Source organism: Rhodanobacter sp. OK091 (genome assembly GCF_900142825.1).
GTDB lineage: Bacteria > Pseudomonadota > Gammaproteobacteria > Xanthomonadales > Rhodanobacteraceae > Rhodanobacter.
Genome location: NZ_FRCH01000001.1, coordinates 1310660 through 1541345 on the forward strand (window position 1 = coordinate 1310660; position 230686 = coordinate 1541345).

A 230686-nucleotide genomic window follows, 5' to 3' on the forward strand; every position below is an offset into this window, starting at 1 on the left:
AAGACAGCGGTGGTCGATGCCCTTCGCGCGTTGCTTGCCAATCACGATGAACCGTATCCACGCTTGAGCAAGGAAGACGTGCATCATCCCAAGGGCGGCGCCGCGACCGGAGATATCACCTTTGAATACATCTTCCGGGATCTGGATGTCGACGACGAAGCCGACTTCCTCACGGCTCTCAAGCCCGGGACCGATGGCAAGCTGCAGGCCCAGATCACCGTCCGCTACGCCGAACCGGACAAAGTCGGACGACTGCGGGTCAAGCGCTGGTGCGGCGACAATGAGGACGTGGGCCTGACCTCAGACATCATGGAAAACCTTCGGGGGGTCTACCTGCCGCCGCTGCGGGACGCCTCGCAAGGCCTCAAGCCTGGCCGCACCAGTCAACTTTCTCGGCTGCTGCGATTGCTGTCGGACACGGCAGGCGAGGACAAGATCAACGAGGCGCTCAAAGCGCTCGACGTTGAGCTACGCAAGCACGATCCCATCCTCAAGACTCATGAGGCGATCGCGATGCGCCATACCGAGATGCTGGGAGCGCAGCTGGCCCAGGGGCTCGACATCGGACTGAGCGCGAGCGACTTTCAGCGGTTGGCAGCTCGGCTGTCCTTGCTGGTAGATACCTTTGAGATCGAGCAGAACGGACTGGGATTCAACAACCTAATCTTCATGGCCGTCGTGCTCAGTGAGTTGGCCAAGAATCCCGACGCGAGTTACCGAAGCCTGATCGTCGAAGAGCCCGAGGCACACCTGCACCCGCAACTCCAGACCGTACTGCTTCGCTACCTAGAAACCGTTCATGCGGTCAAGGGCGAGAAGCCGGTCCAGCTATTCGTAACTAGCCATTCCCCGAATTTCGCAAGCATTGCCGACCTTGACAGCCTCGCCTGCCTAGTGGAAACCGAGGGTACAGTCGAGTCATTTTTTCCGCGAACCATTGCGTTCGGGAAGGGTAAACGCGAAAAGCTCGAGCGCTACCTTGATGTGACCCGCGCCGAGCTGTTTTTCGCTCGGCGAGTGATCTTTGTCGAGGGAGCCGCGGAGCTGATGATGGTCAACGTGCTCGCCGAGCGAGCGGGCTTCAAGCTGCGCGAGCACGCCGTCAGCCTGATCAGCGTCGAAGGCCTGAATTTCGATTCCTTCCTGCCGCTGTTCGGTGAACAGGCACTGAAAATTCCCGTCGCCCTCATCACGGACGCAGACCCGATGGAAATTCCCGCCGGAGGCGGCAAAGCCCAGCCGGTCTATCCGGCTCTCGGTGACGCGATCACGCTGTCTGACAACGCGAACAAGATGAAGAAAAGCGAGGACACGCACGTCAAGGTGTTCCATGGCATCAAGACCTTTGAGTACGACATGGCACTGCACGCGGACAATCGAACCGCCATGTTGTTGACCCTCAAGGAGCTCCATCCGATCATTGGCGCCAGCGTGGAGGCCGAGGTTGATGCGGCGGCAGGCGATGCAGCCAAGGCGAAAGCACTCTTCCGCGGCATGTTCGAGCGCGAGCATGGCAACGTGCAGAAGGGGCGATTCGGCCAGGCCCTTGCCCAGGCGTTATCGGACCCCGCGACGGCTTGCGTGGTGCCGGAATACATCAAGAGGGCCATCGCCCACGCCTGCCAGATCGCGCCTGTAGCAATATGATCGCCCTATCCGACGAACAGCAGGCCATCGTTGACGCGCCCCTAGCGCCGCTGGCGGTAGTCGCGTGCGCAGGCAGCGGCAAGACCCACACGGCCGTGCACCGCCTGCTGGAGATTCGCCGGCGACTGGGCGATGGCCGTGGTCGCGTTGCCCTCCTCTCGTTCTCCAACGTGGCCGTCAAGACCTTTCGGGACACCTACCATCCGCTGGCACAGACCCTGCCACAGGGCGCTGCGCGCCATCGGGTGGAGATCGATACGCTCGACGGGTTCATCACGACCAACCTCCTGCGCCCACACGCCCCACGCACCATGGGTTGCAATCGGACGCCCTTCCTGATCTTGGGAACCGAGCCTTTCCTTCAGAACAAGGATTTTCAGTTCTGGGCGCAGCCGGCAACGGGCGCGGCATTTCCGGTTCCACGCTCAGACATTGGGGACGTAATAGCGAACTTTCGGGCCGGCGCAGCACAGTTTGAGTATCGAAAACACAAAGCGCTCGTTCCGATCAACAACGGTCCAACGGTGGTGGCGCGGCTCGGCAAGATCGGCGGCTACACTCACAGTTTGGGGCAGTACTGGGCCCTTCGCACATTGCAGTGCCAGCCGCTCATTCTGGCCGCGCTCGCCAGGCGCTACCCACACATCTTGATCGACGAATCGCAAGACATTGGCACCTTGCACCAGGCCATCCTGACGCAACTCGCCGCGGCCGGTTCGCAAATCTCCCTAATTGGCGACCCACATCAGGGCATCTACGATTTTGCTGGTGCCGATGGTCACTATCTCGCCAGGTATCACCACCAGGCAGGCGTCCTCGCTTACCCGTTGACGCGCAATTTTCGCTCTGTTCCATCCATTGTGACGCTGGCCAATGCATTGTCGGAGCGCAATGACACGGCGGACAGAGCGGCTCCCGGGCTGCCGAATGGCGGTTATTTCATCGGCTACAAGAAAACGGAGCGAGACAAGGTCATCGTGGCGTTTCAGGCTGCAGTGATATCCGCCGGATTGAGTCTGGCGAGATCCGCAATTCTGTGCCGCGGCCGAGCTATGGCCGACAGCGTTGCCGGCACCGATGCTCCGATGGGGCAAGGCTTGGTGAAGCTGTTTGCTCTAGCGGCGGTGCTGCGAGACCGGCGACAGGACTACTTGGCTGCATTCATAGCGGTCGCTGGCTGCGTAGTCGGTCTGCTCAAGAATCCGCCCGACGGTTTGCTTGCCTCGATTTCGCAGCCGGCGCGATTCCCAGAGGCCCGACCCCTTCGCCGCGAAATTTGGAAGTTCGCTCGGGACCCAGACACCGGTCTGCCCGGTACGTCCCTGCTAGCGGACACCCAGTGGCACCCGCTGCTGACGACACGGGTCAAGGCACTGCTCCAGCGCCTTCAGAAGGAGTTCGGTCTGGTGCCGGCGGACCACCTAGGCAACAAGTTGGCGAAAACCGAACTGCCGCATGCCCCACTGATGTCTGTCCCAGACCTAGCCACAGAGCCACAAGAAGTTCTGCGCGTGGACACAGTGCACAAGGTCAAAGGCGAAGGCTTGGATGCCCTGCTGTACTTAGTGGAGAAGGGGCATGCTGAGGCGTTGCTGTCCGGCGTGGACACTGAACTGGGGCGCATTGGCTATGTCGCCATGACGCGTGCACGAAATCTGGCATGGGTCGGTGTCCCGGCAAACGCGCTATCGGTATTGCGCCCTGCCTTGATAGTGCGTGGTTTCGTGGAAGTGGGTGCAACCTAAGCGAGGAAGCAACACGGTGTCCCAGGTAGATCAGTTGGAGTTGTACCTATCGAGTGTGCCGCTCGTCCAAATCGGCGCTAACTCCCTCCCTAGCGGCCATGCGTCGGGTTGCTTGGTCGACTATGGTGGAAAGCGCTTGCTTCTCACAGTGGCTCACGCAACCGGGGACAATCAGCGCTGGGCGCTGCAGGTCCGATTCGACCAAACGCTTAAGCGGACCCAATTGGTTGGCCTGGGCATCATGAATTTCCTTGCCAGCGGCACGCTAGATGCCTCCCATCTCAAACGCATAGATTTTTCCTATGTCCAAGTGCCTTCGAGCACAGTGGCATTCAGGCAAGAGATTGAAATTCCGTCCAACGTGATTAAGACCGAGCGTACGATCAAGGTCCATACGCCGACCTTCGAGGAATCACCGGATTCGGCGGATCTTTATGGTTTTTGTGGCATGGTGCTTCCGGCGCAGGAAGAGCATTTCGGAGCGAGCTACGTATCCGGTGAGTTTCGGATCTACGAGAACTTGACCTTTCTTCATCGCATAGATGACAAGCTCGTTTTCAAGTTGCCCTCCGATCATCCTGGTCACGACCAGTTTGAAGGGTGTAGCGGTGCTCCTATTCTCAATGGTGCCGGAATTCCCATCGCGCTTGTCGTTGGTGGATGCCAAGAGACTGATGAAATCTACGGGCTGTCTCTCGCAACGTACAAGGTTGCGATAGATATCGATGTTGGGCTCGTATAGGCAACGATCTGGCGCTCACCAACTTCCATTTCTGGCAGGTGCCCGAAAATACAAGTTCGCAGCGGGCTCAGATTGCCAGCCTGCTGAGCAAGCACCGTCAACTGTGTTGCCCATAATTGGTCAACAGGCTGGCAATCTGTCCAGAGGGGGTTCGTGGTGATGAGCCTTCAAACGTTGCGAGTATTCAAAGAAGACCACGCTCCGCCATGCTGACGCACTCACTTCCCACCACGATGTGGTCCAGAACACGTATACCGATGAGCCTCAGCGCCTCACAAAGCTCGTTAGTGAGCGCTCGATCCGCTGCGCTGGGCTCCGCCAAACCGCTTGGATGGTTATGCGCAAGGATCGCCGCGCAGGCGTTGATAGCCAAGGCTGCGCGTACCACCTCCCTGGGATGGACGCTCGCACCATCGACGGTGCCGGCGAAAAGTTTTTGGCAGTCGAGGATGCGGTGCCGGTTGTCCAGCCAAAGGACGTGGAACTCTTCGTGCATAAGCGCACCCAAGCGCATACGAAGGAAGTCGCTGGCATCGGTCGGGGTAGCGATGCTGCCTTGACGTTCAAGCTTGTTTCTCAGGATGCCCTCGGCCGCGGCGAGCACGTCTCGCTCCGTCGTTTCGCCGGTGAGTTTGTAGCGGGTGTAGGTCAAAGATTGCGCGATATGCATGACGAACTCCTAGTGATGGCATAAACGCACAAGGCCCGGACATGCCGGGCCTTGTGCGCTCTGCTTGTGGCGGAATGGATCAGGGGGCTTTGAAGCTGTCGCAGTTGGTGCATTTGACGATGCCAACCAGAACTGCTGCAGCAACAACCAGGACGCAGTAGACCGTATCGAGTTTGCCGCTCATGTCGTCGAGTACCAATAGCGAACGCTGCCATGCGAAGCGTCCAAACGCGAAGCCGATGACCACCGACTTCACATGGGTAATATGGATCTGAGATTTCGTTGAATCGAAGCTGTTACGCATTCCAACCGCAGAACGCCAGCCACCTGCCCGCCGTCGCCACAGCGACTGACCAGCATCGACAGCGAAACTGACCACGGCCGGCGGCAACGCTGTCCATCGTCACCAATGCATTGCCTATTCCCGGCATTGAGCACGACCACCACGCCAGCGGAACTAGCCAGGCTTACCAAGAGCGCTTACTAGCGGAGTCGACCGGCCGACTTTGGCCAGAAGCGAACGTTCGGGAAGAGGCAGTCTTTTGTGGCGCAGTGCAAGTAACGGCTATATGGGTCCAGCCGAAAATACGAGTAAAACTTGCGCGAAACTGCCCAACACACTTACTTGCGTGGCGGTGACGTGGGGGATGCCTTGGAGCTGTCCTTAGTTGGTGCTGGCACGACCGTTGCGGTGGTGGGCTTGGCCGGCGTGGCGGAAACCGTGTCAGTTGCAGGACTGGGTGGCGGCACGAACGGAATAGCGGACTGAGCCGGGACATCCGTCGACGTGGGCGTGGCGGACGTGGGCGCTAACACCGCCCAACCACAGGCTAGAGTGAGCACAGCGACAGCCACTCCGCCCAGCCACGCGGTCCAGACGAAGGAACGCTCGGCCTTACCCGTGGGCTTCACCACCATGCGCGTGTATTCGGCTTCGGGTAGGAAACGGTACAACCGGTGCTGCCAGTCCGTGCGCAACTGCCTCTGCAGGCGCATGAACTGCACGCCGGAGGAAATCACCATAGTGATGTACAGAGCGACCACCAGCATGACAATGGCGATAAGCTCCGCTGGCGCATTGGCTGCAACGCGGGCAGCGATCAATCCAATACCTGTGGCCAAAGCCGCGGCCACCGAACCAGTCAACTGGCGACTGATGTCCGAGAGCTTGGCTGTTTCCTCAGTAACAGCCTTGCGCAGATCGCTGAGTACTTTCAGCGTGTCAAGGCCTGTTTCGGACAAGGCCATCTGGTAAGCGATCTGAGCGCTTTCCCAAGCGTGAGCCAAATGCTGGCGTAGAAACGTTGGAGTGCTTTCCGCAGTCGCACCTGAGCGGGCCAATTCGGCGGCCAGCAGGATGTGTCGCATCTCGGCTTCGCGCTCATGCTCAAACAACCAGTAGGAGACTTCCATCAGGGTGTTGAAGCTCGCGTGATCCAGCACATCGGAAACCACGTCAAATCTTGGTAACGTCAAGCGCGGAGGACCGCGAAACTTCAACGCCCCATTGTCCGCGTCAATCTCATCAGGTAGACAGCTGATCAAAGCGGCCGAGGCAGCCCGTATCCATACTTGAGCCGCCGGCTCAATAAAGAGTTCGCTATCTAATGCCGGCGCCAGCCAGTAGCGCACGTCCTCCGGCACACGGCGGACATTACCGAACTCCTTGACCAAGGCCCGGGGTGACTTGGTGGAAGGCAACGCGGCGGGCTCCTGCGCGCCCTCCCAAGACTGGATTACCCGCACGCCAGTAACCAACGAACCTGTGAAGCGAGCTATATGCCAACGCGGCGCTACATGGCCGATCTCTAGCCACTCTGCAAAGGCGTGGTTGCTCAGCAATCGCAGCGTGTTGGCTGGTGAGGCTGGCTTTTGAATGACTAAGCGGTAAGGAGCGAAGCCGGGATCGGGGGCTTCCGCACTGACCCAAGGCTCACCCACGCGATCAAACAGCTCCACTGGCCAACCCAGAGGCTCGCACAACGCCTTCAATTCGGAGGCGTGCGCTGCCGAAAGCGCCGACACGGTGACGGCGTTTTCGGATTCAGCGACGAAGGCTTGCTTGGTCTCAACCAAGCCATCAATCGCTTCAGCGAGCGCGATCAGGGACAACGGTGTCCTCCACAATGCGGTCAGTGGTGATCGTGATGACCTCACCCTCCCCCGCCGGATTGGGCATGCGCTGCACCCTCACTGCATTGATTTCATCCGGGTACGTCACGGTAACGCCTTCGGTCGTACGAAGTTTGCGCAAGGGGGGCTTACGGAGGACCTGCCGATCGGGTGGGAACGCCAGTCCCGTTAGCCGTTGCGTCCTCAGCTTCTGGGTGGTTCGGCGTCGCAGCAATGTCTTCGTTTCCTCGTCGGCCGGGTGCCCAGCTGCGGCGATCACAGCATCGACGATAGCTTCCTCGTCGATTTGCTGGCGATCGCGCAGCATACCCTTGGCCTGTTGCAAGGCACTCGCTACGTCATTATTGGGAAGCAGATCCTTGCATTCCAAAAAAGTCTTACGCAGCGCTTCGACCAGCTCGCGATTGAGTTCATCGTCGCTTCGCGTCCGTTCAACATCCAGAAACGTCGCGAAGTAGTCGGCAATCTCCGGTGCCGACTTGGTGCGATCACGTGCGGCCACCATCGCTTCGGCCCGGCCATTTACGACACGAATCAGGGCAGCTTTCTGAATCGCCTTCTTGTCGTCAATGAATGCATGAATGATCCGACGCAGCCGCTGCTGACCGTCTTCGCCTTCGGATTGCTCGATGGCTTCGCGATAATCGTATTTGATCAAGCTGTAGATACGAACATTGGCTTCATCGGCCCGCAGATCAAAGATAAAGAAGGCGCCATCGCGTGTAGTAGTTCCGTGTTGACGTGAGAACTCCCGTGATAAGTCCTGAGCACCGGCCTCGAAGGTAATCGCTCCGATGGCCATGTTTTGGAGTCGATCCCTTGAGCCGGATACTTCTTTGAACTGATAGACAGCCGCTGTATCAGTGTCCAGGATGCGGCCAATAAAGAAGTTGGCATGCTCGACCACACGGGCCGGTTGTGGGTCAAACTCCTCCTCGCCCACCACGTGCAGGATCATCGACTCAATGCGCAGCTGCCCGCGCTCGTCCTCGGTCAGAAAACCCATCGCTACCTTGCTCCCCAAATCCTTGTATGCATGCTCCACCCATTGTGGCTACGAGCACGATAGAACTGCGGTGTCTCAAAATCTGCGAACACTGGCCCTTGCCTCCCCCCTGAAGCTCGCCTGGTGCATGGCTTGCCCAGTTCCGATGAGACTGCTGCGTTTGTAGCCCGTCGCTGCGGAAAGGACAAGCGTAAATGTGGAACGCCAAGGAACCGTCCTCCCCACTCCGATCGCCATGACCGAGCATCGTTCGGTGAGCAGTGTGATTGGGTACCTCAGAAAAAATTGGCTGCGCCCGCCTAAATTAGCGATTCCGCCAAACTTGCTTGAACTGGAATAGCGTGGCCATTCGTCACAATGCCGCTGCCTTCAAAAATCCGCTTGGGGGCGATAAGCGACCTTCATTCGGACGGTCATTTAGCCGCGCCGGTCAAGTTACGCTGGGGCCCTAGATGCCAACTGTGCTGGCAACGTTTGGCCAACAAACCGGCAACCCGTGCCTCGTCAGGAGCGCCCGATTCCTGTGGCATGTGCTTTTCGAATCGAGTCTTTGACCTTGCGAGAAGCAGCGCCTTTCCTCGTGCTGCGCACCGGGTCATTCAAGAGATCCGCCCACTCCTGCATCATCGCCTTGCGCTCATCCATGTACTCAGCATGGTTGTAGCTCGCACGCACCTTGTCGCGTTCGGCGTGCGCCAGCTGACGCTCGATCACGTCTGAGCGATAGCCCATCTCATTGAGGATGGTCGACGCCGTGGCGCGGAAGCCGTGAGCCGAGAAACCGATGCTGTCCTTGCCATTGAATCCCATGCGTTCCAGTGCGCGATTCAAGGTAGTGGCAGTCATGCACTCCTTTGGCCTGCGGTAGTTCGGGAACAACGCATCACGCCCTCCCGTATAGGTCTTCAACTCACGCAACAGACTGACCGCCTGCTTCGACAATGGAACGATGTGCGGTTCCCGCATCTTCATGCGCTCTGCGGGAATCCGCCACTCGGCGTTGTCCAAGTTGAACTCCGACCACTCTGCCTTGCGAAGTTCGACAGTTCGAACAAAGGTAAGCAGCATCAGTCGTAGTGCGATTACGGTTGTGCGATACCCGCCGTACTTTCCCAGCGCTTTGGTGAAGTCGACGATCTGACTGCGTGAAAGCGGCTTGTGATGTTCGACCTTCGGGCGATGAATGGCCCCTTTCAATGCGGCGGCGGGATCGCCATCGGCGCGCAGCGTGGCAACGGCGTACCTGAAGATGGCCGAAGACCACTGGCGAACCAGCAAGGCAACCGTTTCGGCTCCCCGCCCTTCGATGCGACGGATGATTTCAAGCAGATGCGCCGCAGTCACGCTGCGAATCGGCAACCTGCCCACATGGGGAAATACATCTGACTCCAGGAACCGCTCCACCTGACGCAGGTAGTAGGGCGTCCACCCGGGAGACTTCTTGGAAATCCACTCCTTCGCAACGCCTTCGAACGTATTCGCGTTCGCAGCATGGTTCGATAGCCGTTCGGCCTGCCGGTTGTGTGAAGGATGAATACCTTGCTTGACGAGTGCGCGCGCCTTGCCGTGCTCGGTTCGTGCCTCGGCAAGTCCGATGCTCGGATACTCACCAATAGCAAAGACGTTCTCCTTGCCAGCGATGCGGTAGCGGAAACGCCAGAGCTTCACGCCCGTCGGACGCACTTCGAGATGGAGGCCGCCGCCATCCGCTAGCTTGATGGGTTTGGGACCAGGTTTGGTGTTGCGGATCTTGGCGTCAGTCAGCGACATGGTGCGGGTATCGAGCTTCGATACCCGCAACGGTACCCGCAATTTCTCTGGCTTACAACGGATGCTCGCGGACATCTATGGCATAGAAACCCTTGTTTTTAAGGCGTTCTATGCGAATACGTGGACTGCCGTGGATATGCATGGATGCCGATGCTAGTTGTCGATCATCAGGAGCATGACGGGCCTTGCCGGAATCATGGCGTATCGGCGCCAGGGGTTTCGGCATTATAGCCATCCCTTTCCAACGGCCTTGCAGGCACGACGCTGGGGCCGTCCTATATCTCGCTGCGCCGGCGCGGCGCCAGCATCGCCGCCGACAGTCCAGCGTCGGCCAGCGGCGAAGGCAATGGCCGGCCCAGCGCCAGGTTGGCGCAGGCTTCGCCCATCGCGGCGCTGGTCTGGATGCCGTAGCCGCCTTGCGCGGCGACCCAGAAGAAACCGGGCGCGTCCGGTGCGAAGCCACCGACCAGATCGCCGTCGGCGACGAAGGAGCGCAGGCCGGCCCAGCTTCGGTGCGGCCGACGGATGGTCATGGTGGTCGCTTCCTCGATCCGATGGATGCCCAGCGCGATGTCGTAGTCCTCCGGCTGCACATCGTGCGGCTCGACCGGATCGGCATTCGCGCAGGAACCGAGCAACAGGCCGGCATCGGGTTTGAAGTAGTAGCTCTCGTCGAAGCTGGTGATGAACGGCCAGTCTGCCGTGGCAAGGTTTTCCGGTGGCTCGAACACGAACGCCGAGCGCCGCTTGGGCGTGATGCCGATCGGCGCCACCCCGGCCAGCGTCGCCACCTGGTCGACCCAGGCGCCGGCGGCATTGAGAAGCAGCGGCGCGCGAAACGCCTGCACGCCGTCGTCCGCCTGCCAGCCGCCCGTGCCATGGCTGATCGCGCGGATGTCGACGTTCAGGCGTAGCTGGCCGCCACGCGCGCGCAGCCCGCGCAGGAAGCCTTGATGCAGTTCGTTGACATCGATATCGGAGGCGCCAGGCTCGTGCAGGCCGATCTGCGCCGCCTCCGGTCGAAGCACAGGCACCGCCGCCAGCAGCCGGGCTGTGTCATGCAATTCGATGTCGCGGGTGAACGGCGCGATCGCCTCGTACAGCGCCAGCACGTCGTCGACCTGCGCAGCACGGCCCAGGATGGTGGCGCCGCGCCGCGTGAGGATGGGATGGGCCGCGAAACCCGCTGGCGGCTGCGTCAGGAACGGCCGCGCGGCACGGGTCAGTGCGCGCACCTGCGGCGAGCCGTAAGTCTCGCTGAACAACGCGGCGGAGCGACCGGTCGAGTGCATGCCGGCATACGCCTCGCGCTCCAGCACCAGCACGCGCGCATGCGGTGCCATGAAATACGCGACCGAGGCGCCGGCAATGCCGGCACCGATCACGATCGCATCGAAATCGGATACATCCATATTCATGCGGTATCGCCTTGCGACTGCCGCGCCACCACGCTGGCAGCGGTGAGGTCGGCAGTGACGTTGCCCAGCGTGGCCAGCGCGTCGGGAAGAGTATCGACCGCCAGCATCAGGCCCAGCGGACTCAACGGCAGGCCCATCGACTGCGCCACCGGCAGGTTGGTCGCGATGAAAGTGACCTGACCCGGCAGGCCGACCGAACCCAGGCTAACCACCACCGCCAGCAACGCGCCGGCGACCAGCTGCGCGGTGGACAGGTCGACGCCGTACGCCCAGGCGATGAAGGCCGCCGAGGTCATGTACTGCACCGGGCTGGTCAGGCGAAACAGCGACACCGCCATCGGCAGCACCAGCGCAGTGACCTGCTGCGGATAGCCGAGCCGGCGATCCGCGCTTTCCAGCATCGCCGGCAGCGAGGCCAGCGACGATTGCGTGCTGAGCGCCACCACCTGCGCAGGCACCAGCGCGGCGGCGAACCGGCGGATCCGCTCGCCGCCGAACACCATGGCTACCGGCAACATCATCACGGTAACGGCCAGATACAAAAGGCACTCGACCAGCACATACACGCCCAGCGCACTGAGCATGCCCAACCCCGAGCGCGCGCAAACCGACAGGATCAGCGCGAACACGCCCAACGGCGCGGCCCACAGCACCCAGCGCACGATCACGATCATCGCGTCGGCGATCGCCTGGAAGAATTCCATCAGCAGCGCACGCTGCGCCGGTGCGATCCGGGTCAACGCGAAACCGAGGAACAGGGCGAACACCACCAGCGGCAGCATCGCACTCTGCGCGGCGGCCATGATCGCGTTGTTCGGCACGATGGCGGTAAGCGCGTCGGCCCAGCTGACCGGGGCCGCCAGCGCGGCCGACGGTACCGCCGCATGGCCGAGTGCCGCGATCAACGCCGGATTGTGCGGAAACAGCGCGAATACCAGCGGCGCCGCCAGCGCGGCGAACAGGGCGCCGCCGGTCAGCACCACGATGAACACCACGATCGCGCGCCGCGCGATGCGGCCCGAAGCCGCCGCGTCGGTGGCGGTATTCACGCCAACCACCACCAGCGCCAGCACCAGCGGCACCACGGTCATCTGCAATGCGTTCAACCACAGCTTGCCGATCGGCTGCGCCACATTGGCCACCTGCAGCGCCAGCGCCGGATTCCAGCCGACCAGCAGCAGGCCGATCAACGCGCCGGCGGCCAGTCCGGTAAGCACGCGCGAGGTGGCGCTCACGGTGCGGTGTCCGTCGCGGCGATCGCCGGCAACTGCCAGTCCGTGCGCAAACGCTCGTATTCGCGCTGCGGCAGCAGTACGAAGATCGGCTCGTCTTCCGGCCGCAGCCAGGCCAGCAACGACTGCATCACCGACGGCGTCATCGCCGTGCAGCCGGCGGTCGAATCCGTCGGCGACTTCCACAGGTGCGCGAAGATGCAGCTGCCCGCCTGCGGTTTCGCCTGTGGATTCTGTTCGATCACGAACCCCATGCGGTAGCGCTGGTCACCGTCGAGGTGCAGGTCGCGCCGCATCGGTTCGGTGGAACCCTTCACCGCGTCGGCGCCGACCACGTTCGCATCGACGATGCGGTTGTAGTGCGCCGCGCCGCTGACGTCGACGCAGTACTCGGTGGCGTTGAGTGCGAGATACGGCATCGCCGTGTCGACGCTGGCGGCGTAGCCGAAGGTATCGCCGATGCGGAACACACCGGCCGGGCTGCGGTTGTCGCCTTCATGCTTGACCGGTCCGCCACGCTGCGGCGCGTTCAATCCCAACCCCCAGCCGGCGCCGGTCTTGCCGATCGTGACCGGCGCGGCCACGCCGGCCGCGACCCAGCCATGCGCGCCGCGCGTAAACGTCCGCAGCACGCCATGGTCGGTGTCCCAGTCGGCGACCGTGACCAGCACCAGCTGGCGCGATGACTGCCACTGGCTGGTCTCGCTGGCCTTCAGGTCGCGCCCGGCACATCCGGCCAGGGTTGCCAGCGCCAGCGCGAGACCCACGGCGCGTGAACGGGAGTAGCGTCGAAAAACCATGCATGCATGCCTGCAAAGTGGGGTTACGGCTCCAGCATCAGCTGGATGCGGTCGAGATTGGCCAGCAGCTGTGCGTGGCGGTCCTCGTGTCCTTCGCACAGCAGCACGAACACGCCGTCCAGCAGATGCTGCAGCGCCGACTGGTACAGCAGCGGCTGGATGTACGGCTGCTCGTCGTGCGCCGACACCACCAGCGCGATATCGGCCAGCGTGCGCAGCGGGTTGGCGGTATGCCGCGTTACCGTGATCACCTGGCCGCGGCGCTCGCGGAAGTAGCGGCTGATCTTGCACAGCGCCGGATGGTTGCCATGTTCGGAGAACACCAGCAGCACATCGCCCGGACTTGCCGCCGAAACGTTCGCCGTCATCCGTGCGGTGTCGAAGTTGTGCACGGCGAGAATGCCCAGCAACGACAGCTTCAGCGCGAAGCCGCGCGCATAGATGTCGTCCTCCCCCAGACCGAAGATGAAGACCTTGCCGTTCTTGCCGGCCCGGCCGATCGCATCGGCCACGGCCTGGATCGTCTCCGGCGGATTGATCAGCCGGGTCGCCTCCTCGGCCTCGGACTTGCGCCGCCAGAGGTTGCCGGCGAGTGAAGTGTCGGACTCGCTGGCCCGCGCCGTGGCCAGCTGCGGCGTGTCGCCATTGTCGGCGCGCGCATTCGCCTCGCCGACGGAATACTTGAGGTCCGGATAGCCCTTGAAACCCAGCTTCTGGGTGAACTTCACCACGCTGGACTGGCTGATCCCCAGCGCGTTGGCCAGTTGCTGCGAAGAGTAATCGCGCAGCAGCTGCGCGTTCTCCAGGATGAAGTCGGCAATGCGCCGCTCCACCGCCGACATCTGGTCGCGCTCCGAACGGATTTTGACCAGCGCCGACATCAGGATTCGATCCTCTCCAGCCCGCGGATCTCGCGTATGCCCAGGCCGGGCGCATCCGTCACCGAGATTTCCGATTCGTTGAAGATTACCCCACCGTCGACCGGATTGAACTGGCACAGCGACGGACCGTCGAGGTCGATCTTGGTGATCACGTTCGACTTGGCCACGGCCACGTGCACCGCCGCCGCCACGCTGATGCTGGTCTCCAGCATGCAGCCGATCATGCACTCGACGCCGTGCATGGCCGCGATGTCGGCGATGCGGATCGCGTTGGAGATGCCGCCGGTCTTCATCAGCTTGATGTTGATGATGTCGGCCGCGCGCAGGCGGATCAGCTCGATCACTTCCATCGGGCCGAACACGCTCTCGTCGGCCATCACCGGCGTGTGCACGCGTTCGGTGACGTAGCGCATGCCCGCCAGGTCGCGCGCCTTCACCGGCTGCTCGATCAGCTCCAGCTTGATGCCGGCGTCCTCCAGCGTCTGCAGCGCGTACACCGCCTGCTTGGCGGTCCAGCCCTGGTTCGCGTCCAGCCGCAGCAGCGCGCGCCCTTCCACCGCCGCGTAGATCGCCTTGACCCGTTCGATGTCGACGCCGATGTCCTTGCCGACCTTGATCTTCAGCGACTCGAAGCCGCGCTCCACCGCGGAGACGGAGTCCGCCACCATCTTGTCGATGTAGTCGACGCTGATGGTGATGTCGGTGGTGATCACCGGATCGCCGCCGCCGAGCAGTTTATACAGCGGTGCGTTGTAGAGCTGGCCCCACAAGTCGTAGATCGCGATTTCCACCGCCGCCTTCGCGCTGGTGTTCTTCTCCATCGTGCCCTGGATCAGCTGGGTGAGGTGATTGAGCTCGGCGATATCCTGGCCGATCAGGCGCGGCGAGATGTAATGGCGGATCGCGTCGATGATCGAGCCGTGGGTATCGCCGGTAATCACTGCCGTGGCCGGCGCTTCGCCGTAACCGACGTGGCCGCTGTCGGTATGCACCATCACCACGATGTCCTCGACCGTGTTGACCGTGCGCAGCGCGGTCTTGAACGGCGTCTTCAGCGGCACCCGCAGCATGCCGAACTGGATGTCGGTGATTTTCATTGGCAAGCCTTCATGGAATCCGTGTCCTTGTTTCTTCTTGATGCAAGCAGCGGCGGGCTCAGCGGCGAATGCGCACGATGCTGGTCATGCGGTCGACGAACGTCTGGCGGTCGTTGAACAGCATCGGCAGCAGCGGAGTCACCGACACGGCGTTGAGCTTGATGTGCGCGATGCCGCCGTCGCTCTTGCGGTAGCTCATGCCGCCCACGTCGTGGATCACGTAGGGCTGGGAGCCGATCTGGCCGATCACCATCATCACGTGGCCGGGAATGTAGACCAGGTCGCCCACCTGCAGCTCATGCGCTGCCTGGATGCGCGCCTCGCGGCTGTCCTTGTCGGTGAACAGCCGATGCTCCAGCGCCGGGCTGATCGCCTGCTTGCTGGTGTTGCGCGGCATCTGCACGCCCATGCTGCGGTATACATCGGAAACGAAGCCGCTGCAGTCGCGGCCGTCGTAGGCATGGCCCCAGCCGTAACGCTCACCGAGGAACTTGAACGCCTGGCGGATGATGTTGGCCGGCGTCAGCGGAAGGTAGTCGCTCGCCGTATCGGTGTTCTTCTGCAGCAGCGCCGGAGTGAACTGCAGCTTGCCGGCGGCATCGCGCAGCGGCAGCTGCAACGTGTACGCCGCATACGGCGTCTGTCCGTTGACCGGCTGATCCGCGGGCAGATCGGTCTGCAGCGGCACGCGGGTGCTCATGTCCAACTGCAGCTGCGAAACGCCAGGCACCTCGCGCGTGAACACGGTGCGTTCGGTGGCGCCGGTGATCACCCGATACGGCGTCTTGTCGGCATAGCCGAAGACCTGCGCGGCACTGCCTTCGGCCACGTTCTCCTTCTCGGTCCATGCGGCATAGCGCGGACTCACCACGAACAGCCAATGGCCATCGCGGCTGGCGTGCACGATCGCCACCGGCACGCCGGGAAACTCGGCGGTTTCCTGGAAGCGGTCGATGTCGGTGTCGCCCTTCGAACTGAATACGCGCAGTCGGGTCGGAAGCGTACGCAACGACGCGCGCTGCACCACCAGGCCGTAACGCGTGCTCTGCTGCGCGGGAATGTCGGACAGCGCGAGATTGTCGATCAGCGCATCCAGCGTGGCGGCGGGCACCGGCTTGCCGTCGACGTCGTACAGCTGCCGCGTCGGCCGCTCGGACAGCTGGTCGATCCAGCCGGCCACCTGCTCGCGCATCAAGATCTTCGGCAGTGCGTGCAGGTCGTGCATCGAGCTGTCGATCTGCAGCAGCTTCGCGTTCTCCGCGTCGATCTGCGCACGATCGAGGATCACGCGATCGGGCTGCTTCTGCAGGCCGATCCAGTACGCCGGGGTGAGCTGCGCATCGCTCACGCCCATCACGCCCGAAGGCGGGATCGTCAGTGCCGGCGCGACATCACGCGCCTGCAGCGGCATGGCGGCGAGACCGAGCGTCAGCATACTTGCGGCGAACAGGGGAAAGCGCATCTTCATGGTCCTTGGTCGAGACTGCATCACGGGCTGGCCAGCGCCGACAACACCGACGCCACCAACAAGCCGAAACCGGTGCCGAGGATATAGCCCAGCAAGGCCAGCAGGACGCCGACCGGCACCAGCGCTCGCGAATAGCTCGCGGCCAGCACCGGCGTGGCGGCGACGCCACCGATCTGCGCCAGTGACGAGATGCCACAAAGGTAGAGGTCGAAACGGAACAGCTTGGCGAAACCCACCAGCAGCACCGCATGGATCGTGATGATCGTGGCGCCGCACAACAGGTACAGCGGCGCCGCGGCGATGCCCTGGAAATTGCTCTGCGAAGCAAGCACGGCGACCACGCTGATCAGCAGCGCGCTGGAAATCTTGCCCGCACCGGGAAACCGCGCCAGCGGCGTGTGCGCCACCAGCAGCCCCGCGGCGGTGGCCAGCATAATCGTCCAGGTAGTTCCGCTGATCATGCTGGAAACCGGCAGCCAGTCCGACACCCAGCCCGACAATGCAGCCACCGCCAGCGCCATGCCCAGCCATAGCAGCACGCTGTCGTAGGTGGTCGGTCCGCTGGCCGGCGTTTCCGCCACCGCCATGTCGCCGCTGGATTCGGCCCCGGTCCAGCGGTTGAATGCCGGCGCCAGTCGCGCCACCGAGAACAGCACCACCACCCACATCGAGTAGCACAGCGCATCGGTGAGCAGCGACATCGCCAGGTGCTGATCGGACATGCCGATTGCCTGCTTCACCGCGATCATGTTCGCGGTGCCGCCCATCCAGCTGCCCGACAGCGCGGCCAGCGGCTGCCATGCGTCGCCCGGTAGCCAATGCCGGTACAGCAGGTAAGTGCCGATGAAGGCAATGAACAAGGCGATCCCGGCGCAAGTGAATACGCCCAGCACGCGCGGTCCGAGTCGCCAGATCGCGCGCAGGTCGCAATTGATCATCAGCAGGAACAGCAGTGCCGGCACCATGTGCGCGGTGAGCATCGATTGTGCGTCGTGGATCTCGCCATTGACCTGCCATAGCCCCGACACCGCCAGCGTCGTCACCAGCAGGTAGGTGAGCACGATCGGCGGCAACACGGAAAAGATGCGCCAGTTGAAGCGCCGCTCGACCGCGGGAAACAGGCCGGCGGCCAACAACATCACCGCCAGATAAGGCCAGACCGTGTGGATCACGTGCATCCCCTTGTGGGTGGTTCGCGGACCTGCGCAAACCGTGGTTTCCGCCGTCAAGGAATATCTGATTCTTTTCTAATTGAATTGAAGCATAAATTATTGACCGCCAATTGCAAGCGTGTTACACAGCGCTTTCAGGGGATTCGAATTGGGGACGCCGATCGATGGATACGCTGTTGCCTGTCGCGCCGAGATTACGCCGCCGTGGTCATGGGCTGCGCGTCATCGCATCCCCGCTCGCCCTACTGCTTGCCCTGCTGCTCGGCATCCAGTCGGCATCGGCCAACGATAGCGGAAGCAGCAAGACCGCCCCCATCATCGCCCAGATCGACGCCGGCCACTTCAAGGCCGCCGACGCGGCGATCACTGCCGCGTTGGCGCAACCGGGCCTGTCCGCCGAGACAAAAACCGCGCTCGCGTTCCAGCGCGAACGCATGCGCCGCATCCTGCTCGACTTCACGCTCAGCGCCGACCAGGTCAAGGCGCGCGTGCGCAAGGAAATTCCCGACCTGACCGATGCCGAGTTCGCGAAGTGGGATGCAGCCGGCCTGTTCGAACATCAAGTCATCGACGGCAGGACGCTCTACTTCAAGCGTTCGCCGGGCAACCTGTTCCGGCTCAGCCCGGAGGCGGTGGCGCGGCGCGCCGTGCAGACACCGATCACCGACGGCCCGATGGAGTCGTTGAACGAGCATCAGCGGGCGATCTACCACGCGGCACTCACCGAACATCGCAGCAGCGTGCTGCCGCAGCGCGTGCGCATGACCCAGACGCTCACCGTCAACGCCGACACGGTGCCCGCCGGCGAAACCGTGCGCGCCTGGATTCCTTATCCGCAGGCGGTACCGGGGCAGCAGGAGGACATCCGCTATGTCGGCAGCGTGCCGGCGCAGCATCAGATCGCAGCGACGACGGCACTGCAGCGCACCGTGTATCTGGAAAAACCCGCGGTGGCCGGGCAGAAGACGGTGTTCTCGGTGACCTACGAGCTGACCCTGCTCGCGCAATACCACGCGATCGATCCGGCCAAGGTGCAAGCGGAAAGCATCACGCCGGAACTGGCGCCGTTCGTGGCCGAACGCGCACCGCACATCGTGTTCACCGATGCCATGCGCGCGTTCTCGCGCAAGGTCGTCGGCGATGAGAAGAACCCGTACCGCATCGCGCAGAAACTGTTCATAGCGGTCGACCGCATTCCGTGGGCCGGCGCGCGCGAATACTCCACGATCTCCAATATCAGCGACTACACGCTGCATGCCGGCCACGGCGACTGCGGCCAGCAGACCCTGCTGCTGATGACCTTGCTGCGGCTCAACGGCATTCCCGCGCGCTGGCAGTCGGGCATGGTGTTCTCCGACGACGGCAGCGGCTACAACAACATCCACGACTGGGGCTACCTCTATCTGCCGCCCTACGGCTGGGTGCCGATGGATGTCACCACCGGCCGGCTGCATCCGGGCCCCGGCGACGACAAGGCGCTGGAGTGGTTCTACCTCGGCGGCCTGGACAATTACCGCCTCGCCTTCAACAACGACTTCGGGCGCGCCTTTCAGCCGCCCAAGCAGCATTTCCGTTCCGACGACGTGGACTCACAGCGCGGCGAAGCCGAGTGGAAGGGCGGCAACCTCTACTTCGACCAGACGGACTACGACTTCAAGTGGCAGATCCTGCCGGCGACGCAAGGACGCAACAACAAGTAATCAGCAGCTTTCATAAACATGGCATCGACGGCGTCGATGGGGGAGATCGCGAGATGAGCAGTACTCGGACATTGCGCAGGACCGTACTTTGCATGGCGCTGTGCCTCGGCCTTTCGTCGCTGGCGGTGCCGGCGGCATTTGCAGGCAACAACGATGGCTCGGTGGTAGGCCATACCGCCGCCAGCGCGGTGGTCACGGTGTCCAACGCCGATACCGGATTCACCCGCACCGTCACCGCCGACGCAAAAGGCAACTACCGCTTCCCGTTCCTGCCGGTGGGCACTTATACCCTGCAGGCCAACAGCGGCGGCGCGCCGGTCGGCGAACCGGTCCATGTCACGGTCAGTCTGGGCAATGCCACCACCGTCAACGTCGGCTCCACACCCACTTCCGGCACAACGCTCGAGGCGATCAATGTCAGCGGCACGATCCTGCCCGGCGTCGATGTCACCTCGACCGAATCGGCCACCAACGTCACCCGCGAACAACTGGCCCGGTTGCCGGTCGACCAGAACATCACCTCGGTGGCGGTACTGGCGCCGGGCGTCAACAAGGGTGTGGCCGGCTTTGGCGGCATCTCGTTCGGCGGTTCGTCGGTGGCGGAGAACTCGTTTTACGTCAACGGCCTCAACGTCACCGACTTCTACAACCGTAACGGCTTCTCCTCGGCACCGTTCGCGTTTTACCAGGAGTTCCAGGTGAAGACAGGCGGCTACTCGGTCGAGTTCGGCCGCACCACCGGCGGCGTGATCAACGCGGTCACCCGCTCGGGCACCAATGAGTTCAAGTTCGGCACCGAGATCACGCTGGAGCCAGGCAACTGGCATTCGCGCGCCGACGATCACTATCGCGCCGACGGCACACGCTATCTCACCCAGAGTCGTGACCAGGACTCGCTGGTTAAGCTCAACGCCTATGCGTCCGGTCCGATCATCAAGGACAAGCTGTTCTTCTTCGCGATGTACGAGGCGCGTGGCGCCACGCCGCACAATACTGACGATGCCGGCGCCGTATTCACCGCCAACAACGCCAACACCGGTTTCTGGGGCACCAAGCTCGACTGGCATATCAACGACAGCAACCTGCTCGAGTTCATGGCGTTCTCGGACAAGGACAAGAACGTCGGCGACGTCTACGACTACGACTACGACACCAACACGATCGGCAAGAAGACCAACGAGATCTATACCGATACGGGCGGCAAAAACTGGAACCTCACCTGGACCAGCTACCTCACTAGCGACCTGTCGATGAAGTTGATGTATGGCCGCAACGATCGCGAGTCGTTCAACCGGGGCCTCAGCGATCTGGAATGCAATCGAGTCGCCACCGACGGCAAGATTGCGCTGCCGCCAGGCAATGTCGCCCTCGGCTGCACCACCAACTCTTCGGTCAGCAAGCGCAACGACATCCGCAAGCAAGGCCGCGCCGACTTCGAGTGGACACTGGGCGAGCACCTGCTGCGCTTCGGCTTCGATCACGAGCAGAACACTTCCGACTACAACCGCTACTACACCGGCCCCGGCGCGATCTACTACAACGTCTACAAGGCGGCACCCGGCTCCTCGATCTCCAATCCGAATGGCGGCGGGGTGATTCCGCCGGGCTATACCGGCTATGTGCGCGCGCGCCGTTACCAGATTGCCGGCAACTTCGAGACCACCAACTCGGCCTACTACATCGAGGACAACTGGCAGGTCACTCCCAATCTGCTGCTGAACGCGGGCCTGCGCGACGATGGCTTCGACAACAAGGCCGGCGATGGCAAGAGCTACATCAAGATGAACAACATGATCGCGCCGCGCCTGGGCTTTTCGTGGGACGTGACCGGCGACGGCAAGACCAAGCTGTTCGGCAACCTTGGCCGCTACTTCCTGCCGGTGGCCAACGTGATCAACATCAAGCAGGCGGGCGGCCTGCTTGATGAGCGTACTTACTACGCGTTCGGCGGTTGGCAGATCAAGGACCGCAACGGCTCGCAATACGCAGTACCCATCCTCGGTCCGCAACTGGGCGGCGTGGACACCTCGCAGGGCAATGGCACGGTCGGCGACCTGCGTTCCGAGGTCGATCACAAGATGGACCAGGTCTATCAGGACGAAGCGATCCTCGGCTTCCAGCAGATGATCGACGACAAGTGGTCGTGGGGCGTCAGCGGTACCTACCGCCGGCTGCATAACGCGATCGACGACATGGAGATCAGCGCCACCGCCCAGTGCGGCCCAAACGGCTATGTCGGTTGGGTGATGGCCAATCCCGGGTCGAAGGTGCAAGTGTGGGGCGATACCAATTGCGACGGCAAACCGGACGGCTATCTCACGGTCGATACGTCGAAGGAAGGCTGGGCGATGTATCGCCAGGACGGCGTCGACGCCAATGGCGACCCGATCATGACCTACATCGGCCAGCGCGGCTGGGTGAAACCGAAGCGCACCTATTCGGCAGTGGAGTTCCAGATCGACCGCGCGTGGGACGAGAAGTGGGCGCTCAACGCGTCCTACACCCTGTCGTGGAGCCGCGGCAATGCGGAAGGCCCGGTGAATTCGGACACCAACTTCGACGACACCGGCCGCACCGAGAACTTCGATGATCCGTTCGTGAACTTCGGCGGCGATGGTTACCTGCCGAACGACCGCCGCCACCAATTCAAGCTGCGCGGCACCTACGCCATTACTCCGCACTGGCAGATCGGTGCCGATGTGCAGGCGCTTTCCGGCACGCCGATTACCGGCTTCGGCGTGGGCAACCCGTTCGACGCCACCAACTACCACAGCTACTACACCTGCGTGCAGAACTGCACGTCGGACTTCTCCGCGCAGCGCGTCTATGTGAGCTCACCGCGCGGCAAGTACGGCCGCACGCCGTGGACCTACAACCTGGGTGCGAGCATCAGCTACCTGTTGCCGATCGGCGACAAGGGCCGCTTCAAGGCCAAGCTGGCGGTATATAACTTGCTCAATTCCCAGCGCAAGCTCAACGTCGACCAGGATCTGCAGACCACCATCGGCAATGGCACCAGCGATACTTTCGGCGATGGCATCAGTTTCCAGGCGCCGCGCTTCACCCAGCTCACGGTAAGCATGGATTTCTGACCTACTTCCCCCGTCGGCGACCCGCTGGATGGCGGGCCGCCCCTTTTTCACCCGGATAGATGCATCCCGCCGGGCAGTGGACATGACGCGGGAAGATGACTGTGCAGCCGATGATAAAGACGAACGACGCCACTTCAGAGCAAGCCGATCACCTGTTTTTCGATGGCGTCGACCTGCAGTTGCTGGCACAACGAATCCCCACACCGTTTCATGCTTATTCGACGACCGCGATCCGCCAGCGCATCGGCGGCCTGCAAGCCGCGATGAGCGGTCTCGACGCCACCATTTGCTACGCGGTCAAGGCCAACCCGAACCTTGCCATTCTGCAGTTGATGGCGAACGCCGGCGTCGGCGCCGACATCGTCTCGGTCGGGGAACTGCGCCGCAGCCTGCACGCGGGCATGCCACCCGAACGCATCGTGTTTTCCGGCGTCGGCAAGAGCGCGGACGAAATCGCCGGTGCACTGACCGTCGGCATCCATCGCTTCAATGTCGAATCGCACGATGAACTGCTTACGTTGCAGCAGCTTGCCAGGACACAAGGGGTGACGGCCCGCGCCGCGGTCCGCATCAACCCCGATGTCGACGCGCATACCCACGCCAAGATCTCCACCGGCAAATCGGAAAACAAGTTCGGCGTGAGCATCGACGAGGCGCGCCAATGGTTCGCCGAACGCAGTCTGTTGTCGCACGTGCAGCTCGATGGCCTGCACGTGCACATCGGCTCGCAGATCCTCACGCTGGAACCGTTCCGCCTGGCGCTGCAGCGGGTGGCCGCGTTCCGGCACGAGCTCGAGCAGGCCGGCCATCCGGTCAACAGCATCGATGTCGGCGGCGGCCTCGGCGTGTGTTATCGGGCCGGCGAGGACCATCCCGTCGCCGCCGCCGATTATGTCGCCGTGATCCGCGAGGCGCTGGCCGGCTATCACGGGCGCCTGCTGCTGGAGCCCGGCCGCTACCTGGTCGCCGAGGCCGGCGTGCTGTTGACTCGCGTGATCCGCGTCAAGCCGGGCATCGAACGCCAGTTCCTGGTGCTGGACGCAGCGATGAACGACCTGCAGCGGCCCAGCCTGTACGACGCCTGGCACGACATCGTGCCCGTATCGGACGAACCGCGGCCGCTGACCACTTACGACATCGTCGGCCCGGTGTGCGAGACCGGCGACACGTTCGCGCGCAACCGTGCGATGCCCGAATGCATGGCCGGCGACCTCTTGCTGATCAAGGCCACCGGCGCGTACGGTGCGTCGATGGCTTCCACCTACAACTCGCGGCCGCTGGCGCCCGAGGTGCTGCTGAACCAGGGCCGCTACGCCGTGGTGCGCCGCCGTCAGCACTTCGAGGAAATGATTGCCGGCGAACAACCGGCCCGTCACTGGGAAACGACATGAATCCGATCGTACGCCTCGCCACCTGCGCTGCCTTGACCTTGTGTACTGCGCTTCCCGCGCATGCTGTACAACGTCAGGCCGAACAAGGTCAGGCCGAGCGGGATCCACCGATCACCATCGACACCCATGTCGACATCCCGTTCTCGTACATGCGCGAGCCGCGATTCGACGTGGGCAAGCCCACGCCGCTGCTGGTCGACCTGGGCAAGATGGAGCGCGGCGGGCTCGATGCCGCGTTTTTCGTGATCTGGGTGCCGCAGGGGCCGTTGACCGCGGCAGGCTACGCCAAGGCAGTGGACCAGGCCGGGCAGAAGTACGACGGCATCGGCCGCATGCTGATGCAATATCCCGACCGCATCCGCCTGGCCACCACGCCTGAGCAATTGCTGGCCAACCACCAGGCCGGCCTGCTGTCGGCCACCATCGAGATCGAGAACAGCTACTCGCTCGGCCATGACATCCATCGCCTTGATGCGGCTTTCGATCGTGGTGCGCGCTCGGTCGGGCTGGTGCATGTAGGCAACAACGACCTGTGCAGCAGTTCGCTGCCTGACACGAAACACGGCGAGCCGGCGATGAACAGCACCGGCGACACCGGCATGAGCGATTTCGGCCGCGCCGTAGTGAAGCGGGCCAATCAGCTCGGCATGCTGGTCGACATCTCGCACGCTTCGGATGCCTGCGTGCGCGACGCGCTCAACGTGTCCTCGGCACCGATCTATGCCTCGCATTCCGGTGCCCGCGCCGTGCTCGATCATCCGCGCAACCTGCCCGACGACCTGCTGCGCGCGATCGCCGCCAAGGGTGGCGTGGTGCAGGCGGTGGCGTACAAGGAATTCCTGAAAAAAGATCCGGGTCGCGAAGCGGCCGAAAAGAAGTTGCAGGCCGCCGTGGCGAAGCAGGCAGGCGACAAGGAATACGACAGCGATAAACACGACTACCTGCCTGCAATGGACAAGGGCATGGCGGAGATCCAGAAGAAATTTCCGCTGCCCACGCTGGACGACTACATGAACCAGATCCAGCACATGGTGAAGGTCGCCGGCATCGACCACGTCGGCATCGCCTCGGATTTCGACGGCGGCGGCGGCATCACCGGCTGGGCCAACGCCAGCCAGACGCGCAACGTCACCGCCGCCTTGCGCAAGCGCGGCTTCAGCGACGCCGACATCGCCAAGCTGTGGGGCGGCAACCTGCTGCGCATGTGGCGCGAGGTGGAGCGCGATGCCGAACATCATTGAGTCGCGTGCCATGTGTCTCATATCGAAGCGCCCCCTCACCCCTACCCTCTCTCCCCCGGCACAGCCGAGGCAGCGGGTTGTGACCGGAGGGAATCCCTTGTGGAGGGTGAGAGGGCGCTCCTTGCTTCTCATCGCCGCGCTGATCCTGACCGCCACCACAGCCCATGCCAGCAAGTCTCCCGTTGCAAATCCCGAAACCAAGACCTTCGACAAGATCGTCGACGACACCATCGCGCGCTATCACCTGCCCGGCATCGCCGTCGGCGTGATCGAGAACGGCCAGGTCGTGTACGTGCGTACCGCCGGCGAAACGGTGGCGGGCTCGGGGCAGAAGATCACGCCGCAGACGCTTTTCAAGATCGCCTCCAACAGCAAGGCGATGACCACCGCCCTGCTCGGCCGCCTGGTCGACCAGGGCAAGCTGCACTGGGACGACCCGGTGACGAAATACCTGCCGCAGTTCCGCATGCACGATCCGTGGGTGACCGCGAACATGCGCGTCGCCGATCTGCTCACCCATTCCAGCGGGCTGCCCCAGGGTGGCGGCGACCTGATGCTGTGGCCGGAGCCGAATGCGTTCACCCGTGCCGACATCATCCACGGACTGGCCTATATCAAGCCGGGCTACGGCTTCCGCTCGCAATACCAGTACGACAACCTCCTCTACGTAGTGGCCGGCGAAGTGGCCGCTGCCGCAGGCGGTGCGTCCTACGAGACGCTGATGCATCGCGAGGTGTTCGAACCGTTGGGGCTTTCGCGCTGCCAGGTCGGCGAATGGAACCGCGACGCCGTCGGCAACGTGGCGCAGCCGCATCGCCGGGATGGCAACGGCAACGTGGCGATCCGCGAAGACGCGGAGGTGATCCCGGCGATCACCTCTGCGCCCGCCGGCGGCATCCGCTGCGACCTCACCGACATGCTCAGCTGGGCGCGCAACTGGCTGGTGCCCACGCCGGCGCAGCTGGCCTGGCTGTCGCCGGCGCAGCGGCAGATCCTGCAGGCGCCGCACATGCTGATCCCGGTGCCAGCGCTGCGTCGCACGTGGGACCACTCACACGTGATGGCCTACGGCTACGGCTGGCGCATGACCGATGTCGATGGCGAGTGGAACGTGTGGCATACCGGCACGCTGACCGGCATGTACTCGATGCTGGCGCTGCTGCCGGATCGCCGCAGCGGTTTCGTGTTCATGATCAACGGCGACGCTGACGAGGCGCGCGCGGTGCTCGGCGAAGTGCTGACCAAGCACTTCACCGCTCCCGGCGAACGGCGCGACGTGAACTGGTATGCCGATGCGCTGGACAGCATGGCCAGGCAGCATGCGGCAACATCCGCCATGCCCGATACCGCGGCGCAGCGACCGGCGGATCCCGCCGAACTGGCGACATGGACGGGCATCTATCGCGATCCGTGGTTCGGCGATATCTCGCTGTGCCCGCGCGAGGGGACAGTGCGTTTTGCCGCTATCAAGTCGCCGAAACTGGCCGGCACGGTGATGCGCCTGGGCGCGCGCTACCTGGCGCACTGGGACGACTCGGGCGAGCTGGATGCGTGGCTGGATTTCCATGCCGCCCGGGACGGTCAACCGATCACGCTGCGCATGGCCAAGCTCGATCCGAAAGGTGACTTCAGCTCCGATTACGAAGATCTCGATCTCCAGCGCATCGGGGACTGCCACCAATGAACTCCTCAAAGAACACCCGCAGGAGCGCACCCCGTGCGCGATGCCCTGATGTCGATGGCCCGGAAAAGCTTCGCGCACAGGGTGCGCTCCTACAGAGCCGCCTGCTGGCCATGTTTGCGCTGCTCGTCGCCATCGGCGGAACCGGCCGCACCCATGCGGCGGAGCAGCCGCCCGCGCTGTCGCCGGCAAAGACCGCCGCGGCGGCCGGCCTGGTAGATATCCGCACACTGGTTCCGGACATCGCCGAGGACATCAAGTACGCCGGCCGCGACAATTTCGTGGGCGCACCGGTCGATGGCTATCGCGCGCCGAAGTGCTTCCTGCTGCGTCCGGTCGCCGAGGCACTGGCCCGCGTCGAGCACGATCTGCGTGCGCAGCACCTGCGCCTGAAGATCTGGGATTGCTACCGCCCCGCTCGCGCCGTAGCCGATTTCGTGCGCTGGGCGCACGACCTCGGCGATCAGCGCACGAAGGCGCAGCACTATCCGGCGCTGGACAAGTCGAAGCTGCTCGGCGACTACATCGCACCCGTCTCCGGCCACAGCCGCGGCGGCACGGTCGACCTCACGCTGGAACGTTGCGCGGCCGACGATAAGCACTGCGAACCGCTGCAAATGGGCACCGACTTCGACTACTTCGGCGTGCGCGCGAATACCGACACACCCGGCCTCACGCCACAGCAACGGGAGAATCGGTCGCTGCTGCGCCGTGCGATGGAGCGCGGCGGTTTCCAGAACTATCCGCTCGAATGGTGGCACTACACCTTCGCGCAGGAACCCACGCCGCACACGATCTACGACGTGCCGGTGCAATGAAGCAGACCGTACCTGCGCATACCTACCCGGAGGTTCTGCCATGCACAGGCTGACCGCTTTGCTCGCTTCGATGATCTTCCTCGCCGGCACCGCCGGCTGCACGAACCGCACGGCCGCGGTCGATCGCCTGATGCAGAAATACGACGGCGACGTTCCCGGCGCCTCGCTGCTGATACTCAAGGATGGCAAGCCGCTGGTCCGCCGCGGCTACGGCCTGGCGAATCTCGAACAGCACGAGAAGGCTTCGCCGGCCACCAATTACCGACTGGCTTCGGTGACCAAGCAGTTCACCGCCGCGGCGATCCTGCTGCTGGCCCAGGATGGCAGGCTGAAGCTGGACGATTCGATACGTCACTGGCTGCCGTCGCTGCCGGCGAACACCGACAAGGTGACCTTGCGCGAGTTGCTGAGCCACACCGGCGGCCTGATCGACTACGAGGACTTGATACCTGCCGGCACCACCGAACAACTCAACGACAACGACGTGCTGCGCATGCTGTCGGCCACGCCGAAAAGCTACTTCACACCGGGCTCGGCGTATCGCTACAGCAACTCCGGCTATGTGCTGCTGGGCCTGGTGGTGGAGCAGGCTTCGGGCGAAAGCCTGCCGGCCTTTCTGCAACAGCGCATCTTCCGGCCGCTGCACATGGATCACACGTTGCTGTATGTGCGCGGCAGCCCCGAGGTCAGCCATCGCGCCTATGGATACAGCGAGGAGAACGGCGCGTGGAAGCGCACCGACCAGGACGTAACCAGTGCTACCCGGGGCGACGGCGGCATCTATTCCTCGATCGACGACATGGCCAAGTGGGACGCCGCGCTATACGACGACCGCCTGCTCAGCGACGCCTCGCGCAAGGTCGCCTTCAGCCCGCATGCGAAAGTCACCGGCGAACCGTACGAGGCCAGCTACGGTTCCGGCTGGCGCATCACCGGCGATACGCTATGGCATTCGGGCGAAAGCATCGGCTTCCGCAACGTGATCGTGCGCTGGCCGCGGCAGCACCTCACCGTGATCCTGCTCAGCAACCGCAACGATCCGGAGCCCTACCGCACCGCGCTGTCCATCGCCGAACCGTTCCTGCACTGAGGGCTCGGCTGTACTACTGAAAAGCCCTGGTTGGGAGTCGTCGCTGATGCGTCATCCGTTTGATCTGCTGCCCACGAACCCCCGCGTTGCTTGGCGTAGCGCGTTGCTGGCGCTGATTCTCTTGCTCGCCGCCTGCGCCCACGCTCCGCCGCGCAATCCGCTGGCGACATGGGTGCCTTCGCCCAACCACGACGTCCGCCGGCCGGTGCTGATCGTGCTGCATTTCACCAACCAGAACTCCGCACAGGCAAGCCTGGATACCTTGCGCACGAAGAACAGCGGCGGTCCAGTGAGCTCGCATTACCTGATCGGCAGCGACGGGCAGATCTACCAGCTGGTATCCGACCAACTGCGCGCTTGGCACGCCGGCTCGGGGCATTGGGGCACGATCACCGACGTCAACTCCGCCTCGATCGGCATCGAGCTGGACAACGATGGCGCCACGCCGTTTGCGCAGCCGCAGATCGCGAGCCTGCTGCGCCTGCTTGGTGACCTCACTGGGCGACTGCATATTCCGCGCACGCAGATCGTCGGCCATGAGGACTTCGCACCTACCCGCAAGGACGATCCGGGTCCGCTGTTCCCATGGCAGCAACTGGCCGATGCCGGCTTCGGCCTGTGGCCGCTGACGCCGCTGGTCGATCCGCCGGCCGGCTTCGATCCCTGGATGGCGCTGGGCCTGGTCGGCTATCCGCTGGAAGACCGCACCGCCGCCGTGCGCGCATTCCGTCATCACTTCCGCGGCATGCAGGGCGACGCGCTCGATGTCGAGGACTTGCGCATCCTGTACAGCCTCACGCAACAGATCGAGTCCGGCAGCCATACGCGAGCGGTCGACTAGAACGCCAGCACCTGGTCGGTATACGTCTCGACCAGCGCACTGAACGGCCGCCCATCGCCGGCAAGCAGCAGCGCGCGATGCTGCAACAGAAAATGCGGTATCGCCAACGTACCCGAGGCCGGCCGCACCTGCGCGCGCTGCAACTCCCAGCCCGCCGGCAACGGCGACCAGAGCAGATCGGCGCTCAAGGTCTTGCGGCGAAAATGCAGCGGCTGCACCACCTTGCCGAACGGGACGTCGCTGCTGTCGAGCTGGCGATTCATCTCCGCCGTCAATCGGTTCGGCAGATACCAGTTGTCCGCCTCGGACAGCACATGATCGCCGCACTTCAGCTGGACTCGCCGATACTTCACCGGCTCGTTCGCATCGATCGCCAGCTGCGCGCGCCATTCGGGCGGCAGCGGCTTGTCGTCGCCGCGCACACGCTGCGCCACGACGCGTACAGGCGCCGCCATATGATGCGCGCCGCACCAGCGTTCCAGCGTCAGCGTCGCGCTGTCATGGCTGAGCAGATCGGCGTTGAGGGTTTGCAGCAAGGCCAATGCCTGGGTGCGGGCAAGCGGCGTGTCCGGCCAGATCGGCGCTGCCGCGTCGCGCGCGACGGCGGCGCTGCAGCCGATCAGCGACAACGCCGCGAGGAGTCGTACCTGGCGGGAATGTCTCACAGCCCCTTCGCCGCTTGCGCCACCGCACGGAACAAGGCACGGCCCTTGTTCATCGTCTCTTCCCATTCGGTCGCGGGATCGGAGTCGTAGACGATGCCGGCACCGGCCTGCACGTGCAGGCGGCCGTTCTGGATCACCGCGGTGCGGATCGCGATGGCGGTGTCGGCGTCACCCCACCAGCCGATCCAGCCGATCGCGCCAGCGTAGATATTGCGCTTGTACGGCTCCAGCTCCTGGATGATTTCCAGTGCGCGGATTTTCGGTGCGCCGCTGAGCGTGCCCGCGGGGAAGGTGGCCTTGAGCACGTCCATATAGCTGAGGCCCGGCTTCGCGGTGCCCTGCACCTGCGAGACGATGTGCATCACGTGCGAGTAGCGCTCGACCATGAACGACTCGCTGACTTCGACCGTGCCGGTTTCGCTGATGCGGCCGATGTCGTTGCGGCCAAGGTCTATCAGCATCACGTGCTCGGCGCGCTCCTTCGGATCGGCCAGCAACTCGGCTTCCAGCGCCTGGTCTTCCGCTTCCGTGGCGCCGCGCCTGCGCGTGCCGGCGAGCGGGCGCACCACCACCTTGCCGTCCTTCAGCCGCGCCAGGATTTCCGGCGAGGAGCCAACGATCTGGGTATCGCCGAGATCGACGAAGTACATGTACGGCGACGGATTCAATGCCCGCAGTGCGCGGTATACATCGACCGGCCTCGCGTTGAAGCCGACGCTGAGCCGCTGCGACGGCACCACCTGGAAGATGTCGCCGGCGCGGATATATTCCTTCGCGCGCTCGACCATCGCCTCGAACTCCTCTTTCGTGAACGAGGACTTGAAATCGCTTTCGTCCAGCGCGACCGACTGGGTGAGCTGCGGATACGACGCGCCGCCCTGCCGCAACCGATAGACCAGCGCATCGAGCCTGCGCTGTGCCTCGGCGTACGCCTGCGGCTGCGCCGGGTCGGCATGTACGATCAGATAAAGGCGCCCCTTGAGGTTGTCGAAGACGGCGACCTCCTCGGCCAGCATCAGCAGCACATCGGGCGTACCCAGTTCGTCGGCGCGATCCCACTGCGCCAGCCGCGGCTCGATGTAGCCGATCGTCTCGAAGCCGAAGTAGCCGACTAGGCCGCCGCTGAACGCGGGCAGTTGCGGCAACCGCGGTACGTCGTACTCCAGGCGCAGCTTTTCGATTTCCGCGAGCGGATCGTCCAGATGCCGCCGCTCGGTGATTTCGCCCGAGTCCTCCACTTCCAGCTGGTGTCCACGCAGGCGGTACACCCGTTTCGCCGGCAGGCCGATGATCGAATAGCGTCCCCAGGTGGCACCGCCTTCGACCGATTCCAGCAAAAAGGTGTACGGGCCGTCAGCCAGCTTCAGGTACACCGACAGCGGCGTGTCGAGGTCGGAAAACACCTCGCGTACCAGCGGGATGCGGGTATGCCCGTGGGCAGCCAGCGCGTCGAATTCGTCTCGGGAGATCACGTGGGAAGATCCGGATGGCCAAACGAGGAAGCGGTCATTGTAGGCGAAGCGTGGCCTCAGCCACTCAGGCGCTGGCGCGGCATCCCGTGCAGGCGCAGCGAGAACGCCACGCCGCTGCCATCGTCCAGATTGCGCGCACTGGCCACGCCGCCGTGGCGTTCGGCGACCAGCCGCACCACATAAAGGCCCAGGCCCAGGTGTGGTGCATCGCCGGGTGTGGTTTTTTCGCGCAGGCTGACCAGCGAATCGAACAGGCGGCCCTGCATCGCCTCAGGCAGCAGCGGACCCTGGTTGGCCAGCTCGATCTCGGCGCCGTCCGTCGCGGAATGCAGGCTCAGGCGCAGCCAGCCATGTTCGGGCGTGAACGACAGCGCGTTGTCGAGCAGCTTGTCCAGTGCCTGCGCGATCAGCTCGGGTGCGCAATGCAGGCGCAGCGGCGCATCGGGCAGCACGCAGTCGAGCCGGCGCGTGCCGATCAATGCCCGATAGGCATCGGCGCAGCCGCGAACCACGTCGCGCAAGTCAACGTCTTCGGGTTCCGCCGTAGTGATCGAGCGCTCCATCCGACTCGACTCGCTCATCGCCCGCACCAGCGCGCCCAGCCGCGCCACGCCATCGCGGGCGCGTGCCAGATACGGCTGCGCCTCGGCGGGTAGCGCGGCCCGCTCCTGCAAAGTGTGTTCGAGGTTGTCCAGCGACGACTTGACGATCGCCAGCGGCGTGTTGAGTTCGTGCGAAAGTTTCGAGGCCAGCGTACGCAGGTAATCGGTATAGCCACCGACTACCTCGAACAGCCGCTCGAAGCTGCGGGCGAGATCGCCGATCTCGTCCGGCGCATCGGTCATCGGGAAACGGCCTTGCTCGAACAGGCCATCCAGACGTCCGTCGTTGAGTTGTGCGCGCTCGGCCGCGTTGCGCAGGCGGCCCAGGCGCAGGCTGAGCCGGGTCGCAAACGCCAGCAGGATGCCGCCAGCGACCAGCAGCACTCCGAAACTGGTCAGCAACAGGCCAAGCAAGGCTTTGTTGGCCAGCAGCGGCACGCTGCGGCTGGCCTGCTCCAGCAACAGCACACCGTCGACCTTGCCCGCATGCTCGATCGGCACGGCGGCAGCCAGCACCACACTGCCGCGCTCTTCGCCGCTGCGCCACACGCCAACCGGTTTGCCGGTGCCCGCCGCACGGACTTCCGCGGTATCCAGCCGCGGCACATCCTGCGACCACGGGCTCGCATCTTCCAGTTGATTCGCCAGCAGCGAGCGATAGATCAGCGAGGCGAACCAGCCCGGCTGGCCATCGGCCCCTGGCGCCGTGTTCAGGCGGCCGGTGCGGGCCAGCAGCCAGCCCTGCGAGGTCAGCACACGCGCCTGCACGCGGTCGGGCACGAGTTGCGCCAACTCGCCGGAAAGCTTGTCCGAATAACTGAGCAGTGCCCGCGTATCGGATGCCATCCGGTCGCCACCTGCCGCCGCGTCGTACACGCCGACACCGAGTACGCGCAGGCGCAGGGCGGACGGCAAACGCAGCTCGACCTGATAGCCGCTGCCGTCTTCCTGCCATTGCGCGGCCAGCAGATCCGGCAAACCGTCGACCGCGGGATCGAGCGGCTGCGCCGTGAGCGGCCCGGGCGCCGCGCTGGCCAGCAGATAGCGCCGCTGTCCATTGGCATTGCCGAGGGTCAGAACCAGATGGTCCGCGGCCAGCGCGTTGGCATCGTTGGCATCGGCACGGACGCGCCGCGTATTGCGCACAACGGCATACAGGTACAGCCCGTCATCGTCCGCGGCCAGCAGCAGCTGGCCATGTCGACCCAGCGATTGGCTCCACGGCGTCAGCGGCGCCCAGTCGTCGCCATAGCCATCCACGGTGATCGGGCCTGGCGCCTGCTGTACATACCAGGCCTTGCCCGATTCCGGCTGCACCGCACCGGTCACCACCAGGCTGCGCGCCACCGCGCCGGCCGACGCCAGCAACGCCTGTGCCTGACCGTCGCGCAGCAGCGACTCCATCTGGCGCACGTACAACCAGCCCGCGATAGGCAGCGCCAGCGTGCACAGGGCGACCAGCAGGAGTTTTCGGCGCAGGTTCATCGGGAAGGACGATCAGCTGCCATGCGGCGGAGATGTTCCCGTGTCCGGCGCCAAGCGTGTAGCCACCACCACCCGCATGAAGTCGTCGAGCAGCGTGCGCCGTGATGGGTCGGCATCATCGAACGCCATCGACCAGCTCAGCCGGATACCGCTGGCCTGGCCCGGATCGCAGAACACCACCACGTCGTCGACGTGATCGCTGCCCTGGTAGACACTCGCCTCGCACGGCATGGTCTGGTGCCGCACGGCAATGACGGAAACTTTGCCGGCTGGATCGTGCTGCAGATAACGCTTGCGATCGGCCTGCACTTCAGCGGTCAACGTGGGCAGCTTGCGTGGGGTCACATTGAGCACCATCACCCGCTGCGGCTTGCCGCTCCACTCGCCTTGATAGAGCACGGCGTCGACGCCGATCGCGCGAGCATACGTGCAGCAGTCGCGCGTCCAACCACCCGGTGTTGCGACAGTGACCGCCCATGCGGGTGCGGTTCCATCACGCGCGCCGTGGGCCAATACGCCGTCGGCTGGCGTAGCTGCATGTGCCTGCGCGGCGAACAGGCAGAATGCCGGCACCCACAGCACGCGTCGCATCACTGCATTCCGCATCACGGCTTCCACCGATAGCCCACGCCGTGCACTGTCTCGATCGCATCGAACTCCGGCGCCACCGCGATGAACTTCTTGCGGATGCGCTTGATGTGCGAGGTGATGGTGGCGTCATCCACGACCAGCTCGGCCTCGCGCATCAGCTGGTCGCGGTTCTTCACGTGGCCGGGGAAACGGATCAGCGTGTGCACCATCCAGAATTCGGTGACGGTGAGCGGCACTTCCTCGCCGTTCCAGCTGATCCGCATGCGCTCGGATTCCATTTTCAGCGGGCCGTGCTCGATCACCGTCTCGCTGCTGGCTGGTGCCTTCAGCGACTCGATGCGGCGGAACAGCGCCGCGATGCGTGCGGCCAGCTGGTGCAGGCTGGTGTCCTTGCTCAGGTAGTCGTCGGCGCCCAGGCGCAGGCCGGAGATCACATCGAAATCTGAATCGCGCGCGGTAAGGAAGATCAGCGGCAAGGTGGCCGACTTAGCGCGCAACTCGCGACACAGGTCGAAGCCGCCCTCCGGCTCGTCGCCGAGACCGATGTCGATAATCACCAGTTCCGGCAGCCGCATCGCGAACGCGTTGGAGGCTTCCCGCCGCGAGCCGTATCCCCGCGCGTCGTAGCCGAAACGGTTCAGCGCCTCGACGTAGTTGGCACGGATCAACGGTTCGTCTTCGACGATGGCAATGCTGCGGCCCATGGCGCGCTCCCTGGTTTAGTGAGCGCAGCGTGCTATGCGAACCGTCGCGACGCAAGCCGCGCAACGCGAGTGCCCGCATTTCGCCACAAGCCAGCGGCAAGCCCGCCCGATTGCGTCGGCGCCAGCGCCCGGGCCGGATGTTTGATGTGCACCATGCACTACGCATGGGAGCCGCACAATGTCGAAAATCGAATCCAGAGAAAACGACCCGAACGCCGAGTTGCGCAGCTTCGAGCCGCTGCGCGTGACGCTGGCGCTGGGCGCCCTGCTGCTCGGCCTGTTGTTCAGCATCCATTGAGGTGAACGCCATGCACGGATTCTGTCCCAACCTCGTTTCGTTCAATCCATTCGCCGTGGAAGGCATCGGCGCGGCTGGCGCGAAGGGAATCGCGCCAGCCGCGGGGGACGACACCGACCCCGACTGGCAACCGATGTAATCCGCGCCCTGGTTCCGTCCAACATGGTGGTTCCTTTCCCCTCCTTGCGAGGGGATTTTTTTAATCTGAACCGCCTCGAACCGCAGATCCCGCGTGTTCATAATTCTGCGGGGAACCAAACCGGATCGACTCGGTCAGAATGTTTGATTGGTAGCGTTCCATTGCCGTGGAACATGCCGGTACGGCGGCTACCCCTCCCTGTCCAGCGGTCGTACCGGCACCACCAATCAATGGTGTTTCCTCTCACGTCTCCGACGACGTTTATCCCGACGCAGCCATCACTGCGTCGGGATTTTTATGCGCGGAGGTTTTGTGAAATCGCGGGCGCTCTGCCGATCGCCTTGCGCATGGCGGCGGAAATGTTCAAGGGGCCCTCGAAAAACCCGTGATCTGGATCGTCGTCCCAGCGAAAGCTGGGATCCAGTGACTTCAAATTCGTTGAAGCCCGGGGCGTTGGGTCCCAGCTTTCGCTGGGATGACGAGCAATGGCCAGTTTTCCGAGACCTCTTAAGCGATCGCCTTGCGCATGGCGGCGATCTCGGCGCGGTAGTCGCTGGCATGGAAGATCGCCGAGCCGGCGACGAAGGTGTCCGCGCCGGCGGCGGCAATCGCACCGATATTGTCAGCGGTGACGCCGCCATCCACTTCCAGTCGGATCGCGCGGCCGCTGGCCTCGATGCGCTGGCGCGCCTGGCGCAGTTTTTCCAGCGCACCGGGAATGAATTTCTGTCCACCGAAACCCGGGTTGACCGACATGATCAGGATCAGGTCGAGCTTGTCCATCACGTAGTCGAGGTAATCCAGCGGCGTGGCCGGATTGAACACCAGCCCGGCCTGGCAGCCCGACTCCTTGATCAGCCCCAGCGTGCGGTCGATGTGCTCGCTCGCTTCCGGATGAAAACTGATCAGGCTGGCGCCGGCCTTGGCGAAGTCGGGCACGATGCGGTCGACCGGCTTGATCATCAAGTGCACATCGATCGGCGCGGTGATGCCGTACTTGCGCAGCGACTGCAGCACCATCGGACCGATCGTGAGATTCGGCACGTAATGGTTGTCCATCACGTCGAAATGCACCCAGTCGGCACCGGCGGCCAACGCCGCGGCGGTGTCTTCGCCGAGCCGCGCGAAATCGGCGGCGAGGATGGACGGGGCGATGATCGGGGTTTGCTTGGTCATGGGGAGGCCGGGAATCGGGAATCGGGAATCGGGAAGATTATGGAGTGTCGAAGACCAAAAGAGACAGCGAGGAATCGGGACCGTCGGACTCCGGACCCGTCGCGCACCTTGAACGATGCGGCTTCTCCGATTCCCGATTCCCCGCTCCCGATTCCCGTGCGTTACTTGAACCCACGCTGTTCCTTGATCCTGTCGTAGGCCGCATTGATCTCGCTGGCGCGCGACTCGGCGCGCTTGCGCATGTCTTCGGGCAGGTCGCCGAGGCGATCGGGGTGATGTTCCGAGATCAGCTTGCGGTAGGCGCGCTTCACCGCACGATCGTCGGCGTTGCGCTCGATGCCGAGCACGGCGTACGGATCCGGCCCTTGCGGCGTGCGCTGCGGCGGCACGTAACCGCCGCCGGTAGCGCTGCCGTGCCCGTAACCGTGTCGGCCGCCGGCACTGGCGTTCCACGCGTAGCCCTTCATCGCCATCAGCGCCATCAGCTCCATATCGCTGATCCGCAGCGCGAACGCGAGCTGGCGCAGGATAGCCATCTTCTCCGGCGCCGGGTTGCCCTCGGCCAGCACGGTTTCGATCACCACGTCGAGCACCGGGAACGCATGGTCGCGGCGCATGCCTACCCAGTTGCGCAACGCGGCGATGGTCTGGGTGACGTCGAATTCGGGCTGCTTACCGACGTTGAAGCTGGTCACCGCCTGCTTGCGCAGCTCGGCGCTCAGATTCATCCGGGTCATCAGGCGTTCGGCAATCGCAATCTCCTGCTCCGACACGCGACCATCGGATTTCGCCACCGCGCCCAGCAGGGTGAACAGCGGGCCGACGAAGCCGCCGGCTTCGGGCGTGGCGTTCTTGCGTTGGGTGTAGCGCAGGTTGTCGAAGATGAAACCGACCACCGCGCCGGTGATGGCACCGGGCAGATGGCCGATGATCAGACCGAAAAATGCGAACCACAGCGTGTAGGTAAAACTCATGGATGGGCCTGCGGCTGCGGCTGCGGCGACTGTGCGCTGTACCAGCGCGCCAGCATGTCGAGTTCGGTGTCGCTGACCGGACCGATCGCGGCACGCATGACCGGCACATTGCGGCGGCCGTCGCGATATTGCTTCAACGCGTCGCGCAGGTAGTCCAGCTGCTGGCCGGCCAGATTCGGCACGCCGGGCATGCTGGCGTGGCCCGTGCTGCCGTGACAGGCCGCGCACAGGCCCAACCGGGTCGGCTGCACCGGGGTCTGCGCGCAGAGGGTGGGGGCGGCAACCAGGCACAGCGCCGCGAGCAGTAGGATTCGCATCGGCAACACATGGGGATGAAGGCGGGCAATTCTAGCAGTGCCCGGCCCAAGGCCTGCCGGGTGCGACTTTCCGGCGGGTCGGCTGCAGCGGCTAGAATAGGCAGCTTCCCCGCCTGCGGAACCCCTCGCCGTGCCCACCACCTTGCTGCAATCGAACCTGCCCGGCCTGCAACTGATCCATCGTGGCAAGGTGCGCGACGTCTACGCGCTGGACGATGACCGGTTGCTGATGGTCGCCACGGACCGGCTGTCGGCATTCGATGTGGTGCTGCCGAACCCGATCCCGGGCAAGGGTGAGATGCTGACCCAGATCTCCAATTTCTGGTTCGGCAAGACCGCGCACCTGCTGCCGAATCATCTGCTCGACGTGCCGCTGGCAGACGTGCTGCCGCCCGGCACCGACCTGGCTCTGTACGCGAAGCGCGCGGTGGTGACACGCCGGCTGAAGCCGGTGCCGGTCGAGGCGATCGCCCGCGGCTACCTGATCGGTTCGGGCTGGAAGGATTACCTCGCCACCGGCTCTCTGTGCGGTATCGCATTGCCCGCCGGGCTGCAGCAGGCGCAACAATTGCCCGCGCCGATCTTTACCCCGTCGACCAAGGCGGCCGTTGGGGACCACGACGAGAACGTCAGCTATGACGTAGTGGTCGATGCGGTAGGCAGCGAACTGGCCGGCCAGGTACGCGACGCCACCTTGGCGATCTATCAATGGGCCGCCGCCTACGCGGCCGAGCGGGGCATCATCATCGCCGACACCAAGTTCGAGTTCGGTACCGACGCCAGCGGCAAGCTGTACGTGATGGACGAGATGCTGACGCCGGATTCCTCGCGCTTCTGGCCCGCCGAGGAGTACCGCGTGGGGATCAGCCCGCCCAGCTACGACAAACAGTTCGTGCGCGACTATCTCGAGACGCAAGACTGGAACAAGACCGCGCCCGGCCCGGTCATTCCGGACGAGGTGATCGCACGCACCGCCGCCAAGTACGCCGAGGCATTGCAGCGCCTGGCCGGTATTCAACTCAGCTGAATCCAACGCTGAATCCATCGGGGGAAAGCCCATGCGCACCATGCAGGATTGGCTAGACAGTTACAGCAACGATCACCAGAACCCGACCAACCGGCTGTTCCACTGGTTTTGCGTGCCGCCGATCGTGTGGTCGGTGATCGCACTGCTGTGGACGATCCCGGTGCCCGCAACGTTGTTCCGTCCCGGCACGGTGGCCGTGACGGTCATGGTGCTGGCGTTCTACTGGTACTGGAAGCATTCGCACCGGCTGGCGATCGCGCTGCTGATCGCGTTCGCACTACTGGGGCTGATCACCAATCTGCTGTACTACAGGCTCGGCGCCGCCTCACTGTGCTGGTTGGCGATCGGCGTGTTCGTGGTGGCGTGGATAGGTCAGTTCATCGGCCACCTGTTCGAAGGACGCCGCCCCAGTTTCCTGACCGACCTGTCGTATCTGCTGATCGGCCCGGCCTGGCTGATGGCCAAGCTGCTGCGCGGACTGGGATTCAAGCAAGTCACATGACCACCTTGCTCACCGTGATCAGCAGCCTGCTCTGGTGGGTGCTGTACAGCAGCATGGCTGCGCTGGTGTTCGCCTTGATCGGCTGGTCGGTGCTGCGCTGGACCGAACGCTGCGCGGTGGTGTTCAACCGCGTCTACCTCGCCTGCCTGCTGTGGACCATGATCGGCTTGCTGCTGGTCGTCGGCGTGGCCGCGTACGAAGGCCATCTGCATCCGCCGTACGCGGCACTGCTGAACTCGGGCCTGCTGCGCGGTGCGCTGGTGCTGGACATGCTGATCGGCACCGTCCTGCTATGGCGCTTCACCCCGCGTATCGATGCGCATCGCATCCGTCCCGGCAGCGCCTGCATGGCGGTGGCCGTGATCATGGCGATCAGCTTCGGGATCGCCACCAGCCTGGCGTGATCCGGCACTGCCGCACACAGAAAAGGGCGGAATTCATCCACCCTTTTCCGCATCCGAGCGATCGCGAACGTCAGTGCATGCCGAACATCGCGGCACCGAACACCATCGCCACGATCAGGCCGATGATCAGCGCCAGTACGAAGCCGATCACCATATAGACCAGTTCCACCAGGCATGCCTTGCCGTAGCCGATCTGGCTGCCGTTCTGCGCCAGCAACAGATAATTGATCACCGCGGCACCGACCAGGAACTGCACGACTCCCGACAGCAGGCCGCTCGCACCGTTGTGCATCACCAGGCCCAGCACCACTGAGGCCACCACCACGGCAACGGCCGTGAGCAGCACCGCACCCAGCGAACGCAGGTAGGACGGCATGTGGCCGACCACCAGCCGGAACGCCAGCGACAGCACCAGCGCGGCAACCAGGATGCCGCCCACGAACATGACCAACAGGGCAAGCATGCCCATGCCGGCCAGCGCAGCGAACGAAGAAGTACCCATAAAGCCCCCTTGAGTTGAAGGAATACCGCGAGGTGGCATCCCGTGCCACCCTCTCCCCGGCGGTCGCGCCAGCCTAGCTGATTCCGCCGTGGCAGGCTCAATGCCTCCCCGTGAATTGACCATGGTGCGTAACAAGAGCCGGCATCCTTCCGGCAGCGCGGCCATCATCATTCGGTCTGCAGTGCTCAGAGCAATCGAGCGCCATCGGGCAGTTATCGATCGTTGGCAAATGGACGGAAAAACGCCTGAGCCCGAGACCTGCAAGGCCGAGCCCACCGTCTATTGGAAATAACTGCCTCAATGAGCTTGGGTATGACGGCTCAACCAGTTTCCGAGGATAAAGAAGTAAGCCGGCGATTCCGGGTGCTCGCTGAGCAGGCTGGCCTTGTCGAACGACATGGTTTCGTGCGGATTGATGGCCATGGCGTGACTGATGCCGGCAATAACATGAACTTCGATGTCGTGGCGTTTCTGCATCAGTGACTGCAAGCTCCGCGCAGACTCCTCTACCGGAACCCAAGGATCCGCACCGCCATAAATGAATAGAAGCGGCACATGCGCACCCTTCACCGCCTGCATCGGGTCGAGATCCATCTCCTTGCGCCAGCTTGAGGTTCTCGGGTCAGGATCGAGATCCTCAGCCGTCGACATGAATGTGTTGTCAAACCACGGCTGGTGTTCTGCAGCAGCCAACGCCTTGATTGCGTCATCACGGGAATTGGTACCCCGCAGATAGGCCTGCCAGCGATTACGTGTATCTGTCGCCTGGTCAATGGCGGCCGCGCCGTAACCGCGAAGTGCGAGCAAGTTGTCCACAGCAAATTCCATCTGACGTGCCGCCGTTACCATCGGCGCGGACACGGACACGGCGAATGCCGCATCATGGGTCCGTGACGCGGCGAGAATGGACAGCCAGCCACCTTGGCTCAAGCCCCAAAAGCCGATGCGGTGCGGGTCGATTCGAGAGTTGTTGGCAATCGCGTGCAGGCCTGCAATACCGTCGTCTGCCAGTTGTTCGTAGTCCGTGCCGTTGAGTGTGCCCGTTGAAGCGCCGCTACCGCGCCGATCGAACACGAGCACCGCGAAGCCGAGCGCTGGCAAATCATGGGATAGGTGCCGATATAAAGCGTAGTCGCGAGTCGATGCTCCCGCGCTGTGCAGCACGACGATCGCCGGTAAACGGTCGCCATGCGCAGGGGCATAGAGCGTACCTTCAAGGTTCGCACCGGCATTCTCGAAACGCACGGTCTGTTCAACCACCACGGGCTCGCCCTTAACTTGCCACCGTGGCGGTGCCGCCATCGTCACTCCCATGACGAAGAATGCGGCCAGGCCCCACGTCCAGATTGTGACGCCATTCATTACGCGGTTTGCTTTCATGTATCGGCTCCTCATCGCATTCGCACTGCGCGAGCGCGTCCGAATTCCGTGCTGTAGGAAGATGGCGTTGCCGCCGTGGAGTATTGCGGTGACGGACACAGCAAGAGTCTTGCCAGCCGCGACTCCATCGCAAAGCTCGTGTCCGTGTGACGGCGTGAGCGGTGTTGCAGGCGAGGCGAGTGTCCGCGGACAAGTTTCTCGGACGCCGTGGACAGTGATCTCGCGCTGCACCGGCCAGCACTAGGCGAGTGCCTATCGCTGAATCGGTTCAAGATGATTGCCGTGGGCAAGCATCGCAAACGCGATCGCAACAACAAACGCGGTCAGTGACTCACCGCGTTGTTCGCTACCCGCACCGCTTCGACAAATCCGCCAAACGGAATATCGGTGATGCCCACCAGCCCGATGTGGCTGTTCTCCCCATCGAGCAGGCGTCCAGTCACCGGTTGATCGGTGTACTGGAACCAGTGCGCACCGACGATATCCGGATTGCTGGCCGCGGTAGCGATGAAACGCGCATAGGCTTCGCCGCGTTGCTGCTCGTTCCACACCGACACCACGCCCTTGCCGAACGGGCCGCGATCGTCGGAGCCGAAGTGGAATTCACCGATCAGTACGGGCTTGTCCAGCTGATGCATGGCAGCGGCGTCGAAGCCGTGCTGCGGCAGATCGGCGTAGACGTTGAAGCTGACCACGTCGCAGTATTGCGCGCAGGCGGCCACCGCTTCGGGCGTGTTCACCGCGAAGCGGCCGCCGAGGAACAGGTGGTGCGGGTCGTGGCGGTGGATCGCTTCGGCCACGGTGCGGAAATAGGCATCGGCGTAGCGTCGCAGCCACGCGCCGTAATCGGCGGCGATGGCTGGGTGTGCCTCGTTCGGCGCGGGCGCGGCGAAACCGGCGACGTTCACTGCATCCCATGAGCCCAGCGCGATGCCCCACGCGGCGGACAGCGTTTCCGGCGCCACGTATTTCTTGCGCAGCATCGCGATGAACGCCTGCTTGGCGGGACTCTTCGTATCGCCGGCGAGCGTACCCACGGCCAGCCCCCAGCGGCCTTGCGGTCCGTTGCCGGCCCAGGCCAGCTCGTTGTCGGCGAAATAACCGAGCAGGTACGGATCGTCGCGCACATCGGCGCTCGCCTTGGTCACCGCTGCCTCCGTCGCCTGCACGAAGCGCGGATCGAACGGATCGGGCATGCGGCCCCAGTAGTCGTAGCCGCTGGCGACGTTGGCGTAGTCGCCGGCGATATTGATCGAGCGCGTATACGGCAGCCGGTGCGCGCGGCCCAGCGCGTCGTCGCTCCAGTTGCCGATGGTGTTGAAGCCCCATGCCTGCAGCCGGTCCAGCGTGCGTGCGCGCCACGCGTCCTGCCAGTTCCCGCCATCGACGCGATACAGGTTCGCCGCGTAGAAGTCGAACCATCGGCCATGGTTGTAATCGATGCCCGCGCTGGCGCGCTGGTCCTTGTTGCGATTGTCGCCGCTGCCGTAGAACACCGCCCATTCGCCACGGGCCGGCGGCAGATCGCGGAACATGGACTCGCGGCCTTCGACATAGCTGCGGCCGCCGTCGGCGACCATTGCGTTGACGCCCAGCGAGAAGAACGCGTGGCCGTCGGGCGTCACCAGTCGCCAGCGGCCATCGGTTTTCTGCACATGGAACCAGCCGGTACGGTTCAGGCCATGGACGTCCAGACGTCCGCCGTAAGCATCCAGCCCGGTCGGCATCGCCCTGGCCAGGATCGCTTTTTCCGCTGCATGGGCCGCACGCAATGCGGCATCGGAATCGACTTTCTCCGGCCATTGACTGCGTGTGAACTGCCCGTAGCGGTCCACGATGCCGGCATACGCATCGTGCAGCGCGGCCGCTCCCGGCGCGACATCGAGGCGACCGAACAGCAGCGTCTGCGCCGCCTGCGGCGCGGGCACTCCGAGCCGGATCGCGCTGACCTTGTGCAGATCCAGCGTGCCTTGCACGGTGGTTGCCAGAAGGGTCGGCTGACCGCGATCGTCGAACGGCATCGGCGGTCCCGCCTGCATGCCCTCGCCGCGCGGCGAGGTTGCGTGCAGTGGAACCACCAGCGTCTGCGCCGGCCCGGCCGGTACACCTACGGTGGCGTGCAGTTGCTGGCCGCCCGCGTCATCGACTTCCACGACCAGCGTCACCGCCCACGCCATGGCGTTCTGAACGCGCAGGCGCAACTCGCCCTGCGTTGACCAGTCCCATGCGCCGTGGGCCGGCATGATGACGATCTGCGGATGAGGCGCCGGCTGGAACGCGTAACGCTGCTGCGCCACGCTGTCGCTGGCGCGCTCGACCGCGCCGGTCCGCTGCACATGATCAAGCGTGAGACGGGTGCCGGCTGCGGGGTCGGCCAGATCGAACACACCAGGTGCGGCAGCCGCGTGGCAAGCACCCAGCCCCAACAGACACAACGCCCAGATCACTGCAGCATGTTTCATGGTCGATCTCCACGAAAATATCCATCGACCCGTGGGTTGTGTGGGAGCGGCTTCAGCCGCGATGCTCTTTTCATGTTTCATGCTGGCAATCAAGAGCATCGCGGCTGAAGCCGCTCCCACAACCCTGAAGGCCTATGCCACGCGGCTACGCGACCACCACTGCCAGCCGTAATACACCGGCACGCCCAACGCGATGATCAGCAGGCTCATGCCGGCATCGCCCGGCGCGTGGATCGCGCTGGCCACGATCACGCCGAACACGGTGATCACGAAGATCAGCGGCAGCAGCGGATAGAACGGCACGCGGTACGGCGCCGGCTGGTCGATGAAGTGCTTGCGGTACCAGAACAGCGTGCCGATGCCGAATACGTGGCCCAGCCACTCGCCCACGGTAGTGTAGTTGAGCAGCTGGTTGAAGCTGCCCGACACGGTCAACACGATCGCCCACAAACCGAGCACCACCAGCGCGATCTGCGGTGCGCGCGTCCGTGGATCGACGCGTGCGGTGGCGCGAAAGAACACGCCGTCCGCACCCATCGTCTGCAGCACGCGTGCACCGCCGGCGATCGCGATGCTGCAATAGCCGAAGGTGGAGCAGGCAATGCCGATCTCGATCACGGTGGCGCCGTGCGCGCCGAACAGCTTCTGCATCAGGTCCGCCGCCGGCGCCGGGCTGGCCGCGAGACCGGCATGGCCGAGCCCGGCCAGATAGGCGAAGTTGACCAGCAGATAGCAGACCACTACGCCCATCATGCCCATGCCCAGCGCACGTGGCAGGGTACGTTGCGGGTTGCGTACTTCGCCGGCGAGATCGTTGAGGTAATGAAAACCGCCATACGCGAACAGCACCGGCAGCAAGGCGCCCGCAAAGGCCCACGACGACACCGGCTGCGCGGTATCCGGCACCAGCACCAGCCCGAGCTGACCATGCGCCAGCACCATGCCGGCAACCACCAGCAACGCGATCGCCATCACCTTCAGCACGGTGAAGATGTTCTGCATCCAGGCGCCGGCGCGGATGCCGAACAGGTTGATGCTGACGATGAACACGATCGCGCCGACCGCGACCGGCATTTCATAGAGCCGGCTCAGGCCCAGCGCCCTGCAGAAATAGACGGCGAATTTCGTCACCACCGCGGCCACGCTGCCGGGATAGTTGATCAGCGCCATGGTCCAGCCGAACAGGAATGCCGGCAGCAGACCGAACGCCTCGCGCAGGTACACGTAGATGCCGCCCGCCTGTGGTCGCCGTGCGCCAAGTTCGGCGTAACACAGCACGCCAGCCAGGGTCAGCAGGCCGCCGATCGCCCACAGGATCAGCACCTGCGTACCGGACGAGGTGTTCTGCGCCACCGTGGCCGGCGTGATGAAGATGCCCGCCCCGATCACGCCGCCGATGACGATCATCGCGGCGTCCCAGGTGTTCAGGCGACGGGCATAAGCATTGGCGGGTTCGGTCAGCATGCCGGCTACCTTGCCATTGTCCGTACCGGTTCGGCCAGTCCCGTGTGGCACATCTTCTCGCCGCACGCCGTTTCGGCAAATTGACAAGCGGCGGTCGCACCGGAAGACTGTCGCCGGCAGTGCGACATGCGCTGCCGGTTTATGGCGCCGCGGCCAACCTCGCTGCGTCATCGCTGCCGAGGGGTGCTGCAGCGGACATCAGTCCGCCACGCTTGGTACGCGATTCCGTTGCAAGGGCGCCCTTTCCACTTACTGGAGACGTCGCCATGTTCAACTCCGCTGCCATTCGCCCGCTCGCCATCGCCACTTCCGCCGACTACCCCTCGATCCAGCCGGACGATGCCCACCTGGCGATCTCGCTGGAACGCCTCGGCGTCCAGCCCAGCGTCTGCGTGTGGAATGACCCGGAGGTCGACTGGTCGAGGTTCGATGCGGTGCTGATCCGCACCATCTGGGATTACTTCAAGCACCACGCAGCGTTCCTGGACTGGCTGGACCGGCTCGACCGGCTTGGCGTACCCACCATCAACGACAGCGCCCTGCTGCGCTGGAACAGCGACAAGCGCTACCTGCTCGAACTGGCCCAGCGTGGTGTTGCGATCATTCCAACCCGGCTGACCAACGCAACCGACCTGCCCGACGTGCTTGCGGCGACGCCGGGGCAGCAGATGGTGATCAAGCCGACCATCAGCGGCAGCGCGTGGCATACGCTGCGCGGCACGGTCGGCGACCCGGCGTTTGCCGCCGCAGTGACGCAGCTGCCGCGCGAGTACGACTATCTGGTGCAGCCGTTCGTACCGGAGATCGTCAGCGACGGCGAATGGTCGCTGCTGTATTTCGCCGGCGAGTTCAGCCATGCCGTGATCAAGCGCCCGGCCACCGGCGATTATCGCGTACAGGACGAATTCGGCGGCAGCGTGGAACCTGTCCAGCCGAATGCCGCCACACTGGCGGCGGCCGATCGCGCACTTGCCGCCGTCGCCGCGCTCGGTCATGGCGGGCACGCCTATGTGCGCGTCGATGGTGTGATCAGTGCCGGCCGCTTCCTGATCATGGAGCTGGAGCTGATCGAGCCGTTCCTGTATCTCGCCGTGCGTCCGGCGGCGGCCGAGCGTCTCGCGCGGGATCTGGCTGGTCGTCTCGCCCGCATCGGGCCGTCCGCGCTGGCAAGCAGACCCTGACATGCCGCACAGGCCAGACCCGCAGCTATCCAGCACACCCGCCAGATCCTCGTCGCGCTGGCTGCGCATCCTGTCGTGGTGCGGGTCCCTCGCGGTGCTCGGCGCTGCAGCGTGGATCCTGCATCGCTACCTGAGCCACATCGCCTGGCGCGATGTGGCTGCCGCCTGGTCGCAGTTGCCGGCTCACCGCATCGCTTACTCGGTCGCGGCGACGGCGGTCAGTTTCGCGATGCTGGCGATGTTCGACGTGCTGGCGGCACGCACGGTGGTGCGCGATCGCGTGTCCGCCGGGCTGGCCGCGTTCGCCGGCGCCGTCACCCAAGGCATTTCGAACACGCTCGGCTTCCATGCGATCACCGGCACGGCGTTGCGCTATCGCATCTATGCGACGGCCGGCGTGGGCGCCGGCGACATCGCGCGCATCGTCGGGCTGGCCGGGCTCGGTGTGGGGCTGGGCTTCGCCGTGGTGATCACCGGCGCGCTGTGCTGGCAGCCGGCGATCACACACGGCTGGGGCCGCCTGCCCGGCACCGTGCTGGCAGCGCTGCTGGCCGCGCTGCTGATCTGGCTTGCGCGGCGTCCGCGCACGCTGCGCGTATGGCGCTGGACGCTGGCGTTTCCCGGCGCGGATATCGCGGCGGCGCAAATGCTGATCGGTGGCGTGGAAATGCTGGCCGCGATCACGGCGCTCTACGTGCTGCTTCCTGCCAGCGTGGCGCCGCCATTCATCGACTTCCTGCCGGTCTATGTCGGCGCCGTGCTGGCCGGCATCGTCAGCCATTCGCCGGGCGGACTGGGCGTGTTCGAGACAATCATGCTGGCGGCGTTTCCGGCCGAGGCACGCGCGGATCTGCTGGTGGCGATCGTTTGCTACCGGCTGACCTACAGCTTGCTGCCGTTCGTGCTGGCCTCCGCTGCGCTGGCCATGTTCGAGGCCGCGCTCAGAATCCGCCAGCGGCGGCGCCTGCGTTGAACAGATCAGAGCATCCTTAATTGGACGGCGGATACCGCCGTATCAATCGCTGCTGACGCAGATGATGCCGTGCCAGCGCCAACATGCCGATCGGCCGATGCCCGCGCGCGCGATTGGCCGCCCCCAGCGCAAACAGCAGGCGCTGCTTGGCGAACACCATGCGATAGACCTGCCACACCGAATACTTCGGATCCCACGCATGCACCGCTTCGGAACCTGCGCCGTTCACCTCCATGATGGTGAAGCGTCCGCTGCGCAGATCCTGCAGCGTGCTGTAGCGCACGTCGAAACGACCGACGTGGAATTGCGGCATGTCGTGTGCGATCGCTTCGATCGCCGCCGTCAGCTCCGCGGTGGCGGAGTCGGAACCATCTTCGTAACGGCCGCCGATCCGGGTCGAGCCGATCAGCGACAGCCGCACCGTATCGCCGGCCGCCGGCACCTCGTCGGGATCATGGCGGCACTCGTGCTCGCGCCGGTTGCGCACCACGCGATGCAGACGCTCATCGGCCTCGATCAACTGTGCCACCGTACTGGTGCCATCGCCGGTTACCTGCGGGTAATGGCGCAGCAGTATCCCGAGCAGCCCGCCCGTTGGCTGGCCCGGATGCCGCACGTAGAAAATGCCTGCCTCACCCTGCTCGCCGAGATAGCGCTGCAGCATCAACGACTCGCCGGCCGGATAGCTCGCCAGGTAATCGGCCAGGTCCAGCGTATCGTCGAGCCGACGCACGCCGAAACCACACCAGCCAAGATCCGGTTTGGCCACCACCGGAAACATCAGACCGGCCTCGCCCATCGCCGACAACGCAGCCGCCAACATGTCGCCGCCCTCGGCCCGCAGCATCACGTACGGCGCTACCTTCGAATGTGCATGCGCACCCATGCCCGCAAAATATTCGGACTTGGTGTCTCCCACCAGGCCGCCGGCGGTGATCTGCGGATTGGCGGCGGAGGGCAGCGTCAGGCTGCGATAGCGCAGACCCAGCCAGCACCATTGCAGCACCATCGGCACCAGATTGAGCCATTTGGGGATGCGCTCTATCGTGCCCACCCGCGGCGCCGTCACCGGCGACCGCACACCCATCACCGTGGCGAACGGCTCATCCATGCGCGATCGCCTCGCTGTGGATCAGCCCATGGTGAATCAGTTCGTAGTGGATCGGCTTGTACGCGAAGTTGTTCGACTGTCCCGCGGAACACGCGGTAAGGCCGATCAGCAGATCCATCTGCGCCTCGAACACGATGTAGTCGCCGGCGCGGCTGAGCGGCGGCTCCACCCGGATGACACCGGTGGCCGCATCCACCGGTACGTTCATGAAGACGTTGAACGCGGTGGGGATCGCGTCCGCCGCGATGCCGTACGGCGCCAGCGCCGCGGCGAGATTGCCGAGACAGCCGCGGTGCGGCTCGGTGTCGCCGTAGATGATGCGAAACATCTCGGCGGAGCACGGCGACAGCAGGAAATCGTGGCGGCCGACGGTGTCCTCGACGATGCGCAGCAGTGCTTGGCTGCGGTTCGAATAAATCGTGTCGCCGGTACTGAGATAGATCTTGCTGGCGTAGTCGATGCTGCGGCCGGACGAGATCGCCTCGCCGGTGTCATGCCGGTTGAACGCGACCAGGTCGGCCACCTGCTCGCCCTGCGGATCGATCACCTTCAGGCTTTCGCCGCGTTTCAGCTCGAACGCCGTGCCGCTGCGCGGAGGGATGACCTGGATCATCGCTGCTCACTCCCGTTCACGTGGAACGGGCAGACCCAGTCCGCGCCCACCTGACGCCCGCTGTACTGGCGCGCCTCGGAACTCCTGCCGTGCACGGCGAGCATCGGGTTTGGCGAGCCGGCGAAGGCGATGTCGCGCTGGATGATCGCCTGGCGCAATTTCTCGTAGCGCCCATCCGCACGCAGCCGCTCGAACTGATGGTGCAGATTGAACACCAGCACCGGACAGCGGAACCGACGTGCAGGCCGGCTGGCGTCCGCATGCAGTCCCACCACGTAGAACGCCCTGCCGCCCACGCTCATGCTGAAGTCCGCCGAGGCCGGGTCGGCGCTGACGCTGCTATCCCAGTCATGGCTCGCGCGGTCGATCGCATGGATCGCGCGCAGGCGCCGCCATAGCACCGCCTCGAACGCCGGCTCGGATAGCCGGGCCGAGCACGGAAACACTATCGCGAGGCTGGCGAACAGGCTGTCGCCATCCACCTGCGCGGCAAAAGCCTGCAAGTGGCGGGTGATGCGGCGGTCGTCTCGCGCGCTGGCGATGTCGTGAACGACCAAGGTCTGCAGCTGCCGCCGCGCCTGCGATGCCTTGGCGCCAAGGCAGGGAAACGCCGGCTGCCCGATGAACGCCTCGAACGCGAGCCGGGTCGCCTCGATCATGGCTGACCCTGCCGGCGTCTGCTCTGGACCAAGGTCGCGTATCGGCGTGTTCATCACCATCCCGTCGTGTCGTCGATGCAAGCCGATCAGGGCCTGATCCGCATGGGTGGACGTTACGTGCAGTGACGATCAGCCGACGTGAAGGCCCGGTACGTTCGCAACCTCCGTCAATCGCTAGAATGAGGGGATTCCCACTTATCCGACAGCACGCTTGCCCTCCCCGCCACGCAAGATTCTCCACGTCGACATGGACGCGTTCTACGCGTCGGTGGAACAGCGCGACGACCCGGGTCTGCGCGGCAAGCCGGTGGCGGTGGCATGGCGCGGTGCGCGCTCGGTGGTGTGCGCGGCCAGCTATGAGGCGCGCGTGTTCGGTGTGCGCTCGGCGATGCCGGCAATCCGTGCCGAAAGACTATGTCCGCAGCTGATCTTCGTACCGCCGGATTTCGTGCGTTACAAAACGGTGTCGCGCCAAATCCGCGAGATCTTCGCTAGACATACCGAACTGATCGAGCCGCTGTCGCTGGACGAGGCTTACCTCGATGTCACCAACACGCTGACCGGGCTGCCCTCGGCCACTGCCACCGCCGAGGCGATCCGCACCGCGATCCGCGAAGAGACGCAACTGACTGCGTCGGCAGGCGTGGCGCCGAACAAGTTCCTGGCCAAGATCGCCTCCGACTGGAACAAGCCCGACGGCCAGTACGTGATCCGCCCACATCAGGTCGAAGCCTTCCTCACCCCGCTTCCGGTCGGCCGCCTGCCCGGCGTCGGCAAGGTGATGGAGGCGAAACTCGCCGTGCTCGGCATCGCCACCGTCGGCGAACTGCGCACGTTTGCGCTGGCGGAACTGGAACAGCGCTTCGGCCGCTGGGGCCGACGTCTGCACGAACTGGCACGCGGCATCGACGACCATGCGGTGCAACCCGAACGGCCGACCCTGCAGATCTCTGCCGAAGACACCTTCGAGCACGACCTGTTGCTGGGCGAACTCGAACCGCACATCCGTCGGCTGGCCGAAAAGGCCTGGGCCGGGTACCAGCGCGAACTGGCCGCAAAAGAGCGCAGCCGCGTGGCGCGCACCATCGTGCTGAAACTGAAGACTGCGGACTTCCACACGCTGACGCGCAGCCTCACCCCGGCACAGCGGCCGCTATCGGCCGGCGAACTGGCCGACATCGCCTGCGCGCTGCGCGATCGCGTCGAGCGTCCCGCCGATAGCCGCTACCGGCTCGTCGGCGTGGGCCTGGCCGGCTTCGTCGACGCCGATAGCTGCGAAGCACAACGGGATCTGTTCACCACCTAGCGAAACGGCGCTCAAATCCCGTCGCGAATCGGATACGCTCCGCATCCGTACGCTTGCAACCCCCGCGTGGAGCAGTGACATGCTTTTCGAATTTCCAAAAGTCCGCATCGATTCCCTCAAGGATTTCGCCAAGCACTATCTGATGATCGTGCTCAGCATCCTCACCGCGCTGGGGCTGGAAGCGTGGATCGAGCATGCGCACCACCAGCGTGCCGCGGCCACGGCCAGTGCTCAGATCGAGACGGAAATCCGCGCCAACCTGACCGAAGCCCAGGCGGACCTGCAACAGGATGTCGCGCAGCTGAAGCGGCTCAACACGATCCGTGACGCGGTGAGCCGCGATCTCAAGGCGCACGTCTCGGATGACGTGATCAAGCAGCACATCCTGGCGCAGACCGGCGACTTCGACCTCAACCTGAACTTTCCCACCCTGCGCCACGAGGCCTGGGATGTGGTGGTGGCGAACCAGTCGGCCAGCTGGATCGATCACGATCGCATGCAACGCTACTCCGCCGTCTACGCCAGCCAGCGCGACGTCATCACCTCGATGAGCGAAAACACCGCGCTGCTGATGAACGGCACGGGCATGGTTGACACCATCGCCGACCTGCACACCGATGAGGCGCAGCCACGCGAGTTTCTGCACGTCGTCAGCCAGATGGCGGCCATGCTCGGCCAGACGGTGAACAGCCTGCGCATGCTCGAAAAGCAGCTTGGCGCCGCGTTGCCTGACGGAACCTCGAACAGCGCGAAGCCGGCGCCTGCTGCCTGACCTCGAAACCAGCCTCACGCAACGCAACTTGAGAGAGCCTGCTTCCACAGGCTCTCCTTGGGTAAAACCTGGCGTCCAGCATCCACACTGCACTCGCAAGGAGCGGCAGGTACTCAGGTTGCCTCAGGGCAATGTGTACTCGAAGTCGTAGAAATGCTGGCCATCGGTGATCGTGATCGCCAGCGTACCGGCCAGCCCAAGCAGTTCGCCGGTGCCAGAATCAGGTATCACAGTGATGCTCAGTTGCGGCGTGCCGCGCGTCATCGTGCCGCTGTGCTGCAACGCGAACGTGCCGCTGCGGCCATGCAAGGTGCCGCTGACCCGATCCAGCGCGACATAGCCGGCCGAGCCCGACACGTCGGTACCAGCAGCCAACATCTGGCCTTTACTGGTCGCCTCGAGATCGCCCTGAAACTGCTTGTCCAGCGCCATCCGGCCGATGCCGGGATCGCCGACGCCCTCCTGCGCCGGCTGCGGCGTCATCTTCACTTCGAACGTACCGCGGGCATGCGTGGTCATGATCTTCCTTTCGGCTGGTCGGGGCACGTCAGCCTAATGGATCACAGCGCCCGTGCGGCGAACGTGCAGCAGCGGGCCGCGTGTACGCGGGTGAACCTGACGCGCCGGTCAGGATCAACCGATTCGGCGCGAGATCGCGAAGAACGCCAGGTTGCCCAGGCCGGTCGCGCCCGCCAGCACGGCGATCAGGCCGGGCGTGACTTCCCGCCAGTCGAACCACTGGATCAGCCCGAAGCCTAGCCCTACCGACAAGAGCACGATGCCCCAGCGCAGCGAGGAATGGCGCCGGCGCTGTTGCTCGTCGCGCAGGACCGAGTTGACCAGTTCTTCCGAGCCGCCGGCGTTGACCATATGCCGGCGCACCATGGCGTCGACACAGACCTTGATCGAGTAGGCAATGCAGATAAACAGGCTGATCGGAATGAAGTCGCCGAAATTCATGGGGTTCTCCTTGGGAATGATGGCGGAATGACTGATTGTCGGGGCAAGAGATACAGCCAACCCTACGGCGGTTGCAGCGAAACGCTTGCAACCGTTGCCGGCATGCGCGTATCCCTTGCGCCATGGATGACATCCGCAGCAGCCCTGACCGCGATCTGGTCGACGCCGTGCTGGCCAATCGGCCGGGGGGGTTCGAGCGCCTGATCCGCGAGTATCAGGGGCTGTGCTGGCACATCATCCAGCGCATGGTGCGCAACCCGGAGGACGCGCGCGAGCTGTGCCAGGACACCTTTCTGCGCGTGCATCAGTGCCTGCATCAATACCGCTACGAGAGCGCGTTGAAATCGTGGATCGGGCGCGTGGCCTATACCATCGCGTTGCGTCATCTGCAGCACAAACGCATCCCGCTGGTCGAGCACGGTGACGCGGATGACTACGCATTGGTGGAGAACATCGGCGACGGCTTCGATCTGGAAGCGGCCTGCGCGGACGAGGAGGCGGTGCAGCACCTGCACGCGGCGATCGAATCGCTGCCGCCGTTGCAACGCACCCTGCTGACACTGTATTACCTCGAGGAAACCTCGATTCCGGAGATTGCCAGGATCACCGGACTGGCCAGCGGTACCATCAAAAGTCACTTGTTCCGCTCGCGGCTGCGCCTGCGCGGCGCGCTCGAAACGCGGACAGGAGTTGCGGCATGAATCAGCACATCGACGACATTCCTCCCTTCGGCGACGCGAGCCACGAACGCGAATGGCTGGCGCAGGAAAGCGCGATGCGGCGCGAGCGCCTGCATCTCGATCCCGCCGGCGACGATGCACGTGGCCGACGCTATCGCCTGCTTGCGCGCGCCTTGCGCGAGCCACTGCAGGACAGCTTGCCGGCCGACTTCGCAGCGCGCGTGGCCGCCCGCGCCGCTGCCGCACCCGCGTCCGCCTTGCGTTTCGAATTCGTGCTGATGACGGCGCTCGCCACCGTGCTGGCGATCGCCGCGGGTGTCGTCACTACCATTTACGGGAGCGAGTGGCTGCCGTCATTCCGCGCGATCCTGCCCACACCGCAAGCGCCGGCAGGTCGCTGGCTGCTGGCGTTTGCCGGCTGCCTGGGCATGTCCTGGCTGCTGGGGCAATGGCAAAGGCGCGGACACGGTTGACCGCCGATTGCTACCTACAGCTCCAGCACCGCATCCAGTCCGCGATGCAGGCCGACCAGGCCGGACACTTTGCGGATCGCCAGCAGCGCGCCGTCCACGTAGGGTTTCGCGCTGCTGCCCGCGTTGTGGCGCAGGGTAAGCGTCTGGTCCGGCATGCCGAAAATCGTTTCTACGCCGATGACGAAGCCGGGTAGACGCACCGCGTGCACCTGGGTTCCGGCCAGCGTGCCGCCGCGCGTCTCGCGCATGCCGACGGTCTGCTCCAGCGGCACCTGCAACTGCGGCTGGCGCACCTTGCCCAGTCGCCCGGCCAGTTCGCGTACCGTACCGCTGGGCGCATCCGGCTTGCCCGCGGAGGCGTAGTCGATGATCTCCCACTGCGGAATCAGCTTCGCCGCCATCTCGGCAAACTTGATCAGCAGCACCGCGGTCAGCGCGAAGTTGCCGCAAGCCAGCACACCGCGCCCGCGTTCGCGCGCGACGGCGTCGATCTGCGCATAGTCCTCGTCGGTGAGGCCCGAGGTGCCCACCACCACGTGCGCACCGTGTTCCAGCGCGGCGAGGATGTTGGCCTTCGCACTTTCCGGCCGGGTGTATTCGACGAAGACGTCGCAAGGGTGAGCCAGCGCCTGGGCGGCGTTGGCCGAAAGGCTGACGTCGAGCTTCGGTTCGTCCAGCACGGTGCCAAGCAGTTGCCCTGCATGCCGTCGCGCCACCGCAGCAGTCAGTTGCAGATCATCGGCGACAGCGATGCCGCGGGCCAGTTCAGAACCGGCCCAGCCGGTGGCGCCGGCAAGGCATATCTTCAAAGTCATCGGGCGGGCCTGGATTCATCGACGGAGGAATGACGCAGCGTACGGCGAACGGGCTGCGTCATCCATAGATCCAGAGCATACGATCCGCCCGGCATCAGGCTTGGTCGATCGGGCCCAGTCGATCAATCGTAGACGTCGTGACAGCGGCGTTCGGTGGTGTAGTAGGCCTTGCTGTCCTGGGCGTTTTTCTGCACGCGGTTGCCGACATAGCCGCCAGCCACCGCGCCGCCTACCGTCGCCAGGGTCTTGCCCTTGCCGCCACCCACCTGGTGGCCCAGCAGACCGCCCGCGACCGCGCCAATGCCGGTGCCGATGAGGCGGTGAGTATCCTTTGAGCCGTTGTGCTTGACCTGCACGTTCTCGCAGACCACGCGATGACGTTGCTGCGCCTGCGCCGGCGCTGCGATCAGCGCAGGCGCGGCCAAGGCAAGCGATGCGATCAGAATCAATGACTTGTTCATGGGCTTGCTCCGTCGCGGATGATGCACAGGAATAGCCCGATGGACGTGACGGCCCGGTCAACCGACCCGTACCGGTGCCGCGTGGGATATCGCGGCGGTTCATGCGCCGAATGGCTCCATTGAACCGCGGCCTCGCGCGAATCGGGATCGGGTAAGCTCCGCGTTCGCGAATCCACTGCCCGGAGCGATTCCATGCATTTCGAAATACCGAAACAGCCCATGCGCGGCTTCAAGGATTTCGCCAAGCACTATCTGATGATCGTGCTCAGCATCCTCACCGCGCTGGGGCTGGAGGCGTGGATCGAACATGCCCACCACACGCACGCCGCCGCCTTGGCCAGCCGCCAGATCACGGCGGAGCTGCGGGCGAATCTGGACGGCGTGCAAAGCTCGTATCGAAGCAATCAGCAGCGGCTCGTCTTGCTGCAACAGCTCGACGACACCATCGCGAAAGATGTGCGCGACGGCAAGACCGATGCGGCGATCAACCAGCATATCCAGGCGCTCAAGAACCAGTTCAAGCTCAGTCTCGACTGGCCGATCTTCGCCAATCAGGCGTGGGACGTCGCCGTGGCCAATCAGTCCGCCACCTGGATGGATCGCGCGGCCTTGAGCGAATATTCGGCTGCGTACAGCAAGCAGCGCGATGCGGCGAGCTGGATGGCCCAGGACAGCGCACTGTTTCTCAACGCGCCGCTGCTGGCGACGCTGAGCACCCGGATCGACCTGGGGCGCGAGATCGACCCCATCGAATTTCTGTCGGTACTGCGCCAGATGATCATCACGTCGGGCGAAACCCAGTCGCATCTGCAGCAGGTCGAGTCGCAATTGAAACAGGTGCTGCCGGAGGAAGCGGGCCGCAGCAAGAGCTGATCGCTGCCCTGCCCTTCATCGCACCGCATCCTGCCATCGCTGAACCAGGGATGGCAGGATAAAAAAGCCCGGACAGTGTCCGGGCTTTTTGCTTGGTCCGCCTGCCTCCGCCTACTTCTTCTTCGGCATGTACAAGTCGGTGATCGTGCCCTCGTACACCTCCGCCGCCATCCCCACCGACTCGCTCAGGGTCGGATGCGGATGGATGGTGAGGCCGATATCGGCCGCCTCGCTGCCCATCTCGATCGCCAGCGCGATTTCGGAAATCAGGTCGCCGGCATGCACGCCCACGATGCCGCCGCCGACCACCCGATGGGTGGCTTCGTCGAACAGCAGCTTGGTGAAGCCCTCGGTGCGGTCGATGCCGATCGCGCGGCCGCTTGCAGCCCACGGGAATTTGCCCACGCCGATCTTCAAGCCCTTTTCCTTCGCCTCGCGCTCGGTCACGCCGACCCAGGCGATTTCCGGATCGGTATAGGCGACCGACGGAATCACCCGCGCGTCGAAATGGCTCTTGTGGCCGGCGACGACTTCCGCGGCGACCTTCGCCTCATGGGTAGCCTTGTGCGCCAGCATCGGCTGGCCGACCAGGTCGCCGATCGCGAAGATATGCGGCACGTTGGTGCGCATCTGCGAGTCGACGTTGATGAAGCCACGCTCCGTGACGGCGACGCCGGCCTTGTCGGCGCCGATCTTGCCGCCGTTCGGCGAGCGGCCCACCGAGACCAGCACGCGGTCGAACAACGTGGTGGCGGGAATGCTGTCGCCCTCGTAGCTGACTTCGATGCCTTTCTTGGTGGCCTTGGCCTCGACCACTTTGGTCTTGAGATGAATGCCCTTGAGCCGCTTGCCGATGCGCTGCGCCAACGGCTTGATGAGGTCGGCATCGGCACCGGGGATCAGCTGGTCCATGAATTCGACCACGGTTACTTCGCTGCCCAGCGCGGCATATACCGTGGCCATTTCCAGGCCGATGATGCCACCGCCCACGACCAGCAACTTCTTCGGTATGTCCTTCAGCTCCAGCGCGCCGGTGGAGTCGACGATGCGCTCGTCTTCCCACGGGAACGAAGGCAGCTTCACCGACTGCGAGCCGGCGGCGATGATGGCGTGCTCGAAGCGGATCAGCTTTACGCCGTCCTTCGTATGGACTTCCATTTCATTCGGCGACACGAAGGCGCCGCTGCCTTCGACCGTGCGCACCTTGCGCTGTTTCGCCATGCCGGCGAGACCGCCGGTGAGCTGACCGACCACCTTGTTCTTGAAGCCACGCAGCTTGTCGATGTCGATGGCAGGCTTGCCGAACGTAACGCCGTGCGCCGTCATCGCGGCGGCCTCGTCGATCACCGCAGCGGCATGCAGCAGCGCCTTGGACGGGATGCAACCCACGTTGAGGCAGACACCGCCGAGCGTGGCGTAGCGCTCGACCAATACGGTATCCACGCCCAGGTCAGCCGCGCGGAACGCGGCGGTGTAGCCACCGGGGCCGGACCCGAGCACGACCAGTTTGCATTCGATGTCTGCTTTCTTTCCGGACGACACGGCCGCTTGCGGCGCCTTCGCCTCCTCTCCCTTCTGGGGAGAGGATTGAGGTGAGGGGCTGGTGCTCGCGGGAGACTGTTTGGTTTTGTCCGTTTCGTTGAAACTACCCGGCGAGCTCGTCCCCTCACTCCTGCCCTCTCCCCGGAGGGGAGAGGGGGACGCGGTGTCGGCTTCGCCGACGGTTTCCAAGATGGCGATCACCACGCCCTCGGAAACCTCATCGCCGACCTTGAGCTTGAGCTCCTTGATCACGCCGGCGGCGCTGGAGGGAATCTCCATCGTCGCCTTGTCCGACTCCAGCGTGATCAGGCTTTGTTCCTTCGCTACCGTGTCGCCGACTTTCACCAGCACTTCGATGACCGGCACGTTGTCGTGCCCGCCGATATCCGGGACCTTGATGTCGATGGTGTTGGCCATGTCGTATTTCCTTTGCTGTTGCGGGCGTCAGCGAGCCGCGCCCGGTTCTTTGTCGGATGAGGAGCCGCGCCGGTTGACCGACTCCTCGGCAATATCGCGCGCGACGTCCCGCGCCGCGTCGTTGTCTCTCGTGCCGTCGCCTGTCGCCCCGCCGGCACCGAAGGATTCCACGGGCGTCCGCGGCCCGCGCCCGACCCAGCTCTTCACGTGCAGGTCGCGCTGCGGAAACGGAATCTCGATGGCGTATTTTTCCAGTGCCGTATGCAACGCCCAGTAATAGGCCGCGGTGACGGCACCGGGGCGGCGCGTGGCTTCGGCGTTGAGCCACACCACCAGCTGGAAGTTGAGCGACGAATCGCCAAAACCGGTCAGCCACACCTGCGGCCCTCGCGGACCGTCCAGGCTGAGCGTGAACGGCACTTCCGCGGCCGCCTCCAGCGCGGCCTTCTTCACCAGTTCCTTGTCGGTGCCATAGGCCACGCCAAAGGGAATTTTCTGCCGCCGCGCCACTTCGCGCAGCGTCCAGTTCACCACCCGTCCATTCACGAATTCCGAATTCGGCACCAGGATGTCGATGTTGTCGTTGGTCGAAATGCGGGTGGCGCGGATGTAGATGTCGCGCACATGGCCGTGCACGCCGGAGGCCAGCTCGACGAAATCGCCGACCTTGAGGCTGCGTTCGAACAGAAGGATGAGGCCGGAGACGAAGTTGTTGAAGATCGCCTGCAGGCCAAAACCCAGACCCACACCCAGCGCGCCGGCGAACACCGTCATCTTCGCCATCGGTATGCCGGCGATGCTCAACGCCCATAGCGCACCGACAGTCAGCAGCAGGTAGTGAACCAGCCGCTCGACGGTGTAGGCAGACGATTGGTTGATGTTGTCGTGGCTCTGCGCGTAACGATGCAGCAGCCGTTTGAGCACCGCAGAGACGACCAGGAACAACGCCAGCAGTAGCAAAGCGCCCAGCAGCGAGCCGATCGTGACATTGACGCCGCCGAACCTGACGCCCCAGTTCAACCACTCTCCCAGTTCATGGACGCCGCGCTCGACCGCCTGCGGCGCCGGGTCAACCAGGACGCGGGAGCAGCCGAGGCAGGAAGCGGCGTATGCCATCGACCGGCCCGTCAGAGCAGCAGGCGGCGGATATCGCCCAGCTGGGCCGCCAGGAACGCGGCGAAGCGCGCGGCCAGCGCGCCGTCGATCACGCGATGGTCGTACGACAGCGACAACGGCAGGATCAGCCGGGGCGCGAACTCCTTGCCGTTCCACACCGGCTTCATCGAGGCCTTGGAGACGCCGAGGATCGCCACTTCCGGCGCATTGACGATAGGCGTGAAGCCGGTGCCGCCGATACCGCCCAGCGAGGAGATCGAGAAGCAGCCTCCGGACATCTCGGCCGGGCCCAGTTTCTTGTCCCGCGCCTTTTTCGAGATCTCGCCCAGTTCGCGGGCCAGATTGAGCAGGCCTTTCTTGTCGCAGTCGCGCAGCACCGGCACCACCAGGCCGTCGGGCGTATCCACCGCGATGCCGATGTGGAAATACTTTTTCAGGATCAGCTTCTCGCCCGACTCGTCCAGCGAGGCGTTGAACTGCGGGAACTGTTTCAGCGCGGCGACCACCGCTTTGATCTGGAACACCAGCGGAGTGACCTTCAGGTCCTTGTTCTCTTCGCCGAGCTTCTTGCGGAAGGCTTCCAGTTCGGTGATGTCGGCGTCGTCGTGCTGGGTGACGTGCGGGATCATCGCCCAGTTGCGCGCGAGGTTGGCGCCGGAGATCTTCTGGATGCGTGACAGCGGCTTCTCCTCGACCTCGCCGAATTTGGCGAAATCGACCTTCGGCCACGGCAGCAGGTTCAAGCCACCGACCGAGGCGGAGGCGCCAGCCACCGGACGCGCACCGGAGGCGAGCGCGTGCTTCACGTAGGCACCGACGTCTTCGCGCTGGATGCGGCCACCACGGCCGCTGCCCTTCACCTGCTGGATGTCCACGCCCAGCTCACGCGCAAAGGCGCGAATCGCCGGGCTGGCATACGGTGCGTCGCCGGGCATCACGATACTGGCGTCGAGCGGCGGTCGTGCCGACGGCGGCACGTCGCCCTCCGGCGCGTTGCCCGGCTGTACGCCCTGGCCGGCGATCGGCGCGGGCCTCTCCTCAACCTTCGGTGTGGCCGGCGCTGTGGGTGCAGGTGCGGCCGCCGGCTTCGGCGCTTCTTCGGCCTTAGGGGCTGGCGCTGCAGCGGCATCGTCGGCCTCGATCAAGGCAATGATGGCGCCCTCGGAGACTTCATCGCCGACCTTCAGCTTCAATTCCTTCACCGTGCCGGCGAACGGTGCGGGCACTTCCATGGTGGCCTTGTCCGATTCCAACGTGATCAAGCTCTGTTCTTTCTCGACCCGGTCGCCGACCTTGACCAGCACTTCGATGACGGGGACGTCAGCGTGGCCGATATCGGGAACGCGGGCTTCTTTGAGATCGGCCATGAATGACTCCTGCAAATGGCGATGGCGTACCGCTCGGGGATGGCGGTCGCGGACAAGGCTTCAATCATAGCGAAGGCAGGCCCGATCCGTATGCCCAAGCGGGGCAGTTTTCCCGATTCGACGCCAACCATGCGCATGCGTATGCATGACCTTGAGCGCACGCACGGCCCCGATCCATGCCGTAACCTGATTCTCGAGACCATGCCGCGTGCGGCACAGGAAGCAAGCATGCTGACGATTCGCGATCTGTCGAAAACCTACGCCAACGGCGTAAGAGCATTGCGCGGCGTATCGCTGGATATTCCCAACGGCATGTTCGGCCTGCTCGGCCCGAACGGTGCGGGCAAGTCGTCGTTGATGCGCACGATCGCCACGCTGCAGGATCCGGACACGGGCACGATCAAGCTCGACGAGATGAACCTGCTCACCGACAAGCAGGCCACCCGTCGCCTGCTCGGCTATCTGCCGCAGGAGTTCGGCGTGTATCCGAAGGTCTCGGCCGAGGCGATGCTGGAACACTTCGCCGTGCTCAAGGGCGTCACCGTGAAGAGCGAACGGCGCGAACTGGTCGAGTCGCTGCTGCGCCAGGTGAACCTGTGGGACGTGCGCAAGCGCAAGCTCGGCACCTACTCCGGCGGCATGCGCCAGCGCTTCGGCATTGCCCAGGCGCTGATCGGCGATCCGCGCCTGGTGATCGTCGACGAGCCCACCGCGGGACTCGATCCGGAGGAACGCAACCGCTTCCTCAACCTGCTCGCCGAGATCGGCGAACGCGTGGTGGTGATCCTCTCCACACATATCGTCGAGGACGTCACCGACCTGTGCTCGCGCATGGCCATCATCGGCCAGGGCCAGGTGCTGCTCACCGGCGAGCCGGTCGAGGCGATCCGTTCGCTGGATGGCCGCGTGTGGCGCCGCACGATCGACAAGGTCGAACTGGACGGCTACCGCGCCCGCATGAACATCCTTTCCACCCGCCTCGCCGGCGGCCGCACTTTGCTGCACGTGCTGGCCGATTCCCTGCCGGAACAAGGTTTCGAACCCGTCACACCCGATCTGGAAGACGTCTACTTCGGCCGCCTGCGCGCGCAGGCGACAGCCAGGGCCGTCTGACGCTCGCCAGCTTCTTCCGATACCGCGGACGGGAATAACGATGTTCTTCGAGCCCACATTTTTCGAGATCTGCCGATTCGAGTTGCGCCAGCAGCTGAAGGCACCGCTGTTCTGGATCGTCGCTGCCATATTCGGTGCGCTCGCGTTTGCTCTGGTCAGCACCGACGCGGTGATCGTCGGCGGTGCCAGCGGCAATGTATTGCGCAATGCCCCGATGGTGATCGTCCGGCTGCTCAGTGTGCTCACCGTCCTCAGCGTCTTCCTGGTGACGATCTTCGTCGCCGGTGCGGCGCTGCGCGATTTCGACCAGCGCACTTCGGAGTTGTTTTTCACCACACCGATGAGCCGTGGCGCTTATCTCGGCGGCCGCTTCGTGGCCGGCTATCTGGCGGCGCTGGCGATCATGCTGACCTGCGCACTGGGTGTGGCGGTCGGCGGCATGATGCCGTGGATCGATGCGGAGCGGCTGGGCCCGGCCAGCTGGCACGGTTATGCCTGGGCATTCGGCGTAATGGTGATGCCGGACATGTTGTTCATGGCCGCGCTGCTGTTCCTGATCGCGTCCACCACGCGTTCGTTGCTGGCCACTTACATCGGCCTGATCGTCTACATCGTGCTGAACTTCATCGTTGGCCTGCTGACCCGGGACGTCAACAATCATTTCATCGCTGCCATGCTCGATCCGTTCGGCGGCCGTACCCTGGCCCTGGTCACGCGGTACTGGTCGGCGGATCAGGCCAATCACGAGCTGCCGGCGCTATCCGGCGTGCTGCTGTTCAACCGGCTGCTGTGGGGCGCTATCAGCGTGGTCATGCTTGGGGCCGCCGTGGCGCTGTTCCGGCCCGATCGCGAGGGTCTGCAGCTACCGCGACGCAAGCAGCGGGCGGAGCCACCGATGCTGCTTCCGCAAGCCCAGGCCGCCACGCTGATCATGCCCAGGGTGCGACTGGCCGCCGACCTGCGTGCGCACCTGTCGCAACTGCACACGCAGTTTGCGTTCGACACACTCGGCGTGCTGCGCGGCGTGCCATTCCTGATCATGCTGGCGCTGGGCTTGCTCAATCTATTTTTCGCGCTGGCGCTGTCCAGCCAGATCTATGGCACCGCCACCTGGCCGGTGACGCATCAGGTGCTGGAAGGCGTGCATGGCAGCTTCCAGTGGCTGCTGTACATCATCATCACGTTCTATGCCGGCGAACTGGTATGGCGCGAACGCAGCCAGCACTCGGCCGAGGTCAGCGACGCGTTTCCGGTACCGGACTGGGTGCCGCTGATCGCCAAGCTGGGGGCGCTGCTGGCGGTGATCGCAACGTTTCTGCTGATTGGCGCCGTGGTGGGCATCGGCTGGCAATTGAGCCACGGCTATACCCATCTGGAGCTGGGCCTGTATCTGGCGACACTGGCCCTGGATGCGGTCCCGTTCGTGCTGCTGGCAGTGCTGGCGCTGTTCCTGCAGGTGATGTCGAACGACAAGTTCCTCGGTTATCTGCTGACCATCGTGTGGCTGGTGCTCAGCACGATCGGCTTCGGCCTGCTGCACTGGGACCATAACCTGTACAACTATGGCAGTGCGCCGGACGTGCCGTATTCGGACATGAACGGTTTCGGCCATTTCCTCGAGGCTGCGCTGTGGTTCGACTTCTACTGGGCCAGCTGCGCCGTGGCGTTGCTGGTGCTGGCCGCACTGTTCTGGGTGCGCGGCACCGATCAAGCCTGGCCTGACCGGCTGCGCGAAGCGCGGGCGCGCCTGCACGCACCGGCAAAGATCGCACTGGCCGCTGCATGGCTGGCATTCATCGGCAGCGGCATCTGGATCTACTACAACACCAACGTGCTCAACCACTACCAGAGCAGCGCGGCACAGACGAAACAGCACGCCGACTACGAGAAGAAGTACGCGAAGTACAAGGACCTGCCGCAGCCACGCATCACCGCGGTGAAAGCGGACGTGGATATCCACCCATATCAGCGCAGGCTGGATATCCGCGGCCACTACACCTTGGTCAACAAGACCGCCGCACCGATCAGCGAACTGCACGTGAACTACACCGACGGCTTCAGACTGGAGTCGCTGACGTTCGCACCGCACGACACAGTGAGCGTGGACAAGCAGCTCGGCTACACCATCTACCGGCTGAAGACCCCGCTGGCGCCGGGCGCGTCGATGAATTTCGACTTCACGCTGGAATATGCACCGAAGGGTTTCACCAACAGTCCGGAAGGTAGTTTCCTCGCCCACAACGGCACCTTCTTCAACAACACCGTGATGCCGCAGTTCGGCTACCAGACCCAGGAGCAGCTCACCGACCGCAACGACCGCCGCAAATATGGACTCTCCGCCGAAGTGCCGCGGATGCCGAAGTTGGGCGACGAGAAGGCCCGCGCGAACACCTACATCAGCAACGACGCGGACTGGATCAGCTTCGACACCACCGTCTCCACCGCCGCCGACCAGATAGCCGTGGCGCCGGGCTATCTGCAGAAAGAATGGACGGCGAACGGCCGGCATTACTTCCACTACACCATGACTCAGACAGGAATGGATCAGCCGATGCTGCCGTTCTTCTCCTATCTGTCGGCGCGCTACGCGGTGAAGCGCGAGACGTGGAAGGGCGTGGACATCGCGGTGTACTACAACCCGGCGCATGCGTGGAACGTGGAGCGGATGATCCAGGGTGCCAAGGATGCGCTGGACTATGACGACGCGAACTTCACGCCGTACCAGTTCCATCAATTGCGCATCCTGGAGTTCCCGAACTACATAAGCATCGCGCAGTCGTTTGCCAATACGATTCCGTTCTCCGAATCGGTCGGCTTCATCGCCGACCTGCGTGATCCGTCCAAGATCGACTACCCCTACTACATCACTGCCCACGAAGTGGCGCACCAGTGGTGGGCACACCGGGTGATCGGCGCGAACATGCAGGGCTCGACCATGCTCAGCGAATCGCTGGCGCAGTACTCCGCGCTGATGGTGATGAAGCACAAGTACGGCGGCGATCAGATGCGCAAGTTCCTGAAGTACGAACTGGACGGCTACCTGACGGGACGCGCCACCGAGAAACTGGCCGAGGAGCCACTGGCCAAAGTGGAGAACCAGCAATACATCCACTACAAGAAAGGTTCACTGGTGTTCTATGCGCTGCAGGATTACGTCGGCGAGGCCACGCTCGACGCGATGCTGAAGCAGTTCCTGATCGACAAGGGTTTCCAGCAGCCGCCATACACCACATCACAAGAGTTCATGGACGCGCTGACCAAGGCCGTCGGGTCGAAGTGGCAGCCGCTGCTGGATGACTTCTTCTGGAAGATCACCTTGTTCGACAACCGCATCACCGACGCCACCGCGAAGAAGCTGCCGAACGGCAAGTACGAAGTCACCCTGAGCGTGCACGCCAGCAAGGTCTACGTCGACGGCACCGGCAAGGAGACTGCGGCAAAGCCAGGCATCCCGATCGAGATCGGCGTGTTCGCCGCCTCGCCCGGTGCCGGCAAGGACGGCAAGCCGCTGTATCTGCAAAAGCGCCTGCTGCCGGACGGCGACAGCACGATCACCGTAACCGTCGACAGCCTGCCCGCGCTGGCCGGCATCGATCCGTACAACGAACTGATCGACAAGGTTTCCAGCGACAACCGCCGTGCCGTGACGCTGCAGTAGATTCAGCCGGCTTTCGGTGCGATCGATGGCGTGCCCCGCACCAGCGCGATCTCCTGCGGCCCCGCCGTCACGCTGATCTGCCGCGCGTCGATCTGCTGCTTGATCGCACGCCACAGGTCGGTCTGAACGTTCCAGCTGTCGCCACTGCCGGTCCAGCCGCGCAACACCAGGTTTACGGTCTGTACGGCCAGGCTTTCGATCCACACGCCCGGCGCCGGATCTTTCAGCACGCGCTTGTCCGCCTCGATCAGTCGAGTAATCGTCGCGATCACTTTGTCGGTATCGTCGCGGTAAGCGATGCCGAACTTCAGCTCGAAGCGCCGCGTGCCACGCCGGTTGAAGTTGACGATGGCGTCGCTGCCGATCTTTCCATTCGGCACGATCGCCTCGCGGTTGTCCGGCAGAATCAGCAAGGTGTGCATGAGGTTGAGGCTTCCCACCGTGCCTTCGACGCCACCTGCGGTGACGTAATCGCCGACGCGAAATGGCCGGAACACGGCCAGCAGCACGCCCCAGGCCAGGTTGCTGAGCGAGCCCTGCAGCGCCAGTCCGATCGCCAGCCCGGCGGTACCGAGCGCGGCGACCATCGGTGCCGACGGTACGCCCAGCACGCCCAACGCGGTGACCACCAGCAGAGCGATCAGCACGCCGTAGATCAGATTGCGCAAAAAGCCGCTGAGCGTGGAGTCGAAGCTGGCCCGACCCAGTGCGCCCTGCGCGAAATTCGCCAGCCGACGCGCGATCCACATCCCGACCAGCAGCACCAGCAAGGCGCCAATCAGATGCAGCCCCATCTGTACCGCCTGATCGGTGTAGGCGGAAACATCGTGAGTCGTGGGAACTGCCGCCATCGACCTGGCGGAAACATCGAGCATGGCTTTGTCTCCCGCAGAAAACCGGGGCTCAGCCTAACAGGAGAAATAGGAAAGCTCCGCCATCGCGCCCGATGCCGTAACGTTCCAATGCACCATCAGTCACAAGACCGATGATTCCTGCAGCTTCCGACGCAGGTGGCGCAACGAAATCGTCTCCCACAGCGCCACCAGCGCCAGCACCAAGGTTGTTGCCAATCCCAGCGCGAGCACGCTCAGCGGTTTCCAGGCGACGGCGACGGCCAGTGCCGCCAGCAAACCCATGCCGACCAGATGCGACAGTGGCAGGTTGGTGCTGTTCACCGTTTTCTTGAACCAGGCATTGCCCAGCAGATAGAGCGCCGGACCACCGATCAGCACCGCGCTGCCGATCGCATCGGCATGCTGCGAGGCATCGTGAAGCGTCAGTTCATCGGCCACCGCGCTGACGATGATGCCGGCCACGATAAGCAGATGCAGATACGTGTAGGCGATCCGTGCCGTACGGCCCGGATCCGACGCATGTCTGATTGCCACACTGCCGCGCTCGGCGCCGAGATCGAAATAGATCCACCACATCGCCACGCTGCCCACGAAAGCACTGACGAACGCCAGCAGCGCCTGCGGCTGCGACAAGGTGTCGGCGAAGCTCGACCCGGTCACCAGCACCGACTCGCCCAGCGCAATGATCACGAACTGACTGCAGCGCTCGGCCAGATGGCCACCGTCGATGTCCCAGTCGGCGGTGCTCGACCGACCCAGGCCGGGCACCGGGAACGCCAGCGCCGGCCCGATGTATTCCAAGGTCAGGGCAACGATCCAGCACCACGCACGCCATTGGCCATCCAGCCATCCGCCCGCCAGCCACAGCACACCCGAGGTCGCCAGCCATACCGTGATGCGTTGGAAGTTGCGCGTGTTTGCCGGTGCGGCATCGCCCAGCGCCCACAGCATGAACAAGGTGCGCCCCACCTGCATGAACACATAAGCGCCGGCAAACAACAGGCCGCGGCCGGCGAAGGCATCCGGCAGCGCGATCGACAGCAGCAGCCCGGCCAGCGTCAGCATCAGCAGCAACAGCCGCACCAGCGGGCGTTCCGGATCGAGCCAGTTGGTGACCCAGCTGGTGAACACCCACACCCACCACACCGCCAGGAACAGCAGCAGCACCTGCGAGGCGCTGACCAGGTTCAGGCCATGCAGCAGCGTGTGCGACAACTGGGTCACCGCATAGACGAACACCAGATCGAAGAACAATTCGATATTGGTGACGTGTGCGCCTGCCGCACGGCTGCGCAGGAGGCTGCGCCGTGCAGGCAGGCTGACGGGATTGGCGGATGCGTGAATGCTCAAGGCGATCTCCGGCATGGATGCGCCTTTATCGCATGACCACCCCGATGCAGTCACACGGCTCTGCTCAGAGCCGATCATCCTCGATGTCGCTGACCCGGCCGTCGACGATCGTCACCACGGTGACATGGCCGTCGCGGCGATAGCGCCATTGTTCGCCGCCCTGATCTTTGCTCGCCACGCGAACGCCGCCGCGACCGCTGCTGCGGCTGCGCGAAACGCGCTTGTGCGATTTTGACGAGGGCTTGCCCAGCAGCTCGGTGACACGCTCGCGGCTGTCGCCGGCCGTGAGTACCTGGTTGCCCACGCGCAGCGTGCTGGACGCATGGACCGTGGCGCTGAATGCGAACAGGATGACGATGAGACGAAGACGCATGACCCTCTCCCTGGCTGGTTGAAATCCGAAAATCCGTTTCGCTGCGCCAGCCCGTCTTCCCGTTAATTCAGAAGCCGGAACCAGGCTGGGCCAGATAGATCACCTCTTCCGGCGTACTGGCCCGGCCAAGCACAGCATTGCGGTGTGGAAAGCGGCCGAAGCGTGCTATCACGTCGCGATGCCGCCGAGCATAATCGAGAAAATCCTCGAAACGTTTACGCTGCGGCGGTGGCACTTCCGCGCAAAGCGCCTCGAACAATGCCACCGATCGCTGCTGCAAAGCCTTGTCCTCGGCATGCTCCAGCGGCAGGTAGGCGAACATGCGCTGCAACGGCGGAAGTTGACGGTCATCTCCGCGAGCGATACCTGACAAGGCGACGCGCTGTGCGCTGGCGTCCTGCGCCCATGCGCGCGAGTCGCCGCGATAAAGGTTGCGCGGGAACTGGTCCAACAGGATCAACAGCGCCAGCCAGCCCAGCGGGTCGAGCGCCCAGCCATCCAGCTGTCCATTCGCTGCGGCGTCTGCCACGCTGCCGAAACGCTCGTGCATCTGGGCATCGAACGCCGCATCGGCGGCAAACCAGTGTGCGGCGCTCGTATCGGCAAACCAGAAATCCAGGACGTCATGCGCGGTAACGGGCATCAGCGCTCCCTTTAAGTGGTGCGCGTTAGAGGAGCGTCAGTGGTGCGCGGTACCGGCCAGGCTATGCATATCCAGATGGATACCGCGCAGGCGCGGCAGCTGCCGGCGCAAGGCCAATGCCGACTCAGCCGGCGCATCGGCAATGGCCTGCTCGAACGCATGCAGCAATGCACTTTCCTGATGCGCCAGCGCGCGGATCCATGCGCTGTCACGACTACTGGCCGCATGTACCAGCCAGCTGGCCAGATGGCGGCGGACGGCGCCACGCCAGGTGCCATGCTCACTCGGCTTGCCGTCGTGGGCGCGCAGTTGAGCCTGCAGGTCGGCGATCAGCAGATCCAGCGTCTGCATGTTTTCATGCAGCACCATGCGCAAGCCCGGTTCGCACCCCATCGCGGCACGCCGATAAAGCCGACGCAGGTCGATGCTGCGCCGTATCAAGGCATTGCAAGTGGATGGCACGATGTACGTCGACATGGCCGCTTTTTTGCCGAATCATGAGTGGAACACGGCCCCATCGTCGCTCGTGCCCACTTAGCCGCAGATAAACCTGGGTGTATCTGCCTGACAACAGTCAGCTCACGGTGGGGGCCCCGCATGCCGGGGCGAGGGTGCTCATTGCCCCAATTGCAGCAGGTTCAACGGCTGACCGTTGCTGCCGCGCACGCCTTGCTGCAACTCGGCAAGCCGCCGGATCGACGGGCACAACGCCTCGATCTGCGGGCGCAAAGCCTGCATTCGCCGCTGCATGCGCGGTTGCAGCTCGGTAGCGAGATCCGCCGCCCGATCACGCAGGCGGGCCGCGGTATCCATATCGCCACCCAGTGCCGCATTGATCGCCTGCTGGCCCAGATCGGCTGCCAGCAAGGGCAGCAGATCGGCGCCAATCTGATTCATGGCCTGATCGCTGGCATCGCCCTGCCAGTCATGCGTGCTCTGGCTGACCGAGATGCGCCGCTTGAGCTCGCTGGCGTGCGCACTCAATCGACGGTTGAACTCGGCGCGGGTATCAGCACCCAGACCCATGCCATCGGCCTCGGCGCGCATCCCCTGCACCGCCATGTCCACTCCGTTCTGCGCCACCGTGCGCACCCGCGGCGCCAGTGCGCGCAGTTCACGCTCGAACAGCGCCAGCCGATCCTGGTTCTCCGCATTCAGCTGCACCGTTGCGCCATCGGTACGCAGCGCCCCTTGCTGCAGTTCGGCGTGAAACGGCGCCGGCGCCGCCCGGTCGAACAGCAGACTGTCGGTTTTCAAGGTCAGGTCATAGCTGCTGCTGGCATGACAGGTTGCGGCCAGATCCTGCGCGCGCACGGGCAGCGCGGCCGACAGCGACAACAGGACGACAGACAAACGAAGCACGCGCATCGACTGGATTTCCGTAAACGATGCGTCAAGCGATACCTTCTCACGCACCAACCCATGCTGAATGCGGCAGCCGGGCCGAAACGAAAACGCCCCGCAGAGCGGGGCGTTTGTGGCGGCACTGGGCAGCTCAGGCGCCGCCGGGCGGTGTGATCAGGTGCAGGCCGTCCTTTTCTAGCGGATGGAGGCCTTCGTCCGGAAGCGCATCCGCGCTGCCGGACAGCAGCCGCGGGTCATCAATCCAGAGCACCGGCTGCCTGGGGCCGGGCACATAGGGCTGCCACTTGCCGTAGTCGTCGGCTTGAAGTTCGCCGTACGCCATACTATACGTGACAGGCACTTGAGCTACCCAGTACTCGTCATTCATATGCTCGCCAGATGTCGGCAGATTGAAGGTCCACCTGCGCGCCGCCGCCACGGCGGAGTTGGCGAGCATCTTGCGCCACCGCTCCATTTCCTCATCACTGTCCGCCACTACCAGGTTGACCTGTTCGGCCACGGCTTCCTGCACCTGCCCCTTTCGACCCACGCGCAGCAACAGATATACCGTGCCCGATATGCGGGAATTGGCAGCCAGGGGTGGATAGGTCGGCGCCACCCGATCCTTATAGGCGATGGATTCACCCGGCACGTTCTGCCCGAACTGGGTGCCACTGATGCCGACCGAGTATTTGTCGTCCCCTACTGGCTTGGCGACGAAACGCACACTCATTTTCGCCTTCGCCGCCACCGGCTTACCGTCAAGCAGCGTGGGCTCGAACTTCCATTTCGGAATGCTCTCGGCAATCAGCCCGGTCACCATAGGCGGCAGCTTTTCCGGCTTGTCGATGGCGTAGCTGCTGACACTGCCATCCGGTGCCACCACGATCGTTCCGGTAAGTAGCATGCTCGCCTGCATTCGCTTGCGCACGGCGGCTGGTCCGGCAGCCAGCGCGGCGCCCGACAGCAATACGCAGAACAAACCGATCAGCCAACGTTTCATACCTACCCCCCAGTGAGCCCGTTGCGCAGTCTAGCGCCAGCTACGACCGCTCGTGGCGCCACGGACGAAACTGCGCGCGCACCGCGGGCCGGCCCAATTGCCAGGCCAGCCACAGCAGCAGGGGGATCGCGACCGCCTTGAGCGCCAGCCCCACCTGCCAGGTCCGCTGCGCTCGCGCGATCATCCACAACGCGACCTCGCCCAGCTGCGGCAGTGCCTGCGCATGCTGCCGGGCGGTTTCGAAATCGCCCCATTGCTGCAGCATCAACACGCCGCTGAGCAATGCCCACAACGCCAGCAGCACAGTCAGCGCCTGCGTGATCGGCCGCGCCCATGCCTGGCGCAGGATGCAGCCGGCGCACACCATGATGATCAACAACGCAGCCACCAAATAAGCGTATTCCGCATGTTGCAGATACTGCACGGCACCGGTCGCGGTGAGCAGCAGCAAGATCCACACGCCGATCGGCCATACCGAAAAACGCCGCGCCGGCGCCGTATGAGTGGCCGTATCGGTGCGCACCGCCAAGGGCTTCAAGGTGCCGCCTTCAGCGTGGACAGGTCGCTCATCACCTGGGCGGAATTCTTCTCGGGATCGACGTCCACATAGACCTTGGCGATCTTGCCCTGCGGATCGATCAGAAAGGTGGTGCGCTTGGCGTAATGCATGCCCATGTGTTCGGTGAGCACGCCGTAGCTGATGGCCACCTTGCGGTCGGCATCGGCCAGCAGCGGGAACGGCACGTGATACTTCGCGGCGAATTCGGCGTGCGACTTCACGTCGTCGAGGCTCACGCCAACGACCTCGGCGCCGGCCTTGCGCAGCTTCGCGATGTCATCGCGGAAAGCGCACACCTCGGTGGTGCAGCCTGGCGTGAAATCCTTCGGATAGAAGTACATCACCAGCCAATGGCCACGAAAATCGGCCGGCGCACGCCAGTGGCCGTTCTGGTCTTGCAGACGGAACGTCGGAGCGATTTCGCCTACTTGTGGGGTAGCGCCAAACGCCGGGGCGACAAGGGCGCATAACAAGGTCAACACAAGCAAACGGGAAAAATGGCGCATGACGAAATCTCCGGTCGGGGAAGCGGGGCGAAGCACAGCCACCGCAGTTTACGCGCCCCGATGAAGAGAAGAAGGGCACCATGGGCGCCCTTCCTCGTCATGCACTGAGTCATGCCTCAGCAGATGTCACGGCCTGCTGATGGTGAACTTGCCTACCGAGACGCCCAGGTTGACGCCTTGGCCCGTGCCGGCCAGGGCCAGCGAGGTGGTGCCCTTGGTCAGCACCTGCGCGGTGCCACTCTTCACCACGCCGGCTTCGGCACCGGCCTGTGCATAGTTGCCGTATACCTCATCGATACCGTGCACATGGCTGATTTCGCCCTTGCCGTTGTCGATGTGGTACTTGCCGGCGGTAATGCCGCCGCCGACCACGGTGATCTTCACGTTTGCGCGCTGGCCGTTGTCGCAGGTGACCGTGCCATGGCCTTCGGCATGCTTGTAGATCAATGACCAGCCGGACAGGTTGAACGCAAGATCACATTTCACCGAGGCTTCGGCGGCCTGTGCACTGCTTGTCGGCAGCACGGTCATTGCACCCGCGCAGGCCAGTACCAGGGCGGCCATTCCAAAAGTACGCTTGATCATTGTCATCTCCTTGGGTTTGTGCGGGATCGGATTCGTTCGCCTGCGCAGATCCGGGGTGCCATCGAAAGATCGGCAAACCGCTGCGTGGTGGTGGAATCGTGTGCATGACGCCGTGACAATGGTGTGCAGACGCATGACTGTCCGTTCAGACTTCCCGGCTTGATGCTTCAGTAACAAGCTGCCGCGCAGACTGTACTTGGCAGGCAGGGCGGTACCGTGCGAGCCATGCCGAGGCGAGCCTCGCCGAGGGGTTGTGACGTGGACGAAGCCGTGCCTAGACTTCGCATAGCCTTGATGCGGACCGCAGCAAAGGAGAACCATGGTCAAGTATTCACTGGTCGGTTACGACGGCTCCGATGCCGCCCGCCGCGCATTCCAGTTCGCCATCGACCTGGCCCGCTGCAGCCATGGCCGGGTGCGCGTGGTGTCGGTGCTGCAGGTCACCGAGGGCGGAGCCGATGCCTGTGCCCTGATGATGGCCGATTCCGGCAGTCGGCGCGCGCAGGAACTGCTGGACGAACTGGCCGCGATCGTGCCGGATGCCGCCACCCTGGTCGATGTCGAGTTGATTCACGGCAGTCCCGGCGATGTGCTCCTGAGCCAGGTCGATCAGCACGCGGTCGATCACATCGTGATCGGACACACCGAGCGCGGCGCGCTGGCACGCTGGTTGCTCGGTTCGGTATCCGAAAACGTGCTGGCGCGCGCCCACGTGCCGGTGACGGTGGTGCGCTGAAAACCCGGCCGTATTCGATGTCGCTGAACTGCAAGTAGGGCAACGTTAATCCGAAGCCTTGCGCAGGCCGTATCCTGTGTCACCCTTTTGTCACGTGAGCGCTGGCACCCGGCTCTCGCCAACACGCTGCCGCACAGGAAATCCGCTTGAACTATGCGACCGCCCTGCCCTGGACTCTGGAGAGTCTCGATCTCGAGCGCATCGAGGTTGCGCGCGTGCGCCACAACGAAGATCTGTTCTTTCTGCTGTGCAGTTCGTCGTTCGTCGAGAGCGGCTCGGAACTGTACACGCAGAATCTGATCGATCATTTCGCCGGCGACCAGGATCTGCAGACCTGGCTCAGCCAGCACTGGGAACACGAAGAACTGCAGCATGGCCGCGCGCTGGCCGCCTATGTCAGGAAGGTCTGGCCGGAGTTCGACTGGGACAAGGGTTTCCAGGCGTTCTGGAACGAGTATGGCGCCGTGTGTACGGCCGAACAGCTCGAACCCTGCCGCGGCCTGGAACTGGCCGCCCGCTGTGTGGTGGAAACCGGCACGGCCAGCTTGTATCGCGCGCTCCACGAGATCACCGACGAGCCGGTGCTGAAGCTGCTGACCAACCATATCAAGAGCGACGAAGTGCGCCATTTCAAGCACTTCTACCAGCACTACCGGCTATATCGGGAACGCGAAGGTTTCGGCCGCTACAAGGTGTTCCGCGCCATCCTGCGCCGCGTCAACGAAATCAAGAGCGAGGACAGCGACATCGCGCTTCGCCATGTGTTCAACCAATGCTACCCGCAGCATCTGGGCAACGAGACAGAGTTCCGCCGCATCAGCGATCGCGCGCAAGGACTGTTGCGCCGGCACATCCCGGCCGGCATGACGGTGAAGATGCTGCTCAAGCCGCTGGACCTGCCGGCCCGGCTGCAGAGCGCGTTGGAAAAGCCGCTGGCGCGGATCACCGAGAAACTGTTCCTCCACTGAGCGTTGGCTTGCGGCATCTCCGGGAGAGCGCAATCGTCACTGCGCCGTGGCTTCCTTGTCGGTGCCGCGCGGCGCGCTCTTGATCAGACGCTGTTGCTGCTGCACGGCCTTCAGGCTTTTCACATCGATCGGACGGATCTGCGAAATGGTGCAGGGAAAACTGCGCCGGCCGGTGAGCACCTTGTCAAACCCCACCATGACCTGGTTGACGCTCGAGGTAAGCCCGATGCTGTTGACGAAGGTCAAGTCAGGGCAACCACCGCCGAGATCCAGCAGCCACGCTTCGTTGGGCCGGGTATAGACGGCCAACTGGCTGTCGCTCAGCGGCTCCCACGAATACAAAGTGAAGAAGCGGAACTGGCGCACCGGTGCGCCGGCGGCCGCTGCGTACGCGGCCTGGCGCTCGCTGATGCGTTGCGCATAAGGCGCGCTGGCGCAGGCGGCAAGCAGCGCTGCCAACGTCGTCGCCCACAGAACACGGATCATCGACATGGCATCAACCTCCATCGGTGGGGTACTTATCCAACGCGCGAACCGCTTTCCGGTGTACCGGAACTACTTCTTTTTCTGCTTGCCCACGCTAGCCCACTTGGCTGGATCGAAACCGCCCACCTCGTAGATGAGGGTCTGCTTTTTGTCGCCATCGGCCAGGGTCACGTCCAGCGTGATCTTCTTGGCCTTCTGCAACATCGCGATGAACGCCTTGTCGTCGCGGATCATCAGCGCCGGTTCGCCGGTGGATGGCGCGAACGCCATGGTGTGCGCCGGCTTGCCATCGACCGTGCCGGCGATGGTGCAGTTGCCGCGGCAGACGAAGCCGGGCTTGCTGCCGTACAGGAACACACTCTGGCCCCAGCTGGTATGCCGGCGCAGCACCAGCTGCACGCCACCGTTGCCGATGGTGGCGGTGGACTGCGTGCCGCCCGCCATCGGCGAGACCTGGTACAGCCACAAACCCGCCAGGCGGTTTTTCTCGCTGGCCTCGGTGTAGCGCTTCTCAATCTCCGGCAGCGTCTGCTGCACTTCCTTCGCTGCGTCGCTGTTGGGGAACCGCCTGACGATGTCCTGACCCATCGTCACCGCCATCTCGTCGTTATGGATGCGCAGCAGCTGGCGGTAAGTTTCGAGGTTGCGGGTTGCATCGGTGGCCTGGGACTGCGCTTGCTGCTGCTCGGCATCCGGCGCTGGCGTGCCGCTCTGCTGGGAGCATCCGGCAAGCAGTGCGACTGCACAGAAAGCCATCACGGCGTAACGGGAAAAGGCGGGCTTCATGGGCGACATACCGATGGGGACAGGCGGCTAGCTTGGAACGATCCGCTGCCGCCACGCAACCGGCCGCGCTCAGTCCGACTGGCCGAAGCGCTCGCGCAAGGCGGCGCGGTAACGCCGGCTGCAGGGAATTTTCACGCTGTCGCGCATCTGCAGGCGGGCATCGCCGGTTTCCAGCGGCTCGATCTCGGCCAGATAGTCGAGGTTGATGAAGTAGCCGCGATGCACCCGCACGAAACGCGCCGGGTCCAGCCGGCTCTCGATGCCGGCCATGGTCGCGCGCAACGGATAGTCGCGACCACGCACATGCAGGTTCACGTAATTGCCGGACGCCTGCAGCCATTCGATCTCGCTGGCGTTGACCAGGAACTCCTTGCCCAGCTTGCGCACCAGGAATCGCTCGGGCCGCTCCACCGGCTCCACCGGGGGGCCGTCGTCCGGCTCGGCCAGCAGTTTCGCTTCGCCCTGCTGGCGCAGCAACCACAGCCGCGACAGGCAGATCAGCGCGACGATGAGAAAATAGCTGCGGATGTCCTTAAGGTACTCGTAGCCGAAGTTCGGCCACCACGCGCCGAAACGGTAGTGGCGGCCAACCGTTCCATAAGCCAGCTTGCGCAGCTCGACCATGCCGGCCACGTGCATCAGGCTGAACGCCACACTGGCCAGCAGATGCCACGGCAAGCTGTGGCGCCATGTGTCGAAGCGAAACGGCCAGCGCCGCTCCACCATCCTCACGAAGGGGATCAACAGCAGGATCAGCAGCGCGCTGCTCGATTCCCACACCCACGGTTCCCAGCTCGCCGTGCGGGCATGGTCGATCTGTGCAACGAGACCGTTGAACATTGTGTTGAGGATGGACAGAGCCACCCAGAAGGCAACCTCGACCGAGGGACGCCAACGCTGAAAATCCCTGTATCCGACATCCGCCTGCTCGTTCATGCCGGCGATTCTACGTGGCCGCGGCGAAATCCCGATGCGTCCCGTCCCGCGCCGAAGTCGATTCGTCCCTGACTGCCCGCAATCCGTCACCCCGCACTGGGAATGACGGCGACGGGGACCCATGCTGGCCGCTGTCCATCCAGTCCGGAGCGATACGATGAAAAGGCGCGACTTGCTGAAGGCTGCCATCACACTGCCCCTGCTGCCCTTGCTGATGCGCAGCGGCACGGCCCTGGCGCACGGCGTCGGCACTCTCGCGACGAGCCTGCGCTCGCGGCTGCGCCCGGGCCAACCGGGCTGGCCCGCGGCCACGGAATGGGAGCAGCTGAAACGGCAAGTCGGCGGCCGGCTGCTGAAGCTGGAATCGCCGTTCGCCCATTGCGACGCGGCGCAGCCGGACAGCACCTGCGCACAGGCGCTCAAGCATCTGGACAACCCGTTCGCGGTGGGCGACAACCCGGCGCTGACCCAGACCAGCGGCTGGGCCGACGCCTGGACCTCGCAACCCAGCGCTTACGCCGTGGCAGCCGAGAGCACGGCCGATGTGGTCGCCGCCATCAATTTCGCGCGCCAGCACCACCTGCGGCTGGTGGTGAAAGGCGGCGGCCACAGCTACCAGGGCACCTCGGATGCGCCGGATTCGCTGCTGGTATGGACCCGGCGCATGAATCAGGTGAGCCTGCACGACGCCTTCGTGCCGCAAGGCTGCGCCGCCCAGATGGCTCCGCAGGCGGCGGTGAGCGTGCAGGCGGGCGCCATGTGGATCGACGCCTACGATGCCGTGACTACCCGCGGCGGCCGCTACGTGCAGGGCGGCGGCTGCACCACGGTGGGCGTGGCCGGGCTGGTGCAGAGCGGTGGCTTCGGCAGCCTGTCCAAGAACTTCGGCACCGCCGCATCGAACCTGCTGGAAGCAGAAGTGGTGACCGCCGACGGCCAGGTACGCATCGCCAATGCCCGCACGAATCCAGAGCTGTTCTGGGGTCTCAAGGGCGGTGGTGGCGGCAGCCTGGGCGTGGTCACGCGGCTGACCCTGCGCACCTTCGAGCTGCCCGAGTTCGTCGGTGGTGTCGGCGTCACCATCAAGGTCGACTCGGACGCGGCCTATCGCGCTCTGATCGCCGAGGCGGTGAGCTTCTACCAGCGCGCGCTGTTCAATCCGCACTGGGGCGAGCAGATGAAATTCTATGGTGGCGACACCTTCGAGATCTCCATGATGTTCCAGGGCCTCACCCTGCAACAGGCCGAACAGACCTGGGCGCCCTTCCTCGATTGGGTGCATGCCCGCAAGGATTGCCGCATCACCAAACCGTTCCAGGCGCTGGCGGCGCCGGCCCAACATCTGTGGGACGCCGAATTCCTCCACAAGAACCTGCCAAACCTCATCGTGTCGGACGACCGGCCGGGCGCGCCCCGCGATCACATCCTCTGGGCCGGCGACCATGACCAGGTCGGCTGGTTCATCCACGGCTATCAGTCGGCCTGGCTACCGGCTTCGCTGCTGCAACCCGGGCGGCAAGCACAGCTGGTGCAGGCCTTGTTCAACGCGTCGCAGCACTGGGGTTTCGCCCTGCACTTCAACAAGGGACTGGCCGGCGCGCCGGCCGACGCGATCGACCGCGCCCGCGACACCGCCACCCATCCGCAGGTGCTCGACGCGTTCGCCCTGCTGATCTGCGCCAACGGCGGCGCTCCCGCTTTCCCCGGCATGCCGGGCGCGAAGCCCGACCTGGCCAAGGCGCGGCGCGAAGCGACAGCCATCGACCAGGCGATGGACGCCATCCGCACTGTGGCGCCCGATGCCGGCAGCTATGTCTCGGAAAGCGACTACTTCCTGCGCGACTGGCAGCAGGGATTCTGGGGCAGCAACTATCCGCGCCTCGCCGCGGCGAAGCGCAAGTACGATCCGGACGGCCTGTTCTTCGTGCACCACGGCGTCGGCAGTGAGGACTGGAGCGCGGATGGCTTCACACGATTGCGCGGCGGGTGACGCACGGCACTCGACGGCGGAAATTCAGCTCTCGCTCGCCATGCTCGAGTCCAGATGCTCGACCCGCACGACCTGATCCAGCCAGACGCGCCGGCTCCATTCCGGCACATCGGGCCGTTGCAGTTGCACCAGCGCGTTGACGCCTTCGTGTTCGTCGGCGTCCCGAAACAGCTGCACGTTCGGTCGCGCGCTGACCACGCCGTCGCAGCTGCTGCCGTCTTTCATCAGCAACACGACATGGCCGTTGGCGGGTAATTCGTCGATGATCGACTCCAGCTTCCGGATGCTGGCCGGATCGGTGTAGACCTGGTGCGCCTGCCTGCCCATGGGACTCGCCTCGTACGACGGATGGAGGCGCCACGCTAATCGGCAAAATGGTAAAAGCCTGTCAATTTGCCAGTCTGCCAGCTGAACGATGGGCATGCCGTCGGCGCTAGGCCGAACAAGGCGGTGGCCCGATAATGGCCGTCCACGCAAGGACAACCAATGCCATCCGTCACCACGCCGTCGGCAGATTCACTGCTGCAGCACCGCGCGTTTGTCGCCTTCTGGTTCGCCCGGATCGCTTCGGGTTTCGGTTTCCAAATGCTGTCCGTGGCGGTGGGCTGGCAGATCTACGCGATCACCGGCCGCGCGTTCGACCTGGGCTTGATCGGCCTGGTGCAATTCGTGCCGTCGTTGCTGCTGGCGCTGCCGGCCGGGCATGTCGCCGATCAGTTCGAACGGCGTCGCGTCGTGTTGCTCGGCCAGGTGGTGGAATGGATCGCGATCGTGCTGCTGGCCGGCATGAGCCTGGCGCACGGCATTCATGAGATCGGCATCCTGTTGCTGCTGTTCGTGATCGGCATCGCCAAGGCGTTCGAGTTTCCGGCGCTGCAGTCGATGCTGCCGGCCCTGGTGCCGGCAGCGATTCTTCCGCGCGCGATGGCGGTGAGCGCGTCGGCCGGACAGGCGGCGATGATCATGGGCCCGGCGCTGGGCGGTTTTTTGTACGTGGCCGGACCGGGCGTGGTGTATTCGGTGTGCGGCGCGCTGTATCTGATCTCGGTGGCGTTGATGGGCCGTCTGCGCTACGAACAGGCCCCGCCGAAGCGCGAGCCGGCCACGCTGAAGACGCTGTTCGCCGGCGTGCATTTCATCCGCGCGCGCAAGGACGTGCTCGGCGTGATCTCGCTGGACCTGTTCGCCGTACTGCTTGGCGGCGCGACCGCGCTGCTGCCGATCTTCGCCAAGGACATCCTACACACAGGCCCGTGGGGACTGGGCTTGTTGCGCGCGGCACCGGCGATGGGTGCGTTGCTGATGTCGGTGTGGCTGGCCCGGCACAATCTGCAGCAGCGGGTCGGCGCGATCATGTTTGCATCGGTCGCCGGATTCGGCTTGGCGACGCTGGTTTTCGCCGTGTCGACCACGTTGTGGCTGTCGCTGGCGGCGCTGTTCGCGCTGGGCGCATTCGACATGGTCAGCATGGTGATCCGCGGCGCACTGGTGCAACTGGACACGCCGGACGATATGCGCGGCCGGGTCAGTGCGGTGAATGCGATCTTCATCAACACTTCCAACCAGCTCGGCGAATTCGAGTCGGGCATGCTCGCCGCGTGGGTGGGTGCGGTAGGCGCCACGGTGATCGGCGGCATCGGTACGCTGGTGGTGGTCGGCCTGTGGATGGGAATGTTTCCGACCTTGCGCCTGCGCCAGCGGCTGCATGTGGAAGCCGCTGCACCGGATCGACCGGCAGCGGATACTCTCTAGCTTCGCCGGAGCCATTACGTGATCACCACGTCGCCCACCGAATTCCTCGAAGCCTATGCCGCGTTGACTCCGCTGCGAGACGCCATGGCGTCTGCACGGGCGGCATACCTGGTCGCCCCGGCCGAGTTCAGCCTGGCGGCGGAATCGGCACGCGACAACCGCTATATGGACATGAGTCTTGCGGTCGATCCGCTCAAGGCACTGGCCCAGCACAGCGCGCTGGCGCAGGCGTTGCGCGCGGACTGCCCAGTCATCACGTTCCCCGGCAATCCGGCCACGCCCGATGCGGTATTTCCCAACAACGTGTTCGGCACCGCGCCGGGCCGGCTGATCATCGGTCGCATGCGCCACGCCGTGCGCCAGCGCGAGGCCGAACGCGCCGACATCCGCGGTTTCTTCGGCGACGTGCTGGGTTACGACGAGATCGACCTGTCCGGCTGCGACGACCTGGTCGCCGAGCTGACCGGCTCGCTGATCATCGACCGCGTGCGCGGCGTCGGCTACTGCGGCCTCAGCGAACGCTGCGATCTGGCCGGCGCGCACGCGATGCACAAGGCATTCGATCTGCGTCTGACCTTCTGCTTCGACCTCGCCGAATCCGAATACCACACCAACGTGGTACTGACCCTGCTGGCCAGCCGCGCCGCGATCATCGCCGCCGACGGCTTCCGCGATCCAGCCGTACCAAGGGCGATCGCCACGGCCTACGGCGATCGCGTGGTCTGGCTGACCCCGGCCCAGAAGCAGGCGTTTGCCGGCAACGCGATCACCTTGTCCGATGAGCGTGTGTGGATGAGCGCCTGCGCCGGTGCCTCGTTGACCAACGAACAGACCAAGACGCTGAGCGATTACGGTTTTACGGTGGGCGCGGTGGACCTGAGCGAGATCGAGAAAGCCGGCGGCAGCCTGCGCTGCTGCGTGGGCGAAATCTTCTGATCGCACACCGGCGTTGCGTGCACTGGACCGACCGTGCATGCTCGAACGATGCCATCGTCCCTCCGCACCCAGCTGCCCAGGCTGATCGCGCTCGCGGCAAGCATCGCCGTCCCCTGCGCGATGTCCGCGCCTGTCACCGCAAGCGGCCGCACCTGGGCCAACCCGGTCGACATCGACTACCGCTACAACTACGAACAAATGAACGAGGGCATCTCCTACCGCACCGGCGCGGATCCCGCGATCGTGCGCTACGGCGATGGTTATTACCTGTTCCTTACGCTGGCCGACGGCTACTGGCATTCGAGTGACCTCGTGCATTGGCAGTTCGTGCAGCCGGATCGCTGGCCGTTCGACGGTCCGGTGGCGCCGGCCACCCTGGTCGCCGACGGCAAGCTGTTCCTGATGCAGGCCGCGATGGAGCCGAGGCCGCTGCTGTTCTCCACCGATCCGGCACACGGTCGCTGGCAGTTCTGGACACGCTTGCTGCCGGCGGTGCCGGGCGCGGTGTGGTCCGGCCACGAGAGCGAGATGAAGCCGGGCGACCTGCCGCCGGGACCGTGGGATCCGGGCCTGTTCCGGGATCGAGACAGCAAGACCTACCTGTACTGGGGTTCGTCCAACATCTTTCCGTTGTACGGCGCCGAGCTGGATCTCGCGCTCGGCCATGCCCATGAAGGCGAAGGCAAACGGATGGCGTTCGTCGGCAAACCGGTGGCGCTGCTCCGCGCCGATCCGGCCGCGCACGGTTGGGAACGCTTCGGCCAGGACCACAACGACACCAGCATCCAGCCTTTCGTCGAGGGCGCCTGGATGAATCGCCACGGCGACCACTACTACTTGCAGTACGGTGCACCCGGCACCGAATACAACGTCTACGCCACCGGCGTGTATGTCGGCAGCAACCCGCTCGGCCCGTTCAACTATGCGCCGTACAACCCGGTCGGCTACAAGCCCGGCGGCTTCGCCGTCGGCGCCGGCCACGGCTCCACTTTCCAGGACGCGTACGGCAACTGGTGGAACAGCGGCACCATGTGGGTAGGCCTGAACTGGAAGTTCGAGCGGCGCATCGACTTGTTCCCCGCCGGCTTCCACGCGGACGGCCAGATGTGGGTCGACACCCGCTTCGGCGATTTCCCGCAGCGCATGCCCGATCGTCCGCTGCATGAGGGCGAGAGCACATTCACCGGCTGGATGTTGCTGTCGTATCGCAAGGCCGCGCGGGCCTCGTCACAACTGCCGGAGCATCCGCCATCCGAAGTCACCGACGAGAATCCGCGCACGTTCTGGGCTGCCGCGAACAACACTGCCGGACAGACGCTCACCCTCGATCTCGGCGGCCTGCGCACGGTGCGCGCGATACAGGTGAACTATGCCGACTACCAGTCCGGCCGCTACGGCGACGCGCCCGACATCGTCACCCGGTTCTGCCTCGATGGCTCGGTCGACGGCCGACAATGGAGCACGCTGGCCGACCTCTCGCACGAAACGCGCGACCGACCGAACGCCTATCTCGAACTCGACCATCCGGCGCGTATCCGCTACGTGCGCTACGTGCACGGCCACGTCGGCGCGCACACGCTGGCGATCTCCGACCTGCGCGTGTTCGGCAACGCCGATGGTGCGCCGCCGCCAGCGCCGGTGCTGGTCTCCGCGCACCGTCTGGCCGATACCCGCGATGCCGAGATCGTGTGGAAGCCGGTGCCCGGCGCGGTGGGCTACAACGTGCGCTGGGGGCTTGCCGCCGACCGCTTGCACGAGGCCTACCAGCGCTTCGCCGACCAGCCGACGCGGCTGACTCTGCGCTCGTTGAACAAGGGAGTGAAGTATGTCGTGGCGGTCGAGGCATTCGACGAACGCGGAGTGTCGGCACTGTCCCGGGCGGCTACGCTGAACCCCTGAGCACCCCGCATTACGAGAAAGATGCCCGGTTCCCGTTTGGCCAGCCATGCAGCTATTGAAGGCTTCGGGAATGATGAAAACAGAGATCGATCAAGCCGTCCTCGGGTAGCGAATACCCATCAGGCTGAACGAATCGGCGTGGCGAGGTCCGCTGTTTACGCACCGCTCACGACACCACTGGCAGCCTGTGACATCTGAGCCAAGGAGAACGCCATGCGCCATCGTGATATCGAACGCCAGATCCGTGATACCGCCGACCGTGCGGGAGAGCGTGCGCGCCACTACGCCGATGGCGCCGCCAGCAGCGCGCAGAATCTGCTCGAACGTGGCCGCCGTCGCATCAACGAGCGTTTCGGCAAGGGCGGCAAGCATTACGGCCAGCAGTTGACCCAGGCCGCCGAGGATCTTGCCGACGAGGCGAACTACCACTATCGCCGGCTGCGTCGTCAAGTCAACCGTCATCCCGCGGCCACGGTGGCGATCATCGCCGGCACCATCGGTGCGTTCCTGCTGCTGCGCCGCGCGTTCCGCAGCGACGACGAATAGGCGCCATGCCTCACGCGAAAGGGCCGGACGATCGCTCGTCCGGCCCTTCTGTTTTCCAACGGCGCTGTTGATCGCCGCAACGTTCACTGACCGACGTGCGGCTGCTCGCTCACCACGTGGTCGAGTACCCAGACCACGAATGGGCCGCTGTTGTTCGAAGACACGTAGCGGGAGGCCGTATCCTTGGACTGCTCTCCCAGTTTTACATCCGAGCGGTACGCCTTGACGACCAGTTCGTAGTCGTTGCCCTCGACATAGTTGAAGCCCTGAATGCGACCGGCCCACAGTTTCCACGGGCCGTTCTCGCTCTCGCGCACGCGGTAGCAGCGACCCGAGTTGTCGGCGTCGCAAGGCACTGTATGCGGGCCGATCCACACCGTCTGGGTCACGTGGCGTTCGCCGGGCATGACGGCGGCGGGCGCCGTGCTGGCCACAGGCGCTGCGCTGGCAGCGTCGCTCACCGTGGTCTCGATGGCGACCCGGCGGTTCGGCGCCAGGCAGGCAATCAGCTTCCCGCCTTTCAGGTTCGGACATTGGACCACCGGGTCGGCGTCCCCGCGGCCTTCGGTCTGGATCACCCCGGCCGGTACGCCATGCGCTGCCAGATAGTCGCGTACCGCCTCGGCGCGTTTCGCGGAAAGGTCCAGGTTGGCCTGCTCACTGCCGATCCGGTCGGTGTAGCCCAGCACATGCACCGAGTCGATCTGTGATGCGGCCTTCAGCTTGTCGACCAGCGCATCCAGATCGGCATTGTCGGCGGATTTCAGTTGCGCCTTGCCGAATGCGAACAGTGCATCGGCCGACAGGTTCTGTTGCACCGGCATGGCGGGTGTCGCCTGCGGCTCCGGTGCGGGTAGCGGAGCCGGCTGTACGGCCTCCTGTTTGCAACCGGTCAGCGTCAGCGCGACGGCAACACCGAGAAGGTAAACGTACGGACGTAGAGTTTGCATGGTCCATTCCTTATGTATCGAGTGACCGCCCGGCATCAGCCACGCCATCGCGCGGTATCGCCGAAGCAGTCGCCGCCCATCACCGGCTTCCCCGTACCCCGCAGGATATAGCGGCCGAGCGCTGCACCGGGTGCAGCGGAGGTGAAGAAAACTGTTCGGGCGCTGAAATACCACCGAAACGGGGCTCTCGCGATCACTTCGTACGAGATCGTGCCGCAGCACGCGAGGCATCGCCGATGCCTTGCTGCAGCAGCTAGCCCTTCTGGTCCCCGCGCCAATGCAGCAGCTAAGCTGGCCGCTTCGTGCCGCGGCGGTCAACCATGCGTCCAAGAGACATCACCTTCCATCACCCTGCGGCGTTCTGGCTGGGCTGCGCGGCGGTGGTCGCGGGCGTGCTGGCGCACCTGCCGATGCTGGCGATGGCCGCGCCGATGCATTACCACCTCGCCGGCATGCCGATGGACAACGCGATGCTGGTCGGCATGGCGCTGGTGCCGCTCGGCGTGCTGCTGGCCGGCTACGGCCTGATGCCGCGCATGGAGCAGATGCGGCGCGCACTGCACGCTCGGCACAGCCCGTTGCCGTTCCACGTCACCGACCACATACCGCTCAACCGCGAGCATTGGAAACTGGTGGCCGTGCTGACCATTGCACTGGCGGTCGACGTGATGAAACCGGCGACGATCGGCTTCGTCATGCCGGGGATGTCGGCTGAATACGGCATCAGCCGTTCGGCCGCGGGATGGCTGGCGCTGTCGGCGCTGATCGGCACCACGGTCGGCTCGATCGTGTGGGGCCGCCTCGGCGACCTGTTCGGCCGCCGCGCGACGATCCTGCTGTCCGCGCTGATGTTCATGGGCACGGCGATCTGCGGCGCGATGCCGGCATTTGGCTGGAACCTGGTGATGTGTTTCATGATGGGCGCCGCCGCCGGCGGCATGCTGCCGATCACCTTCACCCTGATGGCCGAGACGATTCCCACCGCGCATCGCGGCTGGCTGCTGGTCGCCCTGGGCGGGATCGGCACCTCGGCCGGTTACCTGCTGGCCTCGGGCGCGGCGACGCTGTTCGAGCCCGCCTTCAGCTGGCGCGCTTTGTGGCTGCTCAACCTGCCGACTGGCGTGCTGATCGTGTTCCTCAACCGCTACATTCCCGAGTCGCCACGCTTCCTCGCGCTGGCCGGGCTGGAGGACCAGGCGCGCGCCGTGCTGCAGCGTTTCTCCGGCGGCGCGCTGGCCGCGGACCTGCCCGTCGTACGTGACCACCAGCCCGAAGCCGCGCCGGCGGCGAAGGAGCCGGCGCGGATCGGCTTGCGCCGCCTGTTGCGCGGCCGGCACGCGCATATCACCTGGGGCCTGGCGATATGCGCTATCGGCTGGGGCCTGGTGAACTTCGGCTTCCTGCTGTGGCTGCCGGCGAACCTGGTCAAGCTGGGCATCGACGCCCACGCCAGCAGCGCGCTGCTGGCGCGCTCGGCGATCCTCGCATTGCCTGGCATCGGCATCGTCGTGTGGTTCTACCAGCGCTGGAGCAGCATCCGCACACTGGTGCTGTTCGCCGCCATGGCGACCTGCGCCCTGCTGTTCTTCTTCGTGATCGATCTGGCCGATCTGCGTTCATCCATGCTCACCATGCTCGGTACGGTATTGCTGCTGCTGAGCATCAGCGGCGTGATCGCTACGCTGATCCCGTACGCGGCCGAAATCTATCCGGTGCACCTGCGCAGTAGCGGCGCCGGGCTGATCGCCGCTTGTTCGAAGTTCGGCGGCATTCTCGGCGCGGGACTCGGCGTGGCCGGCCTGTTCGACCACTTCATGCTGTCGGCTGTGCTGATCGCGCTGCCACTGGCGGCGGCGGGCTGGATGCTTGCGCGCAGCGGCATCGAAACCCGCGGCCACGATCTGGAGGCGATCCAGGAAGTGCTGTCGCGCTGAGCGCGCCCCGCCGGCATGACGCCGGCGAGGCGGGCGGAATCACATGGTCAGCGGATTCGGCTTGTCCTGGTCGAGCTTGTATTCCTTGATCGCACGGCTGACATCCTTGGCGTTGACCTTGCCGTCTTTCGCCAGCGCGGCCAGCGCGGCATGCGCGATCCAGTAACGGTCGACCTCGAAGAACTCGCGCAGGTGCGCACGCGTGTCCGAACGGCCGAAGCCGTCGGTGCCCAGCACGGTATAGCGCATGCCGTCGGGCATGAACGCGCGGATCTGGTCGGCGAATTCGCGCACGTAGTCGGTAGCCGCGATCGCCGGACCCTGGCGGCCGTCGAGCAGCCCGGTGACGTAGGGCACGCGCTGCTCGGCCTCCGGATGCAGGCGGTTCCAGCGTTCGGCGTCGAAGCCATCGCGACGCAGCTCGATGAAGCTGGGGCACGACCAGATGTCGGATTTCACGCCGAAGTCCTTCTCCAGCAGCTCGGCGGCCGCGATCACTTCGCGCAGGATCGTGCCGCAGCCCAGCAATTGCACGCGCGGCTCGCCCTTCTTCGGCTTGCCGCCATCCTTGAACAGGTACATGCCCTTGATGATGCCTTCCTCGCTGCCTACGGGCAGGTCGGGATGGCTGTAGTTCTCGTTCATCACGGTGATGTAGTAGTAGATGTCTTCCTGCTCCTGCATCATCCGGCGCACGCCATCCTGCAGGATCACCGCGACTTCGTACGAGAAAGTCGGGTCGTACGACTTCACGTTCGGGATCGCACCGGCCATCAGGTGCGAATGGCCGTCCTCGTGCTGCAGGCCTTCGCCGTTGAGCGTGGTGCGACCGGCGGTACCGCCGACCAGGAAGCCGCGCGAGCGCATGTCGCCGGCCGCCCAGCACAGGTCACCGATGCGCTGGAAACCGAACATCGAGTAGTAGATGAAGAACGGCAGCATCGCCTGGTTGCTGATCGAATAGCTGGTCGCCGCGGCCATCCACGACGCCATGCCGCCGGCCTCGCTGATGCCTTGCTGCAGCACCTGGCCCTTCTGGTCCTCGCGGTAATACAGCAGCTGGTCGGAATCCTGCGGCTTGTACTTCTGGCCGAACGGCGCATAGATACCGATCTGGCGGAACATGCCTTCCATGCCGAACGTGCGCGCCTCATCGGCGACGATCGGCACCACGCGCTCGCCCAGCTGCTTGTCGCGCAGCAGCAGGTTGATGCCGCGCACCAGCGCCATCGTGGTGGAAATCTCGCGCTCGCCAGTGCCCTTGGTGATCTGCTCGAATGCAGCCAAGTCCGGCGTCTTCAGCTTCGCGTCGGCCTTGCGCCGGCGTTGCGGCAGGAAGCCGCCCAGCGCCTTGCGCCGCTCCAGCATGTACTGCACTTCCGGCGAGTCCTTGCCCGGGTGGTAGTACGGCACGTCCTTCAGCTTGTCGTCGCTGATCGGGATCTGGAAACGGTCGCGGAAATGCCGCACCGACTCGTCGTCCAGCTTCTTCTGCTGATGGGTGGGGTTCTGCGATTCGCCAGCCGCGCCCATGCCGTAGCCCTTGACCGTCTTGGCCAGGATCACGGTCGGCATGCCCTTGGTGTTCGACGCCGCGTGATACGCCGCGTAGACCTTGTGCGGATCGTGGCCGCCACGGTTCAGCCGCCAGATGTCGTCGTCGCTGAGGTTGGCGACCATCTCGCGCGTTTCCGGATATTTCCCGAAGAAATGCTCGCGCGTATACGCGCCGCCGAAGGCCTTGCACGCCTGGTACTCGCCGTCGACGGTTTCCATCATCAGCTTGCGCAACACGCCCTTGCTGTCGCGGGCGAGCAGCGGATCCCAGTAGCTGCCCCAGACCAGCTTGATCGCGTTCCAGCCCGAACCGCGGAAGCTGCCTTCCAGCTCCTGGATGATCTTGCCGTTGCCGCGCACCGGGCCGTCCAGCCGCTGCAGGTTGCAGTTGATCACGAAGATCAGGTTGTCCAGCCCTTCGCGGCCGGCCAGCGAGATCGCGCCCAGCGACTCCGGCTCGTCGCACTCGCCGTCGCCCATGAAGCACCAGATCTTGCGGTCGCTCTTCGGAATCAGCCCGCGATGCTCGAGATACTTGAAGAACTGTGCCTGATAGATCGCCTGGATCGGACCCAGACCCATCGATACCGTCGGCACCTGCCAGTAGTCCGGCATCAGCCACGGATGCGGATACGACGACAGCGCGCGGCCCTTGCCGACCACTTCCATGCGGAACAGGTCGAGCTGATCCTCGGCCAGCCGGCCTTCGAGGAACGATCGCGCGTAGATGCCGGGGCTGGAGTGGCCCTGATGGAACACCAGGTCGCCCGGATGATCGGCACTGGGAGCGCGCCAGAAATGGTTGAAGCCCACGTCGTACAAGGTGGCGCTGGAGGCGAAGCTGGCAATGTGGCCACCCAGCTCGCCCGGCTTACGGTTCGCACGCACCACCATCGCCATCGCGTTCCAGCGGATCAACGTGCGGATGCGCCATTCCATCGCGGCGTCGCCCGTCATCTTCGCCTCGTTCGCCGGCGCGATGGTATTGACGTACTCAGTGGTCGGATCGAACGGCAGGTAGCCACCGGCGCGACGTGTGCTGTCGACCATCCGTTCCAGCAGGAAATGCGCGCGTTCGGTGCCGTCGTGATGGATCACCGCGTCGAGCGAGTCCATCCACTCCCGGGTTTCGGTGGGGTCGATGTCCTGATTGAGGATATCGTCGAGCTGATCCATGAAAATTCTCCGCGGCGCCGTTGCAGCGCCAAGCTTGAGGGGAATACCCGCCGCCGGGGATTGCGGCGGGATCAACGTACAAGTCTAGCCGCTGGGCCGGACGCCCGCCAATTCAGCCATCCATGCGGCTACGCATGGCAAGCGGCCAAGCGGCCGCCGCCATGCCCGCTCAGCCTTGCTGGCGGTTGGCCGCGCGGATCTGCGCCTCGACGCACGCGACCGCGGTCATGTTGACCACGCGGCGCACGGTCGATTGCGGCATCAGGATGTGCGCCGGCTTGGCCACACCCATCAGGATCGGTCCGATCACCACGCCGTCGCTGAGCATGCGGGTCATGTTGTAGGCGATATTGGCCGCGTCGAGATTCGGGAACACGAACACGTTCGCCTTGCCCTCCAGCCGCGAGTTCGGGAACAGCTTCTCGCGCAACGCCGGCGTCAGCGCCACATCAGCCTGCATCTCGCCTTCCACTTCCAGCCGCGGGGCGCGGGCGCGTATCAACTCCAGCGCCTTGCGCATCTTCTTCGAGCCGCAGGTGTCGCGGCTGCCGAAATTGCCGCCGGAGAGCAGTGCGATCTTCGGCGTGATGCCGAACAGTTTCAGCCGAATCGAGGCCTGCAAGGTCGCCTCGGCGATCTGCTCGGGGCACGGGTCGTCCTGCACGTGGGTGTCGAGGTAGAAGAACGTGCCCTTGTCGGTGGATACCGCGGCCATTGCCGACGGCTCCACCACGCCTTCATCGAGGCCGATGATGTCGCGGATATAGCGCAGCTTGCCCTGATACTGGCCGACCAGACCGCAGATCATCGCATCGGCTTCGCCGCGCTCGACCATCAGCGAGGCGATCGCGGTGGGGCGCGAACGTATCACCGCCTTGGCCATCGACGGCGTCACGCCGCGGCGCTGCATCAGGCGGTGATAGTGCTGCCAGTAGTCGTCGAAGCGCGGGTCGGAGTTGATGTTGCAGATTTCGACGTCCACGCCCGGCTGGATGCGCAGGCCGGCGCGCTTGATGCGCTTCTCGATCACTTCCGGGCGGCCGATCAGGATGGGTTTGGCCAGACCTTCGTCGACCACCACCTGCACCGCGCGCAGCACGGTTTCTTCCTCGCCTTCGGCGTAGACCAGCCGGCACGGCGCGGATTTGGCGCGCTCGAACACCGGCTTCATCAACAATCCGGTGCGGAACACGAAGCTGGTCAGGCGATCGTTGTACTCGGCGAAGTCGGCCATCGGCCGCGTGGCCACGCCCGAGTCCATCGCCGCCCGCGCCACCGCCGGCGGCAGCTGCAACAACAGGCGCGGATCGAACGGTTGCGGAATCAGATAGTTCGGGCCGAAGCTCGGCGGCTTGCCACCGTAGGCGCGCGCGCTGACATCGGACGACTCGCGCCGCGCCAGCGCCGCGATCGCGTGCACGCAGGCGATCTTCATCGGTTCGTTGATGACCGTGGCGCCCACGTCCAGCGCGCCGCGAAACAGGTACGGAAAGCACAGTGCGTTGTTGACCTGATTCGGATAGTCGGAACGGCCGGTGGCCATGATGCAGTCCGGCCGCACCGCCTTGGCCTCCTCGGGAGTGATCTCCGGATTCGGATTGGCCAGCGCGAAGATGATCGGCCGCGGCGCCATCGTCGCCACCATTTCCGGCGTGAGGATGCCGCCGGCAGACAGGCCCAGGAACACATCCGCATCCTGGACGATCTCGGCCAGCCCGCGCGCCTTGGTGTCGCGCGCGTAACGCAGCTTGTCCGGGTCCAGGTCGGTGCGTTCGGTATGGATGACGCCGTGGCGGTCGAATGCCAGGATGTGTTCGGGCTTCACGCCCAGCGCCACCAGCATGTCGAGGCAGGCGATGCCGGCCGCACCGGCGCCGGTGGTGGCGATGCGGATGTCCTCGATGCGCTTGCCGACCACCACCAGCGCGTTGACCAGCGCCGCGCCGACGATGATCGAGGTGCCATGCTGGTCGTCGTGGAACACCGGGATCTTCATCCGCTCGCGCAGCTTGCGCTCGACGATGAAGCACTCCGGCGCCTTGATGTCTTCCAGGTTGATGCCGCCGAAGGTCGGTTCGAGGCTGGCGATGATGTCGACCAGCTTGTCCGGGTCGTTCTCGTCGATCTCGATGTCGAACACATCGATGCCCGCGAATTTCTGGAACAACACGCCCTTGCCTTCCATCACCGGCTTGCTGGCCAGCGGCCCGATATTGCCCAGGCCCAGCACCGCAGTGCCGTTGGTGATCACCGCCACTAGGTTGGAGCGCGCGGTGTACTCCGCCGCCGTGGTCGGATCTTCGACGATCGCGTCGCAGGCCGCAGCGACGCCGGGCGAATAGGCCAGCGACAGGTCGCGCTGGGTCAGCAGCGACGTGGTGGGGGTGACCTTGATCTTGCCGGGGCGCGGCAGGCGGTGATATTCGAGGGCGGCGAGGCGCAGTTCTTCGGGAAGGGACATCGGCGGCGATTATCGAGGGAGGGAGTGGCAGTCGACACGTCGACCGATTGCCAGCGATGTTAGCACCGGGGCGGCTCTGACCGGCACCGTAACGGCGCCAGCGGCGCTCTGATCTATTCAACCTGGGCGGCATGATGTGCGGAAAAATCGCAGGCAGTAGCGCGCGGCTGCGGGCCTTGGGGACATCACCCCATCATGGGTTTTCCCATCGGCTGGGGCCGGTGCCGGAATAAACCAGGGCGTCCCTAGACGCTGGACAGCAACTCGTCGCCCTGTACCCGGTTCATGTGGATGCCGTTGATGAAGACCGAGAACGCCAGCTTGCCGGCCAGCCCGTGCACATGCTGCATCCACGGCGGCAGCCAGCGCGGCGGCAGGATCGCACCGGACGCGAAATGCGGCTGCAGCGCGATCACGTCGTGCAAGGTCAGCTTGCCCGCAAACAGGTGCCGCAGCAGATCCATCCGCTGCTGTTTGAACGCCCAGCGAAAGAACGTGTGCACGGTGAGCAGGCCGGACAGGTACACATTGTCCTTGGCGAACGCGGCGCCGCCGCTCAACGGCACGCCGCGGAACACCCGCTGCGCCGAATGGAAGCTGTCCGCGGCGCTCTGTCCGCAGTTGCTGAAGTAGCGATAGACCTCGACGAAATCGGCACCGTTCAGCGCCATGTCGATCGCCAGGATGCGCAGGCTGATGCGCTTGAGCCGGGCGATGTCGATCGCGCCGGACATCAGTTCGGCGAATACGGCCAGTCCCTCTTGGGTCGCGGTGACTCGCGGCGACGTGCGCGCCAGCGAGGCCAGCAAGGGTTGCTGGCGACCGTTCAGCGCGGTCAGCGAGTGCACGAACGCCTCGTGCGCCAGCAGCTGATGACGATCGTATTCGCTGAAACAGGTGTCGCCGCGCAGGCGGATGCGGGTGGCACCGGCCGCCGCCTTCGCGGTCAGCTCGGCATCCACTTCCACCCTGATCACGCCGGCGCCGAAAAAATCGTCCAGCGTCTTTGCCAGCTCGTCGCGCAGCTCGATGGCCGGCATGTCCACACTGCAGTCATCGGCGAGCAGATCCGCACCCAGCTCGTCGGACAGTTCGACAAAATAATGTGCCGCATCGAGATTGCTGCGCTGGCTGCCGGGGATCAGATCGCCCGGCTTGCCGTACAGCGCAATCGACGGTGCGGTGACGCCGGCGCTGCCGGCCGACTCCAGCATCTCGGCGGCGATCCGCCATGATTCGGCGGTGCGGCGCAGGTACTCGCCGAGCGGGTCGATATCGTGCGGATCGCTGCCGCCGGCGGCCGCCTCGATCGCTGCCAGCTCGGCGCGTGCCGCGGTCAGATCCGGCCGCGTGTAGGTCACCTCGGGCAAGGCGAACCGGCCCTGGCTGTAGGCCTCGATCATGCGGCCTTCCAGCGACGCCGGCCACGCCACTGTCGACAGGATGTGGATGCCGCGCACCGCCGCCAGCAGGCGCTGGTCCAGCGCCGCGTAGCGCTGCAATTCGGGCGCGATGGCGCTGGCCGGCACGTTCATCGCGACACTCCGCGCAAGGCATCGACGCGCCGGATCAGCTCGGTCGCGATCGGGTCGGGCTGGAACGCGCTCATGAAACCGCGCGGGCTGGCCGGTATAAAGGTGAGATTGCGCCCGAAGCGGGAATCCGTCCGCAGCATCAGCGTGACGCGACGCGGATTGGTCATGGTGGTGGCATTGACGTTCATCACGTCGCTCAGCGCCACGCGAATCTTCTCGTTGCGGTTCTTCACGACCACCCAGTCGCCGTCCAGCCAGACCTCGTCCAATAGATCATGCAGCAGCTTGCGGTAGAGCAGGAACATCACGCCGGTCAGGAGCAACGGCATCAGCACCAGCGGAAAAATCGGCTGCGATGGCGCGTCCGCACGGGCATGTGGCACCGCCCAGATCTGCAGGCCGAAGACAGTCAGCATGAAGCCGATCCACAACACCGGAAAGATCTTCTTGTAGAAGAATGTGAGGGACGACGACAACCGACGCATGCCTGCGCTCCGCAGCAACGATGCCGCGATACTAGATGCTTTGAGGGGCGCCGTGCGCAACAGCGGCGCGCCGGGGATACCCTGTTCTCAGTCCCGCTCGCGCTGCCCGCGATGCCCGTGCGGCCGCTCCGTCGGCCGGCCGCCACGCTGCCGACGCAGGCGCGCCTCCAGCGTCGCCGCCTGCTCCTCGCGCTCGTCGTGCAGCTTGAGGTAGTTGCGCCAGCGTCCCGGCGTCAGTTCGCCATTGTCGAGCGCTACCTGGATCGCGCACCCCGGTTCGCTGCCGTGGCCGCAATCGGCGAAGCGGCATTGCTCGGCCAGCGCCTCGATGTCGGCGAACAAGTCGAGGTTTTCCTCGCCGGTGAGCTTCAGCTCGCGCATGCCGGGCGTGTCGATCAGACAGCCGCCGCTGGGCAACTGCAGCAGGGCACGGTGGGTGGTGGTGTGGCGGCCGCGGCTGTCGTGGCTGCGGACTTCGGCCGTGGCCATCGTCGCCGTACCGAGCAAGGTGTTGGTCAAGGTGGATTTGCCCGCTCCGGACGAACCGACCAGCACCGCGCTGTCGCCCGGCTGCAGATACTGCGCCAGCAGCGCCACACTGGATGGGTCCTTGCCGTTCAGCGGATGGATAGGAATGTCCGCCGGCAGCCGCGCGCGCAGTGCCGCTATCTGCTCGGCCGCGTCATCGCGCGTGTCCAGTTTGCTCAGCAGCACCACCGGCTGGGCACCGGAGTCCTCGGTCAATGACAGGTAGCGCTCGATCCGCGCCGGATTGAAGTCGCCATCCAGCCCGGTCAGCACCAGCACATAGTCGATATTGGTGGCGATCAGCTGCCGTTCGTAACGCTCGCCGGCGGCGGCCCGCGACAGCACGGTGCGCCGCGGCGTCACGGTGACGATGTGCGGCGGCGTGCCGCTTTCCACCTCGACGAAATCACCGACCACCGGCCGTTCGGCCGGGTCGATCCCGCGCTTCAGAAAGCGTCCGTCCGGTTGCGCGCCGAACAGGGTCTCGCCGTCATGCAGCTCATAGCCGGCGCGATGCTGGGCGACTACCCGCGCCAGCCGCAGGCCGGCGGCGGGCAAGGCATCGCCACGCCAACCGATGTGCCGCAGCCGCCCGATCGTTTCGGCATCACTCATGGCGAAGGTCTGTCTGCATGGTCTGGGGATTATGCCTTGCCCGGGCATTGCCCGCCGATGAACCGGAATTCGCCCCCAATGGTGCTCGCGCTGCACTGCATCACGCTGCTAGCATCCATCTGCCGGTGATAACGCCGGCTGTTGACCTCAAAGGATACCGGTGGTGGCTTCGATCAGACCCAGTGCGCACCTGGCGGACGTGCGCTACGAAATCCGCGGTGCACTGACCCGGCGAGCGCGCGAGCTGGAAGCCGCCGGTCTCGACATTATCAAGCTCAATATCGGCAACCCGGGCCGCTACGGCTTCGAGGCGCCGGCGCATCTGCGCGAGGCGATCGCCTGCCACCTGCACGACAGCGAAGCCTATGGCCACGAACAAGGCCTGGAAATCGCCCGCGAAACGATCGCTGAGCAGCAGCGCGCTCGTGGCGCCCGGGGCGTCGAGCCTGAACGCATATTCATCGGCAACGGGGTCAGCGAACTGATCGACCTGTCCTTGCGCGCGCTGTTGCAACCCGGCGACGAGGTGCTGCTGCCCAGCCCGGATTACCCGCTGTGGAGCGCCGCCACCATCCTCAACGGCGGCCAGCCGCGCTATTACCACTGCCTTGCCAGCCATGGTCATCTGCCCGATCCGGACGAGATCGAGGCGCTGGTTACCCCGCGCACCCGCGCCCTGGTGTTGATCAACCCGAACAACCCGACCGGCGCGGTGTATCCGCGCGCGTTGCTGCAACGGCTGGTGGCGATCGCGGCACGACACCGGCTGCTGCTGCTCACCGACGAGATCTACGACGAGATCCTGTACGACGGCGCCACCTTCCAGCCCCTGGCCGAAGTGGCCGGCGAAGTGCCCTGCCTCAGCTTCGGCGGCCTGTCCAAGGTGCATCGCGCCTGCGGTTACCGGGTCGGCTGGATGAGCCTGTCCGGCGATCCCACACGTACGGCGGCGTATCGTGATGCGCTGCAACTGCTTGCCGCATTGCGCCTGTGTGCCAACGTGACCGCACAGTGGGCCGTTGTGCCGGCGCTGCTCAGCGCGCCCACGATCGGCGCACTGACCGCACCCCGCGGCCGCCTGCATGAGGCGCGCCGCGCCGTGCTGGAAGGTGTGGCCGCCAGCGAATACCTGGAACTGGTCGTGCCGGACGGCGCGCTATATGCCTTCCCGCAGGTGCGCGCCGACCGCTTCGCCGACTTCGACGACGAGGCGTTTGCCCTGCGCCTGCTGGAAGAGGAATCGGTCCTGGTGGTACCTGGCAGCAGTTTCAACGTACCGCGCAGCCGCCATTTCCGGCTGACTCTGCTGCCGCCGCCGAAACAGTTGCATGAGGTCTTCGTGCGGATCGAGCGGGTGCTGGCACGGATGGCCCGGGAACAGACGAAGGCCCCTGCGGCCGCAGTGGCCTGAGCTTCAATCGTCCAATGATGTCCACCACACCCCCGCTGCACTACCTGGCTCTCGGCGACTCCTACACCATCGGCGAAGCGGTGGCCGCGCACAGCCGCTGGCCGGCCGAACTGGTGCAGCGCCTACGCCGGGCGGGCGTGGCGATCGACGATCCACGCATCGTTGCCGTCACCGGCTGGACTACCGACGAGCTGGCGCAAGGCATGGATGCGGCGTCGCTGACACCGGCGTACGACCTGATCACCTTGCAGATCGGCGTCAACAATCAGTACCGCGGCCGCGCGGCCGACGAGTACCGCGGCCAGTTCGCCAGCCTGCTGGCTCGTGCGATCACGCTGGCCGGTGGCCATGCAGCACGCGTGGTGGTGGTGTCGATCCCCGACTGGGGCGTCACCCGCTTCGCCCATGAGCAAGGCCGCGACCGCTCACGCATCGCCGCAGAACTGGACGCCTACAACGCCATTGCCCGCGACGAGAGCCACCATGCAGGCACGCACTTCGTCGACGTCACCGGCATTTCGCGCGCGCACCCCGATCTGGTCGCCGACGACGGCCTGCATCCCTCGGCGGCGCAGTACGCGTTGTGGGTGGAAGCGATCGAGCCGATCGTTCGCGCAGCGCTCCGCTAGGCGGCAACGAGGCTGCAACCTGTTCGCCATGCCGCGGTGACGTAACGATCGCAGACTGGCGCCCCGGACCACTACCGGGGATTGCGCCATGAATACCTTTCTTTGCCGCAGCGCCTTCATCTCCGACGTGCATCTGGGCACGCCCGATTGCAAGGCCGCTTACCTGCTCGATTTCCTGCGCCAGCTGCGTTGCGAAAAGCTCTATCTGGTCGGCGACATCATCGACATGGAGGCGCTGGCGAAACGGCATTGGTGGCATGCCGCGCACAGTGCGGTGATCGCCGAGATATTCGCGCTGGCGCGGCGCGGGGTCGAGGTCATCTACATCCCGGGCAACCACGATGCGCCGATGCGCCGTCTGCACGGGCAGAACTTCGGCGGTGTGCGGATCGCGCTGGACGCCGTGCACGTCGGTGCCGACGGCCGCCGCTATCGGGTCAGCCATGGCGACGAATTCGACTCCGAGCAGGTCGGTCGCCGCTGGATGCTGTTCGGTGAAGCGATGCATCGCATGATCTGCTGGAGCAATCGCCGCCTGCACGCCATGCGGCAACGGCTGGAACTGCCCTACCTGCCGCTGTCGATCATCATCAAATCGCATGTCGGCAAGGCGCTGGCGTACATCCGTGCCTATGAGGAGCGTGTCGCCGCCGATGCGCGCGGGCGCGGGTTCGATGGCCACATCTGCGGACACATCCACTTCGGCCACGTGCGCGAACTTGACGGCGTGCTCTACCTCAACGACGGCGACTGGGTGGAGCACTGCACCGTGCTGGTCGAGGACCACACCGGTGCGATGGAGCTGATCCACTGGAGCGAACAGTCCACCGCGCTGGGCCGCGCCAGCCGCGAGCTGGTATGGCCGTCGCCCGCCGCGGCGCTTGCGCTGGCGCCGCTGGGCGTCAGCCGGCGCCATCTGGGCGAGCTGCGCCGGGCCGCCTGAACAACGACCTTGAAGGCCGGCAGGATCGCCGCATATCGGGCAGCGTATCATTGTCTTCTTTGCCGGAGCTCCCCATGTCCCTCGACAACGCCACCCGCGAACGTATCGAAACCCTGCTCAAGGACCACCGCGTGGTGCTGTTCATGAAGGGCAACCGCCAGCAGCCGATGTGCGGCTTCTCCGCCGCGGCCACCAACACGCTCAATGAGTTGTTGCCCGATTACCACACGGTCAACGTGCTGGATGACCCGGAGATCCGCGAAGGCATCAAGGCCTACGGCGAGTGGCCGACGATTCCGCAGCTTTATGTGGAAGGCGAGCTGGTCGGCGGCGCCGACATCATTCGTCAGATGTATGGCAGTGGCGAGCTGCATGCGCTGTTCGGCGTGAGCGCACCGGATCGCACGCCGCCGCAGATCACCATCACCGATGCGGCTGCCGAGGCGATCCGCCAGGGCACCGCGAACGCGCAGGGCGTGGCACTGCACCTTGAGATCGGCCCCGACCACAGCGCCGGCTTTCAGCTGGCCCCCGCCGGCGAACACGACATCGTGGCGCACGCGAACGGGCTGGAAGTGCACTTCGATCCGGCCAGCGCCCAGCGCGCCAAAGGCATCGTGATCGACTGGGTCTCCACCGTGCAGGGCGAAGGCCTCAGCCTGAAATTCCCCGGCGCGCAGGAGATCAAGCCGCTCAGCGTGCATGAGCTGAAAGCCTTGCTGGAAGCCGACCAGATCACCTTGATCGACGTACGCCCGGCCCACGGCCGCGCCCAAGCCGCGCCGCTGGCGCAGGCGCGGGTGCTGGAAGACGAAGGCTACGAAAGCCTCGCCAACTTGCCGAAAGACACCGCGCTGGCCTTCATCTGCCATCACGGCATTTCCAGCCGCGCCATGGCCGAACGATTTGCGGCACATGGTTTCAGCAACGTGCACAACGTCGAAGGCGGCATGGATGCATGGGCCGCGGAGATCGACCCCAGCACGCCGCGTTACTGATCTGGCGCACATGCATCGCGGACCAAAGGCTGCTGATCAAGGGAAGCTCTGATCAAACCTGCGGGAGGAGGCGGCCATAGCGCGGCTCGATGCCACACGATGGCCGCTGAAAAGCTTCCGCGCTTTGCGTGCGGGCTCCGTTAGGTTTCCGCCCACATGCGCACCAGGTTCGCGCGGGACTTGCTGATCAGGTCGAAAGCCGGGCTCTTGCCTTCGCGACTGAAAGTCAGACGCTTGGCGTTTTCCATATCCCACAATAACTCCCGTTTCGCAGGATCGCGTATCTGGCTTTGCACCCAGATGATCGCCGCATCGCGCACACCGCGGGTGACCGGTGTTACGTGATGCAACGTGTTGGCGGGATAGGCAATCGCGGCACCCGCCTCAAGCTTGAATTGGCTGCTGATGCCGTTCATGAATACGGTCAATTCGCCGCCATCGTAGCTTCGCGGGTCGGAGAGAAAAATGGTGATGGCAATATCGCTACGTACCGCATTGCTCATGCTTCCCATGACCGGCGTATCCACATGGGGACCGTATTCCATGCCTTGCCCATAGCGGTTGAACAATACCGACGTTGCCGCTGCCGGCAGCAACGCCGTCTGCAATTCCCCGCTACGCATGAAGGCTTCACGCACAATGCGTGCAATCTGCTCATATTCAGGCGCACCCGGCGTCACTTGCAGATTCCGCTTCACCTCACGCGCGGACCAGCCAGCCGTGCCGGCTCCATCGATGAAAGAAGCACTCTCCAGTCTGGATTGGATGGCTGCCAGCTCATCGGGACCCAGAACGGCGGGGACACAGTAAATCAAGGCAGTAACCCTCATGAAGTTGCATGACGCCGTCCATGGTAATCGCGCACCCCATGAAGCGGAACGTTTGGCGCCATACAGCCATTCTTTACCGTCGAGAACATGCAAGACTGGGCGCCGGTTTCGAGCCATCTGCATCAGGTAATCCATGTCGCCTCCCTCCCTCTCTCCCGCAGCGCGCCAGTGGCTGAGCGATGCCGGCAAGGCGTTATCCCAAGGGCGCGCGGACTTGGCGGAGCAACCCTTGAAACGCGTGCTGGCCGAGGCGCCCGGCTTTGCCAGCGCTCAGCTCATGTACGGCATAGCCTGTCAGATGCGTGGCGACAGCATCACCGCTGCCGAGTACATGCGCAAAGCAGCGCAGCAACGCCCTGATGACCCAAGCATCCTGACGACTCTAGGGGGTGCTCTTTATGATTCTGGCGCAACGGAAGAAGCGTTTGTCTGCTTGCGCCGAGCCACTGAACTGGCCCCGATGCAGGCATCAAACTGGTACAACCTTGGCAAAGCACTGAAATTGCACTGGCAACTGGACGAGGCTGCGGACGCTTTCCGACGCACACTCGATCTGGACGAAAAGCACATCAATGCGCGCAATACGCTCGCCGACATTTTCACGATACGCGGCAACATCCCGGACGCGGTTGCCGAATACCGCAGAGTACTGGCCTTGCAACCGGATCAAGCGCATGCCTGGCATGGACTGGCCAATCTGAAAACCGAGTCACTCACCCTGACGGATGCCAAGCAGATCCGTCACATCCTGCAAAACCAGCGGCCTGCGCCTGACGCACGCGTATTACTCGGCTTCAGCCTGTACAAAGCCTTGGAAGACCAACATGACTACGCCGGCGCTTTTCAGGCATTGCGCGAGGCCAATGCACTCAAACGCAAGTTGGTGCCATGGGATGCGGCGGCCGAGCATGCGCATGACGAGGACATCATCGAAGCCTTTCGTCACCCATTGCCGGCTCCGCTCGACCCGACCCTCGGATCCGAGGCGATTTTCATCGCCAGTCTTCCCCGCTCCGGATCGACATTGGTTGAGCACATCCTTGCCTCGCATGCGTTGGTGGAAGGCGCCAATGAGATCAGGGACTTGTCGCAGGTTCTCGACGATGAATCGAAACAGCGCGGCAAAAACTTTCCGCACTGGGTGGCCGACGCTACAGCGGAGGATTGGGCACGTTTAGGCAAGAACTATCTCGCCCGCACCGCCCGCTGGCGCATCAAGCGCCCTTATTTTACCGACAAGGGGCTGCAGAACTGGCAATGGGTCGGCGTCGTTCGCGCCATGCTGCCGGGCGCCAAAATCGTCAACTGCCATCGTGATCCGGTCGAGACCTGTTTTGCCTGCTACCGCCAGTTGTTCAGCGAAGGCATCCACTTCAGCTACGACCTGGACGACCTGGCCAGCTATTACAACGACTACCGGCGCCTAAGCCATTACTGGCAGGAACGTTACCCGAGCCACGTGTTCGACCTTTCCTACGAGACGCTGGTACGGGAGCCCGAAACACAGATCCGGCAACTGCTTTCATTCTGCCAACTGCCCTTCGACACCGCGTGCCTCTCGCCGCACCAGACGCAACGCGATGTACACAGCACGGCCAGTGCGGCACAAGTACGCCAACCCATTCGAGGCGATACGGCACGCAGTCCGCGCTATCGGGATTTCCTGCAACCGCTGATCCAACGTCTCGATCACTGAAACGAAAAAGGCCGCCGGATAACCGGCGGCCTTTTTCGTTGCTCCCGTTACCGGCACCATGGCTGGCACCGGTGAACTGCCAACGGGGATTATTACCACTCGTACTTCGCGGTGAAGTCAAAGTAGCGCGGCGGTTCCGTCGCAACCGCGGTCTTGTAGATCGGATTGTAGTAAGACGTTGAACCCTGATACTCGACGTAACCGTTGGCGATGCCCGCGTAATTCAACGCATTCTGCTCGTTGAGCACGTTGTGCACTTCCGCCTGGAGGGTGAGGTGCTTGTTCGCCCATTCCGGCACGTACGTCACGCTCAGGTTGAGCATGTGGGTCCACGGCGTGTGACCACTGGCCCCCGGAGGAGAGCCTTTGCCGCCATGAGCCACAGGCGAGGTCACGGGCAGGCCCGTCGTGGGATCTATGACAGTGACAGTGACCGTCGAGTTACCGCTCGGCACACCACCGCAGAAGTGCTGATAAGCACCGCCATACAGATCCGGATCAATCGTGTCGCCATAGCCGCTCAAGCAGATATTCGGCGCACCCGACTGCATGATGAAGGTGCCACTGACCATCCACTCCGGCGTAATGGCATACGAGCCGAAGGCCTTGATGGTGTGGCGATGGCTATTGGCCTGCTCACCGTTGGCGAATGCCATGATGTCGGGGAAGTCCCACGCCGCCGTGGTCGAACCGGACTCACCGCCACTCTTCTGGTTCGTGATCTGCCCCGTACCGGTGTTGGTCGGACCTTCGCTGCTGCCGTACGACCTGGAGAACAGGTAGTCGACTTTGCCGTACCACTTGCCGTCCCAGCTGTGTTCCAGATAGCTATCCAGGGCGTAGTACTTGCGCGATGCCTTCGGGAACGTACTGAGGAAATTTGTAAAAACCCCCGTGCCGGTGTTCGGATTCCACGTGGCCAAACCGCAGGGTTGCGGGATGTAGTTGGTCTTGCCCGGATTGACCAAGGCCCCAACGATGGTGCCACACGCTACGAGGTCGGTGTCATCGATGAGGTTGCCTGCCTTCTCATAGGTCGCCTGCATGCCGAATACCAAACCGGTAGAGCCGAGCATCTTCTGGAAGCCCAGCACGTATTCGTCCTGATACGAAGCCTTGAGGTTGGTCGAGGCATAATCCTTGGGATTGCCGATAACGCCATTCTCGCCATCCGGCGAGTAGTAGCCTGGCTTCGTCACACCCGGAGCCAGGACCACGGGAAGCGGGGTCAGCCCCGTCGGAACACCATTCGCACTGATGCCTGTGTAGGTGTAGGTGACTTCACCGTTCACCGTACCAAACGCCGAGTTACGTGCGGCCAAGCCCGCCGGCAACGCCAGGTAATAACGCCCTGCGTTACCGAAGACCTTCAACGTGCTGTCGCCCGACACGTCCCAACTGAAGCCCAGGCGCGGCGCCCATTGCGGTTTGGTTTCCCGCACGTAGGCAATGCCGTCGGGGCCGAGGTTGGTGAACTGGTCGTTGCGCAGACCAAGGTCAAGCAGCAGGTTAGGCGTGACCTGCCAGCGGTCTTCCACATACTGTGCCTTTTGGCGGACAGCCAGCGAGATGTCCGAACCAAACAGACTCTCCGTGACGTAATTGCCGCTAACAGGAGGATTGACGTAAGGCGCGGTGGAGGCGTAAGGCGGCAAGCCGTTAAAATAATTATATGAACCGCCACCAAGGGTCGTTATACCGTCGTGATCGTCGCGGTACTGCAGGTTGTCGATACCGAACTTGATGTCGTGGTCGGCCGTGATCTTCCAATCAAGGTCGACGCGCAGGTTGGCGGTCTTGGTTTTGTGATCCGGGTTGCCAATGGTTGTATCAACCAGGTTCGGAATGACAACGCCCGGCGGCTGAGTCGCCCCCGTGCCAAAGGACACAGGTGCCGCATTCCCACCGCCAGCCAGGCTGGCGTAATACTGCCCCGTCATCAGGCCGTACGACATTTCGAGCGTAAGGGAGTCGGTGATGTACGAGGTGTACTTGAGGATGCCAACGTCAAAGGTGTTCTTGGTCGTCACGCCAGGACCGTAATAGGAGGCTACTTTCTGGTTCGTGTAGTCGTAGTTGTAGAAGTTGCTGGTGGTGTCCTGGTCCTTGGTTTGGACGCCCGTGAACTCCAACACGTTGCTGTCGTTGATGTTCCAGTCCAGCTTGCCATACACCTTGGGCTTGTTTTGAGCCGTCGACTTCCAGTAACCCGACGGCGACGTCACGCCATTGTTCCCTATGCCGTACTGGTTGCTATCTTTCTGCCATTCGGCAGTCAAGAAGAAGAACAGCTTGTCCTTGATCAGCGGACCGCTTAGGTAGGCGCCGTACACCGTTTCCCAGTCGCTATTCTGCTTCTTGCCTGTCTGGATATGGCCGTAGCCGGGAGCATAGGCTGTGGTGCCCTGGCTAGGGGCCAGATAAGGCTGAGGAATGCCATTTTCTCCTGGCCCAAGACCATTGTCCAAAGCACCGACCGGCGTCCGCGGATTGCTGTAATAAACGTTGTCGTAGTTGCTTTCGGCAAAGGCCGGTCGGTAGGACACGTACGCACCGGCATGGAACTCGTTGCTGCCGCGCTGGCCGATCTGACTGATCACGCCGCCGGTCGAACGACCGTATTCAGGACCATAACCGGAGGTGATGGTCTGCTGCTCGGCAATGGCGAAGTACGGCAGCGCAATGCCGCCCGAGCCACCGATCGGATCGGTGGTGTTGAAACCGTTGAGGTAATAGGCGTTTTCGACGACGCTGTTGCCGCCCATGGAAACCAGCGGCGTACCGGTCGGTCCCTGACCGAGGTTGGAGGCACCCGAGTTCACGCCAGGAGCCAGCAGCGCAATCGCTTCAGCGCTGTGAGCCAGCGGCAGAGTCTTCAATTGCTGCGCGGTGATCACCGAAGTCTGGCGGGTGGAGGACACGTCGATCGCAGGCAGCGCGTTGGCCGTGACCGTGACGCCGGAGAGGCTCTGCACGTTCTTGCTGGCCTCGGCAGCGGCAAACGCCACCGCCGTGCCGCCGGCCACGGTCACCTGCACATGCTCGTGCGTAGCCACCACGCTGCCGTTCTGCACCAGTGACACGGTGTAGTCGCCCACCGGCAACTTGTTGGCGCTATAGCGGCCATCGCTGCCGACCGCTACTTCGCGGGTCAGGCCAGTCTGGCTGCTAACGACGCGAACCGTCTCGCCAGACGACACCGGCGCAGTACCAAACACGGAACCGGTGGTGGCCTGAGCCAATACCTGTCCAGACACACCGAATCCCATCGCGACTGCAACGGCCAGCGCGCTATGACGTAAGTACGCTTTTTTAACATGCGTCAACTTTTTGCTGTTCATTAGATTAGGTTCCCCAACGGTCCGAACTTCGGAAAGAATTGAATAAATAACCGCACCCCGATACGGCTTGTAACTGATGCAGCCAATCCAAATTGGCTGTCCGCTAGAAAACGCGCTTTCATAAACGTGTTAGCAATTTGTTCAGCAGGGACACTAAGAGTTTCGATAACAAAAAGTCAACAGCACCATACTGCGAAATAAACGCACGTTATTACGTATGACAAGGTGTTTAGAATTAATCGAAATATGTTGCGTCAGCTATGCCTTGAAACCTGTTTTTTCATCGTATGCAAGGCAATGAGTATTCAATTACCAGCGCATTTTCTTGCAGAGACAAGCGTGCCGACATGGCCTGCCTCGCTGCTTTCGCGGCAGACGCGCAGACGCTTACGCTGAAGGCTAAGGTTATACCGTCGTGTCGCGAGAAGATTCGAGTCGAATGGCATCGCTCCGACATCCCGCTGTTCAAGGTCCGTTTATCTGTATGACTTGCTCGGACAGGGTTTTGCCGACGGTATTCCACGCGCGCAATCGGTAGCGGCCTGGGCGCAGGTAGAGCTTGCTGCTGGAATACGGCTCAGTGAATGCATAGCAGTCCGCCGCTATGGCGTCATCTGACTCCCCGATGTAGCGGGCGCTTATCACGCAGGGAACCTGTGTCCTGCAAAGATTGGTATCAATGGGAAATGGCTGGCGTTGCCCACCCAAGGGCAGCCACTTTGGGCGTTGCAGATTATTGAGCGCGATCAGCGAATTCACGACGAGACGCGTCGGGGCGTGGACGTAGTCTGAAAACGTGCCTCTTACGCTATCGCCGAAAGTTTTCACATCGAGCGCGATCGGCAGGAGCACATCGAGGTCATAGAGCTTCGGCAACGCACTCCATGGCTTGCCGGTGATGCGGTTGACCAACACCTCGGCTGACTGCGCAGGAAACCGGTGCATCAGCACATGATAGTCATCGGGCGTATCCGGGCCGGATTCAAGGAACTCGGTCTGGTCGATCGACAGCGGGTCGAAGCCCGTCAACTTTGCCAGCTTCATCGCCATTGGCTCGATGTCGTTGAGACGCCCGCTGGCCTTGTCGATGTGCGCATAGCCGGTATGCACGAACAGACGCGCGTGGGGGTCGCTGGCAAACACTTTCCGGAACAGGGTCTCGGCCTGCGCGGCATCGCGTGCTTGCGGGTCGAGGATGGCATTGTCGTAGGGCACGAGAATGAAGCCCAACCGTATCGCTTCGCGTACGATCTCGCCGTAAACGGGCTCTTGCAGGTATTCGGAACCGCTGGTCTGGACCGGGTAGCCCCGACGCATCAGCCCGGGATCGTTCCCGCCCAATGCCTCGGCCGCAAAGTAGGTGAATCCAAGCGCCCGCAAGCGCGGCAGCAGAGCCAGAGTGAGCTCGCGCGTATGTGCGTTGTGGTGAGCCTCGTTGATCATCACGATACGACGATCGGCGGCGAGTTCCGTGATGACATCGACCGCGGAGGCAGCTTTCCATTCATCGTGATCGGGCAGAACCAGACCAGGCGGCGGCTCGCTCCTGAGCGGAAAACCCAACACGGCCTGGTTGTACAGCCCCAGTTCGTTCAACGAGAACGACCGGAACTGTCCGGCCACCACCTGATCCGACGCGGGAAGATGCGGCACGGCCCGCACGAGATACTGGTAACGGGCGAGCTGGTTGGGCTGTCGCCGCATCGCCTGGAACAAGTCGAGCTCGGGCTGATCGTACGATTGCGCAATCGCTCCTGTCGAAATCAGTAATGCCAATAGACATACAGGCAAGCTGAAAAATCTTTTCGCCATGGCTATCGACCGATAAAGACCAATGGCCAAAGCGTGCACGCGAAATACCCTCTCGACAAGTAACCACGTGGCGGGCGCCTAACCATTGTGGAAATTCGAATTGCCCACGTGTATGGCCGACCGGACATTTCCCGTATCGGCCAATGGCAAAGCGGGTCATCCATTGACCTTCTTGTGGCCATCAACGCAGATTTCCGCTTCGCGGGAATCGCCCGAATCAGATTTTTTCGGCATGCCTTTTATGTATGCAGCATCTTTTATTACGGCCACATCAAATGACTTCACGTGCAGGTCTTGACGAACGACCCGCACAGCCCAGGCACCGCTCATCGCTGCATCAAGCCGCGCGCCTGGCGCACCATGGCTATCCGTTCGGCAACAGCTGCCTTTAACAGCAAGGTTCGATCATTCCTCTGGTGCCATAGCGGCTGCATCGGGATGCACACAGCCGCCTTCCTACCCGCGAAAGATCGGCCTCACGTCATTCCGGTTCGATGTCCTCTTCGAAGCGCAGGTGCTTCACGCTGCGTCCGTTGCGACGTACCAGCTTGAGCGCCTCGATACCGATCTTGATATGCGCTTCGACAAACTGCGAGGTGATGTGGCGGTCGCTGATTTCGGTCTTCACCCCTTCCGGAATCATCGGCTGATCGGAAACCAGCAGCAGCGCGCCGCATGGGATCCGGTTGGCGAAACCGGCGGCGAAGATGGTGGCGGTTTCCATGTCCACCGCCATGCAGCGGGTACGCCTCAGATAATCCTTGAAGGTGTCGTCGTGTTCCCACACGCGGCGATTGGTGGTGTACACCGTGCCGGTCCAGTAGTCGTGGCCTAGATCGCGGATCATGGTGGACACCGCACGCTGCAGTTGGAACGCGGGCAATGCCGGTACTTCCGGCGGCAGGTAGTCGTTGCTGGTGCCTTCGCCGCGGATCGCCGCGATCGGCAACACCAGGTCGCCAAGACGGTTCTTCTTCTTGACGCCGCCGCACTTGCCCAGGAACAGCGCGGCGTGCGGTTCGATCGCACTGAGCAGATCCATCACGGTGGCCGCGTTGGGACTGCCCATGCCGAAATTGATCAAGGTGATGCCGTCGGCGGTGGCGTTAGGCATCGGCCGGTCGCGGCCCTGCACCTCCACCCCATGCCATTGCGCGAACAGCTCCACGTAATGACCGAAGTTGGTCAGAAGGATGTGTTGGCCAAACTGTTCGAGCGGCGTGCCGGTGTAGCGCGGCAGCCAATTGGAAACGATGTCCTGCTTGCTTTTCATAAGGGAACCGATACTCGTCATGCGTTACCGGCGACGCCACGCCGGCGGGATGCCAGAGGCAGACGGCTCATCTTAGAGGCTGTCCACGGCTTGCGGCGAGGCCGTCAAATCAAGCAGTCGAATCGGCAAAGACGGCCCGGCCGGGGGCGGCTTCGGTTGACGCCGCAGTCGCATGTTGCGTGCTATGTTGGGATCGCCATTCATGACGGGGGTACGTGATGCGGATGGGCCTGGCCATTGATGCCTCCTGCGATCTGTCGCAGGCGTTTCTGCAGCAACACAACGTTGCGATCATGCCGATCACCGTCAAGCTGGATCGCGAAACCTTCATGGACGACCGCCGGCCGGAGGAACTGCAGCGCTTCATCGACCGCCGGCTAGGCAGCCGCAGCCACTCGGCGGAAACCGAGCCGTGCCCGGTGGAAGAGGTGCAGAAACTGTTCCTCGACAAGCTGGTGCTGGGCTACGACTGTGTGTTCTGCCTGACCATCACCGCTACCCGCAGCCCGATCAACGAACACGTGAATCGCGCCAGCTTCGCGATCCTCAAGAATTATCGCCAGGTGCGCGAGCAGGCGGGCATACCCGGCCCGTTCATGATGCGCGTGGTCGATACCCGCAATGTCTTTGCCGGAACCGCACCGGCGATCTACGAGGCGGCACGGCTGATCGCCGCCGACGAGCCGCCCGCAGTCATCCGCGAACGCCTCACCCATATCGCCAACAACAGTTACGGCTACATGCTGCCGCGCGACCTGATCCATCTGCGCAACCGCATCAAGAAGCGAGGCGACCGCAGTGTGAGTCTGTTCAGTGCGATGGTCGGCACGGCGCTGGATATCAAGCCGCTGTTGCGCTGCTTCCGTGGCGAAACCGCGCCGGTCGGCAAGGTACGCGGCTTCGATCATGGCGCGGAGATGCTGTTCGGCTATGCCACGCGGCGGGTGCGCGCCGGCCTGCTGGTGCCGCTGGTATGCGTAAGCTACGGCGGCGACCTGGCCGTGCTGCCGCAGCTACCCGGTTATCTCGAGTTGCGTGCGGCCTGCGAGGAATGTGGCGTCGAATTGATGGAAGCACCGATGAGCATCACCGGCATGGTCAACGTAGGCGAAGGCGCGGTGACGCTGGGCTTCGCCGCAGAGGAACACGTCGCCGAGTTCTGAGGAAGGTCCGCAGCATGTCCCGCCTGATCACGCTGCTGTTGTTGCTTGTCGTCACCGGCGGTCCGGCCACCGCCGGTACGGTCTACAAGTGCAGCGGAACCAGTGGGCAGGTGACCTATCAGGATGCGCCCTGCGCGAGGACGCAACGGCAGCAAACGCTGCAGCTGTCGAACGACCCGAGCGCACTGGCGCCGTCGGCTTCCGCTATATCCACACCATCCAGCACGCCGACTACGGACGAACACACCGAAGCAGCACCCGCTGTGCCGAGCGTGCCGCTGATCCCCTTGTACCAGTGCGCGCACGCCGTCGATGGCAAGCTCTACATCAGCAGCAATGGCCACCCGCAACCGTTTCTGGCGCCGCTCGGCATGCTGGGTGCACTTCCGACGTCACTCTCACAGGCATACGGACAACCTGGCGGAGCCGGCATTTCGGCTCCCGAGGCAAATCGTGGCCGCGTCACCTCGGGACTGGTCGCCAGCAACTACGTCTGGGTGCAGGATCAATGCCGGCCGCTGAGCGTGCCGGAGATCTGCCACGAGCTGCGCGACGAATACGAACAGAACGCCCGCCAGCTGCAGCGCGCGTTCCAGAGTGATCAACCGCCGCTGCAGCGCCGCGACAGCGAATTGCAAGCCCAACTGACGAATTGCTGAGCCGCGTAGTCCCCTGCTCAGAAACCGTAGTTCAGGAATCCGCCGTCCACTGCCAGCACCTGGCCGGTAATGTAGCTGGCCGCCGGCAGGCACAAGAACGCGATCGCGGCGGCCACCTCCTCGGGCTCGCCGATTCGCCTGAGCGGCGTGTGATCGAGTACTTCGTCGAGATAGTCGACATCCGTCAGCGCCGGCTCCGAACGCTGCGTGCGGATGTACCACGGCGCCACTGCATTGACGCGGATGCCGTCCACCGCCCACTCGGCCGCCAGATTGCGGGTGAGCTGGTGCAGCGCCGCCTTGCTCATGCCGTACGGCGAACCGGTGCGCACATGCGTGACTCCCGACACCGAACCCACGTTGACGATCGCCGCATTGGCATGCTGCACGAGCTGCGGATGCGCCAGCCGGCACATCTCGAACGCCGAAAACAGGTTCTGCTCGAACACCATGCGGTATTCGTCTTCGCGATAATCGAGCGTGGCCATGGGCTGGTTGCCGCCGGCATTGTTGATCAGCAGCGAGACCGGTGCGCCCAGATCGGCGATCCAGTCGAACACCGCCAGACGCTCCTCGGCCTCGGTCAGGTCCGCGCCGAACGCCAGCACCTCGACATCGGCGAATTCGTCGGCCAGTTCCACCCGCACCTGTTCGAGGTAATCCTCGTCACGCGCCACCAGCAGCAGGTCGGCTCCCAGGCCGGCCAGTTCGCGCGCGGTGGCATAGCCGATGCCCTTGCTGGCACCGGTGATCAGGGCGGTATGGCCTTGCAATTGCCAGGCATCGATGCGGCTGTTCATGCGCGCAGCTTAAAACGTCGATCCCGGCGCGCATAGCTCGAACGACGATTCTGCCAATCCACGCTTGCCTGCACCCGGGCGTGGCGGGACACTGACTCGTCACTCCGCGCGAGAACCGCCATGAAGACGCTGCCGATCCTGCTCTGCGTACTTGCCCTCGGCGCCTGCTCCGGCAAGCCGCCGGAACCCAAGGCCAAACCTGCCGACGTCGCCACCCCGTTCGACGCGCTGAAGGCGAGCGAACAACGCGCCAAGGACGTGCAGAAAGTCGTCGACAAACAGGCCGACGAACAGCGCAAGCAGATCGACGCGCAGGACCACTAGCGCTTCAACACTCTTGTGGGTAGGAGCCCGCGGCGACGGCGCTCAACGCGGACTGCACAGACAATCGGCGTAGATGTTGGGAGTACCGGCCCTGGCGTTGCGCAGCAGCTGCAGTTCCGGTGCCAGCGCCGGCAGTTGGGCAAACCAGCTTGGCAGGCGAACGCCCCACGACTGCATCAAGTGCACGCTGGCGCTCTGGTTGAGGCCGATCAGGAATCGCTCGAAGCCACCTAGCGGTGCCTCCTGGTAGCGCACCGGATAGACCTTGCCGAGCTTCGCCAGAGTCGCGGCATCCGCGACTGCCTGGTCCAGGCCGCCAAGCTGGTCGATCAGGCCGCGTTCGAGCGCTTGTTGACCGGTCCACACGCGACCCTGCGCAATCGCGTCGATCGCCTCGTAGCTCTTCCCGCGCGCCTTGGCGACGTTGCCGACGAAGTCGTGATAACCCTTGTCGATGATCGCCTGGATCACCGCGCCGACCTTCGGATCGAGCGGGCGGGTAATGTCGAATGCGCCGGCCATCGGCCCGGTACCGACGCCGTCGCTCTGGATGCCGAGCTTGGCCAGCGTGTTGGGCACCGTGTAATACATGCCGAAGATGCCGATCGAACCGGTGATGGTGTTCGGCTCGGCGTAGATCCGGTTCGCGTTCATCGAGATCCAGTAGCCGCCGCTGGCCGCCACGTCGCCCATCGACACTACGACCGGGATGCCGGCCGCGCGCGTCAGCTCGATCTCGCGGCGGATCTGCTCGGCCGCATACACTTCGCCACCGGGCGAGTTGACCCGCAGCACCAGCGCCCTGGTCTTGCGATCCTCGCGCGCGTCGCGGATCAAGGCCGCCGTGGACTCGCCACCGATCGAACCGGGTGGCTGCTTGCCGCCACTGATCTCGCCCTCGCCCACCACGATCGCCACGCCCGGCGCGAACAGGTCGCTGTTGCGCGACACGCTCGCCGCGTAACGGCCCAGGTCGACCTGACGGAAACTGTGCCCCTTGCGGTCGGCCGGCACCCCTTCCTTGCGCATCATCGTGACGAGCTCGGCGCGGGTGGCGAGGCCATCGACCAGGTGCTGGTTCAGCGCCAGCTGGGCCAGATTGCCTTGCGTGCTGGCAATATGCTTCGGCAGGTTGTCGATGTCGTCGCGCAGCGCCGCCGGATCGAGTTTCCGCAATGCCGCCACTTCGGCGATATAGCCGTCCCACAACCCGCCCATCCAGTAGCTGTCGGCCTGCTTGGCCTCCGCCGAGGCATGATCGAGGATATACGGCTCAGCCGCGCTCTTGAATTCGCCTACGCGGAACAAGTGCACGTCGACGCCGAGCTTGTCGAGCAAGTCCTTGTAGAACAGCCGATAGTTGGCCAGGCCGGTGATCATCACGCCGCCTTGCGGGTCGACCAGCAGACGGTCGGCGTGTGCGGCGATGTAGTACTGGCCCTGATCCAGATTCACCGCCCACACGATGACCGGCTTGCCTGCGGCGCGGAACCGGTCCAGCGCCGCACCGACCTCGTGCAACGAGGCAAAGCCGCCCTGCATGTCGTCCGGCAGCAGCAGGATGCGGGTGATGCGCGAATCCTTGGCCGCCGCGTCGATCGCGCCGACCAGGTCGCGCAATTGCACCTGCTTCGGCTTGTCGCCGGACAACCCGGCCAGCGCACGCTGCAGCGGCTCGATGCTGTACTGCTCGACCAGCTGGCCCTGCGGTTTGATCACCAGCACGCTGTCGTTCTGCACCGTGCTTTCCATCCGGCTGCCTGCCACCCCTGCGGTCAGCGCCAGCAGCAACACGAACAGCACGGTGAAGAACACCAGATTGATGATCACCAGCCGGACCAGGTTGATGCCGCGCCCAAGCGTGCGCAGGAAAACCCAGAAACCGTTGCGGCGGGGCGGCGGGAGCGGTGGTGTCATGCGTGCGTATCCAGAGTCATGGGGTCAAGCCTAGCCGGTCAGGCCGGCGCGGTCATGCGAACGGGGCGCCAGCGCTGCTTCCAGGCGCTGCGCCAGAAACGGATGAACAACATCACGGCCGCCACCGACAGCCCGGCGATCAGCCCGATCCACATGCCGCGCGCGCCCATGCCGCGATGGAACGCCAGCCACCAGCCCACCGGCATGCCGATGACCCAGTATGCGAACAAGGTGATCGCCATCGGTACGCGGGTGTCCTTCAGGCCGCGCAACGCACCGTTGGCAGCGACCTGGATGCCGTCGGAAAACTGGAACAGGCCGGCCAGCATGATCAGCTGCGCCGCCAGTACGATCACTTTCGGATCATGTGTGTACAGCGCCGCGATGTAGTGCGGCAGTCCCAGCATCAGGCCGGCCGACAGCAGCTGCGTGGCCAGGGTCAGGCCGATGCCGCACAAGCCGGCATAGCGCACGCCACGCTCGTCGCCGCGGCCCACCGCATTGCCGACGCGCACGGTGATCGCCATGGCCAGGCCCAGCGGGATCATGAAGAACAGCGAGGCGATATTGATGGCCACCTGGTGGCTGGCGATCACGTCCTCGCCCAGCGTGGCAATGATCAACGCTGTCGCCACGAACAGGCCGGCCTCGGCCAGCAATGTCACCGCCATCGGCAGACCGATGTGCACCAGCGCGCCGATCCGGCGCAAGCTCGGCCATTCGAAATGATCGAACAGGCCCAGTCCGCGATAGTTGCGCCGGCAGATCACATAGATGCCGAACGCCAGCATCTCCAGCCACAGCACGATCGCGGTGGCCACGCCGCAGCCATGCGCACCTTGCGGCGGAATGCCCAGCTTGCCGAACATCAGCACATAGCCGAGCGGCACCAGCAGGACCAGTCCGCCCAGGCTGAAGTACATCGACGGCCGGGTCAGCGACAAGCCTTCGGACAGGCCGCGCAGTGCGAAATAGCAGGTCAGCGCAGGCGCGCCCCAGCTGATCGCCAGCAGGAAACGCTGCACGTCGTCGCGCAGGCTCGGCGTCACTCCAATGAGATCGATCAGCGGTGCGGCGTGACGCACCGCGAACCAGAGCACGACGCCCATGCCCAGCGCCAGCCACAACGCCTGCCGGAACACCGCGCCAACCTCGGGCCGGCGCCCGGCGCCGTCGAGCTGCGCCACCGACGGGGGCACCGCCATCATCATGCCGATGCCGCTGACGATCGCCAGTGACCAGATGCTGGCGCCCACCGCTACCGCACCGAGCACATGCGCACTGACATGCCCCGCCAGCACCGCGTCGATCACATTGCTGCCGATCGCCGCCAGCTGCGCGCAGATCAACGGCAGCGCGAGGCGTACGGTAGCGCGCATCTCATGCAGCAGACGGGCGCGCTCGGGGCGTAATGACTTCATCGACACAGCAGACTCCAGGGCCGCACATTCTACCTGAGCCATTCGTCACGCTCCGTGGCAGGTGGCTCTGTGCGAAGATCGCCCGCTGCACCGGAGGGGGATCGCGATGAAGCGGCTGACCAGCTACGAGGGACTGCACTGCGCCAACTGCGGCGCGTCGATGCAGGGCGAGTTCTGCCATGAATGCGGCCAGTCGATCCACAGCGTGCTCAAGCCCGTGCACGGGATGTTCGAGGAGACGCTGGAGACCGTGCTGCACATCGACGGCCGCATCGTGCACACCTTGCCGCCGCTGCTGCTCAAGCCCGGCTTTCTCACCCTGGAATACTTCAGCGGCCGGCGGGTGCGCTACATCGCACCGTTCCGGTTGATGTTCGTGCTGTGCCTGCTGTCGTTCTTCGTGTTTCACCTGGCGGTCGATCAGTTTGCCGGCAAGATCCAGACGAACGGGCACCCGTTGGTGTACGTGAACAGCGGGGCGATCGATTCTGCCGCCAGCCCGGCTGAAGTGCGCAAGGCGCTGCAGCACGAATTGGAAGGCCTGCAGCGGGCCGAGCAAAGCGGTGTGCTGCCGCAGAACGTAGTGGACAAGATCCATGCCGGCACCCAGGAGCTGCGCCAGAAAGCCAGTCAGCGTCTTGTCGCGTTGGGAGAAGCTCCGATGTCGGCCGCCTCCCTGGCCGCGCCCCTCCCCGTCGCGCCGATACAGTCCCCCGAGGCGACGGACACGGAAGATGCCGTGCCGCGCAAGAGCCGCCACCGGACCTTCGAACAGGAGTCACAACCGATCCAGATCAGCTGGCTGCCGGACCTGGTCAATGCCCGCCTGACCGCTCTGAACCGCCAGATCTACACGAACTGGCAAACCTTCCGACATGGTGATGCCGCGGCCAGCGCCGAAGCGAAGCAGCGGATGATCAGCGGGGTCTTCAGCACCTTGCCGCCCACGATGTTTGTGTTGATGCCGGTGTTCGCTGGCCTGCTCAAGCTGTTCTACGTCTTCCGTCGGCGGCTGTACATGGAGCACCTGATCGTTGCCCTGCACAGCCATGCGTTCCTGTTTCTCTGGCTGCTGCTGTGTACGTTGCTGGCCTGGCTGGCCAACTGGTTGGAACCGCGCGCGCTCTGGACCACCTATCCGTTGAACTGGCTGGAACGGATCCTGGTGCTATGGGCTCCGATCTACCTGCTGCTGATGCAGAAGCGGGTTTATCGCCAGGGCTGGCCGATGACCTTGCTGAAATTCTGGTTCATCGGCTGGTGTTACTTCTGGTTGCTGATGATCGCGCTGATGATCGCAGCGGCCCTGGGTGTGGCCCATTGAAGCTGCTTTGCATAGGGGACATGGGGGGTTTTGCACAGCGTCATGAACCTGTCAAGGCAGTCGTGGGCTATTTGTCAATTGTGTGAACAGTGCCTCAGCGCCATTTGTATCTCTTTGAAATAAAACATGTTTTATGCGTGACGAAAACTTCGTCAGAGCGTCCCGAAAGGCGCCACGACGCGCTTTGAAGGCCCCCCTCCCCGCTGCATCCACAGACTTATCCACAGGTCTTGTGGATAAGCATAAAACCTCCGGAGGGATAGCCACTTACCCCTGATTCCTCGATAGCCGGGCAGCAAGTTTGCGCAAGTCCAGCCGATGGCTTTTCCAGGCCTGTCAACGGCTGGCTGCAAAGGTGCTGCAGTTACACTGAGCCGCCACGAGGTAACCATGCCTGCCGTCCTTCGCGTCGCTCTTCCGCTCCCCTTGCCGACCTTGTTCGACTACCTGCCGCCCGCGGCGGGCCAGGCGTCTGTGGGCAGCCGGGTGCTGGTGCCGTTCGGCCGCGGCAGGCAGGTCGGCGTGGTGGTGGCGATCGACGTCGAGGCGGCGGTCGGCAGCGCCCGGCTGAAACAGGTGCTGCGACTGCTCGACGATACCGCCCTGCTCGACACCGAGCTCATGCAGACGCTGGCCTGGGCCGCTGATTACTGGCTCGGTGCGCCGGGCGAGGCGTATGCGAATGCGTTGCCACTGGCGTTGCGCGAAGCGAAGCCGCTGCCGGCGCTCGGCGATGAATACTGGTCGCTCAGCGTGGCCGGCCGCAGCGCTAACGATACCGGCAGCCGGCGCGGCGGCAGCAAGACCTTGCTGGCGTTGCTGGCCGATGGCGCACTGAGTGCGCAGGAATTGAATGAACGCCTGCCGGGCTGGCGCGACGCGGCACGGCGACTGGCCGGTGCAGGCCTGCTCGAACGCAGCGAACGGCCGCCGCTGGACCGTCCACTGCCCGCCTCATCGGCTCCGCAACTCAGCGACGAGCAGCAACAAGCCGTCGCCGCGGTCGGCGCCAGTCTCGGTCAGTACCAGCCGTTCCTGCTCGACGGCGTTACCGGCAGCGGCAAGACCGAGGTGTATCTGGCGCTGATCGAGCAAGTGCTGGCGCAAGGCAAACAAGCCTTGCTGCTGGTGCCGGAGATCGGCCTGGCGCCGCAAACCGTGCGGCGCCTGCGCGAACGGCTCGGGGTGATCGTCGAAGTGCTGCACTCCAACCTTTCCGAAGGCGATCGGGCGCGCGCCTGGCTGCGTGCCCGTGCCGGCAGCGCGCGGGTGATCCTGGGTACCCGCTCGGCGGTATTCACGCCGCTGCCGCAGGCCGGACTGATCATCGTCGACGAAGAGCACGACAGCGCATACAAGCAGCAGGAAGGCTTCCGCTATCACGCTCGCGATCTGGCTCTGGTCCGCGCCCGCGCCCTGGGTGTGCCGGTACTGCTGGGTTCGGGCACGCCATCGCTGGAATCGCTGGCGAACGCCGAGGCCGGCCGTTACCGCATGCTGCACCTGCGCGCGCGACCCGGCGCGATCCAGCCGCCGCAGGTGCAGATCATCGACATGCGCGCGCAGCGCCTGGACCACGGCCTGTCGCCAGCACTGCTGGCGGCGGTCGCAGAGACGGTGGCCCGCGGCGAGCAGGCGCTGGTGTTCCGCAATCGCCGCGGTTATGCGCCGGTGCTGCTATGCCACAGCTGCGGCTGGCACGCCGGGTGTCCGCGCTGCGACCGTCCGCTGACCTTGCATGCCGGTCGGCGCCAGCTGATCTGCCATCACTGCGACTACCGCCAGCGCATACCCGCCGCCTGCCCGACCTGCGGCGCCAGCGAACTGAAGCCGCAAGGCCAGGGCACCGAACGGCTGGAGGAAGCGCTGGTCGCGCAGTTTCCGCAGGTACCGGTGCTCCGTGTCGACCGTGAAACCACCCGTCGCCGCGATGCGTTCGAACAATTGCTGGCCACGCTGCAGGACGATCAGCCGGCGATCCTGGTCGGCACCCAGATGCTGGCCAAGGGCCACGACCTGCCCAACCTCACCCTGGTCGCGATCGTGGGAGTGGACGAAGGCCTGCACAGCGTGGATTTCCGCGCCGGCGAACGGCTGGCCCAACTGGTGGTGCAGGTCGCCGGCCGCGCCGGCCGCGCGCGCAAACCCGGCCGCGTGCTGCTGCAGACCCATCAGCCGGAACACCCGCTGCTGCGCCACCTGCTGGCGCAGGGCTACGCTGCCGCCGCGCGCGAGCTGCTGGCCGAGCGCCGCCTGATCCAGCTGCCGCCCTACAGCCACCAGGTGCTGCTGCGTGTCGACGCAGCGCAACGCGAGCAGGTCGATGCGTTTCTCGCTGCCGCATACGCTGCGTTGCCGCGCAATGAACAGTTGCAGATCGCCGGTCCGATGCCTGCGCCGATGCCGCTGCGCGCGGGCCGCCATCGCGGCCAGTTGCTGCTGGAGGCCGCCAGCCGCAATACGCTGCATGGCATGTTGCGCTCATGGCAGCTGGCATTGATCGCGCTGCCGTCGGCACGGCGGGTGCGCTGGTCGCTGGATGTCGATCCGATCGATCTGTACTGACTGACGCCGGCTGTATTGAAGGATGCTTAGCCTGCGTCGGGCCGCAACGATCCTGGCTTCACCAGCCAGCGCACCGCCAGCACGCCCAGCTCGTACAGCAGGCACATCGGAATGCCGAGCATCATCATCGAGGTAATGTCCGGCGGCGTGATCACGGCGGCGATCGCAAACGCGCCGACGATGGCGTAACGCCGGCCGCTGCGCAGTTTGTCCAGATCGACCACACCGACCGCGGCCAGCACCACCACCGCCACCGGCACCTCGAAGCACAGGCCGAACGCGAAGAACATCAGCATCACGAAATCGAGGTAGCGGGTGATGTCGGTCATCATCTCCACGCCCTGCGGCGTCACCGCGGTGAGAAAGCGGAACGCAGCCGGCAGCACCAGGAAATACGCGAACGCGCAGCCCAGATAGAACAACCCCATGGCCGCGATCAGCAGCGGCCGCGCCAGCCGTTTCTCATGCTTGTACAGGCCCGGGCTGACGAACGCCCACAGCTGGTAAAGAATCACCGGCATGCTGATGAAGAGAGCCGTATAGAAGGCCAGTTTCAGCGGCGTGATGAACGGGCTGGTGACTTCGGTGGCAATCAGGTGCGCACCCTGCGGCAACCGCGCGACCAGCGGCGCCGCCAGTTCGGCATACAGCCGGTTCGCAAACGGCACCAGCGCCAGCAGCACCAGCACCACCGCCGCCAGCGACTTGAGCAGGCGCGTGCGCAATTCCAGCAGGTGCGAGAACAGCCCTTGCTGCAGGCTGTCGGCTACATCTCCGGATTCCGGCGCGTCCGACTCAGGCGTCATGCGAGGAATTCCTTGCCGGTTTGGACAACGACTGCGGCTCGCCCAACGGCAGTTCCGACTGCCTGCCTTCCGACGGTTCGGCAGTCGCCGGCTCCTCGTCAGACGTCTTGGTTTCGACGACGTCCGACTCCGGCTTCACCATTTCCGCAATCTCGGCGGCGGCCTTGCTGAGCGGCTCATGCACTTGCAGCACCCCGTCCTTGAGTTCTTTCTGAGCCGCTTCCGCACGGGCGGCCGCCTCGCGGGCAGTGCGCCTGATCTGTTCGATCTCCAGCTCGCGCTCGACCTCGGCACGCACGTTGTCCCAGCCGCTGCGCACGCGCCGCAGCAGTGCGCCGGCGGTGCGTGCTGCACCGGGCAGCTTCTCGGGACCGAGCACGATCAACGCGATCAGGGCGAGCAGTACCAGTTTGCCGAGACTGAACTCGATCATCGCAGCGCTCCGCCCGCCGCGCGCTTACTTGGTTTCGCTGGAGTCGCGCTGACTCTGCGTGCTGCCGGCGGCCGGCGGGTCGGCGCGCAGCTGCTCGGCGGCCTTGCGCGCGGCTTCCTCTTCTTTCTGCTTCGCCTCGTCGTCGCCGCTGAGGCCTTTCTTGAAGTCGCGAATCGCCGCACCGAGATCCGGCCCGAGGTTGCGGATCTTCTTGGTGCCGAATACCACCAGCACGATCGCCAGCAGAATCAGCCAATGCCAGATACTGTCAAAACCCATAGTCAACCTCGAGGCGGATTCCAGCCAAATCGTCGTGGCGCCAGTCGCGCCGACACTTTGCAATAACTATCGCGAAGTGTACTCCTCAAGCCGGTCGCGGAAATCGACCACCGGCCCCGGCACGTTGCTGACGCCGCCTTCGAAGATACGTCGCGGCGTGACGCCGGCGCCATACACGGCCTCGTTCGCGTCGTAGTCGATGCGCAGTGCCGCGCCATCGATGGCCACGCCGGCAAACAGCCCGCGGGCGCGCGAATAGGAGTAGATCTCGGCCTTCATCTGTTCATCGGTGGACGCGCTGGTGGTGCGCCCGACCGGACCGGCCGCGGCGGATGCGTCGGCACCGAGCGTGAACTTGCCGCGGACGATGGAGTCCACCCCGCGCTGGGTGCGGAATACCAGGACCACGTCGGTCGACGACACGCCGACCTGAAAGCCCACGCTGCCGCCGGTCATGCTGATGAAGCTCGGATTGGACCAGGTGCCGTCCGCTCCCTTCACCGAGATCAGGCCCTCACCGCGGCGGCCGCCAAAGATGAAGCCGACTTTGAGCATGTCGGGAATCACCGCGATCGCCTTGGCGTCGCGCAGCAGGTCCTGCGGGATCGCCTTGTCCGGTGCCTGCATGATCTCGTTGAGAACGCGCACGGCATTCTTCGCGCGCACCAGCGGCGGGTCCTCGGCATGCACGGCCATCGCCGGCAGCAACAGGGCGAGGCCAATCAACAGCAGACGATGTAGCGGTGTCTTGATCATGGACGGCTCCACTTGTGTTCGGGGATTCGGTTCGAAAATGGGATTCGGAGACTGGTGAAGTGCGCCGCGGCGCACCATGGCTGTGGCAGACTCCACGACTGATTCGGTCATGACTGCCACGATGCCACGCATCAATCACTATACCGGCGTTGCCGGCCATTCCGACGCGTCGTCCATTCAGCCCGTTCAGGCAGGCGTACTGCTGGTCAACCTGGGCACGCCGACCGCGCCGACCGCCAAAGCAGTGCGACCGTACCTGGCCGAATTTCTCGGCGACACGCGGGTGATCGACTACCCACGCTGGCTATGGTGGTTGATCCTGCACGGCGTGATTCTGCGACTGCGGCCGGCCCGGTCCGCCCATGCATATGCGCGGATCTGGACCGCGCAGGGCTCGCCGCTGCGTTTCGCCAGCGAGTCGCTGGCCGCCCGCCTGCAACTCGAGCTGGACCGGCAGCAGCCCGGCAAGCTGCGCGTAGCGCTGGCGATGCGCTACGGCGAGCCCTCGGTGGCGCATTCGATCGAGCAGCTGCAACTCGCGGGCGTGCGCCGGCTGTTGGTGCTTCCGCTATACCCGCAGTATTCGGCGACCTCGACCGGCTCGGTGATCGACGCCGTCGCCGATACGTTCAAGACCTTGCGCTGGCCGCCGGAGCTGCGCATCGTCAACGACTATCACGACGATCCCGGCCACATCGACGCGCTGGCCACCAGCATCGAGCACTGGTGGGCAGCCAATGGCCGGGGCGACAAGTTGCTGCTGTCGTTCCACGGCATTCCCGAACGTTATGTGCGGCTGGGGGACCCGTATTCCGACCAGTGCCAGCGCACCGCGCGATTGCTGCGCGAACGCCTGCAGCTGGGCGAGGACGAACTGGTCGTCAGCTTCCAGTCGCGCGTGGGCCGCGAGAACTGGCTGCATCCGTATACCGACGCCACCGTGCGCCAGCTCGCCGCCGACGGCGTGAAGAAACTCGACGTCGCCTGCCCCGGTTTCGCGGTGGATTGCCTGGAGACGCTGGAGGAGATCGCGATGCAGAACCGCGATTTCTTCGTCGCCGCCGGCGGCGAAACGTTGCGCTACATCCCCGCCCTCAACGACAGCGCCGAACAGGTGGACAGCCTGGCGGCTGTAGTCCGGCGGCACGTCCGGGGCTGGCCGGAATCCGCCGAGTGAATGCACCACGCGAGCAACGTATCGTCCTGCCGCACCTCGCGCTGAGTGCGCAGGTATGGGGTGACGATGCGCTATCGCCGCTGCTGGCGCTGCATGGCTGGCTCGACAACGCCGGCAGCTTTGCGTTGCTGGCGCCGCTGCTGGCCAGGCGCTTCCGGGTGATCGCGCTGGACCTGCCCGGCCATGGCCACGCCGATCATCTGGCGCCCGGCGCCAGCTATCACTATCTCGATTACGTGGGCGTGGTGCTCGCCGCCGCCGATGCCCTGCAGCTGGATCGCTACACCTTGCTCGGTCATTCGCTGGGCGCGGGCATCGCTGCGCTGGCTGCTGCCGCCATGCCGGAGCGGATCGAACGACTGCTGCTGATCGAAGGCCTCGGTCCGCTTGGCGACGACGGTTCCCATACGCTGCAGCGCTTCCGCGATGCGCTGACCCCGCGTGACGACAAGCGCAAGCCGCTGCGGGTGTTTCGCGATATCGAACAGGCGGTCGACGCGCGCAGCATGGTCAGCGGCCTGCCGGCCGAACTGGCTCGCCCGATCGTCGAACGCGGCCTGATCGAAACCGAAGGCGGTTGGCGCTGGCGCAGCGATCCGCAACTGACCCGGCCAAGCGCCGTGCGGCTCGCCGAGCCGCAGATCCACGCCCTGCTGCGCGGCATCGAGGCGCCCACGGCCCTGCTGCTGGCGCAACCGGCTACTTCGTACCTCCCCAGCGCACTGATGCAGGCGCGCGCCGCCTGCGTGGCAGACATCGTGACTACCAGCATGGCCGGTGGCCATCATCTTCAGCTAGAACACCCGCAGGCGGTCGCCGCGTGGGCACTGGCCACGCGGCCCGACTGATCGAAAAACGCCGACGCGTCGGCGTCAGACGCTGCATGGCCCGCGCAGACAGCGGACCGTGGATGCTGAAATATAGCAGCGCCCGACTCTGGCCAAGCGCTGCCGCCGCGGCTATTTGCTACCCACCACCAGCACCTCGAAGCCTTCGACCGGCACGCCCTTGCCAGCCTTCTGCGCACCGGCAACAAAGACCTCGTGAGTGTCCGGATCGAGCGCCAGGGTGCGTGCGCTCTTCAGCGTCGGCACGGTTGCCGCCACCCTGTAGCGCTCCTTGCCGTGCTGCACATACTGCTGCACCACGCTCAGCGTGCCTTCGCCGTTCGAGCTCAGCACGAGCTTGCGTTCGGCATCCCACGCCACCGCGTCGGGCCGCTTGCCGATCGCGATTTCGGCAACATGATGTCCGTTGGTGGCATCGGTCACGATCAGCATGCCGTTGGCGCAGACCGAGAACAGCCGCTGCATGCTGGCGTCGAATGCCAGCCCGGTCGGGCCTTCGCACGGCGCCAGCGACCATGTCTGCAGCAGTTTGTCGGTCTTCAGGTCGATGTGTGCGAGCTGGGCGCTGTCTTCCAGATTCACCCACAGATTGCCCTTGCCGTCGCTCACAGCGAACTCGGGATTGCTCGGCAGCGCGATGGTGGTCAGTTCCTTGCCGGCCACCGGATCGATCACGCTGATATTGTTGCTGTGGCCGTTCATCGCCAGCACCTGACCGCTGGCCGGCTCGACGATGATCGCGTCCGGGTCTTTGCCGCTCACCGCGATGTGGCCGACTACCTTAAAGCTGTCGGTGTCGATCACGCTGATGTTGTCACCTTTGCCATTGCTGACGTAGCCGCGATGCTGCGCCGGCACCAGCGCCACGCCGTGGGCGTGCTGCATACCCGGAATCTCGGCCAGCAGCTTGCCGCTGGTCGTGTCCACCACCATCACCCGGTCGTCGCGGGCAATGAAAAGGTGGTGCGCGGCCGGATCCAGCGAGAGGTAATCCCAGCCGCCCAGGCCGCCCAGCGCATGCTGCGCGGTGACCGCATAGGCCGGTATGGCCGGCGGCGCCAGCGGCATCGGAGGAAGCCCACGGTGAGATACGGCTGCCTGGGCAGCGGCCATCGCCGGCGCGGCGGCGAGAAGCAAAGCAAATGCCAGAGTTTTCATCGGTGAGTCCTGCAACGGAGGTGGGTCAGAGCTTGACGCGGAAACCTAATGAATAGCTTTGGTCGTAGAACTCGCGCTGGATCGGCCGGGCATTCGACGGTCCCTCGGTGAACTTCAGCCGCGTGCTGGTGAGATTCTTGGCGCTGAAGAACAGCGACATGCGGCTGTTGAGCGCGTAGCTGGCACCCAGATCCAGCGAGAAACGCGGCTGCGACCAGATATCCGTCGACGGATCGGCACCCACACCGAAGATGTTCTTGCTGACATAGTAGGCGCCCAGGTTCACGTTGAGCCCACCCAGATCGTAGAACAGCGTGAGGTTGGCGGTGTGCTGCGAGGTAGACGGTAGCAGCTCCTTGTCGCCAGGACGCAGCTCGGCGCTGGAGTCGACGTAGGTGTAGTTCGCACCCGCGCCGAAGCCGGCTAGCCAGCCCGGCAACAGGCTGAACTTCTGCTGGTAGTTCAGCTCCACGCCGCGCGCGTAGGCGCTGTTGATATTGCCGTAGGTAAACACCTTGGCCGCCCCGGTGAAACCCGCGAACAAGCCATTGTTCGGGAAGCTGACGCCTACTTCTTCCTTGTTGACGATGTAGTTGCTGAGCTCCTTGTCGAACACGCCGATCGAGGCGATGCCGCTGTCGTTGAGGTAATACTCCAGCGAGGCGTCAAAATTGTTGCTGGTGGTCGGCTTCAGATCCGGATTGCCCTGGCTCACGCTGTCGGCCGACGGATCGATCAGGATGGACGCGGTGATCTGATTGAAGCCCGGCCGGGCGATCGTCTTCGAGTAGCTGGCACGGGCAATCAGGTTGTCGCGGATCTCATAGCGCGCCTGCACAGTAGGGAAGAAATCACCGTAGCTGTGCCCGCGCGAGGTCGGCACAGCGGCCACGAAGTCGCCGTTCGCATCGAGCACGATCTGATTCGCGCCATAGGTGGCCGCGGTGCGCTCCCAGCGCACGCCGGCGAGGATGCCAAGCTTGTCCAGCGGCTGGAACTGGTACTGGCCGTAGAGGGCATACACGTTCTCGCTGGCGGTCGAGGCGCCCTGGGCGGCGTTCTGCTGGTCGGCCAGCGGGTTCTTTTCCGGGAACAGCGCCGGGCTGCCCACGAACAGGTTGCGCAACGTGTCCGCGTTGATGTTCGGGCCGTTCTGATAGTGACCGTCGTAGAACGTGATCGGGCCGCCCGTGACGAACTGATCGAGCGGCAACGATGGCGTACGAGCCTTGAAGCTGGCGATGCCGATATGCCGATCGCGCAGGCGGGCGCTGACGCCGAACTTCAGCGCCTCATCATCGCCGCGGAAGAAGCTGGTCGGCACGGTCAGGTTGAACGCACCGGAATACTCCTGGTCGTGCGCGTGTTCGGTGCTGTTCTGGAAGCCGCCCAAGGTGTAGTTCGCCGGGTCCAGCGGATTGGGACCGGCCAGCGTGGAGAAACGGGGGAAGCGCGGATCGCTGACGTTGTCGTAGGCAACCGTAGAGGGCGCATCGGTGGAGAAGGTCGAGTTGTAGTCGAACAGCTTGTTGTAGGAGCCGATCGCCAACGCGGCCAGGTAATCGATACGGAAGTCGTGAAAGTCGTTCTCGCCGCCGAGGGTGACGACGCGGGTGTCGATCTGCTCCTTTTCATCGCGCAGCGTCTTGTCGAAGGTGACGGTGGGATCGATGAAACCCTGCGGATGGGTCGGGTCGACGCTGGCCGAACCGGTACCGTTCTGGAACAGGTTGTAGGTCAGACGCTGGCGATTCACCGTCTCGGTATAGCCGGCATCGAAGTAGCGTGCGTACCAGCGATTGTCGGCGTCGGGCTGGTAGTCCAGCTCGGCGCCATAGCCGAGCCGGCGCCGGTGGTAATTGTAATAACGCTGCTCGAAATCGTTCATCACCTTGTCGGGCGTGCCGTTCGCCTGGTCGTCGGCATAGGCACCCTCGATGTCGTCGACGCCACGCTTGTCCTCGAAATAGGCCAGCGTGCCGATCACGCTGAACGCATTGCCGGGCCCGAAGCGGCCGCCGCCGCTCAGCATGAAATCCTTGATCGGGCTGTCGCGCAGCGACTCGACACCACCGCCGATTTCGCCGTCGAGAAACCTGTCCTTCAGCGGCGGCACCTGCCGCGGAGTGATTTCGATGGTGCCGCCGAGCGCCTCGGCATCCTGCTCCGGGGTGTTGGTCTTGGTCACCGTGATCGCGCCGATCAGGCCGGCTGGAATCGAGTCGAACGCGACCGCGCGACCACCGCTAAGCGGCGACGCCACGTTCGTCGGCGGCAGCCGCACACCGCCGAAGGTGGTGCCGTTGAGATCCGCGTCGAGGCCCCGGATGTTCACGAAACGGCCCTCGCCGGTGTCGCTCTCCAGCGCGATACCGGGCATCCGGCGCACCGCCTCGGCCGCGTTCACGTCAGGCAGCTTCTGGATCTCGGTCGCCGGCAGCACATTGACGATATTCGGCGCGTCCTGCTGGATGCTGCGGGCAAGTATGGCCGGCGTGGTCTGGGCGGTGACTTTGAGTGCCTGCAACGTGGTGGCGCCCTTGCCGCCGACATCCACGTCCTGCTCGACCTGCTGGCCCGGCTGCAGTGTCACATGCTGTTCCACCCGCGGCTGCGGCTGCCCGTTTACCGACGGCGCGTTCACCACCAAGGTGTAGCGGCCCGCGTCGACATCGCTGAAATCGAAACTGCCATCGCCCTCGGTCACTGCGCTGCGGCCCAGCTCGCGCAGTTCCACGCGCGCGCCCGCCACTGGCTGCTGGCCGTCGTCCACCTGCCCGTGCAGGCTCGCCGGGGTCCCGGCATGCGCCAGCGCCGCGCCGGTCAACGTCACGAAACCCACTATCAAGCTGCCTGTACGTGTTCGAGCCATGGAAAACCCATCCGATCTAGTGAATACGCGGGACATCGCAGGCCGGCACGATCGCCGTGAACTCCTGCTGTCATCTGATCGACGTTAAATGGGCGGCATGACCGAATGGATGCGGGAGGCTTACCAAGCTGTAAGAAAGGCGCTGCCCACGGGCAGCGCACCTGCAGCACAACCGAGACATCCCTGCCAAGCGGAGCCAGCAAATGAAGATCCTGATCGTCGAAGACGACCACGCCATGGCGACCCACATTGTTAATGGCCTGCATCCACGGCACCGGCACGTCGAACGCGTTGCCGATGGCTACCAGGGCCTTTCGCAGGTGGCCCGCGCGCACTATGACCTGCTGATCGTCGACCGCATGCTGCCGAAGCTGGATGGCCTCGGCCTGGTGCGCGAACTGCGCGCCAGCGGACGCGAGACACCGGTACTGATGGTGTCCGCGCTGGGTGAAGTGGATGCGCGCGTCGAGGGGCTGGAAGCCGGCGTGGACGACTACCTGGCCAAGCCGTTCGCGATGACCGAACTCAACGCCCGGATCGACGCGCTGGCGCGCCGTCCGCGGCTGGGCGAACCGGCGACGCGGCGGCGCGTGGCCGACCTCGAGCTGGACCGGCTCACCCGCACGGTGAGCCGCGCCGGCCGCACGATCGAATTGCAGCCGCGCGAATTCCGTCTGCTCGATTACCTGATGTCGCATGCGGGTCGCGTGGTAACCCGTGCGATGCTGCTCGAACACGTCTGGGAATTTCAGTTCGAACCGCAGACCAGCCTGGTGGAGACGCACATCAGCCGGCTGCGCGCGAAGATCGACCGCGACTTCGACGGCGAGTTGCTGCACACCGTGCGCGGTGTCGGCTACAGCTTGCGTGCGGCGCACTGAGCCGATGCGCAATCCGGTGTTGCGCACCGCGGCGTTCCGGTTGGCGTTGTGGCAGGCCGCGCTGTTCGCGCTGCTGGGTGCGGCGCTGCTCGGTATCGTGTGGCTGCGCATCAACGACTACGCGCAGGACGAACTGCGCGGCAAGGTCGCCACCGAGATGGCCAGTCTGCGCCAGGCCGACGCCGACGGCACGCTGGTCATGCAGCTGCGCCAGCGGCTCGCCGTGCTGCCGGCAGGGCCGGACTACTACCTGCTGACCGACGCGCAGCAGCGGGTCATCGCCGGCAACCTGCGCTATCGGCCCGACGCCATCGGCTGGCACACGCTGCCGCTGCGCGGTGCGATCGGCAAGGACAACAACGACGCCGACCGGGTGCATCTGTACGTCGCGCACTTCCCCGATGGCCGCTGGCTGGTGGTCGGCCGCGACAACCGTTTGGTGGTCGAACTGGGCGAGGTGCTCAGCGACAGCTTCATCGATGTCGGCGGCCTGGCGATCATGCTGGTGCTGCTCGGCGGCGGATTGGCGAGCTGGCGTTATCTGCGGCGGATCGACGCGCTGGGTGCGCGTGCCGAACGCGTGCTCGAAGGCGCACAGGAGCTGCCGCTGGTCGGCAGCGGGCATGGCGACGAGCTCGACCGGCTGGCCGCCCGCCTGAATCGCCTGCTCGAACGCACGCGGGTGCTGATGGAAGGCATGCGCCAGGTATCCAACGACATCGCGCACGATCTGCGCACGCCGCTGGCGCGGACGCGCCAACGGCTGGAGGCGAGTCTCGCTGATGGCATGGACGCGGCCCGCCTGCGCCAAACCATCGGCGAGGCGGTCGGCGACATCGACGACTTGCTGGCCACGTTCCGCGCACTGCTACGGATCGCCAGCGTCGAGGCGCGCCAGCGTCGCAGCGGCTTCGAGATGATCGATCTGTCCGCGCTGTTCGAGGACGTCGCCGAAATCTACCGGCCGGTGGCCGAGGACAGCGGCCACCCGTTCGAGGCTCATATCGCCGCCGGCCAGCACCTGCACGGCGACCGCGCGCTGCTCACCCAGATGCTGGTCAACCTGGTGGAAAATGCGCTGAATCACACCCCGACGTGCTCGCTCCTTCGGCTGGAACTGCAAGTACAGGCCGATGCCGTGATCGGACGCGTGACCGATCGCGGCCCCGGCATTCCGCCCGAATCTCACGCGCAGGTACTGAAACGTTTCGTGCGGCTGGACAGCAGCCGCAACCCGCCCGGTGCCGGACTGGGGCTCGCGCTGGTCGCGGCGATCGGCGATCTGCACGGCATCGGCCTGGTGTTGCGCGATGCGATGCCGGGGCTGACGGTGGAACTGCACTTTCCGCGCGCACGCATGGGTTAGCGCCGACCTGATCTATTCAACGCAGGCGTCACCGGATCGGTCAGGTCCGGCTCCTCCGGCCGCTGTTCGGTGCTCGCTGCACGTGTCGCGCCGGCGCCATTCGGCTATCGTGCACCTCCCAATGCATTGCCAATATCCATGGATCAGCCACCCACTCTCGCCACACCGCAGCGCCGTGCCGCGCTCACTTTCATCTTCGTCACCGTCATGCTGGACATGCTGGCGTTCGGCATCATCATCCCGGTGCTACCGCACCTGATCGTGGATCTGATCGGCGGCAGCATTGCCAAGGCCGCCGTATGGTCGGGCGCATTCGGCGCGCTGTTCATGCTGATGCAGTTCATCTTCTCGCCGGTGCAGGGCACGCTGTCGGACCGCTTCGGCCGGCGCACGGTGATCCTGATCTCCAGCTTCGGTCTCGGCATCGACTTCATCGTGATGGCGCTGGCGCCGGTGCTGTGGCTGCTGTTCATCGGCCGCGCGGTGTCGGGTGTCTGTGCGGCGAGTTTCTCCACCGCGAATGCCTACATAGCCGACATCGTTCCGAAGGACAAACGCGCGGCGGCGTTCGGCACGCTGGGCGCCGCGTTCGGGATCGGCTTCATCGTCGGTCCGGCGCTGGGCGGCTTTCTCGGCCATCTGCATATCCGGCTGCCGTTCTGGGTGGCGGCAGGATTGTCGCTGGTCAATTTCTGCTACGGCTACTTCGTGCTGCCCGAATCGCTGCCGAAGGAAAAGCGCAGCGCCCGCTTCGACTGGCGCCATGCCAATCCGTTCGGCGCGGTGGTGCTGTTGCGCCGCTATCCGCAGGTGTTCGGGCTGGCTGTGGTGTTCTTTCTGATCAACCTGGCGCAGTTCTCGCTGAATTCCACCTACGTGCTGTACACCGATTACCGTTACGGCTGGGGACCGCAGGCGGTCGGCTACACGCTCGGGCTGGTCGGCCTGTGCAGCGGCCTGGTACAGGCCGTGCTGGTGCGCCGGCTGATGCCGAAGCTGGGCGAGCGGCGGATGATCATGGCCGGACTCATGCTGTGCATCGTCGGCTACATGTTCTTCGGCTTCGCCTCGCTGCCGTGGCTGTTCCTGCTCGGCATTCCGTTCCTCAGTCTCGGTGGCCTGGCCGGACCGCCGGCGCAGGCGATGATGACGCATCAGGTCGATCCGCATGAGCAGGGCCGCCTGCAGGGCGCGCTGACCAGCCTGGCCAGCCTCGCCGGCATCTTCGGGCCGGCGTTGTTCGCCAATATCTTCGCGCTGTTCATCAGCGACCACGCGCCGGTGCAGCATCTGCCAGGCGCGGCGTTCGTACTGGCTGCCTCGCTGCTGTTTGCCGCCGCGCTCATCGCCGTGCGCGTGATGCGCCATGCGTCTGCCGCGGCGCCATTGGCAATCGACGACATCGTCCCCACCCTGCCATTCAACGAATTTTCGTCCGAATCGATCCCCCACGCCCCACCGGAGCAATCCCCATGACGCTTTCCTTGTATCAGGCTGCCGTTCCCGTCTTCATCCGCGCGCTCGGCAATCTCGTGCACGTGCTCAAGAAAGGCGAGGAACACGCGAAGGCGAAGAGCGTCACCGACGAAGTGCTGCTGCAGACCCGGCTGATCCCCGACATGCTGCCGCTGGTCAGGCAGGTGCAGATCGCCTGCGACATGGCCACCCGCGGCACGGCCCGTCTGGCCGGTGTCGAGCCGATGCCGTTCGAGGACAACGAGACCACGCTGGAGCAGGTCTATTCGCGCATCGACCGCGCGCTCGAATACATCAACACGTTCAAGCCCGAGCAGATCGACGGCAATGAGGCCCGCACCATCGTCCTCAAGACGCGCACCGGCGAAATGACTTTTGACGGCCAGACCTACTTGCTGCACTTCCTGATCCCGAACCTCTTCTTCCACTGCACCACCGCCTACAACATCCTGCGCGAAGCCGGCACTGAGATCGGCAAGATGGATTTCATCGGTAGCTAATAATCCGCCCCAGCGGGGTATCCGCAACGAAAATCTGTGCCCGACGCAGTCCGTGCTGCGCATGGACTGCGTCGATCGGGATGTGCCTACAAACCGAACACGGCGATGGCGTTCCGGCGGCCAGGAGCCGTGCCGCGACGGCCGCCCAAGGCTGAAAACCGTCCCGCATCCGAAATTTGTGACACATACCGCATTTTCTTGGGGTTTGGTGGCTTGGCCCATGCTTGATATATCGGGAACTTCCCGATTACCGAGGACACGTCCATGGAGCAAGACATCGAGTACGTCATCGTCGGCGGCCCCCAGCATGGCCTGGTCTGCCACGACTCTTCCCATCAGGCCCGCGCGCTGGCGATCGCCAGCAATGATGGTCACCTCTGCCTGGCTGCCGCTTGCCGGCATTCACGCAGGAGTGCCTCGCGCCTGATCCTGCTGCACCCACAAGCCACAGGTGAGCAAATTCTGGCCATTCTTGCGGCTTGAGCTGACGCCCCGCGTCAGCTTCGTAACACCGGCGAGCAGTGAACGTTGCGGCTACGCGCGTTCTGCGCCTTGTCCACTCTGCATGATCGCATCGACAATAGCGGGTCAGCCCTGACCGCGTAACGGCTCTGGGGCCCTTCTCACCGCTCCGACCGACCCCGACGGATCCGCATGCTGCGACTGACCGATCTCAAGCTGCCGCTGGATCACAGCGAGGCCGCACTGACCGCCGCGATTCTCCAGCGGCTGGATATCGAGGCCGTCGCACTGACCGGCTACAGCATCGCCAAACGCAGCTATGACGCACGCAAGCGCGGCGCGATCGCGCTGATCTACGCGCTCGATATCGACACCACGCGCGAGGCGGAGCTGCTGCGGCGTTTCGCCGACGACCCGCACGTCCAGCCCACACCCGACACCCACTATCACTTCGTGACGCAGGCACCGCCGAAGCTGTCGCAGCGACCGCTGGTGATCGGATTCGGTCCGTGCGGCCTGTTCGCCGGGCTGATCCTGGCGCAGATGGGTTTCCGCCCGATCATCCTCGATCGCGGCAAGGAAGTGCGCGAGCGCACCAAGGACACCTGGGATCTGTGGCGCAAGCGCAACTTGCATCCGGAATCCAACGTGCAATTCGGCGAAGGCGGCGCCGGCACGTTCTCCGACGGCAAGCTGCACAGCCAGATCCGCGATCCGCTGCATCACGGCCGCAAGGTGCTCACCGAATTCGTCAAGGCCGGCGCGCCGGAGGAGATCCTCTACGTCAGCAAGCCGCACATCGGCACGTTCCGGCTGGTGACGATGGTGGAGAACATGCGCGCCACCATCGAATCGCTGGGCGGCGAGATCCGCTTCAGCAGCCGCGTCGACGATCTCCTGCTCGAGCCGGCCGCTAACGGCCAGCGGCAGATCCGCGGGGTGACCCTGGCCAGCGGCGAGCAGATCCGCGCCGATCATGTGGTGCTGGCGCTCGGCCACAGCGCACGCGATACCTTCGAGATGCTGCACGCGCGCGGGGTGTACCTGGAAGCAAAACCCTTTTCGATCGGCTTCCGCATCGAACACCCGCAGTCGGTCATCGACAGCGCCCGGTTCGGCCCGCAAGCCGGCCACCCGGTTCTCGGCGCGGCCGACTACAAGCTCGTGCATCACTGCAAAAAAGATCAGAACGGACGCGGCCGCACGGTGTACAGCTTCTGCATGTGCCCCGGCGGCACCGTGGTCGCCGCGGCTTCCGAACCCGGCCGCGTGGTCACCAACGGCATGAGCCAGTATTCGCGCAACGAGCGCAATGCGAACGCGGCGGTGGTGGTCGGGATCGATCCGTCCGATTTCGCGCCCTACGACGCCAGCGGCAGTCCGCTCGCAGGCATCGCGCTGCAGCGCGCGCTGGAAAGCCATGCCTATGTCCTGGGCGGTGAAAACTACAGCGCACCGGGCCAACTGGTGGGCGACTTCCTCGCCGGCCGCGCCTCGCGGGAGTTCGGTGAAGTGCAGCCGTCGTACAAGCCGGGCGTGACTCTTGGCAAACTCGACAGCACGTTGCCTGACTATGCGATCGCCGCAATCCGCGAAGCGCTGCCCGCGTTCGAACGCCAGATCCGCGGCTACGCGATGCACGACGCAATCCTCACCGGCGTCGAAACGCGTACCTCCTCGCCGGTACGGATCACGCGCGACGACAGCCTGCAGAGCCTCAACACCCGCGGCCTCTACCCCGCCGGCGAAGGGGCCGGATACGCTGGCGGGATCCTGTCCGCGGCAGTCGACGGCATCAGGATCGCCGAGGCGGTAGCGTTGAGCATCCGCGGAAATTGAAATCCGATGGCCGATTGATTCTGCCCGTCGGCGACCCTACCTACGTCTGATCTGCAGCCAATCGCGCTGCCTGTTCTTCGCGAAGGTTCCCCGATGTCCACTTCAGCCACGCCCACCCCGCTCCGTATCGACTTTGTCTCCGATGTCTCCTGCCCGTGGTGCGCCATCGGGCTCGCTTCGCTGCAGCAGGCGCTGGCGAAGCTGGACGGCGAGGTTGCGGCGGAGATCCATTTCCAGCCGTTCGAGCTGAATCCGCAGATGGCCGCCGAAGGCGAGGATTCCACCGAGCACCTGGTGCGAAAATACGGCAGCACGGCCGAACAGATCGATGCCAACCGCGCGGCGATCCGCGCACGTGGCGCCGCGCTGGGCTTCACCTTCAACATGGATCGACGCAGCCGCGTCTACAACACGTTCGACGCGCACCGGCTGCTGCACTGGGCTGAACTGGAAGGTCGCCACCTCACCCTGAAACAGGCGCTGCTACGCGCCTATTTCACCGATGGCGAAGACGTCAGCGCGCATGACACGCTGCTGCGGCTGGCCGGTGAGGCAGGCCTGGATATCGAGCGGGCACAACAGATCCTTGCCGGCGATACCTACGCGGACGAAGTGCGCGCGCAGGAGCAGTTCTTCCAGAGCCGCGGCATCCATTCGGTGCCGGCGACGATCATCAATGGCCAGCACCTGATTTCCGGTGGGCAGCCGCCGGAGGCCTTCGAGCAGGCATTGCGGCAGATCGCCGCCACGGCGTAAACCCGCTCACGCGTCGACCGCGCGCGACTCCGACCAGTGCATGATCGGCGATGGGTGACCGAGCAGGTAGCCCTGGCCCATCTCGCAGCCCATCGCCATCAACGCACCGTACTGGATTTCGGTTTCGATGCCTTCGGCGATGACCTGGATGTTCAGCGCGCGCGCCAGCGCTAGGATCGCCGCCACTACCGTGGTACTGCTGGTGTTGGCACCCTTGTCCAGCTCATGCACGAATGCACGGTCGATCTTCAGAATGCGCAGCGGCAGCGAGTGCAGGTAGCTCAGCGAAGAGTAGCCAGTACCGAAATCGTCCAGCGCAGCGCCGACGCCAATCATGCGCAGGCGATCCAGCGTGGCGCGCACGCGCTCGGGGTTGTCCAGTAGCGCGCCTTCGGTCACTTCGACCACCAGCCGCGATGGCGACAGGCCGGTGCGTTCGAGCATATGGATGAGGCGCCCGTCAAAATCGGCGTGGCGCAGGTGCAAGGCCGAAACGTTCACCGTCATGAACATGTCGGCACGGCTGTGCTGCAGCAGCAACTCGCAACTGAGTTCGAACATGCGCCAATCGATCGTCTCGATCAGTCCGCTGTCCTCGGCGATCTTCAGGAAGTCGCCCGGCCGCAACAAGCCGCGTTGCGGATGGTTCCAGCGGATCAGCGCTTCATAGCCCACCACCTTGCCATCGCCCAGCGCACAGATCGGCTGGAAGTACGGCTCGAACTGGTCGCGCTGCAACGCTTGGCGCAGCTCGCCTTCCAGCGCCAGCACGTCGACCACGTTCTTCGCCAGCGTCTCGTCGAACAGCTCGAACCGCTTGCGTCCCAGTTCCTTGGCCCGGTACAGCGCGATATCGGCATCGCGCAGCACCTCATCGGCCGCCGCGTAATGACTGTCGCCGATCGCGATACCCACGCTGGCGGTCACCTGCAACTCTTTGCCGATGATCAGCATCGGGTCAGCCAAGGCGTGCATCACGCGTTGTGCCACGGCTGTGGCATCTGGCGGCAGTTCCACGTCTTCCAGCAGGATCGCAAACTCGTCGCCGGACAATCGCGCCACCAGATCGGGATGGCGTACGCAACCGGCCAGCCGAGTCGCCACCTCTTTCAGTACTTCATCGCCAGCCAGATGGCCGAGGCTGTCGTTGATGATCTTGAAGCGGTCGACGTCCAGATACAGCAGCGCGCAGCGTTGCTGTGGATCACGCCGGATCGCAGCCAACACACGGTCGATGCGGTCGCGCAGGTAGCCGCGGTTGGGCAAGCCGGTCAGCGAATCGTGCATCACCTGGTGACGGAGCTGATCCTGCATGCGCTCGCGCTCGATGATTTCCTTGCGCAATGCCAGCGTGCGCTCTTCCACCCGGTGTTCGAGTTGCTCGTAGGCACGCCTCAGCGACTCGGCGGAGCGGCGGCGAGTCAGGCTGTTGGCGATCTGCGACGCGACGAAGCTGAGCAGCTCCTGATCCGCCGGGCCGTAGACCACGCTGGGCCGGTAGCTCTGCACGGTCACCAGACCGATCACTTCGTCGCCCACGATCAGCGGCACGCCGAGCCAGCACATCGCCGGCGAACCCATCCGCCCCGGCACGATCTCGCCCTGCCGCTCGAGCTCTTCGATATCCGCGTTGTCCGCGCGCAATGCGGTGCCACGACGCAACACGTATTCGCTGAGGCCACGACTCAGCGGGCGTTCGGCCGGCGGGCGCTTCACGGCATCCACGGCATAGGGGAACGTCAGTCGCTGGCGATCATCGGAGAGCAACGCAATGAAGAAATTCTCGGCATTCAGCAGTTCGCCGACCACCGCGTGCACACGCCGGTAGAACTCGTCCTGGTCGATATCCGCGGTAGCCAGCTCGGCGAGCTGGAACAGCGCCGACTGCAGATATTCGGCACGTTGCCGTTCCAGGATTTCCAGCTGCAGCCCGCGATTGGCCTCGGCCAACTGCTGGGTGCGCAACTGCACCCGTTGCTCCAGATCGGCCTTGGTCTGCTTGCGTTCGAGCGCGGTAAGGATATGGCTGCCGACAAATTCCAGCAGGGCCAGATCCTCGTCGGTGAAGCCGATATCCTGCCGATAGCTCTGCACCACCAGCGCGCCGCCCGGCTGGCCGTCGCGCAACATCGGCACGCCGAGCCAGTCATAGCTGTCCACGCCGATCAGCGCCACTGGCCCGGGCACCTGGCTGCGCAGCTCCTCGGCGTTGCCCATGCGTGCCTTGCCGTCGCTGATCACGTACCAGGTCAGCGTGTATTCGATCGCGCTCAGCGGCATGTCCTGTCCGTTGCCGGGTGGCTGCGGATCTTCGACGTCGACGAAATACAGGAAGCGGATCGTGTCCTGCTCGGCGTTGCGCAGCACGATGAAGAAATTTTCCGCGTACATCAGCGTGCTGACGATGGCGTGGATGCCGCGCAGCAGCGCCGGCATGTCGCGCTCGGAGCCGGCCAGGTCGGAGATCGCAAACAAGGCGCGCTGCAGCGTTTCGGAGCGTTCGAGTTGCTGATGCGAATGCTGCAGCTCGCCCCACTCCAGCGCCCGCCGCATGTACTCACCGGCAAATTGCAACGGCGCCGCCAGTTCATCGAGAAAGCCGGTGCCATCGCGATCGGATTGCAGGGTCAGCAACAACAGCGCCGGTTCGGGCTGCTGGCACAGGCGGATCGCGACGCGGCGGCGATCGGGATGCCGGTGCGGGGCTTCCGAATGACAGGCTTCGTCCAGCCACGGCCAATCTGCCGCGTCGATCCGCATCGCCGGTGCGCTGTGATGACGGTCCGGCTGATCCAGACCCCACAATACGCAGGCCCTGACGCAGCCGGGACGGGCCTGCGCCAGCGCGGCGATCGTCGCGCCCACTTCATTGGGTGTGTTGCCCGCTGTCAGCCGAGCCAGCCAGCTCAATTGCAACGAGCCGTCAGACGGCGTCGATTCAACCGCACCCACATGTTTCATTGGTGGAGCTCCCCCGAGCCCGGCCGCCAACGCCTGCCGGCTAGCATACCCCTTCAATGCCGCGCGAAAACGCCTGCTCCGGGCTGCCGTGAACCTGCAGACATACGACGGGACACACAATGCCGATAAACTGCCGGTCTTGCATACGCCCAGCTGCGCTTCCGATACGACGCGCCTGCCCGCCCGCCGACACCGCTGCCGGGCTCCATGCGTCATCCGCGTCACAGGTTCCCCATCCAGCATGCTCGCCGACACCACCAAAGACGCCATCCGTGCCGCCTATGCACGCTTGAAGGACGGGCTGCCGGGCTTTCGCGCGCGTGCCTCGCAGGGAAAGATGATCGCCGAGGTGGCCAAGGCCTTCGCCCGCACCGGCGGCGTGGCGGTGGTCGAGGCGCCGACCGGCACCGGCAAATCGATGGCCTACCTGATCGCCGGTGTGGCCGTGGCGCGCTTCCAGAAAAAGAAGCTGTTGATCGCCACCGCCACGGTGGCGTTGCAGGAGCAGCTGGTGCAGCGCGATATTCCGCTGTACCTGCAGCTCAACGGCATCGAGGCCAAGGTGGCGCTGGCCAAGGGCCGCGGTCGATATCTGTGCCCGCGCAACCTCATGATGGCGGCGAACAGCATCAACGACGCCGCGCAGATGGGCCTGGCCGGTTTCGACGCGGACCTGGCGCTGTGGACCAAGCCGCCGCAGGCGCGCGACAAGCAGGCGCTGGCAAAGCTGCGCGACGCATTCGACCGCAACGAGTGGAACGGCGACATGGACAGCGCGCCGGAAGCCGTCAGCGACCTGCTGCGCCCGATGTTGACCACCAGCGCCGGCGGCTGCACCGGGCGCAAGTGCGGCCAGTTCATGATCTGCCCGTTCTTCGCCGCTCGCCGCGCGGTGGACGATGCCGAGATCATCGTGGCGAATCAGGACCTGGTGCTGGCCGACCTCACCATGCCGGGCGAGGACGAGGGCTGGGGAGGGATCATCCTGCCGCGGCCGGACGAGACGCTGTATATCTTCGACGAAGGCCATCACGTGCCGGGCAAGGCGATCGACCGCGGCGCCAGCGAGGTCTACATGAACGTCACCGTGCGCCAGCTGAGCCGGCTCGGCCGGCAGGTGCACGCGGCGTATTCGCTGACCGACAAGCAGACGCTGGGCAAGCTGTCGCTGGATGCCGGCGACGCGAAGCTGCAGGAACTCAGCAATACGCTGGAGGAGCTGGAAAAGGAAATCCGCCTCGGCTGGCTACCCGATCCGGCCGAAACCGAGCCGATGTATCGCGGCTCGCTGGGCCAGTTGCCGGAAACCTGGGTGGAGCATGCGCGCGTACTCAGCATGTATACCGGTGAAGTGCATCGCTGGCTCACCGCGGTGCGCCGCGCCGTGGTCGAAATGACCGACGGTGGCCCAACCCAGGAAGCGTTGTCGCGCGAGCTGGGCATCGCCCTGGAGCGCATCGGCAAGCAGGCCAGCTGCTGGCGTGCCTGGTCGAGCGACGATCCTGATGATTCACCACCGCTGGCGCGCTGGGTCACGCTCGGCGGCGACCAGCAACTGGTCTGCCATGCCTCGGCGGTCTCCGCCGGCGATCTGTTGCGCAGCGTGCTGTGGGGCAACGCCAGCGGCGTGTTGCTGACGTCGGCCACACTGAGCGCGGGCGGCAACTTCCGCGGCTTCGCCGATGCCGTAGGCCTGCCCGACGATGCGGTGTGCCTGAGCCTGCCCTCACCATTCGACCTCGCGGTGCAGGCACGGCTGGAGGTCCCGGCGATGCGCACCCTGCCCGACGCGCGCGAGGCGCATGCCGAGGAAATCAGCGAGTGGCTGGCCGAACATCTCGACTGGGACGCCGGTAACCTGGTGCTGTTCACTTCGCGGGTGAAACTCGATCGCGTGCTGCAGAAGCTGCCGATCGCGCAGGTGCGCAAGGTGCGTGCGCAGGGCTCGCTCGGCAAGTCCCAGCTGATCGCCGAACATTGCGCCGACATCGAGGCTGGCAAGGGCAGCACGCTGTTCGGCCTGGCTTCGTTCGGCGAAGGCCTGGACCTGCCCGGCAAGCTTTGCGAGACCGTGGTGATCACCCAGCTGCCGTTCGCGGTGCCGACCGACCCGGTCGGCGCGACCTACGCCGAATGGCTGGAATCGCGCGGGCGCAATCCGTTTATCGAGGTGAGTATTCCCGAGGCGACGCGCCTGCTGACGCAATACTGCGGCCGCCTGATCCGCAACGAAACCGATCGCGGCCGCATCGTGCTGCTGGACCGCCGCGTGGTCACCAAACGCTACGGCAGCGGCATGCTGAAAGCGTTGCCGCCGTTCCAGCGCATCATCGAGCGCACCGCATGATCATCCGCCTGTCCGACTGTCCATCGCAGCCGTGGAAGAACGGTCTCGGCAGCACGCGCGAAATAGCCGTCCAGCCGTCCGGCGCCGGCAGCGACGATTTCCTGTGGCGCGTGAGCATCGCCGAAGTCGACAGTGCGGCGCCGTTCTCCCGCTTCCCCGGCATCGACCGGCAGATCGCATTGCTCGACGGCAACGGCTTCACCATGACGCTGGACGATGGCCGCGTTCATCCGTTGACCACGCCGTTCGCGCCGTTCGCATTTGCCGGCGAGGCCAAGGTGGCGGTGAACCTGGTGGATGGGCCGACACGCGATTTCAACCTGATGGTGCGCCGTGAACATGCCCATGGCGAAATTCTGGTGTGGCAGGGGCCTGGAGCACACTGGCCTGATCCATCCACCGTGCTCATCTACTGCGCTTGCGGCGTGATCGACACCACAGAAGGCGCGCTGCAAGCCGGCGATGCGTGGCGGATTTCGTCGGCGAGCCCGGTCAAGCTGCAGCTGCACCACGACGCCCTGGCGCTGGTCGTCCGGATCGAGCCATACGCCACCTGACTGAAGCCAGTAGTCGCCTATACTCGGCGCACCCTTCCGCAAGGTATCCGTCATGTCCGTACTGATTCTCGGCCTGCTGATCTTTCTCGGGGTGCATTCCCTGCGCATCTTCGCCGATGGCTGGCGCAGCCGGCAGATCGCCCGGCTGGGCGAGAAACCCTGGAAAGGCTTGTTCGCCCTGGTGTCGATCACCGGCTTCGTGCTGATCTGCTGGGGCTTCGGGCTAGCCCGCCAGCACCCCCCCGTGCTGCTGTACGTGCCGCCATTGCCGTTGCGCCATCTCAACGGGTTGTTCACGCTGGTCGCGTTCGTGCTGTTTGTCGCGGCACGCGTGCCGCACAACCGCATCAAGGCGAAGCTCCATCATCCGCAGCTGCTGTCGGTGAAGGTGTGGGCATTCGGCCACCTGCTGGCCACCGGCATGCTGCACGATGTGGTGCTTTTCGGCGCGTTCCTGGCGTGGGCGATCGTGCTGTTCATGGTATCGCGCCGGCGCGACCGCATGGCCGGCACCGTCTATCCGGCCGGCTCACTCAAAGGCGACGTATTGACGGTGGTGATAGGTGTCGTGGCTTGGCTCGCCTTCGCGCTATGGCTGCACTTGTGGCTGATCGGCGTGAATCCGATGGCGTAAACCGTGAACGGCAGGGGTGGCAAGAGTCATCTGGGCACTTGCCGCCGGCTGCGCTAAAGTCCGCGTATCCAACCCGCATGAGGTCATGTCATGGCCGCTTTCCTGCTTTGGCTGTTGCTGCTGGTGTTCTGCTGGCCGCTCGCGCTGCTGGCGCTGGTGCTGTATCCGATCGTGTGGCTGCTGTTGCTGCCGCTACGCCTGGTCGGCATCACCGTGGGTGCGGTATTCGCCTTCCTCGGCGCCCTGCTGATGCTGCCGGCGCGCGTGCTGCGCGGCCGGCCGGCCTGAGCGCAGATTTCATCAAACCGCACTCGCCTTCGTGCGAGCGCAATCGCGAGCCGATTCTCGATGTACTGCGCCAGCACCTGGCCGATCGACGGCATGTGCTGGAGATCGGCAGCGGCACCGGCCAGCACGCGGTGTATTTCGCCGCGGCGCTGCCACAGCTGATCTGGCAAAGCTCGGATCGCGCGGAAAACCTGCCCGGCATCCGCGCTTGGCTGGATGAGGCGGCGCTGCCGAACACACCCGCACCGCTGGAATTCGATGTGGCCGGCACGTGGCCGGCGATGCGGTTCGATGCGATCTTCAGCGCCAATACCTTGCACATCATGGCGTGGCACGAAGTGGAGCTGCTGTTCGCCCGACTGCCTACGATCACCACCGACGACGCCAGCGTGATCATCTACGGCCCGTTCAATGACGAGGGCCGCTACAGCAGCGAAAGCAATGCCGCCTTCGATCAATGGCTGCAGGCCCGCGGTGCGCACATGGCGATCCGCGACGTCGGGGCGGTGGACGCGCTGGCAAGCAGAGTCGGCTTCAACCTGATCGGCAATATCGCGATGCCGGCCAACAACCGCTGCCTCGTGTGGCGCCGCGGCTGCGCCTGAGCGCCGACCCGCGCGACGTGCCTGCACAAATGTGCTGAAGCGGGTACAAAGGCGGCATGAAGTCGATCGACACACTGACCCCCTGCCCTTGCGGCAACCCCGCCGGCTACACCCAATGCTGCGGCCCTCTCCACGATGGCGCCGCCGCCGCAACGGCCGCGCAACTGATGCGTTCGCGCTACAGCGCCTATGTGCTCAAGCGGGAGGATTACCTGCTGGCAAGCTGGCATGCCAGCACGCGCCCGGCGTCGCTGCGACTGGCCGCACAGCATCCGGCACCGACCTGGCTAGGACTGGAGATCCGCCAGCACCAGCAGAGCGACGACGATCACGCCACCGTCGAGTTCATCGCCCGTTATCGGCTCGGTGGCGGCCGCGCCCAGCGGCAGCACGAGACCAGCCGCTTCGTGCGCGAAGCAGGCCGCTGGTATTACCTCGACGGCCAGCTCAATAGCTGAAACTCAGAATCCCTCTACGCCGGCTGCCTGCAGTCGCGCCGCCAGGTCGCGTACGTCAGGGTGGCTGAAGAATTCGACCAGCTGATTCGCGCGACCGGCACCGATGCCATCGAGCGATTGCCAGTCGTCCGCGTCGCGGTGGCTCAGCACCGTCCAATCCGGCGATGCGCCGGCAATGCCATCGGCCGGCACTCCCAGCGCTCGCAGCCAGCGTGCAAACGGACGGTCGCGTGCCTCGGCAAAAGCCTGTGCCAGTGCCGCGGCGCGTGTCGAACCGAAACCCGGCACGGTGGCAAGTTGCGCCGGAGTCAGCTTCATCCAGTCGAGCAGGCCATGGATCAGGCCAGCATCGATCAGCGCCTGCCAGGTATCGGCACCGAGGCCGTCCAGTTGCAGGCCCTGCTTGCCGCCCAGCCACAGCAGCCGCGCGCGGAATTGCTGTTCGCAACCGGGCACCGCCTGCCAGCAGCTCAAGCGGCCATAGGCCCGCGGATCCGGTGAGGTCACCGCCGCGCGTTGCTGCGTGCGCCAGACCACCGATTGCAGGCGGGGAATGGTCAACCCAGCGAGCGCCACCTCCACCTGATCGCCGGGTCGGATGTCCAGTTGTTGCCAGCGCTGCAGCGAGCCGACGCTGACCCGCTGCACGCGATGATCGTCCAGCTGCACCGGCGCGAGTTCCAGCACCGGCGTGATGCGGCCACTGCGACCGATCGTGAAGACCACCGCGCGCACTTCGGCCAAGGCCGACGCTGCCGGATACTTCCATGCCACCGCCCAGCTCGGCGGCACCGCCTCCCACGCGGTGGCCGGCGGCCGATGGCCCTGGCGCACCACCGTGCCATCGGCGGCAAACGGCATAGCGCCGCGATACCACTGCTCACGCCAGCGCCGCACCTTGTCCAGCGATGCGGCGGGACGCGTATACGTCACGCTGTCGGCCAGGCCCATCGCCGCCAGCCCGGCCAACCGGGCTGGCATATCGGCCGGGCCGCTGGGCCAGTCCCACACGAACAGCCCAATCTGCGCGGCCGTGTCGGCGTCCAGCGTGCCACGCGCCAGCGCGCCGGCCACGGCCGAGCGGGCGTTGGCACCGCCATCACTGGCCTGCACGTGGCCGGGCAGGCGCCAGTAGATTTCGCCCTGCAGCAACACGCGTGCGGGCGCATGCGGCAGACGCTTGGGAATGGCGCCGATGCGCTGCGCGCTGGTCAGCCAGTCCGAACCCTGTATGCCATCGCCACGGCTGGTCGCCTGGCGCAATTGGCCATCCACATACAGCAAGGTCACGGCCACGCCATCGACCTTCGGCTGCACCCACAGATCGCTGTTGCCGCGTGTATGCATCCACGCCGCCAGCGCCGCGGCGTCCGCCAACTTGGCCAGACCGGTCTGCGCTACCGGCGCACGTGCGCTGCCGCCGGCATCGGCGAGGTACGCAAGTGGCGCGGGCGCCTGCGCAGGAAAGCAGCGGCTCCATTGCGCCAGACGCTTCTGCGCCTGGTCGTAGACCGCGTCATCGACCGGCGATTGCCCGTCGACCCGGTACGCGTGATTCCAGCGATCGAGCCGGTCGTGCAACGCACTCAGCTCCTGCCTCGCTTGTGTCGGCGACCAGTCGGGGCAGTCGGATGCGCGCGCGATGCCGGTGGCAAACAGCGCGAGGCCGATCATCGGCAACAGCCTTTCCATGCGCATGCATCGCTCCCATCCGTGGACGTTGCGAGCAGGCTAGCCAGCTGCCAGCTGCGCAGGCAGCCGACGATATCGATGGAGCGCGTAGGCGCCGACCTTTCGACGAGCTGCTACGTTGGAGACGAACCTGTGAAGCTCAGCATCGTCTCGCCATCGAAGCGACCATTCGGTCCGAACCGGCGCTCCACGATCACACCGTGACCGTCGTGACCGATCGCCACCACGGTGCTGGCCCGCGTGCCGTAGGCCTCGCCGCGAATGAACGCAGCCGACAACCGGCGCTCGCGTTCCAGCCCGATGCCGGTATCCGGCAACTGCTCATCTGGCGCCACCTGCTCGTCGGCAAGCGCCGCAAACAGCGGCGCGAAATTCATGTCGTCGCTCGAGTCGATCCAATGCTGCAGGTGTTGCATCAAGGCACTCGTTTTCGGCCATGGCGTGTTGAAGTCGGCGTTCGACAAGCCGTGCACGCCGAGTGTCACTGCCTGTGCACGCGGCTCGGGGCGATTGCCCAGGTAGAACGCGTCGCGCGCATCGAAGGTGAGCAGATTGAACGGCCGATATGACGCAGCCGAGCGCAGCAGTTCCTGCGCGTGAATCGACGCGCCCGCACTGCCGTTGAGATAGTCGGTCGCCAGCAGGCCACGTGAAACACCGAGCTGCGGATCGCGCGGATCACGTACGTTGGTCACCACGCAGCAGCGTCCGCTGTCGGTGACGCCAAGCCAAGTGCCGCCCGCCTCGAGATCGCGGCCGCCGGTGATCGGCGCATCATCCCAGCGCGCCAGCGGCGCACTGGGCCGCGCATGGAATTCGTCGCGGTTGCCGGCCAACAGCAGGCGCCAGCGCGGATGGCTCTGCCAGGCGAAGGCGATCAGGCACATGGGGCGAGGAGGGAGTGAAGAGGAGTGAGAAGTGAGAGAGGTGAACGCGCAGTCAGGCAGGACGCCTGGCGCACAAGCCCTCTATCGTCGGCAGGCATGCCTTGTCGCAACGGCCTTTGCACGATACATGTCGTCTGCGCTCTCATTCCTCTCTCCTCTTCACTCACTTCTGCATCTAAGCCGTGCCGCCTCGACCCAGCGCATCGCCACCCGGGGCGAGGTGATGCACACGGCTTCGTCGGTGCGCGTGGTCACCGCGCGCTCCAGCAGCTGGATGTCGGCTTCGTGCTGGCGCGCCACGTGCGGGTCCTCGAAGAAAATGGCGCGATGGCAGCGGCGCTCGAGCACCAGGTCCGCAATCTGCGCATCGCCGCCCATCGGGCCGCTCTGGTAGCGCTTCGCCCACGCCCGGTCGGCCGGCCAGCCGCGGCTCCAGGCCAGTTCGTTGAGGCGCTGGCCGGTAGTGCCGGTGGCGACACGATGGGCATACCGCGACAACAGGTCGAAGTGCTCCGCGGCGAAGGCCAGCATCTGCGGCTTCATCGCGTCATGCGCGATCAGCGCCAGCGTGCACGACTCCAGCCGATGGAACACGTCCGCGCCCGGATCAGGCGCCAGCCCCGCATGGATGCGCTCCATCTCGATCCAGTCGCGCGCCGATGCCACCGTCGAAATGAACGGCTTGCCATGGATCACGCATTGGCGCTTCAGCGCTGCCGCCTCGGGGAACACCGACGACGGATCGACCGGATCGATCAGGTAGATCGCGCCATCCAGCACGCGCGCACCGTCGTCCAGGCCAACCACCTCGGCCACCAGTTTCATCAGTCCGCCTTCGCGGCCATTCGGAAAACGCTGCAGCGCGGGGTAATCGGCCAGCCAGCCGGCACGCACGATGGCATCGTAGGTACGCCCCACCGCGCCGAAACCGAGGCCGAGCTCGCGGATGCCCGGTTCGCAAGCGCGCAGCCAGCGGAACAGCGCGGCATCGTTGTGAGCGTGGTGTAACTGATTGGCGGCAAGGCCCAATCGCATCGTGCATGCTCCGTCGTGATAGGAGGGGTTCGTCAGTATCTTTCGTCTCGGCCTGCGCCGTCGTCGCTGGCGGGCATCAGCAGCACGAGTTTGTGATCGGGGCTGCCCGTGGGCACCAGCGTTACCTGATCATGCACGACCCGGCCGTGGCGAGGGTGCTCGAAGGCACGCCGCCCGCCCTCGCGGGCCAGCACGTCGTGCCGGCCCCAGTAGTCGTCGAACGCCGTGCTCGCCTGCCGCAGCCCGGCCACCAGCGCGAGCAAGCCTGCGTCGTCCGGGTACAGTGCCGTGTCGGCGCGGAATTCGGCCACCAACCGACGGGCGCGCACCGCCCAGTCGCAGATGAACCCGCGCGCCAGCGGATCGAGGAAGACGAAACGCAGCAGGCAGGCCTCGCCGCTGGCCAGCCACGGCGAGAACAGATCGGCCGCCGCGGGATTCCATGCGCACAGCCGCCATGCGCGGTCGAGCAGGTAGGCCGGCATCGGCAGCGCCAGCACCGCGTCGCGCAGCTCGCGTGGCACGGCCTGATCGCCGGGCGCGGCGTGTGGTGCGGGATCGTGTCGGCGCGCGAGTTCGAACAGGTAGCTGCGCTCGGCCTGCGAAAGTCGGAACACCTCGGCCAGCCGCGCCAGCGCCGCACCGGACAGGGAAATCTCCCGCCCCTGTTCGAGCCAGGTGTACCAGGTGGTGCTGATGTCGGCGAGCTGCGCCACCTCTTCGCGCCGCAGACCCGGCGTTCGGCGCTGTCTCGACGCCGCAGCAAAGTTCGTGGCAGCTGGCGGCGTTGCCTCGCGACGCGCCCTCAGGAAGCGTCCCAACGCATGGCGCGAATCGTCGTTGGCGGTGAGGGGGGAAGTATTCATACCGGGATGATCGCGCAACTTACACGGCTCCAACGCCGGCGCCAGAATGCCGCCACACCATGACGGAGCGCATCGCATGACCCCTTCCCAACCCACCTTCGTGGCCGAACAGTACGGCCCGCGCGCGCAGGACTACCTCAGCAGCGAAGTGCATCGCAGCGGCGCCGACCTGGATCAGCTCGAAGCCGAACTGCAGGGGCGGCACGATGCGCACCTGCTCGACCTCGGCTGCGGCGGCGGACATGTCAGCTACCGCGCAGCGCCACTGGTTGCCGAGGTGATCGCCTGCGATCTCACCGAGAGCATGCTGGCCACCGTGCAGGCCACCGCCGCCGAACGCGGCCTGGGCAACATCGCGATACAGCGCGCGCCGGCGGAGCGGCTGCCGTTCGCCAATGCCCGCTTCGACGTCGTGGTGGCGCGCTTCACCACGCACCACTGGCAGGACCGCGATGCCGGCCTGCGCGAAGCCCGGCGCGTACTGAAGCCGGGCGGTCGGGCGATCTTCATCGACGTGGTCGCGCCACAGGATGCCTTGCTCGACAGCTGGCTGCAGACCCTCGAACTGCTGCGCGACATGTCGCATGTGCGCAATTACCGCACGGCCGAATGGGTCGCTGCGCTGGCCCGTGCCGGCTTTGCCATCGACGGCCTCACGCCGCGCCGGCTGCCGCTGCGTTTCGACGACTGGGTGGCGCGTACGCGCACCAGCGGCGAGCACATCGCGGCGATCCGCAGCCTGCAAGCCCATGCGCCCGAGGAAGTGCGCCGCCATTTCGCGATCGCCGCCGACGGCAGCTTCACGCTCGACACGCTCACTCTGGTCGCACACGCCGCTTGAAGCGACGCGTGCAACGCGCATGCCCGCATCAGGCATGGGCATGCGCGAACGCAGCCACCGTCGCTTCCTGCAGCATCTGCGCGATCGACTGGGCCGCTTCGCGGCCGTCGTGCACCGCACGCACCACCAGGTCGGCACCGCGCATGTTGTCGCCGCCGGCGAACACCTGCGGATGACCGGTCTGGAACGGCAGACGGCCCGTGCCGCCGGCCAGGATGCGGCCGCTGCGGTCCAGTTCGATGCCGTGCTTGGCGCACCAGGCCGGCGGGCTGGGACGGAAACCGAACGCCTGGATCACCACGTCCGCTCGCAGTTCGGTCTCGCTGCCTTCCACGTTGCGCGGCCGCGGGCGGCCGTCGCCGTCGTCGATCAGCTCGGTGGTCACGACGCGCACCGCGCGCGCCCGACCACCCTCGCCCAGAATCTCCAGCGGTTGACGCTGGAACAGGAAGCGCACGCCCTCTTCGCGGCTGTAAGCCACCTCGCGGCGTGAGCCAGGCATGCTCGCTTCGTCACGACGATAGACGCAGGTGACCGAGGCCGCGCCGAGGCGGATCGAGGTGCGGTTGCAGTCCATGCCGGTATCGCCGCCACCCAGCACCACCACGTGCTTGCCGTTGAGATCGAGCGCGGGCGGCACCGGCTGGTCGTCGAGCAGGCGGTTCGCGTTGGCGATCAGGAATGGCAACGCGTCATGCACACCGGCAAGCTCGCGCCCCGGCAACTCGCCGTCGACGAAGGTGTACGCGCCAGTGCCGATGAACACCGCATCGTAGTCGGCCAGCAGCTGCTCGAACGCGATGTCGCGGCCGATCTCCACGCCGAGCTGGAACTGCACGCCCATGCCCTCGAGCACCTCGCGGCGGGTGCGTATCACGCTCTTGTCCAGCTTGAACGGCGGGATGCCGAACGTGAGCAGGCCACCAATCTCGCGCTGGCGATCGAACACGTCCACCGCGATACCGGCACGGCGCAGGCGATCCGCGCACGACAAGCCGGCCGGGCCGGCGCCGACCACGGCCACGCGGCGGCCGGTCTCGACCACGCCGGACAGATCCGGCCGCCAGCCCTGGCGAAACGCCTCGTCGGTGATCGAGCGCTCGATGCTGCCTATCGTCACCGAGCCGAAACCGCCTTGCTCCAGCGTGCAGGCGCCTTCACACAGGCGATCCTGCGGACATACCCGGCCGCAGATTTCCGGCAGCGGGTTGGTCTCGTGCATCAAGGTGGCCGCCTCGAACAGGCGTCCGTCCTGCACCAGCTTCAGCCAGTCAGGAATGTAGTTGTGTACCGGGCAGGCATGCTCGCAATACGGGTTGCCGCAGTCGAGACAGCGCTCGGCCTGGCCCACCGCGGAGGACGGCGGCGCGAAATCGCCGCTGATCTCGCCATAGCCGAGCACGCGGATCGCCACTGGCACCGCCTTGGGCGGCTGTCGGGGCAGATCGAGGAAGCGGAACAGCTTGTCGCTCATGCCGCCCTCCGCAATTCATCGGCCAGCGCGGCCAGGCTCGCCGCCTTCGGTTTGACCAGCCAGAAACGCTGAAGCAACCCCCGGAAATCGCTCAGCAAGTGGCGCGCCCAGGCGCTGCCGGTGAGTTCGGCGTGGCGTGCGATCAGCCCGCGCAGATGCTGCATGTAATGCTCCATGCCTTCCGGCGAGATGCGCACGATGTCGACCAGCTCGTGGTTGTAGCAATCGACGAAGGCGCGTTCGAGATCGAGCACATAGGCGAAGCCGCCGGTCATGCCCGCGCCGAAATTCAGTCCGCAGGAACCGAGCACGGCGACCACGCCACCGGTCATGTATTCGCAGCAGTGGTCGCCGGCGCCTTCGATCACCGCCAGTGCGCCGGAGTTGCGCACGCCGAAGCGTTCGCCGGCGCGGCCCGCGGCGAACAGCTCGCCGCCGGTGGCGCCGTACAGACAGGTGTTGCCGAGGATCGCCGCGTCCTGACTGGCGAACGGCGACTCCGGTGACGGCCGCACGATGATGCGACCGCCGGTCATGCCCTTGCCGACGCCGTCGTTCGCCTCGCCGGTGAGATCGATCTGCACGCCGCCAGTGTTCCAAGCGCCCAGACTCTGCCCGGCACTGCCTTCCAGCTGCAAGGTGATCGGCTCGACCATGCCGTGATCGCCCCAGCGCCGCGCCACGTCGCCGGACAGGCGTGCGCCGATCGTGCGATCGGTGTTGGCGATCGCATAGCGGAAGGTGCCGCCGCTGCCCAGCTCCACCAGCGGCGCGGCATCGTTGGCGATGCGCGTGGCCAGCGCTGCTTCGTCGCGCATCGGATTGCGCGGCAAGGTGCAGGCGCTGTCCACGGTGACGCCGAGACCGTCTTCGGCGATCAACCGCGACAGATCGAGCTGCTTCTGCACAGGCGTGCTGCCCTCGGCCTGGGTCAGCAGATCGCTGCGACCGACCAGCTCGCCGAGACTGCGCACACCGAGCGCGGCCAGGTGTTCGCGTACATCCTCGGCGACGAAGCGGAAGTAGTTCATCACCATTTCCGGCAGGCCGATGAAGTACTCCTTGCGCAGCACCTCGTTCTGCGTGGCCACGCCGGTGGCGCAATTGTTGAGATGACAGATGCGCAGATATTTGCAGCCCAGCGCCACCATCGGACCGGTGCCGAAGCCGAAGCTCTCCGCACCGAGCATCGCCGCCTTGATCACGTCGAGGCCGGTCTTCAGGCCGCCATCGGTCTGCAGCCGCACGCGTCCGCGCAGGCCGTTGCGACGCAGCGTCTGCTGCGCTTCGGCTACGCCCAGTTCCCATGGCGTGCCGGCGTACTTGATCGAGGTGAGCGGACTGGCGCCGGTGCCGCCGTCGTGGCCGGAGATGGTGATCAGATCGGCACCGGCCTTCACCACGCCAGCGGCGACCGTGCCCACGCCGGCATGCGAGACCAGCTTCACCGAGATCAACGCGGTCGGGTTCACTTCCTTGAGGTCGTGAATCAACTGCGCGAGATCCTCGATCGAGTAGATGTCGTGATGCGGCGGCGGCGAGATCAGGCCGATGCCGGGTTTTGCATAACGCAGCCGCGCGATGGTTGCGTCCACCTTGTGGCCGGGCAGCTGGCCGCCCTCGCCGGGCTTGGCACCCTGCGCGATCTTGATCTGCAGCACTTCGGCGTTGATCAGGTACTCGGCGGTGACGCCGAAGCGGCCGGAGGAAACCTGCTTGATCTTCGAGGTCTTCTCGGTGCCATAACGCGCCGGGTCTTCGCCGCCCTCGCCGGAGTTGCTGCGGCCGCCGAGCCGGTTCATGCCAATCGCCAGCGCCTCGTGCGCTTCCGGCGACAATGCGCCAAGCGACATGCCGGCCGAATCGAAGCGCTTGAGAATCGCCTCGACCGGTTCGACTTCGTCCAGCGGAATCGCGTTGCCGGCCGCATGCGGCAGCAGCAGGTCGCGCAGCGCGGACGGCGGACGCGCGTCGACGTGTTGCGCGTAGCGGCGGTAATCAGACATCTCGCCCGTGCGCACCGCCTTCTGCAAGGTGTCGATCACGTCCGGGTTGTACATGTGGTATTCGCCGCCGTGGACGAACTTGTAGATGCCGCCGGCGCGCAGCGGCTGCGCCTCGTTCCACGCTTCGGCGGCAAGCAGGCGCTGGTCGTGCTCGAGATCCGCGAAACCCGCGCCGCCGACCCGCGATGGCGTGCCCGCGAAACACAGCGCCACCACTTCCGGTGCCAGGCCGACGATCTCGAACAGCTGCGCGCCGCGATAACCGGCGACGGTGGAAATACCCATCTTCGACAGGATCTTCAGCAACCCCTTGCGGATGCCGCGCCGATAGCTGCGGCCGATCTCGCGCGGGGTGCCGTCGCCGCGCTTGATGTGGCCGTCACGGCCCAGCTCGAACAGGCTCTGGTAGGCCAGCCACGGATAGATCGCGGTGGCGCCGAAACCGATCAGGCACGCGAACTGGTGCGCGTCGCGCGCGGTGGCGGTTTCCACCAGCAGGTTGCACTGGCAGCGCAGACCGGTCTCGATCAGGTGCGCGTGGATCGCACCTACCGCCAGCAGCGCATGCGCCGGCAGCGTGTCCTTGTTCGGATAGCGGTCGGTGATGAAGACCATGCCGGCACCGGCGCGCACGCCCTGCTCCGCTTCGCGGCAGAAACGACGCAGCGCCGCTTCCAATCCTTCGCCCAGCGGATAGCACAGGTCGATCTGCACCGTCGCGTTGACGAACTGCGGCAGGGCGAGCAATTGGCGCAATTTGCGCTGCGAGCAGATCGGCGAATTCAGCAAGACCTGCTTCGCGTTGTCCGCCGACAGCTCGAACAGATTGCCCTCGCGGCCGAACTGGGTGACCAGCGACATCACCAGCCGCTCGCGCAGCGGATCGATCGGCGGATTGGTGACTTGCGCAAAGCCTTCGCGGAAGCGGTCGAACAGCGGCCGCACCTGCCGCGACAGCGCCGCCATCGGCGTGTCGTCGCCCATCGCGCCGGTGGCCTCGGCCTCGGTTTCGGCCAGCACCTTGAGTACGCTTTCGCGCTCCTCGCGGCTGAGCCCGTAGAGTTTCTGGAAGCGGCGCAACTCGTTCGCCGGCAACGGCTCGGCGGCGAGGCTGGGATCGATCAGATCGGATTCCAGGTAACTGACGCCGGCGCGCAACCAGTCGCGAAACGGCGCGCGGCTGCGGTTGATCGCGTCGATATCGGCATCGTGCAGCAGGCGATGGTTGGCGAAATCCACAGCCAGCATCTGGCCCGGCCCGAGCCGGCCCTTGGCCACCACGCGAGCCGGCGGCACGTCCCACAGGCCGGCCTCGGAGGCGACGATCAAGTGGTTGTCGTCGGACAGCGCCCAGCGCGCCGGACGCAGGCCGTTGCGATCAAGCGTGCATACGGCGTAATGACCGTCGCACATCACCAGTCCGGCCGGACCGTCCCACGGTTCGCTGTGGAGCGCGTAGTACTCGTAGAAACCGGTGAGGTCTTCGTCCAGATCTTCGCGCGCCGCATACGCCGGCGGCACCAGCACACGCATCGCGGTGAGCATGTCGAGGCCGCCAGCCAGCAGCACTTCCAGCGCATTGTCCAGGCTCTCCGAATCCGAGCCGGTCTGGCGTACCAGCGGGCCGATGTCGGTCAGGTCGACCAGCGGCGAACGCAGCACCGCCTCGCGCGCCTGCATCCAGCGGCGGTTGCCGCGAATGGTGTTGATCTCGCCGTTATGCGCGAGCAGGCGGAATGGCTGGGCCAGCCGCCACTGCGGCGTGGTGTTGGTGGAGAACCGCTGATGGAACACCACCGCGTCGCTGGCCAGCGCGGGATGCTGCAGATCCGCGAACACCTCGCGCAGCCGGCCCGGAGCGGCCATCGCCTTGTAGCCGATGACCTGCGCGGACAGGCTCACCACGTAGAACTCCGGATCGTCCGCCAGCGCCGTTTCGGCGCGCCGGCGTGCGCGGAACAGCGCGCGCTCGAAAGAGTCATCATCCATGCCGACCGCGGCATTCACGAATACCTGGCGCACGCGCGGACAGGTAGCGCTGGCGAGCGGGCCACAGGCCTGCCGGTCGATCACCACCTCGCGCCAGCCTGCCAGCGGCAGACCCGCCTCGGCCAGATGACGCTCGAACTCGATCGCGGCGGTCTCGCCGCCAGCCGGATCGAGGAACACCAATCCGGCGGCGAAGCGTTCGGCCGGCACGATGCCGGCCTCGGCCGCCAGCGCGCGCAGCCAGGGCGCAGGATGATGGATCAGCACGCCGCAACCGTCGCCACTGATGCCGTCGGCGTTCACGCCGCCGCGGTGGGAAAGTTTCGCCAGCGCGGCAAACGCGGTGTCGACCAGCGCCGCGCTGGCGTGCCCGTCGATCTGCGCGACCAGGCCGAAGCCACAGCTGTCGTGCTCGAAAGCCGGGTCATACAACGTTGCCGTACCGCTAGCTGCCATCACCACCCTCCGGCCTGCGCAGGCTGCCGCGATACCAGGTGGCACCGATCGTTTTTTGCGCAGAATCGACTCCGACTAGAACACAGTTGCTGCGTCGCGTCAAAATATTTGTTTGGACGGCTAAACTTCCATATGCCGACCATCGCGAGACAGCCGCATTTCCGGCGGCACAAACGAGGACGGCGCCCCGGTCTCCCGGAACGCCGTCTCGAACCTCACTTTTTGTTAAAAAAGCCGGATCGGCAACCCGTTATATCTTGACCTTCACGCCCAGATTGTAGAAGCGCCCCACGACGCCGGCTTGCGACCAGGTCGGGTTGTAGTTGGAACCCGCTCCGGCGTAGTTCGACGGATCGAACGGCGGTTTCTTGTCGAACGCGTTCATGATCGAACCGGTGATGCTGACGCGATCGTTGATCGCATAGCTGCCGGTCAGATCGAAGTCATAGAACGCACCGACGTGGCAGCTCGCCGGGAAGTTGGTGCCGGCTGGCGTGGTGGACAGACAGTCACCGTCGAACAGGCCGAGCACGCCCACATCCGCCGCGATGTCCTTGTAGCCGCTGGTGTAGTAAAGCGTGCCGGTGACCGTCAGCGGGCCATATTCCAGCGTGTTCGCCCACGAAGCACGGCTGCGCGGCGTACCGGCGCCCGACGACAGGTTGTACGGGCCTTGGGTACCTACGTAGCTCTGGCTGGTACCGTCGGGCAACCGGATCTTCCACTGGAAGATCTGGGTGCCGGTCAGCTCGCTGATGTAGTGCAGCTTGTCGCTGAAATCGAAGTGGGCCTGCAGGTCCACATCGACACCGGTGGTTTTCAGCGACTGTGCGTTGAGGTACGAGCCGATCAGCTCGGACGGGCGTGGCTGGGCGTTCGGATGATCCGGATCGGGCAGATCGGGAATCACGGTCACGCCCGGCGCCTGTGCCGTGCCTGCGTAGTAGTTGGCCAGCGCTGCCGAGGTGTCGGCCTGCACGATGAGGTTGGACTTCTTGATGTTGTAGTAGTCGAGCGAGACGTTCAGCCAATTGGTCGGCTGCACCACCACGCCGAGCGTGAAGCTCTTGGATTTCTCCGGCTTGATGTTCTTGTTGGCCAGAGTAAATTCCGAGAGCCCATACGGCAGCACGTAGGCATTGTTGCCATGCAGAGCCTGGAACGCCGGCGGCGGCGTGTAGGTGATGAACCCCTGCGTGGAACTCGAACCATTCTCGGCAAACGCAGGCGCGCGGAACCCCCTCGACCAGGTGCCGCGCAGCGCGATCCAGTCGAACGGCTTGTACTTGATGCCGATCTTCGGCGAGAAGTTGTTGCCGGCGTCGGTGTAGTGATCGAACCGACCGGAGGCATCGACCTCCAACGATTGCAACAGCGGCAGGTCGATCTCGGCGAAGGCGCCGCTCACATCGCGGCTACCCTTGGTCTGCGCGTTGCCCAGACCCTGGAACTGGAAATTCGGGTTCAGCGTGGGGTCGTTCTGCGCCTCATGGCGCAACTGGGCACCTAAGGCCAGGCCCACGGCGCCACCCGACAAATCCCACAGCGAACGGTTGGCACTCAAGTCCAGCGAGTCCATGTCGGTGGTCGAGGTCTTGTTGTAACCCGGCGCCAGGGAGGCGCGCACGGCAGCGGAGTTGGCCGACGGATTGGCGAAGTTGTACGTGCCGTTGGCCACCGCGCCGAGCAGGCCCTGGTAGTCGATGAAGCCGAACTGCGTGGTACTCAGCCAGGCATGGTTGAGCACCAACGCGGCATTCCAGTTCCAGTCGGCCCATTGGCCACTGACGCTGCCCACGATGCGTGCATTGTGATTGTTGTAGTTGAAGCCATCCGGGATGTCGCCGAAGTTGTAGCTGATCCGCGCCGGCACCGCGAACGGATTCGACGGGTTGCCCACTGGCAAAGTGATACTGCCTGTGTTGTGCGGGGTGCTGTTCTGGATTGGCCGCGGCGGGCCGGGCGCCCAGGTCTTCGCCTCCATGTAGCTGGCGTCCAGATAGGCCGTGGTGGTGTCGCCCAACTTGATGGTGAAACGGCCGGACACGCCACCTTGTTCCATCGCCGGTTGCAGCTGGCCATACCGATTGACCGAGTCATAACGACAGTAGCTACCCGTGTCGTCGGTGATCATCGGGCCCGAGGTGCACGCACTCAGCGGCTGCCAGAGCGAACCGGGGGTATCCGGCCTGATCGCGCCATTGGTGCCGCCATTGCGCGCGGATGGACCACCCAGGCCCGGGCCACCGAGCGAGCTGAGGTCGCCCGTGTTGAACGGAAAACCGCGCTGCTTGGTCATGATCGGGTTGTCTTTCTGGTACTGCACGCTCAGGTAGCCGTTGTAGCGATCCTTCTCCAGATCGCCGCCGCCGGCGAGCAGCGTGACCTTGCGGGTGAAACCGCCGCCGTGCTGCGAGGTGCCCACGCTGCCGGTGGCTTCGATGCCCTTGAAGCTCGGCCGCATGATGACGTTGACGACGCCGGCGATCGCGTCGGCGCCGTACAGCGACGAAGCGCCATCCTTCAGCACTTCGATGCGCTCGACCGCGGCGAGCGGAATGGTGTTCAAGTCGACGAAGGAACGCTCGCCATCATCGGCCACCGGATAGTTGGTGACCCGATGGCCGTCGATCAGCACCAGGGTGGAGTTCACGGTGAGGCCGCGCAGGGCGACACCCGATGCGCCGGCCGCAAAACCATTCGCGAATGCATTCGGGATCGAGCCGCTGTTGTCGGCCGAAACCGCGCGCACCACGTCGGACAGCGTGGTGAGACCGCTGCGCTGGATCTGCACGGCGGTGATCGTGGTGACCGGCGAGGACGTCTCCTGATCGATGCGCGGGATCGCCGAGCCGGTTACCGTAATGGTCTGCAATTGCTGCACGTTCCGGCCAGTAGGTGCCGGTGGATTCTGCGTACCGGTCGGCGTCTGCGGCGTGGTTTGTGTCTGCGGTGTCTGTGTCTGTTGCGTATCGCTGGTCTGGGTGCTTTGCGCGAGAGCGGCAGCTATCGGGGACAAGGCCAGACCCGCCAGCGAAATGACAAGCGTGCGTTTCATGAAAATACCCTCCACTTGCGGAGCAATCACGAGGCGCTCGGATTGATCGGGCGATGGAGAAGCGGGCAGTCGGGGTGTGGGGAAGCCAGCTTCAGCAGCCAGCGAAAGGCCACGAGCGGGGGAAGGCCTCTTCGCGAACGCGGTTTAACACCACATTAATTGATACTCAAGTGCCTAATTTCCCGATGTATTTCATGCATATTTCGGACCACGCAGCGCACTTCGCCATCGGCGCGACGCACTCCCAGGCGTTCGGCAAAGTGCGGATGGCGCTGTCTCGCTCCGCTCGGGGATAATCGGCTGCATGCCCAAACCCACCCGTTTCGCCGCCCGCCCCTTCCACAGCCTGATCCTCGCCACATCGCTGGGCTGTCTGGTCATCACTCCGCTGCAGGCGCGACAGGATGGCAAGAGCCGCACCGAACAAGCCGAGGCGAAACAGAAACTGGCCGACCTGCGCAGCAAAATGGAGGCGCTGGCGAAGCAGCAGGCCGATACCGCCGAGCGCCGTGACAGCGTCAACGCCGAACTTGCCAAGCAGGCCAACGCGCTTGCCGGCGCGGCACGTGCGGTACGCCAGACCGATACCGAGCTGGCGGCCAAGCAGCAGCAGCTGGATCAGCTGCAACAGCAGCGCGCCACCTTGAAGCAGACGCTGGACAGCCAACGCGCGGCCATCGCCGACCTGCTGCGTGCCACTTATGCGCTTGGCCACGGTTCGGATCTGCGCCTGTTGCTGGGCGACGAAGACGTGGCACGCATTTCCCGTGCGCTGGTGTATTCGAAGTATTTCCAGCAGGACCGCGTGGCGCGGGTACAAAAGCTGATGGCTGACTTGGCCAAACTGCAGGAGCTGGAAAACACCATCACCAGCGAGCAACAAGCCTTGCAGGCCACCAAAGCACAGCGCGAACAGCAGGCGAAAACGCTGAGCCAGCAGCGCGCCGCACAGCAGAAGCTGGCTGCCGCCACTGATGCCCAGTACAAGGATCAGGCGGAACGGCTGGCCGCGCTGAAGCAGAACGCGCAATCGCTCAACAATCTGGTCGACAAGCTGCAAAAGGTGATCGACGAAGCGGCGCGCGAAGCCGCCGCCCGCGAGGCCGCGGCGCGCGCCGCGGCATCCGGCAAGCACCCCGGTCATAAGCTGCCACCGCCGCCGATCGAGATCGGCAACGCCGGCGCCGATATCCGCGGCAACTTGCCATGGCCGGCCAGCGGCGTGGTCAACAGCTATGGCAGCGGCGTGCTGATTAAGGCCGGCGGCGGCAGCGAGATTCACGCGGTCGCGCGCGGCCGTGTCATCTACGCCGGCTTCCTGCGCGGTTACGGCATGCTGCTGATCGTCAACCACGGCAATGGCTGGATGAGCATGTACGGCAACAACGAGACGCTGCTGCACGGTGTCGGCGATCAGGTCGATGCCGGCGAGGCGATCGGTACCGCCAGTGCACCCACCGGTATCAATACCGGCGTGTATTTCGAGTTGCGCAAGGGCGGCCAGCCGGTCGATCCACGCAGTTGGCTGAGTCAGCGCCGTTGACGCCTTCACCATGCCGTCGCAGGCTAGACTTGTGCCTTCGATGAATTACTCCGGCGTTCGGTTGTCACACGTCCTGTCACTCTTTCCGTCGCGTTCCGGCGCGATGTTTGCCCGTTGCACGGAGTCACCCATGCGTTTTTCCACCCGTAGCCCAACCGTCAGCCTGACCGCCCTGCTGCTGGCCGTTCCATTCCTGCTGACCGTGCCGCACGCAAACGCGCAGAGCGCGCCTGTCGGCAGCTCCAGCGTGGCCGCGCCCGCCCCGCCGGTCGACCTGCCGGCCACCGACACCCGCGCCCGCGCGCCGGCCAGCGCCGCCCCCAACGACCAGGTCAGCCTGGACGACATCCGCAATTTCAGCCGCGTGTATGAAGTGGTGCGCCAGGCGTATGTGGAAAAGGTCGACAACAAGACGCTGATGAAGGCGGCGATCACCGGCATGCTCAGCGGGCTCGATCCGCACAGCGAATACCTCGACAAAGACGGTCTGACTCAACTCAGCGAGGACACCACCGGCGAATACAGCGGCCTCGGCATCGAGGTGCTGCAGGTCGACGGCGGCCTGCACATCGTCTCGCCGATCGACGACACGCCCGCCGCGCGCGCCGGCATCAAGGCCGGCGACAACATCGTCAAGATCAACGGCACGCTGATCGATCCCGGCAATGTCGACGAGATGTTCAAGCAGCTGCGCGGCAAACCCGGCAGCAAGATCGACCTCACCATCGCTCACGACAAGAGCGACAAGCTGATCGATCTGCACCTGGTGCGCGAGAACATCGCGGTCAGCAGCGTCAAGGTGCGCGAGCTGGAGCCCGGCTACGCCTACCTGCGGGTCAGCCAGTTCCAGGACGACACCGCCGGCGATCTGGAGCGCAAACTCGGCGAACTGATCCAGAAGAACGGCGCACAGAAAGGCGCCGTGCTGGATCTGCGCAACAATCCCGGCGGCCTGCTCACCGCCGCGGTGGGCGTCAGCGACGAGTTCCTCGACTCCGGCACCATCGTCACCACCCGCGGCCGGCTGCAGGACGCCAACATGAGTTTCAACGCCCACCCTGGCGACCGGCTCAATGGCGCGCCGATGATTGTGCTCACGAACAACGGCACCGCTTCGGCCGCCGAGATCGTCTCCGGTGCATTGAAGGACAATCACCGCGCACTGATCATGGGCCAGCGCACGTTCGGCAAGGGCGTCGTGCAGACCGTGGTGCCGCTGGATGCGGAGCATGCGGTGAAAATCACCACCGCGCGCTACTACACGCCGAACGGTACCTCCATCCAGGCCGAGGGCATCAAGCCCGACATCGCGCTGGCCGACCTCACGGTCAACAAGGCCGACAGCGGGCCGGTGCTGATCAGCTCCGAAGCCGACCTGCCGAACCATCTGGCCAATGAACACGCCAAGACCGGCAACGACATCAACGACGACGGAAGTGCCGCCGACGGCAAGCTGGCCACCAGCGACTACGCGCTGTCGCAAGCCTTGAACGTCCTGAAAGGCATGGCGCTGCGCCAGCCGGCCGCCGTCCGGCGCTGATCTGTTGCGCTGCACCGGCCGCCCGCGCAACACGAGCCGCCCGCGATGACGCGTGCCGCTGCCGATCCCGCCGATGCGCCCCGAGTCGTGATACTCGGCGGCGGCTTCGGCGGCATGGCCGCGGCGCGGCAACTGGCCGGCGCGGCCGTGCGGATGACGCTGGTCGACCGGCGCAACCATCACCTGTTCCAACCGCTGCTGTATCAGGTCGCCACCGCGAGTCTGGCGGCGCCATCGATCGCCGCGCCGTTGCGGCAGATCCTGCGCCGTCAGCGCAACCTCACCGTGTTGCTGGACGAAGTGACCGGCATCGATCTGGCGGCCCGTCGGGTGCAATGTGCGCATAGCGTGCTCGACTACGATTTCCTGGTGGTCGCCACTGGCGCCACCCACGCCTATTTCGGCCATGACGAATGGGAGCGCTACGCGCCGGGACTGAAAACGCTGGACGATGCCTTCCTGATCCGCCGTCGCGTGCTGCTGGCATTCGAGCACGCCGAGCGCGAGACCGATCCCGCGCGCCGCCAGGCCTGGCTCAACTTTGTCGTGGTCGGCGGCGGCTCCACCGGCGTCGAACTGGCCGGTACCTTGATCGAACTGGCGCGGCATACCTTGTCGCGCGAATTCCGCCGCAGCGATCCGCGGCGTGCCTCGGTGCGCCTGATCGAAGCGGGGCCACGCCTGCTGACCGCCTACGACCCGATCCTGTCCGACAAGGCGCGCCGGCAGCTCGAACGCCTCGGCGTGGAAGTGCACACCGGCGTCGCCGTCACCGATATCGATGCGGGCGGCGTGAAGCTGGGCGAACACTGGCTACCCGCACGCACCGTGCTGTGGGCTGCCGGCGTGGCGGCATCGCCGGTGGGGCGTCTGCTCGGCGCCGCGCTCGATCGCGCCGGCCGCGTGCAGGTGCTGCCGGACCTGAGCCTGCCCGGGCATCCGGAGGTCTTCGCCATCGGTGATCTCGCCGGGATCGCGCAAAGCGATGGCAAGCCGGTACCCGGCGTGGCGCCGGCGGCCAAGCAGATGGGTCGGTATGTCGGCACGGTGATCCGCTCGCGCCTGCGCGGCAGCGATGAAAAGCGGCCGTTCTCCTATCGCGACGACGGCTCGCTCGCCACCATCGGGCGTTTGGCGGCAGTGGCGCAATTCGGCAAGCTGAAACTGTCCGGTTTCCCGGCGTGGTCCGCATGGCTGCTGGCCCACATCTATTTTCTGATCGGCTTCCGCAACCGACTGGTGGTGATGCTGGACTGGGCCTGGGCTTATTGGACGCACCAGCGGCACGCCCGCATCGTCAGTGGTGACGACATACCCGATGACGATGCGGAACAGCATCCGGAATAGGCCGACCGACATGCAAACGGCCCCTAGCGGGGCCGTTGCTTATCCGCCCATCCATGAGCGCTTGAAAGACTTGCCCGGTCAGATTACGCCGTGGCGAACAGGCCGCGCATCTTCTTCATGGCGTTCGCTTCCACCTGGCGGATGCGCTCGGCGGAAACGCCGTACTCATCAGCCAGATCCTGCAGCGTGGCCTTGTTGTCGTCATCCAGCCAACGGCGCTGGATGATGTCGCGCGAACGCTTGTCCAGATGGCTCAACGCATCGGTCAACGTCTGCATCTGGTTGTCCGAGTAGTCTTCGTCGGACACGTTCTCGTACGGATCGGCGCCGTCGTCGATCAGGAACGCCGCCGGTGCCGGCTTGGCATCGTCGTCGGCATCGGCTGGCGCTTCGAAACCGATGTCGCGGCCGGACAGGCGCGATTCCATCTCGCGCACCGTCGCCTCGGGCACACCCAGATCCTTGGCTACCGTGCTCACCTCGGCCGCGTTCATCCAGCCCAGGCGTTTCTTGCTCTTGCGCAGGTTGAAGAACAGCTTGCGCTGCGCCTTGGTGGTGGCGACCTTCACGATGCGCCAGTTCTTGAGAATGAATTCGTGCATCTCGGCACGGATCCAATGCACCGCAAAGCTGACCAGACGCACGCCCTGATCCGGGTCGAAACGCTTCACAGCCTTCATCAGGCCGATGTTGCCTTCCTGGATCAGGTCGGCCAGCTGCAGGCCATAACCGCTGTAACCGCGCGCCACGTGCACCACAAAACGCAGATGCGACATCACCAGCTTCTTCGCAGCAGCCAGATTCGCTTCTTCGAGGTAGTCACGCGACAGCGCCTGCTCCTCTTCCGAGCTCAGCACCGGAATGCGGTGAACCGCAGAAATATAGGCATCCAGACTGCCCACTACGCTCGGTAGCGGAAAGTTGGCGGTCACCAAAGCTTGAGACATGGGTGGAACCTCCTGAATGACGTCAAAGTTTAGCACTCGGGTGGTTGGAGTGCTAAAGCCCGGAATGGTTCCGAGCTTTAATGAACCATATAGTACACATATCCAGTTTCGATGTCCATGGTTTCCCGCCCACCAGCGACACCGCGGCGGCAGCGGCACAACCTTGACAGGCCGCCATACGCGCATCCATCCTGCCCGGACATTCCGAGGGGTGCCCCGAAAGGGGCTGAGATAGCGCGAGCTGACCCTTGAACCTGATCCGGGTCATGCCGGCGGAGGAACGGGAATCATGACGGTCGGCTCTTTCGAGTCGCCCGTCCACCCTTACATCGTCAATCCCGGATCTCCTGTTTTTGTCCCAGGAGGAGATCCATGAATACCCCTGCACCACTGCTCGGCTCCGCACCCGATACGGTCACGACCGGGCCAATCGGCGGATCGAAAAAAGTCTACGTCGAACCGCCGTCGCACCCTTCGATCCGCGTACCGTTTCGCGAGATCGCCGTCACCGATCCACAGACGCCGACCATCCGGGTCTACGACCCGTCGGGCCCTTATACCGACAGCGAGGCCTGCATCGACCTGGAAGCCGGCCTGCCGCTGGTGCGCGAACCATGGGTCCAGGCACGTGGGTTCCAGACCATCGAGGGCCGCACGGTTCGACCCGAGGACAACGGCGGCGTCGGGCCGGACCGTCTGGTCGCCCCGTGCCCCGCGCAGCGGACCTTGCGCATGGGCCAATCCGGCGCGCCGGTCACCCAGCTGGAGTTCGCGCGTGCCGGGATCGTCACCGAGGAAATGATCTACGTCGCCCATCGCGAGAATCTGGCGCGGGCCGAGGCGTTGCAAGACGCGAGCGCGAAGATCGCCGATGGCGAGTCCTTCGGCGCCGCCATTCCCGCGTTCGTGACCCCCGAATTCGTGCGTCAGGAGATCGCGCTGGGACGGGCGATCATCCCCGCCAACATCAACCACGGCGAACTCGAGCCGATGGCGATCGGCCGCAACTTTCTGGTCAAGGTCAACGCCAACATCGGCAACTCGGCGATCTCCTCCGGCGTGGCCGAAGAAGTAGAGAAGCTGGTCTGGGCAATCCGCTGGGGCGCCGACACGATCATGGACCTGTCCACCGGCCGCAACATCCACAACATCCGCTCGTGGATCATCCGCAACTCACCGGTGCCGATCGGCACCGTGCCGATCTACCAGGCGCTGGAGAAAGTGGGCGGCGACCCGGTCAAGCTCACTTGGGAGGTGTTCAAGGACACCTTGATCGAGCAGGCCGAACAAGGCGTGGACTATTTCACGATCCATGCCGGAGTGCGCCTGCGCCACGTTCCGCTCACCGCCAAACGGGTGACCGGCATCGTGTCGCGCGGCGGGTCGATCATGGCGCGCTGGTGCCTTGCCCACCACAAGGAGAGTTTTCTCTACGAACGCTTCGACGAGATCTGCGACATCATGCGCCGCTACGACGTCGCGTTCTCGCTTGGCGACGGCTTGCGTCCCGGCTCGATCGCCGATGCCAACGACGAGGCCCAGTTCGCCGAGCTGGAAACCCTGGGCGAGCTGACGAAGATCGCCTGGGCCAAGGGCTGCCAGGTGATGATCGAAGGGCCGGGCCACGTCCCGATGCACAAGATCAAGCTCAACATGGACAAGCAGCTGGCATGCTGCGCCGAGGCGCCGTTCTACACGCTGGGTCCGTTGACCACCGACATCGCGCCGGGCTACGACCACATCACCTCCGGCATCGGCGCGGCGATGATCGGCTGGTTCGGCACCGCCATGCTCTGCTACGTCACGCCGAAAGAACACCTGGGCCTGCCCGACCGCAACGACGTCAAGACCGGCGTCATCACTTACAAGATCGCGGCCCATGCGGCCGATCTGGCCAAGGGCCATCCGGCCGCGCAGGTGCGCGACGATGCCTTGTCGCGGGCGCGCTTCGAGTTCCGTTGGGACGACCAGTTCAACCTCTCGCTCGATCCGGATACCGCGCGCGCCTACCACGACGCCACCTTGCCGAAGGACGCGCACAAGGTCGCGCATTTCTGCTCCATGTGCGGCCCCAAGTTCTGCTCGATGCAGATCACCCAGGATCTGCGCAGGGACGTCCTGGCGATGGAAGCGGCGGCACTCGCGGGCATGGCGACCAAGTCGCGCGAGTTCGTGGAGCAAGGCGCCCAACTCTACGTGCCGTCGGCGGAGTGAGCCCATGCGCGTCACCGTGATCGGAGCTGGTGTGACCGGCCTCGTGGCGGCGCTCGAATTGGCCGCGCGGGGCGCCCGTGTCGACATCGTCGAACGGGGCACGCAACTGGGCGCGCAGGCATGCGGCTGGTTTGCCGGCGGCATGCTGGCACCTTGGTGCGAGCAGGAAAGCGCGGAGCCTCATGTGGGCCGGCTCGGGCAAATGGCACTCGACTGGTGGCCGAGGCATTTCAGCGAAACCGTCTGCAACGGCACATTGGTGGTGGCGCCCACGCGGGACCGTGCCGAACTCGACCACTTCGGCCGGCGCACCGAACGCTTCGAACGAATCGGTGCCGAGCGCATCGCCGAGCTGGAACCCGATCTTTCCGGGCGCTTCCGCCAGGCGTTGTTCTTCCCTGACGAGGCGCACCTGGACCCACGCAGGGCCGTGGCGGCGATCGCCGCCAGGCTCGGCGACATGGGCGTCACTATCCACTTCGGCGTGGACGCCACGACCGTCCCGGTCGCCGCCGACCAGGTGCTGGACTGCCGCGGCTTCGCTGCACGCGACACGCTGGACGACCTGCGCGGCGTCCGCGGCGAAATGCTGCTGGTGCGCACCAGGGACATTACGCTTTCGCGTCCGGTGCGGCTGCTGCATCCGCGCATGCCGCTGTACGTGATACCGCGCGCCGATGGGCTGTTCATGATCGGCGCCACGATGATCGAAAGCGATCATGGCGGCCCGGTCACGGCGCGCTCGGCGATGGAGCTGCTCAACGGCGCCTACGCGCTGCACCCTGCATTCGGCGAGGCGGAGATCGTCGAGATGGGCGTCGGCATCCGCCCGGCCTTTGCCGACAACCTGCCGCGGCTGGTGCGACGCGGCCACACATGGCATGTCAACGGCCTGTACCGCCATGGCTTCCTGCTGGCACCGGCCATGGCACATCAGGCCGCGCAGGCCATTTTCGGAACATCCTCCGGAGAGTATTCATGCAGATCATCGTGAATGGCGTCGAGCAGAAGCTGCGCGCGACCACACTGGCGCAGGCGCTGGACGAGCTCGACTACGGCGATAGCATCGTCGCCACCGCGCTCAACGGGCGCTTCGTCGCTGCCGCCGCCCGTGTCTCGACCGCGCTGGCGAACGGCGACGCCCTCGAAATCGTCGCCCCGATGCAAGGCGGCTGAGCGATGAACCTCTACGGCATCGAGGTCGCCTCGCGACTGTGGCTGGGCACCGCGCGATACCCGTCCCCGGCGATCCTCAGCGACGCGGTGCGGGCGTCCGGCACCGACATCGTCACCGTGTCGCTGCGGCGCGAATCCGGCACGCAACGCGGCGGACAGAATTTCTGGTCGATCATCCGCGGGCTCGGCGTGCGGGTGCTGCCCAATACCGCCGGCTGCCATTCGGTGAAGGAAGCGGTGACTACCGCACAGATGGCGCGGGACATTTTCCAGACCTCATGGATCAAGCTCGAAGTGATCGGCGAAGTCGACACGCTGCAGCCGGACGTGTTCGGCCTGGTCGAGGCAGCCAACGTACTGTGCGCGGACGGGTTCGAGGTTTTCCCGTACACCACCGACGACCTGGTCGTCGCCGAACGGCTGCTCGAAGCGGGCTGCCGTGTGTTGATGCCGTGGGGCGCGCCGATCGGTACCGGCATGGGCCTCAACAATATCTTCGGCCTGCGCGCACTGCGCGCCCACTTCCCGGAAGTGCCGCTGATCGTCGACGCGGGCATCGGCCGGCCATCTCATGCGGCCGCGGCGATGGAACTGGGCTATGACGGCGTCCTGCTGAACACCGCCGTGGCGATGGCCGGCGATCCGGTGCTAATGGCCGGCGCGTTTGCCAAAGCGATCGAAGCCGGGCGGGCCGCGTTTCTCGCGCAGCCGATGGAGTCTCGCGATATCGCCACGCCGTCGACGCCGCTGCTCGGCAAGGCCTGGCTGGAATGAGCCGGCTAGCCGCGTTCTATCCCGTCGTCGACAGCGCCGACTGGATCCGGCGACTGGTTCCGGTCGGCGTGAAGCTGGTGCAGTTGCGGATCAAGGACCGTACCGCCGCCGAGGTGCGCCGCGAAGTGCGCGCCGCGCTGGCGATCTGCGTGCCTCGGCGCGTGCAACTCGTCGTCAACGACTACTGGCACATCGCGCTGGACGAAGGCGCCGATTTCATCCACCTGGGCCAGGAGGATCTTGCCGGCGCCGACCTGAAGGCGATTCGCGCGCGGCATGTGAAGCTGGGTGTCAGCACGCACGACGACACCGAACTCGAGCGTGCGCTCGGCGTGGCGCCCGACTATGTGGCGCTCGGGCCGATCTACCCCACGAGCCTGAAGTCGATGCCCTGGGCGCCGCAAGGACTGGACCGCCTCGGCGAGTGGAAACGCCGGATCGGCCGCGTGCCGCTGGTGGCGATTGGCGGCATCACGTTGGAACGGGCCGCCGGTTGCCTCGCCGCAGGCGCGGACTGCGCGGCGGTGGTGAGCGACGTGACCAGACATCTCGATCCGCTGGGCCGTGCCGCGTCGTGGATCAGTGCCACCAGAGCGGCTTCCATGAGCCCCGTCGCATGACCGGCCGGTATGCACGCCAGATCGCGCTGGCACAGGTCGGCACGGACGGCCAGGCGCGGCTGGCGGCAGCCAGCGTGCTAGTCATCGGTGCGGGCGGGCTCGGCTGCCCAGTGCTGCAATACCTCGCTGCGGCCGGCGTCGGGCGCCTCATCATCGTCGACCACGACGTGGTCGAGGAGAGCAACCTGCATCGCCAGCCGCTGTACACCATGGACGATGTCGGCTCGCCCAAGGTCGCGGCGGCACGCGCGGCCTTGTTGCGCCTGAACCCCACGATCACGGTGGAAACGCTCGCCGCACGCGCAACGCCGGACAACGCCGCGCGTCTGGTCGCTGACGCCGATATCGTGGTCGACGCAGCCGACAGCCTGGCCGCCACCTATGTAGTGAACGATGCCTGTCAGGCGTTGGCACGGCCCCTGGTCAGCGCGTCGGCGGTCGGCTTGAGCGGGTATGTCGGTGCGTTCTGCGCGGGCGCACCGAGCTACCGGGCGGTGTTTCCCGACATGCCTGCACGCGCGGCGACCTGCAGCAGCGCCGGCGTGCTCGGCAGCCTGGTAGGCGTCATCGGCAGCTTGCAGGCACAGCTCGTGCTGCAGCTGATTCTGGCCATCTCGCCCTCGCCGCTTGGCTGGCTGGTGACCTTCGATGCCGCCCGACTGAGCTTCGGCGGCTTCGCCTTCCACGACGCGGGCGAACCGGACAGCCCCCTCCTGCGCTACATCTCAGCGCGCGAAGTGACGGCCGACGATCTGGTGGTCGACCTGAGGAGTCTGGACGAGGCCCCGGTGTCGCCATTCGATGACGCGCTGCGGCTTGAAGTCGACACGATCGGCACCTTGATCGACGACCATCCGCCCTCCGCCATCCGCATCGTGCTGTGCTGCCATAGCGGCCTGCGGGCGTGGCAGGCCGGACGCCAGCTGCGCGACCGTGGATTTACCCGGCTGGCCCTGGTGGCGCTGGCGAACGGGACAACATGAACATGCCGCGGCGCGCCTCGCCTATGCCGACGGCGCTCTCCATCGCCGGCTCCGACTCCTGCGGCGGTGCAGGCATCCAGGCCGACCTGAAGACGTTTTCCGCGCTGGGCGTCGACGGCGCCACCGTGCTGACCGCGGTCACCGCGCAAAACAGTGCCGGGGTGCGGGCGATACAGATCATGTCCCCCGAGATGGTGGCGGCGCAGTTGGACGCGGTCTTCGACGGGCTCGATATCCGCGCCGTCAAACTGGGCATGCTCGCCACGGCCGCCACCGTGACCACCGTCGCCGAGTGCCTGCTCCGACGCCGGCCACCGCACGTGGTGCTCGATCCGGTGATGATCGCCACATCGGGCGCCAGCCTGCTCAGCGAAGACGCCGTTACGTTCATGCGCTCGCGCCTGCTGCCGCTGGTCGATTGCCTCACGCCCAATCTGGCGGAGGCAGCGGTACTGCTTGGCGTGCCGTGCGCAACGGACGAAGCGCAGATGGCCGCGCAGGGGCGTGCCTTGCTCGCCTTGGGGCCGCGTGCCGTGCTGATGAAAGGCGGTCATGCACCCTTGACCGAAGCGGTCGACCTGCTGGTAACGCCCGACGGCACGCAACGCTTCGCGGCGCGCTGGGTGGAAACCGGCAAGCTGCATGGAACCGGTTGCATCCTGTCGGCCGCCATCGCGGCATGGCTCGCTCGCGGAGCCGTACTGGCCGATGCCGTCATGCAGGCCAAGGCGCATCTGACCGCAACGCTCGCACACCGATGACCGGGGTTACGCGTGGCCCGCGCGAACAGTCGCCGACAGCATGGCCGCGGGCGGTAGCGACCAGTCCATGGCCGCGTAACCATGTGACTCCAGATAACGGTTGGCGGCGGAGAAGTGCCCGCAGCCGATGAACCCGCGGTGGGCCGACAGCGGTGACGTATTCAGAATAACGACGACAATCGCAATTTGCAGTCATCCGAATGTCCGAATGTGCGTTAGTTTATGCTGCCTCTAAATACCCCCCCGAGAGGGAAGCATCCATGAATGCCATGTTGATAAACGTTCCAGGGCATCGCACATCTCGAGTACATCCGTTGCAGATCACGCGGGCAGCTCCCTGGGACATCTTGTTCTTTCTCACGGAAGTCGAATCGGGTGCCGCGGAAAGACACTTCATCCCGGAAATCAGCTTCAGCCAAAAAGTGCAAAACGCCCTCGCCCTGCGGTGCGCCAAGGCAATCCTGGGGGGAGTATGGGGACTTGGTCGGCTGTTCAAGTCTGATCAATTCAAATCTGATCAATTCGTGGTGGTTCGTCGAGGCAACCAGACATTGGGGGCGGCCTTGGCCAGCACCGATTGCGCCGAGGGCGGCCGAAAGACCGTCACCATCGAATATCTGGTGGTCGAATCAAGATTCCGCAGACAAGGTGTCGGCGAAGCACTCGTTCGGCACTTCCAAGCAAATGCCACCGACGGCTCCGAAGTATGTGCTTACTGCACCGCTCAATCGAAGGGCATGCAGAAGCTGCTCCGAGGACTGGATTTCAAATGTTCAAACAAGGCCATTTCCATACCGAACGGCAAGATTACCCACTATCTCCCATCCTGCTGGATATGGCGGCGTTAAGCGTCAGCTTTGTGGCGTTCTATATCTGCGCGTATAGGCAACGACCAGTTAATGGGAGCGTAGCCGCACTGCTCTAAATAGCGGTTCGCTGCCGAAAAGTGTCCGCAGCCGATGAAACCCCGGTGAGCCGACAGCGGTGACGGATGCACCGAGTTCAGCACGCAGTGGCGGCTGGTGTCGATCAGCTGGCCCTTGCGTTGCGCGTACGAGCCCCACAACAGGAACACCAGGCCCTCGCGCTCGCGGTTGAGCGCGTCGATCGCCGCGTCGGTGAAACCTTCCCAGCCCTTGCCCTGGTGCGAACCGGCGCGGCCTTCCTCCACCGTCAGCACGCTGTTGAGCAACAGCACGCCGCGATCGGCCCACGGTGTGAGGCAGCCGTGGTCGGGGCGCGGGATGCCGAGATCGCGCTGGATTTCCTTGAAAATGTTTTCCAGCGACGGCGGCACCCGCACACCGGGACGCACCGAAAAGCACAGACCGTGGGCCTGGCCGGGTCCGTGATACGGGTCCTGACCCAGGATCACCACGCGCACGGCATCGAACGGCGTGTGCTCGAATGCCGCGAAAATTTCCGGGCCAGGCGGATAGATCCGTTTGCCGGCCTGTTTCTCCGCGCGCAGAAACATCGACAGCGCCTGCATCTCGGGCCGCAGCAGATAGTCGCCGATGCGCGCCTTCCACGACGGCTCAAGCCTGACTTTTTCTTGGCCGGCCCGCTCGCCGCTCATGCAGCGCCCGCGTGACTGCGCAGATGTTGCGCGACCCGCAACTGGAATAGCAGCTTGGTGATCAGCAGTTTTTCCTCGACCGGCTTCTCGACCAGATCGTTCGCGCCCGCACGAATCAGCGCGGCCTGATTGGCGGGATTCTCGTCGCCGGTCATCACCAGCACTGGCAGCCGGCCCTTGCCATAACCGAACTCGCCACGGATGTGCTTGAGCAGATCGCCACCGGTCAACTCGCCCTTCAGACTGACATCGGTCAACACCACGTCGGCACCGACCCAACCCAGTGCACGATCGGTTTCCAGCATGGCCAGCGCATCCTCCACGCTGACCACGTGCCGCACCGTAAGGCCGATCTTCTCCAACATGCGCCGGGTCGCCAGAGCCACCACGCGGCTGTCCTCGACGTAGAGCACCGTGCCCTTCGCTGCCGTTTGCGGGCTCACGTAGCCGCGGATGAATTCAGCCAGCGCCTGAAACCCCAGCGCCTTGTCGAAATAGTCGGTGACATGCTCGCCCAGCGATCGTCGATGCAGGCGATCCTCGACATCGCCGGACACCACCACGATAGGCACATAGATCTGCGGCGCCGACTCGCGCACGAAGCGCGCCAGTTCCAGCCCGTCCATGTCGGGCAGGCGCAGCGCGATCGTGATGAAGTCGAACACGCCCTCGCCGAGCACCTGCTGCGCATCGGCACCGCTGCCGCAGCCGATCACTTCGACACCGGGCAGTTCGGCCTGCAGCACACGGGTGATCAACTGGCGCACCACTCGCGAGCCGTCGACCACCAGCACACGCGGTGCCTCGGTGAGCAGACGACTGCTGATATTCGTACTCATTCCTTAACTCATCCACCTGACCCGCGGCGATCCTTGCCGATGAACCCGCGACCGCACCCCCTGCGCCCGCTTCCATTACAGATAGTGCACTGAGCGCCGCGTCAATGGCTGCGATTCGCATCACCTTAGGCAGAACCGGTTAGCCCAATTTGCGCAATTGCCAAGCACTGACCAGCCGCGCGCCCAGCCAGCCCAGTGCCGCCGCAGCCAGCGGCACCGCCAGCAGCAGCCACAGCGGCAAGCCGCCAACCTGCAGCTTGCCATCGTAAGCGCGGCTCAACTGCGCCACCGGCCCCGCCAGCGTGAACTCGATCAGCAGCGCCAGCAACGCAGCGAGGATGCCGCTGAACAGGCCATACCAGATTCCCGCATACAGATATGGCCGGCGCACGAACGCATTGCTGGCGCCCACCAGCAGCAACACACCGATTTCCTCGCTGCGGCTGGCGATATCCACTCGCACCGTGTTGCCGACCACCAGCAACGCGGCCAACGCCAGCAACGAAGCCAGCACCAGCACGACACGATTGCCGACACCGAGCAGCGCGTCCAGCCGCTGGCGCCAGCTGCCGCTGTCCTGCACCAGCTCGACGCTGTGCATCGTGCGTACATCGGCCACCAGCTGTTCGAGCGCGCCGGCACTTGTCCCGGCGCGCGGCTGCAGTTGCAGCACGTAAGGCAGCGGGTTGTCGTCCAGCGACTGCACCGCCCCGGAGAAGCCCTGCATTTTCGCCAGTTCATCCATGCCTTGCTGCGGAGTCTTCACGACCACCGCAGCCACCTCGGGGCGGTCACCCAGTTGGCTGGCCAGCATCTGCGCTTGCTGGGCGGTCTGCCCGGGCTGCATGAAAACGCTGATCGCCTGGCTCTGGCCCAGCGCATCGCCGAGCTTCTGCACATTGCCCAGCAGCAGATAGAACGCCAGCGGCAAGGCCAGTGCCAGACCCATCACGGCGATGGTGAGCAGGCTGCCGAGCGGGCGCGAAGCGAGCCGGCGCAAGCTGGCCGCCGCGCTCCAACCGTGATGTTCCCGCCAGTTGCCGAGACGGCGGCCGCGGGTGTGTTCGTTGCGCGGCGACGCGTCGGGCGTGGCTGCGCGGGCGGTCGCGTGGACGCCTTCGGACGACGTATTCACAGCACCTCCTGCGCTGCCAGATCGGCGACCAGCCGGCCATGGTCGAGCACGATCACGCGCTTCTTCATGCGCTTGATCAGTGGCAGGTCGTGACTGGCGATCAGCACGGTGGTGCCGACCTGCTGAAATTCGCCGAACAAGCCCATGATCTCCACGGCCAGTTGCGGGTCGAGGTTGCCGGTCGGCTCGTCGGCGATCAGCAGGGTCGGCCGCGCCACGATCGCGCGGGCGATGCCGACCCGCTGCTGCTCGCCGGTGGACAGGGTCGCCGGCAGCTGACGCTCATAGGCGAGCAGGCCGACCTTTTCCAACGCCGCCCGTACTCGTCTGGCGCGCTCGGGTTTGGCGATACCGCCGATTACCAGTGGCAATTCGACATTCGCGAACACCGTGCGCTCCATCAGCAGGCGGTGATCCTGGAACACCATGCCGAGCTGCCGCCGCCACTTCGGAATGCCGCTGCGACGGATCTTCGCCAGACTCTTGCCATCCATGCTGATGGTGCCGTGCGAGGGCCGCTCGATCAGGCCCAGCAACTTGAGCAAGGTGCTCTTGCCGGCGCCGGAATGACCGGTGACGAAGGCCATCTCGCCGGTCGGCACCTCGAACGAAAGCTGTGAGAGCGCCTCATGGCCGCCCTCATAGCGCTTGCTGACTTGATCAAAATGGATCACCGAGTATCCCCGAGCCTGCGTGCCGTCGTACCAGCGCCAAGGATAAGGGAAGCCGGCGTCAAGATGCGGACTTCGTGAGCCGATCGATCGCGCCGATTCAGCACGTGCGGATTCGGCGCGTTGAGAAAGTGCAAGGTCGCACTTTCTCAACCCAAGGCTACCGCCCGGTGAACAGCCGGGTCAGCCGACGGAACAAGCCGGGCTTCTTCGCGTGGGCATGTTCGCCGGTCTTGCCGGAAGTCACCGCGACCTGCCGCGACGGCCGGTTGTGGGTGCTGCCGGTGGACTCGGTCGCGTTGCGCTCACGCGGCGGGCGACGCTCGCCACGCGGTGCGCGGTTGCCTTCGGCCACCGCGGGAACATGGCCATTCGTCTCGATACCATCGGTCGGCGCGCCTTCGCGACGGCGGTTGCGGCCGCCGCGACGCCGGCGCGGCTTGCGCACGCCTTCGGCGGCGACACCGCCATCGGCCGTCGGCGCTTCGGTCCGCTGTACCGGCACGGCCACCGGCTGCTCCGTCTCGGAGACCGGCACAGCCGGTTTGCGCTCGCGCGGCGGACGCGGGCCGCTGCGCGAGGCGCCACTGCGCTCGCCACCGCGGCTGGAACCGCCCGAACGACGCGGTGCCTCGCCCGGACGCGGCGCGACCACATCGCCAAAAGCGGCACTATCGGCAGCGGCGTTCGCGGCGAACTCGGCATCGATCGCATGCGGCTTCGGCATGATCAACAACTCCGGGTCCATCGGCGCCACCGGAATGCTCTGGCCGATATAGGTCTCGATTTCCGGCAGCGACATCGCGTACAGGTCGCAGGCGAAGCTGATCGCGTCGCCCTCGGCACCGAGCCGCGCGGTACGGCCGATACGGTGCACGTAATCTTCCGCCTCGTGCGGCAGGTCGTAATTGAACACGTGGCTGACCGCGGGAATATGCAGGCCGCGTGCGGCCACGTCGGTGGCGACCAGGATGTCCAGCTGGCCATCCTGGAAACGCTGCAGCAGCTTTTGCCGCTTCAGCTGCGGCACGTCGCCGGAGATCGCGCCGACGCGGCAACCGTGGCGCTTGACCCGCTCGGTGATGCGCTCGGCGGCGGCCTTGGTGTTGACGAAGATGATGCTGCGGCTCGGCTTGGTGCGGTCGAGCAGGTTCAACAGCAGCGGCATCTTCTCTTCCTTGGCGGGGAAGTAGACCAGCTGGCGCACCTTGTCGGCGGTGACGTTGTCGCTCTCCACCACCAGCTTCTCGGCGTTGTGCATGTGCTCGTAGGCGAGCTCCAGCACGCGGTGGCTCAGCGTGGCGGAGAACAGCAGCACCTGGCGCTGCTCGCGTGGCGGCAGGCGACGGAAGATGAAGCGCACGTCCTTGATGAAGCCGAGATCGAACATGCGATCGGCTTCGTCGATCACCATCACCTCGACGCTGTTGAGGCTGAAAACCCCTTGCTTGTGATAGTCGAGCATGCGGCCGGGGGTGGCGATGATGATGTCGCAGCCGTCTTTCAATTGCTGGCGCTGCTTGTCGTAATCGACGCCGCCGTAGATCAGCGCGCTGCGCAGGCCGGTGTGGCGGCCGATCGCCTTGGCGTCCTTCTCGATCTGGATCGCCAGCTCGCGGGTCGGCGCGATGATCAGCGCCCGCGGGTCGCTGTCCTTGCGGTCGGCCACGGCCGGCGTGGTCAGCAGGCGATTCATCAGCGCGACCAGGAACGCACAGGTCTTGCCGGTGCCGGTCTGCGCCTGGCCAGCGACGTCGCGCCCGGCCAGCGCCAGCGGCAAGGTCATTTCCTGGATCGGCGTGCAGCGGGTGAAGCCGCTGTCGTCCAGACCCTGCTGCAGCAGCGGATGAAGATCGAAATTGGTGAAGAAGGTATCGGTGAGTACGGTTTGTGACATATGCGGATGGTTGACCTTGCCTGACGGCGGCGTGATGCGCTGCACCCGCTTCAGACGCCGAAGGTCGGCGGAGGGCGGTGCAGGACGGGTGCGCGATGCGCAGCGAAGCAGCTCAATGTCAGGGTCAACAAGGTCGCGCCGCGGCTGGCGACGCCGTATTTGCCGGCGGTCTGACGGGCAGCTGTGCAAGCCGCCCTTGAATCGTGCCCGGAGTTGCGCTGGAATGAAGACCTGCCACTCATGGCACCTCTCGTTCCTGCCCAACCCGCGCTTCGTGGGCTCCTGAGTGTAACTGATGACGGCCTCTGGAGTCTGCCATGCTCCAAAGTCGCTATCTCCTTGTTTTCCCGAGTTTGCCACCCCATTGTCTTGCACCTTGACCCCAGCCACGGAGATCCCCGGTGAGCGACCTGATTACCCATGTGAATGACGACGCCTTCGACGAGCAGGTGCTCAAATCCGAAACCCCGGTGCTGCTGGATTTCTGGGCGGAATGGTGCGGCCCGTGCAAGGCCATCGCGCCGATGCTCGATGAGCTGGCCCTGCAGTACGAAGGCAAGCTGCGCATCGTCAAGGTCAATATCGACCAGAACCAGCAGACCCCGCGAGCCTATGGCGTGCGCGGCATCCCGACCCTGATGGTGTTCAAGAACGGCAAGGTCGAGGCGACCCAGATCGGCGCCGTCAGCAAGGGGCAGCTGACCCAGATGATCGACAAGGCCATCTGATCCATCGTTGCAAACCCGCTGCGCGGAACCGGCCCGGATGAGCAAGGCCGATTCACGAGGCTTTACGCCGATGCGCAGCGGGTGCTAGATTCAGCGCGTCCGTCGGGACAGTCCTGTCCCCTTGCGCCCTCCGCGCGACGCACACCCTCCCTCCTGTAATTCAACGGCGCCCCGCGAGGATAGCCCGTGTCCGATACCGATAACAAAATCCCAACCGACGCCAAGAGCGCCGATACCATGCCTGCAGCCGAAGGCAAGCCCGAGCCGCGCGCCCGCGCGCCGCGCCGCACGGCGGCAGCGATCGCTGCGGCGAATGCCGAGAAAGCGGCGGCTGCCGACCGGCCAGCTCCTGCTGCGACTCCCGTGCCGGCTCCCGTTCCGCCGCCGGAGCGGCCGGCAGCTCCCACACCCTCGCCTTCCGCCCCACCGGCTGCGGCGCCGATGACGCCAGCGTCCTACGGGGAGACGCCACCGCAGCGCGCAGCGCAGGAACTGCGTGAGTCCAGCCCGCAAGGCCAAGAGCAGGCGCAAGGCCAGAATCAAGGCCAAGGCCAGAACCAGGGTCAGAATCCTAACCAGGCTCAAGCTCAGGGCCAAAACCAGGGCCAGAACCCGAACCAGGGTCAGAATCAGGGCCAGAACAACCCCAACAGCGGCGGTCGCGAAGCCCGCGAAGGCCGCGGCCGGCGCCGGCGCAACGAGCGTGGCGGCGGCAATCCGCAGCAACAGCAACCGCGTCCGCAGGGCGGCGGCCATCCGCGGCCCAACCCGAACGGCTTGCCGGTCGATGACGACAACGCCGATCCCGGCAGCAACGACCGGGTGATCAACCTCACCGAGCTGAAGCGCAAGAACGCGATCCAGCTGCTGGAGTTCGCCGAATCGCTGGGCGTGCATGAAGGCGTCGCCCGCGCGCGCAAGCAGGACGTGATCTTCAATGTGCTCAAGGCGCACGCCCGTTCCGGCGGCGGCATCTGGGCCGAAGGCGTGCTGGAAATCCTGCAGGACGGCTTCGGCTTCCTGCGTTCGGCCGACGAGTCGTACTTGGCCGGCCCGGACGACATCTACGTGTCGCCCAGCCAGATCCGCCGCTTCAACCTGCGCACCGGCGATTACATCACCGGCCGCGTACGCCACCCGAAGGAAGGCGAGCGCTACTTCGCGATGCTGCGCGTCGACGACATCAACGGCGATCCGCCGGAAGCGTCGAAGAACAAGATGCTGTTCGAGAACCTCACCCCGCTGTTCCCGCGCAAGGCGTTCAAGCTGGAGCGCGGCAACGGTTCGAGCGAGGACATCACCGGCCGCATCCTGGACCTGATCGCACCGATCGGCAAAGGCCAGCGCGGCCTGATCGTCTCGCAGCCGAAATCCGGCAAGACGATGATGCTGCAGAACGTCGCCCAGGCGATCACCTACAACCACCCCGAAGCGCATCTGATCATGCTGTTGATCGACGAGCGCCCGGAAGAAGTGACCGAAATCGCCCGCACCGTGCGCGCCGAGGTGATCTCCTCGACGTTCGACGAGCCGGCCGTGCGCCACGTGCAGGTCGCCGAGATGGTGATCGAACGCGCCAAGCGCCTGGTCGAACACAAGAAGGACGTGGTGATCCTGCTCGATTCGATCACCCGTCTCGCCCGCGCCTACAACACGGTGGTGCCGAGCTCCGGCAAGGTGCTCACCGGCGGTGTCGACGCGAACGCGCTGCAGCGTCCGAAGCGGTTCTTCGGAGCCGCCCGCAACGTCGAGGAAGGCGGCAGCCTCACCATCATCGCCACCGCGCTGACCGAAACCGGCAGCAAGATGGACGAGGTGATCTACGAGGAGTTCAAGGGCACCGGCAACATGGAAGTGCACCTGAGCCGCCGCATCTCCGAGAAGCGCGTCTACCCGGCGATCGATATCAACCGCTCCGGCACCCGCCGCGAGGATCTGCTGATCGAGCCGGACATGCTGGCCAAGATCTGGATCCTGCGCAAACTGCTGCACCCGATGGACGAACTCTCCGCGATGGAGTTCATGCTCGACAAGATGAAGAACACCAAGTCCAACGACGAGTTCTTCAATTCGATGAAGCGCTGATCGGGCTGCTGATTTGCGTCGAAACGGGGCCTGCGGGCCCCGTTTTATTGTCCGGCGGGCGAATCTGCACCACGACGTACAATTATTTGCCGCCTCCCCCTTTTCGTTGTCACGCAACACCCCCATAGTGACTCGCTCACCCAGCGAGGCTTTGCCCGTGTCCATACCCAGTGCCGTCAAGAGCACCCCGATCCAGGGCCGCCAGCAACTGACCGATTACCTCGCCGCCGGGGAAAAGCCCCGCGAAGCGTGGCGCATCGGCACCGAGCACGAAAAATTCGGTTTCCTCACCGACAGCCTCCGCCCCCCGACTTTCGAGGGCGATCGCGGCATCAAGCTGCTACTGGAAACCATCGCCACCCGCTACGGCTGGGACGTGGCCCGCGAAGGCGAGAACCCGGTAGCGCTGTCGCGCGACAAGGCCTCGATCACATTGGAACCGGCCGGCCAGCTGGAATTGTCCGGTGCGCCACTGGAGACTATCCATCAGACCTGCTGCGAGGTGAACTCGCACCTTGAGGAAGTGCGCTCGATCGCCGACGGCATGGGGCTCGGTTTCCTGGGCATGGGCTTCCAGCCGAAGTGGCGCCGCGACGAGATGCCGTGGATGCCGAAAGGCCGTTACAAGATCATGCGCGAGTACATGCCCAAGGTCGGTTCGCTCGGGCTGGACATGATGACGCGTACCTGCACCGTGCAGGTGAATCTGGATTTTTCCAGCGAAGCGGACATGATCAAGAAGTTTCGCGTGAGCCTGGCGCTGCAGCCGATCGCCACCGCGCTGTTCGCCGACTCGCCGTTCACGGAAGGACGTCCAAACGGCTATCTGTCGTATCGCTCGCACATCTGGACCGATACCGACCCGCACCGGACGGGGATGCTCGACTTCGTGTTCGCCGACGGCTTCGGCTACGAGCGTTACGTCGACTACATCCTCGACGTGCCGATGTACTTCAGCTTCCAGGACGGCAACTACATCGACCTGGCCGGACAGGACTTCAAGAAGTTCATGGCCGGCGAACTGCCTACATTGCCCGGCACACGCGCCAGCATGAAGGACTTCGCCGACCACCTCACCACCGCCTTCCCCGAGGTACGGCTGAAACAATACCTGGAGATGCGCGGCGCCGACGGTGGTCCGTGGAACCGTCTATGCGCATTGCCCGCGTTCTGGGTTGGCCTGCTGTACGACGACGAGGCATTGAATGCCGCGTGGGATCTGGTCAAGGACTTCAGCCGCGAGGAACGCCATGCGTTGCGCGACGGCGTGCCGAAGCATGCGTTGAAACTGCTGTTCCGCGGCGGCAGCGTGCGCGACCTCGCCGAGGAAGCGCTGAAGATCGCCGGCCACGGCCTGCGGCGGCGCGCGCGCCTCAACAAGAACGGCGCCGACGAAAGCATCTTCCTCGAACCCATGATCGAGATCGTGCAAGCGAATCAGACTCCGGCCGAACGCAAGCTGGAGCTGTTCCATGGCGCCTGGAACGGCAGCGTCGATCCAGTGTTCCGCGAATTCGCCTACTGACAGCGCCGCAACGCCAACGGTGCACAGAACGTGGCAGCGACATCCTCACCGAGAACCTCCCATGCCCCTAGTCCGCATCACCCTTCGCCGCGGCAAGTCGTCCGCCCATCTCGCAGCGTTGCGCAACGGCGTCTACCAAGCCATGCGCGAGACCTTCAACGTGCCCGAGAATGATCGCTTCATCCTGATCAGTCAGCACGACGCCGATGAATTCGACTACGACCCCGGCTACCTCGGCATCGCCCGCAGCGACGACCTGGTGATCGTGCAGATCACCTGCAACACCGGCCGCACGGTGGAAATGAAGCAGGCGCTGTACCGCGGCATCGCGGACAACCTGGCCGCCGATCCCGGCCTGCGCCCCGAAGACGTGTTCATCAACCTAGTCGAGACATCGAAGGAGAACTGGTCATTCGGCAACGGCATCGCTCAGTACGCGTGACGTCCGCTCTCATTGCCACCGCATGTCGCTGGGCCGATAACGGACGTTGAAAGCTGGCGGCATCTACTCCCCGCGCAACCACCGCGCCGCATCGATCGCATAGTAGGTAAGAATCGCATCCGCCCCCGCACGCTTCATCGCGGTGAGCGATTCCAGCACCACTGCCTTCTCGTCCAGCCATCCATTCTGCGACGCCGCCTTCAGCATCGCGTACTCGCCGCTGACCTGATACACGAAGGTCGGCATGCCGAATGCGTCCTTCACGCGGCGAACGACGTCCAGATACGGCAGGCCCGGTTTCACCATCACCGCGTCGGCGCCTTCGTTGATGTCCAGCTCGACTTCGCGCAGTGCCTCGTCGCTGTTGGCGATGTCCATCTGGTAGGTGTGCTTGTTGCCCTTGCCGAGATTCGCCGACGAACCCACCGCATCGCGGAACGGGCCGTAGAACGCGGAAGCGTATTTCGCCGAATAGGCGAGGATGCGGGTGTGGATGTAGCCGGCGTCTTCCAGCGCATCGCGGATCGCGCCGATGCGGCCGTCCATCATGTCCGACGGCGCCACGAAATTCATGCCCGCTTCGGCCTGCGCCAGCGACATCTTGATCAGCGCCTCGACGGTGGGCTCGTTCATCACGTAGCCGCTCGCGTCGATCAGGCCGTCCTGGCCATGGGTGGTATACGGGTCCAGCGCGACATCGCCGATCAAGCCCAGCTCGGGGTACTTCGCCTTCAACGCGCGGGTGGCGCGGTGCATCAGGTTGTCCGGGTTCCACGCCTCGCTGGCATCGAGCGATTTCACATCGGCATCCGGCGAGGGGAACAGCGCCAGCGCCGGAATGCCCAGACGCACGCATTCACCGGCCAGTTTCAGCAGCTCGTCGATCGACAACCGATCCACGCCCGGCATCGACGGTACCGGCTCGCGCTGGCCTTCGCCCTCGATCACGAACGCGACCATGATCAGGTCGCTGGCCAGCAAGGTGTGCTCACGCATCAGCGCGCGGGAGAAGGCGTCGCGGCGCATGCGGCGCATGCGGATGGCGGGAAAGCTCATGGCGGATCCTGGCTGGTCGTATCCAGGCCATTTTAGGCCACAACGAAAGCCTGCGGCCGCGCTGCGACATTGCCTGCTTGCCTTGTCGCCACCAACCCAACATCGAGGACACCTTGCCGTAACGCTTCGGGATGCACCCTCCGCGCCACCACCCGCCGTTCCCCACCGGAGGAAGCCCATGAGCAAGACCAAGTCCACCGCCGCGACTTCCCACTGGCATTTGCCTGCCGGCGCCCGCTATCTGGGGCCGCATGGCCCGGACGAAACGCTAGACGTGACCTTGGTACTGCGGCGCAAGAGTCCGCTGAGTACGCCATTGACCCCGTCAGCATCATTCAGCGCCCGGCACGCCGATTTTGTAGCGCGCCACGGCGCCGATCCGGCCGACGTGGAACGACTGCGCAGCTTCAGCCGCCAGCACGGCCTGCGCGAACTGGCCTGCGAACCGGAACGACGCACGCTGCATCTGAGCGGCACGGTGCAGTCGCTGCAGCAAGCGTTCGGCGTGCAGCTGGGGCGCTACGAGCTGACGCCCGGCGGCACAACCTGCGTCTGCTGCGCGCAGGCACCCACCCTGCCCGACCCGGCGGTGATCGCCGTACTGGGACTGGACCGGCGCCCGGTCGCCCAGCCGCATTTCCGCATCGCACGAGCGCAGCCGAGCACGACCTACACACCGCCGCAGGTAGGCCAGCTGTACAACTTTCCCGCCGGCACCGACGGCAGCGGCCAGACCATTGCGATCATCGAGCTCGGCGGCGGTTACCGGCAGGCCGATCTGGACACCTACTTCAAGTCACTCGGCCTGGCGACGCCTTCGATCACTGCCGTTTCCGTCGACGGCGGCAGCAATACGCCCGGCGGCGCCGCGGACGCGGAAGTGATGCTGGACATCGAGATCTGCGGTTCGCTGGCTCCGGCAGCCACGCTGGCGGTCTATTTCGCCCCGAATACCGATCAGGGTTTCTACAATGCGATCTCGCAGGCCGCGCACAGCAGCAGCCAGCCGGCCACGGCGATGTCGATCAGCTGGGGCGCCCCCGAGGACGGCTGGAGTACGGCATCGCGCAATGCCATGGAAACCGCGCTGGAGGACGCCGCCGCACTCGGCGTGACGGTGACCGTGGCCTCGGGCGACAACGGCTCCAGCGACGGCGAGAGCGATGGGCAGCCCCATGTGGATTTCCCTGCCTCCAGTCCATCGGTGCTGGCCTGCGGCGGTACCGAGCTGGTCGGCAGCGGCAGCAAGATCAGCAGTGAAGTGGTGTGGAATGAGACCGCCGGCAACGAAGGCGCCACCGGCGGCGGTGTCAGTACCGTGTTCGCGCTGCCCACCTGGCAGGCGAATGCGGGCGTGCCGGCGGCAGCGGGCGGCTTCGTCGGTCGCGGCGTGCCGGATATTGCCGGCAACGCGGATCCGCTCACCGGCTACGCCGTGCGGGTGGACGGCCAGGACGAGGTGATCGGTGGCACCAGCGCGGTCGCGCCGTTGTGGGCCGCGCTGGTGGCCCGTCTCAACCAGCAGCTCGGCCATTCGCTGGGTGCCGCGAATGCCGCCCTGTATCGCGCCAGCAGCAAGGTGTTCCGCGATATCACCCAGGGCAACAATGGCAGCTACGTAGCAGGTAAGGGCTGGGACGCCTGCACCGGACTGGGGAGTCCGGACGGACAAGCCTTGTTCGGCGCCTTGCGGGCGGGGCCGGGCGCCCCACCACCCAAGCATAAGGGCCACAAGCCCAAGCATGGGGGCCACAAGCCACCTGCCAAGGGCGGCAAGCACGTGAGCAAACCGTAGGACCTCCCGGCACGCGCACAGCGGCCCGGCATGCCGGATGCGACCGGTGCTGGACGCTGGCCCGCATTCACGGCAGGCTTGCTGTTTTCCGTATCACCCGATGGAGCACCGATGCGCGTTACCGCCCCCACCCTGCTGGTCGATCTCGGCGGCACCAATGTCCGCTTCGGCGTGGCGGATCCATCGCGCGACAGGCCGTTGCTGCCCGACAGCATCAGGCGCTACCGCGTGGCCGAGCACGATTCGCTGGTCTCCACCGCGAAGCAATATCTCGCCGATACCGGCTTGCAGGTGAGCCGCGCCATCGTGGCCGCGGCTGGGCGCATCGTCGACGGCGAGACCGTCAAGGTCACCAACAATCCGTGGGCGATCTCGGCTCATCAAACCGCCACCGCGCTGGGTCTGGAATACGTACACCTGGTCAACGATTTCGCCGCGCAGAGCATGGCGGTGACACTGCTGCACGGCGACGATCTGGTCGACGTGGGCACGGTGCCGCGCCCGGTGGTCGGTGCCGAGGACGAGCAGACCTTCGCCATCGTCGGCCCGGGCACCGGCCTCGGCGTCGGCGGCCTGCTGGTACGCGGCGGCCATTGCAGCGTGCTGCAGACCGAGGGCGGTCACGCCGGCTTCGCTGCCCATTCGCCCGAGGACATCGCGATCCTCAATTATCTCAACCAGAAGTACGGGCGCGTGTCCAACGAGCGGCTGATCTGCGGCCAGGGCCTGGTGAATCTCTACGACGCGATTTGCCACATCGTCGGAGCCCAACCCGAGGACCTCAAGCCCGAGGACATCACCGCCCGCGCCAAGGTCGACGGCTGTCCGCTGTGCACCCGCACGGTGGAAACCTTCGCCGGCATCTTCGGCAGCGTCGCCGGCGACCTGGTGCTCACGCTGGGCGCCTGGAACGGGGTCTACCTCACCGGCGGACTGATCCCGATCCTGCTGCCCTGGCTGGAACGCGGACGCTTCCGCGAGCGCTTCGAGGCGAAGGGCCGCTTCCGCGACATCATGGAAAAGGTACCGACTCAGGCGATCATGAATCCCGAACCGGGCCTGCTCGGCGCCGCGGCGCTGGCGGTGATGGAATCGGGTCGGTCGCTGCTGCCGCAGCGATAGCCTGCCGCGACGCTACGGGCCGGCGCGAATCCTTTCGATGGAATGCGGGGACTGCGTATGCCGTACACCACCATCTTCCGTCTGCTGTTGCTGCTGGCGCTGCCATTCACCGCGCTGGCAGCGCAATCGCCGGATGCCGGTGTCACCCGCAACCCGACGCTGGCCATACCGACCAAGCCGATCACCACGCGCGCGGAGCTGGATGTCTACCTGCGCGACACGCCATCGGCAAACTCGCCGCTGAGCTGGCTTACGCCCGGCGCACAACGTCGATTCCTCGACAGCCTGGTGTTCCAGGAGCGTGGGCTTGGCGGCATGAACCTTGAGGACCTGCGCTACGAACTCACCCGCCAGCGGGCCTATGTCCTGCTGCAACTGTTTGGCGCGCAAAGCTATGCGCTGGACCTGGATGCCCGCAGCACCCCGCGCCCGGCCACCGGCGACCAGGCGAGCACACTGGAACCCGCCTACGACCAGTGGCTGAGCGCCTCCGGGCAGGCCGCTGGAAACGCCGGATCGGCGCTGGCGATCTCGCACAGCTATGCCGCGGGGTTTGCGCCCGAACAGACCAACGCACGCATGCATTCGCTCGGCGACCGCGACGTGGAGCTGCTGTTCCGCGCCGCGACGCTGGCGTTCCATGCCACCGGCCAGCCGGATTACCTCGCCGACATGCGCCGCGACTTCGCCGAACTGGAACGCCGCCATGAGGTCGACCGTCCACATGCCAGCGATCTCTATGATGCGCTGCTGGCCGCCCATCACAGCGACGAAGCCCGCACGGTGCTCGCCGCTCACCCCTCGATCGAACGTCGCCCGCCGCCACTGATGCGCACGTTCAATCGTATCCGCGACAACCAGCCCAGCCTGTGGATAGCCATGCTGGACACACACAAACGCGAGCTGGTGCGTTTCCGCTTCAATATCCGCGCCCCTGCGCAGGTCATCGTGCTGGCCTCGACCGGCTGCCATTTCTCCGCGGACGCCGCGCGCGACATCGAAGCCGATCCATTGTTGCGCGACCTGTTCCGCGGATATGCGCAATGGGTAGCGTCCGCCAGCGAGGTCACCGCCTTCGATGCCGTGCGCGACTGGAACCAGGCGCATCCCGCCTTGCGGCTCGGTATTGCCTACGACAATGCCACCTTGCCGATGGTCGAGCGTTTCGACACCCCCACGTTCTACTTCCTCGATCATGGCGCCGTCGTCGACACGGTGATCGGCTGGCCAGCGGGCGGCAATCTCGATGCGCTCCGGCGCGGGTTGCGCAAGATCAATCTGCTGCATTGATGCGATTTCCCGGAGAATCCTTATGCCCCGCAACGACACCGCCTTCCTGTTCGACCTCGACGGCACCCTGGTCGACAGCGTGTACCAGCATGTGCTGGCGTGGAAGGAAGCGCTGGACAAGGAAGGCGTGGAGCTGTCGGTGTGGCGCATCCATCGCAAGATCGGCATGAGCGGCGGCCTGTTCGCGAATATCCTGCTGCGCGAGACCGGGCTGGAGATCACCGCGGAGCGACTGGCACGGCTGCGCGAATGGCATGCCGAGGCGTTCAACCGGCAGCACACACAGGGCTCGGTACGGCCCCTGCCGGGAGCGCGCGAGCTGCTGGCCTACCTGACCGCGCAAGACATCCCCTGGGCGATCGCCACCAGCGGGCGTATGCAGACCGCAGCGCACAATCTCGAAGCACTGGGTGTCGACCCGTCGAAGATACCGGTGGTGACGCGCGACCAGGTGCGTCATGCCAAGCCCGATCCGGATCTGTTTCTCGCCGCCGCTGCGCGACTGGGCGTCGACATCCATCATTCGCTGGTGATCGGCGACAGCGTGTGGGACATGCTCGCCGCACAGCGTGCCCGTGCGCTCGGCGTGGGTCTGCTCTCCGGCGGCTACGGGCTGGCGGAGCTGCAGCAGTCGGGCGCGTTCCGCGTGTACGACGATCCTGCCGACCTGCTGCGAAATATCGACGAGGTTGCCGCGCGCGACTGAGCGGATTCCCTGCGCGGCGTGAGCGCCTTCACTGCAGGACCTGAATGATGTTTGCCGGCATCATGAAAAATTAATCCCCCGCGTGCGCACAGACGATAGGCTCCCGAGCAATCGCCCACGGAGCTACTCATGCGCCGACTCGTCGCCAGTCTCCCGCTTGCCCTGCTGCTCGCCGCGTGCTCGCCCACGCCGACGCCGTCGCAACCTGCGACTGGCCAAGCCGCGCCAGCCAATGCCGCGCTAGGCTCTGCCGAATGGTACGCATGGGTCGATCAATCGCTGGGTATCGACGAACAGGGTCCGCAGCGCGGTTCGGCCGAATGGAATCAGGCCGTGCAGAACAAGCTGGGGCAGGAAGCGCCGCAATCGAAACCGGGCTCGCCGCAATGGCAGCAATCCGTCGACGCGTTGCTGCGCACGCGCATGCCGCCGTCGTCTTGAGCGATGCGTTGAACTGACAACGTACGAAGTCGTCAGCCCGGTGCCAGCAAGGTATCCAGGTCGACCTGATCGAAACTGAGTTTTTCGCGGCTGCCGCCACCTTCCAGCACGGCCGCGGCCAGTTCGGCCTTGCGCGCTTTCAGCTCTTCGATGCGCTCTTCCACCGTGCCGCTGGTGATCAGGCGGAACACGAATACCGGCTTGTCCTGGCCGATGCGATGGGCACGGTCGCTGGCCTGGGCCTCGGCAGCCGGGTTCCACCACGGGTCGTAGTGGATCACGGTGTCGGCCGCCGTGAGGTTGAGGCCCACGCCGCCGGCCTTCAGCGACAGCAGGAACAACGGTACCTCGCCGTTCTGGAAACGCTGCACCGGTTCGGCGCGATCACGCGTCTCGCCAGTGAGGGTCACATAGCGGATGCGCCGGCGATCGAGCTCGGCCGCGATCAGCTTCAGCATGCCGGTGAATTGCGAGAACAGCAGCACCTTGCGGCCTTCGTCGAGCAGCGCCGGCAGCATGTCCATCAGCAGTTCGAACTTGGCCGATTCGTGCACGCCGCGCGCCACTTCGAGTTTCACCAGCCGCGGATCGCAGCAGACCTGGCGCAGCTTGAGCAGCGCATCGAGCACCACGATGCCGGAGTGCGCGATGCCGCGCTGGGCGATCACCTCGCGCAATTCCTCCGCCAGCGACAGGCGCAGGCCTTCGTACAGTTCGCGCTGGCGACCTTCCAGCACCACCCGGCGGGTGATCTCGGTCTTCGGCGGCAACTCCTTGGCCACCTGCGCCTTGGTCCGGCGCAGGATGAAGGGCGCCAGGCGCAGGTTGAGCCGCTGCTGGCATTCCTCGTCGTGCTGCTTCTCGATCGGCACGCGGTAGAAGCGGCGGAATGCGCCTTCGTCGCCAAGCAGGCCAGGCACCGCCAGATCGATCTGCGACCACAACTCGCCCAGGTGGTTTTCCAGCGGCGTACCGGTGAGGCAGACGTAGCGCGGCGTGCGCAGGCTGAGCAGCGCGCGGCGCGCCTGCGTACGCGGGTTCTTCACCTGCTGCGCCTCGTCCAGCACGATCAGCGCAAAGGATTGCTTTCTCAAAGTGACCACGTCGCGCGGCAGCAGCGCGTAACTGGTCAGCACGATGTCCTGCGCGCCGAGCTGGGCGAATTCTTCGGCCCGTTGCGGGCCGTGCAAGGTCAATACATGCAGCATCGGGGCGAAGCGCGTGATCTCCGATTGCCAGTTCGGAATCAGGCTGGTCGGCACCACGATCAACGCCGGCTGGGTCAGTGCGCCGCTCTGTTTCAGCGACAGCAGATGGGTGATCAGCTGCAGCGTCTTGCCCAGGCCCATGTCGTCGGCCAGTACGCCGCCGACGCCGGCTTCGGCCAATGCGTTCAACCAGCGCAGACCCTCGCGCTGGTACGGCCGCATCTCCACCGTGAGCCCTTCCGGCACCGCATCGCTGGCACGCTCGGCGGCATCGCGCAGGCGCGCGGCGAAACCGAGCAGCGGCTCGGCCGCTTCCAGCGTGCTGCCGCGGGGCATCGCCGCGACGAGCTCCTCCAGCCGGCCGGCCTGCACTCGCGGCAGATGGAGCTTCTTGCGCGGCTTCTCCAGATATTCGGCCAGCGGTGCCAGCAGGCCGCGCAGCTCCTTCAGCCGCACCGGCACGCGGCGGCGCGCATCGACCGGCGCGTACCACACTGCGTCTTCCGGCTCGTTCGGCGCGGGACGCAGGTTCAACTGATGCTCGGCCAGCGCCTGCGCCACCGCGGGCAACAGGTTATGCCGCTGGCCATCGAGCTCGATGCCGATTTCCAGGTCGAACGCATGATCGTCGGCGTCTTCCACCGCCTGGCCATACCAGCGCACCGGGCCTTCCAGTACTTCGAACGGAAAGCTCGGTGCGTACTCGACCTGGAAATTTTCCTGTTCGAGCTTCGGCCGCAGAGCCAGCCAGCGTGCCGGCGTGTTGACTTCCAGCGCCCCGGCGTAACCGGTGCCGGGAAACAGCCAGGCATCCTCGGGCAAGGTCTCGGCTACGTCCCACGGCAGGCCTTCGGTGTCCACGCCAGGGGTGAGGCCGGCGCGTTCGAGCTGCTCCATCGCCGACAATTCTTCGGCGCGGCGGCGGGTGATCTCGACCAGCTGGCCGTTGCGCACGCGGCGAACCAGTGGCTCGCCGCCGCGGCCGGGCAAGCGTTCACCGGCGTAGTCGAACGCCAGCCGCGCATAGCCCAGGGGCGGTGTGCCGGCAGCCAGCCGGGCATGCCGGGTCAGCGCGTGCATGGTCAGCACCGGCTTCGGCGCCAGCTCCGAGCGACGCACCTCGCCGAACACCTGCGGCAACGGCACCCGCGTGGCCAGCCGGCTGCCCGGCAGGCGATTGCGCAGGCGGCGGCCGTGCTCGTGTTTCAGCGGCGGCAGATCCAGCCAGTGGGTTTCCTCGGCCGCGGCATCGAACAAGCCCACGGTGGCACGCTCGGCGTCGAGATACCAAAGGCCATCGATGCGCAGCAGGCGCTGGCTGTGCGGCAGCAAGGGCAGCAGACGCTGACTGCCGTCCGGTTCCATCTGCCAATGCCAGTTGAGCTGGTGCGACTTGCCGCGCGACAGCCGCAACCCGGCCAGGCCGCCCAGAAAACACGGTGCGGTATCGAGGATCTCGGCGAGCAAGGTATCGCCGACATGGCCGCTGAGGCGTGCATAGCTGCGGGTTTTGCGCACGTTCTGCGGCAATCCGAGCATGGTGGCGGCGAGGCGTTGTTCGTGCGGCTGCAGCGGCGACTGCGCCAGGTGCCGGCTGTCCAGCGGTACCGGTCGCACGTAGCGGCCGTGTTCGGCCACCGTCAGCAGTACCGGTGCCGCATCCAGCCGGGCAAATGCGGCGCCTTCTTCCGGCATCACTTCCAGAAAGAAACCGAGCACGCCATGGTCATCGGTCACCACTGGCTTGGGCGCAGCGAGCAGCCGTCGCCACGCCTGCGGCAAGGCTTCGTCCTCGCCGACTGGCCCTGTGCCGGCGTGCTGTTTCTCGTCCGGTTGCTGCATGCGCATGCGATCCGTGGCGACAACCAAAACGTTGAGCTTAGCAGCGCAGAGGCGAGTTGCGATGGTCGTCGTGCATGCGGATCGAGGAACCCGCATCGCGACCGGAAAGGGATTCAGGCGGTGCCGAACAGACCTTGCGGATATTCCGGCTTCTGCTCGCGCGCCATCAACGCCTTGAGCCCTTCGACCGGGGTGACCTCGCCGTGCAGCACGGCGCGCACGCCGGCACTGATCGGCAGGTCCAGCCCGTGCTTGTCGGCCAGCCGCGCCACTTCGTCAGCGCTGAGAATGCTCTCCACCACCTGACCGATCTGCCGTACCGCTTCATCGATCGCCACGCCTTGGCCCAGCGCAAGACCGAGCCGCCGGTTGCGCGACAGGTCGCCGGTGCAGGTCAGCACCAGATCGCCGAGGCCGGACAGGCCGATCAGCGTCTCCGGTCGCGCGCCGAGCGCCACGCCGAGGCGCAGCATCTCGTTCATGCCGCGGGTGATCAGGCCGGCGCGGGCGTTCAGGCCCAGCTGCATGCCATCGGCGATGCCGGTGGCCACCGCCAGAACGTTCTTCATCGCGCCGCCGAGTTCGGCACCCAGCATGTCGCCGCCGGAATACGCGCGCAGATTCGGCGCGTGCAGAAGGCTGGCCAGCTGCTGAGCGAACGCCGCGTCGTCCGAATGCACGGTGACCGCGCTGGGCAGGCCGGCCGCCACTTCCTTCGCGAACGACGGGCCGGTGACCACCGCCGCGGCGCGGCCGGGCAGCTGTTCGGCCACCAGTTCATGCAGGAAACGCCCGGTACCCGGTTCGAAGCCCTTGGTCGCCCATGCGATCGCGGTGTTGGCGTCGAGCAGCGGCGCCAGTTCGACCAGCATCGAGGAGAACGCATGGCTGGGCACCACGATCAGCACGATGTCCGCACCGCGCACCGCGCTGGCCAGATCGCTTTCGTAGCCCAGCTCCAGCGGCAGTTCGATGTCCGGCAGATAGCGCTGGTTGCAACGACTCGCCGCGATCGCCGCCAATGCCGCGCGGTCACGTCCCCACAATCGGGTCGGCACACCGTTGCGCGCGGTCAATGCCGCCAGCGCCGTGCCCCAGGAGCCGGCGCCGAGAACGGTCAGCTTCGGGTTTTCAACCATGCCGTCAACTCAGCTGTTGAGCGTGGCCGGGACCTCGTCGCCACCCATGGCGCGACGCTGCTGCTCGGCGAACAGTGCGTCGAAATTGATCGGCTGCAGCAGGAACGGCGGGAAACCCCCTTCCAGCACCAGCGAGGAAATCACCTGGCGGGCATACGGAAACAGCAGGTTCGGGCAATAGCTGCCGATGATCCCGGCATGATCCATCTCGTTGAAGCCGGCGATGCCGAACAGGCCGGCCTGCTCCACTTCGGCCAGATAGGCGGTGCGCTGGCCGACAGTGCACGTCAGCGTGAGGCTGAGCACCACTTCATACAGGCTGTTGCCCAGATCGGTGGCCTTCTGACCCAGGTTCAGCTGCACCTGCGGCTGATCCTGCCCGTCGATTTCCTGGAAGATCTGCGGCGCATTCGGCGCCTCGAAGGAAACATCCTTCACATAGATCTTCTGCATCACCAGCTGCGGCTGACTGGCCTGGCCGCTGGCCTGGTCGTTGGTGATTTCTTGCGCCATCGGGAGTTCCTCGGGGTCTTGTCAGGTCGAAAAAGAGGTCGATTGTTCCATACATCCCCTCGGCACGCACGCTGGACGACGACGGGTCGTGCGGAACAGATTGCGCACAGCCTTGTTTTTCTGCGAGAATACGCGGCTCGCCTCGATCGACCCGGTGTTTCCGGGCAGTCCGCCACGCGGTACGGACCTCACGATCATGCGTGGCAACAACCTCCAGCATCGCGTGGCGCATAGCGCCGCTGGGCCGATGTCACCCTGGCTAACGGGTGTTTACCGACTTTCAAAGCCCCGGCTTCTGAAGTCATTCAACGGAGGTCGTCATGGCCCGTGTATGTCAAGTCACCGGTAAGGGTGTGCAGAGCGGCAACAACGTCTCGCACGCCAACAACCGTACCCGTCGCCGCTGGTTGCCGAACCTGCATGAGCGTCGCTTCTGGGTCGCCAGCGAAAACCGCTGGATCAAGCTGCGTGTGTCCAACAACGCCTTGCGCACGATCGACAAGAATGGCATCGAAGCCGTGATTGCCGAGATGCGCGCCCGCGGCGACAAGGTCTGAGGATCAAACCATGGCAAACAAGACCCAAGACAAGATCCGCATGATCTCCTCGGCCGGCACCGGCCACTTCTACACCACGCAGAAGAACAAGAAGAACACGCCGGAAAAGTTCGAGTTCAAGAAGTACGATCCGGTCGTGCGCAAACACGTGATCTACAAGGAAGGCAAGATCAAGTGACGTTCTGGCGCGTTCGCACATAGCGCGAACGCCTCTGCCAGAACGTCATCCCGGCGAAGGCCGGGATCCAGTGAGACTCCCAAAAACCCGCCTTCATGGCGGGTTTTTTCTTATCCGCACTAAACCCGTTCGCGCATAACGCAGGTTTTTCTCCAGGCGATCGCTTGCCTGCCCGGCAGCCGCCCCGCATCATCTCCAAATGACCTCCACTGCCCTGTTCCCAGGCCTGCTGGGCGACGACATCTGGCGCCAGTTGCCGGATGTCGTACAAGCCATGCATGGAGCCGCCCCACTTCTACGGGCGAAGGGCCTGGCCAACGTCACTGGCGCCGACCATTTTCCCGCGCGCTGCCTGCGCCGCCTGCTCGGCCTACCCTCACCGGGTCCGCAGCAGGCGCTGGTTCTGACCATCGAGCGTCGCGGCACACGCGAGGTGTGGACCCGCCGCTTCACCAGCCGGCGGATGCAGTCCGTACTCGGTCGCCGTTCCGGCTCACCGCTGCTGTATGAACGGCTGAGGCTGGCCACGCTGGGCTTCGCACTGCAGCGCGATGGTGACGCCATCGACTGGCAATTACGCAGCGTGCATGTGCTCGGCGTGCCGCTGCCGCGCGCACTGCGTGGCAAGGTACTGTCACGCAGCGGCTTCCGCGACGGACGCTACCACTTCAGCGTCGCCGTGCAGCTGCCGTTGCTGGGCGAGCTGATCGGTTATCAGGGTTGGCTGGAATCGCTGCCGCATGGCCACTGAATCCACTGCACCCGTCATCGTGTTCGACGGCGTCTGCCTGTTGTGCAGCCGCTGGGTGGGCTTTCTGCTGAAGCACGATAGCGCGGCACGCTACCGCTTTGCATCGATGCAATCGGACAGCGGCCGCGCTTTGCTGCTGGAGCACGGGCTGGATCCGGATTCACCGCCGTCCTTCCTGCTGGTGGAAGACGGCCGCGGATATACCGACAGCGACGCGATCGCCCGCGTGCTGCATGGGCTGGATCGCCGCCGTTGGCGCTGGCTGAGCCACGGCATGCTGCTCGTTCCGCGCTGGCTGCGCGATCCGCTGTATCGCTTCGTGGCCCGTCATCGCTATCGCATCTTCGGACAGAGCCGCAGCTGTTTCGTGCCAACGCCGGAACAGCACGAACGTTTCATGCGGTGAAGGTTTCAAGCCTGTTCTCGGTCGCGAACCCCACGCCGTCACCGTGCCGCGCATTCGGTGTCGGCGGAGTTGGCGGGTGCCTGCGTCGATCAACGGCACACGCCAAGCCATCCGCCCCTCGGCCGGTGAAATCCCTTAAAAACAAAACCCGCAATCCGGCGGGTTTTGCTGGTGCATGTACTTTCGCTGCGGCGGTCAGGCGGCTGTCGCGACAGTGTAGCCCTTGAGCCGCTGAGCGAATTCCTGCAGGGCGCGAATGCCGCTTTCCTCGGCTTCGTGGATCCACTGCTGCAATCCCTTCAGCGCCTGGTCGGCACCGCGCTGCTCCATCAGCGCCGCGAGGCGGTTACGGAAATCGCACACGATGTTGAGCGTGGGACGCTTGGCCAGCATGGCCTGCAGTTTCGCGCTGCCTTCGTGGTCCAGCCAGCGGCCGCCGTCGGCAAGCGCCAGGCGCATGCGGCGCGGCACGGCTTTCAGGCTCTCGCCGGCGTGCTGGGCTTCGTCGCGCAGGGTCGGCATGATCACGCCGCGATAGAAGTCGGTCATTGCCTGGAAACGATGGGTCAGCACGGCCTTCAGCGTCTCGGCGTCGGGCAGGCGCACATTCGGGCGTACGTCCAGCGACGGCGCCACGCGCAGCACCTTGGCCAGACCCACCGCGCGCAGGCCGCAGATCGCCGCCCAGCCGATGTCGAACTCCCACTTGCGCAGCGCGAACTTGGCTGAGCTCGGGAAGGCATGATGATTGTTGTGCAGCTCTTCACCGCCGATCCAGAAACCCCACGGGATCAGGTTGCGCGCGGTGTCGGCGCTCTCGAAATTGCGGTAGCCGGCCCAGTGGCCGATACCGTTGACGAAACCGGCGGCCCAGAACGGGATCCACACCATCTGCACGGCCCACAATGCGGCGCCGATCACGCCGAACAGCGCGATGCTGATCAGCAGCATCAGGGTCGGACCCCAGTACGGATGCGCGCCATAGACCTTGTGCTCGACCCAGTCGTCCGGCGTACCGCGGCCGTACTGTTCCATGTCCTGCTTCGACTCGCAGGCATCGCGGTACAGCGACACGCCGTCCCAGAACACCTTCTTGATGCCGTAGATCATCGGGCTGTGCGGATCTTCCTCGGTCTCGACCTTGGCGTGATGCTTGCGATGCACCGCCACCCACTCGCGGGTGACCATGCCGGTGGTGAGCCAACCCCAGAAACGAAAAAAGTGCGCCAGCACCGGGTGGAAATCCACGCCGCGATGGGTCTGGCTGCGATGCAGGTACAGCGTCACCGTGAAGATGGTGAGCTGGGTCACGATCAGCATATAGATCACGATCTGCCCCCAGCTTGCGCTGGTAAGACCGTGGTTCAGGAAATTGAGCACTGCATCGAGCATGGAAAGCACCGGGGTAAGGGACAAATTCAGTCTAGTCGAGGGGTTTCCATACCCGCCAGCATGGCATGGCCCACAAGAATAACAGGCAGTCAAGAGGGAGAAGCTAATCGGACGTTAGTAACCCGACATTAGTTCGCATGTGTGGCAATCACCTGTTGTCTAACCATGGGGGCGCCATGACAATCAGGCAATGACCTTGCCAACTGACGCATCTGTGGTCCCCATGCTGCAATTGAACCAGCTCAGCCGCCGCCGCGCCGGCCGGCCGGCCGTGCAGAATCTGAGCCTGGCCTTGTCACCGGGCCAGGTGCTGGGCCTGCTGGGCGTCAACGGCGCCGGCAAATCGACCACCTTGTCGATGATTGCCGGCGCGCTGCGACCGGACAGCGGCAGCATCAAACTGAACGGCGAGGATTTTCTGGAACGCCCCGAACTGGCGCGCCAGCTGATCGGCTGGCTGCCCGAACGTGCCCCGCTGTGGCCGGAACTGACCGTGAGCGAGCATCTGGACGCGCACGGTCAGTTGCGCGGCTTGCATGGCGCGGCGCTGAGGCAGGCACGTTCGGCGATTATCGAGCGACTGGAACTGCAACCGCTGGCGCGGCGCCTGGCCGGCGTTCTGTCGCAAGGCCAACGCCAACGGTTGGGATTGGCTTGTGCGCTGCTGCACCGTCCCGCCCTGCTGGTACTGGACGAACCGGCCAACGCACTCGATCCGGTGCAGGTCGCCGCGTTGCGCGCGCTGATCCGCGAACAGTCTGCCGCCGGCACCGCTGTGATTCTTTCCACCCACCTGCTGACCGAAGTCACCGCCGTCTGCGATCGCGTAGCCATCCTGCATGAGGGCACGCTGCGCCACGACGGCGCCGTGCACAGCGACGATCACGCGGCGCTGGAGCGGACCTTCTTCGAGATTGCGATGAACGGCAACACCCTTCCGGCGCGCGCCGCATGAGCCTCCTGGCCGTGACACGACTGGAGTGGCGCCGAATGCTGGTGCGGCCGCTGGCCTGGGTGCTGGCCGCGCTGACGCTGGCATGGCTGGGGTGGAACTTCACCTTGCTGCTGGGTGGTTTCCTGGCTGGACAGATCCAGAACGCGGCGCGGCCTGACGGCCCCGGTTTCATCGATCTGGTGGGCGTACCGCTGCTTGGCCAGCTCGCCCAGCTGGCGTTCCTGGTGGTGCCGCTGCTGACCATGTCGGTCATCGCCGGTGAACGCCGCAATGGCACCTTGCCGCTGCTGTTCGCCGCCGGCGTACCCGCTTCGCGCATTGTGCTGGGCAAGTATCTGGCGGTGCTTGGCTGGCTATTGCTGTGGCTGCTGTTGACGTTGGCGATGCCGCTGGCGCTGGCCCATGCCACCCATATCGACTGGGGCAAGCTGGCCGCCGCCACGCTGGGCCTCGCGCTGATGCTGGCCGCACTGGCCGCAGCGGGCGTGGCCTGCTCGACCTTCGCGTCGCACCCGGCGATCGCCGCCGCTGCCTCCTTGATCCTCGCGTTGGCGCTGTGGAGCGTGAACCTCGGCGCGCAGATGGCCGGCATCAATGGCGGCGCGATCAACTGGATGGCGATGAGCACGCACCTGCAGCCGCTGCTGCGTGGGCTGGTATCGAGCACCGACATCGTGTGGTTCGTGTTGCTGATCGTGCTGGCGCTGGCGCTGGCCACGCGCCGGCTGAGCGCCGACAGGGAGCGTGGCTGATGCGCCTTCTATTCAGACGTCTGGACGGCTGGCTGTTCGCACTGCTGTTGTTGCTGGCGGCCGCTGCCATCGGCTACCTGAGCACGCGCTACGCACGCGAGGCCGACTGGACCGCGAACGGCCGCGCCAGCCTGTCGACCGAAAGCCGCGCCGTGCTGGCCCAGCTGACCGGCCCGGTGGACATCGTCAGCTACGCGAGCCCGCAGGGCGACCTGCGCCAGACCGTGGCTGGCTTCCTGCGGCGCTATCAGGCGGTGAAACCGGATCTCGGCCTGCGTTTCGTCGACCCGCAGCTCGATCCGGCCAAGATGCGCGAACTGGGCATCACGGTCGATGGCGCGCTGATCCTGCATTACAAGGATCGCGAGCAGCGGCTGGACGAACTGTCCGAACGCAGTCTCACCAATGCGCTGGAACGACTGATACGCGGCAGCGATCGCATCGTCGCGTTCGTCAGCGGCGACGGCGAGCGCCGTGCCGACGGCCAGGCGAATGCCGATCTCGGCACCTTCATCAGCCAACTGGAAGCGCGCGGCATGCGCGCGGTACCGCTGAACTTCGCCCAGGTCAGTACGGTGCCCGAACACACCGACCTGATCGTGCTGGCCAGCCCTACCCTGGCGTTGGCGCCGGGAGCCGTGCAGGCATTGGTCAGCTACGTGCAGAACGGCGGCAACCTGCTGTGGCTGACCGAGCCGGCGAACGACGACCTCGGCCTCAAGCCACTGGCCGACGCTCTCGGCGTGCACGTGCTGCCCGGTGTCTTGGTCGATGGCGGTGGCACGGCGCTGGGTCTGCATGATCCGCGCATGATCGCGCGTGGCGATTACCCGCCGCAGGCGATTACCCAGGGCTTCACGCTGACTACGCTGTTTCCGCAGGTGTCCGCGCTGGCCCAAGTGGCGCAGGCTGGCTGGGCGATCAAACCGTTCCTGCGCTCCGGCGCGCAGAGCTGGACCGAATTCCAGCCGATCGACAACGACAAGCCTTCGAACATCCGTTTCGACGCGAGCGCCGGCGAACTCAAGGGACCGCTGGACTTCGGCTTCGCACTGAGCCGGCTGTCGCCGAGCCCGGACAAGAGCGAGCAGCGCGCGGTAGTGATCGGCGACGGCGATTTTCTGTCCAATACTTTTCTCGGCAACGGCGGCAATCGCGCACTGGGCGAGCGCGTGTTCGACTGGCTGCTGGGCGACGACAAGCTGGTCAACCTGCCGCCACGCGGCGCACCGGACCGGCTGCTGCAGATTACACAGGCCGAATTGAACACGATCAGCTTCAGTTTCCTGATCGCTCTACCCTTGCTGCTGCTGCTGATCGGCGGCTTGATCGTGTGGCGCCGGCGGCGTCGCTGAACGATGAAACGCGCCACCCGCCAGCGCCTGATCCTGCTGCTCGCCGTGCTGGCGCTGCTGATGTTGGCCGGCTGGCAACTGCAGCGCGATGCGCGCAACGAAACTGGGCCGCTCACGTCGATCGATCCAGCCAGCGTCAGCCACATCACGCTGACCTTGCCTGGCACACCCGCCATGCACTATGAAAAACGCGAGGCTCACTGGTGGCGTATCGACGGCACCCCGGCACGCGCCAACGATGCGCGGCTCGGCGATCTGGCCGATACCGCCGCGGCGCATGTGCTCAGCTGGCGGCCGGCCAGTGATTTCGATCCTGCGAAAATCGGGCTGGCGCCGCCGAAGGCCGTGCTCGATCTGGATGGCCAGACGCTGGAGTTCGGCGAAGCGTCGGTGACCGGTCCGCAGCACTACGTTCGCGTCGGCCAGCGCATTGCGCTGGTGTCGGCGCGCTACACGCCGCGATCGCCGGCCACCCAGACCACGGAGCTGCACTGACTGCGGAAGCCTGTGGGACGATGGCGCCTTCATCACGCCAGAACGCGTATCCCGGCATGCTGGGCATTGCCATCTTCACTGGTCTAGCAACGGTTATTGTTAAGGAGTGGATCGAGATGAGTCAGCAAGCAATCGGCGTGATCGGCATGGCCGTGATGGGCAAGAACCTCGCACTCAATATCGAGAGCCGCGGTCACGCGGTATCCATCTTCAACCGCAGCAGGGCGAAAACCGACGAAGTCATCGCCGAACACGGCGACAAACGCCTGGTGCCCGCATACACGCTGCAGGAATTCGTCGACTCGCTGGAAAAGCCGCGGCGCATCCTGCTGATGGTGAAGGCCGGCGAGCCGACTGACGATACGATCGAACAGCTCAAGCCGCTGCTGGACAAGGGCGACATCCTGATCGACGGCGGCAACACGAATTTCAAGGACACCATCCGGCGCAACCAGGAGCTGGCCAAGGCCGGCTTGCACTTCATCGGCACCGGCGTCTCCGGCGGCGAGGAAGGCGCGCTGCACGGCCCCTCGATCATGCCCGGTGGCCCGCGCGACGCGTATGACCTCGTGGCGCCGATCCTCACCGAAATTGCTGCGCGCGCGAAGGACGGCACCCCATGCGTGGCCTACATGGGCCCGGACGGCGCCGGTCATTACGTGAAGATGGTGCACAACGGCATCGAGTACGGCGACATGCAGCTGATCGCCGAAAGCTACGCCGTGCTCAAGCACGTGCTGGGCCTGTCCAATAGCGAACTGGCCGGCGTCTACCGCGACTGGAACGCTGGCGAACTGGACAGCTACCTGATCGAAATCACCGCGAAAATCTTCGGCAAAAAGGACGAGAAGACCGGCAAGGATCTGGTCGACGTCATTCTCGATCGCGCCGCGCAGAAAGGCACCGGCAAATGGACCAGCCAGAGCGCGCTCGACCTCGGCGTGCCGTTGCCGCTGATTACCGAATCGGTGTTCGCCCGCGTGTTGTCCTCGCTGAAGGACGAACGCGTCGCCGCCAGCAAGCAGCTGGCCGGCCCGCAGACGAAGGCATTCGACGGCAAACGCGATGCCTTCATCGCCGCGGTGGGCCGTGCGCTGTACCTCAGCAAGATCGTGTCCTACGCGCAGGGCTTCGCCCAGCTGCGCGCGGCCTCCGACGAATACGACTGGAACCTCGACTACGGCACGATCGCGCAGATATGGCGCGGCGGCTGCATCATCCGCGCGCGCTTCCTGCAGAACATCACCGACGCCTACGCCAAGGACAGCTCGCTGGCCAACCTGCTGCTGGCGCCGTACTTCCGCGACATCGCCGCCGAGTACCAGTCGTCGTTGCGCGACGTAGTCTGCGCGGCCATCGCCGCGGGTGTTGCGGTGCCGTGTTTCTCCTCGGCCATCGCCTACTACGACGGTTACCGCAGCGAACGCCTGCCGGCCAACCTGCTGCAGGCGCAGCGTGATTTCTTCGGTGCGCACACCTTCGAGCGAGTCGACGAAAAGGGCAGCTTCCACGAGGAATGGAACTGACTCCGCGTGCCTGAGCTTCCCGAAGTCGAAACCACCCGCCGCGGCATCGCGCCTTATCTGATCGGCCGACGCGTCACCGGCGTGATCCTGCGCCGGCCCGACCTGCGCTGGCCGATTCCACCGGAGATCAGCACGCTGCTGCCCGGGCAACGCATCGACGCGGTGGAACGACGCGCGAAGTACCTGCTGCTGCATACCGAAGCCGGCAGCGCATTGCTGCATCTGGGCATGTCCGGCGTGCTGCGCGTGCTGCCGCCGGACTCTCCGGCGGGCAGGCACGATCATGTCGATATCGAACTGGAGCGCACGCCGTCGCAGGCGCCGCGCATCCTGCGTTTCACCGATCCGCGCCGCTTCGGCTGCCTGCTGTGGCAGCCGTCCGGCGAGACGCACGAACTACTGGCGAAGCTCGGGCCGGAGCCGCTGACCGACGCGTTCGACGGCGACCTGTTGTGGCGGCTCTCGCGCGGCCGCACCACGGCGGCAAAACTTTTTCTGATGGACAACGCGGTCGTCGTCGGCGTGGGCAATATCTACGCCAGCGAAGCCCTGTTCGCCGCCGGCATCGATCCCCGACGCGCCGCCGGTGCCGTCTCGCGCGCACGTTATGCGCGGCTCGCCGCCGAGGTGAAACGCATCCTGGCCTGGGCTATCGAACGCGGCGGCACCACGCTGCGCGACTTCATCAGCCCAGACGGCGCTCCCGGCTACTTCTTTCTCGAGCTCAACGTGTACGGCCGCGCAGGCGAACCCTGCAAGATATGCGGCACGCCGATCCGTCAGGTTACCCTCGGACAACGCTCGACGTTCTGGTGCCCGCACTGTCAGCGTTGATGCAAAAACTCACCATGTCATCGATCGCAGGAGCCCGCCAACGGGCTCCTACAAAACGATGCAGTGCTCACGCCGGCCACTGGAACTCGACATAGGTGTTGTTGAATTGCGGATCGTCCAGGCCGCCGCGGAGATGCACGACGACACCGCTGGGGACTCCTTCGATATCCAGCCTCTGCCCATCGGTGAAATGCGCACCCAGCGCCTCCAGCTCGACCAGCTTTTCGCACAATAGGCCGGCACGGTCGACGGCGCGGTCCGGCACCTGGCGGATGCTGATGTCGGGGCGACCGAACTTGCGCATGCCACGGGTGTGTATCCACGAGTGATCCGGCGTGGACTCGCCGTCACGCAGGATCAGCAGATGATTGCGGATCGGTGCGCCGTCGCGTATCAGGTATTTTCGGCGCCATTCGCCGGCATCGAGCAGGCTGAGAATCTGCGGATCGAGGATCGCGGTGCCGCCGATGTCGAGCAGGCCGGCCAGCACACCCAAGGTGTCGCGCAGATAGCCGGTGGCCTGGCTGTCTTTGAGCCTGCCGCGCACGACCATGACTTCAGGTGCATCAAACGCGATCTGCCATGCCTCGGGAGCGTCGTCCTTGAACATGCGGCCCATCGCACCTTTCAGCGGATAGCCGTCCCATTGGCGCAACGCGCTGTGGTAATGGCTGACCGCTTCGATGCCGGGCGGCAGGCCCGGGCTGCCGTAATCGGCGGAAGGCACGCGCACGGCGTCGAACTTACCGAACACATAGAACTGCAGCAGGATCTCCTCGTCGCTAGCCTGCCAGTGCGGACGCTGCCAGGCGGGGATGGTGATCGGGTTGCTCATGACATTCCTTGATGGTGGATCTCGGTCAGCGGTTCTTGCCGAGTGGCAGCACCGATTGCTGCAATTCGATGCGGCCACTGCCTTCGCTGATCTTCTTGAACTCGGCGCGGCTTACCGACACATAGCGGTCGTTGCCGCCGATCTCAACCTGCGGTCCCTCGGTGACGGCGCGGCCGCGCTCATCCACGCGCACCACCATGGTCGCCTTGCGGCCGGTATGGCAGATCGTCTTGATCTCTTCCAGATTGTCGGCCCAGGCCAGCAGATAGCGGCTGCCTTCGAACAGCTCGCCGCGGAAATCGGTGCGCAGTCCGAACGCCAGCACCGGGATGTTGAGCTTGTCGACCACGTCGCTGAGCTGCCACACCTGCGACTTGGCCAGGAACTGCGCTTCGTCGACGAACACGCAGTGCAGCGCGCCATGCGCCGCGATGTCGACCTCGACCAGCGTCAGCAGGTTCTCGCCGCCGCCGAAACGCCGCGCGTTGGCCTTCAGGCCGATGCGCGAGGCGACGACGCCATCGCCGTAACGGTTGTCCAGCGCCGGCGTGAGGATCAGCGTGCGCATGCCGCGCTCGTGATAGTTGTACGCACTCTGCAGCAGCGTGGTGGTCTTGCCGGCATTCATTGCCGAGTAATAGAAATAGAGCTTGGCCATGGGAGGGCACATTCGAGTCGTGACTGCGCATGGTAGCGCGAGCACGTCGCAGGGACCCTGCGGACATACCCCCGTAGACGAAAGATCAGGGCGCCGAATTCACACCTTGTCCAGCGGCGTGTTGCCGCCGAGGAACTGGGCCCGCGCCTGTGCCAGCCGGTATTTGTGCTCGGCGCGGCTGCGACGCCAGTCGCGCAGCACGCTGACCGCATACACCAGCTTGAACAAGCCCAGCTTGCGCAGGACCCGCGGCGTGTCGAACAGGTCGCCGGCGAGCATCGAGATCACGCCCTGCTCCAGCTGCCAGGTATTGCGCGGCTGACGGAACATCTGCTGCATCACCGGCCCGTTGAATCGATAGATGAAGAACGCGAAGCGCCCCATGCCGGCCCGCTGGCGTTTCTCCAGCTTGCGCAGCAAAGCCATCTCGCGCTGCGGCTCACGCAGCGATTGGTCGACCACGGCGGCGGCCTGCTCGGCGCCACTCATCGCCAGATACACACCGGAGGAGAACACCGGATCGAGGAACGCGAACGCATCGCCGACCAGCACCCAACCCGGCCCACCCATCTGCATCGAATCGTAGGAATAGTTGCCGGTGACGCGGACTTCGTTGTCGATCAGCTCCGCATGCTCGACGCGCCGCCACAGCGCCGGGCTCAGCTTCAGCGTATCGAGCAGGAACTCGACCGTGCGGCCCTTGCGCTGCTTGAGGTAATCCGGCCGACATACCGCGCCCACGCTCATCACGCCGTCGGGCAGCGGGATCATCCACATCCAGCCATGCTCGAACCTGTAGATACTGATGTTGCCCGCATCCTCGCCGGCACGTGGCTCGGCACCCCGATAGTGGCCGAAGATGGCCGCGCTCTGGTGCTGGTCGTTCCTGCGGCGCAATTTCCTCTTGGCGGAAAGGAATGCATCGCGGCCGCTCGCATCGACCACATAGCGCGCCTGGATGCAGTAGCTGCGGCCGTCGTCGGTTTTCACGTCCAGCCAGCTTTCGCGCGAACCGCGCTGTTCGACCTGCACCACCTCATGCCCTTCCCGCGCATCCGCGCCGCAATCGCGCGCATGGTCGTAAAGCATCTTGTCGAAATCCTGCCGCCATACCTGGTACGCGTGTGGCGGGCTTTGCCCGATCGCGCGGGCAAACGCGTAAGTGTTGTAGCCGCGCTCGTTGTCCGCCTCGAAATCCGCGCCGGGCTTGAACACGCCCAGCGCGCGTACCTTGTCCAGCACACCGAGCCGCTCGAACACCGGCAGGTTCATCGGAAGCAGCGACTCGCCGATATGGAAACGCGGGTGACGCGCCTTCTCCAGCGCAATCACCTTGTAGCCGTGCCGCGCCAGCAGCGCCGCCGCGGTGCTGCCGCCCGGACCGCCACCGATCACCACCACGTCACACAGCTCTGCCGCCATTTCCGCCTGATCCGCCATGCTTCTTCCCTGCGACTGTTATGCGGTCGATTATGGCTTAAGCCGACCAGAGTGCAGCGTGCAGCGTGCCAGTCATGCTCTGTTACCATCGATCACCGCCTCATCCCGTCTTTCGATCCATGCTCAATCCGCAACAACTGGCCGCCGTCGAACACTGCGATAGTCCGCTGCTGGTTCTCGCCGGCGCCGGTTCCGGCAAGACCTCGGTGATCACCCAGAAGATCGCGTACCTGATCTCACGCAAGCATCTGGCGCCGTCGAAGATCGCCGCGATCACCTTTACCAACAAGGCCGCGCGGGAGATGCGCGAGCGCGTGTCCAAGCTGGTCAGCACGGAGGACGCGGCGGCGCTGACGGTGTGCACATTCCACGCGCTGGGCCTGAAATTCCTGCAGATCGAACACGCCCGCGCCGGCCTGCGCCGCGGCTTCTCGGTGCTGGATGCGGACGACAGCGCCGGCATCGTCAAGGAGCTGGCGCCGAAGGGGATCAAGCCCGACGTGCTGTTCGGCATCCGCAACTTGCTCAGCCGCGCGAAAAACGGCGGTCTATCGCCGGAGGAAGCGCTGGCTACTGCGCGCAGTCCGCGCGAGCTGGAAGCCGCAACGATCTACGACATGTATCAGCAGCGCCTTGCCGCGTTCAACGCGGTCGACTTCGACGACCTGATCCGGCTGCCGCTGCGCATCCTCGAAGCCGACAACGAATGCCGCGATGCCTGGCGCGAGCGTCTGCGTTATCTGCTGGTGGACGAATACCAGGACACCAACGACGCGCAGTACCGTCTGCTGAAGGTGCTGACCGGCGAGCGCGGCAGCATTACCTGCGTGGGCGACGACGACCAGTCGATCTATGCCTGGCGCGGCGCGAATCCGGAGAACATCGACCAGCTCGGCCGCGACTGGCCGAACCTGCGCGTGATCAAGCTCGAACAGAACTATCGCTGTGGCAAGCGCATCCTGCGCGCGGCCAACCAGCTGATCGCGAACAACCCGCACCTGCACGAAAAGAAGCTGTGGAGCGAGCACCCGGAAGGCGCCCCGATCCGCGTGCTGGAATGCAAGGAGGCCGAGCACGAGGCCGAACACGTTGCCGCGATCGCCACCACGCTGGCCGAGAAGCACAAGGCACGCTGGCACGACATCGCGATCCTGTACCGCGGCAACTTCCAGGCGCGCGTTCTGGAAAAGGCCTTGCGACTGGCACGGATTCCGTATCACCTCACCGGTGCGCTGAGTTTCCTCGACCGCGCCGAGGTCAAGGATTTGCTGTGCTACCTGCGCCTGCTGACCAACCCCAGCGACGATGCCGCGTTCCTGCGTGTGGTCAACGTGCCGAAGCGGGAGATCGGGTCGACTACGCTGGAGAAGCTCGGCCAGCTGGCGCAGAGCCGGCACAGCTCGCTGCTCGATGCCGTCCGCAGCGACGGCGTGCTGCGCCAGCTCACGCCACGCCCGGCCGCCGCGCTGGCCTCGTTCGCCAATCTGCTCGACGAGTTGCGCAGCGCCTCGCTGCATCAGAGCGCGGCGGATCTGGTCGAGCTGATTCTCAAGCGCACCGGGTACGCCGCCCAGATTGCCGCCAGTACGCCTGATGCCAGCGTGCGCGAACGCAAGCTCGGCAACCTGAAGGAGCTGGCCGACTGGTTCCGCGCGATGCAGAAGGGTGGCAACACGGCCGGCGATCTTGCCTCGCAACTGGCCCTGCTCAGCCACGCCGACCGCGACGAACCCGGCAACGCGGTGCGCATGATGACCTTGCATGCGGCGAAGGGGCTGGAGTTCCGCTTCGTCTTCATCGTCGGCTGCGAGGACGGCACGCTGCCGCACGAAGGCGCCATCGACGAGGGCCGCATCGACGAGGAGCGCCGACTGATGTATGTCGGCATCACCCGCGCCAAGGAACTGCTGACGCTGTCGTGGTCGGCCAAGACCAAACGCTACGGCGATATCCACACCAACCAGCCCAGCCGTTTCCTGCACGAACTGCCGCAGGCCGACCTGCACTGGCAGGGTAAGGACCCGGAAGCGGACAAGGAAGTGATTCGCGAGACCGCCCAGTCGCACATGGCGAAGATCGCGGCGATGCTGGCCGGCGGCTGAGTTGACGGCACGCGGGCAAATATTTTCCAGTTCCATGCACGGCAGTCAACCGCACTTGCCTTCCGACGCCAGGGGATTCCCATGATCGACTCCACCCGGGCTTATACCAAGCTCATCGCCGCATTCAATCAAAATGACTGGCCGCGGGTGCAGCAACGTGCGGCGCAGCTTCTGCCCATCGCCCCGCACGATCCGGTGGTGCATTTCATGGCCGGTGTGGCTTACATGCAGATGCAACAGATGCCGCTGGCGCTGGATTGCCTGCTCAAGGCCACCCAACTGGAACCCAGCCGCGCCGACTTCCTCGTGCAATACGCAAAGGCGCTGGCCCTTGTCCGACGGATGCGCGAGGCCCGGCTCGTCGCAGACGAGGCCATGAATTGCTCGCCCAACGATCCGATGACGCTGGAAACGCTGGGCGTCGTTTATGCTCAGGTCCAAGCGTTCGCGCAAGCGGCGACGGTCTTCCGCCGCGCCGTGGCACTTATGCCTCAGCAGGCTTCTTGCCATTTCAATCTTGCCCACGCCCTGACGGCCCTGGGCGACAACGACGGCGCCGAACGCGAACTGGAGGCAGGCATCCGACTCGAGCCCCGCTATTGGAAGGCATACCTGAGCGTGGCCCAGCTGCGATCGCAAGCCACGAGCAGCAATCACATCGAACGGATGCAGTCATTGCTGGCGCAGCACGGCAATGACATCGGCGCGCAGATCTATCTCAATATCGCGTTAGGCAAGGAACTCGACGACACCGCCGATTACCCGGGAGCCTTCGAGCATTTCACGCGCGGCAACGCGGCAATACGCAGCCTGCGCTCTTACTCGAGCAAACATGACGAGGCCATGTTCGATGCGCTGATACGCACTTTCCCCACCGCGAACGATGGGTCCACCGAAGGCGATCCCACCGAGGAGCCGATCTTCATCATTGGCATGCCCCGCACGGGTACCACGCTGCTGGACCGCGTCCTTTCCAGCCATCCGGACGTCTACTCCGCAGGCGAACTGCAAAACTTCCCGACGGCGGCGCAGCAGGCGTCAGGCAGTCGGCTACCCCTGCTCTTCGATCCGGACATCGTCACCTGCACGCATGCCATCGACTGGCAGAAGCTCGGCGCAACCTATCTCGCCAGTACCCGACCCGCCACGGCGGAGCGGCCGCGCTTCATCGACAAGCTGCCGCACAACTTCCTGTATGCCGGCTTCATCGCTCGCGCGTTGCCGCGAGCCAAGATCGTCTGTCTGCGGCGCGATCCGCTGGACACCTGCCTCGGCAACTTCCGCCACCTCTTCGATCGGGAGACGCCCTTCTACGACTATTCCTTCGACCTGCTCGACACCGGCCGGTATTACATCCAGTTCGACCGCCTGATGGCGCACTGGAGGAAGGTGCTGCCCGGGCGCATCCTGGAGCTGCCTTATGAATCGCTGGTGGAAGCGCCCGAAGCAACGGCACGCGAACTACTGGCGTTCTGCGATCTCCCCTGGAACGATGCCTGCCTGCATTCCGAGAGCAATACCGCACCGGTCAACACACCCAATGCCTGGCAAGTGCGCGCGCCGATCTATCGCACTGCGATCGGCCGCTGGAAACAATACGCACCGCAATTGCGCGAGCTGCAGAAGCTGCTCGCCGAGGCGAGCGTCGAGACAGGTGTTGATTTACGAGGCTGAATCGCCGTCTGGTCGCTCAGATCAGCTTTTCCGCTTCCAGCTCGCTCTTCAGATACGCGTAATAGATCGGCGCGGCGATCACGCCGGGCAGACCGAACGCGGCCTCCATCAGCAACATGGCGATCAGCAGTTCCCAGGCGCGCGCGTTGATCTGGATGCCCACGATGCGTGCGTTGAGGAAATACTCCAGCTTGTGGATCACGATCAGAAAGCCCAGCGCGGCGATGGCGACACCGAGCGATACGGACAGCGCGACAATGGTGACAGCAGTGTTGGACAGCAGGTTGCCGACCACCGGTAGCAGGCCGACGATGAAGGTCAGCACCACCAGGGTCTTTGCCAGCGGCAGATGGATGCCGAACAGCGGCAATGCGCCAAGCAGGAAGATCGCGGTGAATACCGTATTGATCAGCGAGATCTTCACCTGCGCGAACACGATGTTGTGGAACGCCTCGGCTAGTCGCTGGCTACGCTGCCCCAGCGCCGCGGCCAGCGGCCCGACCTGGTGTGCCGGACGGGCGCGGCTGAGCGCGATGATCGCACCCAGCACCAGACCGATAATGATGTGCACGAACACCCGCACCGCGCCCTTGCCGGCCAGTTGCAGGGTTCCTGCATGCTTGCGGGCCAGCTCGATCGCGCCCACGCGCAGATCGTCGACACTGTCGGGAAGGTTGTCGACCAGGATTGGCGGCAACTGCTGACGGGCCTTTTCCACCAGCGGCATCAGCTGCTGTTGCCACAGCAGTTCGGGGTTGCCGATTTCGCTGCGAAAGAAACTGATCGCGCCGAGGATCAGCAGGATCAGCAAGCCCACTACGATCGCACCCAGCACGGCCACCACGACCACCCGCGCCCGGTCGCCGGAAATGCGCCGGCCCAGCAACGGGGTCATGGCCTGCACCAGCTCATAGACCAGCAGGCCGGACAGCAACGCCGACAGCAGGTGAACCCCGATGACCAGCAGCAGCGCCACCGCGGCCAGCAGGTAACTCGCGTAACGGATAGTCGGCGAAGGCTCGCGCGTGGTGAAAGAGGGATCCATGCGAGGTGCAACCATGAGTGCGAGGCCACCAGTCTGTCAGCAGCCCACGCCGGCTGCCAACCCTGTCCCATGGCTGTCGTAGACTTCCGCCATCGTCACGGTTCATCTTGCCCAAGGATTCCGCATGTCACTTCGCCGGCTCACGACCCTGCTCGCGCTTGCCCTGCTGGCCGGTTGCGCCACTACGACACCACCCCAGCCTGCTGTGGTGACGTCTGCGGCGCGGACGGCGGCGGTAGCGCACGTTGCCGCCAACGACAATCTCAACGCCGTAGCGTGGAGCCAGACCGCGATCGAGCACGACATGATCTACCTGCAGACTTATCGTGATGCCCAATCGCGTCTGCTCGCCGCATTGCACGACCAGCACTGGGATGCTCTGGGCAAGGCAGACCGGGTTGCACCGCTCAAGGGGCTCAAGCCGGCGGTGGTCCTGGATGTCGACGAAACCGTGCTGGACAACTCGCCGTTCGCGGCGCGCATGGTGAAAAGCGGCGCCGAGTACAACGAGGCGGACTGGGCAGCCTGGTGCAAGGAAGCCCGGGCTCGCGCCTTGCCGGGCGCGGTCGAGTTCACCCAGTTCGCCGCCAAGCACGGCGTCGCGGTGATCTACATCTCCAACCGTGCCAAGGATCTGGACGAAGTCACGCTGGCCAACCTGCGCCAGGCCGGTTTCCCGGTGAGCGGATCGCAAGCCTTTCTTGGTCTCGGCACGGTAGTCGACGGCTGCGAGCAAGCCGGCAGCGAAAAGGGTTGCCGCCGGCAATTGGTTGCACGGCACTACCGCGTGTTGATGCAGTTTGGCGATCAGATCGGCGATTTCGTGGACGTCAACGCCAACACCGCCGACGGCCGCCGTCGGGCCGTCGCCGACTACTTGCCATGGGTCGGCACGCGCTGGTTCGTGCTGCCGAACGCCACTTACGGCTCGTGGGAGCCGGCGTTGTTCAACAACGACTGGAGTGCTACGCCAGACCAACGGCGCCAGCAGAAACTCGATGCGCTGCGCTATCAGTGAAGAAAAGAATTTTTTATTACTAAAATTCAATTAGTTACAAGATATAACAAAAGTATTGCCTCAGCTTTAACGAACAAGTAATATTTCGTTGCCAACACCTGCTGACCCAATCATTTTGCAGGCAAGGCCATTTCCCTTCCGGCTCTGCCGGATTTCCCCGTGAGGCTCAGGCCCGCGGGGTTTTCTTTTATGGCGTCGCGAAATCTTGCGCCCTGCCCTTGTTTCGATACTGCCACGCCACTTACCCTGCGTGATCACGACGCTGCGCGGTACGCTTTCGCTCCGCCGTCCCCACGCGAGAACCTGCCATGCGCCTGCCCTCCGTCCGTTACGCCTTCGTCCTGCTGCCGCTGTTCATCGCGTTGCTGAGCGCCTGTCACGGCAAGGACGAGTCCTCGCAACCGGGCGGCAGCACGCCGGAAGCAGCCTTGCAAGGCTCGGTCGACCTGCTCAAGGCCGGTGATTTCAATGGGCTGTGGAAGCACTCTCTGCCACCGGCCGACTACGCCAACATGCGTGCCGACTGGGGCCACCACCAGCACGATCAGCAACCGATCACGGCCGAAGATCGCGCCAAGTTCAACGAGACGCTGCAGAAGCTCACCGAACCGGATGCGGAGAACAAGCTATACGCCGAACTGCAGCCGAAGCTGACCGCGATGCAGCAGCAGTACAAAGACCAAATGCCGGTGCTGATCAGTGTCGGCGAAGCGCTGGTGAAAAGCGGCGTGGCGCAGAGCAAAACCCTCAGCGAAACCCAGAAGACCCAGGCCAACGGGGTGCTCGACGTGCTGGCGCCGTGGGTGCAGCAGACGCCGTGGTTCGATCAGGCCAAGGCGAAACAGGCGGTCGGCGTGGCCGTGGCGACCGCGCGCAAGCTGGATCTGAAAGATCCGGAACAGCTGCGCTCGATGAGTTTCGACGACACCATGGGCAAGTACGCGACCGGTTATGCCGGGCTCAAGCAGCTGCTGACGATCTACGGCCTATCGGTGGACGACACGCTGAATTCGATCAAGCTCACCCCGCTCTCCAACAGCGGTGGCCACGCCGTGGTGAAGATCGACTACACCTTGCTCGGCAAGCCGCTGTCGACCGAATCGAAGCTGGTACAACAGGACGGCCGCTGGTACAGCGAGGACATGCTGGACAACGCGCGCAAGGCGCACCAGCAGTTGAGCCAGCCGGCCGAGAGCGCCAGCGTATCGGCCAATGCCGATACCGTCGCAAAACAAGACTGAACAGCGCAGCCATTAGAATAGACGGATGCAGAATATCTACACCGCGGATTCCACCGTTCGTCAGCGCGCCCCCTGGTGGTTCAACCTGGCCGGCCAGCTGCTGCAACCGTGGGTGCGCATCCGCCGCGACCCGGCCGAACCGGCCGCCTTGCTGCAGGCCGGCGTACCGGTCTGCTACGTGATCGAGCGCGACGGTTTCTCCGACGCACTGATCCTGCAACGCGCCTGCCGCGAGGCCGGCCTGCCCAACCCCATGCAACCGATGGCGGGCACACGCCGGCGGCGCTCGGTGTTTGCACTGGCGCGACGCGACGGCTGGATCTTCGGACGCAACCGGCAGCGCGCGCCTAACGAACCGCTGCGGCAACTGGTGCGCTCGCTGGAAGGCATGCCCGAGCGCGATTTTCAGATCGTGCCGGTGTCGATCTATGTGGGCCGCGCGCCCAGCCGTGACAGTGGCTGGTTCCGCGTGCTGTTCTCGGAAAACTGGGTGATGGTGGGCCGCTTCCGCCGGCTGCTGGCGCTGTTGCTGAACGGCCGCGACACGGTGGTGCATTTCTCCGCGCCGGTGTCGCTGCGCAGCGTGCTGAGCGAATCCACCGAGATCACGCCGGAACGCTTCGCGCGCAAGATCGCGCGGGTGCTGCGCACCCACTTCCACCGCATCCGCGCCGCGGTGATCGGGCCAGACCTGTCGCACCGGCGTACCGTGGTCGACGCCGTGCTGAATGCCGAGCCGGTGCGCGCTGCGATCGCCGCCAGCGCGGCCAAGGAAAAAATCAGCCACGCCAAGGCCTGGCGCAAGGCGCACAAGCTGGTGCTGGAGATCGCCGCCGACTACTCGCATCCGGTGGTGCGTTCGGTGTCGTTCCTGCTGGCGAATTTCTGGAACAAGCTGTACGACGGCATCGCCATGCACCACTTCGACAAGGCCCGCGCTGCGGCGCCCGGCCACGAAGTGGTCTACGTGCCCTGCCATCGCAGCCATACCGACTACCTGCTGATGAGCTACCAGCTGCACGTGTCGGGCGTGGTGGTCCCGCATATCGCCGCCGGCGTGAATCTCAACCTGCCGGTGATCGGACCGGTCCTGCGCCGCGGCGGCGCGTTCTTCCTGCGCCGCAGCTTCAAGGGCAATGCGCTGTATTCAGTGGTGTTCAACGAATACCTGGCACAGCTGATCGATCGCGGCGTACCGATCGAATATTTCATCGAAGGCGGCCGCTCACGTACCGGCCGCCTGCTGGCGCCGCGCGCCGGCATGCTGGCGATGACCGTGCGCGCGTTCCTGCGCGCACCGCGCCGGCCGGTGCTGTTCCAACCGGTCTACATCGGCTACGAGAAGCTGATGGAAGGCAAATCCTACGCAGGCGAGCTCAGCGGCCAGCCGAAGGAAAAAGAATCTCTGCTCGGCCTGCTGCGGGGGCTGAAAGTGCTGCGCCAGCGCTATGGCCACGTGGCGCTGAATTTCGGCGAACCGATCGCGCTGACGCCGCTGCTCGATGCGGCAAGCGCCGACTGGCGTGCGGCGGCTACCGATCCCGATGCCAAACCGGAGTGGCTCAACGGCGTGACCGATCGCCTGGCCGAACAGATCCAGATCAACATCAACCGCGCCGCCGACGTCAATCCGATCAACCTGCTCGCGCTGGCCCTGCTGGCCACGCCGAAGCATGCGATGGCCGAGAGCGACCTGCTGACCCAGCTCGATCTGGGCAAGGCGCTGCTGGAAGAACTGCCGTATTCCGATCGCGTCACGCTGACCTCGATGAATCCGGCCGCCATCATCGCTTACGGCGAGCAGATGGGCTGGATCCAGCGCGTGCAGCATCCGCTGGGCGACGTGCTGACCGTCGGCGGCGAGCAGGCAGTACTGCTCAGCTACTTCCGCAACAACGTGCTGCATCTGACCGCGACCGCTGCCTGGGTCGCCTGCTGCTTCCTCAACAACCGACGCATGTCGCGCGGTTCGGTGCTGCGGCTGGGCAGGATCATCTACCCGTTCATCCAGGGCGAACTGTTCCTGCCGTGGGATGGCGAGGGCTTCAGCACTCAGTTGCAGGCAACGATCGACTTCTTCGTGCGCCGCGGCCTGCTCGAATCCACCAACGACGGCCGCACCCTCGAGCGCAGCGCCGGCCAGGAAGACAGCGCGTTCCAGCTCAAGGTGATCGCGCGCAGCCTGATCCAGGCGTTCGAGCGCTATTACATCACCATCGCCGCCCTGGCCAAGAACGGTCCGCACACGATGACCGGCGCCGAACTCGAGAACGCCTGCACGCTTACCGCACAGCGACTGAGCCTGCTCAACGAATTGTCCGCGCCGGAGTTCTTCGACAAGGCACTGTTCCGCGGCTTCATCCAGAAGCTGCGCGAACGCCGCGTCGTGTGGACCGACGACAACGGCAAGCTCGACTACGACAGCGCACTCGAAGGCATGGTGCGCGACGCGCGGGTGATCCTGTCACGCGAGGTGCGCCACTCGATTCTCAAGATCACCCCCGGCGGCAGCGAGAAGGAGCCCGCCGCGGGCGAAGCCCTGAGCGACGACATGGCCGGCACCGCCGCGCCGCCGCAGGCCACGCCGGCCCGCCGCCGCGGCGACAAGGTAGACGAGGTGCCCTCGGATGCTTCCAGCGAGGACTTGCACCAGCGCCATGTCGATGCCGAGCATCAGGTGCATGCTCATAGCACTGCAGCTGCCGCCGAAGAACCCAAGCAACCCGATCTTCCCCTCTAGCCACGCCGGCCGGAACATGGCCGGCCTCGGGTAACATGCAAGCATGAGCGAACACTCCCCCAAGACCGCGCCAGGTCCGACCACCCATTTCGGCTTCCGCGACGTGCCCGTCGGCGACAAGCAGAAGCTGGTCGGCCAGGTATTCACTTCAGTCGCGCGCAGCTATGACCTGATGAACGATCTGATGTCGTTCGGGGTGCATCGGCTGTGGAAGCGTCACTTCGTGGCGGTCAGCGGCGTGCGCCGCGGCGACCGCGTGCTGGATCTGGCCGGTGGCACCGGCGACATCGCTGCGTTGCTGAAGCCGGTGGTGGGCGATGAGGGCGAGGTAGTGGTCGGTGACATCAACGCGGCGATGCTCGGCGTCGGCCGCGACCGCATGACCGACCGCGGCCTGGTCTCCGGCCTGCGCTGGGCCCAGCTCAATGCCGAAGTGCTGCCGTTCCCGGACAACAGTTTCGACGCGGTGACCATGGCATTCGGCCTGCGCAATGTCACCGACAAGGACAAGGCGCTGGCTGACATCTGCCGCGTGCTCAAGCCCGGCGGCCGCCTGCTGGTGCTGGAATTCTCGAAAGTACAGAGCGAGCTGTTCGGCAAGCTGTACGACTTCCATTCGTTCAAGATCCTGCCCAGGCTCGGCCAGCTGTTCGCCGGCGATGCCGACAGCTATCAATATCTGGCCGAGTCGATCCGCAAGCATCCCGATCAGGAGACGCTCAAGGGCATGATGGAGCGCGCCGGCTTCGGCCGGGTCGAGGTACGCAACCTCAGCAACGGCATCGTGGCGATCCATCGGGCGTACAAGCTCTGAAACAACCCGTTCGCGCGCAGGCTTCATCCTATAAATCGATCGAATCGACGTCCATGCCGAACCGCTATCGCCCGTTTGCCGCCGCTGCCGCCTTGCTCGGCTGGCTTGCGCTGGCGTTGCAGCTGTCGCTGTCGATCCAGCTGACGGTGGCGAATGGGCAAGGTGCCTTGGCCGGGGTGTGGGCCTATGTCGGCTACTTCACTATTTTGACGAATGTGCTGGCGGCGCTGGCGCTGACTTCCGCGGCACGCGGCCCGCGCGGAGCGGTCAGCGGCTTCTTCACCCGGCCCGACGTACATACCGCGATCGCGATGAGCATCGCCATCGTCGCGGCGGTCTACAACCTGCTGCTGCGCCAGCTGTGGCAGCCGCAAGGCTGGCAGATCGTTGCCGACAACACCTTGCATGTGGTGATGCCGGTGCTGTTCCTGCTGTACTGGTGGCTGGCGGTGCCGAAGACGACGCTGCGCTGGCCGCAGGCCATCGTCTGGCAGCTGTATCCGGCCGCCTATTTCGCCTACGCGCTGGTCCGCGGCGCGGTGAACCATTGGTACCCGTATCCGTTTCTCGACGTCGGCAAGCTGGGCTATCTGCACGTACTGGTCAATGCCTGCATGGTGTTGCTGGCATTCGTCGTGGTCGCGCTGCTGTTGGTCGCGCTGGCGCGTTGGCAGGTACGGCGTTCAAGCAACACTGCGGCGCTGCCAGCGCAACCCTGACCACGGCAGCGCCGACGCTTCAGCTCGCCGCTGTGCGCAGATCCGCCAGCAGAACGCCGGACTGAATCGCCTCTTCCTCATGATCCGGATCGCGCCAGGTTTCCTGCAGCGCGTCGGCATACCAGCGGCGCATGCCCGGCAACTCACGCAGACGCTCTGCATAGGCGCTGGCCCCAGCACCCAGCGTGAGGCCATAGGTCTGGATGCGGAAGGCTACCGGCGCGAAGAACGCATCGACCGCGCCGAACGCGTTGCCGGCCAGGAACGGGCCGCCGAAGCGGGCCAGACCTTCGCTCCACAATTCGTCGATGCGTGCGACGTCGGCACGCAACGCCGTCGGCAAGCTATCTGGCAACCGGATGCGCAAGCCACAGTTCATTCCGCAATGCGTGCGCAGCGCGCTAAAGCCCGAATGCATCTCGGCGACGGCGCAACGCGCCCACGTACGCGCCCGCGAATCGGACGGCCAGACGTCCGGATGACGCTCAACCAGATACTCGGCGATCGCCAGCGAATCCCATACCACCGTGTCGCCGTCGCGCAGACACGGCACCTTGCCATTCGGCGAGAACGCGCGGAACGCGCTCCAGCTCGATCCTGTGCCCGGCGCGAACGGCACCAGCCGCTCGTCGAACGGAATACCGAGTTCGCTCAGCAACAGCCACGGCCGCAGCGACCACGACGAGTAGTTCTTGTTGGCGATATAGAGTTCGTACACGTTGCACTCCCGGTTGACTGTCTGAACGACCTGGCCAGCGTCGCCAAGAATGGCTACATCAGACGCGCCGTGCCGGAGACGCGAATGGAACTGCCCGGCTCCGTCGGAATCTCGGCCCTGAGGCGCGAAGGACAGCCCATGTCCACGCCCTGCACCACCTCGATATCGCCACCGTGTGGCCAGTCGAGGTCGCGCAGATAACCTGCGAAGGCCGCGGTCGCGGCGCCGGTAGCCGGATCCTCGTAGACGCCACCGGAGGCGAAGGGATTGCGGGTATGGAAACGCTGCGGCGTTTGCGTATGAGCGAGCAGGATGGTGACTAGCCCGGCGTTGCGCATCAAGGTGCGGCCGGGATCCAATTCGTAGGCCATCGCCGCCAGCGCTTCGCGGCTGCGGAGGGCCAGTGCCAGGTGATCCGCGCCACCATGGATCAGCGCGGGCGGCAGGCGTGGATCGAGATCCTCGCGGATGTAGCCGAACAGTGCCAGCGCCTCGTCCACCAGCGCTTGCGACGCAGGTGCGCTGCGGGTTGGCGGCGATTGCAGGGCTGCGCTCAGCATGCCGCCCACGCTCCGGCCTTCGACGGTGATCTTCGCCTCGTTGAGGGTCAGCGCGAACACGCCGTCGCCCTGCGCGAGCGCCAGCGCCGCACCCAGCGCGATCGTGGCGTGGCCGCAGAACGGCACCTCGGATTCAGGGGAGAAATAACGCACCCGCCAGCTATCACCCTGGCGTGTGGCGAAGACGGTTTCCGAAAAACCGACATCGGCAGCGATCCGCTGCATCACCGCCGCATCCGGCAACGCGTCGGCGATCAGCACGCCCGCGGGATTACCGCCGGCATCGCCGTCGGCGAAGGCTGCGATGCGCAGAACCTCGGCGCCGCTCATGTCGGCTCCGACACTGCCGCCAGCGCCGGCGCTGCCCTGCGCCGTGCATTCGCCAACACCACGCCGCCGACGGTGATCACGCCACCGACCAGGGTCAGCATGCCGGGGCGCTCGCCCAGCCACAGCCAGCCGATCAGCACCGCGATCGGCGGCGAGAAATAGATGAAGCTGGACACCTGCGATGCGGAGGCCCGACGCAATGCCGCGTTCCACGCCAGGTAGCCGATGAAGGTGGGTGAGATGCCCAGCCACAGCAGCGCGGCGATATGCGACCAGGGCGCTGTCTGCAACGCCTGCGGCAGCTGCCAGCCAAATGGCAGTGTGGCGAGCGTGCCCGCGAAGAATGTGAATGCCGTGACGCCGACCATGCTGTTGCGCGCAAATAGAGGCCTCTGCCCCACAAAATAGATCGAACAGGCGAGCACGCTGAGCAGCACCAGCGCCGCCATCGGCTCGAACTTCACCTGCTTGCCGCTGGCGAGCACCACCATCACCACACCGACCAGTGCCACGCCGAGTCCGGCCAGAGTGCGCGCGGACAACCGTTCACCGACCCATACCGCCGACACCGCCGCGGTCGCCGCCGGCACCAGCGAAATCAGGATGGCGGCCGTGCCGCTGGCGATCCGCGTCTCCGCGTAATTGAGGCACAGGTGATACGTGGTCAACCCGATCACGCCGAGCATCGCCAGCTGGGGCCAATCGCGGCGCGCGGGCAGCGGTATCCGTTTCAGCAGCATCAGCAGGCCGAAGCACAACGAGCCGATCGCCAGCCGCGCCAGCGCCACTTCGCCTGGCGTGAACGAGGCCAACGCGTAGGCGATCGCGGCATACGCCGACGACCAGGTCACGAGGGCAATGCCGATATAGGAAAGTGCGCGCCCGTCGAGGCGCTCGGAGGTATCCATGGGGAATTCCAGGGCGGGGAAGTGCGAATCCTAGTCTTACCGTTCGCGCCGAGGAATAATGCATCGAATCGTTTGGATGATGTTTCGCCAACGATCGAAACAAACAAACCCTGATCCTGCCTTGGAATCGAAGCCATGGAAACGAAGCCGGAATTGGACGGCAAGGACTGGCAGCTGCTGGAAGCGCTGCAACTGGACGCCCGCCTGGGCTACGCCGAGCTGGGCCGCAAGGTGCGGCTGTCCGCACCCTCGGTGGCCGAGCGGGTCAAGCGGATGGAGGAAGCCGGCGTGATCAGCGGCTACCGCGCCACGGTCAACCCGAAGCGTCTTGGCTACTCCATCAGCGCGATGATACGGCTGCGTTGCGACGGCGTTACTTGCGCGCGCATCGGCACGTTGGTGGAAGACATTCCCGAGGTGCTCGAATGCCGCCGCCTGGCCGGCGAGGATTCGGCGCTGCTGCACGTGGTGGCGATGTCGATCAGCCATCTGGAATCCGTGCTCGACCGGTTGCTGAAAACCGGCGCCAGCAACAGCACCACGACCTTGATCGTGTTGCAGACACCGCATGAACATCGCCCGCTGACCCGCGCAATGTGGAACGCAGCACTCGCCATGTCGCGCGATTGAGCGCCATCTCGATGACATACGTTTGTCGCCGCCCATCATCTCGATCGGGTGCGACTTGCATTCGGACATATGATCTCCTCGAAGCTGGCGTCCTGAATAGCGATGAAGCAGCCTCATCGCTGCCAGACGGCAACCCGAACCCCACCCTCCACCGACCGATCCGATGACCGACAAACCCACCGACACACCGGCCGACGAGGCGCCTCTCAATCCCGAACGCCGCCGCCTGCTCGGCGGCATCGCCATCGCCGGCGCCGCGTTGACTCTGGGCGGCTGCAGCCTGGCCGATGGCAGTCGCCCCGCCTCGGCCGGCACGCAGGAACTGCCCGCCGCCGCGCTCGACGCCCTGCTGCGCCAGCACATCCAGCAGGTGGTGGTGGTGTATGCGGAGAACCGCAGCTTCAACAACTTGTTCGCGCACTTCCCCGGACTGGCGCAACCGCTGAAGCAACTCGACGCGCCCGAATACCGCCAGCGCGACCGCGACGGCAGCCTGCTCACCACTTTGCCGCCGATCTGGGGCGGTCTGGTGCCGCGTGCCCAGACTATCGACAACCGCCGCTATCAGATCGACGAACATGCCATCACCGGCCTGCCGAACCAGCCGTTCGCCTTACACACTCCCGACGGCGCACCGCTGCCGCACGACGTGATCACGCGCGACCTGGTGCACCGCTTCTACGAGAACCAGCTGCAGATCAACGGCGGCAAGAACGATGGCTTCGTCGCCTGGGGCAACACCGGCGCGATGGTGATGGGCCACTATGCCGACGGCGCCGCGAACCTGCAGCTGTGGCGAATCGCACAGCGGTTCACCTTGTGCGACAACTTTTTCATGGGCGCCTTCGGCGGTTCGTTCCTCAACCATCAATACCTGGCCGCGGCGCAACCACCGTTCTATCCGCAAGCGGACCAGAGCCCGGCGAAATTCCAGATCGCGGTGGTCGAGGGCGACGACCCCACCGGCATTCGTCCGAAGCTGGCCGACGACTCGCCGCCCAGCGCGATGCAAGGCCGATCGAGATTCGCCGCACCCGATCTGCTCACGCCGGACTTCTGGGCGGTCAACACCATCGGCCCGGCGTACGCGCCGGCCTTCAGTCATGACGAGCAGCAACCGCAGCTGGCCGACGCAGATAGCCCCAGCACGTTGCCGGCGCAGACTCATCTCACCATCGGCGACGTGCTGTCGGAGGCGAATATCGACTGGGCCTGGTATGCCGGTGGCTGGCAGCTGGCGCTGGACGGCCATGGCGACGGCGACCACCACGCGTTTCCGGAGGTGCCGAATTTCCAGATCCATCATCAGCCGTTCAATTACTTCCGCCAGTTCGCACCCGGCACACCGGCACGGCAGCAGCATCTGCGCGATGCCGGCGTCGGCAGCAGCGCCGACAGCAACCACTTCATCGCCGCGATCGAAGCCGGCACGCTGCCTCTGGTGTCGTTCTACAAGCCGCAGGGCGATCTCAACATGCACGCCGGCTATGCCAGCGTGGCCGCCGGCGACCAGCATCTGGTGCAGGTGGTGGAGGCGTTGCAGAAGAGTCCGCAGTGGCCGCACATGCTGGTGGTGATCACGGTGGACGAGAACGGTGGCTGGTGGGACCACGTGGCACCGCCCAAGGGCGATCGCTGGGGGCCGGGGTCGCGTATTCCCGCGCTGATCGTGTCGCCGTTCGCGAAGAAAGGTTTCGTCGACCACACCATCTACGACACCGGCTCCATCCTGCGCTTCATCACCCGCCGCTTCGGCCTGAAGCAGCTGCCTGGATTGAAACTGCGCGATGCCGCCATGATCGCTGCCGGCGGGCCGCCGCCCGGCGACCTCACCGCGGCGCTGCAGTTCGGTTGATTACCGTTCCCTCTCTTGCTGCCCGAAGGGACTTCCTTCGCCCGCAGGAGAGCTGACCCTTTCGCATCATAGAGATCGCTGCCATGCGCGAGATGTATCCCGAAATCGAGCCGTACCAGACCCACCGTCTCGCGGTCGATCCTGTCCACAAGTTGCACGTGGAGGAATGCGGCAACCCGAATGGCCTGCCGGTGATCTTTCTGCACGGTGGACCGGGCGCCGGGTTGGCGACCTACCATCGCCGTTTCTTCGATCCGGCGCGCTACCGCATCGTGCTGTTCGATCAGCGCGGTGCCGGCAAATCCACGCCATTCGCCGAACTCAACGACAACACGACCTGGCATCTGGTGGCCGACATCGAGGCGATCCGCGAGCAGCTCGGCATCGAACGCTGGGTGGTGTTCGGCGGTTCATGGGGTTCGACCTTGGCACTGGCCTATGCGCAGACCCATCCAGAACGCGTGCTCGGCCTGGTTTTGCGCGGCATCTTTCTCGGCCGGCCGCAGGAGCTGCGTTGGTTCAACGAAGTCGATGGCGGTGCCTCGCAGATCTTTCCCGAGCGCTGGGCACGCTTCCGCGACTTCATTCCCGAGCAGGAGCGCGACTCGATGCTGGACGCCTATTGGCGTCGCCTTACCGGCAACGACGAAGCCATGCGTCTCGCCGCGGCACAGGCATGGAGCGCGTGGGAGGGCGGCAGCACCACGTTGCTGCACGATCCCGACGGCGCCGGCGATTTCGCCGATCCGCACAAGGCCGTGAGCCTGGCCATCATGGAGGCCCATTATTTCCGTCACGCGATCTTTCTCGAACCGGACCAGCTGCTGCGCGACATCGACCGCATCCGGCACGTCCCGGCGACGATCGTGCATGGCCGCTACGACATCATCTGTCCGGTGAAGAGCGCCTGGGACCTGAGCCAGGCATGGCCGGAGGCGGATCTGCACATCGTGCTGGCCGGCCACAGCGCGGCCGACCCGGCGATCGTCGACGAGCTGGTGCAGGCAACGGACCGATTGGCCGATCGCTACGCTTAGACGGGCTCGCCGCCTCGCTCAAGGCGTCAAGGTGGCTTCTGCCGGAATCAGATCCGGCTGCGACTGATACCAGCGCCGGGCCTGCAGCAGATGGAAGCGGCGCTTGCCGTCGGCGAGTGCCACGCCCAAGCCGAGCATGCCCCAGCGCGCATAGAGGTCGCCGCTCGGTTTGCCCTCACTTACATGCAGATGCGCCAACAGGTCGATGCGCTCGTTGTGCGCCACCAGATGATCGAGGATGAAGTCGCCACGCTGCGCCTCGATCTGGGCATGCGCGGTGGCCTGGCCGTCGTTGATCATGCCGGTGATCCATGTGGGAAACGCGCTGCGATCGGCGAACAGCGACAGCAGCAGGCTGACGTCCTTCATCACCAGCGTGGCGCTGCCGCGTACGCGCATGGGGCGATCCCAATCCAGACGGCCACGTTGCAAGGCGATCCTGGCCCACCACGGCGGTGCCGCGGAACCTTCTACGCGCACGCCATCAAGGGCCAGCGTGAAGCCATCGAGATCGAAGCTATGGCCGTCGCGGGTGGCGTGATGCAGCCGCGTATCCATTTTGAGCTGGCCGGCGAGGCGCGATACACCCAGCGCCAGGCGGACAGCAGCACTGCTCATTTGCATGCGTCCCGCGCTCACGTCGCCGTTGCCATCCAGGGTGAACTCGGTGCTCATCCGTCCGTTGCCCTGCAGGAAATAAAGACTCTTGCCAGGCAGGTAGCGGTTGTAGGCTCGCAAGTCGGGAACATCGGCATCGGCGAAATGCAGGCGGGCAATGAAATTGTGGCCGAGGCTTGCCAGATCGGCGGATGACTGCAACGTCACCTGCAACGCTCGCCCGCGCAGATAGGCCTGCCCAGGCGCATTGCGCGGCGCCAGCGTGAAGCGATCCGCGATCATGTCCACCGTCGTGCGTGCACCATCCTCGCCGGCTACTACCCGCGCCTGTGCGCGCGCGCTGCCGGTGAACACGTTGTCGAGCAGGTCCGCCACCAGCACTGCCTGCGGCACCTCGACATGGCTGCCCGGCAACAGTCGTCCAGCCTCGATGCGCAAGGCACCCACGATATCGCCCGTGCCATTCATTTGCAGCCAGGGCCTGGAATGAGTCAGCGGCGTCAGCCAGCGCATCGAGGCGAAATGCCAGCGGCCCTCCAGCATGCCGGACAGCAATCGCAACGCCTCGCCAGACGAAGGCTGCGGCAACAGCTGCCGGCTGGCGAACTGCAGATGCGCGTCCACCTGGTTCGGCGTGGTTGTGTTGCCGGTGCCTGGGGGTGGCGGAATCCGCGCATCGATCATCACGGCATCCGCTTGCACGGCGAGATCGAGCTGACCATGACGTTGCTGCTGGGTTCCGTCGGCGTCGGTAATCGCCACCGGTGCGTTCCATTGCAAATGACCGCCCGGTGCCAACGTGCCGTGATCCAGCAGGAAGTCCGCGTTGAGATGGCCGCCCTGCGGTGAAAGCCGGACCGCCAGCGCGCCGGCCTTGTCGGCACCCAGCGCGATCGCCGGCGTGGTGCCTTCCGCAGCAACGCGTATCTTCGCCCGCTCGAGTTTTTGCCAACCCGGCAGCTCCTCATGGGTGAAAGGATCGAACGAGAAATGGACGTCGAGTTTCGCGTCGTGCAACAGCTCCATCTGACGATAGTGCAGGCGCGCCTTCGGCATCAAGACATGTGAAGGAGAAATGGCAGTCGAACCGCCGCGCAATTGGTGGGTGAAGCCAAGCTCGGCCTCGCCTTCGCCATCGGCGACCAGATCACCCAGGCGCACCTGCCGCAGCGACGCCGTGCTGACGCGATCGACCGTGATACGCCAGGCATCGCTTCGCCATGGCGGCGGCTTGAGATCGATGCCGGTCGGCCGGATGTCGAGGCTTACCGCCGCGGTGCGGACCAGGCCGAAACGCAGTTCGTGCCGAAGCAGCGGCCACAACATGATGTGGCCGCTCGCCGCATCGCCCCGCGCGCTCCACAGCAATTGGCGCGCCTGGCCGTGCAGTTGCAGCCCATGCGCATGAATCTGTCCTGGCCACAACGTCCACGCCCAGGCCCATTGCGCGTGAAAAATCTGCGGCTTGCGATTGACCTCGGTCCGGGCGAGCGGGCTATTGAGGAATACATTGCCGCCCATCAGGTAGAGCACATACAGCACACCCAACAGCCACAGCAGTCGACGCATGGGTGCAGACGGTATGCGCATCAATCAGGTTCGGTTCGCGGCATGGCAACCCACCATGGCGAATCTCGCGTGACGGTGCAGTGGAGCGCACGCTCCATCTCCGCATCGGAACTCCATTGCCTCGGTGCGGACCGACAAGCCTTCACCGGCGACCATGAACCGGCGCAAGAAACGGATGGTTCGGGGCGGCAGTGTTTTCCACACTGTGCACCGACTCCCACAGGAATGCGGCCATGTTGACGTTATTCGACTACCTGCCCTCGCAGAACGCGTGGAAAGTGCGTCTGCTGCTGAATCATCTTGGCCGTCCCTATCGCACGGTGCCGATCAGCATCTTCGAAGGCGAGGGTCGGAGCGCGGAATTCCGGCGCCTCAATCCGACCGGCACGGTGCCGGCGATCCAGCTCGACGACGGCCGCGTGCTGGCCGAGTCGAATGCGATCCTTGCATATCTCGCCGACGGCACGCCGTATCTGCCTGGCGATCCGTTCGAGCGCGCCAAGGTGCAGCAGTGGCTGCATTTCGAGCAGGAGCGGGTGGAGTCGGTGATCGGTTCGCTGCGCCATTGGACGATGACCGGGAAGCTGGCGCATCGCTCGGCGGAAATGATCGAGGCCAAGCACAGCGCCGCAACGCGATCGCTGGACATCCTGGAAAGCGAACTGTCGACGCGGCCATTCATCGCCGGCGACCACTACAGCATCGCCGACATGGCGATCTTCGCCTATGCCAGCCGCGCGGAGGAAGCCGGGCTTTCGCTGGAGGCGTATCCCCACTTCCGTGCGTGGATCGCGCGAGTCGAGGCGCAGCCGGGCTTTCTCGCCGAGATGCATCCGTATGCGATCGATCCGCACTCGAGCAGGGAGTTGCCCTAACCCAGCTTTCGCCACGGGTGGCTGGAGCGGGGGCAATGGCATACTCGGCGTTTTCCGGCCCGAGAGTTCTCCATGCGCCTGCTCCCCGCCCTCGCCTTCGGCACGCTCATATTGCCGCTGGCCGCCTACGCCAACGATCCGAATTCCTACGCTCAACCCGACCAGGTGCGCGTGACCCATCTGGATCTCGATCTGAAGATCGATTTTCCGCAGCGACGGCTCGATGGCCAGGCCACGCTGAAGCTGGACTGGAAGAATCCCAAGGCCCAGTCGCTGGTGCTGGACACGCGTGACCTGAAGATCGCGAAGATCGAGGCAGTCGGCAGCGACGGCAAGACCACGGCGCTGAAATATGCCTTGGCGCCGCGCGACAAGCAGCTCGGCAGCAAACTGACGATCGCCACACCGCAGCATCCGGCGCAAGTGCGCATCGTCTACACCACCTCGCCCGAGGCATCCGGCCTGCAATGGCTTACCCCGGCGCAGACGGCGTACAAGAAACTGCCGTTCATGTTCTCGCAATCCGAGTCGATCCATGCGCGTTCATGGGTGCCGCTGCAGGATTCGCCGGCGATCCGCTTCACTTATGACGCCCACGTCAGCGCACCGAAGGACGTGCGTGTGGTGATGAGCGCGATCAACGACGCGAAGCATCCGCTGGACGGCGATTTCAGCTTCGATCAGCCCCATCCGATCCCGTCCTACCTGCTGGCGATCGGCGCGGGTGACATCGCGGTGAAGGAAACCGGGCCGCGTTCGGCCGTCTATGCGGAGCCCTCGATCGTCGACAAGGCGGCGCATGAATTCGAGGACACCGAAAAGCTGATCGCCACCACCGAGCAGCTGTACGGCCCCTACGCGTGGGGCCGCTACGACATCCTGGTGCTGCCGCCGTCGTTCCCGTATGGCGGCATGGAAAATCCGAACATGACGTTCGCCACGCCGACGGTGCTGGTCGGCGACAAGAGCCTGGTCTCGCTGGTCTCGCACGAGCTGGCGCATTCTTGGTCGGGCAATCTGGTGACCAGTGCCGCCTGGCGCGACATCTGGCTCAACGAAGGCTTCACCACCTACGTGCAGGGCCGCATCACCGAGGCGGTGTACGGCAAGCCGCTGGCCGACGAGGAAGCGCTGCTGTCGGCGCGCGCGCTGCAGAAGAGCATCGGCGCGATGCCGGCCAACTCGCAGAAGCTGGCGCCCGATCCGCGCGGCGTGGGCGCCGATGACTCCTTGTCCGACGTCGCCTACGACAAGGGTTCGTGGTTCCTGCGCACGCTGGAGCAGCGCTTCGGCCGCGGCCCGTTCGACGACTACCTCAAAGGCTATTTCAATCACTTCGCCTGGCACAGCATCACCACCGAGCAGATGCTCGACTACATGAAGCCGAACCTGATCGAAAAATATCCCGGCAAGATGAGCTGGGATGAAGTGAAGGCCTGGGTTTACGACACCGGCATCCCGAAGGATGCACCGCTGCCCGACTCGCCGCGCTTCAACACCATCGACCAGGAACGCACCGCATTCCTCGCCGGCACGCTGGCCGCCGACAAGCTCGACGCGAAAGGCTGGAACACGCAGGAGTGGATGTATTTCCTCGACCGTCTGCCGGATGTCGCGCCGCTGGACAAGCTGCAGCAGCTCGACGCCGCCTGGCACCTCACCGGTACGCCGAACGCGGAGATCGGCATGCGCTGGTACAGCCACGCGATCGGCGGCGGCGACAAGGCGGTTTGGACCGCCGCCGCCGAACACATGACCCGGATCGGCCGGCTGTATCTGACCGTGCCGCTGTACAAGGCCTTTGCCCGGACGCCGGATGGCCTGGCTTATGCCGAACAGGTCTACGCCAAAGCCAAGACCGGCTACCACCCGCTGACCCAGCAGGTGGTGGAAGATCTCATCGCGAAGGCGAAAAAAACGAAGTAACCATATCGCTCCCTTCCCTGCCTTGCAGAGGAAGGGAGCGATATCTCTCACGGCCCTCCAAACCATCACGCCGAAACCATCATGCCGCCATCAACAAACACCACCGCCACCCCACTCTGGAAACGCATGCTGTTCCGCCGGCTGAAATTCCTGGGGTGGCTGGTCGGCTTGCTGGTCGTCGTGCTGGGCGGCAGCTACCTGTTTGCGCCGCAGTGGCTGATGCAGGCGAACTTCACGCGCGAGGCGATGGCGGCGCATCTGGACAAGCATTCGGTGCAGGCCGGCGATACGCGCTGGAGCTACTACGAAGGTGGCGACGGCCCGACCATCGTGTTGCTGCACGGTTTTGCCGCCGACAAGAACGTCTGGCTGGAAATGGCCAAGCTGCTTACGCCGCACTTCCATCTGATCGTTCCCGACCTGCCCGGCTGGGGCGAATCCTCGCGCGTGGCGGACGCCAGCTACAACATCGACACCCAGGCGGCACGCCTCGACGAATTCGTGCAGACCTTGCGCCTGCAGCGCTTCGTGCTGGTCGGCCATTCCATGGGCGGCGCCATTGCGGGCGTGTATGCCAGCGAGCATCCCGAGCAAGTCGCCGAACTGGCGCTGATCGATGCGTTCGGCCTGAAATCCACACCGAGCGTATTGGATCGCGAGGTGCAGGCCGGCAAGAATCCGTTCGTGTACGACGACCGCGCCGGCTTCGAACGCGCCACTGCATGGGCCTTCAAAAAGCCGCCGGCCGTTCCCGGCCGCTTCATCGATGTGCTGGTCAAGCGCAACCAGCAGGACCATGCCTTCATCGAGCGCGGCCTCAGGGAGCTGCGCCAGCCGTCGCAATATCTTGCCGTGCAGAACCGGCTCGGCCAGCTGACCATGCCGGTGCTGGGCCTCTGGTGCCATGAGGACAGGATCGTCGACATCTCCGCACTGGACAGTCTGCGCAACGGCCTTACCGCCGCCAGCGCGATCAGCGCCAGCACCATCAACGGCTGCAATCACATGCCCATGCTGGAAAAGCCTGAACAGGCCGCACAGATCCTCAGCGGCTTCGCGCTGTCGCACTGAATCGCGATCGCGCTCGGCACCGCGGTCGGCCCGCCAGGTCGACCCGGTCATCTGCGAGTCAGCCACCCCAGGCACATCATTGTGAATTGCGCATGACAACATGGGAGAATGGCGTCATGACCCGCAGTAAGACCTGCTGCCTTGCATGAAAACGGAACGATGCAGCGATCGATGAAGCAAAACTTCTTGCGCTCAGGTGTGGATGCGATCGTGCGGATGTCGAGCACCCGCACCAACTACTGGGCTGAACTCGGCGTGGATACCACGCTGGGCGCGCTGCTGGTCGTCGAAGGCTGGCGACTGCATGCCGGCAGCCCGTTGATCGCGCTACTGGCCATCGGGCTGGGCCTGTTCGCCTTCAGCTTCATCGAGTATTTCTTTCACCGCTGGATGTTCCACACGCGGGTCCCGCTTTTCGAGCAAGGTCACCGCACGCATCATGAGCAGCCACTGGGCTACGACTCGCTGCCGTTCTTCCTGCCCGCGGTGGTACTGCTTACCCTGGCCGGCTTGTTCACGCTGATCATGCCCACCGGTTTCGCCCTGCTGATGGCCGGTGCGATCACTTTCGGCTACATCACTTACGGACTGAGCCACTTCACCATCCATCACGTCCGCTTCAAGCATCCGTGGCTGCGCCGCTGGGCTGGCGCCCACCACATCCACCATTACCATCCGGACAGCAATTTCGGCCTCACCACACCGCTGTGGGACGTGCTGCTGGGTACGCGCTACGTGCGGCAGGCCCGCAAGTTCTGAATGAGTTTTAGCAGGTTGTTCTTCAACAACCTGCCAGGGGCCGGAGCCTTGATCCGCTGCGAATGATCACCCGGTCAGCGAGCGGCAACGAAACGATCAATCGGCGACGTCGTCGATCAGCCGGTCGAGTTCCGATTTGAGGATCGCGCCGTGCTGGCGCAGCCAGTCGCGCTGCTCACGCCAGTCCGGAAACAGGTTTTCGACCTGCGTCCAGAACCGCGGCGAATGGTTGCGCACCTTGAGGTGACACAGCTCGTGCACCAGCACGTAGCGCAACGCCACCGGTGGCGCCAGCGCCAGCGCCAGATCGAGATTGATGCGATCGCGGGTGTCGAGGCTGCCCCACAGGCTTTTCATCGGACGGATCCGCAGCGACGTTGGCGCCAGCCCGAGCTGCGGTACGTAGCTAGCCAGCCAGCGCGAAACATCGCGGCGGATCAGCGCTTCCAGATGCGACGCGAGCAGGCCGCGGGCGATCGGCAACGCGCGCGTATGCGGACGCGGGATCACCAGGGTCAGCCCGGTCGCGTGCGGCTCGATCTTCGGATAAGCGCCTTCGGCCCAGTCCAGTTCCGCCAATTCGCCGCGCAGCGGGAAGTTGCACGGATAGCCCACGCGCAGCGGCGGCAGCGGCTTCACGATCAGGTTCAGCTCGTCGAGCTTCTGCTCCAGCCAATCGGCATGGCTACGCAGGAATGCGCTGACCTGGGCCGGGTGGGTGCCGTTCGGATAGGTGACCCGCGCGCCCTTGGTGGTGATGGTGAGGCGCAGCCGGCGCGCGCGCGGATGGGCCGACTTCAGCACCCGAATGATGCTGCCGCCAACCGTCGCCAGTTCCAGCCAGTCGCCTTCCAGATGCTGCGCCATGAGCCTGCCCGTTTGTACCCCGGCCTGTCTTGGTTGAGTATTTTGGTTGAGTAAGGGGACCGGTTTGCGTGCCTGCAACCGGACACCCAGTATGCCGCCCCGGCCGACTTCGCGGTATGGATTTTTTGTTCAGCTTTCCGTAGGCCGCGGCAGGCCAAACCATTCCTCCAGCTTGCCCAGCAACCGCTCCAGTTCCAGCGTCAGCAAGGCAAAACTGGCATCCAGCTCGGCCTGGGCGTCCTGCTGGCTATCGCCCAGCTCGTCCATCACCACGTCCAGGAACTTCAGCTTGCGGACGATCAGGTCCTCGCCCAGTACGAAGCTGATGCGGTCGTCGAAGGTCAGGCCCAGCATGAAGACCTGCTTGCCGTTGCGCAGATGCTCCTTGACCTCCTCGGCGTCCAGATCCTGCCGTCGGCAGCGGGCGATCGCGCCGGTGGCGGTGGCCGGATCGCGCAGTTCGCACTCGTCGCCGAGGGTCAGCCCGCCCGGCAGGTTGCCGTTGGCCAGCCAGTCGGTCATCAGCACGCGCGGGCCCTCCTCCGGCGCCAGCGGCACTGCCGGAAAGCTGCCCAGCGCCTCGCGGATCTGGGTCAGCGCGTTCTCGGCCGACTTGCGGCTGGAGGTGTCCAGCACCAGCCAGCCGTTTTTCTTGTCGACATAGGCGGACATCCGCGAGTTGCGCACGAAGGCTCGCGGCAGCAGCTCAGTCAGCAGATCCTCTTTGATGCGCTTGCGTTCGCGGCCGCCGACCTTGCGGCCTTCTTCCTCGGCGATCTTCTGCACCTTGCGGTGCAGTTCGTCATTGATCACCGCGGCCGGCAGCAGCTTGTCCTCGCCGCCGACAGTGAGCAGGGTGCATTGCTTCACGGTATGCGTGAGCGGCTCGCCCTCGCCACGCCCGACCGGCGGCACGAAGCCCTTGGTGAACATTTCCAGCGGCCCGCAAGGGCGCAGCCGATGCTCGGCCAGCACTTCGTCGAGGCGGTTCAGGTCTTGGGCAACGGCGGGAGAAAAGCGGAACAGCGTGAGATTGCGAAAAAACATTCAAAGTCCGGATAAGGGTGCGGCCCGAAGGCGGGGTTTTATGATCTTTCCGTTCATCCCGAGCGTAGGCCCAGCGGGTCGAAGTCGAAGCGCGCGATGCGGAGTCCTTCGACTTCGCTGCGCTACGCTCAGAGCCTGCCCCGGACTTGATCCGGGGACGAACGGGTGTGGAGTCGGGGCAAACGATGTCAGCGACTGACCGCAGTCACTGCCGCGGCCACGGTGTCGAGGTTGCTGCGATTGAGTGCCGCCACGCAGATGCGGCCGCTGTCGAGCGCATAGATCGCGTACTCGTCACGCAGCCGATGAACCTGCGCCTTGCTCAGCCCGGAATAGGAAAACATGCCGGCCTGCCGGTTGATGAAGCTGAAATCCGGCGCACCGAGCGCGGCCAGCTTGTCGACGAGACCGGCACGCATCGCGTGGATGCGTGAGCGCATCTCGCCCAGCTCGTGTTCCCAGCGCGCCCGCAGCTCGGCGCTGCCGAGCACGCCGGCGACCAGACTGGCGCCATGCGTGGACGGGCTGGAATAGTTCGCGCGGATGGTCTGCTTGATCTTCGACAGCAGCCGCGCCGCCTCATCGCGATCGGCACCGACCATGGACAGTGCGCCGACCCGCTCGCCGTACAGCGAGAACGACTTGGAGTACGAGTTGGCGACCACGAACGCCTCGATCCCCGACGCCTCCAGCAGGCGCACCGCGGTGGCGTCCTGTTCGATGCCCTGGTCAAACCCCTGGTAGGCCATATCGACAAACGGCAGCAGCCGGCGTTCCTGCAGCAGCGCAATCACCTGCTGCCATTGGGCGGCATCCAGATCGACGCCGGTCGGGTTGTGGCAGCACGCATGCAGCAACACCACCGTACCCGGCTCCAACCTGCCCAGGTCCTCCAGCATGCCGGTGAAATCCAGGCCATGGCTGGACGAATCGTAATAGCAGTAATCGAGCAGCTCGAAACCGGCCGTGCGGAACACCACATGATGGTTGCCCCAGCTCGGATTGCTGATCGCGATCTTCGCGCCCGCGCCGGCCACCTGCTTCAACAGATCGGCCGCCACCCGCAGCGCCGCGCTGCCGCCGATGGTCTGTGCGGTGGCTACCCGACCGGCCGCCAGCAGCGACGATTCGGCGCCGAACAGCAGTTGCTGGGTAAGCTGGTTGTACGTCGCCAGACCATCGATCGGCAGGTAGCCACGCGGCTTGCCCGCTACGACCAGCGCCTGCTCCACTTCGCGCACCGTCGGCAGCAGCGGGATACGGCCCTGATCGTCGATGTAGATGCCTACACCCAGATTGATCTTGCCCGGGCGCTGGTCGGCCAGATAGGTCTCGGTCAGGCCCAGGATCGGATCGCCGGGGGCCATTTCAACGGATGCAAAGAAGGACACAGTGATTACTCGGCAGGTGGTGTCTAAGGGTAGGCGAGGCGTTCAAGCTTGCATGGCAACGGTCTCATCCGTTGCGTCAGCTGTCCATGCAGACGGTCCAGCCGGCGGCACACCCAGGCTGAAATCGAACAACGTGCGATCGGCCAGCTGCGAGGGTGACACATGGCCGAGTGCGCGGAAAATGTTCTCGCCGCGCCCGGGCTGCAGTTGCTCCCACTCGGCCAGCATGCGCTGCACCGCCTTGCGCTGCAGGTTGTCCTGCGAACCGCAAAGGTTGCATGGAATGATCGGGAAACGCTGCTGCGCGGCGTACTCGGCAATGTCGCTTTCGCGGCAATATGCCAGCGGCCGGATCACCACATGGCGCCCATCGTCCGAGCGCAGTTTCGGCGGCATCGCCTTCAGCTGTGCCTGGTAGAACATGTTGAGAAAGAACGTGGCGAGAATATCGTCGCGGTGGTGGCCCAGCGCGATCTTGGTGATGCCGTTGGCCGCCGCCCAGCTGTACAGCGCGCCCCGCCGCAGCCGCGAGCACAGGCTGCACATGGTCTTGCCGGCGGGAATCACCCGCGTCACCGTGCTGTAGGTGTCCTGCTCGATGATATGGAACGGCACGCCGCGCGCGACCAGATAGTCCGGCAGTACATGTTCGGGGAAATCCGGCTGCTTCTGGTCCAGATTTACCGCGATCAGCCTGAAGCGCACCGGCGCCTTCGCCTGCAGCTGCAATAGCAGGTCCAGCAAGGTGTAGGAGTCCTTGCCGCCGGACAGGCACACCATCACGGTGTCGCCGTCCTCGATCATGCCGAAGTCGCCAATCGCCTGACCGACCTGGCGACGCAGACGCCGGGCCAATTTGTCGGCCTCCG

Annotated in this window: 201 protein-coding genes, 1 pseudogene and 1 riboswitch (2 of these 203 cut by a window edge); of the genes and pseudogenes, 102 read left to right on the plus strand and 100 right to left on the minus strand. The window is 64.8% G+C overall.

Translation table 11 applies throughout. The annotated features are described in order from the left end of the window. From BUA26_RS06100 to BUA26_RS06110, 3 genes are all read left to right on the plus strand, one after another. On the plus strand, positions 1-1647 hold the 3' portion of the coding sequence (locus tag BUA26_RS06100; RefSeq protein ID WP_072758768.1) for an ATP-dependent nuclease. It extends 105 nt beyond the left edge of the window; the window shows 1647 of its 1752 coding nt (coding positions 106-1752); its start codon lies off the left edge, out of view; it ends in the stop codon at positions 1645-1647. Continuing rightward, on the plus strand, positions 1644-3392 hold the full coding sequence (locus tag BUA26_RS06105; protein WP_072758770.1) for an ATP-dependent helicase: 1749 nt from the start codon (positions 1644-1646) through the stop codon (positions 3390-3392). The genes BUA26_RS06100 and BUA26_RS06105 overlap by 4 nt, the downstream gene beginning before the upstream one ends. Before the next feature lie 136 nt (positions 3393-3528). After that, positions 3529-4134, plus strand: a complete 606-nt coding sequence (locus BUA26_RS06110; protein WP_218587779.1) for a hypothetical protein — start codon at positions 3529-3531, stop codon at positions 4132-4134. A gap of 184 nt (positions 4135-4318) precedes the next feature. Here the strand turns inward: BUA26_RS06110 and radC are convergent, their stop codons facing one another. The 12 genes from radC to BUA26_RS06165 form a co-directional block, all read right to left on the minus strand. Continuing rightward, on the minus strand, positions 4319-4804 hold the full coding sequence (radC, locus tag BUA26_RS06115; RefSeq protein ID WP_072758773.1) for a JAB domain-containing protein: 486 nt from the start codon (positions 4802-4804) through the stop codon (positions 4319-4321). A 79-nt stretch (positions 4805-4883) separates the two neighbouring features. Further along, positions 4884-5195, minus strand: coding sequence for a hypothetical protein (locus BUA26_RS20045; RefSeq protein WP_143154190.1), 312 nt, complete (start codon positions 5193-5195; stop codon positions 4884-4886). 230 nt (positions 5196-5425) lie between these two features. Next, positions 5426-6916 (minus strand): hypothetical protein, encoded by a 1491-nt coding sequence (locus tag BUA26_RS06120; protein ID WP_072758774.1) that lies wholly within the window; start codon positions 6914-6916, stop codon positions 5426-5428. After that, positions 6894-7943, minus strand: coding sequence for a nucleoid-associated protein (locus BUA26_RS06125; RefSeq protein ID WP_072758775.1), 1050 nt, complete (start codon positions 7941-7943; stop codon positions 6894-6896). Before BUA26_RS06125 ends, BUA26_RS06120 begins: the two co-directional genes overlap by 23 nt. 504 nt (positions 7944-8447) lie before the next feature. After that, a complete protein-coding gene (locus BUA26_RS06130; protein ID WP_072760114.1) occupies positions 8448-9713 on the minus strand; it encodes a tyrosine-type recombinase/integrase in 1266 nt (421 codons plus the stop codon). Between the two features lie 275 nt (positions 9714-9988). Continuing rightward, entirely contained in the window at positions 9989-11131 is a 1143-nt protein-coding gene (locus BUA26_RS06135; RefSeq protein ID WP_072758776.1) for an NAD(P)/FAD-dependent oxidoreductase, read from the minus strand. Continuing rightward, complete coding sequence (locus BUA26_RS06140; protein WP_072758777.1) at positions 11128-12366, minus strand: dicarboxylate/amino acid:cation symporter; 1239 nt, start codon at positions 12364-12366, stop codon at positions 11128-11130. The genes BUA26_RS06135 and BUA26_RS06140 overlap by 4 nt, the downstream gene beginning before the upstream one ends. Beyond that, positions 12363-13163 carry a L,D-transpeptidase family protein gene (locus BUA26_RS06145; RefSeq protein WP_072758778.1) on the minus strand — a complete coding sequence of 267 codons (801 nt, stop codon included), beginning with the start codon at positions 13161-13163 and terminating at the stop codon, positions 12363-12365. Before BUA26_RS06145 ends, BUA26_RS06140 begins: the two co-directional genes overlap by 4 nt. A gap of 23 nt (positions 13164-13186) precedes the next feature. Further along, the gene (locus tag BUA26_RS06150; RefSeq protein ID WP_072758779.1) at positions 13187-14044 is read right to left on the minus strand and encodes a MurR/RpiR family transcriptional regulator; all 858 of its coding nucleotides are present in this window, start codon (positions 14042-14044) and stop codon (positions 13187-13189) included. Then, the gene (locus tag BUA26_RS06155) at positions 14044-15141 is read right to left on the minus strand and encodes a dipeptide epimerase (protein WP_072758780.1); all 1098 of its coding nucleotides are present in this window, start codon (positions 15139-15141) and stop codon (positions 14044-14046) included. Before BUA26_RS06155 ends, BUA26_RS06150 begins: the two co-directional genes overlap by 1 nt. Positions 15142-15199: 58 nt before the next feature. Then, positions 15200-16603 (minus strand): C40 family peptidase, encoded by a 1404-nt coding sequence (locus BUA26_RS06160; protein WP_072760115.1) that lies wholly within the window; start codon positions 16601-16603, stop codon positions 15200-15202. 26 nt (positions 16604-16629) lie between these two features. Next, a complete protein-coding gene (locus BUA26_RS06165; protein WP_072758781.1) occupies positions 16630-17787 on the minus strand; it encodes a DUF819 family protein in 1158 nt (385 codons plus the stop codon). Positions 17788-17945: 158 nt separating this feature from the next. On the opposite strand from BUA26_RS06165, the gene BUA26_RS06170 reads away from it, so the two are divergent. The 8 genes from BUA26_RS06170 to BUA26_RS06205 all read left to right on the plus strand — a co-directional run bounded on the left by BUA26_RS06170 (position 17946) and on the right by BUA26_RS06205 (position 29635). Continuing rightward, a complete protein-coding gene (locus BUA26_RS06170; protein ID WP_072758782.1) occupies positions 17946-19481 on the plus strand; it encodes a transglutaminase-like domain-containing protein in 1536 nt (511 codons plus the stop codon). Between the two features lie 53 nt (positions 19482-19534). Continuing rightward, positions 19535-22573: a TonB-dependent receptor gene (locus BUA26_RS06175; RefSeq protein ID WP_072758783.1), complete on the plus strand. Its 3039-nt coding sequence runs from the start codon at positions 19535-19537 to the stop codon at positions 22571-22573. Positions 22574-22683: 110 nt separating this feature from the next. Then, positions 22684-23964 (plus strand): diaminopimelate decarboxylase, encoded by a 1281-nt coding sequence (lysA, locus tag BUA26_RS06180; RefSeq protein ID WP_072760116.1) that lies wholly within the window; start codon positions 22684-22686, stop codon positions 23962-23964. Next, entirely contained in the window at positions 23961-25205 is a 1245-nt protein-coding gene (locus BUA26_RS06185; protein WP_072758784.1) for a dipeptidase, read from the plus strand. Before lysA ends, BUA26_RS06185 begins: the two co-directional genes overlap by 4 nt. A gap of 121 nt (positions 25206-25326) precedes the next feature. After that, positions 25327-26889 carry a serine hydrolase gene (locus BUA26_RS06190; protein ID WP_255368181.1) on the plus strand — a complete coding sequence of 521 codons (1563 nt, stop codon included), beginning with the start codon at positions 25327-25329 and terminating at the stop codon, positions 26887-26889. 110 nt (positions 26890-26999) lie between these two features. Further along, entirely contained in the window at positions 27000-27704 is a 705-nt protein-coding gene (locus BUA26_RS06195; RefSeq protein ID WP_083572887.1) for a M15 family metallopeptidase, read from the plus strand. A 70-nt stretch (positions 27705-27774) separates the two neighbouring features. Next, positions 27775-28794 carry a serine hydrolase domain-containing protein gene (locus tag BUA26_RS06200; RefSeq protein ID WP_255368238.1) on the plus strand — a complete coding sequence of 340 codons (1020 nt, stop codon included), beginning with the start codon at positions 27775-27777 and terminating at the stop codon, positions 28792-28794. Positions 28795-28840: 46 nt separating this feature from the next. Next, positions 28841-29635 carry an N-acetylmuramoyl-L-alanine amidase gene (locus tag BUA26_RS06205; RefSeq protein ID WP_072758788.1) on the plus strand — a complete coding sequence of 265 codons (795 nt, stop codon included), beginning with the start codon at positions 28841-28843 and terminating at the stop codon, positions 29633-29635. Here BUA26_RS06205 and BUA26_RS06210 read toward each other — a convergent pair. The 5 genes from BUA26_RS06210 to pdsR are packed head-to-tail and all read right to left on the minus strand — an operon-like array spanning position 29632 to position 35154. Further along, on the minus strand, positions 29632-30300 hold the full coding sequence (locus BUA26_RS06210) for a hypothetical protein (RefSeq protein ID WP_255368182.1): 669 nt from the start codon (positions 30298-30300) through the stop codon (positions 29632-29634). The genes BUA26_RS06205 and BUA26_RS06210 overlap by 4 nt on opposite strands. Beyond that, a complete protein-coding gene (trpE, locus tag BUA26_RS06215) occupies positions 30297-31772 on the minus strand; it encodes an anthranilate synthase component I (RefSeq protein WP_072758792.1) in 1476 nt (491 codons plus the stop codon). Before trpE ends, BUA26_RS06210 begins: the two co-directional genes overlap by 4 nt. A gap of 56 nt (positions 31773-31828) precedes the next feature. Further along, positions 31829-33859 carry an ATP-binding protein gene (locus BUA26_RS06220; RefSeq protein WP_072758794.1) on the minus strand — a complete coding sequence of 677 codons (2031 nt, stop codon included), beginning with the start codon at positions 33857-33859 and terminating at the stop codon, positions 31829-31831. Between the two features lie 12 nt (positions 33860-33871). Beyond that, positions 33872-34450, minus strand: a complete 579-nt coding sequence (locus BUA26_RS06225) for a hypothetical protein (protein ID WP_072760119.1) — start codon at positions 34448-34450, stop codon at positions 33872-33874. Positions 34451-34464: 14 nt separating this feature from the next. After that, a complete protein-coding gene (pdsR, locus tag BUA26_RS06230; protein ID WP_072758796.1) occupies positions 34465-35154 on the minus strand; it encodes a proteobacterial dedicated sortase system response regulator in 690 nt (229 codons plus the stop codon). Between the two features lie 308 nt (positions 35155-35462). On the opposite strand from pdsR, the gene BUA26_RS20690 reads away from it, so the two are divergent. Next, complete coding sequence (locus BUA26_RS20690; RefSeq protein ID WP_255368183.1) at positions 35463-35591, plus strand: hypothetical protein; 129 nt, start codon at positions 35463-35465, stop codon at positions 35589-35591. Between the two features lie 507 nt (positions 35592-36098). On the opposite strand, the gene rpe is transcribed toward BUA26_RS20690, so the two are convergent. The 3 genes from rpe to BUA26_RS06245 all read right to left on the minus strand — a co-directional run bounded on the left by rpe (position 36099) and on the right by BUA26_RS06245 (position 38058). Then, positions 36099-36767, minus strand: coding sequence for a ribulose-phosphate 3-epimerase (gene rpe, locus BUA26_RS06235; protein WP_072758798.1), 669 nt, complete (start codon positions 36765-36767; stop codon positions 36099-36101). A 161-nt stretch (positions 36768-36928) separates the two neighbouring features. Continuing rightward, positions 36929-37741 carry a co-chaperone DjlA gene (djlA, locus tag BUA26_RS06240; RefSeq protein WP_072758800.1) on the minus strand — a complete coding sequence of 271 codons (813 nt, stop codon included), beginning with the start codon at positions 37739-37741 and terminating at the stop codon, positions 36929-36931. After that, positions 37738-38058: a c-type cytochrome gene (locus BUA26_RS06245; RefSeq protein ID WP_072758803.1), complete on the minus strand. Its 321-nt coding sequence runs from the start codon at positions 38056-38058 to the stop codon at positions 37738-37740. The genes djlA and BUA26_RS06245 overlap by 4 nt, the downstream gene beginning before the upstream one ends. Positions 38059-38188: 130 nt before the next feature. On the opposite strand from BUA26_RS06245, the gene BUA26_RS06250 reads away from it, so the two are divergent. Genes BUA26_RS06250 through BUA26_RS06260 form a run of 3 tightly spaced genes read left to right on the plus strand, consistent with a single transcriptional unit; the run spans position 38189 to position 39991 of the window. Beyond that, complete coding sequence (locus BUA26_RS06250; RefSeq protein ID WP_072758805.1) at positions 38189-39085, plus strand: phosphoribosylaminoimidazolesuccinocarboxamide synthase; 897 nt, start codon at positions 38189-38191, stop codon at positions 39083-39085. A 31-nt stretch (positions 39086-39116) separates the two neighbouring features. Next, entirely contained in the window at positions 39117-39587 is a 471-nt protein-coding gene (locus BUA26_RS06255; protein WP_072758807.1) for an Mpo1 family 2-hydroxy fatty acid dioxygenase, read from the plus strand. Next, positions 39584-39991 carry a hypothetical protein gene (locus BUA26_RS06260; RefSeq protein WP_072758809.1) on the plus strand — a complete coding sequence of 136 codons (408 nt, stop codon included), beginning with the start codon at positions 39584-39586 and terminating at the stop codon, positions 39989-39991. The genes BUA26_RS06255 and BUA26_RS06260 overlap by 4 nt, the downstream gene beginning before the upstream one ends. A 70-nt stretch (positions 39992-40061) precedes the next feature. On the opposite strand, the gene BUA26_RS06265 is transcribed toward BUA26_RS06260, so the two are convergent. From BUA26_RS06265 to BUA26_RS06280, 4 genes are all read right to left on the minus strand, one after another. Further along, positions 40062-40493 carry a hypothetical protein gene (locus tag BUA26_RS06265; protein ID WP_072758811.1) on the minus strand — a complete coding sequence of 144 codons (432 nt, stop codon included), beginning with the start codon at positions 40491-40493 and terminating at the stop codon, positions 40062-40064. 297 nt (positions 40494-40790) lie between these two features. After that, complete coding sequence (locus BUA26_RS06270) at positions 40791-41873, minus strand: alpha/beta hydrolase family protein (RefSeq protein WP_178368544.1); 1083 nt, start codon at positions 41871-41873, stop codon at positions 40791-40793. 323 nt (positions 41874-42196) lie between these two features. After that, positions 42197-44335, minus strand: coding sequence for an alpha-amylase family protein (locus tag BUA26_RS06275; protein ID WP_072758814.1), 2139 nt, complete (start codon positions 44333-44335; stop codon positions 42197-42199). Positions 44336-44467: 132 nt separating this feature from the next. Beyond that, positions 44468-45799 (minus strand): APC family permease, encoded by a 1332-nt coding sequence (locus BUA26_RS06280; RefSeq protein WP_072758816.1) that lies wholly within the window; start codon positions 45797-45799, stop codon positions 44468-44470. A 266-nt stretch (positions 45800-46065) separates the two neighbouring features. Between BUA26_RS06280 and BUA26_RS06285 the strand changes: the two genes are divergently transcribed. Together BUA26_RS06285 and BUA26_RS06290 are read left to right on the plus strand one after the other, a co-directional pair. Further along, a complete protein-coding gene (locus BUA26_RS06285) occupies positions 46066-46980 on the plus strand; it encodes an ATP-grasp domain-containing protein (protein WP_072758818.1) in 915 nt (304 codons plus the stop codon). Between the two features lies 1 nt (position 46981). Further along, positions 46982-47953: a putative bifunctional lysylphosphatidylglycerol flippase/synthetase gene (locus tag BUA26_RS06290; RefSeq protein ID WP_072758820.1), complete on the plus strand. Its 972-nt coding sequence runs from the start codon at positions 46982-46984 to the stop codon at positions 47951-47953. Positions 47954-47969: 16 nt separating this feature from the next. Here the strand turns inward: BUA26_RS06290 and BUA26_RS06295 are convergent, their stop codons facing one another. From BUA26_RS06295 to gntA, 3 genes are read right to left on the minus strand one after another with little or no spacing between them, the layout of a single operon-like run. After that, entirely contained in the window at positions 47970-49064 is a 1095-nt protein-coding gene (locus tag BUA26_RS06295; protein ID WP_083572889.1) for a hypothetical protein, read from the minus strand. Further along, positions 49057-49677, minus strand: a complete 621-nt coding sequence (locus BUA26_RS06300) for a DUF1989 domain-containing protein (protein ID WP_072758822.1) — start codon at positions 49675-49677, stop codon at positions 49057-49059. Before BUA26_RS06300 ends, BUA26_RS06295 begins: the two co-directional genes overlap by 8 nt. Beyond that, positions 49674-50390 carry a guanitoxin biosynthesis heme-dependent pre-guanitoxin N-hydroxylase GntA gene (gene gntA, locus BUA26_RS06305; RefSeq protein ID WP_083572953.1) on the minus strand — a complete coding sequence of 239 codons (717 nt, stop codon included), beginning with the start codon at positions 50388-50390 and terminating at the stop codon, positions 49674-49676. The genes BUA26_RS06300 and gntA overlap by 4 nt, the downstream gene beginning before the upstream one ends. A gap of 157 nt (positions 50391-50547) precedes the next feature. On the opposite strand from gntA, the gene dinB reads away from it, so the two are divergent. Beyond that, a complete protein-coding gene (gene dinB / locus BUA26_RS06310; protein WP_072758826.1) occupies positions 50548-51642 on the plus strand; it encodes a DNA polymerase IV in 1095 nt (364 codons plus the stop codon). 79 nt (positions 51643-51721) lie between these two features. Then, positions 51722-52414, plus strand: coding sequence for a hypothetical protein (locus BUA26_RS06315; protein ID WP_072758828.1), 693 nt, complete (start codon positions 51722-51724; stop codon positions 52412-52414). 123 nt (positions 52415-52537) lie between these two features. On the opposite strand, the gene BUA26_RS06320 is transcribed toward BUA26_RS06315, so the two are convergent. Together BUA26_RS06320 and BUA26_RS06325 are read right to left on the minus strand one after the other, a co-directional pair. Further along, complete coding sequence (locus BUA26_RS06320) at positions 52538-52933, minus strand: DUF3224 domain-containing protein (protein ID WP_072758830.1); 396 nt, start codon at positions 52931-52933, stop codon at positions 52538-52540. Between the two features lie 114 nt (positions 52934-53047). After that, positions 53048-53374: a DUF6249 domain-containing protein gene (locus tag BUA26_RS06325; RefSeq protein WP_072758832.1), complete on the minus strand. Its 327-nt coding sequence runs from the start codon at positions 53372-53374 to the stop codon at positions 53048-53050. A 122-nt stretch (positions 53375-53496) separates the two neighbouring features. Here BUA26_RS06325 and BUA26_RS06330 point away from each other — a divergent pair, with 122 nt between their 5' ends. Both BUA26_RS06330 and BUA26_RS06335 read left to right on the plus strand, forming a co-directional pair. Beyond that, entirely contained in the window at positions 53497-54075 is a 579-nt protein-coding gene (locus BUA26_RS06330; RefSeq protein ID WP_072758833.1) for an RNA polymerase sigma factor, read from the plus strand. Beyond that, complete coding sequence (locus tag BUA26_RS06335) at positions 54072-54527, plus strand: hypothetical protein (RefSeq protein ID WP_072758834.1); 456 nt, start codon at positions 54072-54074, stop codon at positions 54525-54527. The genes BUA26_RS06330 and BUA26_RS06335 overlap by 4 nt, the downstream gene beginning before the upstream one ends. A 14-nt stretch (positions 54528-54541) precedes the next feature. Here BUA26_RS06335 and dapB read toward each other — a convergent pair whose 3' ends face one another. Beyond that, positions 54542-55342, minus strand: a complete 801-nt coding sequence (gene dapB, locus BUA26_RS06340) for a 4-hydroxy-tetrahydrodipicolinate reductase (protein ID WP_072758835.1) — start codon at positions 55340-55342, stop codon at positions 54542-54544. A 122-nt stretch (positions 55343-55464) separates the two neighbouring features. After that, on the minus strand, positions 55465-55803 hold the full coding sequence (locus BUA26_RS06345; protein WP_072758836.1) for a glycine zipper 2TM domain-containing protein: 339 nt from the start codon (positions 55801-55803) through the stop codon (positions 55465-55467). Positions 55804-55995: 192 nt separating this feature from the next. On the opposite strand from BUA26_RS06345, the gene BUA26_RS06350 reads away from it, so the two are divergent. Further along, a complete protein-coding gene (locus BUA26_RS06350; protein ID WP_072758837.1) occupies positions 55996-56676 on the plus strand; it encodes a hypothetical protein in 681 nt (226 codons plus the stop codon). 111 nt (positions 56677-56787) lie between these two features. Here the strand turns inward: BUA26_RS06350 and lpdA are convergent, their stop codons facing one another. From lpdA to aceF, 3 genes are read right to left on the minus strand one after another with little or no spacing between them, the layout of a single operon-like run. Then, positions 56788-58635: a dihydrolipoyl dehydrogenase gene (gene lpdA / locus BUA26_RS06355; protein WP_072758838.1), complete on the minus strand. Its 1848-nt coding sequence runs from the start codon at positions 58633-58635 to the stop codon at positions 56788-56790. A 27-nt stretch (positions 58636-58662) separates the two neighbouring features. After that, a complete protein-coding gene (locus BUA26_RS06360; RefSeq protein ID WP_072758839.1) occupies positions 58663-59751 on the minus strand; it encodes a mechanosensitive ion channel family protein in 1089 nt (362 codons plus the stop codon). A gap of 11 nt (positions 59752-59762) precedes the next feature. Further along, positions 59763-61118 carry a dihydrolipoyllysine-residue acetyltransferase gene (aceF, locus tag BUA26_RS06365; RefSeq protein WP_072758840.1) on the minus strand — a complete coding sequence of 452 codons (1356 nt, stop codon included), beginning with the start codon at positions 61116-61118 and terminating at the stop codon, positions 59763-59765. 228 nt (positions 61119-61346) lie between these two features. Between aceF and BUA26_RS06370 the strand changes: the two genes are divergently transcribed. Next, positions 61347-62231 carry an ABC transporter ATP-binding protein gene (locus BUA26_RS06370; protein WP_072760121.1) on the plus strand — a complete coding sequence of 295 codons (885 nt, stop codon included), beginning with the start codon at positions 61347-61349 and terminating at the stop codon, positions 62229-62231. A gap of 40 nt (positions 62232-62271) precedes the next feature. Next, the gene (locus tag BUA26_RS06375; RefSeq protein ID WP_072758841.1) at positions 62272-65889 is read left to right on the plus strand and encodes an ABC transporter permease/M1 family aminopeptidase; all 3618 of its coding nucleotides are present in this window, start codon (positions 62272-62274) and stop codon (positions 65887-65889) included. 2 nt (positions 65890-65891) lie between these two features. On the opposite strand, the gene BUA26_RS06380 is transcribed toward BUA26_RS06375, so the two are convergent. From BUA26_RS06380 to BUA26_RS06425, 10 genes are all read right to left on the minus strand, one after another. Continuing rightward, a complete protein-coding gene (locus BUA26_RS06380) occupies positions 65892-66764 on the minus strand; it encodes a mechanosensitive ion channel family protein (protein WP_072758842.1) in 873 nt (290 codons plus the stop codon). 99 nt (positions 66765-66863) lie between these two features. Continuing rightward, on the minus strand, positions 66864-68093 hold the full coding sequence (locus BUA26_RS06385; protein ID WP_255368185.1) for a low temperature requirement protein A: 1230 nt from the start codon (positions 68091-68093) through the stop codon (positions 66864-66866). Positions 68094-68157: 64 nt separating this feature from the next. Next, on the minus strand, positions 68158-68466 hold the full coding sequence (locus BUA26_RS06390; protein ID WP_072758845.1) for a DUF2845 domain-containing protein: 309 nt from the start codon (positions 68464-68466) through the stop codon (positions 68158-68160). Between the two features lie 67 nt (positions 68467-68533). Further along, the gene (locus tag BUA26_RS06395; protein ID WP_072758847.1) at positions 68534-69109 is read right to left on the minus strand and encodes a DUF924 family protein; all 576 of its coding nucleotides are present in this window, start codon (positions 69107-69109) and stop codon (positions 68534-68536) included. 36 nt (positions 69110-69145) lie between these two features. Beyond that, positions 69146-69586: a DUF2383 domain-containing protein gene (locus BUA26_RS06400; RefSeq protein ID WP_072758849.1), complete on the minus strand. Its 441-nt coding sequence runs from the start codon at positions 69584-69586 to the stop codon at positions 69146-69148. A 138-nt stretch (positions 69587-69724) separates the two neighbouring features. Then, complete coding sequence (locus BUA26_RS06405) at positions 69725-70477, minus strand: DUF2884 family protein (RefSeq protein WP_072760122.1); 753 nt, start codon at positions 70475-70477, stop codon at positions 69725-69727. 127 nt (positions 70478-70604) lie between these two features. Continuing rightward, positions 70605-71435, minus strand: coding sequence for an energy transducer TonB (locus BUA26_RS06410; protein WP_255368186.1), 831 nt, complete (start codon positions 71433-71435; stop codon positions 70605-70607). A 61-nt stretch (positions 71436-71496) separates the two neighbouring features. After that, complete coding sequence (locus BUA26_RS06415) at positions 71497-71994, minus strand: hypothetical protein (protein ID WP_072758853.1); 498 nt, start codon at positions 71992-71994, stop codon at positions 71497-71499. Further along, positions 71991-72521 (minus strand): peroxiredoxin, encoded by a 531-nt coding sequence (locus BUA26_RS06420; protein WP_072758856.1) that lies wholly within the window; start codon positions 72519-72521, stop codon positions 71991-71993. Before BUA26_RS06420 ends, BUA26_RS06415 begins: the two co-directional genes overlap by 4 nt. A gap of 126 nt (positions 72522-72647) precedes the next feature. Then, entirely contained in the window at positions 72648-73106 is a 459-nt protein-coding gene (locus BUA26_RS06425) for a hypothetical protein (RefSeq protein ID WP_072758858.1), read from the minus strand. A 319-nt stretch (positions 73107-73425) separates the two neighbouring features. On the opposite strand from BUA26_RS06425, the gene BUA26_RS06430 reads away from it, so the two are divergent. Both BUA26_RS06430 and BUA26_RS06435 read left to right on the plus strand, forming a co-directional pair. Further along, positions 73426-73842, plus strand: coding sequence for a universal stress protein (locus tag BUA26_RS06430; protein WP_072758860.1), 417 nt, complete (start codon positions 73426-73428; stop codon positions 73840-73842). Between the two features lie 146 nt (positions 73843-73988). Continuing rightward, the gene (locus BUA26_RS06435) at positions 73989-74810 is read left to right on the plus strand and encodes a ferritin-like domain-containing protein (RefSeq protein WP_072758862.1); all 822 of its coding nucleotides are present in this window, start codon (positions 73989-73991) and stop codon (positions 74808-74810) included. Positions 74811-74846: 36 nt separating this feature from the next. Here the strand turns inward: BUA26_RS06435 and BUA26_RS06440 are convergent, their stop codons facing one another. The 3 genes from BUA26_RS06440 to BUA26_RS06450 all read right to left on the minus strand — a co-directional run bounded on the left by BUA26_RS06440 (position 74847) and on the right by BUA26_RS06450 (position 77018). Continuing rightward, positions 74847-75302, minus strand: a complete 456-nt coding sequence (locus BUA26_RS06440) for a DUF6491 family protein (RefSeq protein WP_083572954.1) — start codon at positions 75300-75302, stop codon at positions 74847-74849. Positions 75303-75365: 63 nt separating this feature from the next. Further along, complete coding sequence (locus BUA26_RS06445) at positions 75366-76082, minus strand: hypothetical protein (protein WP_072758864.1); 717 nt, start codon at positions 76080-76082, stop codon at positions 75366-75368. Positions 76083-76151: 69 nt separating this feature from the next. Continuing rightward, a complete protein-coding gene (locus BUA26_RS06450) occupies positions 76152-77018 on the minus strand; it encodes a LytTR family DNA-binding domain-containing protein (RefSeq protein WP_072758866.1) in 867 nt (288 codons plus the stop codon). A gap of 157 nt (positions 77019-77175) precedes the next feature. Here BUA26_RS06450 and BUA26_RS06455 point away from each other — a divergent pair, with 157 nt between their 5' ends. Beyond that, entirely contained in the window at positions 77176-79008 is a 1833-nt protein-coding gene (locus BUA26_RS06455; RefSeq protein WP_072758868.1) for an FAD-dependent oxidoreductase, read from the plus strand. Positions 79009-79032: 24 nt separating this feature from the next. On the opposite strand, the gene BUA26_RS06460 is transcribed toward BUA26_RS06455, so the two are convergent. Beyond that, positions 79033-79335 carry a DUF3247 family protein gene (locus BUA26_RS06460; protein ID WP_072758870.1) on the minus strand — a complete coding sequence of 101 codons (303 nt, stop codon included), beginning with the start codon at positions 79333-79335 and terminating at the stop codon, positions 79033-79035. Between the two features lie 159 nt (positions 79336-79494). On the opposite strand from BUA26_RS06460, the gene BUA26_RS06465 reads away from it, so the two are divergent. From BUA26_RS06465 to BUA26_RS06480, 4 genes are all read left to right on the plus strand, one after another. After that, positions 79495-80760: an MFS transporter gene (locus tag BUA26_RS06465; protein WP_072758871.1), complete on the plus strand. Its 1266-nt coding sequence runs from the start codon at positions 79495-79497 to the stop codon at positions 80758-80760. An 18-nt stretch (positions 80761-80778) separates the two neighbouring features. After that, positions 80779-81696 (plus strand): arginine deiminase-related protein, encoded by a 918-nt coding sequence (locus BUA26_RS06470; protein ID WP_072758873.1) that lies wholly within the window; start codon positions 80779-80781, stop codon positions 81694-81696. 48 nt (positions 81697-81744) lie between these two features. Next, positions 81745-83595 carry a family 43 glycosylhydrolase gene (locus BUA26_RS06475; RefSeq protein ID WP_083572890.1) on the plus strand — a complete coding sequence of 617 codons (1851 nt, stop codon included), beginning with the start codon at positions 81745-81747 and terminating at the stop codon, positions 83593-83595. 213 nt (positions 83596-83808) lie between these two features. Then, positions 83809-84141: a hypothetical protein gene (locus tag BUA26_RS06480; protein WP_072758877.1), complete on the plus strand. Its 333-nt coding sequence runs from the start codon at positions 83809-83811 to the stop codon at positions 84139-84141. A gap of 83 nt (positions 84142-84224) precedes the next feature. Here BUA26_RS06480 and BUA26_RS06485 read toward each other — a convergent pair whose 3' ends face one another. Further along, positions 84225-85091, minus strand: a complete 867-nt coding sequence (locus BUA26_RS06485) for an OmpA family protein (protein ID WP_178368545.1) — start codon at positions 85089-85091, stop codon at positions 84225-84227. Between the two features lie 320 nt (positions 85092-85411). On the opposite strand from BUA26_RS06485, the gene BUA26_RS06490 reads away from it, so the two are divergent. Next, positions 85412-87025, plus strand: coding sequence for an MFS transporter (locus tag BUA26_RS06490; protein ID WP_072758881.1), 1614 nt, complete (start codon positions 85412-85414; stop codon positions 87023-87025). Between the two features lie 39 nt (positions 87026-87064). Here BUA26_RS06490 and aceE read toward each other — a convergent pair whose 3' ends face one another. The 5 genes from aceE to rsgA form a co-directional block, all read right to left on the minus strand. Continuing rightward, positions 87065-89758 carry a pyruvate dehydrogenase (acetyl-transferring), homodimeric type gene (aceE, locus tag BUA26_RS06495; protein WP_072758883.1) on the minus strand — a complete coding sequence of 898 codons (2694 nt, stop codon included), beginning with the start codon at positions 89756-89758 and terminating at the stop codon, positions 87065-87067. A gap of 169 nt (positions 89759-89927) precedes the next feature. Then, positions 89928-92219 carry an NADP-dependent malic enzyme gene (locus BUA26_RS06500; RefSeq protein ID WP_072758885.1) on the minus strand — a complete coding sequence of 764 codons (2292 nt, stop codon included), beginning with the start codon at positions 92217-92219 and terminating at the stop codon, positions 89928-89930. Positions 92220-92464: 245 nt separating this feature from the next. Beyond that, a complete protein-coding gene (locus BUA26_RS06505) occupies positions 92465-93754 on the minus strand; it encodes a peptidase MATCAP family protein (RefSeq protein ID WP_072758886.1) in 1290 nt (429 codons plus the stop codon). Next, positions 93751-94239, minus strand: a complete 489-nt coding sequence (locus BUA26_RS06510; protein WP_072758887.1) for a hypothetical protein — start codon at positions 94237-94239, stop codon at positions 93751-93753. The genes BUA26_RS06505 and BUA26_RS06510 overlap by 4 nt, the downstream gene beginning before the upstream one ends. Before the next feature lie 87 nt (positions 94240-94326). Then, on the minus strand, positions 94327-95382 hold the full coding sequence (rsgA, locus tag BUA26_RS06515; protein ID WP_072758888.1) for a ribosome small subunit-dependent GTPase A: 1056 nt from the start codon (positions 95380-95382) through the stop codon (positions 94327-94329). Positions 95383-95545: 163 nt separating this feature from the next. Between rsgA and BUA26_RS06520 the strand changes: the two genes are divergently transcribed. The 4 genes from BUA26_RS06520 (at position 95546) to grxD (ending at position 99363) form a co-directional block, all read left to right on the plus strand. Continuing rightward, positions 95546-96793: an aminotransferase class I/II-fold pyridoxal phosphate-dependent enzyme gene (locus BUA26_RS06520; RefSeq protein WP_072760126.1), complete on the plus strand. Its 1248-nt coding sequence runs from the start codon at positions 95546-95548 to the stop codon at positions 96791-96793. 17 nt (positions 96794-96810) lie between these two features. Beyond that, on the plus strand, positions 96811-97422 hold the full coding sequence (locus BUA26_RS06525) for an SGNH/GDSL hydrolase family protein (protein WP_072760128.1): 612 nt from the start codon (positions 96811-96813) through the stop codon (positions 97420-97422). An 88-nt stretch (positions 97423-97510) separates the two neighbouring features. Then, entirely contained in the window at positions 97511-98365 is an 855-nt protein-coding gene (locus BUA26_RS06530) for a UDP-2,3-diacylglucosamine diphosphatase (protein ID WP_072758889.1), read from the plus strand. Between the two features lie 74 nt (positions 98366-98439). Continuing rightward, positions 98440-99363 carry a Grx4 family monothiol glutaredoxin gene (gene grxD, locus BUA26_RS06535; RefSeq protein WP_072758890.1) on the plus strand — a complete coding sequence of 308 codons (924 nt, stop codon included), beginning with the start codon at positions 98440-98442 and terminating at the stop codon, positions 99361-99363. A gap of 140 nt (positions 99364-99503) precedes the next feature. Here grxD and BUA26_RS06540 read toward each other — a convergent pair whose 3' ends face one another. Beyond that, positions 99504-100328 (minus strand): Fe2+-dependent dioxygenase, encoded by an 825-nt coding sequence (locus tag BUA26_RS06540; RefSeq protein ID WP_255368187.1) that lies wholly within the window; start codon positions 100326-100328, stop codon positions 99504-99506. Between BUA26_RS06540 and BUA26_RS06545 the strand changes: the two genes are divergently transcribed. Next, entirely contained in the window at positions 100327-101889 is a 1563-nt protein-coding gene (locus tag BUA26_RS06545; RefSeq protein WP_072758892.1) for a tetratricopeptide repeat-containing sulfotransferase family protein, read from the plus strand. The two genes, BUA26_RS06540 and BUA26_RS06545, sit on opposite strands and share 2 nt — an antisense overlap. Before the next feature lie 92 nt (positions 101890-101981). Here BUA26_RS06545 and BUA26_RS06550 read toward each other — a convergent pair whose 3' ends face one another. From BUA26_RS06550 to BUA26_RS06560, 4 genes are all read right to left on the minus strand, one after another. Then, on the minus strand, positions 101982-105230 hold the full coding sequence (locus BUA26_RS06550) for a TonB-dependent receptor (protein WP_083572892.1): 3249 nt from the start codon (positions 105228-105230) through the stop codon (positions 101982-101984). Positions 105231-105695: 465 nt separating this feature from the next. Beyond that, a complete protein-coding gene (locus tag BUA26_RS06555) occupies positions 105696-107081 on the minus strand; it encodes a hypothetical protein (RefSeq protein ID WP_255368188.1) in 1386 nt (461 codons plus the stop codon). A gap of 117 nt (positions 107082-107198) precedes the next feature. Next, positions 107199-107372: a hypothetical protein gene (locus tag BUA26_RS20420; protein ID WP_178368547.1), complete on the minus strand. Its 174-nt coding sequence runs from the start codon at positions 107370-107372 to the stop codon at positions 107199-107201. 151 nt (positions 107373-107523) lie between these two features. After that, positions 107524-108315, minus strand: a complete 792-nt coding sequence (locus BUA26_RS06560; RefSeq protein WP_072758895.1) for an AMP nucleosidase — start codon at positions 108313-108315, stop codon at positions 107524-107526. A gap of 218 nt (positions 108316-108533) precedes the next feature. Between BUA26_RS06560 and BUA26_RS06565 the strand changes: the two genes are divergently transcribed. Then, positions 108534-109478: a DegV family protein gene (locus tag BUA26_RS06565; protein ID WP_178368548.1), complete on the plus strand. Its 945-nt coding sequence runs from the start codon at positions 108534-108536 to the stop codon at positions 109476-109478. A 14-nt stretch (positions 109479-109492) separates the two neighbouring features. Next, entirely contained in the window at positions 109493-110137 is a 645-nt protein-coding gene (locus BUA26_RS06570; RefSeq protein ID WP_072758899.1) for a DUF4124 domain-containing protein, read from the plus strand. A 17-nt stretch (positions 110138-110154) separates the two neighbouring features. Here BUA26_RS06570 and BUA26_RS06575 read toward each other — a convergent pair whose 3' ends face one another. Beyond that, the gene (locus tag BUA26_RS06575) at positions 110155-110937 is read right to left on the minus strand and encodes an SDR family oxidoreductase (RefSeq protein ID WP_072758901.1); all 783 of its coding nucleotides are present in this window, start codon (positions 110935-110937) and stop codon (positions 110155-110157) included. A 120-nt stretch (positions 110938-111057) separates the two neighbouring features. Here BUA26_RS06575 and BUA26_RS06580 point away from each other — a divergent pair, with 120 nt between their 5' ends. Next, positions 111058-111261, plus strand: a complete 204-nt coding sequence (locus BUA26_RS06580; RefSeq protein WP_072758903.1) for a hypothetical protein — start codon at positions 111058-111060, stop codon at positions 111259-111261. 42 nt (positions 111262-111303) lie between these two features. Here the strand turns inward: BUA26_RS06580 and sppA are convergent, their stop codons facing one another. Then, on the minus strand, positions 111304-113178 hold the full coding sequence (gene sppA / locus BUA26_RS06585) for a signal peptide peptidase SppA (protein WP_072758905.1): 1875 nt from the start codon (positions 113176-113178) through the stop codon (positions 111304-111306). Between the two features lie 38 nt (positions 113179-113216). Then, positions 113217-114599, minus strand: coding sequence for an MATE family efflux transporter (locus BUA26_RS06590; RefSeq protein ID WP_072758907.1), 1383 nt, complete (start codon positions 114597-114599; stop codon positions 113217-113219). A 106-nt stretch (positions 114600-114705) separates the two neighbouring features. Between BUA26_RS06590 and BUA26_RS06595 the strand changes: the two genes are divergently transcribed. Then, the gene (locus tag BUA26_RS06595) at positions 114706-115923 is read left to right on the plus strand and encodes a DUF3667 domain-containing protein (protein WP_072758909.1); all 1218 of its coding nucleotides are present in this window, start codon (positions 114706-114708) and stop codon (positions 115921-115923) included. A gap of 390 nt (positions 115924-116313) precedes the next feature. Next, positions 116314-118488, plus strand: a complete 2175-nt coding sequence (locus BUA26_RS06600; protein ID WP_072758912.1) for a primosomal protein N' — start codon at positions 116314-116316, stop codon at positions 118486-118488. 26 nt (positions 118489-118514) lie between these two features. On the opposite strand, the gene tatC is transcribed toward BUA26_RS06600, so the two are convergent. The 4 genes from tatC to BUA26_RS06620 all read right to left on the minus strand — a co-directional run bounded on the left by tatC (position 118515) and on the right by BUA26_RS06620 (position 120762). Beyond that, entirely contained in the window at positions 118515-119294 is a 780-nt protein-coding gene (gene tatC / locus BUA26_RS06605; protein ID WP_072758914.1) for a twin-arginine translocase subunit TatC, read from the minus strand. Next, positions 119284-119727, minus strand: coding sequence for a Sec-independent protein translocase protein TatB (tatB, locus tag BUA26_RS06610; protein ID WP_072758916.1), 444 nt, complete (start codon positions 119725-119727; stop codon positions 119284-119286). The genes tatC and tatB overlap by 11 nt, the downstream gene beginning before the upstream one ends. A gap of 24 nt (positions 119728-119751) precedes the next feature. Beyond that, positions 119752-120006: a Sec-independent protein translocase subunit TatA gene (gene tatA, locus BUA26_RS06615; RefSeq protein ID WP_072758917.1), complete on the minus strand. Its 255-nt coding sequence runs from the start codon at positions 120004-120006 to the stop codon at positions 119752-119754. A 66-nt stretch (positions 120007-120072) separates the two neighbouring features. Continuing rightward, a complete protein-coding gene (locus BUA26_RS06620; RefSeq protein WP_072758919.1) occupies positions 120073-120762 on the minus strand; it encodes a lipid-binding SYLF domain-containing protein in 690 nt (229 codons plus the stop codon). Positions 120763-120883: 121 nt separating this feature from the next. Between BUA26_RS06620 and hemH the strand changes: the two genes are divergently transcribed. Together hemH and BUA26_RS06630 are read left to right on the plus strand one after the other, a co-directional pair. Beyond that, entirely contained in the window at positions 120884-121939 is a 1056-nt protein-coding gene (gene hemH / locus BUA26_RS06625) for a ferrochelatase (protein WP_072760130.1), read from the plus strand. Then, positions 121936-122787, plus strand: a complete 852-nt coding sequence (locus BUA26_RS06630; RefSeq protein WP_072758921.1) for an alpha/beta fold hydrolase — start codon at positions 121936-121938, stop codon at positions 122785-122787. The genes hemH and BUA26_RS06630 overlap by 4 nt, the downstream gene beginning before the upstream one ends. 111 nt (positions 122788-122898) lie before the next feature. Here the strand turns inward: BUA26_RS06630 and BUA26_RS06635 are convergent, their stop codons facing one another. Both BUA26_RS06635 and BUA26_RS06640 read right to left on the minus strand, forming a co-directional pair. Further along, positions 122899-123945, minus strand: a complete 1047-nt coding sequence (locus BUA26_RS06635) for a YncE family protein (RefSeq protein ID WP_072758923.1) — start codon at positions 123943-123945, stop codon at positions 122899-122901. Between the two features lie 25 nt (positions 123946-123970). Continuing rightward, positions 123971-126817 (minus strand): TonB-dependent receptor, encoded by a 2847-nt coding sequence (locus tag BUA26_RS06640; protein WP_178368549.1) that lies wholly within the window; start codon positions 126815-126817, stop codon positions 123971-123973. Between the two features lie 203 nt (positions 126818-127020). Here BUA26_RS06640 and BUA26_RS06650 point away from each other — a divergent pair, with 203 nt between their 5' ends. The 7 genes from BUA26_RS06650 (at position 127021) to BUA26_RS06680 (ending at position 134097) form a co-directional block, all read left to right on the plus strand. Then, positions 127021-127698 (plus strand): response regulator transcription factor, encoded by a 678-nt coding sequence (locus BUA26_RS06650; RefSeq protein WP_072758924.1) that lies wholly within the window; start codon positions 127021-127023, stop codon positions 127696-127698. Then, positions 127685-129064: a sensor histidine kinase gene (locus BUA26_RS06655; RefSeq protein WP_218587780.1), complete on the plus strand. Its 1380-nt coding sequence runs from the start codon at positions 127685-127687 to the stop codon at positions 129062-129064. Before BUA26_RS06650 ends, BUA26_RS06655 begins: the two co-directional genes overlap by 14 nt. Before the next feature lie 138 nt (positions 129065-129202). Further along, positions 129203-130540, plus strand: coding sequence for a TCR/Tet family MFS transporter (locus BUA26_RS06660; protein ID WP_072758928.1), 1338 nt, complete (start codon positions 129203-129205; stop codon positions 130538-130540). Then, positions 130537-131040 carry a DUF1993 domain-containing protein gene (locus BUA26_RS06665; RefSeq protein WP_072758930.1) on the plus strand — a complete coding sequence of 168 codons (504 nt, stop codon included), beginning with the start codon at positions 130537-130539 and terminating at the stop codon, positions 131038-131040. The genes BUA26_RS06660 and BUA26_RS06665 overlap by 4 nt, the downstream gene beginning before the upstream one ends. A gap of 264 nt (positions 131041-131304) precedes the next feature. Continuing rightward, positions 131305-131523, plus strand: coding sequence for a hypothetical protein (locus BUA26_RS06670; RefSeq protein ID WP_072758932.1), 219 nt, complete (start codon positions 131305-131307; stop codon positions 131521-131523). A gap of 171 nt (positions 131524-131694) precedes the next feature. Further along, on the plus strand, positions 131695-133341 hold the full coding sequence (locus tag BUA26_RS06675) for an NAD(P)/FAD-dependent oxidoreductase (protein ID WP_072758934.1): 1647 nt from the start codon (positions 131695-131697) through the stop codon (positions 133339-133341). A gap of 93 nt (positions 133342-133434) precedes the next feature. After that, complete coding sequence (locus BUA26_RS06680; protein ID WP_072758936.1) at positions 133435-134097, plus strand: DsbA family oxidoreductase; 663 nt, start codon at positions 133435-133437, stop codon at positions 134095-134097. 6 nt (positions 134098-134103) lie between these two features. Here the strand turns inward: BUA26_RS06680 and BUA26_RS06685 are convergent, their stop codons facing one another. Next, on the minus strand, positions 134104-137058 hold the full coding sequence (locus tag BUA26_RS06685; protein WP_072758938.1) for a bifunctional diguanylate cyclase/phosphodiesterase: 2955 nt from the start codon (positions 137056-137058) through the stop codon (positions 134104-134106). A 241-nt stretch (positions 137059-137299) separates the two neighbouring features. On the opposite strand from BUA26_RS06685, the gene dinG reads away from it, so the two are divergent. The 6 genes from dinG to BUA26_RS06715 all read left to right on the plus strand — a co-directional run bounded on the left by dinG (position 137300) and on the right by BUA26_RS06715 (position 141947). Then, entirely contained in the window at positions 137300-139405 is a 2106-nt protein-coding gene (dinG, locus tag BUA26_RS06690; protein ID WP_072758940.1) for an ATP-dependent DNA helicase DinG, read from the plus strand. Next, positions 139402-139962 (plus strand): HutD/Ves family protein, encoded by a 561-nt coding sequence (locus BUA26_RS06695; RefSeq protein WP_072758942.1) that lies wholly within the window; start codon positions 139402-139404, stop codon positions 139960-139962. Before dinG ends, BUA26_RS06695 begins: the two co-directional genes overlap by 4 nt. 52 nt (positions 139963-140014) lie before the next feature. Then, the gene (locus BUA26_RS06700; protein WP_072758944.1) at positions 140015-140596 is read left to right on the plus strand and encodes an NnrU family protein; all 582 of its coding nucleotides are present in this window, start codon (positions 140015-140017) and stop codon (positions 140594-140596) included. A gap of 90 nt (positions 140597-140686) precedes the next feature. Beyond that, positions 140687-140884 carry a hypothetical protein gene (locus tag BUA26_RS20695; protein WP_072760136.1) on the plus strand — a complete coding sequence of 66 codons (198 nt, stop codon included), beginning with the start codon at positions 140687-140689 and terminating at the stop codon, positions 140882-140884. Further along, positions 140881-141489, plus strand: coding sequence for a DUF938 domain-containing protein (locus BUA26_RS06710; protein WP_255368240.1), 609 nt, complete (start codon positions 140881-140883; stop codon positions 141487-141489). The genes BUA26_RS20695 and BUA26_RS06710 overlap by 4 nt, the downstream gene beginning before the upstream one ends. Positions 141490-141545: 56 nt before the next feature. Then, positions 141546-141947, plus strand: coding sequence for a YchJ family protein (locus BUA26_RS06715; protein WP_072758946.1), 402 nt, complete (start codon positions 141546-141548; stop codon positions 141945-141947). A 3-nt stretch (positions 141948-141950) separates the two neighbouring features. On the opposite strand, the gene ligB is transcribed toward BUA26_RS06715, so the two are convergent. The 4 genes from ligB to BUA26_RS06735 all read right to left on the minus strand — a co-directional run bounded on the left by ligB (position 141951) and on the right by BUA26_RS06735 (position 146427). Continuing rightward, complete coding sequence (gene ligB / locus BUA26_RS06720) at positions 141951-143645, minus strand: NAD-dependent DNA ligase LigB (RefSeq protein ID WP_072758948.1); 1695 nt, start codon at positions 143643-143645, stop codon at positions 141951-141953. Between the two features lie 107 nt (positions 143646-143752). Continuing rightward, on the minus strand, positions 143753-144526 hold the full coding sequence (locus BUA26_RS06725) for an NRDE family protein (RefSeq protein WP_072758949.1): 774 nt from the start codon (positions 144524-144526) through the stop codon (positions 143753-143755). A 159-nt stretch (positions 144527-144685) separates the two neighbouring features. Continuing rightward, positions 144686-145561: a methylglyoxal synthase gene (locus BUA26_RS06730; protein ID WP_072758951.1), complete on the minus strand. Its 876-nt coding sequence runs from the start codon at positions 145559-145561 to the stop codon at positions 144686-144688. Between the two features lie 32 nt (positions 145562-145593). Continuing rightward, positions 145594-146427, minus strand: a complete 834-nt coding sequence (locus BUA26_RS06735) for a helix-turn-helix transcriptional regulator (protein ID WP_072758952.1) — start codon at positions 146425-146427, stop codon at positions 145594-145596. A gap of 76 nt (positions 146428-146503) precedes the next feature. Here BUA26_RS06735 and BUA26_RS06740 point away from each other — a divergent pair, with 76 nt between their 5' ends. After that, a complete protein-coding gene (locus tag BUA26_RS06740; RefSeq protein WP_143154192.1) occupies positions 146504-147268 on the plus strand; it encodes a class I SAM-dependent methyltransferase in 765 nt (254 codons plus the stop codon). 28 nt (positions 147269-147296) lie between these two features. On the opposite strand, the gene BUA26_RS06745 is transcribed toward BUA26_RS06740, so the two are convergent. The 3 genes from BUA26_RS06745 to BUA26_RS06755 all read right to left on the minus strand — a co-directional run bounded on the left by BUA26_RS06745 (position 147297) and on the right by BUA26_RS06755 (position 156251). Further along, positions 147297-148742, minus strand: a complete 1446-nt coding sequence (locus BUA26_RS06745; protein WP_072758956.1) for an FAD-dependent oxidoreductase — start codon at positions 148740-148742, stop codon at positions 147297-147299. After that, complete coding sequence (gene gltB, locus BUA26_RS06750) at positions 148739-153193, minus strand: glutamate synthase large subunit (RefSeq protein WP_072758958.1); 4455 nt, start codon at positions 153191-153193, stop codon at positions 148739-148741. The genes BUA26_RS06745 and gltB overlap by 4 nt, the downstream gene beginning before the upstream one ends. A gap of 250 nt (positions 153194-153443) precedes the next feature. Continuing rightward, a complete protein-coding gene (locus BUA26_RS06755; protein WP_072758960.1) occupies positions 153444-156251 on the minus strand; it encodes a TonB-dependent receptor in 2808 nt (935 codons plus the stop codon). A gap of 304 nt (positions 156252-156555) precedes the next feature. Here BUA26_RS06755 and BUA26_RS06765 point away from each other — a divergent pair, with 304 nt between their 5' ends. From BUA26_RS06765 to BUA26_RS06775, 3 genes are all read left to right on the plus strand, one after another. Continuing rightward, a complete protein-coding gene (locus BUA26_RS06765) occupies positions 156556-157794 on the plus strand; it encodes a murein hydrolase activator EnvC family protein (protein WP_072758964.1) in 1239 nt (412 codons plus the stop codon). Between the two features lie 130 nt (positions 157795-157924). Then, the gene (locus BUA26_RS06770) at positions 157925-159334 is read left to right on the plus strand and encodes a S41 family peptidase (protein ID WP_072758966.1); all 1410 of its coding nucleotides are present in this window, start codon (positions 157925-157927) and stop codon (positions 159332-159334) included. 45 nt (positions 159335-159379) lie between these two features. Then, on the plus strand, positions 159380-160681 hold the full coding sequence (locus BUA26_RS06775) for an NAD(P)/FAD-dependent oxidoreductase (protein ID WP_072758968.1): 1302 nt from the start codon (positions 159380-159382) through the stop codon (positions 160679-160681). An 83-nt stretch (positions 160682-160764) separates the two neighbouring features. On the opposite strand, the gene rpoH is transcribed toward BUA26_RS06775, so the two are convergent. Continuing rightward, positions 160765-161628, minus strand: a complete 864-nt coding sequence (rpoH, locus tag BUA26_RS06780; protein WP_072758970.1) for an RNA polymerase sigma factor RpoH — start codon at positions 161626-161628, stop codon at positions 160765-160767. Positions 161629-161825: 197 nt separating this feature from the next. Beyond that, positions 161826-161926, plus strand: a riboswitch (TPP riboswitch). A gap of 74 nt (positions 161927-162000) precedes the next feature. Between rpoH and thiC the strand changes: the two genes are divergently transcribed. From thiC to thiD, 7 genes are read left to right on the plus strand one after another with little or no spacing between them, the layout of a single operon-like run. Next, positions 162001-163842 carry a phosphomethylpyrimidine synthase ThiC gene (gene thiC / locus BUA26_RS06785; protein ID WP_072758972.1) on the plus strand — a complete coding sequence of 614 codons (1842 nt, stop codon included), beginning with the start codon at positions 162001-162003 and terminating at the stop codon, positions 163840-163842. Positions 163843-163846: 4 nt separating this feature from the next. Further along, positions 163847-164836, plus strand: a complete 990-nt coding sequence (gene thiO / locus BUA26_RS06790) for a glycine oxidase ThiO (protein WP_072758974.1) — start codon at positions 163847-163849, stop codon at positions 164834-164836. After that, positions 164821-165018: a sulfur carrier protein ThiS gene (thiS, locus tag BUA26_RS06795; RefSeq protein ID WP_072758976.1), complete on the plus strand. Its 198-nt coding sequence runs from the start codon at positions 164821-164823 to the stop codon at positions 165016-165018. Before thiO ends, thiS begins: the two co-directional genes overlap by 16 nt. A gap of 3 nt (positions 165019-165021) precedes the next feature. Beyond that, a complete protein-coding gene (locus tag BUA26_RS06800; protein WP_072758978.1) occupies positions 165022-165792 on the plus strand; it encodes a thiazole synthase in 771 nt (256 codons plus the stop codon). Continuing rightward, positions 165789-166412 carry a thiamine phosphate synthase gene (locus BUA26_RS06805; RefSeq protein ID WP_072758980.1) on the plus strand — a complete coding sequence of 208 codons (624 nt, stop codon included), beginning with the start codon at positions 165789-165791 and terminating at the stop codon, positions 166410-166412. Before BUA26_RS06800 ends, BUA26_RS06805 begins: the two co-directional genes overlap by 4 nt. Beyond that, positions 166409-167395: a HesA/MoeB/ThiF family protein gene (locus BUA26_RS06810; protein ID WP_072758982.1), complete on the plus strand. Its 987-nt coding sequence runs from the start codon at positions 166409-166411 to the stop codon at positions 167393-167395. Before BUA26_RS06805 ends, BUA26_RS06810 begins: the two co-directional genes overlap by 4 nt. Beyond that, positions 167392-168156 (plus strand): bifunctional hydroxymethylpyrimidine kinase/phosphomethylpyrimidine kinase, encoded by a 765-nt coding sequence (gene thiD / locus BUA26_RS06815; RefSeq protein WP_255368190.1) that lies wholly within the window; start codon positions 167392-167394, stop codon positions 168154-168156. The genes BUA26_RS06810 and thiD overlap by 4 nt, the downstream gene beginning before the upstream one ends. A 6-nt stretch (positions 168157-168162) precedes the next feature. On the opposite strand, the pseudogene BUA26_RS20700 reads toward thiD, so the two are convergent. Further along, positions 168163-168333 (minus strand): annotated as a pseudogene (locus BUA26_RS20700) (uracil-DNA glycosylase); the annotation flags it as partial. An 83-nt stretch (positions 168334-168416) separates the two neighbouring features. On the opposite strand from BUA26_RS20700, the gene BUA26_RS06825 reads away from it, so the two are divergent. After that, positions 168417-169004 carry a GNAT family N-acetyltransferase gene (locus tag BUA26_RS06825; protein ID WP_178368550.1) on the plus strand — a complete coding sequence of 196 codons (588 nt, stop codon included), beginning with the start codon at positions 168417-168419 and terminating at the stop codon, positions 169002-169004. Here the strand turns inward: BUA26_RS06825 and ung are convergent. The 5 genes from ung to BUA26_RS06850 all read right to left on the minus strand — a co-directional run bounded on the left by ung (position 169001) and on the right by BUA26_RS06850 (position 174277). Continuing rightward, positions 169001-169735, minus strand: a complete 735-nt coding sequence (gene ung / locus BUA26_RS06830) for a uracil-DNA glycosylase (RefSeq protein WP_072758989.1) — start codon at positions 169733-169735, stop codon at positions 169001-169003. The genes BUA26_RS06825 and ung overlap by 4 nt on opposite strands. Beyond that, positions 169732-170574 carry a response regulator gene (locus BUA26_RS06835; RefSeq protein WP_072758991.1) on the minus strand — a complete coding sequence of 281 codons (843 nt, stop codon included), beginning with the start codon at positions 170572-170574 and terminating at the stop codon, positions 169732-169734. Before BUA26_RS06835 ends, ung begins: the two co-directional genes overlap by 4 nt. A 139-nt stretch (positions 170575-170713) precedes the next feature. Then, positions 170714-171709, minus strand: a complete 996-nt coding sequence (gene ftsX / locus BUA26_RS06840; protein WP_072758992.1) for a permease-like cell division protein FtsX — start codon at positions 171707-171709, stop codon at positions 170714-170716. Beyond that, positions 171706-172383, minus strand: a complete 678-nt coding sequence (ftsE, locus tag BUA26_RS06845) for a cell division ATP-binding protein FtsE (RefSeq protein ID WP_072758993.1) — start codon at positions 172381-172383, stop codon at positions 171706-171708. The genes ftsX and ftsE overlap by 4 nt, the downstream gene beginning before the upstream one ends. A gap of 157 nt (positions 172384-172540) precedes the next feature. After that, the gene (locus BUA26_RS06850; protein WP_072760138.1) at positions 172541-174277 is read right to left on the minus strand and encodes a DEAD/DEAH box helicase; all 1737 of its coding nucleotides are present in this window, start codon (positions 174275-174277) and stop codon (positions 172541-172543) included. A 401-nt stretch (positions 174278-174678) separates the two neighbouring features. Here BUA26_RS06850 and trxA point away from each other — a divergent pair, with 401 nt between their 5' ends. From trxA to BUA26_RS06870, 4 genes are all read left to right on the plus strand, one after another. Further along, positions 174679-175005 carry a thioredoxin TrxA gene (gene trxA, locus BUA26_RS06855; protein WP_072758994.1) on the plus strand — a complete coding sequence of 109 codons (327 nt, stop codon included), beginning with the start codon at positions 174679-174681 and terminating at the stop codon, positions 175003-175005. 237 nt (positions 175006-175242) lie between these two features. Beyond that, the gene (gene rho / locus BUA26_RS06860) at positions 175243-177090 is read left to right on the plus strand and encodes a transcription termination factor Rho (RefSeq protein ID WP_178368576.1); all 1848 of its coding nucleotides are present in this window, start codon (positions 175243-175245) and stop codon (positions 177088-177090) included. Between the two features lie 157 nt (positions 177091-177247). Continuing rightward, a complete protein-coding gene (locus tag BUA26_RS06865; protein WP_072758996.1) occupies positions 177248-178615 on the plus strand; it encodes a glutamate--cysteine ligase in 1368 nt (455 codons plus the stop codon). A 61-nt stretch (positions 178616-178676) separates the two neighbouring features. Then, positions 178677-179057, plus strand: a complete 381-nt coding sequence (locus tag BUA26_RS06870; protein WP_072758997.1) for a tautomerase family protein — start codon at positions 178677-178679, stop codon at positions 179055-179057. A 63-nt stretch (positions 179058-179120) separates the two neighbouring features. Here the strand turns inward: BUA26_RS06870 and hemB are convergent, their stop codons facing one another. Then, a complete protein-coding gene (hemB, locus tag BUA26_RS06875) occupies positions 179121-180113 on the minus strand; it encodes a porphobilinogen synthase (protein ID WP_072758998.1) in 993 nt (330 codons plus the stop codon). A 178-nt stretch (positions 180114-180291) separates the two neighbouring features. On the opposite strand from hemB, the gene BUA26_RS06880 reads away from it, so the two are divergent. From BUA26_RS06880 to BUA26_RS06900, 5 genes are all read left to right on the plus strand, one after another. Next, the gene (locus BUA26_RS06880) at positions 180292-181908 is read left to right on the plus strand and encodes a S53 family peptidase (RefSeq protein WP_072758999.1); all 1617 of its coding nucleotides are present in this window, start codon (positions 180292-180294) and stop codon (positions 181906-181908) included. A gap of 111 nt (positions 181909-182019) precedes the next feature. Next, complete coding sequence (gene glk, locus BUA26_RS06885) at positions 182020-183030, plus strand: glucokinase (protein ID WP_072759000.1); 1011 nt, start codon at positions 182020-182022, stop codon at positions 183028-183030. Between the two features lie 57 nt (positions 183031-183087). Further along, positions 183088-184320, plus strand: a complete 1233-nt coding sequence (locus BUA26_RS06890; protein ID WP_072759001.1) for a hypothetical protein — start codon at positions 183088-183090, stop codon at positions 184318-184320. A gap of 22 nt (positions 184321-184342) precedes the next feature. Then, positions 184343-185026, plus strand: coding sequence for an HAD family hydrolase (locus tag BUA26_RS06895; protein WP_072759002.1), 684 nt, complete (start codon positions 184343-184345; stop codon positions 185024-185026). A 129-nt stretch (positions 185027-185155) separates the two neighbouring features. Further along, a complete protein-coding gene (locus BUA26_RS06900) occupies positions 185156-185467 on the plus strand; it encodes a hypothetical protein (RefSeq protein WP_072759003.1) in 312 nt (103 codons plus the stop codon). Between the two features lie 32 nt (positions 185468-185499). Here the strand turns inward: BUA26_RS06900 and BUA26_RS06905 are convergent, their stop codons facing one another. From BUA26_RS06905 to secB, 3 genes are all read right to left on the minus strand, one after another. Beyond that, a complete protein-coding gene (locus BUA26_RS06905) occupies positions 185500-188517 on the minus strand; it encodes a DEAD/DEAH box helicase (RefSeq protein WP_072760140.1) in 3018 nt (1005 codons plus the stop codon). A 113-nt stretch (positions 188518-188630) separates the two neighbouring features. Next, positions 188631-189656 (minus strand): NAD(P)H-dependent glycerol-3-phosphate dehydrogenase, encoded by a 1026-nt coding sequence (locus tag BUA26_RS06910; RefSeq protein ID WP_072759004.1) that lies wholly within the window; start codon positions 189654-189656, stop codon positions 188631-188633. Between the two features lie 9 nt (positions 189657-189665). After that, positions 189666-190169, minus strand: coding sequence for a protein-export chaperone SecB (gene secB / locus BUA26_RS06915; RefSeq protein ID WP_072759005.1), 504 nt, complete (start codon positions 190167-190169; stop codon positions 189666-189668). Positions 190170-190489: 320 nt separating this feature from the next. Here secB and rpmB point away from each other — a divergent pair, with 320 nt between their 5' ends. The 4 genes from rpmB (at position 190490) to BUA26_RS06935 (ending at position 192061) form a co-directional block, all read left to right on the plus strand. After that, entirely contained in the window at positions 190490-190726 is a 237-nt protein-coding gene (rpmB, locus tag BUA26_RS06920) for a 50S ribosomal protein L28 (RefSeq protein ID WP_072759006.1), read from the plus strand. Positions 190727-190736: 10 nt separating this feature from the next. After that, positions 190737-190904, plus strand: a complete 168-nt coding sequence (gene rpmG, locus BUA26_RS06925) for a 50S ribosomal protein L33 (protein ID WP_072759007.1) — start codon at positions 190737-190739, stop codon at positions 190902-190904. Positions 190905-191103: 199 nt separating this feature from the next. Further along, positions 191104-191655, plus strand: a complete 552-nt coding sequence (locus tag BUA26_RS06930; protein WP_072759008.1) for a DUF4166 domain-containing protein — start codon at positions 191104-191106, stop codon at positions 191653-191655. Beyond that, on the plus strand, positions 191645-192061 hold the full coding sequence (locus tag BUA26_RS06935) for a thiol-disulfide oxidoreductase DCC family protein (RefSeq protein ID WP_072759009.1): 417 nt from the start codon (positions 191645-191647) through the stop codon (positions 192059-192061). Before BUA26_RS06930 ends, BUA26_RS06935 begins: the two co-directional genes overlap by 11 nt. Positions 192062-192256: 195 nt before the next feature. Here the strand turns inward: BUA26_RS06935 and BUA26_RS06940 are convergent, their stop codons facing one another. Further along, positions 192257-193453: a DesA family fatty acid desaturase gene (locus tag BUA26_RS06940; RefSeq protein WP_072759010.1), complete on the minus strand. Its 1197-nt coding sequence runs from the start codon at positions 193451-193453 to the stop codon at positions 192257-192259. Between the two features lie 223 nt (positions 193454-193676). Between BUA26_RS06940 and BUA26_RS06945 the strand changes: the two genes are divergently transcribed. From BUA26_RS06945 to mutM, 6 genes are all read left to right on the plus strand, one after another. Beyond that, positions 193677-194408 (plus strand): ABC transporter ATP-binding protein, encoded by a 732-nt coding sequence (locus tag BUA26_RS06945; RefSeq protein WP_255368192.1) that lies wholly within the window; start codon positions 193677-193679, stop codon positions 194406-194408. Next, complete coding sequence (locus BUA26_RS06950) at positions 194405-195160, plus strand: ABC transporter permease (RefSeq protein WP_072759012.1); 756 nt, start codon at positions 194405-194407, stop codon at positions 195158-195160. The genes BUA26_RS06945 and BUA26_RS06950 overlap by 4 nt, the downstream gene beginning before the upstream one ends. Beyond that, a complete protein-coding gene (locus tag BUA26_RS06955) occupies positions 195160-196515 on the plus strand; it encodes a GldG family protein (protein ID WP_072759013.1) in 1356 nt (451 codons plus the stop codon). The genes BUA26_RS06950 and BUA26_RS06955 overlap by 1 nt, the downstream gene beginning before the upstream one ends. Before the next feature lie 3 nt (positions 196516-196518). Beyond that, complete coding sequence (locus BUA26_RS06960) at positions 196519-197010, plus strand: hypothetical protein (RefSeq protein WP_072759014.1); 492 nt, start codon at positions 196519-196521, stop codon at positions 197008-197010. 116 nt (positions 197011-197126) lie between these two features. Continuing rightward, positions 197127-198536, plus strand: coding sequence for an NADP-dependent phosphogluconate dehydrogenase (gene gndA, locus BUA26_RS06965; protein WP_072759016.1), 1410 nt, complete (start codon positions 197127-197129; stop codon positions 198534-198536). A 6-nt stretch (positions 198537-198542) separates the two neighbouring features. Beyond that, positions 198543-199370 (plus strand): bifunctional DNA-formamidopyrimidine glycosylase/DNA-(apurinic or apyrimidinic site) lyase, encoded by an 828-nt coding sequence (gene mutM / locus BUA26_RS06970; protein WP_072759018.1) that lies wholly within the window; start codon positions 198543-198545, stop codon positions 199368-199370. A 67-nt stretch (positions 199371-199437) separates the two neighbouring features. Here mutM and BUA26_RS06975 read toward each other — a convergent pair whose 3' ends face one another. From BUA26_RS06975 to BUA26_RS06985, 3 genes are all read right to left on the minus strand, one after another. Then, positions 199438-200205, minus strand: coding sequence for a hypothetical protein (locus tag BUA26_RS06975; protein WP_072759020.1), 768 nt, complete (start codon positions 200203-200205; stop codon positions 199438-199440). Between the two features lie 25 nt (positions 200206-200230). After that, a complete protein-coding gene (locus tag BUA26_RS06980; protein ID WP_072759023.1) occupies positions 200231-200863 on the minus strand; it encodes a thymidine kinase in 633 nt (210 codons plus the stop codon). Between the two features lie 99 nt (positions 200864-200962). After that, the gene (locus BUA26_RS06985; RefSeq protein ID WP_072759025.1) at positions 200963-202303 is read right to left on the minus strand and encodes an NAD(P)/FAD-dependent oxidoreductase; all 1341 of its coding nucleotides are present in this window, start codon (positions 202301-202303) and stop codon (positions 200963-200965) included. A gap of 119 nt (positions 202304-202422) precedes the next feature. Here BUA26_RS06985 and BUA26_RS06990 point away from each other — a divergent pair, with 119 nt between their 5' ends. Together BUA26_RS06990 and BUA26_RS06995 are read left to right on the plus strand one after the other, a co-directional pair. Continuing rightward, the gene (locus BUA26_RS06990) at positions 202423-204405 is read left to right on the plus strand and encodes a UvrD-helicase domain-containing protein (protein WP_072759026.1); all 1983 of its coding nucleotides are present in this window, start codon (positions 202423-202425) and stop codon (positions 204403-204405) included. Positions 204406-204486: 81 nt separating this feature from the next. After that, complete coding sequence (locus BUA26_RS06995) at positions 204487-206079, plus strand: tetratricopeptide repeat-containing sulfotransferase family protein (RefSeq protein WP_072759028.1); 1593 nt, start codon at positions 204487-204489, stop codon at positions 206077-206079. A 16-nt stretch (positions 206080-206095) separates the two neighbouring features. Here BUA26_RS06995 and BUA26_RS07000 read toward each other — a convergent pair whose 3' ends face one another. Next, the gene (locus BUA26_RS07000; RefSeq protein ID WP_072759030.1) at positions 206096-207124 is read right to left on the minus strand and encodes an AI-2E family transporter; all 1029 of its coding nucleotides are present in this window, start codon (positions 207122-207124) and stop codon (positions 206096-206098) included. 124 nt (positions 207125-207248) lie between these two features. On the opposite strand from BUA26_RS07000, the gene BUA26_RS07005 reads away from it, so the two are divergent. The 5 genes from BUA26_RS07005 (at position 207249) to BUA26_RS07025 (ending at position 213656) form a co-directional block, all read left to right on the plus strand. Continuing rightward, positions 207249-208142, plus strand: coding sequence for a 5'-nucleotidase, lipoprotein e(P4) family (locus BUA26_RS07005; RefSeq protein ID WP_072759032.1), 894 nt, complete (start codon positions 207249-207251; stop codon positions 208140-208142). Positions 208143-208450: 308 nt separating this feature from the next. Continuing rightward, positions 208451-209383: a hypothetical protein gene (locus BUA26_RS07010; RefSeq protein WP_072759034.1), complete on the plus strand. Its 933-nt coding sequence runs from the start codon at positions 208451-208453 to the stop codon at positions 209381-209383. Positions 209384-209408: 25 nt separating this feature from the next. Then, positions 209409-212123 carry a glycerol-3-phosphate 1-O-acyltransferase PlsB gene (plsB, locus tag BUA26_RS07015; RefSeq protein ID WP_072759037.1) on the plus strand — a complete coding sequence of 905 codons (2715 nt, stop codon included), beginning with the start codon at positions 209409-209411 and terminating at the stop codon, positions 212121-212123. A gap of 43 nt (positions 212124-212166) precedes the next feature. Next, positions 212167-212937 (plus strand): bifunctional demethylmenaquinone methyltransferase/2-methoxy-6-polyprenyl-1,4-benzoquinol methylase UbiE, encoded by a 771-nt coding sequence (gene ubiE, locus BUA26_RS07020; RefSeq protein ID WP_072759039.1) that lies wholly within the window; start codon positions 212167-212169, stop codon positions 212935-212937. Positions 212938-212990: 53 nt separating this feature from the next. Continuing rightward, positions 212991-213656, plus strand: a complete 666-nt coding sequence (locus BUA26_RS07025; protein WP_072759041.1) for a Pr6Pr family membrane protein — start codon at positions 212991-212993, stop codon at positions 213654-213656. Between the two features lie 19 nt (positions 213657-213675). Here BUA26_RS07025 and BUA26_RS07030 read toward each other — a convergent pair whose 3' ends face one another. Genes BUA26_RS07030 through BUA26_RS07040 form a run of 3 tightly spaced genes read right to left on the minus strand, consistent with a single transcriptional unit; the run spans position 213676 to position 216172 of the window. Beyond that, positions 213676-214374, minus strand: coding sequence for a glutathione S-transferase family protein (locus BUA26_RS07030; protein WP_072759043.1), 699 nt, complete (start codon positions 214372-214374; stop codon positions 213676-213678). Positions 214375-214427: 53 nt separating this feature from the next. Then, the gene (locus BUA26_RS07035; protein WP_072759045.1) at positions 214428-215264 is read right to left on the minus strand and encodes a PhzF family phenazine biosynthesis protein; all 837 of its coding nucleotides are present in this window, start codon (positions 215262-215264) and stop codon (positions 214428-214430) included. Then, entirely contained in the window at positions 215261-216172 is a 912-nt protein-coding gene (locus BUA26_RS07040; protein ID WP_072759047.1) for a DMT family transporter, read from the minus strand. The genes BUA26_RS07035 and BUA26_RS07040 overlap by 4 nt, the downstream gene beginning before the upstream one ends. Before the next feature lie 135 nt (positions 216173-216307). On the opposite strand from BUA26_RS07040, the gene BUA26_RS07045 reads away from it, so the two are divergent. The 3 genes from BUA26_RS07045 (at position 216308) to pip (ending at position 219694) form a co-directional block, all read left to right on the plus strand. Next, positions 216308-216802, plus strand: a complete 495-nt coding sequence (locus BUA26_RS07045; RefSeq protein WP_072759049.1) for an Lrp/AsnC family transcriptional regulator — start codon at positions 216308-216310, stop codon at positions 216800-216802. 163 nt (positions 216803-216965) lie between these two features. Beyond that, positions 216966-218657: an acid phosphatase gene (acpA, locus tag BUA26_RS07050; protein ID WP_072759051.1), complete on the plus strand. Its 1692-nt coding sequence runs from the start codon at positions 216966-216968 to the stop codon at positions 218655-218657. A gap of 83 nt (positions 218658-218740) precedes the next feature. Then, positions 218741-219694: a prolyl aminopeptidase gene (gene pip / locus BUA26_RS07055; RefSeq protein ID WP_072759053.1), complete on the plus strand. Its 954-nt coding sequence runs from the start codon at positions 218741-218743 to the stop codon at positions 219692-219694. Positions 219695-219712: 18 nt separating this feature from the next. Here pip and BUA26_RS07060 read toward each other — a convergent pair whose 3' ends face one another. After that, positions 219713-221881, minus strand: coding sequence for an AsmA family protein (locus tag BUA26_RS07060; protein ID WP_072759055.1), 2169 nt, complete (start codon positions 221879-221881; stop codon positions 219713-219715). Positions 221882-222114: 233 nt separating this feature from the next. Between BUA26_RS07060 and BUA26_RS07065 the strand changes: the two genes are divergently transcribed. The 4 genes from BUA26_RS07065 to BUA26_RS07080 all read left to right on the plus strand — a co-directional run bounded on the left by BUA26_RS07065 (position 222115) and on the right by BUA26_RS07080 (position 226512). Then, entirely contained in the window at positions 222115-222756 is a 642-nt protein-coding gene (locus BUA26_RS07065; RefSeq protein ID WP_072759057.1) for a glutathione S-transferase family protein, read from the plus strand. A 72-nt stretch (positions 222757-222828) separates the two neighbouring features. Further along, on the plus strand, positions 222829-224682 hold the full coding sequence (locus BUA26_RS07070) for a M1 family metallopeptidase (protein ID WP_072759059.1): 1854 nt from the start codon (positions 222829-222831) through the stop codon (positions 224680-224682). A 126-nt stretch (positions 224683-224808) separates the two neighbouring features. Continuing rightward, positions 224809-225753 (plus strand): alpha/beta fold hydrolase, encoded by a 945-nt coding sequence (locus BUA26_RS07075; protein ID WP_072759061.1) that lies wholly within the window; start codon positions 224809-224811, stop codon positions 225751-225753. 171 nt (positions 225754-225924) lie between these two features. Continuing rightward, positions 225925-226512 (plus strand): sterol desaturase family protein, encoded by a 588-nt coding sequence (locus BUA26_RS07080; protein ID WP_072759064.1) that lies wholly within the window; start codon positions 225925-225927, stop codon positions 226510-226512. Between the two features lie 96 nt (positions 226513-226608). Here BUA26_RS07080 and BUA26_RS07085 read toward each other — a convergent pair whose 3' ends face one another. From BUA26_RS07085 to ttcA, 4 genes are all read right to left on the minus strand, one after another. After that, on the minus strand, positions 226609-227379 hold the full coding sequence (locus BUA26_RS07085; protein ID WP_072759070.1) for a M48 family metallopeptidase: 771 nt from the start codon (positions 227377-227379) through the stop codon (positions 226609-226611). Between the two features lie 129 nt (positions 227380-227508). Continuing rightward, a complete protein-coding gene (locus BUA26_RS07090; protein ID WP_072759072.1) occupies positions 227509-228426 on the minus strand; it encodes a recombination-associated protein RdgC in 918 nt (305 codons plus the stop codon). Between the two features lie 188 nt (positions 228427-228614). After that, positions 228615-229817, minus strand: a complete 1203-nt coding sequence (locus BUA26_RS07095) for an amino acid aminotransferase (protein WP_072759074.1) — start codon at positions 229815-229817, stop codon at positions 228615-228617. Positions 229818-229859: 42 nt separating this feature from the next. After that, a protein-coding gene (ttcA, locus tag BUA26_RS07100; RefSeq protein ID WP_072759076.1) for a tRNA 2-thiocytidine(32) synthetase TtcA crosses the window boundary here: on the minus strand, positions 229860-230686 show its 3' portion. It continues 37 nt past the right edge of the window; 827 of the gene's 864 nt are visible here — the last part of the coding sequence; its start codon lies off the right edge, out of view; its stop codon occupies positions 229860-229862.

Bases quoted from the DNA above. Each gene is read 5' to 3' on its own strand.
- BUA26_RS07010 (WP_072759034.1), top strand. From the start codon at position 208,451: ATGCGCCTGCCCTCCGTCCGTTACGCCTTCGTCCTGCTGCCGCTGTTC.
- BUA26_RS06995 (WP_072759028.1), top strand. From the start codon at position 204,487: ATGATCGACTCCACCCGGGCTTATACCAAGCTCATCGCCGCATTCAAT.
- BUA26_RS06660 (WP_072758928.1), top strand. From the start codon at position 129,203: ATGGATCAGCCACCCACTCTCGCCACACCGCAGCGCCGTGCCGCGCTC.
- BUA26_RS06980 (WP_072759023.1), bottom strand. From the start codon at position 200,863: ATGGCCAAGCTCTATTTCTATTACTCGGCAATGAATGCCGGCAAGACC.
- BUA26_RS06745 (WP_072758956.1), bottom strand. From the start codon at position 148,742: ATGAGCGACAAGCTGTTCCGCTTCCTCGATCTGCCCCGACAGCCGCCC.
- thiO (WP_072758974.1), top strand. From the start codon at position 163,847: ATGCGCGTCACCGTGATCGGAGCTGGTGTGACCGGCCTCGTGGCGGCG.
- secB (WP_072759005.1), bottom strand. From the start codon at position 190,169: ATGGCGCAAGAAATCACCAACGACCAGGCCAGCGGCCAGGCCAGTCAG.
- BUA26_RS06910 (WP_072759004.1), bottom strand. From the start codon at position 189,656: ATGGTTGAAAACCCGAAGCTGACCGTTCTCGGCGCCGGCTCCTGGGGC.
- BUA26_RS06265 (WP_072758811.1), bottom strand. From the start codon at position 40,493: ATGGGTACTTCTTCGTTCGCTGCGCTGGCCGGCATGGGCATGCTTGCC.
- BUA26_RS06490 (WP_072758881.1), top strand. From the start codon at position 85,412: ATGCGTCCAAGAGACATCACCTTCCATCACCCTGCGGCGTTCTGGCTG.
- gntA (WP_083572953.1), bottom strand. From the start codon at position 50,390: ATGAACACGCCGATACGCGACCTTGGTCCAGAGCAGACGCCGGCAGGG.
- BUA26_RS06950 (WP_072759012.1), top strand. From the start codon at position 194,405: ATGAGCCTCCTGGCCGTGACACGACTGGAGTGGCGCCGAATGCTGGTG.
- BUA26_RS06935 (WP_072759009.1), top strand. From the start codon at position 191,645: ATGGCCACTGAATCCACTGCACCCGTCATCGTGTTCGACGGCGTCTGC.
- BUA26_RS06990 (WP_072759026.1), top strand. From the start codon at position 202,423: ATGCTCAATCCGCAACAACTGGCCGCCGTCGAACACTGCGATAGTCCG.
- BUA26_RS06530 (WP_072758889.1), top strand. From the start codon at position 97,511: ATGAATACCTTTCTTTGCCGCAGCGCCTTCATCTCCGACGTGCATCTG.
- BUA26_RS06455 (WP_072758868.1), top strand. From the start codon at position 77,176: ATGAAAAGGCGCGACTTGCTGAAGGCTGCCATCACACTGCCCCTGCTG.
- BUA26_RS07080 (WP_072759064.1), top strand. From the start codon at position 225,925: ATGAAGCAAAACTTCTTGCGCTCAGGTGTGGATGCGATCGTGCGGATG.
- BUA26_RS06395 (WP_072758847.1), bottom strand. From the start codon at position 69,109: ATGCCCGTTACCGCGCATGACGTCCTGGATTTCTGGTTTGCCGATACG.
- BUA26_RS06985 (WP_072759025.1), bottom strand. From the start codon at position 202,303: ATGGCGGATCAGGCGGAAATGGCGGCAGAGCTGTGTGACGTGGTGGTG.
- BUA26_RS06170 (WP_072758782.1), top strand. From the start codon at position 17,946: ATGGATACGCTGTTGCCTGTCGCGCCGAGATTACGCCGCCGTGGTCAT.
- BUA26_RS06580 (WP_072758903.1), top strand. From the start codon at position 111,058: ATGAAGACGCTGCCGATCCTGCTCTGCGTACTTGCCCTCGGCGCCTGC.
- BUA26_RS06770 (WP_072758966.1), top strand. From the start codon at position 157,925: ATGCGTTTTTCCACCCGTAGCCCAACCGTCAGCCTGACCGCCCTGCTG.
- BUA26_RS06315 (WP_072758828.1), top strand. From the start codon at position 51,722: ATGCTTTTCGAATTTCCAAAAGTCCGCATCGATTCCCTCAAGGATTTC.
- lysA (WP_072760116.1), top strand. From the start codon at position 22,684: ATGATAAAGACGAACGACGCCACTTCAGAGCAAGCCGATCACCTGTTT.
- BUA26_RS07085 (WP_072759070.1), bottom strand. From the start codon at position 227,379: ATGGCGCAGCATCTGGAAGGCGACTGGCTGGAACTGGCGACGGTTGGC.
- BUA26_RS06295 (WP_083572889.1), bottom strand. From the start codon at position 49,064: ATGGATGAGCCGTTCGCCACGGTGATGGGTGTGCGGTCGCCGGTGACG.
- dinG (WP_072758940.1), top strand. From the start codon at position 137,300: ATGCTCGCCGACACCACCAAAGACGCCATCCGTGCCGCCTATGCACGC.
- BUA26_RS06540 (WP_255368187.1), bottom strand. From the start codon at position 100,328: ATGGATTACCTGATGCAGATGGCTCGAAACCGGCGCCCAGTCTTGCAT.
- BUA26_RS06350 (WP_072758837.1), top strand. From the start codon at position 55,996: ATGCATTTCGAAATACCGAAACAGCCCATGCGCGGCTTCAAGGATTTC.
- BUA26_RS06715 (WP_072758946.1), top strand. From the start codon at position 141,546: ATGAAGTCGATCGACACACTGACCCCCTGCCCTTGCGGCAACCCCGCC.
- aceE (WP_072758883.1), bottom strand. From the start codon at position 89,758: ATGGATCAGCTCGACGATATCCTCAATCAGGACATCGACCCCACCGAA.
- BUA26_RS06370 (WP_072760121.1), top strand. From the start codon at position 61,347: ATGCTGACGATTCGCGATCTGTCGAAAACCTACGCCAACGGCGTAAGA.
- BUA26_RS06890 (WP_072759001.1), top strand. From the start codon at position 183,088: ATGCCGTACACCACCATCTTCCGTCTGCTGTTGCTGCTGGCGCTGCCA.
- gndA (WP_072759016.1), top strand. From the start codon at position 197,127: ATGAGTCAGCAAGCAATCGGCGTGATCGGCATGGCCGTGATGGGCAAG.
- BUA26_RS06800 (WP_072758978.1), top strand. From the start codon at position 165,022: ATGAACCTCTACGGCATCGAGGTCGCCTCGCGACTGTGGCTGGGCACC.
- BUA26_RS07090 (WP_072759072.1), bottom strand. From the start codon at position 228,426: ATGTTTTTTCGCAATCTCACGCTGTTCCGCTTTTCTCCCGCCGTTGCC.
- BUA26_RS06825 (WP_178368550.1), top strand. From the start codon at position 168,417: ATGAATGCCATGTTGATAAACGTTCCAGGGCATCGCACATCTCGAGTA.
- BUA26_RS06280 (WP_072758816.1), bottom strand. From the start codon at position 45,799: ATGCTGACCGAACCCGCCAATGCTTATGCCCGTCGCCTGAACACCTGG.
- BUA26_RS06955 (WP_072759013.1), top strand. From the start codon at position 195,160: ATGCGCCTTCTATTCAGACGTCTGGACGGCTGGCTGTTCGCACTGCTG.
- tatA (WP_072758917.1), bottom strand. From the start codon at position 120,006: ATGGGTTTTGACAGTATCTGGCATTGGCTGATTCTGCTGGCGATCGTG.
- BUA26_RS06600 (WP_072758912.1), top strand. From the start codon at position 116,314: ATGCCTGCCGTCCTTCGCGTCGCTCTTCCGCTCCCCTTGCCGACCTTG.
- BUA26_RS06260 (WP_072758809.1), top strand. From the start codon at position 39,584: ATGACCACCTTGCTCACCGTGATCAGCAGCCTGCTCTGGTGGGTGCTG.
- BUA26_RS06810 (WP_072758982.1), top strand. From the start codon at position 166,409: ATGACCGGCCGGTATGCACGCCAGATCGCGCTGGCACAGGTCGGCACG.
- tatB (WP_072758916.1), bottom strand. From the start codon at position 119,727: ATGATCGAGTTCAGTCTCGGCAAACTGGTACTGCTCGCCCTGATCGCG.
- BUA26_RS06425 (WP_072758858.1), bottom strand. From the start codon at position 73,106: ATGATCAAGCGTACTTTTGGAATGGCCGCCCTGGTACTGGCCTGCGCG.
- BUA26_RS06730 (WP_072758951.1), bottom strand. From the start codon at position 145,561: ATGCGATTGGGCCTTGCCGCCAATCAGTTACACCACGCTCACAACGAT.
- rpoH (WP_072758970.1), bottom strand. From the start codon at position 161,628: ATGTCTCAAGCTTTGGTGACCGCCAACTTTCCGCTACCGAGCGTAGTG.
- BUA26_RS06945 (WP_255368192.1), top strand. From the start codon at position 193,677: ATGCTGCAATTGAACCAGCTCAGCCGCCGCCGCGCCGGCCGGCCGGCC.
- BUA26_RS06565 (WP_178368548.1), top strand. From the start codon at position 108,534: ATGCGGATGGGCCTGGCCATTGATGCCTCCTGCGATCTGTCGCAGGCG.
- BUA26_RS07045 (WP_072759049.1), top strand. From the start codon at position 216,308: ATGGAAACGAAGCCGGAATTGGACGGCAAGGACTGGCAGCTGCTGGAA.
- BUA26_RS06755 (WP_072758960.1), bottom strand. From the start codon at position 156,251: ATGAAACGCACGCTTGTCATTTCGCTGGCGGGTCTGGCCTTGTCCCCG.
- BUA26_RS06900 (WP_072759003.1), top strand. From the start codon at position 185,156: ATGCGCCGACTCGTCGCCAGTCTCCCGCTTGCCCTGCTGCTCGCCGCG.
- BUA26_RS06175 (WP_072758783.1), top strand. From the start codon at position 19,535: ATGAGCAGTACTCGGACATTGCGCAGGACCGTACTTTGCATGGCGCTG.
- BUA26_RS06380 (WP_072758842.1), bottom strand. From the start codon at position 66,764: ATGCTCGATGTTTCCGCCAGGTCGATGGCGGCAGTTCCCACGACTCAC.
- BUA26_RS06835 (WP_072758991.1), bottom strand. From the start codon at position 170,574: ATGAGTACGAATATCAGCAGTCGTCTGCTCACCGAGGCACCGCGTGTG.
- BUA26_RS06700 (WP_072758944.1), top strand. From the start codon at position 140,015: ATGTCCGTACTGATTCTCGGCCTGCTGATCTTTCTCGGGGTGCATTCC.
- gltB (WP_072758958.1), bottom strand. From the start codon at position 153,193: ATGGCAGCTAGCGGTACGGCAACGTTGTATGACCCGGCTTTCGAGCAC.
- BUA26_RS20695 (WP_072760136.1), top strand. From the start codon at position 140,687: ATGGCCGCTTTCCTGCTTTGGCTGTTGCTGCTGGTGTTCTGCTGGCCG.
- BUA26_RS07005 (WP_072759032.1), top strand. From the start codon at position 207,249: ATGTCACTTCGCCGGCTCACGACCCTGCTCGCGCTTGCCCTGCTGGCC.
- tatC (WP_072758914.1), bottom strand. From the start codon at position 119,294: ATGACGCCTGAGTCGGACGCGCCGGAATCCGGAGATGTAGCCGACAGC.
- BUA26_RS06275 (WP_072758814.1), bottom strand. From the start codon at position 44,335: ATGAAACATGCTGCAGTGATCTGGGCGTTGTGTCTGTTGGGGCTGGGT.
- BUA26_RS06145 (WP_072758778.1), bottom strand. From the start codon at position 13,163: ATGGTTTTTCGACGCTACTCCCGTTCACGCGCCGTGGGTCTCGCGCTG.
- grxD (WP_072758890.1), top strand. From the start codon at position 98,440: ATGTCCCTCGACAACGCCACCCGCGAACGTATCGAAACCCTGCTCAAG.
- BUA26_RS06125 (WP_072758775.1), bottom strand. From the start codon at position 7,943: ATGGGTTTTCTGACCGAGGACGAGCGCGGGCAGCTGCGCATTGAGTCG.
- thiD (WP_255368190.1), top strand. From the start codon at position 167,392: ATGAACATGCCGCGGCGCGCCTCGCCTATGCCGACGGCGCTCTCCATC.
- BUA26_RS06480 (WP_072758877.1), top strand. From the start codon at position 83,809: ATGCGCCATCGTGATATCGAACGCCAGATCCGTGATACCGCCGACCGT.
- BUA26_RS06560 (WP_072758895.1), bottom strand. From the start codon at position 108,315: ATGAAAAGCAAGCAGGACATCGTTTCCAATTGGCTGCCGCGCTACACC.
- ubiE (WP_072759039.1), top strand. From the start codon at position 212,167: ATGAGCGAACACTCCCCCAAGACCGCGCCAGGTCCGACCACCCATTTC.
- BUA26_RS06805 (WP_072758980.1), top strand. From the start codon at position 165,789: ATGAGCCGGCTAGCCGCGTTCTATCCCGTCGTCGACAGCGCCGACTGG.
- BUA26_RS06405 (WP_072760122.1), bottom strand. From the start codon at position 70,477: ATGCGCGTGCTTCGTTTGTCTGTCGTCCTGTTGTCGCTGTCGGCCGCG.
- BUA26_RS06485 (WP_178368545.1), bottom strand. From the start codon at position 85,091: ATGCAAACTCTACGTCCGTACGTTTACCTTCTCGGTGTTGCCGTCGCG.
- BUA26_RS06640 (WP_178368549.1), bottom strand. From the start codon at position 126,817: ATGGCTCGAACACGTACAGGCAGCTTGATAGTGGGTTTCGTGACGTTG.
- BUA26_RS06300 (WP_072758822.1), bottom strand. From the start codon at position 49,677: ATGATCCAGGTCATCCCTCCGCGCAGCGGCACGGCGTTCGAGCTGAAA.
- aceF (WP_072758840.1), bottom strand. From the start codon at position 61,118: ATGGCCGATCTCAAAGAAGCCCGCGTTCCCGATATCGGCCACGCTGAC.
- BUA26_RS06465 (WP_072758871.1), top strand. From the start codon at position 79,495: ATGCCATCCGTCACCACGCCGTCGGCAGATTCACTGCTGCAGCACCGC.
- BUA26_RS06135 (WP_072758776.1), bottom strand. From the start codon at position 11,131: ATGAATATGGATGTATCCGATTTCGATGCGATCGTGATCGGTGCCGGC.
- dapB (WP_072758835.1), bottom strand. From the start codon at position 55,342: ATGACTTTGAAGATATGCCTTGCCGGCGCCACCGGCTGGGCCGGTTCT.
- BUA26_RS07065 (WP_072759057.1), top strand. From the start codon at position 222,115: ATGTTGACGTTATTCGACTACCTGCCCTCGCAGAACGCGTGGAAAGTG.
- hemH (WP_072760130.1), top strand. From the start codon at position 120,884: ATGCCACGCATCAATCACTATACCGGCGTTGCCGGCCATTCCGACGCG.
- sppA (WP_072758905.1), bottom strand. From the start codon at position 113,178: ATGACACCACCGCTCCCGCCGCCCCGCCGCAACGGTTTCTGGGTTTTC.
- BUA26_RS06525 (WP_072760128.1), top strand. From the start codon at position 96,811: ATGTCCACCACACCCCCGCTGCACTACCTGGCTCTCGGCGACTCCTAC.
- BUA26_RS06905 (WP_072760140.1), bottom strand. From the start codon at position 188,517: ATGCAGCAACCGGACGAGAAACAGCACGCCGGCACAGGGCCAGTCGGC.
- BUA26_RS06670 (WP_072758932.1), top strand. From the start codon at position 131,305: ATGGAGCAAGACATCGAGTACGTCATCGTCGGCGGCCCCCAGCATGGC.
- BUA26_RS06545 (WP_072758892.1), top strand. From the start codon at position 100,327: ATGTCGCCTCCCTCCCTCTCTCCCGCAGCGCGCCAGTGGCTGAGCGAT.
- BUA26_RS06850 (WP_072760138.1), bottom strand. From the start codon at position 174,277: ATGTCACAAACCGTACTCACCGATACCTTCTTCACCAATTTCGATCTT.
- BUA26_RS06650 (WP_072758924.1), top strand. From the start codon at position 127,021: ATGAAGATCCTGATCGTCGAAGACGACCACGCCATGGCGACCCACATT.
- BUA26_RS06635 (WP_072758923.1), bottom strand. From the start codon at position 123,945: ATGAAAACTCTGGCATTTGCTTTGCTTCTCGCCGCCGCGCCGGCGATG.
- BUA26_RS06570 (WP_072758899.1), top strand. From the start codon at position 109,493: ATGTCCCGCCTGATCACGCTGCTGTTGTTGCTTGTCGTCACCGGCGGT.
- rsgA (WP_072758888.1), bottom strand. From the start codon at position 95,382: ATGAGTGATGCCGAAACGATCGGGCGGCTGCGGCACATCGGTTGGCGT.
- BUA26_RS06205 (WP_072758788.1), top strand. From the start codon at position 28,841: ATGCGTCATCCGTTTGATCTGCTGCCCACGAACCCCCGCGTTGCTTGG.
- BUA26_RS06960 (WP_072759014.1), top strand. From the start codon at position 196,519: ATGAAACGCGCCACCCGCCAGCGCCTGATCCTGCTGCTCGCCGTGCTG.
- BUA26_RS06150 (WP_072758779.1), bottom strand. From the start codon at position 14,044: ATGTCGGCGCTGGTCAAAATCCGTTCGGAGCGCGACCAGATGTCGGCG.
- BUA26_RS06220 (WP_072758794.1), bottom strand. From the start codon at position 33,859: ATGAACCTGCGCCGAAAACTCCTGCTGGTCGCCCTGTGCACGCTGGCG.
- BUA26_RS06330 (WP_072758833.1), top strand. From the start codon at position 53,497: ATGGATGACATCCGCAGCAGCCCTGACCGCGATCTGGTCGACGCCGTG.
- BUA26_RS07070 (WP_072759059.1), top strand. From the start codon at position 222,829: ATGCGCCTGCTCCCCGCCCTCGCCTTCGGCACGCTCATATTGCCGCTG.
- BUA26_RS06165 (WP_072758781.1), bottom strand. From the start codon at position 17,787: ATGCACGTGATCCACACGGTCTGGCCTTATCTGGCGGTGATGTTGTTG.
- BUA26_RS06685 (WP_072758938.1), bottom strand. From the start codon at position 137,058: ATGAAACATGTGGGTGCGGTTGAATCGACGCCGTCTGACGGCTCGTTG.
- BUA26_RS06450 (WP_072758866.1), bottom strand. From the start codon at position 77,018: ATGAACGAGCAGGCGGATGTCGGATACAGGGATTTTCAGCGTTGGCGT.
- BUA26_RS06765 (WP_072758964.1), top strand. From the start codon at position 156,556: ATGCCCAAACCCACCCGTTTCGCCGCCCGCCCCTTCCACAGCCTGATC.
- BUA26_RS06550 (WP_083572892.1), bottom strand. From the start codon at position 105,230: ATGAACAGCAAAAAGTTGACGCATGTTAAAAAAGCGTACTTACGTCAT.
- BUA26_RS07000 (WP_072759030.1), bottom strand. From the start codon at position 207,124: ATGGATCCCTCTTTCACCACGCGCGAGCCTTCGCCGACTATCCGTTAC.
- BUA26_RS06335 (WP_072758834.1), top strand. From the start codon at position 54,072: ATGAATCAGCACATCGACGACATTCCTCCCTTCGGCGACGCGAGCCAC.
- BUA26_RS06200 (WP_255368238.1), top strand. From the start codon at position 27,775: ATGATCTTCCTCGCCGGCACCGCCGGCTGCACGAACCGCACGGCCGCG.
- BUA26_RS06680 (WP_072758936.1), top strand. From the start codon at position 133,435: ATGTCCACTTCAGCCACGCCCACCCCGCTCCGTATCGACTTTGTCTCC.
- BUA26_RS07060 (WP_072759055.1), bottom strand. From the start codon at position 221,881: ATGCGTCGACTGCTGTGGCTGTTGGGTGTGCTGTATGTGCTCTACCTG.
- radC (WP_072758773.1), bottom strand. From the start codon at position 4,804: ATGCATATCGCGCAATCTTTGACCTACACCCGCTACAAACTCACCGGC.
- BUA26_RS06130 (WP_072760114.1), bottom strand. From the start codon at position 9,713: ATGTCGCTGACTGACGCCAAGATCCGCAACACCAAACCTGGTCCCAAA.
- BUA26_RS06105 (WP_072758770.1), top strand. From the start codon at position 1,644: ATGATCGCCCTATCCGACGAACAGCAGGCCATCGTTGACGCGCCCCTA.
- rho (WP_178368576.1), top strand. From the start codon at position 175,243: ATGCCTGCAGCCGAAGGCAAGCCCGAGCCGCGCGCCCGCGCGCCGCGC.
- BUA26_RS06500 (WP_072758885.1), bottom strand. From the start codon at position 92,219: ATGTCCCTTCCCGAAGAACTGCGCCTCGCCGCCCTCGAATATCACCGC.
- BUA26_RS06895 (WP_072759002.1), top strand. From the start codon at position 184,343: ATGCCCCGCAACGACACCGCCTTCCTGTTCGACCTCGACGGCACCCTG.
- BUA26_RS06325 (WP_072758832.1), bottom strand. From the start codon at position 53,374: ATGAATTTCGGCGACTTCATTCCGATCAGCCTGTTTATCTGCATTGCC.
- BUA26_RS06285 (WP_072758818.1), top strand. From the start codon at position 46,066: ATGTTCAACTCCGCTGCCATTCGCCCGCTCGCCATCGCCACTTCCGCC.
- BUA26_RS06575 (WP_072758901.1), bottom strand. From the start codon at position 110,937: ATGAACAGCCGCATCGATGCCTGGCAATTGCAAGGCCATACCGCCCTG.
- BUA26_RS06245 (WP_072758803.1), bottom strand. From the start codon at position 38,058: ATGCGAATCCTACTGCTCGCGGCGCTGTGCCTGGTTGCCGCCCCCACC.
- rpmG (WP_072759007.1), top strand. From the start codon at position 190,737: ATGGCAAACAAGACCCAAGACAAGATCCGCATGATCTCCTCGGCCGGC.
- BUA26_RS06930 (WP_072759008.1), top strand. From the start codon at position 191,104: ATGACCTCCACTGCCCTGTTCCCAGGCCTGCTGGGCGACGACATCTGG.
- BUA26_RS06160 (WP_072760115.1), bottom strand. From the start codon at position 16,603: ATGCGCTTTCCCCTGTTCGCCGCAAGTATGCTGACGCTCGGTCTCGCC.
- BUA26_RS06620 (WP_072758919.1), bottom strand. From the start codon at position 120,762: ATGATCAAGACACCGCTACATCGTCTGCTGTTGATTGGCCTCGCCCTG.
- BUA26_RS06440 (WP_083572954.1), bottom strand. From the start codon at position 75,302: ATGTCGATGATCCGTGTTCTGTGGGCGACGACGTTGGCAGCGCTGCTT.
- BUA26_RS06505 (WP_072758886.1), bottom strand. From the start codon at position 93,754: ATGAACGTGCCGGCCAGCGCCATCGCGCCCGAATTGCAGCGCTACGCG.
- lpdA (WP_072758838.1), bottom strand. From the start codon at position 58,635: ATGGCCAACACCATCGACATCAAGGTCCCGGATATCGGCGGGCACGAC.
- BUA26_RS06400 (WP_072758849.1), bottom strand. From the start codon at position 69,586: ATGTCGACGTACATCGTGCCATCCACTTGCAATGCCTTGATACGGCGC.
- BUA26_RS07025 (WP_072759041.1), top strand. From the start codon at position 212,991: ATGCCGAACCGCTATCGCCCGTTTGCCGCCGCTGCCGCCTTGCTCGGC.
- BUA26_RS06870 (WP_072758997.1), top strand. From the start codon at position 178,677: ATGCCCCTAGTCCGCATCACCCTTCGCCGCGGCAAGTCGTCCGCCCAT.
- BUA26_RS06510 (WP_072758887.1), bottom strand. From the start codon at position 94,239: ATGCGTCGGTTGTCGTCGTCCCTCACATTCTTCTACAAGAAGATCTTT.
- BUA26_RS07075 (WP_072759061.1), top strand. From the start codon at position 224,809: ATGCTGTTCCGCCGGCTGAAATTCCTGGGGTGGCTGGTCGGCTTGCTG.
- glk (WP_072759000.1), top strand. From the start codon at position 182,020: ATGCGCGTTACCGCCCCCACCCTGCTGGTCGATCTCGGCGGCACCAAT.
- BUA26_RS06290 (WP_072758820.1), top strand. From the start codon at position 46,982: ATGCCGCACAGGCCAGACCCGCAGCTATCCAGCACACCCGCCAGATCC.
- rpmB (WP_072759006.1), top strand. From the start codon at position 190,490: ATGGCCCGTGTATGTCAAGTCACCGGTAAGGGTGTGCAGAGCGGCAAC.
- BUA26_RS06590 (WP_072758907.1), bottom strand. From the start codon at position 114,599: ATGAAGTCATTACGCCCCGAGCGCGCCCGTCTGCTGCATGAGATGCGC.
- BUA26_RS06460 (WP_072758870.1), bottom strand. From the start codon at position 79,335: ATGGGCAGGCAGGCGCACCAGGTCTACACCGATCCGGCCAGCATCCGG.
- BUA26_RS06695 (WP_072758942.1), top strand. From the start codon at position 139,402: ATGATCATCCGCCTGTCCGACTGTCCATCGCAGCCGTGGAAGAACGGT.
- rpe (WP_072758798.1), bottom strand. From the start codon at position 36,767: ATGACCAAGCAAACCCCGATCATCGCCCCGTCCATCCTCGCCGCCGAT.
- thiS (WP_072758976.1), top strand. From the start codon at position 164,821: ATGCAGATCATCGTGAATGGCGTCGAGCAGAAGCTGCGCGCGACCACA.
- BUA26_RS20690 (WP_255368183.1), top strand. From the start codon at position 35,463: ATGCACGGATTCTGTCCCAACCTCGTTTCGTTCAATCCATTCGCCGTG.
- BUA26_RS06665 (WP_072758930.1), top strand. From the start codon at position 130,537: ATGACGCTTTCCTTGTATCAGGCTGCCGTTCCCGTCTTCATCCGCGCG.
- BUA26_RS06735 (WP_072758952.1), bottom strand. From the start codon at position 146,427: ATGAATACTTCCCCCCTCACCGCCAACGACGATTCGCGCCATGCGTTG.
- BUA26_RS06155 (WP_072758780.1), bottom strand. From the start codon at position 15,141: ATGAAAATCACCGACATCCAGTTCGGCATGCTGCGGGTGCCGCTGAAG.
- BUA26_RS06195 (WP_083572887.1), top strand. From the start codon at position 27,000: ATGTTTGCGCTGCTCGTCGCCATCGGCGGAACCGGCCGCACCCATGCG.
- djlA (WP_072758800.1), bottom strand. From the start codon at position 37,741: ATGAGTTTTACCTACACGCTGTGGTTCGCATTTTTCGGTCTGATCATC.
- hemB (WP_072758998.1), bottom strand. From the start codon at position 180,113: ATGAGCTTTCCCGCCATCCGCATGCGCCGCATGCGCCGCGACGCCTTC.
- acpA (WP_072759051.1), top strand. From the start codon at position 216,966: ATGACCGACAAACCCACCGACACACCGGCCGACGAGGCGCCTCTCAAT.
- plsB (WP_072759037.1), top strand. From the start codon at position 209,409: ATGCAGAATATCTACACCGCGGATTCCACCGTTCGTCAGCGCGCCCCC.
- BUA26_RS06255 (WP_072758807.1), top strand. From the start codon at position 39,117: ATGCGCACCATGCAGGATTGGCTAGACAGTTACAGCAACGATCACCAG.
- BUA26_RS06880 (WP_072758999.1), top strand. From the start codon at position 180,292: ATGAGCAAGACCAAGTCCACCGCCGCGACTTCCCACTGGCATTTGCCT.
- BUA26_RS06940 (WP_072759010.1), bottom strand. From the start codon at position 193,453: ATGCTCGATGCAGTGCTCAATTTCCTGAACCACGGTCTTACCAGCGCA.
- pdsR (WP_072758796.1), bottom strand. From the start codon at position 35,154: ATGGGCCGCAGCATTGCCATCGTCGAAGACGAACCGTTGATCCGTGCC.
- BUA26_RS20420 (WP_178368547.1), bottom strand. From the start codon at position 107,372: ATGAGCGGTGCCTGGGCTGTGCGGGTCGTTCGTCAAGACCTGCACGTG.
- BUA26_RS06225 (WP_072760119.1), bottom strand. From the start codon at position 34,450: ATGCGACGCGTGCTGTGGGTGCCGGCATTCTGCCTGTTCGCCGCGCAG.
- BUA26_RS06475 (WP_083572890.1), top strand. From the start codon at position 81,745: ATGCCATCGTCCCTCCGCACCCAGCTGCCCAGGCTGATCGCGCTCGCG.
- BUA26_RS06360 (WP_072758839.1), bottom strand. From the start codon at position 59,751: ATGGCATACGCCGCTTCCTGCCTCGGCTGCTCCCGCGTCCTGGTTGAC.
- BUA26_RS06320 (WP_072758830.1), bottom strand. From the start codon at position 52,933: ATGACCACGCATGCCCGCGGTACGTTCGAAGTGAAGATGACGCCGCAG.
- BUA26_RS07040 (WP_072759047.1), bottom strand. From the start codon at position 216,172: ATGGATACCTCCGAGCGCCTCGACGGGCGCGCACTTTCCTATATCGGC.
- BUA26_RS06740 (WP_143154192.1), top strand. From the start codon at position 146,504: ATGACCCCTTCCCAACCCACCTTCGTGGCCGAACAGTACGGCCCGCGC.
- BUA26_RS06345 (WP_072758836.1), bottom strand. From the start codon at position 55,803: ATGAACAAGTCATTGATTCTGATCGCATCGCTTGCCTTGGCCGCGCCT.
- pip (WP_072759053.1), top strand. From the start codon at position 218,741: ATGCGCGAGATGTATCCCGAAATCGAGCCGTACCAGACCCACCGTCTC.
- thiC (WP_072758972.1), top strand. From the start codon at position 162,001: ATGAATACCCCTGCACCACTGCTCGGCTCCGCACCCGATACGGTCACG.
- BUA26_RS07035 (WP_072759045.1), bottom strand. From the start codon at position 215,264: ATGAGCGGCGCCGAGGTTCTGCGCATCGCAGCCTTCGCCGACGGCGAT.
- BUA26_RS06775 (WP_072758968.1), top strand. From the start codon at position 159,380: ATGACGCGTGCCGCTGCCGATCCCGCCGATGCGCCCCGAGTCGTGATA.
- ligB (WP_072758948.1), bottom strand. From the start codon at position 143,645: ATGCGCATGGAAAGGCTGTTGCCGATGATCGGCCTCGCGCTGTTTGCC.
- BUA26_RS06430 (WP_072758860.1), top strand. From the start codon at position 73,426: ATGGTCAAGTATTCACTGGTCGGTTACGACGGCTCCGATGCCGCCCGC.
- BUA26_RS06185 (WP_072758784.1), top strand. From the start codon at position 23,961: ATGAATCCGATCGTACGCCTCGCCACCTGCGCTGCCTTGACCTTGTGT.
- ung (WP_072758989.1), bottom strand. From the start codon at position 169,735: ATGAGCGGCGAGCGGGCCGGCCAAGAAAAAGTCAGGCTTGAGCCGTCG.
- BUA26_RS06445 (WP_072758864.1), bottom strand. From the start codon at position 76,082: ATGAAGCCCGCCTTTTCCCGTTACGCCGTGATGGCTTTCTGTGCAGTC.
- BUA26_RS06390 (WP_072758845.1), bottom strand. From the start codon at position 68,466: ATGCGTCTTCGTCTCATCGTCATCCTGTTCGCATTCAGCGCCACGGTC.
- BUA26_RS06595 (WP_072758909.1), top strand. From the start codon at position 114,706: ATGAAGCGGCTGACCAGCTACGAGGGACTGCACTGCGCCAACTGCGGC.
- BUA26_RS06675 (WP_072758934.1), top strand. From the start codon at position 131,695: ATGCTGCGACTGACCGATCTCAAGCTGCCGCTGGATCACAGCGAGGCC.
- BUA26_RS06725 (WP_072758949.1), bottom strand. From the start codon at position 144,526: ATGTGCCTGATCGCCTTCGCCTGGCAGAGCCATCCGCGCTGGCGCCTG.
- BUA26_RS06375 (WP_072758841.1), top strand. From the start codon at position 62,272: ATGTTCTTCGAGCCCACATTTTTCGAGATCTGCCGATTCGAGTTGCGC.
- BUA26_RS06270 (WP_178368544.1), bottom strand. From the start codon at position 41,873: ATGAAAGCAAACCGCGTAATGAATGGCGTCACAATCTGGACGTGGGGC.
- BUA26_RS06420 (WP_072758856.1), bottom strand. From the start codon at position 72,521: ATGCGCCATTTTTCCCGTTTGCTTGTGTTGACCTTGTTATGCGCCCTT.
- BUA26_RS06975 (WP_072759020.1), bottom strand. From the start codon at position 200,205: ATGAGCAACCCGATCACCATCCCCGCCTGGCAGCGTCCGCACTGGCAG.